General features: G+C 64.3%; 179 protein-coding genes, 3 tRNA genes, 2 pseudogenes and 1 riboswitch. Of the genes and pseudogenes, 86 read left to right on the top strand and 98 right to left on the bottom strand.

Annotated elements, in window-relative coordinates; all coding sequences use genetic code 11:
* Positions 1 to 35: 35 nt before the first annotated feature.
* Positions 36 to 224 carry a hypothetical protein gene (locus CH262_RS17450; RefSeq protein WP_027495777.1) on the bottom strand — a complete coding sequence of 63 codons (189 nt, stop codon included), beginning with the start codon at positions 222 to 224 and terminating at the stop codon, positions 36 to 38.
* 231 nt (positions 225 to 455) lie between these two features.
* Positions 456 to 2246 carry an HNH endonuclease signature motif containing protein gene (locus CH262_RS17455; RefSeq protein WP_094718049.1) on the bottom strand — a complete coding sequence of 597 codons (1791 nt, stop codon included), beginning with the start codon at positions 2244 to 2246 and terminating at the stop codon, positions 456 to 458.
* 120 nt (positions 2247 to 2366) lie between these two features.
* Between CH262_RS17455 and CH262_RS17460 the strand changes: the two genes are divergently transcribed.
* Together CH262_RS17460 and CH262_RS17465 are read left to right on the top strand one after the other, a co-directional pair.
* A complete protein-coding gene (locus tag CH262_RS17460) occupies positions 2367 to 2867 on the top strand; it encodes a hypothetical protein (protein ID WP_139278357.1) in 501 nt (166 codons plus the stop codon).
* Positions 2868 to 2927: 60 nt separating this feature from the next.
* Positions 2928 to 3527, top strand: a complete 600-nt coding sequence (locus CH262_RS17465; RefSeq protein WP_094718050.1) for a hypothetical protein — start codon at positions 2928 to 2930, stop codon at positions 3525 to 3527.
* 6 nt (positions 3528 to 3533) lie between these two features.
* On the opposite strand, the gene CH262_RS17470 is transcribed toward CH262_RS17465, so the two are convergent.
* Positions 3534 to 4004, bottom strand: a complete 471-nt coding sequence (locus CH262_RS17470) for a hypothetical protein (protein ID WP_238325143.1) — start codon at positions 4002 to 4004, stop codon at positions 3534 to 3536.
* A 42-nt stretch (positions 4005 to 4046) separates the two neighbouring features.
* A complete protein-coding gene (gene fmdA, locus CH262_RS17475; protein WP_032385320.1) occupies positions 4047 to 5300 on the bottom strand; it encodes a formamidase in 1254 nt (417 codons plus the stop codon).
* A 200-nt stretch (positions 5301 to 5500) separates the two neighbouring features.
* Between fmdA and CH262_RS17480 the strand changes: the two genes are divergently transcribed.
* Positions 5501 to 5728, top strand: coding sequence for a zinc ribbon domain-containing protein (locus CH262_RS17480; RefSeq protein ID WP_230591061.1), 228 nt, complete (start codon positions 5501 to 5503; stop codon positions 5726 to 5728).
* Between the two features lie 42 nt (positions 5729 to 5770).
* Positions 5771 to 6991 carry an FAD-binding domain-containing protein gene (locus CH262_RS17485; protein WP_094718051.1) on the top strand — a complete coding sequence of 407 codons (1221 nt, stop codon included), beginning with the start codon at positions 5771 to 5773 and terminating at the stop codon, positions 6989 to 6991.
* Here the strand turns inward: CH262_RS17485 and CH262_RS17490 are convergent.
* Genes CH262_RS17490 through CH262_RS17500 form a run of 3 tightly spaced genes read right to left on the bottom strand, consistent with a single transcriptional unit; the run spans position 6985 to position 9682 of the window.
* Positions 6985 to 7764, bottom strand: a complete 780-nt coding sequence (locus tag CH262_RS17490; protein ID WP_094718052.1) for a DUF4097 family beta strand repeat-containing protein — start codon at positions 7762 to 7764, stop codon at positions 6985 to 6987. The two genes, CH262_RS17485 and CH262_RS17490, sit on opposite strands and share 7 nt — an antisense overlap.
* Positions 7761 to 8417 (bottom strand): response regulator transcription factor, encoded by a 657-nt coding sequence (locus tag CH262_RS17495; RefSeq protein WP_094718053.1) that lies wholly within the window; start codon positions 8415 to 8417, stop codon positions 7761 to 7763. Before CH262_RS17495 ends, CH262_RS17490 begins: the two co-directional genes overlap by 4 nt.
* Entirely contained in the window at positions 8408 to 9682 is a 1275-nt protein-coding gene (locus tag CH262_RS17500) for a sensor histidine kinase (RefSeq protein WP_218829307.1), read from the bottom strand. The genes CH262_RS17495 and CH262_RS17500 overlap by 10 nt, the downstream gene beginning before the upstream one ends.
* Positions 9683 to 9876: 194 nt before the next feature.
* Here CH262_RS17500 and CH262_RS28170 point away from each other — a divergent pair, with 194 nt between their 5' ends.
* On the top strand, positions 9877 to 10059 hold the full coding sequence (locus tag CH262_RS28170; RefSeq protein ID WP_027494898.1) for a hypothetical protein: 183 nt from the start codon (positions 9877 to 9879) through the stop codon (positions 10057 to 10059).
* On the opposite strand, the gene CH262_RS17510 is transcribed toward CH262_RS28170, so the two are convergent.
* Positions 10047 to 10880: a MerR family transcriptional regulator gene (locus tag CH262_RS17510; RefSeq protein WP_032385316.1), complete on the bottom strand. Its 834-nt coding sequence runs from the start codon at positions 10878 to 10880 to the stop codon at positions 10047 to 10049. The genes CH262_RS28170 and CH262_RS17510 overlap by 13 nt on opposite strands.
* Positions 10881 to 11259: 379 nt before the next feature.
* Here CH262_RS17510 and CH262_RS17520 point away from each other — a divergent pair, with 379 nt between their 5' ends.
* On the top strand, positions 11260 to 11910 hold the full coding sequence (locus CH262_RS17520; protein ID WP_027494901.1) for a cutinase family protein: 651 nt from the start codon (positions 11260 to 11262) through the stop codon (positions 11908 to 11910).
* 6 nt (positions 11911 to 11916) lie between these two features.
* Here the strand turns inward: CH262_RS17520 and galK are convergent, their stop codons facing one another.
* From galK to CH262_RS17545, 5 genes are all read right to left on the bottom strand, one after another.
* A complete protein-coding gene (galK, locus tag CH262_RS17525) occupies positions 11917 to 13140 on the bottom strand; it encodes a galactokinase (RefSeq protein ID WP_094718056.1) in 1224 nt (407 codons plus the stop codon).
* Positions 13080 to 14195 (bottom strand): galactose-1-phosphate uridylyltransferase, encoded by a 1116-nt coding sequence (galT, locus tag CH262_RS17530; protein ID WP_094718119.1) that lies wholly within the window; start codon positions 14193 to 14195, stop codon positions 13080 to 13082. The genes galK and galT overlap by 61 nt, the downstream gene beginning before the upstream one ends.
* A gap of 23 nt (positions 14196 to 14218) precedes the next feature.
* The gene (locus CH262_RS17535; RefSeq protein WP_094718057.1) at positions 14219 to 15034 is read right to left on the bottom strand and encodes a DeoR/GlpR family DNA-binding transcription regulator; all 816 of its coding nucleotides are present in this window, start codon (positions 15032 to 15034) and stop codon (positions 14219 to 14221) included.
* A gap of 89 nt (positions 15035 to 15123) precedes the next feature.
* On the bottom strand, positions 15124 to 15399 hold the full coding sequence (locus tag CH262_RS17540; RefSeq protein ID WP_032385312.1) for a YrhK family protein: 276 nt from the start codon (positions 15397 to 15399) through the stop codon (positions 15124 to 15126).
* 38 nt (positions 15400 to 15437) lie between these two features.
* Positions 15438 to 16703 (bottom strand): reverse transcriptase family protein, encoded by a 1266-nt coding sequence (locus tag CH262_RS17545; protein WP_256988857.1) that lies wholly within the window; start codon positions 16701 to 16703, stop codon positions 15438 to 15440.
* Positions 16704 to 17092: 389 nt separating this feature from the next.
* Between CH262_RS17545 and CH262_RS17550 the strand changes: the two genes are divergently transcribed.
* Positions 17093 to 17647 carry a DUF3558 family protein gene (locus tag CH262_RS17550; RefSeq protein ID WP_094718058.1) on the top strand — a complete coding sequence of 185 codons (555 nt, stop codon included), beginning with the start codon at positions 17093 to 17095 and terminating at the stop codon, positions 17645 to 17647.
* 25 nt (positions 17648 to 17672) lie between these two features.
* Complete coding sequence (locus CH262_RS17555; RefSeq protein ID WP_032385309.1) at positions 17673 to 18059, top strand: hypothetical protein; 387 nt, start codon at positions 17673 to 17675, stop codon at positions 18057 to 18059.
* On the opposite strand, the gene CH262_RS17560 is transcribed toward CH262_RS17555, so the two are convergent.
* The gene (locus CH262_RS17560; protein ID WP_032385308.1) at positions 18043 to 18573 is read right to left on the bottom strand and encodes a hypothetical protein; all 531 of its coding nucleotides are present in this window, start codon (positions 18571 to 18573) and stop codon (positions 18043 to 18045) included. The genes CH262_RS17555 and CH262_RS17560 overlap by 17 nt on opposite strands.
* Positions 18574 to 18846: 273 nt before the next feature.
* On the opposite strand from CH262_RS17560, the gene CH262_RS17565 reads away from it, so the two are divergent.
* From CH262_RS17565 to CH262_RS17580, 4 genes are all read left to right on the top strand, one after another.
* The gene (locus CH262_RS17565) at positions 18847 to 19794 is read left to right on the top strand and encodes an ABC transporter ATP-binding protein (protein WP_080731804.1); all 948 of its coding nucleotides are present in this window, start codon (positions 18847 to 18849) and stop codon (positions 19792 to 19794) included.
* A gap of 9 nt (positions 19795 to 19803) precedes the next feature.
* Positions 19804 to 20586, top strand: coding sequence for an ABC transporter permease (locus tag CH262_RS17570; RefSeq protein ID WP_032385307.1), 783 nt, complete (start codon positions 19804 to 19806; stop codon positions 20584 to 20586).
* A 73-nt stretch (positions 20587 to 20659) separates the two neighbouring features.
* A complete protein-coding gene (locus CH262_RS17575; protein WP_032385306.1) occupies positions 20660 to 21805 on the top strand; it encodes a sensor histidine kinase in 1146 nt (381 codons plus the stop codon).
* The gene (locus CH262_RS17580) at positions 21802 to 22410 is read left to right on the top strand and encodes a response regulator transcription factor (RefSeq protein ID WP_032385305.1); all 609 of its coding nucleotides are present in this window, start codon (positions 21802 to 21804) and stop codon (positions 22408 to 22410) included. The genes CH262_RS17575 and CH262_RS17580 overlap by 4 nt, the downstream gene beginning before the upstream one ends.
* 1 nt (position 22411) lies before the next feature.
* Here the strand turns inward: CH262_RS17580 and CH262_RS17585 are convergent, their stop codons facing one another.
* On the bottom strand, positions 22412 to 23239 hold the full coding sequence (locus CH262_RS17585) for an SDR family oxidoreductase (protein WP_032385304.1): 828 nt from the start codon (positions 23237 to 23239) through the stop codon (positions 22412 to 22414).
* A gap of 167 nt (positions 23240 to 23406) precedes the next feature.
* Positions 23407 to 23964, bottom strand: coding sequence for a helix-turn-helix domain-containing protein (locus tag CH262_RS17590; protein WP_032385303.1), 558 nt, complete (start codon positions 23962 to 23964; stop codon positions 23407 to 23409).
* 66 nt (positions 23965 to 24030) lie between these two features.
* On the opposite strand from CH262_RS17590, the gene CH262_RS17595 reads away from it, so the two are divergent.
* The 3 genes from CH262_RS17595 (at position 24031) to CH262_RS17605 (ending at position 26489) form a co-directional block, all read left to right on the top strand.
* Complete coding sequence (locus tag CH262_RS17595) at positions 24031 to 24729, top strand: AzlC family ABC transporter permease (protein WP_032385302.1); 699 nt, start codon at positions 24031 to 24033, stop codon at positions 24727 to 24729.
* On the top strand, positions 24726 to 25037 hold the full coding sequence (locus CH262_RS17600; protein ID WP_032385301.1) for an AzlD domain-containing protein: 312 nt from the start codon (positions 24726 to 24728) through the stop codon (positions 25035 to 25037). The genes CH262_RS17595 and CH262_RS17600 overlap by 4 nt, the downstream gene beginning before the upstream one ends.
* A gap of 432 nt (positions 25038 to 25469) precedes the next feature.
* Positions 25470 to 26489: a DUF5914 domain-containing protein gene (locus tag CH262_RS17605; RefSeq protein WP_032385433.1), complete on the top strand. Its 1020-nt coding sequence runs from the start codon at positions 25470 to 25472 to the stop codon at positions 26487 to 26489.
* A gap of 1 nt (position 26490) precedes the next feature.
* Here the strand turns inward: CH262_RS17605 and CH262_RS17610 are convergent, their stop codons facing one another.
* The 3 genes from CH262_RS17610 to CH262_RS17620 form a co-directional block, all read right to left on the bottom strand.
* A complete protein-coding gene (locus CH262_RS17610; protein ID WP_032385300.1) occupies positions 26491 to 26958 on the bottom strand; it encodes an SRPBCC family protein in 468 nt (155 codons plus the stop codon).
* Positions 26955 to 27299: an ArsR/SmtB family transcription factor gene (locus CH262_RS17615; protein ID WP_032385299.1), complete on the bottom strand. Its 345-nt coding sequence runs from the start codon at positions 27297 to 27299 to the stop codon at positions 26955 to 26957. Before CH262_RS17615 ends, CH262_RS17610 begins: the two co-directional genes overlap by 4 nt.
* 76 nt (positions 27300 to 27375) lie before the next feature.
* Positions 27376 to 27867, bottom strand: coding sequence for a GNAT family N-acetyltransferase (locus CH262_RS17620; protein ID WP_052056679.1), 492 nt, complete (start codon positions 27865 to 27867; stop codon positions 27376 to 27378).
* Between the two features lie 229 nt (positions 27868 to 28096).
* On the opposite strand from CH262_RS17620, the gene CH262_RS17625 reads away from it, so the two are divergent.
* Positions 28097 to 28546 (top strand): Hsp20/alpha crystallin family protein, encoded by a 450-nt coding sequence (locus tag CH262_RS17625; RefSeq protein ID WP_057473142.1) that lies wholly within the window; start codon positions 28097 to 28099, stop codon positions 28544 to 28546.
* 58 nt (positions 28547 to 28604) lie between these two features.
* Positions 28605 to 28787 (top strand): hypothetical protein, encoded by a 183-nt coding sequence (locus tag CH262_RS17630; RefSeq protein ID WP_057473134.1) that lies wholly within the window; start codon positions 28605 to 28607, stop codon positions 28785 to 28787.
* 84 nt (positions 28788 to 28871) lie between these two features.
* Here CH262_RS17630 and CH262_RS17635 read toward each other — a convergent pair whose 3' ends face one another.
* From CH262_RS17635 to CH262_RS17665, 7 genes are read right to left on the bottom strand one after another with little or no spacing between them, the layout of a single operon-like run.
* Entirely contained in the window at positions 28872 to 29327 is a 456-nt protein-coding gene (locus CH262_RS17635) for a GNAT family N-acetyltransferase (RefSeq protein WP_094718059.1), read from the bottom strand.
* 49 nt (positions 29328 to 29376) lie between these two features.
* Positions 29377 to 30894, bottom strand: a complete 1518-nt coding sequence (locus CH262_RS17640; protein ID WP_057473181.1) for an NAD(P)/FAD-dependent oxidoreductase — start codon at positions 30892 to 30894, stop codon at positions 29377 to 29379.
* Complete coding sequence (locus tag CH262_RS17645) at positions 30891 to 31628, bottom strand: class I SAM-dependent methyltransferase (RefSeq protein ID WP_094718060.1); 738 nt, start codon at positions 31626 to 31628, stop codon at positions 30891 to 30893. The genes CH262_RS17640 and CH262_RS17645 overlap by 4 nt, the downstream gene beginning before the upstream one ends.
* Positions 31625 to 31858, bottom strand: coding sequence for an RNA-binding S4 domain-containing protein (locus CH262_RS17650; protein WP_027494925.1), 234 nt, complete (start codon positions 31856 to 31858; stop codon positions 31625 to 31627). Before CH262_RS17650 ends, CH262_RS17645 begins: the two co-directional genes overlap by 4 nt.
* A gap of 43 nt (positions 31859 to 31901) precedes the next feature.
* On the bottom strand, positions 31902 to 34088 hold the full coding sequence (locus CH262_RS17655; RefSeq protein ID WP_094718061.1) for a heavy metal translocating P-type ATPase: 2187 nt from the start codon (positions 34086 to 34088) through the stop codon (positions 31902 to 31904).
* Complete coding sequence (locus CH262_RS17660) at positions 34085 to 34333, bottom strand: hypothetical protein (protein ID WP_032389480.1); 249 nt, start codon at positions 34331 to 34333, stop codon at positions 34085 to 34087. The genes CH262_RS17655 and CH262_RS17660 overlap by 4 nt, the downstream gene beginning before the upstream one ends.
* A 26-nt stretch (positions 34334 to 34359) precedes the next feature.
* Positions 34360 to 34872 carry a GNAT family N-acetyltransferase gene (locus CH262_RS17665; protein ID WP_256988859.1) on the bottom strand — a complete coding sequence of 171 codons (513 nt, stop codon included), beginning with the start codon at positions 34870 to 34872 and terminating at the stop codon, positions 34360 to 34362.
* Between the two features lie 104 nt (positions 34873 to 34976).
* Between CH262_RS17665 and CH262_RS17670 the strand changes: the two genes are divergently transcribed.
* Positions 34977 to 36689, top strand: coding sequence for a cutinase family protein (locus CH262_RS17670; protein WP_094718062.1), 1713 nt, complete (start codon positions 34977 to 34979; stop codon positions 36687 to 36689).
* A gap of 22 nt (positions 36690 to 36711) precedes the next feature.
* Here the strand turns inward: CH262_RS17670 and CH262_RS17675 are convergent, their stop codons facing one another.
* Both CH262_RS17675 and amaB read right to left on the bottom strand, forming a co-directional pair.
* Complete coding sequence (locus CH262_RS17675; protein ID WP_143547126.1) at positions 36712 to 37944, bottom strand: hypothetical protein; 1233 nt, start codon at positions 37942 to 37944, stop codon at positions 36712 to 36714.
* Between the two features lie 16 nt (positions 37945 to 37960).
* Positions 37961 to 39496, bottom strand: coding sequence for an L-piperidine-6-carboxylate dehydrogenase (gene amaB / locus CH262_RS17680; protein ID WP_094718064.1), 1536 nt, complete (start codon positions 39494 to 39496; stop codon positions 37961 to 37963).
* Positions 39497 to 39620: 124 nt separating this feature from the next.
* Here amaB and lat point away from each other — a divergent pair, with 124 nt between their 5' ends.
* Together lat and CH262_RS17690 are read left to right on the top strand one after the other, a co-directional pair.
* The gene (lat, locus tag CH262_RS17685) at positions 39621 to 40949 is read left to right on the top strand and encodes an L-lysine 6-transaminase (protein ID WP_094718122.1); all 1329 of its coding nucleotides are present in this window, start codon (positions 39621 to 39623) and stop codon (positions 40947 to 40949) included.
* 73 nt (positions 40950 to 41022) lie between these two features.
* Entirely contained in the window at positions 41023 to 41427 is a 405-nt protein-coding gene (locus tag CH262_RS17690) for a hypothetical protein (RefSeq protein ID WP_094718065.1), read from the top strand.
* A gap of 1 nt (position 41428) precedes the next feature.
* Here the strand turns inward: CH262_RS17690 and CH262_RS17695 are convergent, their stop codons facing one another.
* Positions 41429 to 42283, bottom strand: coding sequence for a LysR family transcriptional regulator ArgP (locus CH262_RS17695; protein ID WP_373453789.1), 855 nt, complete (start codon positions 42281 to 42283; stop codon positions 41429 to 41431).
* 75 nt (positions 42284 to 42358) lie between these two features.
* Here CH262_RS17695 and CH262_RS17700 point away from each other — a divergent pair, with 75 nt between their 5' ends.
* The 3 genes from CH262_RS17700 to CH262_RS17710 all read left to right on the top strand — a co-directional run bounded on the left by CH262_RS17700 (position 42359) and on the right by CH262_RS17710 (position 44009).
* Entirely contained in the window at positions 42359 to 42976 is a 618-nt protein-coding gene (locus CH262_RS17700) for a LysE/ArgO family amino acid transporter (RefSeq protein ID WP_094714457.1), read from the top strand.
* A gap of 122 nt (positions 42977 to 43098) precedes the next feature.
* Positions 43099 to 43620: a mycothiol transferase gene (locus CH262_RS17705; protein WP_094665957.1), complete on the top strand. Its 522-nt coding sequence runs from the start codon at positions 43099 to 43101 to the stop codon at positions 43618 to 43620.
* On the top strand, positions 43617 to 44009 hold the full coding sequence (locus CH262_RS17710) for a VOC family protein (protein ID WP_032400920.1): 393 nt from the start codon (positions 43617 to 43619) through the stop codon (positions 44007 to 44009). Before CH262_RS17705 ends, CH262_RS17710 begins: the two co-directional genes overlap by 4 nt.
* A 4-nt stretch (positions 44010 to 44013) precedes the next feature.
* Here the strand turns inward: CH262_RS17710 and CH262_RS17715 are convergent, their stop codons facing one another.
* Together CH262_RS17715 and CH262_RS17720 are read right to left on the bottom strand one after the other, a co-directional pair.
* On the bottom strand, positions 44014 to 44400 hold the full coding sequence (locus tag CH262_RS17715; RefSeq protein ID WP_027494936.1) for a VOC family protein: 387 nt from the start codon (positions 44398 to 44400) through the stop codon (positions 44014 to 44016).
* Positions 44401 to 44419: 19 nt separating this feature from the next.
* A complete protein-coding gene (locus CH262_RS17720; RefSeq protein WP_094718067.1) occupies positions 44420 to 44797 on the bottom strand; it encodes a VOC family protein in 378 nt (125 codons plus the stop codon).
* Between the two features lie 67 nt (positions 44798 to 44864).
* Between CH262_RS17720 and CH262_RS17725 the strand changes: the two genes are divergently transcribed.
* From CH262_RS17725 to CH262_RS17735, 3 genes are all read left to right on the top strand, one after another.
* Entirely contained in the window at positions 44865 to 45689 is an 825-nt protein-coding gene (locus tag CH262_RS17725) for a helix-turn-helix transcriptional regulator (protein ID WP_256988861.1), read from the top strand.
* 115 nt (positions 45690 to 45804) lie between these two features.
* Positions 45805 to 46875: a phospho-N-acetylmuramoyl-pentapeptide-transferase gene (mraY, locus tag CH262_RS17730; protein ID WP_027494939.1), complete on the top strand. Its 1071-nt coding sequence runs from the start codon at positions 45805 to 45807 to the stop codon at positions 46873 to 46875.
* A 16-nt stretch (positions 46876 to 46891) separates the two neighbouring features.
* The gene (locus tag CH262_RS17735) at positions 46892 to 47104 is read left to right on the top strand and encodes a hypothetical protein (protein WP_027494940.1); all 213 of its coding nucleotides are present in this window, start codon (positions 46892 to 46894) and stop codon (positions 47102 to 47104) included.
* Positions 47105 to 47110: 6 nt separating this feature from the next.
* Here CH262_RS17735 and CH262_RS17740 read toward each other — a convergent pair whose 3' ends face one another.
* Positions 47111 to 47785, bottom strand: coding sequence for a hypothetical protein (locus CH262_RS17740; protein ID WP_094665920.1), 675 nt, complete (start codon positions 47783 to 47785; stop codon positions 47111 to 47113).
* Between the two features lie 67 nt (positions 47786 to 47852).
* On the opposite strand from CH262_RS17740, the gene CH262_RS17745 reads away from it, so the two are divergent.
* Complete coding sequence (locus CH262_RS17745; protein WP_094665919.1) at positions 47853 to 48302, top strand: MarR family winged helix-turn-helix transcriptional regulator; 450 nt, start codon at positions 47853 to 47855, stop codon at positions 48300 to 48302.
* A gap of 24 nt (positions 48303 to 48326) precedes the next feature.
* Here the strand turns inward: CH262_RS17745 and CH262_RS17750 are convergent, their stop codons facing one another.
* Both CH262_RS17750 and CH262_RS17755 read right to left on the bottom strand, forming a co-directional pair.
* A complete protein-coding gene (locus CH262_RS17750) occupies positions 48327 to 48563 on the bottom strand; it encodes a hypothetical protein (RefSeq protein WP_094665918.1) in 237 nt (78 codons plus the stop codon).
* Positions 48556 to 49281: an HAD-IA family hydrolase gene (locus tag CH262_RS17755; RefSeq protein ID WP_094718068.1), complete on the bottom strand. Its 726-nt coding sequence runs from the start codon at positions 49279 to 49281 to the stop codon at positions 48556 to 48558. Before CH262_RS17755 ends, CH262_RS17750 begins: the two co-directional genes overlap by 8 nt.
* A 112-nt stretch (positions 49282 to 49393) precedes the next feature.
* Between CH262_RS17755 and CH262_RS17760 the strand changes: the two genes are divergently transcribed.
* A complete protein-coding gene (locus tag CH262_RS17760; protein WP_027494945.1) occupies positions 49394 to 49855 on the top strand; it encodes a GNAT family N-acetyltransferase in 462 nt (153 codons plus the stop codon).
* A gap of 22 nt (positions 49856 to 49877) precedes the next feature.
* Here CH262_RS17760 and CH262_RS17765 read toward each other — a convergent pair whose 3' ends face one another.
* Positions 49878 to 50951 carry an aldo/keto reductase gene (locus tag CH262_RS17765; RefSeq protein ID WP_094651445.1) on the bottom strand — a complete coding sequence of 358 codons (1074 nt, stop codon included), beginning with the start codon at positions 50949 to 50951 and terminating at the stop codon, positions 49878 to 49880.
* A 129-nt stretch (positions 50952 to 51080) separates the two neighbouring features.
* Between CH262_RS17765 and CH262_RS17770 the strand changes: the two genes are divergently transcribed.
* The 3 genes from CH262_RS17770 to CH262_RS17780 all read left to right on the top strand — a co-directional run bounded on the left by CH262_RS17770 (position 51081) and on the right by CH262_RS17780 (position 53521).
* The gene (locus tag CH262_RS17770; protein WP_048319056.1) at positions 51081 to 51950 is read left to right on the top strand and encodes a helix-turn-helix transcriptional regulator; all 870 of its coding nucleotides are present in this window, start codon (positions 51081 to 51083) and stop codon (positions 51948 to 51950) included.
* An 89-nt stretch (positions 51951 to 52039) separates the two neighbouring features.
* Entirely contained in the window at positions 52040 to 52909 is an 870-nt protein-coding gene (locus CH262_RS17775) for an AraC family transcriptional regulator (protein WP_094718069.1), read from the top strand.
* Positions 52910 to 53026: 117 nt separating this feature from the next.
* Positions 53027 to 53521, top strand: a complete 495-nt coding sequence (locus CH262_RS17780) for a hypothetical protein (protein WP_179275032.1) — start codon at positions 53027 to 53029, stop codon at positions 53519 to 53521.
* 115 nt (positions 53522 to 53636) lie between these two features.
* On the opposite strand, the gene CH262_RS17785 is transcribed toward CH262_RS17780, so the two are convergent.
* Positions 53637 to 54080, bottom strand: a complete 444-nt coding sequence (locus tag CH262_RS17785; protein ID WP_032367591.1) for a MarR family winged helix-turn-helix transcriptional regulator — start codon at positions 54078 to 54080, stop codon at positions 53637 to 53639.
* Between the two features lie 60 nt (positions 54081 to 54140).
* Between CH262_RS17785 and CH262_RS17790 the strand changes: the two genes are divergently transcribed.
* Both CH262_RS17790 and CH262_RS17795 read left to right on the top strand, forming a co-directional pair.
* Positions 54141 to 54659 (top strand): phenolic acid decarboxylase, encoded by a 519-nt coding sequence (locus CH262_RS17790; RefSeq protein ID WP_197077467.1) that lies wholly within the window; start codon positions 54141 to 54143, stop codon positions 54657 to 54659.
* 1 nt (position 54660) lies between these two features.
* Positions 54661 to 55116, top strand: coding sequence for a DUF3237 domain-containing protein (locus CH262_RS17795; RefSeq protein WP_094718071.1), 456 nt, complete (start codon positions 54661 to 54663; stop codon positions 55114 to 55116).
* Between the two features lie 94 nt (positions 55117 to 55210).
* On the opposite strand, the gene CH262_RS17800 is transcribed toward CH262_RS17795, so the two are convergent.
* Both CH262_RS17800 and CH262_RS17805 read right to left on the bottom strand, forming a co-directional pair.
* A complete protein-coding gene (locus CH262_RS17800) occupies positions 55211 to 55642 on the bottom strand; it encodes a PPOX class F420-dependent oxidoreductase (RefSeq protein WP_032389469.1) in 432 nt (143 codons plus the stop codon).
* Positions 55639 to 56184: a tetratricopeptide repeat protein gene (locus CH262_RS17805; protein ID WP_218829308.1), complete on the bottom strand. Its 546-nt coding sequence runs from the start codon at positions 56182 to 56184 to the stop codon at positions 55639 to 55641. The genes CH262_RS17800 and CH262_RS17805 overlap by 4 nt, the downstream gene beginning before the upstream one ends.
* A gap of 290 nt (positions 56185 to 56474) precedes the next feature.
* Between CH262_RS17805 and CH262_RS17810 the strand changes: the two genes are divergently transcribed.
* Positions 56475 to 56945: a nuclear transport factor 2 family protein gene (locus CH262_RS17810; protein WP_027494954.1), complete on the top strand. Its 471-nt coding sequence runs from the start codon at positions 56475 to 56477 to the stop codon at positions 56943 to 56945.
* 80 nt (positions 56946 to 57025) lie between these two features.
* Here CH262_RS17810 and CH262_RS17815 read toward each other — a convergent pair whose 3' ends face one another.
* From CH262_RS17815 to CH262_RS17830, 4 genes are all read right to left on the bottom strand, one after another.
* A complete protein-coding gene (locus tag CH262_RS17815; RefSeq protein WP_094718072.1) occupies positions 57026 to 57814 on the bottom strand; it encodes an ABC transporter ATP-binding protein in 789 nt (262 codons plus the stop codon).
* The gene (locus CH262_RS17820) at positions 57811 to 58836 is read right to left on the bottom strand and encodes a FecCD family ABC transporter permease (protein WP_032389648.1); all 1026 of its coding nucleotides are present in this window, start codon (positions 58834 to 58836) and stop codon (positions 57811 to 57813) included. Before CH262_RS17820 ends, CH262_RS17815 begins: the two co-directional genes overlap by 4 nt.
* The gene (locus tag CH262_RS17825) at positions 58833 to 59861 is read right to left on the bottom strand and encodes an ABC transporter substrate-binding protein (RefSeq protein ID WP_094718073.1); all 1029 of its coding nucleotides are present in this window, start codon (positions 59859 to 59861) and stop codon (positions 58833 to 58835) included. Before CH262_RS17825 ends, CH262_RS17820 begins: the two co-directional genes overlap by 4 nt.
* A gap of 6 nt (positions 59862 to 59867) precedes the next feature.
* Positions 59868 to 59991, bottom strand: a riboswitch (cobalamin riboswitch).
* A 45-nt stretch (positions 59992 to 60036) separates the two neighbouring features.
* Entirely contained in the window at positions 60037 to 61236 is a 1200-nt protein-coding gene (locus tag CH262_RS17830; protein ID WP_094718074.1) for an MFS transporter, read from the bottom strand.
* A gap of 46 nt (positions 61237 to 61282) precedes the next feature.
* Here CH262_RS17830 and CH262_RS17835 point away from each other — a divergent pair, with 46 nt between their 5' ends.
* The 4 genes from CH262_RS17835 to CH262_RS17850 all read left to right on the top strand — a co-directional run bounded on the left by CH262_RS17835 (position 61283) and on the right by CH262_RS17850 (position 64946).
* Entirely contained in the window at positions 61283 to 62329 is a 1047-nt protein-coding gene (locus CH262_RS17835) for a LacI family DNA-binding transcriptional regulator (protein ID WP_256988862.1), read from the top strand.
* A gap of 101 nt (positions 62330 to 62430) precedes the next feature.
* On the top strand, positions 62431 to 63768 hold the full coding sequence (locus CH262_RS17840) for a putative bifunctional diguanylate cyclase/phosphodiesterase (RefSeq protein WP_052066703.1): 1338 nt from the start codon (positions 62431 to 62433) through the stop codon (positions 63766 to 63768).
* 10 nt (positions 63769 to 63778) lie between these two features.
* A complete protein-coding gene (locus CH262_RS17845) occupies positions 63779 to 64198 on the top strand; it encodes a TIGR03668 family PPOX class F420-dependent oxidoreductase (protein WP_027494960.1) in 420 nt (139 codons plus the stop codon).
* 193 nt (positions 64199 to 64391) lie between these two features.
* Positions 64392 to 64946: a GNAT family N-acetyltransferase gene (locus tag CH262_RS17850; protein ID WP_094718075.1), complete on the top strand. Its 555-nt coding sequence runs from the start codon at positions 64392 to 64394 to the stop codon at positions 64944 to 64946.
* Here CH262_RS17850 and CH262_RS17855 read toward each other — a convergent pair.
* Positions 64928 to 65899, bottom strand: coding sequence for a hypothetical protein (locus CH262_RS17855; protein ID WP_094718076.1), 972 nt, complete (start codon positions 65897 to 65899; stop codon positions 64928 to 64930). The two genes, CH262_RS17850 and CH262_RS17855, sit on opposite strands and share 19 nt — an antisense overlap.
* A gap of 305 nt (positions 65900 to 66204) precedes the next feature.
* Between CH262_RS17855 and lysX the strand changes: the two genes are divergently transcribed.
* The 5 genes from lysX to CH262_RS17880 all read left to right on the top strand — a co-directional run bounded on the left by lysX (position 66205) and on the right by CH262_RS17880 (position 72767).
* The gene (lysX, locus tag CH262_RS17860) at positions 66205 to 69516 is read left to right on the top strand and encodes a bifunctional lysylphosphatidylglycerol synthetase/lysine--tRNA ligase LysX (protein WP_032385271.1); all 3312 of its coding nucleotides are present in this window, start codon (positions 66205 to 66207) and stop codon (positions 69514 to 69516) included.
* Between the two features lie 109 nt (positions 69517 to 69625).
* Positions 69626 to 70522: an alpha/beta fold hydrolase gene (locus CH262_RS17865; RefSeq protein WP_179275034.1), complete on the top strand. Its 897-nt coding sequence runs from the start codon at positions 69626 to 69628 to the stop codon at positions 70520 to 70522.
* Between the two features lie 100 nt (positions 70523 to 70622).
* Complete coding sequence (locus tag CH262_RS17870; RefSeq protein WP_027494965.1) at positions 70623 to 71627, top strand: beta-ketoacyl-ACP synthase III; 1005 nt, start codon at positions 70623 to 70625, stop codon at positions 71625 to 71627.
* Between the two features lie 202 nt (positions 71628 to 71829).
* The gene (locus tag CH262_RS17875) at positions 71830 to 72231 is read left to right on the top strand and encodes a PPOX class F420-dependent oxidoreductase (protein ID WP_094718077.1); all 402 of its coding nucleotides are present in this window, start codon (positions 71830 to 71832) and stop codon (positions 72229 to 72231) included.
* Positions 72232 to 72281: 50 nt separating this feature from the next.
* The gene (locus CH262_RS17880; protein WP_052056601.1) at positions 72282 to 72767 is read left to right on the top strand and encodes a DUF4190 domain-containing protein; all 486 of its coding nucleotides are present in this window, start codon (positions 72282 to 72284) and stop codon (positions 72765 to 72767) included.
* Here CH262_RS17880 and CH262_RS17885 read toward each other — a convergent pair.
* A complete protein-coding gene (locus CH262_RS17885) occupies positions 72753 to 73985 on the bottom strand; it encodes an MFS transporter (RefSeq protein WP_032367604.1) in 1233 nt (410 codons plus the stop codon). The genes CH262_RS17880 and CH262_RS17885 overlap by 15 nt on opposite strands.
* 82 nt (positions 73986 to 74067) lie before the next feature.
* Here CH262_RS17885 and CH262_RS17890 point away from each other — a divergent pair, with 82 nt between their 5' ends.
* The 3 genes from CH262_RS17890 (at position 74068) to CH262_RS17900 (ending at position 77191) form a co-directional block, all read left to right on the top strand.
* Complete coding sequence (locus tag CH262_RS17890; RefSeq protein ID WP_094718078.1) at positions 74068 to 74979, top strand: LysR family transcriptional regulator; 912 nt, start codon at positions 74068 to 74070, stop codon at positions 74977 to 74979.
* A 4-nt stretch (positions 74980 to 74983) separates the two neighbouring features.
* Positions 74984 to 75598 (top strand): histidine phosphatase family protein, encoded by a 615-nt coding sequence (locus CH262_RS17895; protein WP_048319034.1) that lies wholly within the window; start codon positions 74984 to 74986, stop codon positions 75596 to 75598.
* Positions 75599 to 75694: 96 nt separating this feature from the next.
* Complete coding sequence (locus CH262_RS17900) at positions 75695 to 77191, top strand: phage infection protein (protein ID WP_256988863.1); 1497 nt, start codon at positions 75695 to 75697, stop codon at positions 77189 to 77191.
* Here the strand turns inward: CH262_RS17900 and CH262_RS17905 are convergent.
* Positions 77126 to 77419, bottom strand: a complete 294-nt coding sequence (locus CH262_RS17905) for a putative quinol monooxygenase (protein WP_027494971.1) — start codon at positions 77417 to 77419, stop codon at positions 77126 to 77128. The genes CH262_RS17900 and CH262_RS17905 overlap by 66 nt on opposite strands.
* A gap of 102 nt (positions 77420 to 77521) precedes the next feature.
* Here CH262_RS17905 and CH262_RS17910 point away from each other — a divergent pair, with 102 nt between their 5' ends.
* Positions 77522 to 79048, top strand: a complete 1527-nt coding sequence (locus CH262_RS17910; RefSeq protein ID WP_094718080.1) for an MFS transporter — start codon at positions 77522 to 77524, stop codon at positions 79046 to 79048.
* Here CH262_RS17910 and CH262_RS17915 read toward each other — a convergent pair whose 3' ends face one another.
* From CH262_RS17915 to CH262_RS17930, 4 genes are all read right to left on the bottom strand, one after another.
* Entirely contained in the window at positions 79049 to 79951 is a 903-nt protein-coding gene (locus CH262_RS17915) for a cutinase family protein (RefSeq protein WP_032385265.1), read from the bottom strand.
* 225 nt (positions 79952 to 80176) lie between these two features.
* Positions 80177 to 81628, bottom strand: coding sequence for a glutamate synthase subunit beta (locus tag CH262_RS17920; RefSeq protein WP_094718081.1), 1452 nt, complete (start codon positions 81626 to 81628; stop codon positions 80177 to 80179).
* Positions 81621 to 86210 carry a glutamate synthase large subunit gene (gene gltB, locus CH262_RS17925; protein WP_094718082.1) on the bottom strand — a complete coding sequence of 1530 codons (4590 nt, stop codon included), beginning with the start codon at positions 86208 to 86210 and terminating at the stop codon, positions 81621 to 81623. The genes CH262_RS17920 and gltB overlap by 8 nt, the downstream gene beginning before the upstream one ends.
* Positions 86211 to 86634: 424 nt before the next feature.
* A tRNA-Leu gene (locus CH262_RS17930) sits at positions 86635 to 86720 on the bottom strand.
* 207 nt (positions 86721 to 86927) lie between these two features.
* On the opposite strand from CH262_RS17930, the gene CH262_RS17935 reads away from it, so the two are divergent.
* The 7 genes from CH262_RS17935 to pknB all read left to right on the top strand — a co-directional run bounded on the left by CH262_RS17935 (position 86928) and on the right by pknB (position 96733).
* A complete protein-coding gene (locus CH262_RS17935) occupies positions 86928 to 88397 on the top strand; it encodes a DUF3662 and FHA domain-containing protein (protein WP_032381889.1) in 1470 nt (489 codons plus the stop codon).
* Between the two features lie 180 nt (positions 88398 to 88577).
* Positions 88578 to 89042, top strand: a complete 465-nt coding sequence (locus CH262_RS17940; protein ID WP_027494977.1) for an FHA domain-containing protein FhaB/FipA — start codon at positions 88578 to 88580, stop codon at positions 89040 to 89042.
* Positions 89039 to 90484, top strand: a complete 1446-nt coding sequence (locus tag CH262_RS17945; protein ID WP_032371412.1) for a PP2C family protein-serine/threonine phosphatase — start codon at positions 89039 to 89041, stop codon at positions 90482 to 90484. Before CH262_RS17940 ends, CH262_RS17945 begins: the two co-directional genes overlap by 4 nt.
* On the top strand, positions 90481 to 91938 hold the full coding sequence (locus CH262_RS17950; protein ID WP_027494979.1) for an FtsW/RodA/SpoVE family cell cycle protein: 1458 nt from the start codon (positions 90481 to 90483) through the stop codon (positions 91936 to 91938). The genes CH262_RS17945 and CH262_RS17950 overlap by 4 nt, the downstream gene beginning before the upstream one ends.
* Positions 91935 to 93419, top strand: coding sequence for a peptidoglycan D,D-transpeptidase FtsI family protein (locus CH262_RS17955; RefSeq protein ID WP_094718083.1), 1485 nt, complete (start codon positions 91935 to 91937; stop codon positions 93417 to 93419). The genes CH262_RS17950 and CH262_RS17955 overlap by 4 nt, the downstream gene beginning before the upstream one ends.
* A gap of 6 nt (positions 93420 to 93425) precedes the next feature.
* Positions 93426 to 94802 carry a serine/threonine-protein kinase gene (locus CH262_RS17960; RefSeq protein ID WP_094718084.1) on the top strand — a complete coding sequence of 459 codons (1377 nt, stop codon included), beginning with the start codon at positions 93426 to 93428 and terminating at the stop codon, positions 94800 to 94802.
* Positions 94799 to 96733, top strand: coding sequence for a Stk1 family PASTA domain-containing Ser/Thr kinase (pknB, locus tag CH262_RS17965; RefSeq protein WP_032371410.1), 1935 nt, complete (start codon positions 94799 to 94801; stop codon positions 96731 to 96733). Before CH262_RS17960 ends, pknB begins: the two co-directional genes overlap by 4 nt.
* Before the next feature lie 3 nt (positions 96734 to 96736).
* Here pknB and CH262_RS17970 read toward each other — a convergent pair whose 3' ends face one another.
* Entirely contained in the window at positions 96737 to 97378 is a 642-nt protein-coding gene (locus tag CH262_RS17970) for an aminodeoxychorismate/anthranilate synthase component II (RefSeq protein WP_032371409.1), read from the bottom strand.
* A 13-nt stretch (positions 97379 to 97391) separates the two neighbouring features.
* Positions 97392 to 98138, bottom strand: a complete 747-nt coding sequence (locus tag CH262_RS17975; protein WP_032367617.1) for a DUF881 domain-containing protein — start codon at positions 98136 to 98138, stop codon at positions 97392 to 97394.
* 203 nt (positions 98139 to 98341) lie between these two features.
* On the opposite strand from CH262_RS17975, the gene crgA reads away from it, so the two are divergent.
* Together crgA and CH262_RS17985 are read left to right on the top strand one after the other, a co-directional pair.
* Positions 98342 to 98605, top strand: a complete 264-nt coding sequence (crgA, locus tag CH262_RS17980; RefSeq protein ID WP_027494985.1) for a cell division protein CrgA — start codon at positions 98342 to 98344, stop codon at positions 98603 to 98605.
* Positions 98606 to 98641: 36 nt separating this feature from the next.
* Positions 98642 to 99127 (top strand): PH domain-containing protein, encoded by a 486-nt coding sequence (locus CH262_RS17985; protein ID WP_094718085.1) that lies wholly within the window; start codon positions 98642 to 98644, stop codon positions 99125 to 99127.
* A 207-nt stretch (positions 99128 to 99334) separates the two neighbouring features.
* Here CH262_RS17985 and CH262_RS17990 read toward each other — a convergent pair whose 3' ends face one another.
* Together CH262_RS17990 and CH262_RS17995 are read right to left on the bottom strand one after the other, a co-directional pair.
* Positions 99335 to 100252: a rhomboid family intramembrane serine protease gene (locus CH262_RS17990; protein WP_094718086.1), complete on the bottom strand. Its 918-nt coding sequence runs from the start codon at positions 100250 to 100252 to the stop codon at positions 99335 to 99337.
* Positions 100253 to 100276: 24 nt separating this feature from the next.
* Positions 100277 to 100813, bottom strand: coding sequence for a peptidylprolyl isomerase (locus tag CH262_RS17995; RefSeq protein ID WP_094621787.1), 537 nt, complete (start codon positions 100811 to 100813; stop codon positions 100277 to 100279).
* Between the two features lie 82 nt (positions 100814 to 100895).
* On the opposite strand from CH262_RS17995, the gene CH262_RS18000 reads away from it, so the two are divergent.
* A complete protein-coding gene (locus tag CH262_RS18000; protein WP_094718087.1) occupies positions 100896 to 101285 on the top strand; it encodes a hypothetical protein in 390 nt (129 codons plus the stop codon).
* On the opposite strand, the gene CH262_RS18005 is transcribed toward CH262_RS18000, so the two are convergent.
* From CH262_RS18005 to dnaA, 15 genes are all read right to left on the bottom strand, one after another.
* On the bottom strand, positions 101274 to 102905 hold the full coding sequence (locus CH262_RS18005) for an alpha/beta hydrolase family protein (protein ID WP_256988864.1): 1632 nt from the start codon (positions 102903 to 102905) through the stop codon (positions 101274 to 101276). The genes CH262_RS18000 and CH262_RS18005 overlap by 12 nt on opposite strands.
* 125 nt (positions 102906 to 103030) lie before the next feature.
* On the bottom strand, positions 103031 to 104026 hold the full coding sequence (locus CH262_RS18010; protein WP_256988865.1) for a GGDEF domain-containing protein: 996 nt from the start codon (positions 104024 to 104026) through the stop codon (positions 103031 to 103033).
* Positions 104027 to 104222: 196 nt separating this feature from the next.
* Positions 104223 to 105173 carry an acyl-ACP desaturase gene (locus CH262_RS18015; RefSeq protein WP_032367964.1) on the bottom strand — a complete coding sequence of 317 codons (951 nt, stop codon included), beginning with the start codon at positions 105171 to 105173 and terminating at the stop codon, positions 104223 to 104225.
* A gap of 392 nt (positions 105174 to 105565) precedes the next feature.
* A tRNA-Ala gene (locus tag CH262_RS18020) sits at positions 105566 to 105638 on the bottom strand.
* Between the two features lie 190 nt (positions 105639 to 105828).
* Positions 105829 to 105902 (bottom strand) — tRNA-Ile (locus CH262_RS18025).
* A gap of 109 nt (positions 105903 to 106011) precedes the next feature.
* Entirely contained in the window at positions 106012 to 107373 is a 1362-nt protein-coding gene (locus CH262_RS27695) for a DUF3566 domain-containing protein (RefSeq protein ID WP_179275035.1), read from the bottom strand.
* On the bottom strand, positions 107374 to 109917 hold the full coding sequence (gene gyrA, locus CH262_RS18035; RefSeq protein ID WP_094718089.1) for a DNA gyrase subunit A: 2544 nt from the start codon (positions 109915 to 109917) through the stop codon (positions 107374 to 107376).
* A 65-nt stretch (positions 109918 to 109982) separates the two neighbouring features.
* Positions 109983 to 112025 (bottom strand): DNA topoisomerase (ATP-hydrolyzing) subunit B, encoded by a 2043-nt coding sequence (gene gyrB, locus CH262_RS18040; protein WP_094718090.1) that lies wholly within the window; start codon positions 112023 to 112025, stop codon positions 109983 to 109985.
* 255 nt (positions 112026 to 112280) lie between these two features.
* A complete protein-coding gene (locus CH262_RS18045; protein ID WP_373453790.1) occupies positions 112281 to 113378 on the bottom strand; it encodes a PDR/VanB family oxidoreductase in 1098 nt (365 codons plus the stop codon).
* A gap of 32 nt (positions 113379 to 113410) precedes the next feature.
* Entirely contained in the window at positions 113411 to 114328 is a 918-nt protein-coding gene (locus CH262_RS18050; protein ID WP_032371404.1) for a metal-dependent hydrolase, read from the bottom strand.
* A 167-nt stretch (positions 114329 to 114495) separates the two neighbouring features.
* Positions 114496 to 115056: a DUF721 family protein gene (locus CH262_RS18055; protein ID WP_027494996.1), complete on the bottom strand. Its 561-nt coding sequence runs from the start codon at positions 115054 to 115056 to the stop codon at positions 114496 to 114498.
* On the bottom strand, positions 115053 to 116285 hold the full coding sequence (gene recF / locus CH262_RS18060; RefSeq protein ID WP_094718092.1) for a DNA replication/repair protein RecF: 1233 nt from the start codon (positions 116283 to 116285) through the stop codon (positions 115053 to 115055). The genes CH262_RS18055 and recF overlap by 4 nt, the downstream gene beginning before the upstream one ends.
* The gene (gnd, locus tag CH262_RS18065; protein WP_027494998.1) at positions 116286 to 117212 is read right to left on the bottom strand and encodes a phosphogluconate dehydrogenase (NAD(+)-dependent, decarboxylating); all 927 of its coding nucleotides are present in this window, start codon (positions 117210 to 117212) and stop codon (positions 116286 to 116288) included. It lies immediately after the preceding gene.
* Positions 117213 to 117316: 104 nt separating this feature from the next.
* The gene (dnaN, locus tag CH262_RS18070; RefSeq protein WP_027494999.1) at positions 117317 to 118501 is read right to left on the bottom strand and encodes a DNA polymerase III subunit beta; all 1185 of its coding nucleotides are present in this window, start codon (positions 118499 to 118501) and stop codon (positions 117317 to 117319) included.
* A 670-nt stretch (positions 118502 to 119171) separates the two neighbouring features.
* The gene (gene dnaA / locus CH262_RS18080; protein WP_027495001.1) at positions 119172 to 120704 is read right to left on the bottom strand and encodes a chromosomal replication initiator protein DnaA; all 1533 of its coding nucleotides are present in this window, start codon (positions 120702 to 120704) and stop codon (positions 119172 to 119174) included.
* 622 nt (positions 120705 to 121326) lie between these two features.
* Here dnaA and rpmH point away from each other — a divergent pair.
* The 9 genes from rpmH to CH262_RS18125 all read left to right on the top strand — a co-directional run bounded on the left by rpmH (position 121327) and on the right by CH262_RS18125 (position 130427).
* Positions 121327 to 121470: a 50S ribosomal protein L34 gene (rpmH, locus tag CH262_RS18085; RefSeq protein WP_026347786.1), complete on the top strand. Its 144-nt coding sequence runs from the start codon at positions 121327 to 121329 to the stop codon at positions 121468 to 121470.
* A gap of 30 nt (positions 121471 to 121500) precedes the next feature.
* Positions 121501 to 121881 carry a ribonuclease P protein component gene (rnpA, locus tag CH262_RS18090; protein WP_032367623.1) on the top strand — a complete coding sequence of 127 codons (381 nt, stop codon included), beginning with the start codon at positions 121501 to 121503 and terminating at the stop codon, positions 121879 to 121881.
* Entirely contained in the window at positions 121878 to 122207 is a 330-nt protein-coding gene (yidD, locus tag CH262_RS18095) for a membrane protein insertion efficiency factor YidD (RefSeq protein WP_027495003.1), read from the top strand. Before rnpA ends, yidD begins: the two co-directional genes overlap by 4 nt.
* Positions 122208 to 122211: 4 nt before the next feature.
* Complete coding sequence (yidC, locus tag CH262_RS18100) at positions 122212 to 123303, top strand: membrane protein insertase YidC (RefSeq protein WP_094718094.1); 1092 nt, start codon at positions 122212 to 122214, stop codon at positions 123301 to 123303.
* A 25-nt stretch (positions 123304 to 123328) separates the two neighbouring features.
* On the top strand, positions 123329 to 124021 hold the full coding sequence (locus tag CH262_RS18105) for a Jag family protein (protein ID WP_094718095.1): 693 nt from the start codon (positions 123329 to 123331) through the stop codon (positions 124019 to 124021).
* A 2654-nt stretch (positions 124022 to 126675) separates the two neighbouring features.
* Positions 126676 to 127353 carry a 16S rRNA (guanine(527)-N(7))-methyltransferase RsmG gene (gene rsmG, locus CH262_RS18110; protein WP_032371601.1) on the top strand — a complete coding sequence of 226 codons (678 nt, stop codon included), beginning with the start codon at positions 126676 to 126678 and terminating at the stop codon, positions 127351 to 127353.
* Between the two features lie 76 nt (positions 127354 to 127429).
* Positions 127430 to 128431 carry a ParA family protein gene (locus CH262_RS18115; RefSeq protein ID WP_094718096.1) on the top strand — a complete coding sequence of 334 codons (1002 nt, stop codon included), beginning with the start codon at positions 127430 to 127432 and terminating at the stop codon, positions 128429 to 128431.
* 3 nt (positions 128432 to 128434) lie between these two features.
* A complete protein-coding gene (locus CH262_RS18120) occupies positions 128435 to 129511 on the top strand; it encodes a ParB/RepB/Spo0J family partition protein (RefSeq protein WP_032400882.1) in 1077 nt (358 codons plus the stop codon).
* A gap of 235 nt (positions 129512 to 129746) precedes the next feature.
* The gene (locus CH262_RS18125; RefSeq protein ID WP_094718097.1) at positions 129747 to 130427 is read left to right on the top strand and encodes a hypothetical protein; all 681 of its coding nucleotides are present in this window, start codon (positions 129747 to 129749) and stop codon (positions 130425 to 130427) included.
* 38 nt (positions 130428 to 130465) lie between these two features.
* Here the strand turns inward: CH262_RS18125 and CH262_RS18130 are convergent, their stop codons facing one another.
* The 8 genes from CH262_RS18130 to CH262_RS18165 form a co-directional block, all read right to left on the bottom strand.
* The gene (locus CH262_RS18130) at positions 130466 to 131659 is read right to left on the bottom strand and encodes an N-acetylmuramoyl-L-alanine amidase (RefSeq protein WP_032371397.1); all 1194 of its coding nucleotides are present in this window, start codon (positions 131657 to 131659) and stop codon (positions 130466 to 130468) included.
* A gap of 138 nt (positions 131660 to 131797) precedes the next feature.
* On the bottom strand, positions 131798 to 132130 hold the full coding sequence (gene trxA / locus CH262_RS18135) for a thioredoxin (protein ID WP_008711582.1): 333 nt from the start codon (positions 132128 to 132130) through the stop codon (positions 131798 to 131800).
* Between the two features lie 46 nt (positions 132131 to 132176).
* Positions 132177 to 133166 carry a thioredoxin-disulfide reductase gene (trxB, locus tag CH262_RS18140; RefSeq protein ID WP_032371600.1) on the bottom strand — a complete coding sequence of 330 codons (990 nt, stop codon included), beginning with the start codon at positions 133164 to 133166 and terminating at the stop codon, positions 132177 to 132179.
* A 125-nt stretch (positions 133167 to 133291) separates the two neighbouring features.
* The gene (locus CH262_RS18145) at positions 133292 to 134050 is read right to left on the bottom strand and encodes a hypothetical protein (protein ID WP_094718098.1); all 759 of its coding nucleotides are present in this window, start codon (positions 134048 to 134050) and stop codon (positions 133292 to 133294) included.
* 59 nt (positions 134051 to 134109) lie between these two features.
* Entirely contained in the window at positions 134110 to 134691 is a 582-nt protein-coding gene (sigM, locus tag CH262_RS18150) for an RNA polymerase sigma factor SigM (protein ID WP_045841535.1), read from the bottom strand.
* Positions 134692 to 134790: 99 nt separating this feature from the next.
* Positions 134791 to 138981, bottom strand: coding sequence for a lipid II flippase MurJ (locus CH262_RS18155; RefSeq protein ID WP_179275036.1), 4191 nt, complete (start codon positions 138979 to 138981; stop codon positions 134791 to 134793).
* Entirely contained in the window at positions 138978 to 141380 is a 2403-nt protein-coding gene (locus tag CH262_RS18160; RefSeq protein WP_256988866.1) for a DUF6049 family protein, read from the bottom strand. The genes CH262_RS18155 and CH262_RS18160 overlap by 4 nt, the downstream gene beginning before the upstream one ends.
* Positions 141381 to 141382: 2 nt before the next feature.
* The gene (locus CH262_RS18165) at positions 141383 to 141958 is read right to left on the bottom strand and encodes an NUDIX hydrolase (RefSeq protein ID WP_032373580.1); all 576 of its coding nucleotides are present in this window, start codon (positions 141956 to 141958) and stop codon (positions 141383 to 141385) included.
* Positions 141959 to 142059: 101 nt separating this feature from the next.
* Here CH262_RS18165 and CH262_RS18170 point away from each other — a divergent pair, with 101 nt between their 5' ends.
* Positions 142060 to 143526: a CCA tRNA nucleotidyltransferase gene (locus CH262_RS18170; protein WP_032371394.1), complete on the top strand. Its 1467-nt coding sequence runs from the start codon at positions 142060 to 142062 to the stop codon at positions 143524 to 143526.
* A gap of 50 nt (positions 143527 to 143576) precedes the next feature.
* Here the strand turns inward: CH262_RS18170 and CH262_RS18175 are convergent, their stop codons facing one another.
* From CH262_RS18175 to CH262_RS18185, 3 genes are read right to left on the bottom strand one after another with little or no spacing between them, the layout of a single operon-like run.
* A complete protein-coding gene (locus tag CH262_RS18175; RefSeq protein ID WP_094718101.1) occupies positions 143577 to 145073 on the bottom strand; it encodes a DUF4185 domain-containing protein in 1497 nt (498 codons plus the stop codon).
* A 59-nt stretch (positions 145074 to 145132) separates the two neighbouring features.
* On the bottom strand, positions 145133 to 146419 hold the full coding sequence (locus CH262_RS18180) for an MFS transporter (protein WP_094718102.1): 1287 nt from the start codon (positions 146417 to 146419) through the stop codon (positions 145133 to 145135).
* Positions 146420 to 146443: 24 nt separating this feature from the next.
* A complete protein-coding gene (locus CH262_RS18185) occupies positions 146444 to 147376 on the bottom strand; it encodes an NAD-dependent epimerase/dehydratase family protein (protein ID WP_094718103.1) in 933 nt (310 codons plus the stop codon).
* Positions 147377 to 147493: 117 nt separating this feature from the next.
* Here CH262_RS18185 and CH262_RS18190 point away from each other — a divergent pair, with 117 nt between their 5' ends.
* Both CH262_RS18190 and CH262_RS18195 read left to right on the top strand, forming a co-directional pair.
* Positions 147494 to 148183 carry a TetR/AcrR family transcriptional regulator gene (locus CH262_RS18190; protein ID WP_027495021.1) on the top strand — a complete coding sequence of 230 codons (690 nt, stop codon included), beginning with the start codon at positions 147494 to 147496 and terminating at the stop codon, positions 148181 to 148183.
* A gap of 54 nt (positions 148184 to 148237) precedes the next feature.
* A complete protein-coding gene (locus tag CH262_RS18195; protein ID WP_032371389.1) occupies positions 148238 to 148855 on the top strand; it encodes a YqgE/AlgH family protein in 618 nt (205 codons plus the stop codon).
* A 72-nt stretch (positions 148856 to 148927) separates the two neighbouring features.
* Here CH262_RS18195 and CH262_RS18200 read toward each other — a convergent pair whose 3' ends face one another.
* Genes CH262_RS18200 through CH262_RS18215 form a run of 4 tightly spaced genes read right to left on the bottom strand, consistent with a single transcriptional unit; the run spans position 148928 to position 152715 of the window.
* Positions 148928 to 150289 carry a glutamate decarboxylase gene (locus CH262_RS18200; RefSeq protein ID WP_094718104.1) on the bottom strand — a complete coding sequence of 454 codons (1362 nt, stop codon included), beginning with the start codon at positions 150287 to 150289 and terminating at the stop codon, positions 148928 to 148930.
* 32 nt (positions 150290 to 150321) lie between these two features.
* Positions 150322 to 151317 (bottom strand): bile acid:sodium symporter family protein, encoded by a 996-nt coding sequence (locus tag CH262_RS18205; protein WP_027495024.1) that lies wholly within the window; start codon positions 151315 to 151317, stop codon positions 150322 to 150324.
* Between the two features lie 8 nt (positions 151318 to 151325).
* Entirely contained in the window at positions 151326 to 152306 is a 981-nt protein-coding gene (locus CH262_RS18210; protein ID WP_094718105.1) for a DUF1648 domain-containing protein, read from the bottom strand.
* 4 nt (positions 152307 to 152310) lie between these two features.
* Positions 152311 to 152715: an SdpI family protein gene (locus CH262_RS18215; RefSeq protein WP_027495026.1), complete on the bottom strand. Its 405-nt coding sequence runs from the start codon at positions 152713 to 152715 to the stop codon at positions 152311 to 152313.
* Between the two features lie 68 nt (positions 152716 to 152783).
* On the opposite strand from CH262_RS18215, the gene leuS reads away from it, so the two are divergent.
* Positions 152784 to 155606, top strand: coding sequence for a leucine--tRNA ligase (gene leuS / locus CH262_RS18220; RefSeq protein WP_094718106.1), 2823 nt, complete (start codon positions 152784 to 152786; stop codon positions 155604 to 155606).
* 124 nt (positions 155607 to 155730) lie between these two features.
* Positions 155731 to 156969 (top strand): lipase family protein, encoded by a 1239-nt coding sequence (locus CH262_RS18225; protein ID WP_094718107.1) that lies wholly within the window; start codon positions 155731 to 155733, stop codon positions 156967 to 156969.
* Positions 156970 to 156974: 5 nt separating this feature from the next.
* Here the strand turns inward: CH262_RS18225 and CH262_RS18230 are convergent, their stop codons facing one another.
* Positions 156975 to 157400 (bottom strand): pyridoxamine 5'-phosphate oxidase, encoded by a 426-nt coding sequence (locus CH262_RS18230; protein WP_094718108.1) that lies wholly within the window; start codon positions 157398 to 157400, stop codon positions 156975 to 156977.
* A 91-nt stretch (positions 157401 to 157491) separates the two neighbouring features.
* On the opposite strand from CH262_RS18230, the gene CH262_RS18235 reads away from it, so the two are divergent.
* Both CH262_RS18235 and CH262_RS18240 read left to right on the top strand, forming a co-directional pair.
* Positions 157492 to 158217: a molybdopterin-dependent oxidoreductase gene (locus CH262_RS18235; RefSeq protein ID WP_094718128.1), complete on the top strand. Its 726-nt coding sequence runs from the start codon at positions 157492 to 157494 to the stop codon at positions 158215 to 158217.
* Entirely contained in the window at positions 158201 to 158791 is a 591-nt protein-coding gene (locus CH262_RS18240; protein ID WP_032385231.1) for a cytochrome b/b6 domain-containing protein, read from the top strand. The genes CH262_RS18235 and CH262_RS18240 overlap by 17 nt, the downstream gene beginning before the upstream one ends.
* An 18-nt stretch (positions 158792 to 158809) precedes the next feature.
* Here CH262_RS18240 and CH262_RS18245 read toward each other — a convergent pair whose 3' ends face one another.
* The 3 genes from CH262_RS18245 to CH262_RS18255 all read right to left on the bottom strand — a co-directional run bounded on the left by CH262_RS18245 (position 158810) and on the right by CH262_RS18255 (position 165500).
* Positions 158810 to 160234 carry a phenylacetate--CoA ligase family protein gene (locus CH262_RS18245; protein WP_094718109.1) on the bottom strand — a complete coding sequence of 475 codons (1425 nt, stop codon included), beginning with the start codon at positions 160232 to 160234 and terminating at the stop codon, positions 158810 to 158812.
* Between the two features lie 153 nt (positions 160235 to 160387).
* A complete protein-coding gene (locus tag CH262_RS18250; protein WP_143547127.1) occupies positions 160388 to 164284 on the bottom strand; it encodes a hypothetical protein in 3897 nt (1298 codons plus the stop codon).
* Positions 164262 to 165500, bottom strand: coding sequence for a TetR/AcrR family transcriptional regulator (locus tag CH262_RS18255; protein ID WP_094718110.1), 1239 nt, complete (start codon positions 165498 to 165500; stop codon positions 164262 to 164264). The genes CH262_RS18250 and CH262_RS18255 overlap by 23 nt, the downstream gene beginning before the upstream one ends.
* A 340-nt stretch (positions 165501 to 165840) precedes the next feature.
* Here CH262_RS18255 and CH262_RS28175 point away from each other — a divergent pair, with 340 nt between their 5' ends.
* Positions 165841 to 166074 (top strand): LuxR C-terminal-related transcriptional regulator, encoded by a 234-nt coding sequence (locus CH262_RS28175; RefSeq protein WP_032367970.1) that lies wholly within the window; start codon positions 165841 to 165843, stop codon positions 166072 to 166074.
* Between the two features lie 218 nt (positions 166075 to 166292).
* Here the strand turns inward: CH262_RS28175 and CH262_RS18265 are convergent, their stop codons facing one another.
* Together CH262_RS18265 and CH262_RS18270 are read right to left on the bottom strand one after the other, a co-directional pair.
* Positions 166293 to 166964 carry an SDR family oxidoreductase gene (locus CH262_RS18265; protein ID WP_032367647.1) on the bottom strand — a complete coding sequence of 224 codons (672 nt, stop codon included), beginning with the start codon at positions 166962 to 166964 and terminating at the stop codon, positions 166293 to 166295.
* A gap of 13 nt (positions 166965 to 166977) precedes the next feature.
* A complete protein-coding gene (locus CH262_RS18270) occupies positions 166978 to 167493 on the bottom strand; it encodes a DinB family protein (protein ID WP_032371379.1) in 516 nt (171 codons plus the stop codon).
* 107 nt (positions 167494 to 167600) lie between these two features.
* Between CH262_RS18270 and ggh the strand changes: the two genes are divergently transcribed.
* Positions 167601 to 168938, top strand: a complete 1338-nt coding sequence (gene ggh, locus CH262_RS18275; RefSeq protein ID WP_027495036.1) for a glucosylglycerate hydrolase — start codon at positions 167601 to 167603, stop codon at positions 168936 to 168938.
* 10 nt (positions 168939 to 168948) lie between these two features.
* On the opposite strand, the gene CH262_RS18280 is transcribed toward ggh, so the two are convergent.
* Both CH262_RS18280 and CH262_RS18285 read right to left on the bottom strand, forming a co-directional pair.
* Positions 168949 to 169635, bottom strand: a complete 687-nt coding sequence (locus tag CH262_RS18280) for a thioesterase domain-containing protein (RefSeq protein WP_094718111.1) — start codon at positions 169633 to 169635, stop codon at positions 168949 to 168951.
* Positions 169636 to 169775: 140 nt separating this feature from the next.
* Positions 169776 to 170969 (bottom strand): MFS transporter, encoded by a 1194-nt coding sequence (locus tag CH262_RS18285; protein ID WP_241258380.1) that lies wholly within the window; start codon positions 170967 to 170969, stop codon positions 169776 to 169778.
* A gap of 139 nt (positions 170970 to 171108) precedes the next feature.
* Here CH262_RS18285 and CH262_RS18290 point away from each other — a divergent pair, with 139 nt between their 5' ends.
* Positions 171109 to 171990 carry a LysR family transcriptional regulator gene (locus CH262_RS18290; protein WP_032385226.1) on the top strand — a complete coding sequence of 294 codons (882 nt, stop codon included), beginning with the start codon at positions 171109 to 171111 and terminating at the stop codon, positions 171988 to 171990.
* Positions 171991 to 172057: 67 nt separating this feature from the next.
* Here CH262_RS18290 and CH262_RS18295 read toward each other — a convergent pair whose 3' ends face one another.
* On the bottom strand, positions 172058 to 174109 hold the full coding sequence (locus CH262_RS18295) for a PhoX family protein (RefSeq protein WP_032385225.1): 2052 nt from the start codon (positions 174107 to 174109) through the stop codon (positions 172058 to 172060).
* A 72-nt stretch (positions 174110 to 174181) separates the two neighbouring features.
* Complete coding sequence (locus tag CH262_RS18300) at positions 174182 to 175243, bottom strand: cellulase family glycosylhydrolase (protein ID WP_080731817.1); 1062 nt, start codon at positions 175241 to 175243, stop codon at positions 174182 to 174184.
* Between the two features lie 340 nt (positions 175244 to 175583).
* Between CH262_RS18300 and CH262_RS18305 the strand changes: the two genes are divergently transcribed.
* The 4 genes from CH262_RS18305 (at position 175584) to CH262_RS18320 (ending at position 182225) form a co-directional block, all read left to right on the top strand.
* Positions 175584 to 177575, top strand: coding sequence for a hypothetical protein (locus CH262_RS18305; protein WP_143547128.1), 1992 nt, complete (start codon positions 175584 to 175586; stop codon positions 177573 to 177575).
* Positions 177576 to 177673: 98 nt separating this feature from the next.
* Entirely contained in the window at positions 177674 to 179080 is a 1407-nt protein-coding gene (locus tag CH262_RS18310; protein ID WP_052056595.1) for a hypothetical protein, read from the top strand.
* Positions 179077 to 180582 carry a glycosyltransferase gene (locus CH262_RS18315; RefSeq protein WP_032385414.1) on the top strand — a complete coding sequence of 502 codons (1506 nt, stop codon included), beginning with the start codon at positions 179077 to 179079 and terminating at the stop codon, positions 180580 to 180582. Before CH262_RS18310 ends, CH262_RS18315 begins: the two co-directional genes overlap by 4 nt.
* Entirely contained in the window at positions 180579 to 182225 is a 1647-nt protein-coding gene (locus CH262_RS18320) for an ArnT family glycosyltransferase (RefSeq protein ID WP_052056593.1), read from the top strand. Before CH262_RS18315 ends, CH262_RS18320 begins: the two co-directional genes overlap by 4 nt.
* A gap of 10 nt (positions 182226 to 182235) precedes the next feature.
* Here the strand turns inward: CH262_RS18320 and CH262_RS18325 are convergent, their stop codons facing one another.
* From CH262_RS18325 to CH262_RS18345, 4 genes and pseudogenes are all read right to left on the bottom strand, one after another.
* The gene (locus CH262_RS18325; protein ID WP_179275037.1) at positions 182236 to 182964 is read right to left on the bottom strand and encodes an amino acid ABC transporter ATP-binding protein; all 729 of its coding nucleotides are present in this window, start codon (positions 182962 to 182964) and stop codon (positions 182236 to 182238) included.
* Between the two features lie 5 nt (positions 182965 to 182969).
* A pseudogene (locus CH262_RS27950) lies at positions 182970 to 184685 on the bottom strand (ABC transporter substrate-binding protein/permease).
* 125 nt (positions 184686 to 184810) lie between these two features.
* Positions 184811 to 185575: an LLM class F420-dependent oxidoreductase gene (locus CH262_RS18340; protein WP_027495043.1), complete on the bottom strand. Its 765-nt coding sequence runs from the start codon at positions 185573 to 185575 to the stop codon at positions 184811 to 184813.
* Positions 185576 to 185647: 72 nt separating this feature from the next.
* Positions 185648 to 186157 carry a TIGR04338 family metallohydrolase gene (locus tag CH262_RS18345; protein ID WP_032385222.1) on the bottom strand — a complete coding sequence of 170 codons (510 nt, stop codon included), beginning with the start codon at positions 186155 to 186157 and terminating at the stop codon, positions 185648 to 185650.
* A 106-nt stretch (positions 186158 to 186263) separates the two neighbouring features.
* Here CH262_RS18345 and CH262_RS18350 point away from each other — a divergent pair, with 106 nt between their 5' ends.
* Genes CH262_RS18350 through CH262_RS18370 form a run of 5 tightly spaced genes read left to right on the top strand, consistent with a single transcriptional unit; the run spans position 186264 to position 192266 of the window.
* Positions 186264 to 186989 (top strand): ATP-binding cassette domain-containing protein, encoded by a 726-nt coding sequence (locus tag CH262_RS18350; RefSeq protein WP_032381855.1) that lies wholly within the window; start codon positions 186264 to 186266, stop codon positions 186987 to 186989.
* Positions 186986 to 187747, top strand: coding sequence for an ABC transporter ATP-binding protein (locus CH262_RS18355; RefSeq protein WP_218829309.1), 762 nt, complete (start codon positions 186986 to 186988; stop codon positions 187745 to 187747). The genes CH262_RS18350 and CH262_RS18355 overlap by 4 nt, the downstream gene beginning before the upstream one ends.
* A gap of 17 nt (positions 187748 to 187764) precedes the next feature.
* Positions 187765 to 189249, top strand: a complete 1485-nt coding sequence (locus CH262_RS18360) for an ABC transporter substrate-binding protein (RefSeq protein ID WP_230591044.1) — start codon at positions 187765 to 187767, stop codon at positions 189247 to 189249.
* A 3-nt stretch (positions 189250 to 189252) separates the two neighbouring features.
* On the top strand, positions 189253 to 191004 hold the full coding sequence (locus tag CH262_RS18365) for an ABC transporter permease subunit (protein WP_218829310.1): 1752 nt from the start codon (positions 189253 to 189255) through the stop codon (positions 191002 to 191004).
* Entirely contained in the window at positions 191001 to 192266 is a 1266-nt protein-coding gene (locus CH262_RS18370; protein WP_032385221.1) for an MDR family MFS transporter, read from the top strand. Before CH262_RS18365 ends, CH262_RS18370 begins: the two co-directional genes overlap by 4 nt.
* Before the next feature lie 144 nt (positions 192267 to 192410).
* Here CH262_RS18370 and CH262_RS18375 read toward each other — a convergent pair.
* A pseudogene (locus CH262_RS18375) lies at positions 192411 to 192641 on the bottom strand (MerR family DNA-binding transcriptional regulator); the annotation flags it as partial.
* Here CH262_RS18375 and CH262_RS18380 point away from each other — a divergent pair.
* The coding region (locus CH262_RS18380) for a MerR family transcriptional regulator (RefSeq protein ID WP_143547129.1) at positions 192640 to 192936 on the top strand (297 nt) is incomplete at its 3' end. The pseudogene CH262_RS18375 and the gene CH262_RS18380 overlap by 2 nt on opposite strands.

The raw sequence follows: 192936 nt of genomic DNA on the forward strand, positions 1-192936 counted from the left end.
TGGGACCGCCCGATTGTCGTGTGAAAGCACAAGGTCTAGTCCTTGGTGCCTTCCGAGTCGCTGAAAAATGCCCAGTCGCCGTCGTGCTCGACTTCGAGGCGCCAGCCCAGCTCCTCGTTGTCGGCGCGGCTGTCCTTGAACCAGGCGTGCGCGTCCTCGGAACTGGTGATGTCCTTGGTGGCGACGACGGTTCCGTGCGGGTCGATAACTCTGTAATTTGCCATGCGGTGAGGGTGCCCCGATGTTGCGCAACCTAACCCAGCCGCATCACCGGCACCGGCCGCTACGAGAAGCGGAAGCCAGTGCCGCGCACTCCGGATAGAGCTGGGCAGAAGGCGGGGCTGGGTAGTAAGGCGGGGCTGGGTAGTAAGGCCGGGTTGTGTTGGAGGGCCGGGCTGTGTGGGAGGCGAGGCTGTGTTGAAGGCAGAGCTGTGCCGTGGTGGTGGTGTGGGTCGTTATGCGGGTTGTCGTGGTTCTTCGTCGCCGGTGTCGCCTGTGTCGCTGTGGTGGTCGGGTGGGTAGAGCACTTCTTCGGGGTGGTGTGCGTGGTTGATCAGCCCACGGCGTGTGGGGTCCATCCCTGTTGGTGGGTGCCACAGGGTGCGGCCCGGGTATCTGTGTCGCGCTGTGGTTTTGGTGGTGGCCCACTTTCCGGGACCGGTGCCGACGAGTGCGTGGTGCATGTCGCATCCGAAGGTGAGGGAGTCGATGTCGGTGGGTCCGCCCTCGACCCAGTCGTCGAGGTGATGTGACTGGCACCAGGTCGCGGGGCGGGTGCAGGAGGGGAAGCTGCAGCCGCGGTCGCGGGCGATGAGGACGATGCGTTGGTCGGCGGAGGCGATGCGTTTGGATCGGCCGAGGTAGAGGGCTCTGCCGTTGTCGTCGAAGATGGTGAGGTAGTGGTGGGCGTGCGATGCCATGCGGATGGCGTCGCGGATCGAGACGCGGGATCCGGTGGCGGTCATGGCGTAGCCGCAACCTGCGTCGAGGTCTCTAAGGGTCATGGTGACGATGGCGGTGACGGGCAGCCCGCGGTGGGTGCCGAGGGTGCCGGAGGCGAGGGTGTGCCGGAGCGCCATCTTCAGTGCATCATGACGGCGTTCGTTCTGGGTGCGTAGATCCCGCGCAGCGGCAGCATCACGTATATCTGCTGCGTCGTCTGAGTCAGTAACACCGTCGGGTGCAGCTGCGTCCTTGGGTGCGGCTGCATCCTTGGGCTCTGTGCCGCAACCACAGTCGTCATCGTCACCGCAGTCGTCATCGTCACCGTAGTCGTCGTCACTGTCGCAGTTCGTCTCATCCCACAAACCCGCATGACTGGACCCGACATCGCCCGGAAGGGGCTCGGGCGTCGGCGTAGTAGCGCTGCCGCTCCCGCCGTTGTCATCACTGCCGGCCTCGTCTTTGTCGTCGTCACGTTCATCCTCGTGGACGATCGATGTCGGGTCTGCAGGATTGTTCACCCCCGGCTTCGCAGCTTTCGAGAACAAGGCCTCGAGGTAGGCCCGTAGCTCCGAGTCGACGCAGAACTTCCCTTCCGACATCCCGTCGGACCCCTGCTCACCGAGGTAGAAGAACGCATCCCGTTTCCGTGGCCTCGGCTTCGCGTTCTTGTCCTCGTCTTCGTCCTCGTCGAAGTCGCCGTCGGGGTCGAGGATCGAGTCCAGATGCGCCACCAGTGGCGCGAAGTCGTCGGGCCGCCTCGTCGAGGCGAGACCGACCAACTGCTGTTCGGCGCGATCGCGGGTCTGCGGATCCACACTCGACGGTAGGTGCCGGAAGAATTCACGGATCATCTGCACGTGCTGGGCATCGATCAGTCCTGCCCGCACCGCTGCAGCGGTGTGCGGCAACAAGGGAGGCAGCACTTCGCCGGACAATGCGGTGCGATCCCCCAACTCCGCAGCCAGACGCACTCGCGCCCCGGCAGCACGTGGGGTGATCCGCAGCATCCACGCCACCGAGCACGGCACCGACCCCGGATAGACATCGAGGCCGTGCTGTGCGATCAGTTCGTTGAGCCAGGTGTGCGAATACGCCGTCACAGACCGCGAGATAGCTTCCATGCGTTGGATCACCGCACGCCGGTCGGCGTTCGACCACGACACCGACGCCTGCCCCGCCAACTCGGCGACCGCCGACTCCACACGGTCCACCAGCACCGACAACTCGGGATCGGACACGACGGGGGCAGGCGGCACCGTTTCGATGCCGTCCACCCCTGATCCGCCGTCCCCCGAAAGCATGAACAGAATCTACCGCGACCCACCGACAAGTTTTCGAACGCACGTGCGACAACATAAAGACGAATGCCCCCGGGCCCCGAACCGGACATCTGCACGGTGACACTGGTAGAGGATGAAAGCATGCTGACGATTCCGAATCGCACGAGCGGAGTCCGTCGCTCGGTGATCGTGGCGGGAAGTCTTCCCCTCGCCTGGTGGTGCCTCAGCTTGGCTGCTGGCGCGCTGGGCATCGGCAACGACGCCATCGGCGACGTCGGCGACGTCGTGAGCACCTGGAATATCACTACGGCAGCCGGATTGGTCATTCTCATTCCAGCTGCCTTTTTCTCCGTAAACGGAGGCTTCGAGCTTGCCTCCCCCGGCCGTCTTCGTCACGCCCGCTGGTATGCGACCGTTGGATTGGCTCTGGCGATGGCCTTCTACCTGTTGATGGTGCTGAATTCGATTATTGCCATCGTCGGCGATTCAGCCCTTCGCGACCCGGACAGCTGGAGCCCCGAATTGTCCTCGGTGGAGCAGTGGGCGGTTGCGGCACCGTACGCAGCTTTCATGATCCCAACAGGCGCAACGCTCGCAGCGCTGTGGACTGGGCGCAGCGGGCAGGCAGGATCCGTCACCTAGCCATCTTTGCTTGCGAGATGGGTCGACCAATCCACACCGGATGTCGGTAGCGTCGGGTATATGGAATCGAAAACCGATCGGGCGGAATGGTCGGATAACGATCTGCAACAGGATGTCTCGGAAGCAGAGTGGGTGGACTACAACCTCGACGGCGTCGCCACAACCACAGTGAACTCGCTGGTCCCCACTGTGTTCGACGCCTACGCCCGCATCCTGTATCCCGCTCGCAACGGCATGCCACACCGTACAACGCCGGCGAAAACCGTTGCAGCCTGGCATGTTCAGCTGCCATCCATCACCGAGGTTCTCGCTCGAAGCACGAAAACACCCGACGAATGCTGGTTCGCCGTCTGGGAAGGCAACACGGCACTCGATGACATTCGCGTAACGGCACCGACCGCGGAAATCGCCGGCTACAACTATTTCCTGTTGAGGGGCCCGATCGAACGCGCAACGGACACCCTCCGTGGGTTGTCACCGAATCTGTGGTGGCCCAACGACCACGCGTGGTGTGTAGCTCAGCACTTCGACTTCCCCTGTGCCTATATCGGGGGCAGCAGGGATGCTGTTGCGGACCTTCTCGCGCTCACAGATATCGATTCGTCGCCGGTCCGCGTCGACCAGATCATCACCGTGAACTACGACCAGCACATCGACTGAGATACCTCAACCAGTCGATGCAACGGTCTCGACAGTCGATGCTTTCCATCGAACTCCGAATCCCGCAGGTATTGAATCCCTTTCGTGGTACTCCAGCGCACCGCTGTACGTCACACTGAACGCGCCGGGATGTCGCGTCGGGATCAATTCCCGTCGTTGCACGAGAAGACCGGCCCGATCATGGATGCGGAGGGTGCCTCGCGGCCGCGTCCGAAAGTCCAACCACAGATACCTGTCCCACACCAGGCAGCCGTGTAACGTCACATCACCGACCAGGCCGCCGTCGCCCATCATCGTGGTGAAGCCGTTCCCGAGATGCGCTACCCACTCCGTTCGCCCGTCCACAGTGACGGCCTCGACCCGAGCCGGCACCTCGGCACACATTTGCGCCGGCAGGTCCATCTGGTCGGGTGACGCCCAGTACGTGGTGGGAGAAAACACCGCGCCTACGGCAGGCTCGTCAGGCCACGGTTCCATGTCCTCGAGCATCCACAGTTGCGACATATCAAGCAAACTCAATCAGAACTGCGCTCTCGGTGCGCCCATTCCCGGGTCGATTTGGAACGGCCCGCTGGCGGACGGCGCTATCGGGAAATCGAAGATTGCGGTGGGGATGTACACGGTGGCACAGGAGTTGGGTATGTCGACCACTCCGGACAGGCGTCCCTCGATCGGGGCCGAGCCCAGCAGCAGGTACGCCTGCTCGGGGCTGTATCCGAATTTGGTGAGGTAGTCGATCGCATGCATGCAGGCGTTCTGGTAGGACAGGTCGGAGTCCAGATACTTCTGCTCGCCGTCGACGGTGACCGAAATGCCCGAGAAGGCAATCCATTCCGAGTACTGCGGTGCGGTGTTTCCTGGCATGAAGATCGCGTTTTCACTGACCCCGTACGTGTCCATGCCGCCCTTGATCAGGTCGACGTGCAGGTCCATGAAACCGCCCATTTCGATGGCACCACAGAAGGTGATCTCCCCGTCACCCTGCGAGAAGTGCAAGTCTCCGAACGACAACTTCGCCCCCGGCACGAACACCGGATAGAAGACGCGAGTGCCCTTGGTGAGATTCTTTATGTCCTGATTGCCACCGTTCTCTCGTGGCGGTGCCGTACGTGCGGCTTCGCCTGCGACACGCGAGAACTCGTCGCCGCTCAACGATCCCAGAATTGCCCCGTCGAGTTCGGGTGCCAAAGCCAGTGGCGGAACACGATGGGGATCGGTGGCGATCAGAGCACCTTCACGGGCGTTCCACTTGGCCAGCAGAGCAGCCGATGGCGCGGTTCCCATCAGGCCGGGATGAGTGATGCCGGTGTACTTCACGTGCGGAACGTGGCGAGATGTGGTGGTCTGGCCGGAAAAGTCCCAGATCGCCTTGTACGCGTCGGGGAATCGATCAGTGAGGAATCCGCCACCGTTCTGCTTGGCGAAGATCCCCGTGTATCCCCAGCCCTGACCGGCCAGTGGGCCCGAATCTTCCTGCGGGATCGGACCGACGTCGAGAATATCGACGATCAGCAGGTCCCCGGGCTCGGCTCCCTCGATGTGGAACGGCCCGGACAACGTGTGCACGTTGTTGAGCGGCGCATTCAGAATGTCCTCGGCGGAATCGTTGTTGTGGATGGCCCCGTCGAACCATTCACGGCAATGCGCCCGAAAGGACGTACCGGGCTTCACTGTGACCGCGGCCGGTATGTCGGGATGCCATCGGTTGTGACCGACGATCTCCTGTTCGGTGAAACTCTTCGTCGAGTCGAGCGGAAACAGCAGTTCGGGCACGAGGCACCTCCGGTTGCGCGGATTCTCCTGCGTCGATCATTGCACCGTCGTGGTGCATTCGGCCCGGTATGACGTGTAAATGTTGTATGACGTTGCGCCGGAACGCCACTGACACGACATCTCACGCTACCCTCGTGTGCGTGCCCACCTACAGCTTTCGCTGCACACAGCGTTGCGAACCCGTCGAGCAGAGATTCTCCATGGCCGATGTCCCCTCCCAGGTGACGTGCCCGGAGTGCGGCGAAACAGCTGCACGCCGGATTTCGTCTCCTGCCCTCGGCAGGGGGAACAGCGCTGCGATGAAGGCACACGACGCCTCGCGGGCCACCGCCGACTCACCGACGGTAGTCACGTCTATCCCACAGCAGGGGCGGGCGGCGAGCCCGACGACGTCGAACCCGCTCCACCGTCGCCTGCCACGTCCCTGATCTCGGCGTTTCTCTTTCGTGCCGACGGGGAAGTCCGGGTGCATGTCCCAGCTCCCCGCTCCCCCGTCGATCGCCGACGGCTTCACCACCGACGACGTCGTTTCCTGGGTTGCCGAGCATCTGGGCGACCTGACGCTCGAGCGGCCGGACGGGATTGCCGCCGGCGGCATTCGCGGCGGACAGTCGGCCGCCGACATGGCGCTGGCCGGTCTGGACATCACCGGCTACGCCCGCGACCGCAGCACTGTCCTTCCTGCGAATCGTCGTGGAGCCAGTCGAATGTCGCCGTACATCCGGCACGGTCTGCTCACTCTCCGTGAGGTGTGGGACGCCGTAGCGGACGCCCCTGCGCGCGATCGCACGCGGTACCGGGACGAACTCATGTGGCAGGAATACGCCCGCCACCTCTATGCCCGCGTCGGAACCGATCTGGGGAGATCCCTTCGTCGTGAACAACCACGACCGCACAACTGGACTTCCGAACCCTGGCCCGACGAGATGAACTGCATGTCCACGGTGGTGGGCGAATTGCACAGTGACGGTTGGCTCGTCAACCAAACACGCATGTGGCTGGCGTCCCAATGGGCTGTGCGTGCCGGCGCGACATGGCGCGACGGCGAGGACGAGATGTTCACCCACTTGCTCGACGGCTCACGGGCGGCCAATCGACTGGGTTGGCAATGGACGGTCGGTACCGGAAGCGGCAAGGTGTACGGCTTCAGTCGGTGGCAGGTGAACAAGCGCGCACCATCCCTGTGCCGCAACTGCGCGCTGAAAGACGCCTGCCCCATCGAGAATTGGCCCGACGACGATCTCGGACCGGCAGTCGACGGACCCGATCTCAACAAGGCACCGGTACCCGCGGGCCCTGCGAGCATGGAAGGTGATGGTGCAGAACAGGTCTGGCTGACCGCCGAATCGCTCGGCACCACAGACCCCGCCATGGCTGCGAATCTCGAGCGACCCGCCGTCTTCGTGTTCGACGAACCACTCCTGCAGAAGCTTCGGCTGTCCGGAAAGCGACTGGTGTTCCTAGCCGAGACTCTCGGCGAGATCGCGTCGACCCGGCCGTTGGAGGTACGTCGCGGCCGAGTATCGGAGGAGCTTTCCGGACGGTCTCTGGCCGCCACCTGGGCACCTGTTCCCGGTTTCTCTCGCATCGCCGACGCCATCGCCCCGGTCGAATTGCATCCATGGCCCTGGCTGACGCGTCCCACCACATCCTCGGTCCGGTCGTTCAGTGCGTGGCGGCGCAGTCACTGACGTGCCCGCACCGTGATCTGCCCTTCCTCGCTGGTGGCGGAGACCGTCTTCGACGATCTGGGGTCGTTGATCACGTCGACGACGACGTCGCCTTTGTCGGATGCCGCGTCGACGGCATAGAAGTCGGCGGGCGGAAGCCCGATCGTCGTATCGCCGATCACGTTGCGCGCCTTGACCGATTCCGGTGCAGTACGCGATTCGACGCTGATCTCGCCGAACGTCGTGCTCACATCCACGATGGACGCAGTTGCATCACTGATCTTCACGTCGCCGAACCGTGTGTCGACCCGGATGGCTCCCGCCGATCCACGAGCGAACACCGACCCCGACGCTGTCGAGACGGATACGTCTGCACCGACATCCGACAGCACGACATCACCGCCCGCACCGTTCACCGCGAGGGTCAGACCTGCGGGTATCTGCAATTCGACGTCGGCGTCACACGTCTTGTACCTACCGTAGGAACATTCCACAGCCACGCTCGACCCGTCCGCACCGACGTCGATCGTGGGGGCGTCCCCTCGGTAGATCCCGTGCGCTCGAACATGCAGCGAATCATCGGGACTGGGCACGAACTTCAGGTGCGCGAACCCGGTCGTCACGGTCAGCTGCGAGCCGTCGATCGCGTGATCTACCGAGTAGTCGTAGTTCTGAGTCTTCGGAACGGAGAAGCCGAGCGCGATCGCCGCAGTGGTGCCTGCTCCGGCCGCACCGACCACGACGGCCGCTGTAGTGATCGCCAACGTGTAGCGCAACAATGGAATTCGATTCATCGAATAGCTCCCAGGTATCGTAGGACTGCCATGACCCGGCGGTGATCCGCACTGTCACCGAGCAATCCGAGTTTGGCGAAGATGTTTCCGATGTGCTTCTCGACGGCTGCTTGGCCTACGACAAGAGCGGCAGCGATGCCGGCATTGGACTTACCTTCGGCCATCGCCGTCAGCACATCTCGTTCTCGCGGTGTCAGCGAGTCGAGTGGATCCGAACGTGGTGCGCGCGCCAGAATCTGTTGCACAACTTCAGGATCGATGACAGTTCCGCCGTCGGCGACCGTTTTCACCGCGTCGGAGAATTCGTCCACATCGGCGACACGATCCTTCAGCAGATATCCGACGCCGTCCGTGCTCTGCCGAATCAGTTCTGCCGCATACCTTTCCTCCACGTACTGCGAGAGCACCAGTACTCCGACATGGGGCCAACGCTCACGAATGACCAGTGCCGCTCGCAGACCCTCGTCGAGAAAAGTCGGAGGCATCCGCACGTCGATGACGCAGACGTCGGGCAGGGGCTCGGTGGACGACATCAGCGTCAACAGCTGCGCCGCGTCACCAACTTTTCCGATCACCTCGGCACCGGAGTCGACCAACAAACGCGCAACACCCTCACGTAGCAGTACCGAATCGTCGGCAATGATCACTCGCACGGGATGGTCACCTCCACTCGTGTCGGGCCGCCCGACGGCGAAGTCACCGTCAGGGTTCCGTCGATTCCGCTGAGCCTGTCGGCCAATCCGACCAATCCGCCGCCGGGCTCGAAATGCGCACCGCCACAACCGTCGTCGACCACGGTGACGGCGACGGAGGACTCGCCGCGAGCGACATCGACCTGCACGTTTCCGGCGTGGGCGTGCTTGCCGACATTGGTCACGGCCTCGGACACCACGAAGTACACCGTCGACTCGGCGGTGGCGTTCAGACGTCGCTCGCCGGTGAGGGCCGGGTCGATGTCGATCGTCACCGGAACTGTCGACAACGCCGCGACCGACGACAGCGCTGCGTCGAGTCCGCGATCGGTCAGGATCGGGGGATGCAGTCCGCGCGTCAACGTTCGGATCTCACCGATCGCGTTCTTCGCCTCCCGATGTGCGTCGTCGAGCAAACCCTTCAAGACCACGTCGTCCGTAGCCGATGCGCGAGACTTCGCTTGCCCCAGTGACATTGCCACCGAGACCAGCCGTTGCTGGGCACCGTCGTGCAGGTCTCGTTCGATGCGTCGCCGCTCGGCATCGGCGGCGTCGACGACGCGAGCACGGCTCACGGTCAGCTCGTTCACCCGCTTGCTCGACTCCGACTGCCCGAGAAGTGCTGCAGCGCTCCACCAATCGAGCTTGGCAATCAGGGTCGTCAGTGGCGGAACGCCGGCAACCAGGACTACCAGAGCTGCCACTCCGATCACCGCAACCAGCGGAAAGTCCACTCGTTCGGCTATCTCCAACCCGGTGCCCTCGGGATCGGTGACCAACCACGCGACCGGGGCGGCCGCCAGAACCGGAAGCGCCAGGAAGAGCGCAGGCAGCAAGAACAGCAGCGCAGCCGAGATCGGAATACGAATGATCCAGTAGACGAGCGACTTCCACAGCCCGACGTCACGAACACACCACACCAACTTTCGCCAACTGGTCGGATAGACGATGGTGTCCGGTTTCGTGATCTCGATGCCACTGGTCAGGTCGATGCCCGCTCGCGCCGCGATGTCCAGCCAACGAAGGACCACGATCGTGAACACGAAGACGAGCACACCGCTGAGGGCGAACGGCAACGCGAACACCGCGAGCAGGAGCAGACCTACGATCAGCCATCCGCCCAGTCCGGCGAACGTCGTCGCCAACAGCGACGCCATTGCCAACCACCACTGCTGCGAAATCCACGCTCTGAGCGGATTGAGGGGAATCGGTAATGCCTGGTTCATGCGGATGAGCCTAAGTGGGCAGTCGCCGGGGCGTCCTCACTGCGAACCCACGAGGTGAGGTAGGGCCAGCCCTACCCTCGGCGCGCGGGTCCACGTGAGTTCGCCCAGCTCAGGCGTCGAACACGCCCTTTGCTTCCCGAACTTGTCGGTAGCCGGTGATATCAAGAAAGTACACGACTACAGAAAGGGTTCCCATGTCCGCCAGTGTCGATACCTGCCACGGAACGCTCGTGATCCACGCAGTCGGTAGTGCGGAATGCACGGAACCCGATTGCGTGGATCTCGAGTACGTTCGCCACTTCCTGGTGCTCGAGTGCGAGGAGATCACCGGCGGCTGCCAGTGCACAGCGCTGGTTGAGCTCGCTCAGGCGTCCTGACGCCGGACGACCGGCTGCTGCAGCTCCGTCACCCAGTTCTCCTGCGGCGCAGGCTCGGAGACCAGGTAGTACTCGCGGCAGATGCCGGAGAGCTCGTAACCGTTGGCGTCGATCCAGGCCATGAACTGCTCCCAGGTTTCCCCGATCGTCGCCATCGAGCCGTGGTGCACGGTCGTCAGCGCGAGGTCGATCGCGGGTAGCTCGGTGACGTCGTAGTCCTCGCCTGCATCGACGTCGGGGGTGATCTCGAACGCGGCATGCACCGTGATGCCGGTGCCGTCACCGTCGTCGACGGCCTCGTACAGGGCGATCGACGACGGTCCGAATTCGACTCCGTCTCGTGCCAGAGACGACGCGAGCCGGGCGTACATCGGACCGATCACCGGGCCGATGTTCTGTGGCCCGTAACCGGCAGCATTCTCGGTAACGACGGCGACGCGGGTGGCCGGCAGCGACTTGGTGTCCACGGTGATCATCGAATCTTCTCCCTCTACGGCGCGGAGGCGCGCATCGATCCGACGCAATCGGGCGGCGTCGAGATCGAGTCGATGGGCGACGTCTTCACGTTTGGCGACGAGCATCCGACGCAATCGGTCTTCGCTGACCTGCGCATGCACGATCTGCTTCACCTCGTCGAGCCGAAATCCCAGGTCCTTGAACATCAGGATGCGTCCCAACTCCTCGAACTGTCTACCGTCGTACGACCGATATCCGGTGAACGGATCCACCCGTGCCGGCGTCAACAGCCCGATCTCGTCGTAATGCCGAAGCATGCGAACCGAAACCCGGCCGATCGATGCGAACTCTCCGATACTGAACATGACCCTCCGAGACTGCCGTCTCACACTGTGTGAGGGTCAAGTATCGCGCGCCGTGCGGTGGCTCGACCCGTTCTGCGCGCACCGATCAACCGATTTGGCCGGTCGTCGCATCGATCGAGTGCGCTCCCTGATAGTCGCCAGAAATTCGGACCAGGCCATTCGCCAGGTCTACGGCACCCCAGCGGTCACCGTAGCGCAACAGGCGTTGAGAAACCAGGCTTGGCAGTGGATTCCCGACACATCCCGATACGGCCTCCCGGACCCGCCTCGATAACCGACCGGGCGTCTGTAATCAAATGTTGAACGACCCTGTGAATGCGACGTCGCAGCGGTTATGGTTCGTTTCGATGCTCCTCCCCCGAACCCACAAGGACTCGCCATGAAGAGACGCCTGATCGCCTATTCCATTGCTGCACTTGCTATCTCCGCCACCGCAGTGGCGCTTCCCACCGGAGTGGCGTCGGCCGCGCCGTGTTCGGATGTGGACGTCTCGTTCGCTCGGGGCACCGGGGAACTTCCCGGCCTCGGCATCACGGGAACTCCCTTCGTGAACAGCGTCAAATCGCAACTCTCGGATCGCTCGGTCAGCACGTACGCCGTGAATTACGCCGCCGACTTCACCCAGGCCAGCGCGGGACCCGGATCTCGCGACCTCGTGGCTCATCTCAATTCCGTTGCGGCATCGTGCCCGTCGACGAAATTCGTGATCGGCGGTTACTCGCAGGGGGCGACCGTGGTGACCAACGCAGTGGGTCTGCGCACTCCCAGCAGCTTCACCGGTGCCGTCATTCCGGCCGCGATCGCCGACCGTATCGAGGCCGTTGTGGTGTTCGGCAACCCATTCGGGCTCACCGGCAGGAAGATCGAAACAGCCAGCAGCACATACGGTTCACGCACCAACAGCTTCTGCAACTTCGGCGACCCGGTGTGCCAGATCGGCGGCTTCAACACCTTCGCTCACCTGACCTACGGCACCAACGGCTCGACGACGCAGGGTGCCTCGTTCGCGGCAGCTCAGGTACGCAGCTGATTCGACTCACCGAAATCGGTGCGCGGGCCCCGATGGTTCTGCGGATAGAAAAGTCGGTTCCGGTAGCCCGGATTGCTCTGCGCTCGTGAAGATTTCCTCAGCGACTGCATCGACCCGAGCTATCGGAACCAACGCAATGGCAGAACCCCCGAACCCCCCACCAGTCATACGGGCCCCGTATGCCCCGGCTCGCAGCGCAGCATCGACGGCGCTGTCCAACTCGGGGGAACTCACCTCGTAGTCGTCTCGAAGCGAGACGTGTGACGCCGTCATCAGGTCGCCGAGTTCGGTACCGATGGCACCGGCGTCCAGCAACGCTACTGCCCGCTCAACTCGTCGTATCTCGCTGGTGACGTGACGAACTCGGGGAACGAGAGCCTGATCGGTGAGCCCCGATACCGCCCGCTCGGGGTCGAGTCCGCGCAGCGTCGGCACACCCAGCTCCAGGTAGGCCCGGTCGAGGGCGGCCCGGCGGGCACCGTACTGGCCGTCGACCAGACGGTGCGGAGCGTTGGTGTCGATCACCATGATGCGAGCACCCGACGCCGCGACGTCCAGTGGGATCTGCCGGGTCGACCCGTCGAGGCAGTCCAGAAGCAGGGCGTGTCCTCGTTCGGCAAGCATCGCGATGGCTTGATCCATGCCCCCGGTCGACGCGCCGGCCACATCGTTTTCGGCCCGAATACTGGCGTCGATCAGTGCTTTTCGATCGACGTTCAGATCGAACAGATCGCTCAGAGCCAAGGCGAACGAGCACTCGAGGGCCGCCGAACTCGACAGGCCTGAGCCCACCGGTACCGAGGAGTGCACGGCAACATCGATTCCGCCTATCCCGTGTTCCTGCAGCGCCCAGGCAACGCCCGCCACGTACGCGGCCCAGCCCGACGGACTTCCCGGTCCGATGTCACCGAGTTGCCCCGTCCACGTCTGGTCCGTGTGCGTCGAGACCGCCCGCATCGTGGCATCCTCGCGCCGCCGAACAGCGACTGCAGTGGCGAAGGGCAGCGCGAACGGCAGCACCAGACCTCCTGCGTAGTCGATGTGTTCGCCGATCAGGTTGACTCGCCCCGGTGCCAACCAGACGCCGTCCGGTTCACCGCCGAACGCGGTGTCGAACAGCTCCGAAGCACCGTCGGCGAGGCTCTGCTCGGACACGACGCTCAACCAGTTCACACCAGCACCTCGCGCAATCTGTCTGCGATTCTCTCGGGAGTCGTGTCGTTGATCCATGCGCCCATCGCCGACTCGGATCCGGCCAGAAACTTCATCCGGCCCGGTGACCGCATCATCGAGAACAGTTGCAGGTGAAGTCGTCCCAGCTCTCGATCGGATCCGACGGGGGCCTGGTGCCACGCCGAAATGTAGGGCACCTCGTCCACGTCCTCGAAGAATGCGTCGACGCCCCGCAGCAATGCGCGGTAGACGCCGGCCAGCTCGTCGCGCTCCGCGTCGTTCAGTTCGGCAAGATCTGCGACGTCGCGGCGCGGAGCAAGATGCACCTCGAGCGGCCACCGTGACGCCGCGGGGACGTACGCCACCCAATGCTCGACATCCACGACTATCCGTCGACCCGAGCGCAATTCGGCGGCGAGTACATCGGCCAACAGAACTCGACCGGTGTTCTCGAAGTGTCTGCGCGACTGCCTGATCAAGGCATCGGTACGAGGAGGAAGGTAGGGGTAGGCGTAAATTTGGCCGTGCGGGTGCGTCAAGGTGACACCGATCTCCTTGCCACGATTCTCGAAGCAGAACACCTGTTTCACTCCATCGATCGCCGAGAGCTCCGTGGTCCGGTCTGCCCACACGTCGATGATCGTTCGGACCCTCGACAGTTCCAGCGAGACGAAAGACGCGTCGGGATCACTGGCGAAACAGACGACCTCGCACCGACCGGTACCTGCCGCCAATGGCCACATCGGCTCACCGTCGACCGCTGCCGGAAGAGTTTGTTGTGCAGCACTTCCCGCCAACGACGGGAAACGGTTCTCGAACACCACGACGTCGTAATCCGAGGCCGGGATCTCGGTCGCCGGCCGGCCCGGACGGCTGGGGGCCAACGGGGACAGGTCGGCGGGAGGCAGGAACGTGCGGTCCATCCGCTGGGCAGCCATGACGATCCACTCGCCGGTGAGAACGTCGAATCTCATCTGCGAGAGCGACATCGACGGCGGCAGCGGCCGTGAATCCACCAGCTCCCGGGTGGCACCACCGGAAAGGTAGGGCTCGGTGTCGTCGTAATAGATCAATTCTCGACCGTCGGCCAGCGTGGTCGAGGTCTTGCGCATCGGATGGCTGGTGTCCTGCGTGGTCATCGACTGCTCTCTTCTCGAGTTGTCGGCCTGGATTCGGCGGGGCCGGTTGCGACGACCACGTCGTCGACGATGTCGGTGAGCGCGTCACGAATACGTTCGGGCACAGCGACATCGGTGACGATCACCTCCACCTCCGACAACGCAGCGGTGGTTGCGAGGGCGCGAACACCCCACTTGGTGTGATCAGCGAGGACCGCGACGCGTCGAGCCGAGGCGACGAAGGCCTGATTGGTCTGTGCCTCCAGCAGATTGGGGCAGGTGAGGCCCGCATCGATGTCCACTCCATGCGTGCCGAGAAACAGAATGTCGACGTGCAGCGTCTGCAACGCGCCGACCGCCAACGGACCGACGAGTGCGTACGACGGGGTGCGTTGGCCTCCGGTGAGCAACACGGTGTGGTCTGCTCTGCCGCCGGCATGAAGGACGTCGGCGACGGGCAGGGAGTTGGTCACCACGGTGATGTCGGGTATCCGAAGCAGTTCCCGCGCCAGCGCGTGTGTCGTCGTACCTCCGGAGATGCCGATGGTCGTTCCTGGCCGGATCAATCGTGCGGCGGCGCGGGCAATGGCGGCCTTGGCGTCACGGCTCTGCTCGGACTTCACCGGAAAACCCGGCTCGAACGCGCTCGCGGAACTCGGCGCGGTGATGCCGCCATGCACTCGCTCGACCAGGCCCTGGGCGACCAGTTCATTGACGTCACGTCGAATGGTCATGTCGGACACCGACAGAGCAGTGCCCAACGCGGCCACCGTGACGGCTCCCTCGGACAGCACCCGGTCCAGAATCTTCTGCTGACGTTGATGGGCGAGCATCACACCATCACCAGACCTGGTTCCATGCACACAACATTCACCAGGTAGCAACAAATGTCAACAAAAGCGAACAGGGTGCGGCGATGAGGTCAGAAGTCGTCGTCGCTCTCGGACGCGGTTCGTGCACGACCGATCCGTGTCAGATGCACCCGTCGCGCCAGTCGAATCACGGGACGGATGAGCAGTTCGATACTCCCCAGCAGGAAGAACCACGTACCGATCACCGTCGTGCTCTCCTGAAAGAAGAGGATGCTGCCGGCGATGAACCAGACCGCAACGAGAATGTCGTTGATGATGCTGACAACTTCCCACCGCTGGCGAATCACCAGCTCCTCGTGCCCGATAGTGAAGGTCAGGTCGTTCATAGCGGCTCCTTCGTAAAACGTCGGTGTACCCAGTCCGACTACCCGGATCCCTCCCAATCGACCCGGGCTGCCATCTCGAGCAATTTCCGACGACGTGTCTCGCTGGTCTCGCCGATCCGCGCGATACGTCCGTACACATGGGCGCGGAAGTCGGTCAGATCGTCCCGATTCTGTTGGGCTGCACCGCTACCGATGCAGTTGTGCAATAACGCTCTGAGGTTGTCGTACTCCTCTCGCGGAACTGCGGGCCACGCATTGACCACCAGCCCGGTGAGCTGTTGGCGTTGATGCGCGCGCCGTACTCGGGTTTTGTCGGGATGAATCGTGAAGTCCTCGTCGTGCACAATCTGGGACAGCACCCACAGCAACTTGACGACGTCGAGGTCTGCCGGACCGGAGAACGCCAGGTCGTCGGCGTAGCGGGTATACCGGGCACCCATGGTGCGGGCGAGCCCGGCAGCTCGAATATCGAGTTGGCGGGCAGCCAGGTTGGCCAGGGCGGGCGACGTCGGTGCGCCCTGCGGCAAGTGGGTGGTGCGAAGCCTCGCCGCCGTCGCGCGGTCCATGCCCGTCAATTCGCCGGCCGGGGTGACCGTTGTGCACAGCGCGGCAAGATTCGCCGCAACTTTTCTGGGATAGCCGACGGCCTCGAAGATCGCCACCACTCGATCGAACCCGATGGACGGAAAGAAACGACGTAAGTCGACCGAGACCACCACCTCACGCTCGGCGTGGGGCGTCGCGAACGTGCGGGGGCTCCGCCCTTTACGAAAACCGTGCGCGGCGGGATGTGGCGGAATTCGATCCAGGATGCGGTGCAGTATCTTTCGCTGAATCTCGCGCAAGCGCGGTTTGGGCACCTCGAGCAGACGGACGCCGTGGCGCTTGTCGAGACGAGCAGATCGATAGTGCTGCAGGGGAAACGGTGCAGTACGCAGCCTCCCCTGCAGGTCGGCAAACCACTCGATTTCGGAAATGGTCAGATCCAGTGATTGCGCGAGCTGGCCCGTCGTCTCGTAGCGAGGCACCTCGAACCGCCAGGGTACGACACGGCCACGTATCGGCGATCGCTGTAACTTCGACGGCTGCGTAATCAACGGAAGATCGCGCAGCAGAACGAATATCGACGCCTCGTCGAACGGCGGACTCGGGTACAGGTCGATGATTCGATCGGCCAACCTCGAGGCCTTGGCCGGCATGAACCGAGAGAACGCCTCCTCGAGCCCCGATTGCGTCCACTCTGCGTCTGCAGCCAAACGAGCCAGGGTTGCGGCGGCGCGCGGAGACAGTTCGCGGTCGTTCACGTCGATCGCTCCAACGGGTCTCGAGCGAGAGAATGCAGCGGCGCGCGGCGACCGAAATCTTTCGTCCTCGGAGCTGCCAAGCACGCGTAGCGTGCAGACCAGCTTCGGACGCAGTGCTCGATTCTCAATATGTACCCAGGGGTTACCCCTGAGACCGGTCCCGCGGACCAACTCTCGCCCACGCGCCGCTGCATCCGTCCACCATGCCAAATCGAGGCCGATCTGTCAGCGGGATGACTCGCTGGTTCGACCGACCGGTCGGGTTTTGAAGTTCTCGTGAGTTGCTCGATTACGAGCCGGAGCTCTCGAGTCCGGAGCAGGTGAACGGAACCAGCGCCGACTCCGTTGCGTCCAACCCGTAGATGGGCTCTTGGGAAAGGACAGTGCACATGCATCGAAACAGTCGATGGGCGGCAATCGCAGTAGGTCTGCTCCTGCTCAACGCATGTTCGACGGGCCAAGACGGTACTGCAGTCCCAGAAGTCATCGCAACAACCAGCACGGCCGTCGCAGCACCGACGCCCTGGGATCCATGCACCATCCCCGACGACGCCATCGAGCAGGCGGGATTGAACACGGCCACCAAGGAGTCGGGGGTGTTCGGACGCGATCAAAACGGATTCAAGATCTGCGGCTGGGAGAGTCAGCCGCCCAGCAGCAAATACTTCTTCTCGCTCTTCGTGGGGATTGCGAGTATCGACTACATCGACGATCCGAGTTACTTCGACCGCCTTCAATCCGTCCGAGTGGGCGCACGTGACGCCACCCAGTACCAGCAACTGTCTGCTGACTCGTCCCGAAACTGCGGTGTTGCCTTTGCCGCGGGAGCACAACTGGTCAGGGCGACTCTGGTCACTGCCGGACGTGTCGACGACCCGCCGTACGAACCATGTATCGAGCTCAATTCCGTAGTCACACTCCTCGAGTCCCAACTTCCTGCCTGACCCTCAGAACCGAAGGGTGCAAACTATGTCCGAGTCGCCGCCTGATTTGATCACCCACTGGCAAGGACTCAACGCTTTAGCTGAAGCTGGGACACTGATCATTCCTGCAGACGTCGCCGCCAAGTGCGACGCTGCCTGCGATGTCTATCTTGCGCACCTCGAGAAAATGCAAGCTGATGCCCGCAAACTGTCGGAGACCAAGAGCTGGGGCGACATGAAATCTGCTCAGGACCTACAACGTCGGTTCGCTCGCCTGGCGGCCGGCAAAGACACGTCACTCGACGTCATTCTTCAGCAGCACATCGACGTCATCGAATCGATGCGCATGCTCTTCCGTCGCTACTTCGACGAGACGACCGATACCGATGATCTGACGTCGTCGAACATCACCGCGCTCACCCCGGAGAACTGAGAGACGCCAACACTTTTCGGTGGACCTCGACTTCGCGTTTGTCGTTGTCCAGACGCCGTTCGATGGGTGCGTAACCGCGGGAACGCCACCATCCGATGCTCTCGACCATGCTCACCATCGGACCCACGAACACATGGGTCCACCCCTGTGTTTCGAGAATGCGCTCGAGCTCCGCCAGCACCGGATTCGCCACCCGGTCATGCTCCAGTTCCCCGTCGACGATCAGACTCCCCACCCACGGTTGACCTTCGCGGGGATGCGGAGCCAGCAGTGTCATCACGCCCACGATTCGGTCCGCTGCCCCGATCACCACGCAGTGAGAGTTCTCCATGACCGTGTTGTGCCAGAGGAACTTCTCGACATCCTCGACGGTGAAGGCGGTGACTCCGGTGTGCAACGTACTCGCGTCGAGGAACTGAGGATTGCTGTTGAACACGGCGAGGAAGTCCTCGGGACTATCCCTGCCGTCGACCTCACGCACCGCATACGCTCCCGCGTCGAATCCGAATTCCATTCAGCCACGGTAGAGCCAATCCACGACCTCCGTCGTCGAGCACACCCCGTAGACGAGGTGTGGATTCCCACGAGGGGCGTGAATCCCAGCATCGGGGCACTTACGTGACACCTGGTCCGTAGTTGCACGTGACAGTTGTCAGCAGTTCGCCATGACACCGGAAACGACGTCCTGTTTGCCGTTGACCAGCACTTTCGTCGCAGTGAAGAGTCTGATGTGTCGCCGAGGAACACGGCTGAAGATCCACAGACGAAAGAGCGAAGGGAATTGCAGATGATCACGCAGAATTCGACTCGGACCGAGGCGGTGGGTACCGAGACAGCACTCGCGGTACACGCCACCGGTATCCACAAGTCGTTCAGCGACTCCACGGGCTCGAAGTTCCGCGCCGTTCGCGAGTTGAACCTCTCGATTCCCCGCGGGCAGGTTGTGGCGTTCCTCGGGCCGAACGGCGCAGGCAAGAGCACGACGATCGACATGATCCTCGGGCTCACCGAACCGGACGGCGGCACCATCGAGGTGCTCGGCACCGATCCGCTGACCGCCGCGTCGACAGGACGCAGCGCAGCGGTACTGCAGTCCGGTGGACTGTTGCCGGACGTCACTGTCGGAGCACTGGTCGCGATGATGGGCTCGCTGTACATCGGGGCCGATCCTGCCGCCGCGATCACCCGCGCCGGGCTCGGTGAACTGGTGAATCGACGTGTATCGAAATGCTCTGGTGGCGAACAGCAGAAGGTGCGGTTCGCCCTCGCATTGCTCTCCAACCCCGAGCTACTGCTGCTCGACGAGCCGACCGCCGGCATGGATGTCACTGCGCGCAAGCACTTCTGGCAGGCGATGCGCGCGCAGGCAGCCAACGGCACGACCGTCATGTTCGCAACCCACTACCTCGAAGAGGCACAGGACTTCGCCGATCGAATCGTCGTCATCGTCGACGGTGCCCTCGTCGCCGACGGCACGGTGGCCCAGATCAAGGCCACCGTCTCCAATCGGACCGTCGACGCCAACCTGCCACGCTCCGAGGCCGAATTCGTTGCAGGGCAGACCGGCTCGCGACTGCAGGAACTCGCCAACGGCCGGTTCCGATTCGTCTGCACCGATACCGACCCCGTGGTGCGCGCACTGAGCACGTCGACCTCCGCGACAGATATCGCGATCGTGTCGGCCTCACTCGACGAAGCATTCTCGGCGCTGACCGACCGCACTCACCAGAATTGAGGACATCCGATGACCACTACGACCTCACTACGCCCCCGCCGCGGACTACACCCCACGTTCGTCCTGCACGACATCCGCAGGCAGATCACCCCACAGAATCTGATCTTCACCGTCGCGCTGCCCGCCGTTCTCTACCTCGCCCTGTTCCGCGTCGTGGAACCCAGCGCCGGAGTCGATTTGCCGCACGGCAACTTTCAGGCCTGGATGATGATCGGAATCGCCGTCTACGGTGCGTCGATCGGCACCATCTCGCGGGCCGCGGGCATCTCGAACGAGAAAGCCAACGGCTGGCTGCGGACAATTCGCCTGTCGCCCTTGGGTGCCGGCGGCTACGTCGCATCGCGCATCATCGCCTGCCAGGTGTACGCGGCCATCCCGGTCATCGTGGTCGGCATCCTCGGAGCACTCACCGGAGCCCGCGCCGACGCGATCGTGTGGATCACCGGCCTCGTCGTGGCCTGGATCGGATCTGCCATCTTCTCCGCCCTCGGCCTTGTGCTGGGGATGCTGCTGCCACCCGAGGTCGTCACCCACGTTCCTGGCGTCGTCATGACCGGCCTCGCCTTCCTCGGCAACATCTTCATCCCGCTTTCTGGCGGCATGCTCGCCGTCGCACAGGTGACACCGCTTTACGGTGTGGCGACGTTGGCCCGCTACGCGCTGACCGACGGCTACAACCTCGACGGATCTCACGCCTCGCTCGCAGGTGCCCTCATCAACGTCGCAGCCTGGTTCTTCGGATTCTCCTTCGCCGCCGTCCGACGATTCGCTGGGGCGACCGGCCGCCAGTGACATACAGGTCACGGTTGCCCAGCGCGGAGGCGTCGTCGATAGTGTGGGTTCCTCACCGGAGAAAGTGACAGCAGTGACCACGCAGAAAACCGATGCCCGACGCAACGAGCGGTTCCCCAGCGCGTTGGTCGCGTTCATTGCGAGTTGGTTCGTCGTCGCGCTGTTCACGTTCATTTCACTGACAACGGTGTTCGATCACCGGGAAAGCATCGGATACGGGCTTGCTCTCCTGGCCGCAGCGATGGTCGTCTTCATTGCGGTGATCCTGGTGCTGGCACAACGCATGTCGGTACTGGGACGCGTCGATTCACGGCTGACGGTGGCGGCATGGATCGCCATTCCGCTCGGCATCGTCCTCGTCCCGCTTTCCGAGGTCTGGGAGATGAGCGCGATGTCGGTGGCGATCGCGGCGACCTTGGTACGTGGGCGCTGGGCACCAGCCGTCGTCGGCGGTGTGTTCGTCATTGCGACCGTTGTCACTGTCGGCGTGGACCGCGCTGAGCCCCTAGAGGCGTTCGGAATCACGTTGTTCAACACGTGTACGACTGTGGTGCTGATCGTACTCACCGAGCTTGCACTGGCACTCGACGCTTTGCGGGCGTCTCGTGAACAGGTTGCCAGGCTGCTCGTCGATGCTGAGCGACATAGGATTTCGCGGGATTTGCATGACGTCATAGGCCGCACTCTGGTGACCGCGCAGCTACGCAATCAGGCTGCACTGCAGATGTTCGAGAACCAGCCGGAGAAGGCCCGTGAGCAGCTGGGGCATGTGCACGACGTTCTCAACAGTGGTCAGGCGGATCTGCGGAGGATTACCAGCGGACCCATCCTCGACGACTTCGTGTCGGAGCTGGCAGCCGTCGAAGCGATGTGTGCCCGGCTGGGCATCGACTGCCTTACCTCGGTGGAAGCCCCGCCGGTCAGCGACGTGGACCGCATCTTCGCCGCCGTCGTACGCGAATCGTCCACCAACATGCTCAAGCATGCTCACCCACGCAGGTGCACCGTTCGAGTCACCGCTGAGAAGAACTGCGACGTCTTCGAGTTCACCAACGACGGCGTCACCCGTGAGGAGACCGACGCAGGTACGGGAACCGGGATCGCTGCACTGACCCGCCAGGTCGAGGCCGTCGGAGGCAGATTCACAGCCGGCAAGACGGCAGCGGGTACCGAGTTTCGAGTCGTGGCCACCATCCCGAGGGCAAAGGCAGACGTATGACGATCACCGTGTTGCTTGCCGAGGACGTCGCTCTACTGGCCGAAGCCTTCGAGGTGTTGTTGTCCACCGACCCGGACATCGAGGTGGTCGGACGAGTGTCCCGAGGAGACGAAGTATGCGATGCCGTAGATCGCTTGCGGCCGGACCTCGTCCTGATGGACATCGACATGCCCGGTATGACGGGCATCGCGGCCACGGCTGCCCTTCGAGCAATGAACGATCGCACCCCGGTGCTGCTGCTGACTGCCCTACCCGGCAGCGGGCATGTGCACGACGCTTTGGCCGCGGGAGCGAACGGGTATCTCCTCAAGAGCACGGACGCGGTGCACCTCTTCGCCGGTATCAAGGCGGTGTTCTCGAAACACACCGTCATCGATCCGGCCTTGGCTGCCGAAGCGTTGCGGGCGGGGCCGAATCCCTTGCGTGACCGCGAGCTCGACGTGTTGAGGCTCGTCGATCAAGGGTTGTCCACCAAGCAGATCGGCGAACGCTTGTTTCTCAGCCCCGGAACGGTGCGCAATTATCTCTCGAGCATCATCACCAAGTTGGACGCAAGCAGCCGACTCGAAGCGATCAAGTCCGCGCGTGAGAACGGGTGGCTTTAGGTCAGCCTCCGTGTGCTTCGACGGCCACGGGCTGCCATTCGCGCCAGTTGGCCAGGCGTGATTCGTAGTCCGTCCTCGCGATCTGGAGCGGTGCTTCTCCGAAAAAGACTCGCAGCGGCGGCTTTTCGGCGTCGACGACCTTGAGCAGCGCCGAACGCGTAGCTACCGGATCGCCAGGAGTTGCCTGCCTTGCACTCCGCAGTTCGGCGGCCTTCTCCCGAATCGGGTCGTACGCGGCGATGTCGGTGGACTTCTTGGCAGACGGGCCGGACCAGTCGGTGGAGAACCCACCCGGCTCGATGAGCGTCACGTGGATACCGAAGTCCTCGACCTCCTGCGCCAATGCCTGGCTGAATCCTTCGAGCGCCCACTTCGAGGCGTGGTACGCACCGACATTCGGGAATGCTGAGATTCCGCCGATGGACGACACCTGCAAGATGTGGCCACTCCCCTGCTCACGCATGAACGGCAGCGCCGCCTGCGTAACCCATAGCGCTCCGAAGACGTTCGTCTCGATCTGCGCCCGAGCATCTTCCTCGGAGAGTTCCTCGATCATGCCGAACTGGCCGTAGCCGGCGTTGTTGATGACGATGTCGAGTGAACCGAACTTGTCGTAGGCCTGTTGGACTGCCGCGAAGTCGGCGGCGCGATCGTTCACGTCGAGTTCGATAGGCAGAATCGCATCGCCGTACTGTTCGACGAGATCTTTCAAGGTGTCTGTGTTGCGAGCAGTCGCTGCGACCCGATCGCCACGGTCGAGTGCCGCGATCGCCCACTCCCGCCCGAATCCCTTGGAGGTGCCGGTGATGAACCACGTCTTGGCTGTCATGAATCTCGTCCCTTCGCTACACGGACAAAAGTAAGGACGACGTCCGCTGCAAACGCCTCTCGGCGAGTGGTCGCTCGAAGCGACAAATGGGGTGAGGCCCGGGGCTTGCCAAGCGAACGCCGTCGAAAGAGTCCAACGAGGCGCCGTCGCCGACTATTCCCCGCACGTCAGCTGTGTTCGGTGATCATCACCGCCATGGTGTTACGCTCCAGCGCCTCGAAGATGTGCAGCGCGTCGCCGGGGTAGGCGACATAGTCGCCGGGTGCCAGCTCGACTGCCTCGCCCACTGGCCCCACCAGGGCTCGTCCAGCGCTGAGCACAACGTGCTCGACCACACCGGGCGAATGAGGGTCCGAGCGCCTCGGCTCGCCGACGTCCGCGCTGACCAGATAGATGTCTCGTCGCGCGTTCGGCGGAGACGACGCCAGCAGCGTCGCGGAGTAGTCCGCCCGGTCCGACGCAAATCTTGGCCCCTCGCCCGCACGGATCAGGCGGACCGACTGCTTCGCGGGCTCGACCAGTCTGGAGAACGGCACGTCCAGGGTGACGCTGAGGGCCCACAGAGTTTCCAGACTCGGGTTACCCGTCCCCGATTCCAGTTGCGACAGAGTCGATTTAGCGATACCCGCACGACGCGCCACCTCAGCCAGCGAGAGGCCGACGCGTCGTCGCTCCTGCTGCAGAGCAGCAGCGATGGCCGCGATCGGTGGTCCGGCGTCCGCCATTCGTTCACTCCATCGGTACGTTCGTTTGATTTGACGAACAGCCTAACATCGTCCACTATAACGACCATGCGTTCGACATGGCGAACCCTGCAGGGGGTCAACATCCGCGACATCGCGTTGGTCTGTCTGGCCGACGCCTTGGTCGGGGCCTCGTTCGGTGCCATCGCCGTAGCCGCCGACCTGCCACTGTGGCTACCGGTAGTGATGTCCCTGGTGGTCTTCGCGGGCTCCTCCCAATTCATCTTCGTCGGCATCCTGGCCGTCGGCGGCAACCCCGTCGCCGCCGTGGCGAGCGCGTTGCTTGCAAACACACGGCTCGTACCGCTCGGATTCTCCATAGGATCCGTTTTCGACAACGTCTCGCCATGGAAGCGACTGCTCGGCACCCACCTGATCACCGACGAAGCGGTCGCATTCAGCGTCGCCGAAGAAGACGAAGGACGGCGTCGAACAGCGTTCTGGCTGTGCGGAATCGGACTGTTCGTCACCTGGAACATCGGGGTGGTGATCGGCACTCTCGGTGGTGGCGCAATCACCGATACCGCCGCACTCGGACTCGACGCCGCATTTCCGGCAATCCTGCTCGGACTGATCATGCCTGCGCTCCGAGATCGGGGCACGCGCAATGCCGCACTCGTCGGCGCAGGGATCGCCCTGGCAGCGTCGATGTTCCTACCGAGCGGACTGCCGGTGCTCCTCTCGCTGATCGCCGTGGTCCCCGCACTGCTGTCCACCAAGCCCGCCGCACGCAAGGAATCCGCATGAGCCTCACGATTCCCCTGATCGCCATGATCGTCGGCACCTTCGCGCTCCGCCTCATCGGCCCGGCCCTGCGCTCGCGCATGACCATCTCGCCCCGCATCGACCGCGTCATGTCCACCTCGGTCGCCGTCGTGTTCGTAGCCCTCATCGCCACCTCGACCCTGCTCGTGGGCAAGGACTTCGCGGGCTTCGCAGCCCCCATCGGCGTCACCGTCGCCGGAATCCTCGCCTGGCGCAAAGCACCCTTCGTCGTCATCGTGATCGCGGCTGCCGCAACCACCGCTTCCCTCCGCTGGTTCGGTGTCGCCTGACCGAACCGCGGCACCCCGAGTCCACTAGATGTGACATTGACCCCCGAAAAGTCCACCAAATGTCACATCGAGTGCATCGGATCGGGAACACCGGTGACAGCCATCGCCCCTTCGCGGACTACCTACACGACAACGAGCCCATTGCCACCTGGGCGACCTCGCTTACTGACCTGAGCGCCCACTATTTCCCTGCAGCCCCGGGATTCCGTCTTTCGAACCGAATTGTGGGCGCTGACATCAGTTGACCGGCGCAGCGTGAACCGCCGACCCCCGCTGGACCCACCTGACCTCGCGCACCGCTCCCCGTTCACCGGCACCCCCAGTCCACTGGATGTGACATTGACCCCCGAAAAGTCCACTCGACGTCACATTGAGTACCCCCGGGCGGGGACAATGGAGAATGAACACAATGTCTCGATGTGGGGAGCAGCAATGACCGCGCTGGATGCAGTACGACGACGCTGGCCGAAGACGATGCCACTTCAGCCGCTTCCGTCGGAGTCGTGGGCCAAGCAGGAGCCGACGTGGAAGGGTGCGAATCCCCAGGTCATCGAGTCGGCGTTGAAGCGTGCGAAGACTCGGACGTCGGGCAATTGGTTCGTCTTCGCTGCGAGTCGTGACGTGAAGGCCGACAAGCCGTTCGGTCGCTATGTCGGCACCACCGAGTTGGTTGCGTGGCGGGATTCGGCGGGCAAGGTGCATATCGGTCCGGGTGCGTGTCCGCATCTCGGGGCGGCACTCGATACCGCGAAGATCGAGTGCGACGCGTTGGTGTGCCGGTGGCATGGGCTGGCGTTGGGTCCGAAGGGTAAGGCTGGCTGGCGGCCGGTTCCTGCGTTCGACGACGGTGTTCTGGTGTGGGTCCGGCTCGACGAGCTGGGCGGCGAGGAGCCGACGCCGGTGCCGGTGGTTCCGATCAGGCCCCCTGCGTCGACGTCCATTCCTGGTGTCGTCACGTTGATCGGGAAGTGCGAACCGGACGACATCATCGCCAATCGCCTCGATCCGTGGCACGGCGCATGGTTCCATCCGTACTCGTTCGCGAGGTTGAAAGTGGTGAGCGCGCCCACCGACATCGATGTGCCCGAGGAGGACGATCGCTTCCTGGTCGATGTCACGTTCCGCGTCAGTCGCGGCATCGGTGTTCCGGTTCGAGCCGAGTTCGTCTGCCCCGGCCCACGCACCATCGTCATGCGCATCCTCGACGGTGAGGGGGCGGGAAGCGTCGTCGAGACACACGCGACTCCCCTGGCTCCTGCGTCCGACGGCACCCCGCGGACGGCGGTCATCGAGGCGACGATCGCGAGCTCGGATCGACCCGGCTTCCAGATGGCGCGCAAGGTCTCGGGACTGCTGCGTCCGGCGATGAACTTCACCGCAGCACGTCTGTGGAAGGACGACCTCGATTACGCCGAACGCCGTTACGAACTGCGCTCGACGGGTCGCGCGTGATCTAGCCTTCGACGAACGCGGCGAGTTGGCCGATGACGGTTCCCCAACCGTCATGGAAGCCCAACTCCTCGTGCATCTTTCGGTCTTCTACGTTGCGGTGCATCACGTGCGCCCGGTACTGCGTCCCGTCGGGATGGTCGGCGAACGTGATCACCGCGGTCATGAACAGCTGTAGGGCAGGTCGCCAACCTTCGACGAGGGAGTTGGTGAACACGATGCGTTCCTGATGGTCGACGGCGAGGAAGCATCCGTCGATGTGCGGTTCGAAGTCTCCTCCGGGTTCACTCATCAGCGTTCGGAATGCGCCTCCGGGCTGCAGATCCCACGCGTCGACTCGGCACAGAGTAGGTGCCGGAATCCACCATTTCTCGAACTTCGACGGGTCGGCCCACGCATCCCACACCGTCTCGCGCGGAGCCGCGATGATGCGGGAGATACTCAGGTCGAGTTCGGGATCGAAGGAAGTCATTGTTGTTCACTCTCTTTCGAGGATCGGGTGACGAACTGTTCGAGGCGGTCGGTTCTGGATTCCCACACGGACCGTTGCTGCTCCAGCCACGCGGAGGCCGCGTCCAGGTTGGTTCGCTCGATCGTGCATGCGCGTACACGTCCGGTCTTGTGGGTGCGAATCCATCCGCTGCGCTCGAGTACATGAATGTGTTTCATGAACGACGGCAGAGTCATGTCGAACGGTTCGGCCAGTTCCCCCACGGTCGCAGGCCCGGACCCCAGTCGGCCCAGTACTGCACGCCGCGTGGGATCGGCCAACGCCTGGAACACGTCGTCGAGCACCTCGAAATACTGAGCCATATGGCACAGTATCTCTGCAACAACACTTAGCGCAAGGGCACAGTATCGGCGATTCGGTGCGGACTCGCCGGAACCATCAGTCGTCGGCGAGGTCCTTGAAATAGCGGGCGACGGGCCACCGCTCGAAACCACTCTTCTCGTAGACCGACCGCGCTGGCGCATGACCGGGATCGTCACCGGTCTCGACCATCACCATGCGCATTCCGGCGGATCTCACTCGCGCGAAAGACCGATCGAGGAGCGCCCTTCCGACGCCGGCTCGCTGCTGAGCTGGGTCGACCACCAGGACGTACACCTCACCCATGTCGTCGTTCGGGTGCAGGCGGGTACAGACCCAGCCGACCGGCGTGTCACCGTCCACGGCCACGTCCACGCTCTCGGGTTCGTCGTCGACGACGGATGCGAGATCGTCGTACTGACGCGCCTGCCACCCCTGGGGATAGAAGCAGTCGTACACGAACCACGGGACCGCCTCCTGCACGAGCGGAAACACCGGTTCCCACGCGCGAAGCGACAGCGCGAGCAACTCGGCCCGATACCGGGGGACGTACGGCACGATGGTCACCATCGGACCGAGTGTAGGTTGCAGCATTCGAGCGAGGCGGCGGTTCGACCGTCACACCGACTGCCGCACGCCACCCCCATTGCGCCGCAGCACTATTGGGTGGAAAGAATTTCCGAAAAAGTGCCGAAAAGGTCTTGGCACTCGCTGCATTCGAGTGCTAATTTCTGTGTTGCACAGTTGAGGAGCGCCTCGCCACAGGGGCGAGCGCATCTGGGTACAGGAGGTGGTTGCTGTGCTTCGTTTCGATCCGTTCCGTGACGTCGATTCGCTCACCTCGGCACTGTTGGGTGCGTCTACCGGTTCGGACCGCGCACCGCGATTCATGCCCATGGATCTGTACAAAGTCGACGATCACTACGTACTCAGTGCCGACCTTCCCGGCGTCGACCCGGGATCCATCGACGTCGACGTCGATCGCGGCACATTGACGCTCACCGCGCAACGAACCGTGCCGGAAAGCTCCGGCGTGCAGTGGATTTCATCGGAACGGTTCGCCGGAACGTTCCGTCGACAGATCTCACTGGGTGACGGCGTCGACACCGAGGGCATCTCGGCGTCGTACGACAACGGCGTCCTGTCGATCACCATTCCGCTTGCCGAGCGAGCGAAGCCGCGCAAGGTCGACATCGCTCGTGCCGAGCTGACCGGCCAGCAGAGATCCATCGAACACCAATCGACCTGATCCGTCACGCGCACAAGCACATCGAGCACTGTCGAACTACTCAGGGAGGGTGATGCATATGGAAACGGATACCGTGGTTTGGCCGGAATCTCCCGATCGTGACCAATGGTGGCGCACGGTTCTCGGGGTCGGGACCGAGATCCGTGAATGCGCCACGGCCGATCTACTGGATCAGCAGCGAGCAGAGCCGGCCGACGACGACCTCTACCCGCACGTACCGCGAGAGCCCGTCGCTGCGTGATCCGAACGACCGCAAGGCCGGCACCGACATTCGGTGCCGGCCTGCGTCATTGCCGCACCGAGTAACTGGTCACGAGGCCAGACATCACAGGACCAACGAGTAGAACGTGCTCGACGGGTCCACGACGTAGTCGCCGAACGGGGGCACTGCGACGAATCCGTGTCGCTCGTAGAGGCGTCGAGCTGCGGCGAAGTAGTCCTGGGTACCCGTCTCCAGGCTGACGCGCTCGAATCGCAACCGTCGCGCCTCCGTCAGAACGTGCTCGAGCAGTCCGGCCGCCACCCCGCGGCCTCGCGCGAAACTCGAGGTGCGCATCGATTTCAGTTCTCCGTGTTCGGGAGTGAGTGTCTTCAGCGCGGCAATGCCGAGCAGTGCCCCGGCCTGCCACGCCGTCCACACCCGCATGTCCGGCCCGCGCAGACCCGACAGATCCAGTGCGTGAACACTCTCTGCCGGGGACGTCGCGTGCATGTCCGCAAGGTGCTCGACGAGCAACGCACCGACCTCCGGCCGCGACAGATCGTCGACCTCGAGACGCATGCAACCTCCTGTCGTGAGTGGAAGTTCGACCCCTGCTACGAAGTACCACTCACCTGCGGCGAAGCCGCTCCAAAGCGTCGAACATCTTGAATCGTCCACTCGTGGGCACGGTTTCGATGTCGTGGCCGGTGACGCCCCAGCCCGCCAACAGGGTGTTCGCTGCCTGCAGTCCGGTGGTGGCGGCACGTTCCATGAGAGCCACGGGCAGATCGATCCGAATGCCGTCACCCGCAAGTACCAGCGAGGGCTCGGGGGTGCGCACGGTGGGCCGCTCGGCGAATGCTCCGAGGCCGAACATCGGGCAGTCGTCTCGCCATTCGGATCGTTCCGCGATCACCTCTGCCGCAGCGGTTTCCGGGTAGATCTCGTGCATGCGAGCCATCAGCTGCGCGCGGGTGACCTCCTCGGATTCCTCCGCGGCGTAGGCATGCAGTTCGACGACCGAACCTCCGGTCCTCGCTGCCCACTCCGCGGCCTCGTCCTCGAACCGCTCGAGCACACTGATGTTGTCGATCGGAGGCATACCGCCGGTGCCGATGAACGCGGGACGATCGGCATTCACCGCCTTGCTCAGCCACACGCGGTGGACCATGAAAGGCGGGGTGTTCTGCAGCGCGCCGATCTGCTTGCGCCACGCCGGCGTCCCGAGCTCGGGGGATTTCTCGAGCACCCGCTGCAATCCGGCGATGTCGGTAGCGAGGACCACCGCGTCGGCGTCGATGATTCCGCCGGCGTCGACGCGGAACTTGCGCAGGCCACCGCGGGTGATCTCGCCACACGGAGTGGACGTTCTGATGTCGACACCGAGACCACTGAGATACTCCCCCAACGGGTTCCACAGTGCCTGTGGGTAGGGATCGCGGGGGACGTCGAAGATCAGACCCTCGGAGGAGCCGAGGAAGTAGATGTGGAACATCATCGCCAGTTCGGCAGCCGACATCTCCTCCGGGTCGGCGAAGAAGCTGCGTGAGAACACCCCGAACGCCAGATGGCGTGCCGCTTCGGGAAAGTTGATGTTGCGCAGGAACTCCGCCGCGGGAGTGGTGTCGAGTTCGTCGAAGGTCTTCGGCACGCTCACCGTCATGAGTGGCAGGGCGGCGATTCCGTTGAGGTCGGTGAGGTCCTTCCACCGGAACGTCGGACTGCGCTTGACGAACGCGAACGCATTGAGCGGTGGCGTCTCGGGCAGCCCCTTGAATCCGTCGATACGACCGTCGCCGTCGATCAGCGGGTAGTCGTCGACCGGGCGTAGACGCGCCAGGTCTGGGTCGGTGCGGCGCAGCAGGTTTCGCAGGTTGTAGTACTGCCGGAAGAACGCGTGGAAGCCGCGGCTCATCGTCGCGGGCGAGCCGTCCTCCAGCGTCGTGTCCCAGCCACCGACGCGGCCACCGAGGTAGCTTTCGCGTTCGACCAGATGAACCTTGACGCCGCGTTCGGCCAGCGCGGTCGCGGCGCTCAGCCCCGCGATACCGCCGCCCACCACCACCACATGCGGGACGTCGGCCAGCTGACCTGCGTCCGAATAGCCTTGCACCGCAGCATGGGTGACCTTCTTGGAATCGGTCAACGCTCTTCCTTCGCGGGTCGAGAGCCCAGGAACGTGTGCACCACACCGTTCTGCCATCCGGTCATCGTTTCACGGGCGACACCGCTGTAGCCCGCACGCTGCATCCGTCGCATGAACGCCGATGCGCCGTCGAACGTCACGACGCTCCGCCACAGGTGCCGGTACAACGTGGCGTCTCGCGTCGCGAGCCAGCCGAGCGGGATGATGATGCCCCAGCTCACGACGTTCCAGGAGATGCGAGCACGCAGTGAATCGTGCACCGAGTATTCGTGGAACGCGATCGTCGAACCCGGACGCAGCAGCGCCAGTAGCGATTTGAGTTCGGCGTCGGGGTCGTCGACGTTCCTGATCAGATATGCGGCCAGGATGGCGTCGAACGGTCCGTCGACCCCGTTCACGGCCAGATCCTCCACCCGCGAATGCACGAACGTGACGTTCGACGGCCAGTCCTTGCTCCGGGCGACCTCGAGCATCTCGGCGGACGCGTCGGCGGCGACGATCTCGGCGTGCGGTGCCGCTTCGAGCAGCGCTGCGGTGGACGCACCCGTACCGCAACCGATATCGAGCAGGCGCAGTCCGCTTCCGAGATCGGGAATGCGGAGGCGATGCGCGGACTTGACGAGGTGCTCGTGGTAGCCGGGGTTCGCTCCGACGAGTCGGTCGTACGCTTTGGCACCGACGTCGAATGCGCCGGGAACTTCGTTTCGCGGAAGACCGCGCTTACCGACCTTCACAGTGCCTCTTCCTTGCTCACGCGGGCTGCTGGCCCACCCTGGACCGATACGACATCTCCGTGCTGCAACTGCCGTCCGCGGCGGATGTCCACGTCCCCGTTGACGCTGACCAGGCCGTCGGCGATGATGCCCTTGGCTTCGGCACCGGATTCGATCAGATTGGCGAGCTTGAGGAATTGGCCCAGCCGGATCGATTCGTCGCGGATGGGGACATCGTGTGCATCGGACATGTCTCCATCCTGTACTAGCGGGCCGCTCGCTGCTACCAACGAGTCACATCGCGGCGCGGAAGCGGCGCAATCGCAGGCTGTTGCTCACCACGAACACCGAGGACAGCGCCATTGCAGCCCCGGCGAGCATCGGGTTGAGCAGGCCCGCGGCCGCGAGGGGGATCGCCGCAACGTTGTAGGCGAACGCCCAGAACAGGTTGCCCTTGATGGTGCTCAGCGTGCGACGCGAGAGCCGGATCGCATCGCCGACGGCCCGTAGGTCGCCGCGGACGAGCGTCAGGTCGCTCGCCTCGATCGCGACATCGGTTCCGGTTCCCATCGCGAGGCCCAGGTCGGCGGTGGCCAGCGCTGCCGCGTCGTTGATGCCGTCGCCGACCATCGCCACGACCTTGCCTGCGGCCTGCAGTTCACGAACGGCATCGACCTTGCCCGACGGCAGCACACTGGCAACGACCTGCTCGATGCCTACCTCCGCGGCGATCGTTCGGGCGGCGGCCTCGTTGTCGCCGGTGAGCATGACCGGCGTCAGGCCCAGCTCGCGCAGTTCTGCGACGGCCTGCTTCGACGTCGGCTTGACCGAGTCGGAGACCACCAGAACCCCGCGGGCCTTCCCGTCCCACCCGATCGCGACGGCGGTGCGTCCCTGGCGTTCGGCGTCGTCGAAGGCGTCGGCCAGTTCCGGTGGCAGAGGCATCGACCAGTCGGCCAGCAGGCTGCGACGGCCGATGACCGCGGCGCGACCCTCGACGACGCCCTGGACACCGAGACCCTCGAGGCTGGTGAACTCCTCGACCGACTGGGACGATGCCCCACCTGCGATGGCCCGGGCGATGGGGTGCTCCGAACCCGATTCCAACGCTGCCGCCACGGCACGGACCACGTCCTCGTCCTCACCGTCGGCCACGTGCACCGAATGCAGTGTCATCTCACCGGTGGTGACGGTGCCGGTCTTGTCCAGCACGACAGTATCGATGCGGCGGGTCGATTCGAGTATTTCGGGGCCCTTGATCAGAATCCCCAGCTGCGCCGCCCGACCGGTGCCGACCATCAGAGCGGTGGGGGTGGCGAGCCCGAGTGCGCAAGGGCACGCGATGATCAGGACGGCGACCGCCGCCGTGAAGGCAGCGGCCACCGAATTGCCGGTGCCGAGCCAGAATCCGAGCGTCGCCACCGAGATGGCGATGACGATCGGCACGAAGATTCCCGAGATGCGATCGGCCAGACGCTGGGCCTGAGCCTTGCCGGTCTGCGCATCTTCCACCGCCTTCGCCATCTTCGCGAGCTGGGTGTCTGCACCGACTCTGCTGGCGCGCACGGTGATTCGACCACCGACGTTCACCGTCGCTCCGGTCACCGCGTCGCCGGTCCCGACCTCGACCGGCACCGACTCGCCGGTCAGCATCGACCGATCGACGGCCGAGGATCCACTCTCGACGGTTCCGTCCGTGGCGATCTTCTCACCCGGACGAACGACGAACAGATCGCCGACGGCGAGCTGATCGATCGGAATCTGCTGTTCCTCATCGTCTTTCAGCACAGCGACGGTCTTGGCACCGAGGTCCATCAGTGCGCGCAACGCCGCACCGGCCTGCCTCTTGGACCTGCTCTCGAACCACCGGCCGGCCAGGATGAAGGTGGTGACACCCGCAGCCGCCTCGAGATAGATATTGCTCGCCCCGTCCATCCGCGCGATAGTGAACTCGAACGGATGCGTCATGCCGGGCTCGCCGGCTGTACCGAAGAACAGCGCATACAGCGACCAGCCCAGTGCAGCAAGGGTTCCCATGCTCACGAGGGTGTCCATCGTCGACGTACCGTGCTTCAGGTTGGTCCACGCGGCCCGGTGGAACGGCAGCGCTCCCCAGACGACGACCGGCGCGGCGAGAGTCAACGACAGCCACTGCCAGTTGGTGAACTGGAGAGCCGGAATCATGGCCATCGCGATGACCGGAATGCTGAGCACTGCCGAGACGACCAACCGCTGTTTTAGCGGATCGGTAGGGAGATCGTCCTGTGACTCGGCGGCGGGCAGCGTGGCGGTGTACCCGGCGGCTTCGACAGCGGCGATCAGATCCTCGGTGGCCACGCCGTCACTGGTGACGCGCGCCTTCTCGGTGGCGTAGTTGACCGTCGCCGATACCCCGTCGAGCTTGTTGAGCTTGCGCTCGATTCGGTTGGCGCACGACGCACAGGTCATGCCGCCCAGAATCAGTTCGGTTTCCGTACTCATCCCTGATTCCCTTCTGCCTCGATGACGAATGTGGCCGTGCGGACGACACCCTGATGCTGGAAGTCCGGATAGAGCGCAGATGTTCCGTCGTGCGACTCGTGGTCGGAATGCGTCGGTTCGCTGGGCGACGCGTCGGGTCCGATCGCGTGGCCGACGAACAGGGCAAGAAAGAAGACGAGGGCTATCCCGACGACGAATCCGACGAGCTTGGTCGGGGTGCCGAGTTCCTGTCGTGTGGAGTTCACATCCCTACCCTACCCCCCCAGGGTATCTAGTGGGTAGTGCCGATCGCCTTCTTGAAGCCGACGTGTGAGGCAGTGAAGCCCAGACGGGTGTAGAACCGGTGGGCATCCACTCGACGCGAGTCGGACGTCAGCTGCACCAGAGCGCACCCTTGCCGCGCGGCCTCCTCGATCGCCCACTCGATCAACGCGCCACCGAGCCCGCGACTGCGCCAGGTAGCGGCCACCCGTACGGCTTCGATCTGAGCGCGCAACGCACCACCTCGCGCCAGTCCCGGAATGACCGTCGACTGCAGAGTTCCCACCACCTCGTCACCGTGCACGACGACGACCAGCACGTTCCGTGGATCGGAGGAAATGTCCTCGAAAGCGGTGCGATATCCGTCCATGTTCTCGACGGATTCGCGCGTCGCGCCCAACTGGTCGTCCGCCAGCAGCGCCACGATCGACTCGAGGTCCGACGCCACCGCCTCACGCACGATGCAGGTCGATCCATCGGTCAGAGCTAATTCCATCGGTGTCATTCGGGCGTGAAAAGTCATGTCCACGACGGTAAACGAAGCGTTTTGTAACGCGAACCATCCGGGCGACGAAATGCCGGGTAACCCACTGGCAATTGCAGTCGGGATCGGCTCGGGCGTGGATGATGGGGATCGAAAACATGAATGGTGGCAAGTCGAAGCGTGTGCGCATCGCGCTCAGCGCGTTTGCGATCGGCGCACTCGGTGCCGGAGTGCTGGTAGCAGCACCCTGGTCTGCGTCGGAAACGAGTGTCGAGGCCTCCGTCGAGCTGGTCTCGACATCGACCTGCTACGACATGGTGAGCATCGCCATCGGCGGACGCGGTGACACCCCACGCGAGGGCGTCAAGTGGCTGACCAAGCCCGACGGCACCCGCCTGCCCGCAGCGATGTCCGGTGACTACTCGAGCGACTGGATCGACCAGGCCGTGCGAGCTCCGAACAACGGCAACGTGGTTCCCGACTCCTACGCCGCGGTCTACGTCGAGTACCCGGCCGACCTCGCGAGCTACGAGAACGCCGTGCAGACGGGCGTCACCAACTCGCAGACCATCATGAAGGAAATCTCCGCGTCCTGCCCCCAGACTCGCTTCGCCATCGTCGGCTACAGCGAAGGCGCAGACGTTGCTCGCCGCACCGCCATGGAGATCGGCAACCAGGCCGTTCCCGAGGACGGCAAGTACGGCATCATCGACCCCTCGCAGGTCGTCGGCGTCGTCATCTTCGCCGACGCGGGACGCGTCGCAGGCGAGGGACCGTTCCCCGGTGCTGAGAACCCGTTCAGCAACCCGGACGGTTTCGACACCAAGTACCAGAACGGCAACAACGCCATCCCCGGACAGGGTGCATTGCCGGGAACGTCGGGCGGCTTCGGCGCACTCGACGGACGCGTCGCGTCCTTCTGCTCCGACGGCGACCTGACCTGCGCACTGCCCGCCAACACGTCGCTGATCCACCTGGCCGCCAACGTCGGTCGACAGGTCAACGCCGACGCGCTGCAGAACGAGAACCTCACCCCGGCCACCGGAGCCGACCTGGCTCTGGCACTGGGACGCATCGCAGTCAACGCCTTCAACGACATTGCGTCGCAGCCCAATTGGATGCAGAGCGACGAGACCTTCCTCGACGTACTGATCAAGGTGTCCGAGCCCAACTACAAGCCCGGCACCGCAACGACCCCCGTCTCTGCCAAGGTCGACGGTGAAGAGCCGATCGAGACCGGCCAGATGGTCGACATGGTGTACCTGCCGCAGAAGATCTTCAAGGAGATCACCGGGTTCATCTCGTCCAACCAGAACACGATCCCGGTCATCATGAACGATCCCTACGGCCTGACCCTCGGGCCCGGCTCGGGACACCACTTCGACTACTGGCGCGACGCCGACGCCGCCAACGGCAAGCCACTGACCTCGGTCCAATACGCCGCAGCCTGGCTGACCCAGCTGGCCGAGCAGGCCAACCGGGGCGAGCCGGTGAAGACCAAGGAAGTACAGGAGAAGGCAGGCCGCGCAGCAATCCAGGCCATCGCCGCCACACCCGAGACCACCACCTCGGCAACGGCAACTCCGACGGCAACGACACCGGCACCGGTCACCACCAGCCCCGCTGCCCCGGCCGCCCCCGTTGCGCCTGCTCCCGCCCCCGCGGCCGAGGTGCCGGCACCCGCACCGGCACCGGCTCCCGCTGCCGAGCCTGCAGAACCGGCCTGCACGACTCCGGTCGAGGATGAGACACCCGTCGAGGGCGCACCGCCGGTATGCGTCACCGAGCCCGCCACGGACACGCCGGTCACCCCCGAGGCCGCAGCTCCGACGACGACTGTCGCACCGACCCCGTAGGTGTGTGGAAACTCGTAGCCCACTACGAGTTTCCACGCACGACGGGTGAGCGACGCGCCAGCAGAACAGCGGCACCCGTCACCACAGCAAGAACCACGAGCCCGGCCACCGACAGCACCAGGTGGTCGGGCTCGCTTGTGCGTGAGATGACCGATTCATCCATGGACAACGACGGTGTGTAGCCGGCGGACACCACGGTCACGGGCAGGGCCATGACGAACACCGCCGGCAGTGAGATCGCCAGAGATCCGGGCGATGTCTCCAGCGCGGAGACCAGAACATAGGCCGCAACGAGCGGCAGAGCGAACTGCGAGACGATCGGAATCTCGACGTAGTTCTCCGTCAGGCTCGTAGCAGCGATGACGAACAGGCCGCCCAGCCCGATGTACAGCTGCGGCCACCGGTAACCGATCCCGGCTCCCACTACCAACAGTGCTGCGCTCGCGCACAACCGAACGGCATCTCCCGCGGCGAAGCCGGAGGTACCCAGGGCCGTCGCCGACACTGCGAACAGCACCAGCAGCAGCCGTCCGTCCCGCCCCGGAAGTAGGAACGAGGCCAGCAGCGCGGCAGCCGTCATACCGACGAGAGCCCCGAGCCACTCGACGCTCCGCGTATCGGCATCTGCCGCAATCCAGCTCAGGACGCTTGCCACGACGGGCAGCGCCAGGCCGACGAGCAGAATCCGCGGGGTCTCGGGTGGCTGCACCACCTCGTGATGGCGTACCAGGAACAACGTGACTGCCGCGGCCACTGCAGCGATCACCATGACGATCGCGCGCTCGGGCGCCACATCGTCCTCGGCACCGACCACATCCCAGACGAAGACGGGACCGTCGTTCGCCTGCAACAGGGCATCGAGCCAATAACCCAGCAGCCCGGCACCCACAATCGAGACACCCAGGGCGGCCTGTGCACCACGGTGGTGTCCCGACAGAACCGCGGCCGCACCCAGCAGCACACCGGTGCCCACTGCAGCGGCCCAGTGCCCGAGCATCCCGGGCACCATTCCGACGGTCTGGAACACCACGACGAGCAGCGCTGCCATCGCCACGATGGTCGCAGTTGGCGCACTGACCCGGGCCACGGCGACCGCCGTCCCACAGGCAGCGACGGCAACGACTGTGAGCCCGTTGACAATCGACCAGAACGACCCGAATTCCGCTGTGCCGTTCAGCAGCGACTCGACGGGGCCGATGTCACTGATGGCATAGCCGAGAACGAGACCGGCCAAGAGCATCGACAGTACTTTCATACTGCCGATCATGCCGTCAGCCGAATTTCACTCCCTGCGCCAGGGGCAGTTCGTTGGAATAGTTGACCGTGTTCGTCGCCCGACGCATGTAGGCCTTCCATGCGTCCGAACCTGATTCGCGTCCGCCACCGGTTTCCTTCTCGCCGCCGAAAGCACCGCCGATCTCGGCACCGGAGGGACCGATGTTGACGTTCGCGATGCCGCAGTCCGATCCCGCAGCCGACAGAAAGCGTTCCGCTTCACGCAGGTCGGTAGTGAAGATCGACGACGAAAGCCCCTGCGGCACATCGTTGTGCAGGGCGATGGCCTCGTCGAGGGTGTCGTAGGTGAGCACGTACAGGATGGGCGCGAACGTCTCGTGCTTGACGATGTCGGTCTGGGCGGGCATCGTCACGATCGCGGGCTGCACGTAGTACGAATACTCGTCGACAACATCCACGCGCTCACCGCCGACCACCACCGTTCCGCCGTCGGACTTGGCGGCCTCGAGCGCCTTCTGATAGCCGGCGAACGCGCCCGCGTCGATGAGCGGTCCCACCAAAGTGTCGCTCTCCAAGGGAGATCCGATGGACAGCGTCTCGTACGCCGCGACCAACTTGGCCACCAGTTCGTCCGCAACCGAGGAATGCGCGATGACGCGTCGGAGCGAGGTGCACCGCTGACCGGCCGTACCCGCCGCCGAGAACACCAGCCCGCGCGTCGTGAGATCGAGGTCTGCCGACGGCGTCACGATCGCCGCGTTGTTGCCGCCGAGTTCGAGCAGCACGCGCCCGAATCGCTGCGCAACCCGCGGCGCAACAGCCTTGCCCATCCTGGTCGAACCGGTTGCCGACACCAGAGCAACACGCGAATCATCCACCAGCGCTTCACCGGACGCTCGGTCCCCGATCACCAACTGAGCGATCTTGGGATCGACACCTGCAGCGGCAGCAGCACGCTCGAACAGAGCCTGCACGCCGACGGCAGTCAGCGGGGTCTTCTCCGACGGCTTCCAGATGACGGTGTCGCCGGCCACCAACGCCAACGCCGTGTTCCAGCTCCACACCGCGACAGGGAAATTGAATGCCGTGATGACGCCGACGACACCGAGCGGATGCCATTGCTCCATCATGCGATGCCCGGGGCGTTCGGTGGCAATGGTGTTGCCGTACAGCTGACGTGACAGGCCGACGGCGAAGTCGCAGATGTCGATCATCTCCTGCACTTCCCCGAGCCCCTCGGAGACGATCTTTCCGGCCTCGATGGAGACAAGCGCGCCGAGGTCCTCCTTGTGCGTACGCAGCAGTTCCCCGAGTTCTCGGATCACCTGACCCCGCGCCGGTGCCGGCACCTGCGACCACGAGACGAACGCCGCAGCTGCGTCCGCGATGACACCGTCGACGTCTGCGGCAGAGGCCGATGCCAGCGACGCCAGATTTCCGCCGGTGATCGGCGATCTCGCGGTGATCGCGTCGGGACCGGCCGGCACGTCGAGCGCGATCGTCGCACCCAGCCGGTCGAGAATGGCGCGCGTACGCACACTCAGCTCGTCGTGGGTGATGGATGCAGACATGCGCGTACACCTTCCGTGGAGAGAATCGAACCGTCGGACATAAGCCTACCGACGGGGGTTACAACAGTATTATTTCCTGCCCAATGGTCTTGCTTACGGAATATTAACGCGTATGTTCGTCATCATGACGCAAGTATTACAGCGCACCGGAGTGCCCATCGACGCCTCGACCGCCCGCGGCGTGATCGGTGAACACCTACTGGCCGACGGTTTCGAGCTGGTCCTGGACCTCGACGCCTCTACCGGGTCCACCCTGGTCGACGCCCGAGACGGCACCCGCTACCTGGATCTGTTCACCTTCTTCGCGTCCAATGCCCTGGGCATGAACCACCCCGCCCTGATCGACGATCCGGATTTCCGGGCCGACCTGCTGCAGGCGGCGATGAACAAACCCAGCAACTCCGACATCTACACCGTGCCGATGGCACGTTTCGTCGACACGTTCGCCCGGGTGTTGGGCGATGCTCGGCTACCGCACCTGTTCTTCGTCGAGGGCGGTGCGTTGGCAGTGGAGAACGCATTGAAGGTGGCGTTCGACTGGAAGTCCCGGTGGAACGAACGCAAGGGAATCGATCCGTCCCTGGGCTCGCAGGTGATGCACTTCGAGCACGCATTCCACGGGCGCTCCGGGTACACGATGTCCCTCACCAACACCGACCCGAACAAGGTCGCGCGCTTCCCGAAATTCGACTGGCCCCGAATTCCGTCCCCGTTCATCAGATCCGACGCGAACATGGACGAGCTCGAAGACGCGTCGTTGACGGCCGCGCGGCTGGCCTTCGAAGCCAATCCGCACGACATCGCCTGCGCCATCATCGAACCCATCCAGGGCGAGGGTGGGGATCACCACTTCCGCCCCCGCTTCCTGCAGAAGCTGCGCGCACTCTGCCACGAGTTCGACGCACTGTTCGTCATGGACGAGGTGCAGACCGGAGCCGGAATGACCGGTACCGCATGGGCTTTCCAGCAGCTCGACGTCGTCCCGGATGTGGTCGCCTTCGGTAAGAAGGTCCAGGTCTGCGGCGTGATGGCGGGCGGTCGCGTCGACGACATCGACGACCACGTGTTCGCGGTCAGCTCCAGAATCAACTCGACGTGGGGCGGCAGCCTCACCGACATGGTGCGATCGCGTCGAATATTGGAGGTCGTCGAAGCCGAGAACCTCATCGAACGCGCCGGCCAACTCGGAACAGTGCTGCTGAAGCAGTTGCAGGAGTTGGCAACTCGACATGAGATGGTCTCCGAGGTTCGTGGACGGGGACTCATGTGCGCCTTCTCCCTGCCCGACGCCACGACCCGCGACCGAGTGATCGAACTGTTGCGCACCGAGGAGCACGTACTCGCGTTGGGCTGCGGCGACGCGGCAGTGCGATTCCGGCCGGCACTGACGGTCACCGAAGCCGAACTGACACAGGCAATCGAGTCGATCGATCGGGTGCTGAGTCGGCTCTGACCCACCGCGTCAGGTAATCCTTGACACCAGCCGTAACCTTCTGTCAGGATCAACCTGACACAGGAGGTGGATCATGGATCCGATCGAGCTGGCCGCCGAGGCCGATATCACTGCGGCAACACGGGCGGTCGTGACGGCCGCAGCCACCGAGGCCGGTCGCATTGCCGACGAGATCATCGGCACCGGCCCACTGCCGGGCACACCGGAATGGGAGGCAGAGCAGTCGACCAACCTGCCTGCACGACGGAGCCTCGCGTGGCATCTGTTGAGTCTTCGTGTGCAACTGGCGGCGGGGCTCGACGGCATCGAAACCATTGTGGTGCTGCGCGTTCAGGGTGCGACGTGGGCGATCATCGGCCAGGCGGTCGGCATGTCTCGTCAATCGGCGCACGAGCGGTGGGGTGCCCGCGCGGCGGCGATTCTCGATCCCGTCGGCGATGGGCAGCCCGATATCGTTCCGAACGACAGTCCGGCGTGACTTACCGCAGCACGGTCGCTGCGGCAGCTGCCACCGCGTCGGCCGCTCGCTGCAGTGCAGGCGAGGACAGCGACCACTGCTGCCAGTACAGCTCAACGTCTTCGATGCCGTCGGCGTCGAAGCACGTCAGCGAGTCACAGTTCTGGAGGTCCGGGATCATGCCCCAGCCGAAGCCGAGTTCCACCGCCCGCGCGTAGTCCGAGGACGCCGGAACGAGGTTGCGGGGCGGAGTGTGTGAATCGACGCCTCGGTGCCGTAAGTAGTTGTCCTGCAACCGGTCGTCGGCGTCGAACACCACCACCGGTGCGGTGCTCAGTGCCTCGATCGTCGTACCAGCACCGAACCATCGCTCGATGAACTTTGCGGTGGCCGACGGCCGGTAGCGCATGGCACCGAGGGATCGGACAGTACATCCACGGACCGGCTCGGACACCGATGTGATTGCGGCAGAGACGATTCCGTCGTGCAACAGCTGGGCCGTGCGGTCCTGGTCCTGGCGATGCAGATCGAAAGTCGTCGTACCGGCGAGTGGCGCGAGCGCAGGTAGCACCCACGTCGCCATCGAATCGGCATTGACGGCAATCGAAATGGGGGCCGAGACGCCGTCGTCGTTGAGCTCGGCCCTCGTCTGATCCGTCAGCGTATCGATCTGACGAGCCAGGCGTAATACCGCCGCACCCGATTGGGTGGCCACCACCGGTTTCGTCCGCTGCACAAGAGTGCGCCCCAACGACGCTTCGAGCGACTTGATTCTCTGACTCACTGCCGAGGGGGTCACATGCAATGCACGTGCGGCAGCCTCGAATGTGCCACCGTCGACGACTGCTTTCAACGCTCTGAGCTGCTCGATCTCCACAATATGAAGCTACACTTACCGATGGTGAAAAACATTCGCTGGCTCTAATGCTGGTCGACTCCTAACGTGAACAGCATGACCTCGCTTGCCGCAGCACAATCGACGTTGACCGGACTGGGAGTCGGCCTGTCCCTCATCGTTGCCATCGGTGCGCAGAACGCGTTCGTCCTGCGCAAGGGCCTGCAACGCACGCATGTGCTGCCGGTGGTTGCGGTGTGCGCGCTGTCCGACGCCGTGCTGATCGTCGCCGGGGTGGCGGGCATCGGCGTGCTCGTGGACCGGTTTCCGCTGGCGTTACGCGTCGTCACCGTGCTCGGAGCGCTGTTCCTCTTCGTCTACGGAGTGATGGCGCTGAACCGCGCCCGCACCCCAGCGGCGATGACCACCGACGGCGGCGGCGGGGGCTCGCTGATCGCCGCTGTCGCAACGTGTCTCGCGTTGACGTGGCTCAACCCCCACGTCTACCTCGATACCGTCGTGTTTCTCGGGTCCATCGGTAACCGGCAGCCGGGCGAGCTTCGGTGGTGGTTCGCCCTCGGTGCCGTGCTGGGCAGCGTGCTCTGGTTCACCGCTCTCGGATACGGATCGCGCGTGCTCAGCCCCCTGTTCGCGCGGCCGATGGCGTGGCGGGTCCTCGATCTCGGTATCGGAATCATGATGCTCACCCTGGCCGCGCTGCTGTTGTTCGGCTGAGTCTGCCGCGCCGACGGAGCGCGAGCAGTGAGCTGAGTGTCCACAATTCACGATCGCGGCCCTCATCCCGATTTCGCATCCACAGAATGGACACGCAGCCCACCACCCGATACGAAGGACCCATGGCACAGCTGACGACGTTCCCGGAGCCCGATTCCTCCTTGTCCGATCCCGCCGACCTGTTCGTCGAGTACCTGCGCTTCTACCGAGGCGAGCTCGCCCGGCGGATCACCGCGTTGAGCGACGACGCTCTGGCCACGTCGGCTGTGCCGTCGCAGTGGACTCCCCTCGAGATGCTCATCCATCTTGTGTACATGGAGCAGCGCTGGTTCGTCTGGGGGTTTCTCGGGCGCGCCGTCGACGATCCGTGGGGAGACAAGAAGGACGGCTCCTGGCATGTGCCGACCGACGTGCCGGCGGCGGCATTGCTCGCGCGCCTCGACGACGGCGCTCGACTGACCGAGCAGGTGCTGCGGTCTCATCGCATGGACGACGTGGCCACCCTGGGTGGACGATTCACCGAAGAACAGCCCACTCTGATCTGGATCTGCTTTCATGTACTGCAGGAATACGCCCGCCATCTCGGCCACCTCGACGTCGCCGTCGAACTGACCGGCGGGCCCACAGGCGAGGGGCCGCAATGAGAATCAACATCACCAGTGTGTTCGTCGACGATCAAGACAAGGCACTGGCGTTCTACACCGACGTACTGGGCTTCGTGGTCAAGCACGACATTCCCATGGGCGGAACAGATCGCTGGCTCACGGTCGTATCTCCTCAGGAGCCGGAGGGCACCGAGCTACTGCTCGAGCCCAGCGGCCATCCGGCAACCGGCCCGTTCAAGACGGCGCTGTTCACCGACGGCATTCCGTTCACCCAGTTCGCCGTCGAAGACGTTGCCGCCGAACACGATCGGCTTGTCGGACTGGGTGTCAGCTTCACTCAGGAGCCCACCGAGATGGGCCCGGTGATCACCGCCGTGTTCGACGACACCTGCGGCAACCTGATTCAGATCATCGCTCCGGTGAGCTGACCGGTCACACGTTCGCGTACAGATCGACGGTGGTGCCGTCGGGATCGTGCACGACGGCATAACGCTGCCCCCAGAACGCATCCCACGGCTGCAGGTGCCCTGTGTACCCCGCGTCGGTCACTGCGGCCCACGCCGCGTCCACTCCGGCGGCCGTGCCGCAGTCGAATGCCAGCGCGACGCGGTGGCCTCCGCTGGGCGCGGTCCACGTCGGATCGAACGAGGTGATCGTCGAGGGTAGGTCGAACAACAACCGAACCCCACCGAGGTCGACCTCCACATGTTGCTCGGCATCGGCCTCGGCCGGAATGTCCAGTCCCAGAACGCGGTAGAACGCCAATGCAACTGCCATATCGGCGACGACGATTTCGATTCCTGCCAGACGTGGTTTCACCCGGACAAGGGTAGCCACGTCAGCCCCAGTTCGCGGCATTTGTCAGGCAAAACGGATGCCCGGCCGGATCCAACAGCACACGCCAGGTCTCACCCGGTTGCTCGTCGGGCACAGTTGCACCCAACTGCACTGCGGCTTTCGCGGCCGCATCCAGATCGTCGACCGCGAGATCGAAGTGAAACTGTGTGCTGCCCTTCGTGTTCGGCCACTCCGGCCGCTGATAATTCTCCACGCGTCCGAATCCGAGCGCGCTGGAGGGCCCCTGCAGCATCGCGTAATCCTTCTCCGCGTGGACGACGGTCCAGCCGAGTAGCGCAGACCAGAACGTCGCGCTGGCCTCGGGATCTCCGCAGTCCAGCGTGACCATCTTCAGGGTTGCCACGGGTGCATCGTTCATGGTGTTTCTCCTCGACAGCGTCGATCGTTTCTCGAAGGTGTCGGACCAGACTCCTACACTGACGCCCGTGCCGGATAGGAAAAATGCGACAGCCACCCACGCCGGTGTCCTGCGGCCGGATCAGCTGGCGCAGTATGTCGACCTGGTCCGGCTGCCGTGTGCGGCGTCGTTGGAACCGTGGGTCGAGAACTACTGGCAACTTCGGTGGGATCTGCCGTCGGGCACCTCGTATCGCAGCTCGACCCTGCCCCACCCGGCATGCACGCTCAGCGTCGAGCACGGCTGGACCCGCGCCGGCGTCACCGAGCCGGTGGTCGTGACCGGAGTGCTGACCCGACGGTTCGACGTCGAACTCGCCGAGTCCGGGTGGGTGTTCGGCGTCAAGTTCCGACCCGGCGGCTACGCGAGCTTCACCGGAACCGTGGCCCGAACTCTGCGAGACGTCCCAGTAGCTCCGCCCACCCCCTTTCGATCGGAGACCGTCGCCGCGTTGACGCAACTGGACGCACAGCACGATGCCGACCACTGCCGAACCGTCGTCGACGCGGTTCTCGAGCCCTACGCCCACGATGTCGAGCCGGAGTACGAGATCGTCTTGGATGTCATCGGCACGATGCTCGGTGATCGGACGCTGATACGCGTCGGCCAGGTGGAGGACAGATGTGGCATCGGGACTCGTCGGCTACAGCGGATGTTCGAGCGTTATGTCGGTGCGACGCCCAAGTGGGTTCTGGGCCGATATCGGATTCACGACGCACTCAGTGATCTCGACAACGGATACAGCGGGTCGCTGGCGGAACTGGCCGCGCGGTACGGCTGGTTCGACCAGGCGCATTTCACCCGCGAGTTCACCGAACTGGTCGGTGTGTCTCCCGGTACGTATCAACTGTGAGTAACACCTTCGTCACGCAATGCGACTTTTGCCAATTCGTTTGGCACAGTATCCCGCGGTGCTCGGTAGCACCCGGTGGGCAACCGCAGCACAGAGGAAGAGTGGGCTTCAACGCATGATCAACATTCTCGTCGCCGGTGGAATCGCATTGGCGGTCTCGATTCTGTTGACGCCATTTCTCATCGCGCTGTTCACCCGGCAGGGCTTCGGCCAGGAGATTCGCGTCGAAGGCCCGGCGAGCCACCAAGCCAAGCGAGGAACGCCGACGATGGGCGGCGTCGCGATCATCGTGGGTCTGTGGGCCGGCTACCTCGGTTCCCACCTCGTGGCGATGGGAGGCGACGGGCCGTCGGCATCGGCGCTGTTGATCCTCGGTCTCGCGACCGCCCTCGGCATCGTCGGCTTCCTCGACGACTACATCAAGCTCCGCATGAAACGAAGCCTCGGCCTCAAAGCCACCGGAAAATACGTCGGGCAGATCAGTGCCGCGGTGATCTTCGCGGTCCTGGCACTGCAGTTTCGCAACGGCAACGGGCTGACGCCGGGCAACGTCGAACTGTCACTGGTGCGGCAATCGACCTTCTTCACGATGGCCCCGATCGTCTTCGTGCTGTTCTGTGTGTTCCTCGTCGTTGCCTGGTCCAATGCCGTCAACCTCACCGACGGGCTCGACGGTTTGGCGGCGGGCTCGATGACCCTCGTCCTCGGCGCCTACACGGTGATGACGTTCTGGCAGTACCGGCAATCGTGCGCCACCAATTCGGTGGCCGGGTGCTACCAGGTGCGTGATCCCCTCGACCTCGCTGTCGTGTGCGCGGCGGCCGCGGGAGCATGCATCGGATTCCTGTGGTGGAACGCAGCACCGGCCAAGATCTTCATGGGCGACACCGGCTCCCTGGCACTCGGTGGTCTGCTCGCCGGCCTGTCCGTCGTCAGCAAGACCGAGCTGATCGCGGTTGTCTTCGGAGCCCTCTTCGTCGCCGAGAGCGCGTCGGTGGTCATCCAGGTCGCGTCCTTCAAGTCCACCGGCAAGCGGCCGTTCCGGATGGCACCGATCCACCATCACTTCGAGTTGGGCGGCTGGGCGGAAACAACGGTCATCATCCGACTGTGGCTGTTCGCGGCCATCGCGTCGGCGCTGGGGCTCGGATTGTTCTACAGCGAATTCCTCGCGGCCGTCGGCTGACCTCTACGATTCCGATATGACCGACGAACTGTCTCCGCTGGCCAAGGTCGATGCTCTCGCCGCCGAACTCGAGACCCTCGATGCTCGACGCGTCGCCATCGGAGTCGAACTCGTCAACCTTCAGTTCGGACTCGACGGAAACGCAAAGATCCGCGCCACCGAGGTTTTTCACAGCGACTACCTGGGCAGGCTGTTCACGTTGGTCGACGAACTGCGCACGGACGAGTAGGGCTCGCTAAAGCGCATCCGGGTCCGATCGCGACACCGCAGTCAACCGAAAATCCCTCAGCGACAACGTCCATGCTGCAACCGCGGCCAGCACAGCACCACCGATGGGAAACACGGTCCACGGACTGCCGATGATAGGGGTGAAGGTCGACGGTGACGCGTCGTCGACAGCAGCATCAGAACTGAAGAGATTTCCGACGTAACCCTCGTCGTCCTGAATACTTATGCCGGACAGACCTCCGGTTGCGATCCCGAACGGCGACTGCGGTATTTCGTTGGTGCCGCCGTAAATCGCGATGGATCGGGACCACACCGATGCAGGAACGACAGTCTGTTCCGACCGTTGCGGCGGCCAGTGCGTCCACGCGAAGGCGCTGCCCGCTCCCAGCGCGGCACCGACGACGATCAGCAACGTGAACAGGTGGGCGGAACTGTACTGACGGTCTCTGACGACGCGCATTCCGGAATCGACGAGAAACCACGCCACCACCAGAGCCAGAGCCACTCCGGCGGCAACGAGATACAGCGACACGGGGAACCAGCTCGGTCGCAGATGTGCCGTCCCAGGAGTGTCCGGCGGTTCGGTGATCGCAACGTGCCACACCACTGCGGCCGCAGCCCCTGTGGCCGCGCCGACGCCCCCGAGCACTGCGACGAGCCCTCTGCCGGATGGTCTGTCCACGCGCGAGACTCTACCGGCCAGTCGGTCTCTTGACCTGAAGCATTGTTCAGGTTCTACCGTTCGATGCATGACGACACAGCGCCCCATGCAACCACCCGAGATGCAACCCATCGGCTTCTGGACCGTCCGCGCCGGGGAGGCCGTCCGCGCTCGAACAGGCGGAGCGCTCCGCGACATCGGCATCACCCAGGCCGAATGGTGGCTCCTGCATCAGATTTCACTGCATCCCGCTGGTGCCGATCGAGCGAAGACGATCGACACGATCGGACACAACGACACCCCTGGCGCGATCGTCGACGCAATCGACTCCGCTACCGAGAAGGGGTTGATCACCGAATCCCATGCACGACTGAAGTTCACGCCTGAGGGCCAGCGGCTATTCGCCCGCGCCGCGGACATCCAACGGATGCTGCAGGACGAACGCATGCAGGGAATCAGTCAGGACGATTTCGCGACCACCATCCGCGTCCTGCAAGGAACCATCGAGAACGTCGGCGGCGACGCATGGCACTGGTAGGACAGTCGCTCGTAGCCGACAGCGTCAGCGTCGCTTTCTGGTGAACAGAACACCGACAACGAGGCCGAGAACAGCGCCGAGGACGGGCAGGCCGAAGACAACGAACGCCGTTGTGTAGGTGATTCCCAACGAGCGGATGTAACTCGAACTGTCCACGACGAACGCGTAGTTGACCCGTCGCGGCCTGATCTCCCACAGCAAGTATCCGAGCGAGCCGATCAATCCGAGACACAGCCCGACCAGGGTGCTCAAACTACGCATTGCCGTGCGCCCCACGGGCCGCGTCGGCGAACTCCGCCATGCTCGGGAACTGCATCGCAAAGCCGTAGTCGCCGTTCGGCTCCGGTGTTGCGCCCCACCCTGGCCGATCGTGTCTGCGATCGATCCACACCGAAGCAAGGCCGTGACGCCGCGCCGGGACGTGATCGTGGAACAGGCTCTGTGCCACGTGCAGCAGACGTGATTTGGGCACACCGAAGTCGTCGAGGATCGCGTCGAGCGCATCGAAATGGTTGTCCGCCGGCTTGTATGCGTGCACATCCTCGGCTGTGACGATGGCGTCTAATTCAACGCCGAGCCGACGGTTGCTACCGGCAAAACCCGCGCGGTGCACGTTGGACAGAATCACCAGCTTGTAGTGCTCGGCGAGTGATGCCAGTGCGTCCGCCGAGTCGGGAAAGGCCGGCCAGTCCGGAACGGAGCCGGCGAGTCTGCCTGACCAGTCCGGGGTGACCGGTATACCCAGCGCGTCGCCTGTTCGTCCGAATGCGTCGGCCAGGATGTCGGGATAGAGCATCGACGGTGAATCCTGCTGCGCCTGTGCTTCGTTGGGCGCATAGGCGGCGAGTAATTCGTCCTTGGACATCGGCGACCCTGTATCCGCAGCCCATGCGCCGAGCACGTCACCGATCCCCGACTCCCAATCGATCAACGTTCCATAGCAATCGAAGCTCAAGACGTCGTAGTCGGCCAGGTTCATCGGGCTCCCTTGGGTATTCGGTGGCGGTCGGATCCGGATGCCTCTATCGTCTGCAGGTCATGTGCATCGTACTGCGGTTGGCCGACCCTCGACCGATCGATGGTCGGCGGTTGTGACGTCGACCCGGCTACGGCCGGCAGCCGCCACGGATGCCGAATTCCTGTACTCGATGGCCTCGGACGCCACCGTCATGCGGTGGGTGGGCGACGGAAAGCCCTGGACAAGAACTTATTTCGACCGTCGATTCAGCCGAGCACTGGCGACGACGGACCTCGATACACCCGACCTGCCCATGTGGTCGATCGGAGTCGAAGACGCGGTACCGGTCGGACTGCTGAGCCTCATCCGTCGAGCCGATCACGTCGAGGTGGGCTACTGGGTGCATCCGGACCACTGGGGACGCGGCTGTGCTGGGCACATGCTGGGCGAGGTCCGCGAGACCGTGGGCAACCTCGCAATGGTTGCGACAGTCGCACGCGGCAATGCCGCGTCGCAAAGAGTGCTGGAGAAGGCAGGGTTCACAGTCGTGCACGACGGTGATCCGTTGACCTATCGTCGATCACCGTCGTCCTGATCCGACTGCTCACCAGGACCGATCACCAGGGCCGCGGCGGACGTGGGCGCACCGATGTTCGCCCGCTCGTGACCCCGCGGACCATCGGACGCGCCAGGAATTCGTGCGGAAACCCCATGTCGATCGCGCTGACCGAATACAGCCGAGCCAACTGCGACTCGTCGAAAACGACATCGAGGGCACCGATGTTGTGCTGCAACTGTTCTGCGGTCCGCACACCGATCAGCGAACTGACGACGGCGGGATGTTGCAGCGTCCATGCCAACGCCACCTGGGCCGGAGTCGCACCCATCTCTCCTGCCACCTCGACGACGACGTGGGCTGTGCGCAAACCACGTTCGGTCAGTGTTCGGTTCGACCTCGCGTGATCGCGCCGACTGCCCGTCGGTGAATTCGAGCTCGCCCCTTCGAGGTCGGCAGCGGTGTACTTACCCGTCAACACACCCCCGCCGAGGGGTGACCACGGAACCACACCGAGACCCAGATCTGCTGCCATCGGTAACAACTCGCGTTCGGTAGTGCGCTCGATCAGGCTGTACTCGACCTGAAGTGCGGACAGCGGTGGCCATCCGCGTAGCTGCGCAAGGGTCTGCATTCGCGCGACCTCCCAGGCCGGGGTATCCGAAATGCCGAGGTAGAGAACTTTTCCCGATTGCACCAAATCACCGAGGGCGGCCATGATCTCGTCGCTCGGCGTCACACCGTCCCATGCGTGCAGGTACATCAGATCGATGTAGTCGGTGCCCAGGTTCCGCAAACTGGCATCGACCGAACCACGCAGGCTCTTTCTCCCGCCGCCACCCGAATTCGGGTCCGCCGGATCGCGCGTCGCCGCATATTTGGTCGATACGACAACCGAGTCGCGACAACCTTCGAGAAATTCCCCCAGATACCGCTCCGATTGACCGTCGGTGTAGATGTTCGCGGTATCGATCATGTTGCCTCCGAGGTCCAGATAAGCGTCGAAGATGCGTTTCGACTCCTGCTTGTCGGCTCCCCACCCCCAGACGTCCCCGAATGTCATGGCCCCCAACGACAACGGTGCCACGCGCAGTCCCGAGCGTCCCAGGAGTCGATAGTCGTCCATCCGTGTCATCGTGTGTCTCCTTCTCGATCGATCCGTCCGGCTCACAGTGCCGGTCCGGTCGAGAAGCGGGAAGGTCATGGTCATCCTGGGACGCGCGATACCAGGCTGACTGGTCCGAATTGACCTACGCTGTGTGGAATGACCACGACGCCACCGGAGATGGCCCGCCGAGAACTGGCGGCCTTCCTGCGGTCTCGACGTGAAGCGCTCGTTCCGTCCGACGTCGGTCTGCCGCCGCGGATCGGGGCCTCCCGGACCCCCGGACTCAGGCGCGAGGAGGTCGCCGCACTCGCCGGTGTCAGCGTCGACTATCTCGTGCGGCTCGAGCAGGCCCGTGATATCCGACCGTCCGCCCAGGTGGTGGGGTCACTGTCGAGGGCCTTGAAGTTGTCCGGCGACCAGACGGGCTACCTGTTCACGTTGGCGGGGCATCGTGCACCCGAACGGCCCACCGACCGAAAGATTCCCGACGGAATCGCCCAGTTGGTACACGACGTCGAGCCCCTGCCTGCCATGGTCCTCGATTACAGACTCGACATCCTGGCCATCAACGAAACCATGGCCGCCCTGCTGCTCGACATAGACGAGCGGCCCGCCGAGAGTCGTAATGTCCTCCGAATGTGCTTCTTGGACACATCATTCGACGGCTTCTACGAGTCACGCGACGACGTCGTCCGCGGTGCCGTCGCCGATTTGCGTGCCGCGTGGGTCGACCACTCGCACGACACTCACCTCGCCCTGCTGATCGACGAACTCCAACACGGCAGTGCCGAATTCTCGCGATACTGGCAATCACGTGAAGTATCGATACGAAGCCGGGGAGACAAGCCGATGCAGCACCCGCTCGTCGGCCCGGTGACCGTGACGTTCGACGTCCTCACTCCACTCGGCGACCCGGATCTTCGATTGATCGTCTATCGCCCGGCCGACGCACAATCGCATGCCGCGTTGGCCGAACTCGGTCGCCTCCGTGCTCGGCGACGCGGACGGCATCTGCGCACCATCTGAACCCGACCCAGCCGGGCTCGAAAAGTCGAGCCAGCCGTGCCTGCGCCTCCCTATCGTTGTCACCAGAACGAAGGAAAGGCCACCGGCACATGCTCGAACGATGGAATGCAGCACTCGATTACATCGAGGACAACCTCGACCACGACATCGACCCGGCACAGCTCGCTCGCATCACCCTCACGTCCGACTATCACTTTCGACGCGTCTTCTCCGCGCTGGCCGGAATCCCACTGTCGGCGTACATCCGACAACGGCGAATGTCGTTGGCAGCCGCAGACATTCTCGCCGGCATCGGGGTGCTCGACGTCGCGACCAAATACGGCTACAGCGGCGACGCATTCACTCGCGCATTCCGAGACATGCACGGGGTCACACCATCCCACGCCCGCAAACCAGGGACCACCCTCCGCTCCAGACCACCACTGGCATTTCACCTGACCATCGAAGGAAAGAGCACCATGGACTACCGCATCACCGAACTGCCCGCATTCCACATCATCGGCAAATCGACGCGAATCCCCCTCACATTCCACGGCGAGAACACCCCCATGACCCAGTTCCACCAGACCTTGCCCACCGGATTCGGCGAACAACTTCGCCGACACGCCGACCTGCCCGAACTCCCCCACATCCTCTTCGTCAGCGATGGCTTCGAGGCCGACCGAACCGACGGCAGTCTCTTCGACTACTACTTCGCCGTCGCCACCACAGCCCCCATACCGGCCGACCTGGACTCCCTCAGCGTCCCCGCATCGACATGGGCGGTCTTCGAAACACGCAGCGACACCGCACTCGCCCCAGCACTACAACAACTCTGGGCCGACGCATTCAGCGAGTGGTTCCCCTCCCACCCCTTCCACATCACCAACGGCCCGGAAATTCTGACCGTCACCGAAAACACACCCGACTGGTCATCGGGAGCCGGAGAACTCTGGATCCCGGTTGCCCGCAACCAATGACTCCCCGCCCGCCCTGGTCACTCAATGTGACATTTGGTGGCCTTTTAGGGGGTCAATGGCACATCCAGTGGACTGTGGGGGCGGGTGTCGGTGCCAACTCATGACTAATCTGGCGTGATGTCCAGTAGTCGCCGGAACGAGTTGCGGCGACGGTATCTGTCGCTCGGCCTGGGTGAGCTGTCCGCCGCAGCGGTGTTTGCTTCGATTGCGCTCACCATGGCAGAACCACGGCTCGACGGTCGAGAGGAGTCTCTCGCCATGTGGTCCGCTCTCATCCCGTTGCTCGCCGTCCTCGTGCAGGCGGGAATCTACTGGTTGATGGCGCGATCCTGGGTCGAACTCAACCCGATGCCACCGGTCATTCGCGCGTTCTATCGCGTATGTCGAGTCGCAAACGTCCCACTGTTGGCGGTTGGGCTCATCGGTGTCGTCGTATGGTTCCCGTCGAGCGCCGGAATTGGCGTCGCACTGCTCGTCGTGTGGCTGTTCGCCGTTGTCGAATTCGTCAACTACTTCGTGGTTCGACTGTCGTATCCCGCACACCGCTGGTGGTCGACAGTCGGTCAGATGCGCACTCCTCGGCTTGTCCTCGACATCAACACGCGTCGCTGATCGAAACAGGGAGCATTAGCACGACATCCCGGTACTCAATGTGACATTCGGTGGCCTTTTCGGGGGTCAATGGCACATCGAGTGGACTGCATGGGTGCGGGCGCACCGCCGAGAATCAGGAGCTGCGGCGGGAGAGGATGCTCGTGATTTCCGCCAAGGCCGGCAGAGCTGCGGCGATGGCTTCGCGGTTGTGTCGACTCAGTTCGTCCAGTGCGTCCGCGAGTACTCGGGAGCTCGCCGCGTCGTATTCGGCGAGGAGCTTCACAGCTTTCGGCGATGCGGTGAGTGTCGCCCCTCGAAGGTCACCGGCGGTGATCGATCTTTCCACCAGGCCGGCGTCGACCATCGCTCTGATCAGGTTGCTCACGGTGGATCGGGCCAGGTTGAGGCGGGCGGCAAGGCGTCCCGGACTCATGGACGGTTCTGCTGCGAGGGCTCGCATCACCTCGATGTGCGAGTCGGCGATGTCGGGCAACTGCGCGACATCCCGCGTCGCCCGGAGCAGTGATCGCCGCAGGGGCCCCAGCTGTCGGCCCAGTTCGGTTGCGGTGGAGTCCATGCGTCGATGATCGCACAGATAGTTTTGCCGCAAACATAGTTTTGTGACAAAATGAAGACCATGACCACAGTCGAGAACCCCATCCCCAGCCAAGATCTGAGCGGCATCGTCGGGCATCGCTTCATCTACACGTACGCCAACAGCTGGCAGTACGAGATGTATGTCAAGAACGCGACCACGATCGACTACCGAATTCACACCGGCATGGTCGGCGGACGCTGGGTCAAGGACCAGGAAGTCGATCTCGTCCAGCTCGACGACGACGTCTACAAGATCTCGTGGAACGAGCCCACCGGAACCTCTGTCGTCGTCAACGTCATCCCAGGCAAGCGTCGTCTGCACGGAACCATCTTCTTCCCGCAGTGGATCGAATTGGACGGAACCAAAACGGTCCTCTACCAGAACGATCACCTCGACGAAATGCGTGCCTACCGCGACGCCGGACCGACCTACCCCATCTATGTCGTCCCCGAGTTCGCCACGATCACGCTCTTCGAGAACGTCGGAGCCGACGACGAGACCATCGTGTCCGTCGCACCTGGCGATCTTCCCGACGGCTTCGCGGACCGAACGAACTGACGTGCGCCCCGATCTGACGTTCGTCGCGCACCTGTCCGTCACGGTCGGGGAGCCCATCGATCTCGGCCAGGTCAGCGACGGACATCGACGCCTCGTGCCGATCCTCGGTGGGACCGTCGACGGGCCGGTGATACGAGGACGCGTCCTGGCCGGCGGCGCCGACCACCAGGTCCTCAGATCGGCCACTGTCACCGAACTCGACGCCCGATATGCACTCGAGACCGACACAGGCGAACGGATCTCGGTCCACAACGTCGGGGTTCGCACCGGCAGCGAACAGGACATCGACGCATTGACTCGCGGCGAGCAGGTTCCCGCCGACCGAATCTACTTCCGCACCTTTCCCCGACTGTCGACGTCCGCCGACTCCCTCAGCTGGATCAACGGAACACTCTTCGTGGCAACCGGTGAACGTTTACCGAATTCCGTCGAGCTGGACGTCTACCAACTCACATGACGGAGGCTGATGTGCACCGACCCCAGTGCACTCAATGGCACATTCAGTGGCCTTTTCGGGGGTCAATGGCACATCGAGTGGACTGCCTAGGCGATCAGGTGAGGCTTTCGCCGTAGACGTGGTCGACGGCGATGGTCACCAGAACTCGGCGATCCGCGGCCATTGCGGCGCGGTATTCGTTCCAGTCGGGGTGCTCTCCGGCGGCGGCGCGGTAGTAGTCGACCAGCGCATCGATTTCGGGGCTGTTCGGGTTCGCGCCCGGTCCGGTGAGGGTGACGGATCCTTCTGCTGTTGCCCAGGCCTTGCCGTCGGCGCTGGTCACTTCGAGTGCAGCGCGCGGGTCTCGGCGTAGGTTGGCCGTTTTCGCTCGTCCTTCGGTGACCGAAATCTTGATTGTTCGCTCGGTGCGATCGTAGAACGGCGTCACCGGCGACAGTTGCGGCAGGCCGCTCGCTTTTATCGTGGCGAGTACGCCGAGTCGGCTGCGCTCGAGGAGGTCGTGTGGATCGAATGCTCCGCTGGTCATGGCTTCACCTCGGGGTCGTCGAACGAACTGGCACGATCATGGTGGGCAACACGGTCGTCGGTGCCGCTGTTCCTCGGCCTGCCGGTAGGGAGGTCGTCGGCATAAGTTCCGATTGCGCGACGGTATGTGCCGAGCGCAGGCTTCGCTGCCTGCAGTGCCGCCTTCAGCGCGCCAGCACCATCGCCCAGATCCCACAGGATCAGGGCCATGAATGCATCTCGCGCAGAGGAGAATTCGTCGGAAAACTCGAAGTCTTCCAACACACGCGACGCCTCCTGGAGTCGGCCGACATTACGCAGCGAACTGGCGAGCTGAATTCTGGCCTTGCTCTCGTGCACGGAATCGAGCCCACTCGACAGCGCCGCCTCGTACAACGGAATCGCAGCCGATTCTTCGCCCAGAAAATCCTCGAGCGACGCACGTTCGAACAGTGTCCGTGCTCGGGAAAGCCTTGTCGCCGAGAGCAACTGATTCATCTCCGACCGCATCAGAGCAGGCTCGCCGTCATCTGCGTGGCACCAGAACGCAGCTATGGAGTCCATCTGGGCCCCCCGGGATTCGGCCGGACAGCGACCGACGAACGATATGCGCTCACGTTCGTCCCCTCACCAGTCCATCCTTGCAGAGCATGCCTACGCTTGGAACCTTCACTCTGTGATGCTCTCTGAACCGAAGCGAAGTACACGATCGGTGTGAGTCGTCATCGACGGTATCGGCCGGGCTGCGAACTCGAAAAGATGGTGAACAGCACCACCACCGACCTGGGTGAAGCCGGGTCTCGAAACGTCCCACTCGATTGACACGTCGGTGAACGGTAAGCAAACGTATAGCCATGCAACTGAGATTTCTGGCCGGCATCTCGACGGCCTTCGCATGCAAGCTTCTGCTGATGCGAGTGCTGACCCTCAAGTTGCAGCGAGACATCGAGGCGCTCAACAACGGAAACTATCGCCCACTGCTCTCGTCGTTCCACCGAGACGCGGTGCTCAAATTCGCCGACGGTGACAGCCGATGGTCGGGCACCCACCGCGGACGACCGGCAATCGAAAAGTTCTTCCAGGACTTCGTCGCCGCCGGCATCCGCGGGCAGGTCACGGAAATCTACAGCGGCGGAGCCCCCTGGCGCATGACCCTCCTCGTCCGCTTCGACGACCAAGCACACGCAGCCGACGGCACCGAGTTGTACAGCAACCGAACGGTGCTCCTGGTCCGCACCAGCTGGGGCAAAATCGTCTCGCAAGAGGACTTCTTCGAGGACACTACACGCATCGACGCATTCGAGCGGAAATTGCGCCAACTCTAGATTCGGTCTCCCCTCCCCCGGTTTTGCCCCTTCCCCCGGGTACTCAATGTGACATCTAGTGGCCTTTTCGGGGGTCAATGTCACATCGAGTGGACTCCGGGGGCGGTCGGGCGGGGGCGGCGATAGGTCACCTGGGGGTAGTCGTCGGTATGCGAGACGCTGGCGTGCACGTTGTACACCTCGCGCACCAGGTGTTCGGTGATCACTTCGTGTGGGGTTCCCGATGCCACGATGCTGCCGTTGTTCAGGACGATGATGCGGTTGCAGAACATGGCGGCGAGGTTGAGGTCGTGGAGGGCGATGTAACTGCTCAGGGGTAGGCCTGCGACGAGGGTGAGGATGTCGAGTTGGTGTTGGATGTCGAGGTGGTTGGTCGGCTCGTCGAGCAGTAGTTCGGTGGGTTGTTGAGCGAGGGCCCGTGCGATCTGGGCGCGTTGGCGCTCTCCGCCGGAGAGGGTGTGCCAGCGTCGGGTGGCTTTCGACGCCATGGCGGTGTCGGTGAGTGCCTGTTCGATCGCGGCGTCGTCGGCGGCTGTGTCTCCGCCGAGGATGCCGTGGTGGGGGATGCGGCCCAGGCGTACGACGTCGCGGACGGTGATGTCGACGTCGGTGTCGGAGTGTTGGTCGACCATCGCTACGCGTCGGGCGATGCAGCGCCGACGTTGGGTGCGCAGGTTCTTTCCGTCGAGCAGCACGTCGCCGCTGTCGGGTGCCACGATGCCGGCGAGGATGCGCAGTAGCGACGATTTGCCGGAGCCGTTGGGGCCGATGAGCCCGATGGTCTCGCCCGGTTCCGGTGCGAAGCTGATGCCGTCGAGAATCGGGTTCCCGCCACGGGTCCACCGGATGTTGTTCACGCGCAACGTCATCGGGATCTCCTGAGTCGGAACAGAATGAGCGCGAATGCCGGCACGCCGATGAGTGCAGTCACCACTCCGACGGGTATCTCCTGCGGCGCGAACAGAGTTCGGGCGATGGTGTCGACCCACACCATGAAGATCGCGCCGATGACCACCGTCGTCGGCAGCAGTCGTCGATGCCGTGCGCCGACGAGAAAACGGGCGGCGTGCGGCAGAACGAGACCCACGAACCCGATGGCCCCGGCGGCGCTGACGAGCGAGGCCGTGATCAGTGCGGTGATGACCAACAACAGGATTCGCACCCACTTGACCGGAACACCGAGGGACGCGGCCGCGTCGTGCCCGAATGTGAAGGCGTCGAGGGCCGAGGTGTTGAACAGACACACCACCATTCCGAGCAGCGCAACAGATCCGCACAGCACCACGTCCGTCCAGTCGGCACCGCTCAGCGATCCGAGGAGCCAGAACAGCACGCCGCGTGTCTGTTCGGCGTCGGCCGAGGAAATGACAATGAACGACGTCAAGGCCGAGAACAGCTGCGTCCCCGCGACCCCGGCCAGCACCACGCGGTCGTTTCCGCCACCTGCGCCTGCGGCCAGCAGCATCACCAGGACGAACGAGAGCAGCGCACCGGCGAATGCCCCTGTGGACAAGGACAATGCGCCACCGCCGACGCCGAGAACCGCGACGAGGACCGCTCCGGTGGATGCACCGGACGAAATGCCCAGGACGAAGGGATCGGCGAGGGGGTTACGCAGCAGTGATTGCATGATCGCCCCGCACAGAGCGAGACCCGCGCCGCACACGGCGGCCAGCAAGGTCCGGGGCAGGCGCAGCTCCCAGACGATTCCGTCCTGGATGCGACTGACTCCCGAACTCCCGATACCCATGTGCGTCAATATCACTCGATACACGTCGGGCACCGACACGTTCGCGGGTCCGATGGTGACGGCGACCCCGATCGAGAGCACCAACAACGCCGATCCTGCGAGCAGCAGTGGGACGAGCACCCCGCGATCGGTGCGGCTCATCGCGACGCCATTCCCCAATCCTGCAGGGCGGCCGCGACTTTCTCGACACCGTCGATCGTCCGGATGGACGGGTTCAGATCGGCACCGTTGACAACGATGTACCGCTTGTTCTCGACGGCGGGCATTCGGTTCGTGACCGAGTTCGACTCCAGGAAGCCGATCTTGCTGTCCAGGGCGTCCCCGGCGATACTGCGTCGACTCAGATCTGCGAGCACCAGTGCAGTCGGGTTGCGATCGAGCACACTCTCCCAATTGACCTGTGGCCATTCGTCGGTGGTGTCGGCATAGATGTTCTCGGCGCCGACGGAGTCGGTGATGATGCCCGACGATCCGCAGCAACCGGCCATGTACGGCGTATCGGTGTCGGCGAACCAGTAGGCCAACGACACACCTGACGCGTCGACCGAACCGGACGCCTTCTCGAACCGATCCTGCAGTTCGGCGACCAGGCGCTCGCCACGGTCTCGTACGTCGAAGACCGCCGCGAGATCACGAATCTCCCGATAGACGGTGTCGATCACCAGCGGCTCCGTGCGAGCACCGTCGGAATTGACGCTCTCGTCCGTCTTGCCCTGACAGTCGGTGGGCGAGAGGTAGTTCGGGACGCCGAGTTGCTCGAACCTGCTCCGATCTGCGACTCCCCCGGGTCCGAGGGTGCCGCCGAAGGACGCGGTCACGAAGTCGGGCTCGGTATCCAACACGACCTCGAGCGATGGCTTGTTGTCTGCGAGCCTCGGCACCCTGGCGTTCTCGGATTCGAGGTTCGAGCGGACCGGGTCGGTCCAGGTGGCGGTGCCCACCATCCGGTCTGCGAGGCCGAGCGAGAGCAGTATTTCCGTCGAGCTCTGGTTCAACGACACCGCGCGTTGCGGTGGTGCGTCGACGACGACGTCGCGTCCGCAGTTCCCGATGGTCAGGGGATAGTTCCCGGAGGTGTCGGTGGACGCGTCGGGGGTCGACGCGGTCGAACAACCGGAGACCAGAAGGATGGAGACAGCGCCTAGTGCGGCGAGAGAGGTACGCATCGAAGAGCTTCCTGCTTGGGGCTCGTGTCGCGGAGCCGCGGGTGGGGTTCGATCACGACGTCCGAGCATTCGGACTTCGAGCTCTCACCCGTCACCGTTGCGCGCCAGCTCCGGATTTGCACCGGATTCCCTCGTTCGTCGCGTGCTGACCCTATCGCGGGAGTGGGCCGAGAGGTCAGTGCGCCGGCCTCGAGACCGGTACCGACGGATACGAGCTCGGAAAGGCTCTGCGCGCGACCACTACGACTGTGAGTGCCACAGCCACCAGGATCGTCGCCGCAGCGGTCACCGCCCCGATGCCCCTGGCGTCGACGACGACGCCTCCCACCAGGGCCCCGGTGGCAATGGCCAGTTGGAAGGCGACGACGTAGATCGCCGACGCCTTGTCGGCGTCGGCAGGGGCGGCCCGCACCACGGCGGACTGGATGCAGACCGGCAGTGTGGTGAATGCCAGACCCCACAACGCGATCGCCCAGACGGCGAGGACGGCCAGGCTGCCCGGTGCTGCGCTGAGGGTGCCCCACAGGACCGCCGTCGCGGCCGCGACGGCACCCAGAGCAGCGATGGTGGAGGGCCGCGGCCAACGGTCGTACGTTCTGCCGATCACCCAGATACCGACGACCCCGAACAAACCGTAGAGCATCAACATCAGCGTCAAAGTGGTTCCGGCCGAACCGATTGCGCGATCGACGATGAGCGAGAAGTACGTGTACGCGGCGAAATGGCCGAGCACGGCCAGGAACGTCACTCCACACAGGATCGCCAGGGTGCCGTCGAGCACCCGCGGTGATTTCTTGTTGCCCGCAGATGCTCGGGTGACCGGTAGTGCGGGGAGGACGAAGTAGAGCGCCACCGCGATAGCGGCGGCGACGACACCGAGAATCGTTGCAGCAGTGCGCCACCCGAACCACTGACCCATGGCCGCGGTGATCGGATTTCCGGCGACCAACGCCAACGAGGTGCCGGCGTACACCGTGGCGATCGCTTTTCCTTGCTTACCGGGAAGTGCGAGTGACGCCGCGACGGGTGCGACCACGGCCCAGAAGACTCCGTGGGTGGCCGCGCACAGCATCCTCGACAGCACCAGCATCGGGTACCCGACGGACACCGCGGACAGCAGTTGCGAAAAGGCCAGTGCTGCAACGGTGATGACGACGACCCGTCGCCGCGGCCAGTCGCGTACGAACCTGATCAACGGCATGGTCATGACGGCGACGCCGTATGCGTAGAAGGTCAGCAGCAGACCGACTGCGGATTCGCCGACGCCGAGGTCGCCCGAGATCTCCGGAAGCAGACCCACGGGCAACGTTTCGGCCGTGACATAGATGAAGGCGGCTGCACCGAGGACCAGCAGCTTGGGGAGGGGCGACGACATGGTGTGTATCGTTACACAGATGGTCGACGCACGCTAAGGTGACCCCGTGAACAATCGGGTGACGATGGCCGACGTCGCGGCGTCCGCGGGAGTCTCCACCATGAGCGTCTCGTACACCTACAACCAACCCGACCGCGTCTCGCGTGCCACCCGAGACCGCGTCCACGCAGCGGCGGCGGCCCTCGGATACGCAGGCCCCAACCGTGCGGCACGCTCGCTTCGCAGCGGAAAGCACAACAGCATCGGCGTCGTACTCGGTGAAAAACTCACCTATGCCTTCGAGGATCCCCAGGCCCGACGGTTCCTCTCGGGCATCGCCGACGCGTGTCTCGACGCCGACACCGCGCTGGTGATGTTGCCGAACCTGCACCGCGACAGCGACATTGCGAGAATTCGCGACGCGCAGGTCGACGGCTACGTCGTCTGGACCACCGGCGTCGACGACCCCGTCCTCGACGTGCTCGTCGGCACCGGTCGACCCACCTGCGTCCAGGGCGGCCCCCAGCATCCGGGATTGAACTCCATCGGAATCGACGACCGCGCGGCCGCCGACGCGATCGCCACCATTGCTCTGCGCAATCGACGTCGGCCCGCGATCGTTGCGCTACGACCCGATTCGCGACGCGAATCGACGGTGGTGCACGGCGCCGACGCGTCGGGCATCTCGATGCCGGTGACCCGCGCACGACTCGAGGGCTACCGCGATGCGTGCACGCGTCGAGGAATCGAGTGGTCGACGGTACCGACGCTGTTCACCACCCACAATTCGCGCGAAGAGGGCACACGGGCAGCGCGACTGTTGTTGCGCGACAACGTCGTCGATGTGATATTCGCGATGAGCGACGAACTCGCCTTCGGCGCACTCGACGCGGCGACGGGTGCCGGTATCGACATTCCCGGCCACGTCGCGCTGACCGGATGGGACGACTCCCCTGCAGCGGCGGCGGCCCACTTGACCACCGTCGCGCAATCGTTGTTCGACCAGGGCCGATCGGCGGCCCGGTGGGTGCTCGGCCTCAGCGACGCCGTCGACGCCGCGGTGTGGAACATCGAGACGCGAGGGTCGACGGGCACGCTGCGTGAGGGCCAGTAAAAAGGGCGCGCTCCCCGTTTATAGGCGTTAAGCAAACTCTTCGGCTAGTATCGCCGGTGGCCGTCCGGCTACGAGGGGGCACTGTGAGTCGAGAACACGACATGCCGCTCCGCCGTGCCGACCCCAACCCGACGCTCGACGCCCTCACCGGGCTTGCTAACCGGGACGAAATCCTGGCCACCATCACCGCCGCGCTGGTCGACCTAGGCCCTGACCAGCACTTCAGCGTCCTCCTCGTCGACATCGACGGCTTCCGTGAATTCAACGACGCGCTCGGACCGGCCCAGGGCGACGAGCTGCTGTGCATGGTCGCCGACCGACTCACCGCATCGACTCGACCCGGCGACACCATCGGCCGACTCACCGGGGACGAGTTCGTCATCGTCGCCTACGGCTGCCATTCCCTGGCAGCCCGAGCGATGGCCGCGGGATTCGCCAGCATCTTCGAGCCCCCCTTCGAGCTCGGCGGCCGTCAACTCACCCTCACCGCCAGCGTCGGTGTCGCGTCCACCACCGGGAGCACCGATCGCGCCACCCAGCTGGTGCACAACGCCACCGCCGCGATGCACGCCGCCAAAGCCACCGGCCGCAACCGGCATCACATCTTCACCGACGAGCTGCACCACACCAACCGCACTCGGCTCGAGCTCCTCGAACGACTGCGCGGAGTCGCCATGACCGCGCGCGAGCTCACCATGGTCTACCAACCCATCGTCGAACTCGCGACCGGAACCGTAGTCGGAGCCGAAGCCCTCGTTCGCTGGAACCACCCCGAACTCGGACTCCTGATGCCCGACGCCTTCATCCCCCTCGCCGAAGACAACGACCTGATAGTCCCCCTGAGCATGTGGATTCTCACCGACGTCGCGACAACCATCGCCGACTGGCAATCCCGCGCGATCATGCTCCAAGTCGGTGTCAACGTCAGCCCCGCGCACTTCGCCGCAGGAACCCTGGCCACCGACGTCATCGACATCGTCGACACCCACGGCATCGAACGCGGTCGACTCGCACTCGAACTTGCCGAATCGCAGACGCTGCACGACCTCGACGCCGTGCACTACCAACTCCGCGACGTCCAACGCCACGGCGTCCTCATCGCCATCGACGACTTCGGCTCCGGCTTCTCCTCCCTCGAACGACTCGCCACCCTCCCCGTCGACATCCTCAAAATCGACAGATCCCTCACCCAACACCTCGACAGCACCAACCTGCACCGACGCCGAGCCATGACCACCCTCTGCACCGCCCTCGTCGACGTCACCACCACCCTCGGCAAAGACACCGTCATCGAAGGCATCGAGACCACCGAACAACTCCGAATCTGCACCGACATGGGCGTAACCTTCGGCCAAGGACACCTCCTCGGACGACCCATGCCCGTCGCCGAACTGGAGCAATACATCACCCGACACAGCAGCCACAGCGAATCCGCATGAGGAACCGAACGTGAAGATAGACAACGAAATTCAACGCTTCACCGACGCACCCCGCGCCCAACTCTCGACCATCAACCCCAACGGCACACCACACCTGGTCCCCATCGTCTTCGCTGTCGCGCCCACCGGCGATCGCATCTACACAGCCATCGACTGGAAACCCAAAACCACCCAGAAACTGCAGCGACTCGAGAACATCCACGCCGATCCCGCCGTCAGCCTCATCGTCGACCACTACTCCGACGACTGGTCCCAACTCTGGTGGATCCGTGCCGACGGCAACGCCCGCATCGTCGACGCGGGCAGCGCCGAAGGCACAGTCGGTACCGACACCCTCGTCGCGAAATACAGCCAATACAAGAACAACCGACCCGAGGGCCCGGTCATCGTCATCGACAAACTGTCCTGGAGATCGTGGTCAGCTTCCTGATCGTTTTCCTCCTCTCCACAGCATCGCCCACCCCACCGCCAGACCTCTACCGCCTGACCACTCCCGGCTGACCACTCAATGTGACATCCGGTGGCCTTTTCGACCGTCAATGGCACATCGAGTGGACTGCATAGGGCGGGTGGGCACCGAAAAACCAGTGGAATCGGCAGTAGCAGGGAGTCAGACTGTCGCAATGGTCAGCAAACCTCCCGTTCGGATTGTCACCGACCGTCTCGTGGTTCGACGCGAGACGGCAGACGATGCTGTTGTCATTGCCGAGGCGATCGAGCGAAATCGGGTCCGCCTGCTGCCGTGGCTCGGTTGGGCCACCGAGGACGCTGCCGACAGATCGGCGCAGATCGTCCGCATCGCGGAAAGCCGGAAGTTGTGGGACGCCGACGAAATGTACGACTACGGGATTTTCGGTCGATCCACCAGCGCATTCCTGGGGAAAATTGCATTGCACCGACGAGTCGGACCGGGTGGGATCGAAATAGGGTACTGGCTCGACAGTGCAGCCGAGGGTGACGGCATCATCTCCGAAGCCACCGCGACCCTCACGCAAGAGGCATTGAAACTCGCCGACGTCGATCGCGTCGAAATTCATTGCGATGCAGCCAATTCGAGGAGTCGAGCCGTTCCGCGTCGGCTGGGTTTCGTCCTCGACAGGATCGAGCCGCGAGCCTTGGCCGCTACGGCCGAAACCGGAGACCACATGATTTGGGTGTATCAGCCCGATCGGCGGTAGGACGGGTCGACGGTGACGTGGGGGCGCGGACGCGCGAGCGCCTGTCGGTACCGAAACCGCAGGTCGGAGAGAACACGTTCCGGATCGTCGCGAATATCGCTCGGCAGGTGAGTCACGACAATGATGCCGGCGTTCTGAGCGCGCTCCCGTCGTTCTACGGTGGCGCGGTGCGCCGCGGGTGACAGGTGATATTCGAGCGAGTCGATCTCCCAGTCGAGGGCCACATCGTCGAGCCAATTGTCGGCCACCAGCAGCAACCTGCCCGACTCGTCGCGTACCGCGACATTGTGAGTCATCGGGGGAAGACCGCTGCGCGCGTACAACTTCTGCGCGTGTGCTTCGGCAACGGAGTGCGCGCCGGCGGCCAGTTCGCGAAGTACTCGACGAGGCATCGCGGTTCCACGCGTGGTGCCGGCGTCCAGTTCCTTCATGATCGCCTCGATCGTTGCGGCACCCCGCTGAACGACACTGGCAACGAGCGCCATGCACTGCTCGGCGTTCTTCATGCGACGAATCGCGTCGCACAAACACCGAACAACCGGCGCGACGGGAAGACCCGACTTACTTTCCGCCGTTGGCATCCGCCACGTACGTTCCACCGCGGCGAAGCTCACGGACCTGCGGTGCTGCGCCTCGGGAATGAGCACGAACGTCTCCTCGAACGAGCCGGATGTACCGAGACCATGCAACGCCAGCCCGGCGCGACCACTGATTACGCCATCACGTCCGCAGTAGATGGACGCGGCAATCGCCCGCTCCAAGGGCGTCAGCGAACGGTTCTTCAAGAACACCAGGCCAGGTAGCGCCCGTGACCAGATACCGTCCGGCAGCGTGCGCCGAACAATCGTCTTCGACGCGACGCCGAGTTCGAGAAGATGAGCAGTCCGCACCAGCCCGCGATCCGATGCGGCCGCAATTACCCTCGCATCGACCCGTGCGCCGCCCCTCTTCATACAGACGATCCTGCACGCTCGGCCGGACACCGGATCGCACCCGACGTCGCACTATCAACAGCCCTGTGGATAACCGAATGGCTGTGGACAAACGCATACAGGAAGGGTGGCCCACACTCTGACTCGAGCACGGCCAGGCGCGCTCTCGTGACCGGCCGCGAGTCCACTCGATGTGCCATTGACTGTCGAAAAGGCCACCAAATGTCGCATTGAGTGGACGGCGGGGCGGCAACAGGCAACCCACCCACCTCAGCGGGGATACCGTCTATCTTGCAACTCGTGCGTTCTTATTTCGGGAGTGAGACATGACGGCGACAGCAGTTCCCTCGGATCGGTCGGGTACTACGGCACCACGGTCGTTTTCGCCGCCGCAGCGCGGTCGGTTGAGTGAGGTTCCGCATATCGCGGGGCTGGTGCTCGGTGTGTTCGCGGCGGCGTTGTTTCTGTGGAGTCTGTCGCCCACTTTGCGGTATCTGGTTCATGCGCCGCGGGAGTATGTCGACACGTATTACTTCGATGCTCCGGATACGAGTTTGTCGTGGGCGTTGGTTGTCGGGTTGTTGGCGGCGGCGTTGGCGAGTCGGAAGCGTATTGCGTGGTGGTTGCTGACGATTTATTTGGTGTTGTTGGCGATCACGAATGTCGCGGAGGGCATCGAGGACAAGAACGTCAGTTCGTGGATTGCGTTGGCGGTTCATGTCGTCGTGACGGGTCTGCTGATCGCGTCGCGCAAGGAGTTCTACACGCGGGTTCGGCGCGGTGCGGTGTGGAAGGCGCTCGGGGTGCTCGTGCTGGGAGCGGCCGTCGGCACGATTGTCGGGTGGGCGTTGGTGGCGTTGTTCCCGGGTTCGTTGCCGGAGGGCCAGACGTTCCTGTGGGCGTTCAACAGGGTGACGGCGTTGGCGACGGTGGACAACGAGCAGTTCGACGGTAGGCCGAACGGTTTCGTCAATACGGCGTTGGGACTGTTCGGAGCGCTGGCGTTGCTCGGTGCCGTGGTCACGTTGTTCCGATCGCAGCGGTCGAGCAATGCGTTGACCGGGCGTGACGAGTCGGCTCTGCGCGGCCTGCTCGACAAGTGGGGTGCCGACGATTCCCTCGGTTACTTCGCGACCCGCCGCGACAAGGGCGTCATCTTCGCCACCAGCGGCAAGGCGGCGGTGACGTATCGCGTCGAGGTCGGGGTGTGTCTGGCCAGTGGTGACCCGATCGGCAACCCCGAGGCGTGGCCACATGCGATATCCGAATGGCTCGACCTGGCCGAGAAGTACGGCTGGACCCCAGCTGTCATGGGGGCCAGCGAGATCGGGGCCACGGCCTACAAGCGGGCCGGCCTGAGTGTTCTCGAACTCGGCGACGAAGCGATCCTGAAAACCAAAGATTTCAACCTCAATGGACGCGAGATGCGTCCCGTGCGTCAGGCCGTCAACCGGGCTCGCAAAGCGGGTGTCGTGGTCACCGTGCGTCGTCATCGCGATATTTCGGCCGAGGAGATGGACGAGATCATTGCGTGCGCGGATGCGTGGCGCGATACCGAGACCGAGCGTGGTTTCTCGATGGCGCTGGGCCGGTTGGGCGATCCGCTCGACGGCGATTGTCTTCTGGTGCAGGCAGTTCAGGGCGAGAAGATCGTCGGTGTTCTGTCGCTGGTGCCGTGGGGTCGTACCGGCGCGTCGTTGGACCTGATGCGCCGCGATCCGGCGTCGCCGAACGGTGTCATCGAGTTGATGGTGACCGAACTTGCCACCGGCGCAGATCATTTCGGTGTCAGCAAGATTTCGCTGAACTTCGCGGTGTTCCGTGCTGCGTTCGAGGAGGGCAGTCGGATCGGGGCCGGTCCGGTCCTGCGAATCTGGCGCAGCGTATTGGTGTTCTTCTCGCGCTGGTGGCAGCTCGAGGCGCTGTATCGCTCGAATGTGAAGTACTTGCCGGAATGGGAGCCGCGCTACCTGTGCTTCGCCGACAATCGGGTGCTGCCGAAGGTCGGTGTCGCGTCGGCCATCGCCGAAGGCTTCTTGACTCTGCCGACTTTTCGGCGCGCCTCGAAGCACACCGGGTCCCACGTCGCGGTGCCCGCAGCCTTGGTCGACGCGGAGGACATTCATTCCGACGGCAGCGGACCCGAGACTCCCGCAGACGACACCGTGCCCGGCCGTAAACGTCCCGACCAGGTCCGCGTGCGCATGGCCAAACTCGATCGTCTCGAAAGTGACGGCATCGAGGGCTATCCCGTCGCCTATCCCCCGACACACACCGTCGGTGAAGCGGCGGCATCGCCCCAGGGCACGACCGTCCGAATTGCGGGTCGAATACTGCGCATTCGCGACTACGGCGGCGTGTCGTTCGCCGTCATCCGGGACTGGTCGGCCGATATTCAGGTGCTGTTCGACCGCGAACGCGTCGGCGACAGAATCGAGGAATTCGATGCCGACTTCGACCTGGGTGACCTCATCGAGGTCAGTGGCACCATCGGATACAGCAGGCGTGGTGAGCTGTCGTTGTTGGCCACCGAGTGGCGAATGAACGCCAAATGCCTGCACCCTCTACCCGACAAGTACCGCGGTCTGACCGATCCGGAAGCGCGAGTACGGCAGCGGTACGTGGACCTGGCGATCAACCGCGATGCGCGCGCGCTGATGATCGCACGCTCGAATGTGGTGAAGTCGCTTCGTGATTCACTGAGCGATCGCGGCTACATGGAGGTCGAGACACCGATCCTGCAGCAGGTACACGGCGGTGCGAACGCTGCCCCGTTCGTCACCCACATCAATGCCTACAACCTGGATCTGTACCTGCGCATCGCACCGGAGCTCTATCTCAAGCGGCTGTGCGTCGGCGGCATGGAGAAGGTCTTCGAGATCGGGCGAGTGTTCCGCAACGAGGGAGCGGACTTCAAGCACAATCCGGAGTTCACGATCCTCGAGGCGTACGAGGCACACAGTGACTACGAGCGCGCAATGGTGTTGTGCCGCGAACTGATTCAGCGTGCAGCCGTGGCAGCGCACGGCCGCGAAATCATTCTGCGTCCCGACGGCCCGGACGGCGAGATGATCGAGATCGACATCTCCGGAGAATGGCCCGTCAAGACACTGCACGGTGCCGTCGCCGAAAAATTGGGTGTTCCCGTCGAGCCGTCGACGCCCCTGGACGAGCTGCAGCGGCTGTGCGACGAGAACGCCATCCCCTACGAGAAGTCGTGGGACGCGGGTGCCGTCGCCCAGGGCATGTACGAGCACCTGGTGGAGGACTACACCGAATTCCCCACCTTCTACAAGGACTTCCCGACGTCGATGTCGCCGTTGACGAGACCGCATCGGAGCATCCCCGGCGTCGCCGAAAAGTGGGACCTGGTGGCGTGGGGGGTCGAACTGGGCACGGCCTACAGCGAGCTGACCGATCCCGTCGATCAACGTCGACGCCTCACCGAGCAGTCGTTGCTGGCTGCGGGTGGCGACGAAGAAGCGATGAGCTTGGACGAGGACTTCCTGCAGGCGCTCGAGCACGGGATGCCCCCGACCGGCGGCCTCGGAATGGGCGTCGACCGCGTCGTCATGCTCATCACCGGCGGCAGCATTCGCGAGACACTCGCATTTCCGCTGGCCAAACCGCGACAATGACGGTCTTCCCGAGGCGATCCTCCACGGGAAAGTTGCAAAACGGGGCGAATGGTGGAAACTGGAGGCTTAAACAAACTTCGAGTAGGCAATGCATGGTGGGGACGAAAACATGGATCACGGGAATCGAACCGAGCGCGAGGCATTGTTTCCCGTGAAACATCCTCCCGGGCGGTACATCGAAGTGGACGGCCAACGTCTGCATCTGTTCGTCCGGGGAACCGGCCCCACGATCGTTCTCTGCGGCGGCCTGGGCAGTAACTGGTTCGACTGGAACGACACCGTCGATATCTTGAGCGCCCGACATCATGTCGTGGTTCTCGACCGCCCCGGCTTCGGACTCAGCGACCCTCTGCCCGATGGCGCCACTCCCACCGTCCGCGGCGAGGCCGACAGGATCGTCGGCGTCCTCGACGCGCTCGGTGTCACCGAGCCGGCCGTCGTCGCGGGTCACTCGATTGCCGGCTTCTACGCAGAAGCGGTGGCCCGGCTGTACCCGTCGCGCATACGTGGTGTTCTTCTCCTGGACTCGAGCGCCGAGTCCGACCCCCGCCGCATCCTTCCGGCGGCTCTGCGAGTGCGCGCAGCGCATTTGCTGTCGACGCTACTGAGCCGCACGGGCCTTCAGCGGCTCGTCGGCCCGCGCGTCCGACCGATACTCAACCAGGCGACGCCACCCGACGGCACACCGAAGGACGTCGTCGACTGGGTCGACGACATCTACCGCAGGCCCACCTATCTCACAGCTGCACTCGTCGAAGATGTCGTCTACCCGGACCTCGCGGCCGAACTGAACCGACTTCGGAAGCGATTGCCCCTCGTCGTTCCCGTTATCGTCGCGGCCGCCCACACCGGACGCCCGTCCCCGTGGGGACGCAGATGGATCAAGACCCAACGCAAGCTGGCCACATACTTGCGAGCCGATTTCACCGTCGTCATACCCGCCCATCACCACGCCATGATCGACAAACCCGCCGAGGTTGCGGCGCTCATCACCGAACTGGTGTGAACCTCTCCCGTCGACGCACGTAACGTGTGTCGACGAGCCCGTAGCCCAAGACCCGAGCCGAAGCTCGGCGATGGCGCGGTAGCACGAGAGGAAATTGAAGATGGGTGCGATCAGCACAACGCAAGGTCGACAGTCGAAGATGCTCGGTCTGGGCGTTCACCGCCCCGAACGAATAGTCACCAACGATGAGATCTGCGAGTTCATCGACTCCAGCGACGAGTGGATTCAGACGCGATCGGGCATCAAGAACCGCCGATTCGCCGACCCCGAAGAAAACGTCGTCCAGATGTCGATCTCGGCAGGCCGAAAAGCACTCGAAGCCAGCGGCATCTCCGCCGAGCAGGTCGACACCGTCATCGTCGCGACCTCCACACACCTCGAACTGACACCCCAAGCAGCCGCCAAGGTTGCCCACGGACTCGGCACCAAAGGACCGGCCGCATTCGACATCTGCGCCGGATGCGCAGGCTTCTGCTACGCACTCGCCGTCGCATCGGACCTGGTCAAGGCCGGAACCTCGCAGTATGTCCTCGTCATCGGAGCCGAGCAGCTCAGCGTCACCACCGACCCGTACGACCGCACCACCCGCTTCATCTTCGCCGACGGCGCCGGAGCCGTCGTCGTCGGACAGAGCGACGAAACCGAAATCGGACCCGCCGTATGGGGATCCGACGGCTCGCAGTCCGACGCCATCGTGCAGACCACGGACTGGTACGAATACATCACGACAGCCAACATGGAACGACCCTGGATCAGGATGAACGGAATCTCCGTCTTCCGCTGGGCTGCATTCGAGATGGGCAAGGCCGCGCAGAAGGTACTCGACGTCGCCGGCATCAAAACCGACGAACTGCACGCCTTCATCCCTCACCAGGCCAACAGCCGCATCACCGATCTGCTGGCGAAGAGTCTCAACCTGGACGAAGGCACCGCCGTCGCCAACGACATCGCCGAAACCGGCAACACCTCGGCTGCGTCCATCCCCCTGGCAATGGAAGAACTACTGCGCACCGGAAAAGCCAAAGCAGGCGACACCGCACTCCTGCTCGCCTTCGGTGCAGGACTGTCCTACGCCGGACAGGTCGTCAAACTCCCGAAGCTGTAATCACTCCACCCGTCCGCAGCCCACACCCACCCGCAGTCCACCGACCCGCAGTCCACTCGATGTGACATTCGGTGGCCTTTTCGGCAGTCAATGTCACGTTGAGTGGACTCGGGCCGGGTGGGGTGGGTGCGGGTGGACTCGGGCCGGGTGGGCCTCCGCCCAGGGTCTGGCCGAGTCAGCTCTCGGGTCGTAGTGTTGGTTCATGCCCAAACCTCCGTTGCCCGTTGATGCTGTCGAGTTGCTGAAGAAGGCCAATCCCGCTGTCATGGCGGTGGTTCGTGCCGATGGAACTCCGATCACCGCGCCCACGTGGTATTTGTGGGAGGACGGGAAGATCGTGCTCAATTTCGATCCCTCACGTAAGCGGCTGGAGCACATTCGGGCGAATCCGAAGGTCTCGATTTCGGTGATGGACGAGGCCAGTTGGTATACGCATGTGACGGTGCACGGTTCGATCGAACTGCAGGACGACCCGGATCTGGTGGATATCGATCGCATCGCGACGCATTACACCGGCGAGCGGTATCCGGTTCGCGATCAGCCGCGCGTGACCGGCTACGTGACCGTCGACGCGTATGTGGGCTGGGGCAAGGTCGGTTCGTAGACCTCGCCTTGCCGCTTGCGACGGCCCAATTCAGGTGCAAGACTCCCGCAATGGTCAATCCGCAGGGTGAAGGTAGCGACGCGTTCGAGAAGGACGAGCCGTACGGGGGTCAGCAGTACCCGCCGTATCAGGACCCGAACACGAGCTACCAGAACCCGCAGCACGGACAACCTCAATACCAAAATCCTCAATACCCGAACCCTCAGTACGGACAACCCCAATACGGACAGGCCCAATACGGTCAGGCCCCGTATGTCGGAGCGGGTTTTCGGCCGGCACCCGCCACGAACACGTTGGCGATCGTGTCGCTCGTGTTGGCGGTGTTGGGTCTGACGTTCATCCCGCTGATCGCGTCGGTGTGTGCGGTGGTGTGTGGCCACGTTGCGAAGGGCCAGATCAAGCGCACCGGCGAGGGCGGGTCAGGATTCGCGACGGCAGGTCTGATCGTCGGCTACGTGTCGATCGCCCTGTTCGTCCTCGTCGTGGCTGCTATTTTCATCTTCGCGATAGCAGCCTCGAATTCATCCACGTATTGAGTTCGGTTGCTGCGCCAGTCGGCCGTTCATCGCTGCGGCCCACAGGCCGGCGATGACTGCCAACGCAATGACGAACAGCGCCAAGGCATTCCATCCGAGTGACTGAAAGACCACTCCGCCGAGCCAGCCCACGACGGACGATCCTCCGTAGTAGAACAGGTTGTACAGCGATGTCGCCTGGGCCCGTCCGTGGACGGCTCGCTGGCCGGTCCATCCCGACGCGATGGCGTGGGCGGCGAAGAATCCCATCGTGAAGATCACCAGCCCGGTGAGGATCACGGCCAGGTTCGACGCCATCGTCAGTGCGACTCCGGCGATCATGGTGGCGGTCGATCCGGCGAGGACGATCGACCGGCCGTGCTTCGTCGCCAACTTCCCCGCCACTCGCGAGGACACCGTGCCACTGAGGTAGGCCACGAAGATCAAGCTGATCAGAGACTGTGGAAGACCGAAAGGCGCTGCCTCGAGCCGGAATCCGAGGAAGTTGTAGACCGCGACGAACCCTCCCATCAGCAGGAACCCCTGGCCGTACAGCGCCAGCATCCCCGGCTCTCGGAGATTCACCCACAACCGACCGGGTAGGTCACCGATCTTGCTGTGCACGAGGGTGGTTCGCGGCCGCGGTGCCAACCACACGAACAGTCCCGCTGCCAACGCCGCGATTACCGACACGGTCAGGGTTCCGATTCGCCAGTTGGTCTGTTCTGCAACGGGTCCTGAAACTATTCGCCCCAGCAGCCCACCGAGCGTCGTACCGGACACGTAGGTTGCCGCCGCCAACGCGGTGTGATTGCGGTGCACCTCCTCGCTGAGATAGGCGATCGCGATGGCCGGAAGTCCCCCCAGCGCAGCACCTTCGAAGAATCGCAGGACCAGCAGCACCTCGAGCGAAGGCGACAGAGGCACCAGCAAACCCAGTGTCGTCGCGACGAGTATCGAGGCGGTCATCGCTCGAACGCGTCCGATTCGGTCGGCCGCGACCGACCACGGAATGACCGACACCGCGACGCCGACGGTCGCCAGGCCGACGGCGAGCGAGGACTGCGACGGGGTGATGTCGAGACTGGACGCGATGAGCGGCAGAATCCCCTGTACCGAGTAGAGCTGCGCGAACGTCGCCACTCCGGCGAACAGCAGCGCCAACACGAGACGCCGGTACTCGGTCGATCCCTTGGGATGCCCCTCCCACTCCAGGACCTCGGGCTGCGTCGTAGTCATGTCCAAGACGTTAGAAGCGCTCACGGTATACGTCCAATGCATGAGACCCCTGCAATTGATACGTCAGCGATATGCTTCGCCCATGCGCCGCCAGACCACCGAGCTGCTACCACTTCTGCCGACCCTGGTCGCGGTGGCGGACACCGAGCACATCACCGACGCCGCCCACGTCCTGGGAGTCCCGCAACCCACCGTCAGTCGACAGGTCGCCCGCGCATCGGCGATCCTCGGCGTCGACATCGTGGAACGACGGGGCCGCGGCATCGTGCTGACCAGTACCGGCCGCGTCCTCATCCCGTATCTTCAACGAGCCCTGAGCGACATCGACGCCGGTATCGACGCCATGACCGAGCACGACGCCCGAGCACGTGGCCGCATAGCCGTCGCGTTCCAGAACACACTCGGTGAGGACGTCGTGCCGGCACTGATCCGGCACTTTCGCGTCGACCATCCCGCGGTGACGTTCGATCTCGACCAAGGCGCACGTGCACGCTGCCTGGATCGCCTCGCAGATCGCGCGTCCGACCTGGCGTTCGTGTCTTTGAGCGCCGAACACACCGACACGAATTCCTTCCAGCTGTACGACGAGCGGCTGATGCTGGTGGTCCCCGAACATCACCGCCTCGCGTCGCGGAAGACGGTCGATCTCGCCGATACCGCCGACGAGAACTACATCGCCATGGGCCACGGATACGGAATGCGCTCGATCTGTGACGAGCTGTGGGCCGATGCCGGATTCAGCCCGCGCATCGCGTTCGAGGGACAGGACACCCATACCGTGCGCGGACTCGTCGGAGCCGGCCTCGGCATCGCCATCCTGCCGCGGATCCGTGCACACGGCGCCGAAGGTGGAACGGTCGACGTGGGACTCACCCAACCGGCTGCGCGCAGGCGAATCGGCATGGTGTGGGAGCCGGGAACGGACATGCCCCGCCAGGTGGCGGCCTTCCGCTCGATGGTGCAACGCAGTGGACGCACACTCGTGATTAGGTGAGTCGATGCAACTGGTTCTGGTACGGCACGCCCTTCCGCGACGATCGGAGTCCTCGGCCGATCCCGATCTCGACGAACTGGGCGTCGAACAATCCCGCAGAGTGCCCGATGCGCTGGCACGCTTCACGGTGTCCCGAGTCGTGTCGAGTTCGCAGCAACGCGCGATCCGGACCGCGCAGCCACTCGCCGAACGGCTCGGTCTCGAGATCACGACCGACGACCGTCTGACCGAGTACGACCGGGACTTCGGCGGCTACGTCCCGATCGAGGCCGCGAAGACCGAATTTCGCGACGCCTACGACCGCATCAAGGCAGGTCACCTACCCGAGCAGGTCGACGAACAGGCCTTCCGCCAGCGAGTTCTCGCCGGAGTGGCCGATATCGTCTCGACCGCCGCGCACTCCGATACCGTTGTCCTCTTCGCTCACGGCGGCGTCGTCAACATGCTGTTGCAAGACATTCTCCAGACCCCGAAGGTGCTCGGATTTCCCATCGACTACTGCTCGGTGACGCGTGTGCTCTTTTCCCGCAGCGGTGCCCGATCGGTCTCGTCGGTCAACGAGACCGCCCACGTGTGGGACCTGTTGCCGCGCAACCGACAATCCACAGAGACCTCTTAAAGTCCCTGGTAGAGGGGCAGAACGGCCGCTGTGGATCGCTCCGAGTGGTCGGTGCGGCCGGCGCTGGCAGTTAGCCTCGAAGTCATCATGGGTGAAATGCGTATCTTCCGACGTCCTGCCGTTGCTCTCGTCGCACTGGCGTTCCCTCTGGTGGCTGTGGGTGCGTTCGCGCTCGGCACCGGCTACGACCTGGGCGGAGAATCGACCACGACGACCGCCGTTGCCGCCGACACTCAGCAGGCCCCGGCAGAGGCACAGCAGACGGCCGATCCCCTGTCCAAGGCCAGGAGCAGCCTCAACAGCGCCTCGCTCCCGATCACCTTTCTCTCCAGCGGCATCGGTCAGCTGACCGAAGGCGGAACGCAGCTCAACGACGGCGTCGGCCAACTTGCCGACGGCATCACCCAGGCTCACGACGGAACCATCCAGCTCGCCGACGGGTTCGGCCAGTACCGCGACGGCATCGGCCAGCTCGGTGACGGCGCATCGCAGATCAGCGGGGGTGTCGACCAGGTCGTCGACCAGCTCGCCGGATTCGGAGCTCTGCAGGCCGACTTCACGGCAAAGCTCGCCGCCACGGCAGACACGGTCGATCGCTTCCCACATCCGGGATCCGACGCGATTTCCGGCGAGATCCGCGGAGTGATCGACAACCTCAACACTCAGGCGTTCGGTCCCGATACGCTCGCTCAGCTGCAGACCCTCAAGGGTGGTGCTCAGCAGCTGTCGACCGAACTGAACGACCCCAACAGTCAGTTCCTCGGTGCCACCGCGCAGCTCGGCGACGCAACCGTGCAGTTGCGTGACGGACTCGGCCAGCTCGACGACGGCGGGCAGCAACTCAAGGCCGGCACCGATCAGCTCGTGACGTCGGTCAAACCCGTCGAGGGGATCGTCAACGGCATCGCCACCAATGTGCGCGACGCCTCCGCCGCCCTCCCGGCAAAGGCGGCCGCCACGACCGATGACGCCACCTCCGACCAGAACGTTGCAGCGACTGCGACGAGCACCGGTACCGGTGCCACCCCGTACCTGATCGCCGCCCTCGTGGCACTCGGAGCTCTCGGCTGCGTCAGCCTCGTGCGGGTCCTGGGCAAGGACACCAAGCCGCGGTGGCTCGCCGTCGGAGCGGCCGTCGCCGCAGTGGGTGTCAGCGCTGCAGTCGCATTCGCCTTCGCCACCGACGCCGCCCTCGGACCGGTGATCGGAGCCGGCGCGTTCCTCGTCGTCTCGGCCGCGGCTTATCTCGCCACCGCAGGCGCAATTCAACGAGTGCTCGGTGCTGTGGTGGGCCAGATCGTCAATGTCGTCGCCCTCGTGGTACAGGTCGTCGTCTGCGGCTTCGCGTACGCATCGACGGCACCGATCTGGGGCGACCTCGCCGCGTTCATGCCGATGAGCTACACCGCCGCTGGTGCCCGCATCATCGCGTCGGGAGAGATGAGCGGGACCGGGTGGCTGGCGATCGGTGCCACGGTGGCGCTGCTTGCCGTCTCGGCACTCGTGTACGTCAGCGCGCGGGCAGGCTCAGCCGATGGACCGGAGCGGATGGATGGCGGGCGGGGCCGCGAGATGGGCACCGAATTCGCTTAGCGCCTGCTGCAGGTGCGGGGTCTGCATGTGGCCGTCGAGGTCCTCCTGCGACTTCCATACCTCGATGGTGATGAAGGTGCCCGGCTCGACCGCCGACTCGAACAACTTGTAGGAGACGTTGCCGCTCTCCTTGCGTGACTCGGCGACCAGAGCCACGAGCCCGTCGCGCACGGTGTCGATTGCGTCCGGCTTGGCGGTGATCGTCGCGACTACCTCGAGATCGTTGATCATGCGGAATCGGTTCCTTCGTTCGGCGAGACACACTCTTCCTCACCGAACGTACTCCCGACCCACCTAAGGTGAGGTGTCCACGCGGGAAGGGAAGAAGCAGTGAATCAGACGGCAACCGAGGATCGCGCCACGAAGAAGGAATGGCTTGGCCTCGCGGTACTGGTGGTGCCGATCCTCGTGGTCTCCATGGACATGTCGGTGCTGTATCTCGCACTGCCCTTCATGACGGCCGATCTCGAACCCACCAGCAACCAGACCCTGTGGATCCTCGACATCTACGGATTTCTGCTGGCTGGTCTGCTGATCACCATGGGCTCGCTCGGCGACCGCATCGGACGGCGGACCCTGCTGATGGTCGGCGCGGTGGTCTTCGGCGCGGCATCGCTCGCCGCGACGTTCTCCACCTCCCCCGAGATGCTGCTCGTCGCACGTGCTCTGCTGGGAGTCGGCGGAGCCACCATTGCTCCGAGCACACTGTCGTTGATCCGCAACATGTTTCACGACCCGGCACAGCGCAAGGAAGCGATCGGCCTGTGGACCGCCGGTTTCGCAGGCGGCGCAGCCGTGGGCCCGGTCGTCGGGGGCGTTCTGCTGGAACACTTCTGGTGGGGCTCGGTCTTCCTGATCAACATCCCCATCATGGTCGTGCTCTTCGTTGCGGCCCCGCTACTGGTCCCCGAGTTCAAGGACAGCGACCCCGGAAAGTTCGACCCGATCAGCGTGATCCTCGCGATCTCGTCGATGCTCTCGATCGTGTTCGCCATCAAGCACGGGGCCCAGGACGGTATCGACGCCACGACGATCACCACCGCGATCCTCGGCCTGGCACTCGGCTTCGTGTTCGTCATCCGGCAACGCAAGGCATCGAACCCGCTCATCGACGTGACGCTCTTCGCCGAACGTGCTTTCAGCGCTGCAGTCGTCGTGCAATTTCTGGTCATCTTCTCCATGACCGGCTTCAGCCTGTTCGCCTCCCAGTACCTGCAGCTGGTTCTCGGACTCGGACCACTCCGCGCCGGACTGTGGTTGCTGATTCCCGCTGCTGCAGCGGCGGCCGGTGCCGTCACCGCACCGACGATGAGCAAGGTGATCCCCACCGGCACCATCATTTCGGCGGGCCTGCTGTCCATCGTCTTCGGCTGCGTCGCACTGATATTCGTGCAATCCGACTCCGGCCTGCCGCTGCTGCTGACCGGAATGGCCCTGGTCACGTTCGGAATCGGAGCAGCATCGACTCTGAACTCCGACATCGTGCTGACCGCTGCGGCCCCCGAAAAGGCCGGGGCTGCATCGGCATTGTCGGAAACCGGGGCCGAGCTCGGCGGCGCCGTCGGCATCGCGATTCTCGGCACCATCGGCAGCACCGTCTATCGACACCGCATGGAGGACGCCATTCCGGCGGGCACATCGGCCGAGATCGCCGATCCGGCCCGCGAAACCATCGGCGGCGCAATAGCCGTGGCCGACTATCTGCCGGAGCCGTTCGCATCGCAGTTGACCGACGTCGCGCACTCGTCCTTCATCGACGGATTCAACCTCGCCGCCGGTACGAGCGCCGTGCTGATGTTCGTCAGTGCCGTCGTCGTGTTCCTGCTGCTCCGTCGGGTGCCTGCTACTACGTCGTAGTCAGACCGCGTCGGCGAGGTAACGCGCCAACCACCGCGTCGCCGACACCCCGTCTCCGACGTCGTAGGTCTGATATTCCTGGTGGATGCCCGAACGGTAGAAGGCCTCGATTTCCCGCTGACGCTGAGCGTTGGCCTGATCCGACAGCTGCCCCTGCAGTACGGGTAATCCACCGGACGCAGCGAGGTCGGCGATCAAGGATTGCGCTTCCTGGGTGTACTGATCTGCGACGTCGGGCGCAGGGTTGGACGACACGGCGAGGAAGCCCGCGAGTCGCGCCACGTAGTCGTCCTTGGGCGTCGAGCAATACAGATCGCCGACGGCGCAGAACGTGCGCACCACCGGACTGACGTAGCCGAATCCACCGACCCTGGGTCCACCGACGCCGGTACCCACCACAGGGGGACCGACCAGGGCGTCGGTGTCCGATCGCTTCGGGTCGGAGACGAGCCCGACCGCCACCACCTTGTCGGCCGGAACCACCCCGAGACCGGTTCCGATGGACGCGGCGAGATCACCGGCCGCGTCCGCTCCCTGGCTGTAACCGATGATGCCCAGTTTCGTTGCGCCGCAGCGATCCGCCATCGCCTTCAGCATGCCGCCTGCGTTGGTAACGGCAGCAGCACGGGACTGCCCGTACACCTCGCCCTCCCACGGGAACGCGGTGGCGGGATACGAAACGTACTCGGTGCGGATATCGCCACCGAGACGATCGGTGACGTCGGTCAGCATCCCCGGCTTCGGGGCAGCACCGGAGCTGGTCTCCCACGTTCCCGGAATCGCGACGACGTACATCGAGGGACAACCGCCGGGATCGGCGACGGCGGGCGACGCCCCGACGATTAGACCGGACGCAACAGCTGCAGCGACGCCGACACCGGCGCAGAATTTCTTGACACTCATGGGAGGGGGCCTCACTGGGTGATCGAACGCTTCTTGTGTTCGATCACCACAATGACAGCGGCCTGTGACCATCCGATGCCCACATGGTTAACGGACGTAACCGTGCGTCACACAGTTCGCCCGCCCCCGTCGGGATCGGTCGCCCCCGTCGGGATCAATGCGGCTTTCAGTCGCTCAGAGTGCAACAAAGGGACATTGATCCCGAGGGGGTGCGCCGGAAAATACCTACCGCTGCGGCGCCTGGGTGGGCACGATCGGCGACGGCAGTGCCGTTGCTCCCTGCAGGAAGGTGTCGACGGCGGCCGCGCAGGAGCGGCCCTCGGCGATGGCCCACACGATGAGCGACTGGCCGCGGCCCATGTCTCCGGCGACAAAGACGCCGGGCACGTTGGTGACCCACTCGTTGGTGCGCTCGACGTTTCCGCGCTGGTTGAAGTCGACGCCCAGGTCGGTCAGCAGACCGCCCTTGTCGGGTCCGACGAAGCCCATGGCGAGGAGCACGAGATCGGCTTCGAGCGTGAACTCGCTGCCTTCGATCTTCTCGAACTTGCCGCCCTTGAATTCGACCTCGCAGGCTTCGAGTGCGGTGACCTTGCCGTTCTCACCGACGAAACGCTCGGTGTTGACGGAGAAGACGCGCTCGCCGCCTTCCTCGTGTGCGGACGCGACGCGGTACATCAGCGGGTACGTCGGCCACGGGGTGGAGGTGGCACGCTCCTCGGGCGGACGGGCCATGATCTCGAACTGGTGGACGCTCGCCGCGCCCTGACGGTGCGAGGTGCCCAGGCAGTCTGCCCCGGTGTCGCCGCCGCCGATGATGACGACCTTCTTGCCCTCGGCACTGACCGGCGGCTGCTCGAAGTCGCCCTGCTGGACGCGGTTGGCGTGCGGCAGGAACTCCATGGCCTGGTAGATGCCGTCGAGTTCGCGGCCCTCGATGGGCAGGTCGCGCCAGGCGGTGGCACCGCCGGACAGCACGACGGCGTCGAACTGCTCGCGCAGTTCGTCGGCCGAGATGTCCACGCCCACATCGACACCCGTGCGGAAGACGGTGCCCTCGGCCTCCATCTGCGCGAGCCGACGATCGATGTGGCGCTTCTCCATCTTGAACTCGGGAATGCCGTAGCGCAGCAGTCCGCCGATGCGATCGGCACGTTCGAACACCGTGACGGTGTGGCCGGCGCGGGTGAGCTGCTGCGCTGCAGCAAGTCCCGCGGGTCCGGAGCCGACGACGGCAACGGTCTTGCCGGTCAGGTGCGTCGGGTAGACCGGCGTGACCCAGCCCTCCTCGAAGGCCTTGTCGATGATCTCGACCTCGACCTGCTTGATGGTCACCGGATCCTGGTTGATGCCCAGGACACACGCCGCCTCGCACGGAGCGGGGCACAACCGTCCGGTGAATTCCGGAAAGTTGTTGGTGGCGTGCAGGCGATCGATGCTGTCGCGCCAGCGGTCCTTGAACACCAGGTCGTTCCACTCGGGAATCAGGTTCCCGAGTGGACAACCGTTGTGGCAGAACGGAATGCCACAGTCCATGCATCGGCTGGCCTGGGTGCGCAGAGTGTCCTTCGAGAAGTCCTCGTAGACCTCTTTCCAGTCCATCAGGCGCAGATCGACGGGCCGCCGCTTGGGTACTTCGCGAACCGTGTTCTTCAAAAATCCCTGTGGGTCACCCACGAGCTGCCTCCATGATCGCTTCGTCCACGTCCGCGCCGTTCTTCTCGGCTTCGGAGATGGCCAGCAGTACCTTCTTGTAGTCGCGAGGCATGACCTTCACGAAATGGTTCACCTGCTGTGACCAATCCGCGAGGATCCGCTCGGCCACCTCGGAGCCGGTCTGCTCCTGGTGACGAGTGACGATGTCCTTCAACCAGGTGAATTCGTCGCCCTCGAGCTCGTCGATGTCGACCAGCTCGGTGTTGAGGTTGGCCTCGAACGTCTTGTTCGGATCGAAGATGAACGCGACGCCGCCGGACATGCCGGCACCGAAGTTTCGTCCCGTCGTGCCGAGGATGACGACCTTGCCGCCGGTCATGTACTCGCAACCGTGATCGCCGACGCCCTCGACGACAGCAACGGCACCGGAGTTACGAACCGCGAACCGCTCGCCGACGACGCCGCGGATCAGGGCTTCACCGCTGGTGGCACCGAACAGGAACACGTTGCCGCCGATGATGTTGTCCTCGGCCACGAATCCCTTCGGAGCGTTCAGCGACGGCCGCAGCACGAGATGTCCACCGGACAGGCCCTTGCCGACGAAGTCGTTGGCGTCTCCGTTGAGGCGCAACGTCATACCGGAGGGCACGAATGCACCGAAACTGTTGCCGGCCGAGCCGGTGAACGTGATCTCGATGGTGTCGTCCGGGAGGCCGACGCCGCCGTATGCCTTGGTCACCTCGTGTCCGAGCATCGTGCCGACGGTGCGGTTGACGTTGGTGATCTTGGACTCGAACGCGACCTTCTCGCCCTTGTCCAACGCATTGCGGCTGGCCGAAATCAGCTGCTGATCCAGGGCCTTGTCGAGACCGTGATCCTGAACGCCTGTGTTGTACAGGTTCTGGTTCATGAACGCCGACTCGACCTCTTCGAGGATCGGCGACAGATCGAGCTTCGACGCCTTCCAGTGCTCCTTGGCCGCGGTCGTGTCGAGCAGACCGACCTGGCCGACGGCTTCGTCGAGCGTGCGGAAGCCGAGCTCGGCCATGAGCTCACGCACCTCTTCGGCGATGAACATGAAGAAGTTCTCGACGAACTCGGGCTTGCCCGCAAAACGCTTGCGCAGCAACGGGTTCTGTGTCGCAACACCGACGGGGCAGGTATCGAGGTGGCAGACGCGCATCATGATGCAGCCCGAGACGACGAGCGGAGCGGTGGCGAAACCGAACTCCTCGCCGCCGAGCAGAGCAGCGACCATGACGTCGCGGCCGGTCTTGAGCTGGCCGTCCACCTGCACGACGATGCGATCGCGAAGACCGTTGAGCAGCAACGTCTGCTGGGTTTCGGCCAAGCCGAGCTCCCACGGTCCACCTGCGTGCTTGACCGACGTCAACGGCGTCGCGCCGGTGCCGCCGTCATGGCCCGAGATGAGCACCACGTCGGCGTGTGCCTTGGACACACCCGCCGCAACGGTGCCGACTCCGACCTCGGAGACGAGCTTGACGTGGATACGAGCCGACGGGTTCGCGTTCTTCAGGTCGTGGATCAGCTGCGCGAGATCCTCGATCGAGTAGATGTCGTGGTGCGGCGGCGGCGAGATCAGACCGACACCCGGCGTGGAGTGCCGAACCTCGGCGACCCACGGGTACACCTTGTGAGCCGGAAGCTGGCCGCCCTCACCGGGCTTGGCTCCCTGCGCCATCTTGATCTGGATGTCGGTGCAGTTCGTCAGGTAGTGCGAGGTGACGCCGAAACGTCCCGACGCGACCTGCTTGATGGCACTGCGTCGCCAATCGCCGTTCTCGTCCGGCTCGAAGCGCGAGACGTCCTCGCCGCCCTCACCGGAGTTCGAGCGTCCACCGAGACGGTTCATCGCGATGGCAAGGGTCTCGTGTGCCTCGGCCGAGATGGAGCCGTAGCTCATCGCACCCGTGGAGAAACGCTTGACGATCTCGCTGGCCGGCTCGACCTCGTCGATCGAAATAGCCTGTCGCTCTTCGGTCTTGAAGCGGAACAGACCGCGCAGCGACGCGAGCCGCTCGGACTGGTCGTCGACCATCTTCGTGTATTCCTTGAAGATGTCGTACTGACCGGTGCGGGTGGAGTGCTGCAGCTTGAAGACGGTGTCGGGGTTGAAGAGGTGGTACTCCCCTTCCCGACGCCACTGGTACTCGCCGCCCGTCTCGAGCTCACGGTGTGCGCGTTCCTGACGGTTGTCGAGGTACGCGACGCCATGTCGCGCTGCGACGTCGTCGGCGACCTGATCGAGATCGATACCGCCGAGATGGCTGTTCAGCCCGGTGAAGTACTCGTCGACCAGTTCCTGCGACAGGCCGATGACCTGGAACAGCTGGGCTCCGGTGTACGACGCGAGAGTCGAGATGCCCATCTTGGACATCACCTTCAGCACGCCCTTGCCTGCAGCCTTGATGTAGTTGCCGACGGCCTTGTCGAAGTCGATGCCGGTGAGGGCACCGCGCTCGATCATGTCCTCGATCGACTCGAAAGCCATGTACGGATTGACCGCTGCCGCACCGAATCCGATGAGCAGAGCCATGTGGTGGACCTCGCGGGCGTCACCGGCTTCGATGATCAGACCCACCTTGGTGCGCGTCTTCTCACGAACGAGATGGTGGTGCACTGCCGAGGTGAGGAGCAGGGACGGAATCGGAGCGAGCTTCTCACTGGACTCTCGGTCGGAGAGCACGATGATCCGCGCCCCGCCCGAGATGGCAGCGGAAACCTGAGCGCGGATGGCCTCCAACGCCTTTCGGAGACCTTCACCGCCTTCGGCAACCGGGTACAGGCCACGCACGACCACCGAGCGCAGCTCTTCCTGCGTGCCCTCGTCGTTGATGTGGACGAGCTTGGCGAGGTCGTCGTTGTGCAGGATCGGCTGGGGCAGCACGATCTGCTTGCAGCCGTCGGCACCCGGGTTGAGCAGATCGCCCTCGGGACCGATGGTGCCGCCGAGGCTGGTGACGATCTCCTCGCGGATCGCGTCGAGCGGCGGGTTGGTGACCTGGGCGAACAGCTGCGAGAAGTAGTCGAACAACATCCGCGGACGTGCCGACAGCACGGCGATCGGGGTATCGGTACCCATCGAACCGATGGCCTCGGCACCGGACTTCGCCATCGGCGAGACCAGCACGTTCAGTTCCTCGGTGGTGTATCCGAAGATCTGCTGGCGGATCAGCACGCGATCGTGCGGCATGTGCACGTGCGGCCGCTCGGGCAGATCGTCGATCGACGTCAGGCCCTCGTCGAGCCACTGCTGGTACGGGTGCTCGGCGGCGAGTTCGTCCTTGATCTCGTCGTCAGAGACGATGCGGCCCTGTGCGGTGTCCACCAGGAACATCCGGCCCGGCTGCAGACGCACCTTGCGGACGACCTTGGACGGGTCGATGTCCAGCACGCCGACCTCGGAAGCCATGACGACCAAGCCGTCGTCGGTGACCCACAGGCGGCTGGGGCGAAGACCGTTGCGGTCCAGAACTGCGCCGATGACGGTGCCGTCGGTGAAGCACACCGAGGCCGGTCCGTCCCAGGGCTCCATCAACGAGGAGTGGTACTTGTAGAACGCCCGACGCGCGGGGTCCATGGATTCGTGCCGCTCCCAGGCCTCGGGAATCATCATCAGCACGGCATGCGGCAGGCTGCGGCCGCCGAGGTGCAGCAGTTCGAGCACCTCGTCGAAACGTGCTGTGTCACTGGCTCCGTGGGTGACGACGGGGAAGATCTTCTCGAGCGCTTCCGAGCCACCGAACACGTCGGAGGTGATGAGGGCCTCGCGGGCGCGCATCCAGTTCTCGTTGCCGGTCGCGGTGTTGATCTCACCGTTGTGTGCGACCCGTCGGAACGGGTGGGCCAACGGCCACGACGGGAACGTGTTGGTCGAGAAACGCGAATGCACAAGTCCCAGTGCACTTTCGACGCGCTCGTCCTGCAGGTCGACGTAGAAGCCCTTGAGCTGGGGCGTGGTCAGCATGCCCTTGTAGACGAACGTCTGCGAGGACAGCGACGGGAAGTACACGGTCTCGCGACCGGGGCCGTCCTTGCCTGCGCCCTCTTCACCCAACTCGTGTTCGACGCGCTTGCGAATGACGAAGGCACGACGCTCGAGTTCGAGGTCGGTGATCGCCGCGTCGGGAGCGGAGAAGAACAACTGACGGAACGTCGGCATCGCGTCGCGAGCCAACGCGCCCAAGGAGGAGTCGTCGGTGGGGACCTCACGCCATCCGAGGACGGTCATGCCTTCGTTCTCGACGATGCGCTCGACACCCTCGCACGCGCGTGCTGCGTCGCTGCGGCCCTGCGGCAGGAATGCGACACCTGTTGCGTAGGCACCGGGTGCGGGGAGCTCGAAATCTACGACGGCGCGGAAGAACGCGTCCGGTACCTGGATCAGAATGCCCGCACCGTCGCCGGTGTTCGGTTCGGAGCCCGCGGCACCGCGGTGCTCGAGGTTGACCAGTGCGGTGATCGCCTTCTCGACGATGTCGCGACTGCGGCGACCGTGCATGTCCACCACGAATGCGACACCACAGGAGTCGTGTTCGTTGACGGGATCGTAGAGGCCTTGCGGGCCCGGAGTGTGCTTCATACCTAGCCTTCGGATAAGTCCAGCCTTGAAACTCGTCGGCGACGGTGTGGTGTAACCGGCTGCTCGAACGGCCTGCGGTGCGTCCTCGCCGTTGAAGCAGCACCTGTCGATCTTCCACGCTTTCCTCTGCACGGGCGGGTGGGCTCGTGGTAGAAAAGTGAAGGTCTCGACGGATCAGGCCGTGGTGAGGCCGATCCAATTACGAACGATAAGTCAGTACCAGGGTGCTCTCGCAAATAAGGTAAGCCTACTTCGGGCTCTCACCTGCGATTTTCCACCGAATCGACGGGGTCCGGAATCCGGCTCTGCATCGACACGTCGACATCGTTGTCGAACTACACGAATGTAAGGCATCACCCGCGCTCACACGCCGGGGTTCGAAGAAACTACTGGCCGCAGCGATCGAGATCAGCTGCGGCCAGTGTGGTGGGCGGAGGGGGACTTGAACCCCCACGTCCCGAAGGACACTGGCACCTGAAGCCAGCGCGTCTGCCATTCCGCCACCCGCCCGGGTGACGGCGAGAACACTAACACGCACCCCGCCGTGCTCGAAAATCGCCGTCTCGAGCTGCCCCGAGCAACCGGCGGCACAGCGTTGCTGTCGGCCGCACCGTATATCATGCTTGCAGCGCGACTTCGTGATGACACGCGGCCGTCGCACCGTTGTAGGCAACAGGCACCACAGGGTGGAAGAACACAGTGAGAGGAGGGGTCACGATGGGCATCGTTCAGCGTTTCGAACGCAAGCTGCAGAGCGCTGTCGGCGACGTCTTCGCCCGCGTGTTCGGCGGCGGCGTCGTACCGGCCGAAGTCGAGGCGGCGCTGCAACAGGAGGCGTCCGATCTCGTTCGCCCCTTGGACGGCGGTCATTACCTGGCACCCAACAACTACGTGATCACGATCAACAGCTCGGATCACGAGGAACTTGCCGGTGATCGCGAGCTCACGGTCAAGGCTTTCTCGCGTCACCTGGACGATTACATCCGTGATCAGGGGTGGCAGACCTACGGTGACGTGGTGGTTCGCTTCGAACCGTCGCCCACCCTTCACACCGGACAGTTCCGGGCCAGTGGCTCGGTCGATCCCGATGTGGGACGATCGGCGATTGCTGCGCAGAACAGCTCTGTTCAGCAGAACGCGTCGGCACAGCCAGCCCGTCCCGTCCCTTCAGCCACGCAGCGACCGACTGCCCCACCGATGTCGATACCAGGAGCCGGCCACATGACGCAGAACCCAGGCTACGACCCGCAGCGCGACCCCGCGGACGGACATCGTCCGGATCCGCGCGCGCGCAACGGATACGCCGGTGGCCAGGATCCCCGCTACGCGGCGCGTGAGCAGAACGGATACGACGCGCAGGGTTACGCGCCCGCCGATCGAGATCAGCGCTACGACCAGCAGCCGTACAACGCCCAGGGCTACGAGAACCAGGGCTACGACGAGCAGCCGTACGCCCAGCACGGCCAGGCCTACAGCGCCGCCGGCGGCCCGGAGCAGGGATACGACCAGGCCTACGGAGCACCCAACGGTCAGGAGCAGGGTTACGACGCCCAGGGCTACGACCGAGCGGGCTACAACGCGCAGGGTTACGACGCTCAGGGCTACAACGCCCAGGGTTACGACGCGCAGGGCTACAACGGTGCCGGTTACGACTACAACGGTGGCGAGCAGGGCGGTGCCTACAGCGAGGCTCCCTATCAGGAGCAGGCGTACGGCGAGCCCGCCGGCCGCTATGCCGAGCCGCAGGGTGCCGGTTACCCACAGCAGGGCTACCAGCAGCCCGCCTACGACTACCCGCCTGCCCAAGCGCCCTACGGCCGCGGCTACCCCCAGGGTGCCGGTGATCGCGGGGACGGCTACGGCTACGACCAGCCGGCGTCCTACGCAGGTCAGCCCCAGGCGCTCGCCGCGACCCTTCAGCTCGAGGACGGCAGCGGCCGCTACTTCCAGCTCCGGGACGGACAGAACATCATCGGGCGCGGCCAGGACGCACAGTTCCGCCTCCCCGACACCGGAGTGTCACGCCGACACATCGAGATTCGCTGGGACGGCCGAGTGGCCATGCTGTCCGATCTGGGATCCACCAACGGAACCACCGTCAACGGTGCACCCGTCCAGGATTGGCAACTGGCCGACGGCGACGTGATCCGCGCCGGTCACTCCGAGATTCTGGTCCGGATCGTCTGATCACCGGAGTGGCCCGGCCGACCGAGATGTTCGTCTCCTCGACTCGCAGGTTCGCCCACCCGTATGTCGTCCACACGAGCGACTGCACCCTATGATGCTGCGAGACAACCATGTCTGTCGCGCCGCCGCGTCGGATTGTGGGGGATGCAGGTCCGATCGCGAAGGAGGAGGTGAATCGTCGTGCAGGGATTGATTCTGCAACTGACCAGGGCAGGTTTTCTGCTTCTGTTGTGGTTCTTCGTCTGGGCCGTTCTTCGGACGCTGCGCAGTGACATCTATGCCGCAGCCGGTATGCGTGTGCCCGCCCGCTACTCCGGTGGCTCGAAGGTGCTCCCGTCGTTCAACAAGCAGAAGGTGGCGAAGTACCTCGTGGTGACCCAGGGCGGCCTCGCCGGCACGCGCATCTCGCTCGGCACTCAGCCGGTTCTGATCGGACGCGCAGACGATTCGACTCTCGTTCTGACAGACGACTATTCGTCCACCAGGCACGCTCGCCTCTCGCCTCGCGGCGGAGATTGGTACGTCGAAGACCTGGGCTCCACCAACGGCACCTACCTCGATCGAGCCAAGGTCACCACCGCTGTACGCGTTCCACTGGGAACTCCGGTTCGCGTCGGCAAGACCGTGATCGAGTTGCGCCCGTGACCCTTGTTCTCCGCTACGCCGCCCGCAGCGATCGCGGTCTCGTTCGCTCCAACAACGAGGACTCCGTCTACGCAGGTGCGCGACTGTTGGCTCTGGCCGACGGCATGGGCGGTCACGCCGCAGGCGAAGTGGCCTCGCAGTTGATGATCGCCGCGCTGGCGCACCTCGACGACGACGAACCGGGCGAGGATCTGCTCGGCAAACTCGAAGCCGCCACCCGCGAGGGCAACGCCTCCATCGCCGACCAGGTGGAAGACGAGCCCGAACTCGACGGCATGGGAACCACGCTGACCGCAATCCTGTTCGCAGGCAAGCGAATGGGTCTGGTGCACATCGGCGACTCGCGTGCCTACATGCTGCGCGACGGCTCGCTCACTCAGATCACCCGCGACGATACGTTCGTCCAGTCACTGGTCGACGAAGGCCGCATCACCGCCGAACAGGCGCACACGCACCCGCAACGCTCACTGATCATGAGGGCGCTGACCGGTAACGAGATCGAGCCGACGCTCACCGTCCGCGAGGTCCGTGCCGGCGACCGCTACCTGTTGTGCTCCGACGGTTTGTCGGACGTCGTGAGCGACGAAACAATCGAGAACACCCTCGCCGAGGGCGAGACCGGGCCGTGCGCCGACCGCCTCATCGAACTAGCCCTGCGCAGCGGCGGTCCGGACAACGTCACCGTCGTCGTCGCCGACGTCATCGACCTCGACTACGGCCAGAGCCACCCGATTCTCGGCGGCGCAGCCAGCACCGAGGACGAAGAAGACGCTCCGCCGCCGAACACTGCAGCGGGCCGCGCCGCCGCCATGCGTCCCCCGCGCACGACGCCCAAGCGCGTGACCGCCCCTGTGGTGACACCGGAGAAGAAGTCGCACAAACTGCGGTGGTCGCTGATCGCGCTGACCCTGATCGTGTTGGCCGGAATCGGTGTCGTGGTTGCCAATTCGGTGATCAAGGGCAATTACTACGTCGGTGCCGACAACAGCAAGGTCACCGTGCTGCGCGGTCTCCCCGGTTCCGTTCTCGGGTACTCGCTGCAGAGCGTGGAATTGATCGGCTGCCTCGACGACAACGGTGGCGTCACACTGACCGCACCCGACGCCGCGCCGGCCGATTGCGTCCCGTTCGAGATCGACGACCTGTTGCCGGCCGCGCGCGAGCAGGTGACCGCAGGACTCCCGTCGGGCTCTCTCGACGACGCCCGCGGTCAGGTGCAACGGTTGGCCTCGGGAGACCTACTGGAGGTCTGCGAGACCGAGCCGGCAGTGACCACCACGGCCGCACCCGCCCCGACGACGACGATCATCCCGCCCCCCGGAGTTCCGTTGCCTCCGCCCGCGCCGGAGCCCGTTCCGGAAGCTGCCCCGACCACTACCGCCGTGCCGACACCGACCGTCGCGCAGATCCCGGGCCAGAACTGCAGGACCGGTACTCGATGAGTTCCAATCCGTCCGCAGGAGGCTCCTTTCCGAGTCCTCCCGGTGGGTTCGCTCCCGCACCGATCCAGTCGAATCGTCGCAATGTCGAATTGCTGCTGCTCGGTGCCGCGGTCCTGATCACCACCATCTCGTTGATCCTCGTCGAAGCCAGCCAGGAACAGACGATCACCTGGGACCTGGCCAAGTACGCGCTGGCCTACCTCGCACTGGTGACGGTGGCGCACCTGGCCGTTCGACGGTTCGCCCCCTACGCGGATCCGCTGCTGCTGCCGATCGTCGCGCTGCTCAACGGTCTCGGCCTGGTGCTGATCCATCGACTGGACCTGGCCGATCAGCAACAGGCGCAGTACCTCGGCAACCCCATTCCGTCGCCCGACGCCAACCAGCAGGTGCTGTGGACGACGCTGGCCATCGCCGGCTTCGTCGCACTGCTGGTGTTGCTGCGCGACTACCGCACCCTGGCTCGCTACGGGTACACCCTCGGGCTGGCCGGCTTGATCCTTCTCGCCATTCCTGCGCTGCTGCCGTCGGCATTCTCCGAGGTCAACGGCTCCAAGATCTGGATTCGGTTGCCCGGCTTCAGTTTGCAGCCCGGTGAGTTCGCCAAGATTCTGCTGCTGATCTTCTTCGCGTCACTGCTGGTGTCCAAGCGCGAACTGTTCACCACTGCAGGCAAACACTGGCTCGGCATGGACTTCCCGCGCGCTCGCGATCTCGGGCCCATCATCGTCGTGTGGATCGTCTCGGTGGCGGTGCTCGTGTTCGAGAAAGATCTGGGCACGTCGCTGCTGATCTTCAGCACCGTTCTGGTGATGATCTACATCGCCACCGAACGTGTCGGCTGGATCATCATCGGCAGCGGCCTGCTGATGGTCGGATTCTTCTTCGCCTACCAGGCGTTCAGCCACGTGCGCGTGCGGACACTGACCTGGTTGGACCCGTTCGCGGACTACAACGACACCGGCTACCAGATTTCCCAGTCGCTGTTCGGTCTGGCCACCGGTGGGCTCGCCGGCACCGGCCTGGGCAGCGGCCGCCCGTCGCAGGTTCCGTTCCCCAAGACCGACTTCATCATCGCCACCGTCGGCGAGGAACTCGGCCTCATCGGTCTGGCCGCGGTCCTGATCCTGTACCTGCTGTTCGTCATTCGCGGAATGCGCACTGCGCTCGCCGTCCGAGACAGCTTCGGCAAGTTGCTCGCCGCCGGGCTCTCGTTCACCGTCGCCGTCCAGCTGTTCGTCGTCGTCGGCGGCGTCACCAAACTCATCCCGCTGACCGGTCTGACCACCCCGTACATGTCGTACGGAGGATCCTCGTTGCTGGCGAACTACCTGTTGGTGGCCTTGCTGATCAAGATCTCCGACGCAGCGCGTGAGCCTGCGACCCCCAAGAAGAAGCCCGCTGTGGCCGCCCCGATCGCCGAGGCGCCGACCGAAATGGTGAAGCGCGCATGAACACTCCCCTACGCCGCGTCTCCATCGCCATCATGGTGATGGTGGTCGCCCTGCTCGCCAACGCGACCTACGTTCAGGTCATCAAGGCCGATGACCTGCGCACCGACCCACGGAACTCCCGCGTTCTGCTCGACGAGTACTCACGTCAACGCGGCCAGATCTCGGCGGGTGGCCAGGTTCTCGCATCGTCGGTTGCCACCGACGATCGCTACAAGTACCTGCGCACGTACCCGCAGAATTCGATCTCCCCCGCGAGCCCGCAGGCCAACGCCCCGATCACCGGCTTCTATTCGATGCTGTACTCGAGCACCGGTCTCGAACGCGCCGAGGACCCGGTACTCAACGGATCCGACGACCGGTTGTTCGGCGGACGCCTGTTCGACCTCATCTCCGGCCGTGATCCCCGCGGCGGCAACGTCGTCACCACCATCGACCCGGTCGTCCAACAGGTGGCGTACGACCAGCTGACCGCCAAGGGATACACCGGCTCCGTCGTGGCCCTCGACCCCGCCACCGGCAACATTCTCGCCATGGCCAGCACGCCCAGCTACGACCCCAACCTGCTGGCCAGCCACGACGGCAGCACCACGTCGACCGCCTGGGAGAACCTCAGCGACGATCCGAGCAAGCCGCTGGTGAACCGCGCGATCTCACAGACCTACCCACCGGGATCGACGTTCAAGGTGATTACGACCGCCGCTGCGCTCCAAGCAGGCGCCACTCCGGACGATCAACTGACGGCCGCGTCGAACATCACCCTTCCGGGAACGTCGACGACGCTCGAGAACTACAACGGTTCGACGTGCGGAGGCGGTCAGACCGCCTCGCTGCGTGAGGCGTTCGCACGGTCGTGCAACACCGCCTTCGTCGAACTGGGCATCGACACCGGCGCCGACAAGATGCGCGAGACCGCCGCCAAGTTCGGTATCGGAGAGGACACCAGCATCCCGCTCACCGTCGCCGACAGCACCATCGGATCCATCGACGACGACGCTGCTCTCGGCCAGTCCAGCATCGGTCAGCGCGACGTGGCGCTGACCCCGCTGCAGGACGCCGTCATCGCCGCCACCGTCGCCAACGGCGGTGTACGGATGGCGCCGAACCTGGTGCAGCAGTTGCAGTCTCCCGACCTGTCGGACCTGTCCAGCTACCAACCCCAATCGATGGGTGAGGCGATCAGCCCCGATACGGCCTCGACCCTGACCGACCTGATGATCGGTTCCGAGAACAACACCAGCGGGGAAGGCAAGATCCCCGGGGTGCAGATCGCGTCGAAAACCGGTACCGCAGAACATGGTTCGGATCCTCGCAACACCCCGCCCCACGCGTGGTACATCGGATTCGCACCGGCGAAGGACCCCAAGGTCGCCATCGCCGTCATCGTCGAGGACGGCGGAGATCGAGCCCTCGCCGCCACCGGCGGTTCGGTCGCAGCACCCATCGGCCGCGCCGTCATCGCCGCCGCATTGCAGGGGAGGTGAGCATCGGTGCCACTGAGTAACGGAGCCGTCATCGCACAGCGCTACAGACTGCTGCGCCTCATCGCCACCGGCGGCATGGGACAGGTCTGGGAGGCGATGGACAATCGCCTCGACCGCCGTGTCGCCGTGAAGGTACTCAAAGCCGAGTTCTCCGAGGACCCGGAGTTCTTGCAGCGCTTCAGGTTCGAGGCCCGTACCACCGCTCAGCTGAACTACCCCGGAATAGCCGGGGTGTACGACTACGGCGAGACCCGCGACGGTGCAGGCGAATCGCTCGCCTACCTGGTGATGGAACTGGTCAACGGTGAGCCGCTCAACGCAGTGCTGGGTCGCATGTCGCGGCTGCCACTCGGCCACGCCCTCGACATGCTCGAGCAGACCGGGCGCGCGCTGCAGATCGCACACACCGCAGGGGTCGTCCACCGCGACGTCAAGCCCGGCAACATCTTGATCACCCCCACCGGGCAGGTCAAGATCACCGACTTCGGCATCGCCAAAGCCGTCGACGCCTCCCCGGTCACCAAGACCGGAATGGTCATGGGCACCGCCCAGTACATCGCTCCCGAACAAGCCCTCGGCGAAGAGGCGACCTCGGCATCCGACGTCTACTCACTCGGCGTCGTCGGATACGAAGTACTCGCGGGCACACGGCCTTTCGTGGGCGACGGCGCCTTGACCGTCGCCATGAAACACGTCCGCGAAGCACCGGCACCCATGCCGGTCGACCTACCCCCTGCCGTCCGTGAGCTCATCGAGATCACGATGGTCAAGGATCCGGCCGCCCGGTACGCCAACGGCGGTGAATTCGCCGACGCCGTCGCCGCAGTTCGGGCCGGCCGCCGGCCGCCGGCACCCGGCAACTCGCGCGGTACCGGAACCGGGAGAGTCATGATGCCCGGCGTCGTGCCCAGCCCGCAGCCACCTCCGCCGTCGAGCACCCAGATGATGCCGACCTCGCAACGGGATTACCGGGGCCCGGCTACCGGCACTGCAGCTGCAGCGGTTCCCGAGCAGACCGGCATGTCCTCGGCACAGAAGGCGTTGGCCTGGGGCGGCGGCGCGCTCCTGCTGTTGGCCATCCTGATCGGCGGTTACGTACTGCTGACCGGTGGCAGGGACGACTCGCCGACACCGTTCGTGCAGCCCACGACCACCACGCAGCCGACGACCACGACCACAACGACCACCGAGCCGACGACCACCACCGAAGAAACCACGACCACCGAAGAAACGACGACCACCACCACGACGACCACGACCACCTCGGAGGAGCCGACGACCACCGAAGAGAGCACGACGACCTCGGCGGAGCCCACCCAGACGACGACTCGCAGGCCGCTGATCGAGATTCCGTTCCCGCAAGCACCACAAGGACAACGATGACGACTCCCCGTACGCTCTCCTCTCGCTACGAGCTGGGCGAGATACTCGGTTTCGGCGGTATGTCCGAGGTTCACCTCGCTCGGGACACACGACTCGATCGTGACGTCGCCATCAAGGTTCTGCGCGCCGACCTCGCTCGCGACCCCACGTTCTACCTGAGGTTCCGACGTGAGGCACAGAACGCTGCTGCGCTCAATCACCCCGCCATCGTCGCCGTCTACGACACCGGTGAAGCGGAGACCGAAGCCGGTCCGCTCCCGTTCATCGTCATGGAATACGTCGACGGCGACACGCTGCGCGACATCGTGCGCGCCGAAGGACCCATGGAGCCGCGTCGGGCCATGGAGGTCATCGCCGACGTCTGTGCTGCACTCGATTTCAGCCACCGCAACGGCATCGTGCACCGCGACGTCAAACCCGCCAACATCATGATCAACAACGCCGGCGCGGTGAAGGTAATGGACTTCGGCATCGCCCGCGCCATCGCCGACTCGTCCTCGCCGATGACTCAGACCGCCGCCGTGATCGGAACCGCGCAGTACCTCTCGCCCGAGCAGGCCCGTGGAGAACAGGTCGATGCGCGTTCGGACGTCTACTCGCTCGGCTGCGTGCTGTTCGAGATCCTCACCGGCGAGCCGCCGTTCAAGGGGGATTCGCCGGTCGCCGTCGCCTACCAGCACGTCCGTGAAGACCCCCAGCTGCCGTCGCTGGTCAACGACACCGTTCCACGCGAACTCGACTCGATCATCCTCAAGGCAATGGCCAAGAACCCGGCCAATCGCTACCAGAGCGCCGCCGAGATGCGTACCGACCTGGTCCGCGTTCTGGGTGGACAGCGCCCGAGTGCGCCCATGGTGATGAACGACGAGGATCGAACCACCATCCTCGGCTCCGTCGATTCCCGTCAGGCCGATTTCTCCGGCAAGGACAAGCCCGCGGCTACCGCGGCACCTCGGTCGTCACGCCACACGGAGGACTACGACGAACCGAAGAACCGCCGCGGCCTCAAGATCGCGTTGATCTCGGCGGCCGCGATCATCGTCGTCGCTATCGTCGGCGCCTTCCTGTGGTCGCTCGGTCCCGGTGCCGACCCCAAGACCGTCGCCGTGCCCACCGTCGTAGGACTGTCCGCAGACGAGGCGCAGCGTCAACTCGAAGAAGCAGGCCTGCGAGTGAGCATCCAGGAGAAGCCCGACGCGGCGATTCCGGAAGGCTCGGCCATCGGCACCAATCCGGCGGCCGGATCACAGACCGAATCGCCGGGGAACATCCAGCTCGACGTGTCCTCCGGACCGCAGCAGGTCCAGGTTCCGCGACTGACCGGCCTCACCCAGCAGCAGGCGTCGGATGCACTGAACGAGGTGGGCCTCCAGCTCGATGCCACCGTCGCCCGTGCTCCGTCGTCACCCGAGAACCTCGACAAGGTCGTCGAGCAGAATCCGTCCTCGGGCGTGAGCATGAACGCCAACTCGCAGGTCCGCATCACGCTGGGCACCGGGCCCGCGCAGGTTCGGATGCCCGATGTCGTGGGGCAACTCGTGAACGTGGCGCAGCCGAACGTCGAGGGAGCCGGACTGCGCGTCCAGGTTCAGAACATCGACTCGGGACAGCCGACGGGTCAGGTCGTCTCCACAGACCCTGTGGGCGGCACCAATGTCACCGAGAACACCGTCGTCACGCTGCGCGTATCGAACGGCGACAAGATCCCCATGCCCGACCTCGCCGGTCTGACCGAGGCGCAGGCGTTGGCCGCGCTGCAGTCGGCCGGCTGGACGGGCACGGCAGCGGAACTGACGGCGACAAGGGAAGCGACGCTGGATCCGTTGATGGTCGGGCGAGTGGTGAATCAGACGCAGCCGGCAGGGTCCGAGATCAGCAAGTCCGACACCGTCACGATCAGCATCGGTGCCCTGGGTATCCCCGGGCGTTAGCGATCAGGCGAAGGCCTCGGCGACCTGCGCCTCCAGGGTTCCCACCAAACCGGAATCGGTGGGCATACCGCACACCGCGAGCCAGTTGGCCAGCATCCGGTGCCCGCCCTCGGTGAGAATGGACTCCGGATGGAACTGCACGCCGTGAATGGGTAGCTCGGTGTGCCTCATGGCCATCACCAGACCGGATTCGGTACGGCCGATGATCTCGAGTTCCGCGGGGATGGTGTCCTCGCGGACGGTCAGCGAGTGATAGCGGGTGGCCGTGAACGGCTCGCCCATCCCCTCCAGGACGCCGACGCCAGTGTGATGGACGAGGCTGGTCTTACCGTGCAGCAGCTCCGGGGCCTTCTCGACCGTGGCACCGAACGCAGCTCCGATGGCCTGATGGCCCAGACACACACCGAGCAGTGGGGTTTTGGCCCGCGCGCTCGCCGAGACCAGATCCATCGTGGCCCCGGCGCGCTGCGGAGTTCCCGGGCCCGGGCTGAGCAGAATGCCGTCGAACTCCGCGGCAACAGCGTCGCGATCGGCGAGTCGCTCGTCGTCGTTGCGCCACACCTCGACCTCGGCGTTCAACTGGCCCAGGTACTGGACGAGGTTGAAGACGAAGCTGTCGTAGTTGTCGACGACGAGAATGCGCATGTCGACAGCGTACTCAGCGCGGCTCCGCGAAACGCATGCGCACCGATTCGGTGTACGCCGGAACCGAGAGGTTCTGATAGGCCGCGACCTCGTAGCGGAGGCCATAGCGCAACGCATACTGCTCGTACAGCCGCACCCCGGGCTCGTTGTCCAGCGCCGCCCGCAGTCGATCCGGGTCGCCGAGAGCCGTCATCACGTACGGCGGACTGTACGTCCGGCCGCCCAGTAGCAGCGTGTTCCCGATACACCGCGGTGCCGACGACGCCACCAGACGCTGATCCTGCATCGCCATCGCCGACGCACCACCGGCCCACAGGGCGTTGAGGACACTCTGCACGTCGACCTGATGAACCACCAGGTCGTCCGGAGACGCGTCGGACGCATACGACCCGTCGGGACCGCGTGGAGCGTCGGCCATCGTCACCGTCAACCCCGTGCCGGACGCCTCCTCCCGGCCCGCCGCGTCCGAAAGAGCGTCGACCCGGGCCAACGCGTCGGCCACCTCGGAGTCGCCCGCCGCCGTACGCTGCTGCAGGAGATCGACCTGCTGCTCCAGCGCATCTCTACTGCGCAGCGCATCGTCGCTGCTTCTCTGGGCCGAATCGACCAGATCGGCGAGCCGTGTCGTGTCACCGCCCCGCAACTCGTTGCCGTCCGAGGCATGTCGCGTGGTTCCGAGCAGCAGACCGACCACAGCGCACACCGCCACAGCGAGCACCCACCATCGGGTCTCGGAGGAATCGGTCGATCGTCGTCTCACAGAGTGCTCGCCACTGTTCGGTAGGTCGGTGCTGCGCTGATCTGAGTTAGCGTGTACTACAAACCGGGTGGATGACCGCCACGGCTCTCCGGGAGACAATAACCTGGGGATGCACGCAACTCGATCGATCCACAGGTTGTCACCGTCAGTTGTCCACAGGCACGGCGCACGCCGATGACCGTCAAGAACACGAAGAGGACTCAATGCCGAAGTCGAAGGTACGGAAGAAGAACGACTACACGATCAACCCGGCCAACCGCACGCCGGTGAAGGTCAACGCCGGCCCGTCGCCGGTCTGGTACGTGGTCCTGATGCTCGGATTCATGCTGGTAGGGCTGCTGTGGCTGATCGTGTACTACCTGGCCCAGGAAGACATCTCGTTCATCGGCAACCTCGGTGCGTACAACTTCCTCATCGGATTCGGCTTCATGGTCGTCGGCCTCGTCATGACCATGCGATGGCGCTGAGAGCCGGCCGAGTTACACCCATGTCATTCATCCCCAATGTGGATAAATCCTGTGGATAACTTTCCCAACCATCCACAGGGTGTGTACGAACACCGATGGGCGACGCCGGCCGTAGCCGTCGGCGCGCTGGTGGCAGGCGGTATCGCACTCGCCATCGGTGCCGTGCTCGCCTCCTCGGGCGCCGCCGGAACCTTCCTCGTCGGACTCGCCGCCGTCGGAACCTGGGTAATGGCAGCCCTCGCGGCCGCACAACGCCCCCGACTCGCCATCACACCCGACGGCTCCCTGGTGATGAAACGACTCACCGGCACACGTACGTACTCGCGCGCCGACATCGTCCAAATCAAAGTGGTCCGCTACCCGAGACTGGGACGACGAGTGCCGATGCTCGAACTGGACGTCCGCCCACCCGACGAGGACGACGATCGACTCATCATCTTCGGTCGATGGGACCTGGGAGCCGACCCACGCGACGTGTTCGAGGTACTCGACACCTACGGTCTGGTGCCGCCGAACAACTGACCGCCCACCGTCTCGGACCCCCTCCGGGGTACTCAATGTGACGTTCAGTGGACTTTTCGGGGGTCAATGGCACATCTAGTGGACCAGTGAGCGTCGCAAAGCCGCCGGGCAGCCCATGGTGATTGCCGAGCACGCGTGTCGGCGTCGTCGGGAGTCAATGTGACGTCCAGTGGCCTTTTCGGGGGTCAATGGCACATTCAGTGGACTTCAGAGGCCCATCTGCGCGCGGAGGTCGAGGACTCGGACCGCGATGGTGCCCAGAGCTATCAGGGCTACTGCGGCCACGGAGAGCCAGGCGAGGGATATCCCGGCACGAGGCTGCGCGCTGTTGCGGTTGGGTAGGAACACCAATCCGGCGGTGGCTGCCGCTCCGGCGACCAGTCCGCCCATGTGGCCCCACAGCGAGATGCTGGGGATGGAGATGCTGATGAAGATGTTCAACGCGATCACGATCAGGACCGGGGTCGGGGAGCGCTTGAGTCGCAGCAGAATGACGGCCTGCGCACCGAGCAGTCCGAATACGGCACCCGACGCGCCGGCGGTGGCGGCGAGGGGGTTCTCGAACAGCAGGACCGATGCGCTGCCGCCGAGCAGCGACAGGAAGTAGACGGCGAGGTAGCGGCTGCGGCCCAGCACCAGTTCGACGTCTCGGCCGATGATGTACAGGGCGAACATGTTCACCAGCAGGTGGATGGGTCCTATGTGGATGAACCCACTGCTGAGGAGGCGCCACACATCACCGTCCGCGACCAGCAGGCTGTTCAGTGCCCAGGCGTCGGCCAGCGAGGATCCGCGGAAATTGCTCATGAGGTCGCCGGATTGAGCGGCGGTGATGCCGAAGATCACGACGTTGATCGCGATCAGCGCGAAGGTCAGGGGTGTCTTGGCGGAGCGTGTCATCGGCGCGCCGGCGACCGTACGTGCGGTCCGGACGTTCTTGTTGCCGTCGCGCACACAGTCGACACAGTGTTGCCCTACGGCCGCGGGCTGCAGGCACTGTGGGCACGCGGGCCGGCCGCATCGAGAGCAGGCCAGGCCGGTCGGGCGATCGGGATGTCTGACGCACACCGACTGGGGTGGGTTGGGCTGGTCGCCGTGCGCGCCACCCCAGCCGGGGTTTGTCATCGTGTAATTCCTTCTACAACCGAATCAGGCGATGGTGATGCTGTTGATGACGACCTCTTCCACCGGGCGATCGCCGCGGCCGACCTGCGTGCTCGAGATGGCGTCGACGACCTTCTTGGACGCCTCGTCGGTGACCTCACCGAAGATGCTGTGCTTGCGGTTGAGGTGCGGGGTCTTGCCGGTGGTGATGAAGAACTGCGAGCCGTTGGTGCCGGGGCCTGCGTTGGCCATGGCCAGCAGGTACGGGCGGTCGAAGGAGAGCTCCGGGTGGAACTCGTCCTCGAACTTGTAGCCCGGTCCGCCGGTGCCGGTTCCGGTCGGGTCGCCGCCCTGGATCATGAAACCGTCGATGACGCGGTGGAAGACTGCGCCGTCGTAGAACGGTCCGGTCTTGGCACCCGACGCGTTCTGCGTCGTGTATTCCTTCGACCCGTCCGCGAGACCGACGAAGTTCGCGACGGTCTTGGGGGCGTGATTGCCGAACAGTTCGATGACGATGTCGCCGCGGTTGGTGTGCAGCGTTGCCGTTTGGGTCTTGTTTGGTGAAGTCACGCTCACCATCGTGCCATCTCGAGCGACCGGGTAGTTCACAGGTGGTGTATCGGGAGGGTCGATCGGGACGCTGTTGTGGAACAGTGAGGGCATGACGAGCACAACGAAAACCGAGCGGGTTCACTCCTCCACCGGTACGGCGGCGTCGACGCTGCTCGGTGCCGCTTCCGTCGTGAGCAAGGGCCCTGCCGGAGTGGGCCTGTTGCTCGCCAAGCGCGGCTACGGTCTGGCGCGTAAGCAGGCTGCGCAGCGTCGCGCGGCAACCGCCGAGCGCATTGCCCGGGCCGATCTGACCAAGGCAGCTCTCACGACTGATCGGACGCCGGAAAACAAGCGTCGCGTCCTGGCGCTCGGAGCTGCCGCTGTCGTCGTCGGAGGTGTCGTGTTCTACCTCAGCCGTCGCCGCCACGAGGTGCCGCCGCCCGCAGATACGCCGCCCAGCTTGGTCGATTACGAAGACGAGTCGACGTCACAGGTATAGAAGCTTCTGTAGTAGATCGAACAGGCCCGGCCGGGGCCTGGTTTCTGCATCGTCACCCCGGCCGGCGACGACCAGCGCGACGTTGTGTTCGACGCTCGAACCGTCCGTGAGGTAGTCGCCGTGACCTGTCGTGCCCGGACGCCCGTCGCCTTCGTCGGTCGCCAGTTGGGTCACTCCATCGAGTGTGCCGGGATCGCGACCGAAGGCACCGATGTCGGCAACGATGTCCCCGCGCGCCTCCGCCGCGAAAACGTGACCGTCGGGAACCTGTAGGTCGGTCACACTGTCGGTGCCGAGGCCAGGTGATCCGAGGGCCACGAACTCGTCGACGCCGGTGCTTTCGTGCAGTGCAGCGGCTGCGGTCAATGATCCGTACGAGTGTGCGAGCACCGACAGGTGTGGATCGTTCGACCGGGCCGCATCGAGGCCCTCCAGAAAGGGCACCAATCGCGTCGCCCCCGCGTGCGCTGCTGCATCGGATACGACGGTCCGATCGGGATCGAGCAGGCCCCATCCCAGCTGTGGTGCCTGGTAGTTCATCCACGTCACGGCTGCGACGGTGGGCGGTGGATCCTCCGAAAGTGTCTGCTCCACAGTAGCTTTGAGATTTTCCAGATCGCCGTCGTAACGTACCGCGTCTCCGTGGACGGTCGAGCCGAGGCCGGGTACGAACACCGCCACGTGTGTTGCCGTGTCGACGTCACCTATCGCAATCGCGGCAGTGGTCTCTGCATACGTCGAATTGTCGAGCGCCAACAGTTGCCTGTCACCCTGCGCCAGAGTGCTCTCGATCGCGTCGAGCGAACTCAACCGTGTTCGCGTCTGTTCCAAGCCGGCGTCGGCATCACTGAACAATCCTCCGAAAATGTTGTCCTTCAATTGGTTTCCGAGTTCATCAGCCACAGCCTGCAGTCGGAGGCGCTCACTGGCAAGTACCCGACGGTTCGCTGAATCCCGAATTCGGCCCGGTAATCCGTCGAGATTGCCGATGAGAGCCGGGTGCTCGACGAGCAGTCGAGTGCGCTCGGCGGGCGAGAGTGCGCCCCAGAACGCCGAATTCGTGGCCGGGCTCCCGTCGACCGGCACTACCGATACCCCTGCCGTGGTCAGTTTTCCCGGTGAGATGTCGCCGGCGAGGCGTCGGGCAAGATCGTCGTCGAACACGGTCGCGGCTCGCATCAGTTGGGTGATGCGTTCGGCCAACTCGGTGCAACGGCGACGCCGATCGCGAATGGTCGACGACAAGTCGTGCTGCGCAACCGAATACGACGTCAGCACGTCGGTCACCGAACCGTCGCGTCGGATATCGAAGTGGTCGCGCGCGGCGTCCGCTTCCACAGCGGTCAGCGCCGAGACGAGTCCGGCCATGTCGATGGCCGCCGGAGCGGTGCACAGCGCTACCCGCAGTAGCTCCGTCGCACAGTCCCCCACCTGCGGACGGATAGCTCCGATGGCATCTCGGTATGCCGTTGCCGCGGGGCCCTGCCATCCGTCGTCGACGACGGTCTCCAGCAGTGAACTGTGCACGGCGGTCAATTCGCGCCAACTGTGCATGAACCGATTCGAGACGGCGGTCAACGCCTGACTGTCCCATGACCTGACGTCATCGAGCGTGACCATCGCAATCCCCCCCCCGCAGAGTTGTCGTCGTACTCGACGAGTCAACGTCAGCGAGACGGTGCAACGAGAAATCTATCCCCAGGCTGTGGATGAAATCTGGGGATGACGGCCACATCGGTGTATCGCTACACGATTCTGCGTACCGGCCCGCGATGTCCGTCGCCGGGCTCGGTATGGCGAGACGCCTTCGGGGGACGACTCCGCTTGGCGCGGTACAGGTCTGCGTCTGCAGCGCGGTATATTTCACCCCACCGGCGGCCGGCAGGCATACACGCCAGACCGACGCTCCACTCGGCTCGATGGGATCGACGCAAGCCGTCGATGACCTGCCAGGCTTCGGCCTCGAGAACCCCTGGCATGAACAGGACGAATTCGTCTCCGCCGAGCCGGCCCAGAACATCCCGTTTCGTCAGTTGCCCCTTCCACGCCTTCGAGACGCGAGTGAGCAACACGTCGCCGGCAATGTGGCCGTACTCGTCGTTGATCTCCTTGAAGTTGTCGAGATCGAGCACCGCCAGACTGACCGTCAGACCACGAGCGGCGCACGCGGGCAACATCTTCTCGATCTTCGACTCGAAACCGAATCGATTGAGCAGGCCCGTCAACGCGTCATGAGTGGCCGAATACCGCATTCGACGCGCGAACACCCCGAACACTTCCGTTGCGCCGACGATGCCCAGGGCGACCAGAATGTAGCTGATGAAGGGCGTGCCATAAGGGGCGACAGCGGAACCCACGACCGCAGACACGGCCAGCACCGCAACCCATATTCCAGCGTCGCGCTCGGACCAGAACGCACCGATGTGCATGCCGAGGAACATCGCCGCTTGCACACAGATCAAGAACGCGGGCATCGTGTTACTACTGCCCAATGCACAGGCAAGCGCGCCCACAGACAGAGCGGTAGCGGTGCCGACCGCATGCTTGGGACTCGGCGCTCCTGCCCGGGCGAGAACAACGATCGCCGCCGGCCCCAGAACCACTGCGAGCGCGGCGAAGAGCTGCTGCGGGCCGGACAGGTCCGACCACGATGCAATGCCGTTCGCGATGTAGAGAACCGTGGTCACCGCGGCAAAAACCGCCAGCATTCGGCCGGACTCGTCGAACCTGAATCTTCTCACCAGCAGACACCGTCGACTACGCGTGACGCCTCACCGAGGCACGCAACGAACCGGACACCACCGCTCACGCGATTCCCCCCAGGCACCATCGGCCCTCCCCACGCACTACGACCATCGCCTCATCGGGCCCACCCGTGACCGGACTCTAACACCTCCGAGCTTCGATCACGACCCGCAGCAGCGATTCCGTAGCAGGTCAGGACGCTTTCTCGGCCCGCGCTGCCTCCCGCGCCAACAGGCGATCGCGCGATTCCTCGAACTTCGTCGCCTTCGCCTCGAGATCCTGGACGAATGCGGCCAGACGATCGCGATCGCGTTCGCCCTCACCACTGAAGTCGTTGCGCTCGAAGATGTTCCATTTCCGCAGCACCGGCATCAGCACCTCGTCCAGATGCTGGCGGAGATCGTAGATCCCGTGTTTCGCCAGGATCATGGCGTTCTTGCGGAAGTTCGGCATGTTCAGTCCCGGCATCTGAAAGTCCGTCGCGACATCGGCGATGGCCCGGACCATCTGGTCCGGGACCAGGTCGAGCGACGCCTCGCCCAGGTTCCGGTAGAAAATCATGTGCAAATTCTCGTCGGCGGCCACCCGGGCCAGCATTCGATCGGCGATCGGGTCACCACAGGCCAGACCCGTGTTGCGGTGGGACACGCGCGTGGCGAGCTCCTGGAACGTCACGTACGCCACCGAATGCAAGAAGTTGGAGCCGTCCATCGGGGCATCGACACCGACCGTCATGTGGTGCATCCGAGCCCGCTCCAGCTCGACCGGGTCGACGGCGCGTGTGACGACCAGATAGTCGCGCATCACGATCCCGTGACGGTTCTCCTCCGCGGTCCAGCGGCCCACCCAGGTGCCCCAGGCTCCGTCCAACGAGAAGTTGTCGGCCAGACCGCGGTGGTACGACGGCAAATTGTCTTCGGTCAACAGATTGGTGATCATCGCTGTGCGAGCCAACTCCGACAACGACGACTGCTCCAGCGACCAGTCCTCTCCGCCCATCGCCGCAAAATTGCGACCCAGATCCCACGGCACGTAATCATGCGGATGCCACTCCTTCGCCATCGACAGATGGCGATTCAGGTTGGCTTCCAACGTGCCGTCGAGTTCGGTCAACAGCTCTTCATGATCGAGAACACGCGTCATCTGTGGGGCTCCTCCGAGAAATATGAGACGCCCGAACCGAAGACCGATCCGAGACGCCGAGATCGAACGACGGCACACCCCCCTGCGGTGCGCCGTCGCGACCTGTCCCGTCGATCCGAGAACCGACGCTGCTGTACCCGAAGAACGCTAGGGACCGCGGACGTGATGCGAAACGAATCCAACAATGATCTGGATATCTGGGCACCGATCTCGACAGCGGTTGGTCCGAGTCACAACAGTGGTCGACGCATCCCTGCCACTCGGCCGGGACTCGATGTCACGTTCGGTGGACTTTTCGGGGGTCAATGTCACATCTAGTGGACTTGGGGTGAGCGACAGTCGAGTGCAGACACGAAAAAGGACGCCCATCGGAATGGACGTCCTTTTGATTGTGGAGCCTAGGAGATTCGAACTCCTGACATCTGCCTTGCAAAGGCAGCGCTCTACCAACTGAGCTAAGGCCCCGGGTGTTGCTGTCGAACGTGCACGAACTTTACACGTTCTCTCCGAGCGATTGTCACCCGGTGGAGATGCTGTGCCAGACGCCTTCCGAGCTGCGCGTGGAGCGCACCTTCGATACTGTCAGCACTGCGATCACCACCGATGCAACAAGAAGAAGGATTTTCACGTCCTGCCTCTTTTCGTTCGTTCGGTGTGGGCCTAGGAGGACTTGAACCTCCGACCTCTTCCTTATCAGGGAAGCGCTCTAACCGCCTGAGCTATAGGCCCTCGATACTGCTTCGGGCCGAAGAATTGCTCTCCTCGAACCGAGGGATGAGATTACCGTATCGGGCCGCTGTCTTCCAAAACGGCCCGATACGGCAGTCGTTCGTGCTGGTCAGTCGCGATCTGCCAGCGTCACTTCGACACCGCCGACCAGGTCCGACGACAGGTTGTAGATGAAGGCGCCGATCGTGGTGAGTGCGGTGAACAGTACGACATTGATCACACCGATCACTGCCGCGTAGCCGAACACCTGGCCGGCGCTGACGAGTCCGCCGTCGCCGGATTCGTTGACGATCTCGGTGAAGGCACTGTTGAGTCGGTCCCACACACCCATGCCGTCGAGCACGGCGTACAGCAGGCCGACGGCCACCATCCACACGAAGAACAGCGACACAGCGATGACCAGTGCGATCTTGAGCGTCGACCAAGGATCGATCTTACGAATCTGGATCGTCGCCCGCAGAGGATCGCCGTCCGCGCTGGGTACCGCCGTGATGGCGGTGGGGGCTGCGCGATCGGCTGCCGTCGGCTCGGGATGCCGGGTGGCGGACAGATCCGGCATGTCCTTCGCCAGATCCTTGCGCTCGATGTGCCGAGTCGGTCCGTCGATCACGGCCGCCTTCGACCGCGCTGCCTCGCGTCGTTCGGTCTTGTCCTCGCCCGATTCACGCTGGCCCGATTCGCGCTGGCCCGGCGCTGCCGAGGCGGCTGCAGCTGCCGCTGTCGAACGATCGAACTCACCTGTTGCCGGCAGCGCGGTGCCGCGTCCGGACAGGTTCGTCTGAGGTTGGTTCTGGGGCTGTTGACGGTCGTCGGGCCCCTGCTGTGCCGGACGCTGGCCGGGGCCGCGCTGCCAGGGCGGAGTGCCGGAACCGCCCTGCGGGCCGTCTCCGCGTTGAGTCGGTATCGCCTGGGTCGGTGCCGGACCCTTCGACTCGGCTGACCCCTCGGCGACAGGAGCAGCGGCATTGGCGGGACGCGGCGGCGATGCGGGACCGGACGGTCCCTGACCCTGCGGCGGCTGGCCGTTGGCGGGGCGACCGCCGTCGGCGTTTGCGGTACCCGTCTCACCGGGCCGACCGTTGGCCGCCTGTGGCGGGCGAGACTGAGCCGGCCCCTGCGGTGCCGGTCCCTGCTGAGGTGCTCGCGGCGGCGGTCCCTGAGGTGCCGGCTGACCCTGAGAACCCGGCTGACCCTGCGGTGCCGGTGGGCGCTGCGGCGGCGGTCCCTGCGTCGGACGAGGCGGGCCGGCCGGACCACCCTGTGTCGGGCGTGCCGGTGGCCGAGCACCCTGCTGCGGTGCCGGTCCTCGCCCGGCCGCGGGTGCCGGACGCGTCGCCGGCTGGGGGCGACTTCCCGGTCGGGCACCTTCGGGGGGTGCCGGACGCGATGGCTGCTCGGTCTGCGCAGCGTCCCTGCTGTCCGGTCCACCCGTGGGGCCGGGCCTGCTGCCAGGCCGGTTGGGAGTGCTCACTTACGACTCCTTCGGTGCATCGTCTTCGGGACCTGCTGCGTCCGGTTCGATCTCGTCGGCGTTGCGCGCTATCGCGAGCAGTGTGTCGCCTTCACCGAGATTCATCAACCGCACGCCCTTGGTCTGTCGGCCGGCTTTCCGAACCTGCTTGGCAGCGGTTCGGATGACGCCACCACTGGACGTGATGGCGTACAGCTCGTCCTCGTCGTCGACGATGAGAGCTCCCACCAGCGTGCCACGCTTGGGGTCGTACTGGATTGTCAGTACTCCCTTTCCGCCGCGGCCCTGCTGCGGGTAGTCCTCCATCGCGGTGCGCTTGGAATAACCGCCCGACGTCGCCACCAGCAAGAACTTGTTCTCGCTGACCACGTTGAGCGAGAGCAGCTCGTCTTCGCCGTTGAAGCGCATGCCCTGGACACCGGAGGTGGCGCGGCCCATGGGTCGCAGTACCTCGTCGGTGGCCGAGAATCGGATCGATTGGCCCTGAGCCGAGACGAGCAGCAGGTCGTCGTCGGACGACGCCAGAACTGCCCCGACCAACTCGTCCTCACCGCGGAGGTTGACAGCCACGATGCCGCCGCTGCGGTTGGAGTCGAAGTCGGTCAGACGCGACTTCTTGACCAGACCGCCCTTGGTGGCGAGCACCAGGTAGGGAGCATCTTCGTAGGTCTTGATCTGGATGACCTGCGCGATGCGTTCGTCGGGCTGGAACGCCAGCAGGTTCGCGACGTGCTGTCCGCGCGCTGTGCGGTTGGCCTCGGGCAGCTCGTACGCCTTGGCCCGGTAGACGCGTCCCTTGGTGGTGAAGAACAGGATCCAGTCGTGCGTCGAGCAGACGAAGAACTTGCTGACGATGTCGTCCTGCTTGAGGCCCGCTCCCTGCACGCCCTTGCCGCCGCGCTTCTGCGACCGGTACAGATCGGTTCTGGTGCGCTTGGCGTATCCGGTCTCGGTGATCGTGACGACCACGTTCTCCCGGGCGATCAGATCTTCGTCGTTGACGTCGCCGTCGGAAGCGATGATGCGCGTGCGACGGTCGTCGCCGAACTTCTCGACGATCTCGGCCAGTTCGTCTCGCACGATCTGACGCTGACGCTCCGGCTTGGCCAGGATGTCCTGCAGGTCGGCGATGGTGCGTTCGAGTTCGGCCAACTCGTCGATGATCTTCTGGCGCTCGAGGGCTGCGAGGCGCCGCAGCTGCATGTCGAGAATTGCCTGCGCCTGGATCTCGTCGATGTCGAGGAGATCGATCAAGCCCTGCTTGGCGAGATCGACCGTCTGCGACGCACGGATGAGGGCGATGACCTCGTCCAACGCGTCGAGCGCCTTCACGAGACCGCGCAGAATGTGGGCCCGCTCCTCGGCTCTGCGCAGGCGGTACCGCGTACGACGAACGATCACGTCGAGTTGGTGAGTGACGTAGTACCGGATCATCTGATCGAGCCGCAGGGTGCGCGGCACGCCGTCGACGATCGAGAGCATGTTGGCACCGAAGCTGGTCTGCAGCTGCGAGTGCTTGTAGAGGTTGTTGAGCACGACCTTGGCTACGGCGTCGCGCTTGATCGTCACGACAATGCGCATACCGACGCGGTCCGAGGACTCGTCGTCGATCTTCGAGATACCGGACAACTTGCCGTCGCGGACCTGCTCGGCGATCGAGGTGATCAGGTTGTCCGGGTTGACCTGGAAAGGCAGTTCGGTGATGACGATCGTCGTGCGACCGTTGGAGTCTTCCTCGATCTCGACGACGCCGCGCATGCGGATGGAACCGCGGCCGGTCGAGTACGCATCCTGAATTCCCTGGCCGCCGACGATGAGTCCGTGGGTGGGGAAGTCGGGACCCTTGACGCGTTCCATGCAAGCCGCGAGAGTCGCTTCCTCGTCGGCCTCGAAGTTGTCGAGGGCCCAGAACACCGCGTCGCCGAGTTCACGCAGGTTGTGCGGCGGAATGTTGGTGGCCATACCGACGGCGATACCGTTGGAGCCGTTCATCAACAGGTTCGGCACACGCGACGGAAGTACCGTCGGCTCTTGGGTTTTGCCGTCGTAGTTGGGGATGAAGTCGACGGTTTCCTCGTCGATGTCGCGCAGCATCTCCATCGCGAGCGGGGTCAGGCGCGCTTCGGTGTATCGCATGGCGGCGGCGCCGTCGTTGCCGCGGGAGCCGAAGTTGCCCTGGCCGTCGACCAGTGGGTACCGCATCGACCACGGCTGAGCCAGACGCACGAGCGCGTCGTAGATCGAGGTGTCGCCGTGGGGGTGGTAGTTACCCATCGTTTCGGCAACGGGCCGTGCGGATTTCACGTAGCTACGGTCGGGACGGAAGCCCGAGTCGTACATCGCGTACAGCACACGTCGGTGCACCGGCTTGAGACCGTCGCGGACCTCGGGGAGCGCGCGGCCGACGATGACGCTCATCGCGTAATCGATGTAGCTGCGCTGCATTTCCTGCTGGATGTCGACCGGATCGATCCGGTCGCCGCCCTCGGCGTTGGTGGTCGAGCCCGGCGGGGGTCCGACCGGCGGTTCGGTGATGTCAGACATAGAAGATCTCCTCGAAAACGGTCGTCGGACGCACCGACACTGAGTGCGGTGCGTCCGAGAAACGACTAAACGTCAAGAAAGCGAACATCTTTCGCGTTACGCGCGATGAAGCTTCGGCGGGCGGACACGTCCTCGCCCATCAGGACGCTGAACAGTTCGTCCGCGGCCGCGGCATCGTCGAGAGTGACCAGACGAAGAACTCGCACTGCCGGGTCCATCGTGGTTTCCCACAGCTCCTTGGCGTTCATCTCGCCGAGGCCTTTGTAGCGCTGGACTCCGTCCTCGACGTTGATCTTGCGCTTGTTGGCCAGACCGGCCTCGAGCAGACCGTCGCGCTCGCGGTCGGAGTACGCGAAATCCGGTTCACCGCGGCTCCACTTGAGCTTGTACAGCGGCGGCATGGCCAGGTAGACGTGGCCGTTCTCGATCAGCGGTCGCATGAACCGGAACAACAGGGTCATCAGCAGGGTGGAGATGTGCTGGCCGTCGACGTCGGCGTCGGCCATCAGCACGATCTTGTGATAGCGCAGTTTGGCGATGTCGAACTCGTCGTGAATGCCGGTGCCGAACGCGGTGATGATCGACTGGACCTCGTTGTTCTTGAGGACGCGGTCGATGCGGGCCTTCTCGACGTTGATGATCTTTCCGCGCAGCGGCAGGATCGCCTGGAACATCGAGTCACGGCCGGACTTGGCCGAGCCGCCGGCGGAGTCGCCCTCCACGATGTAGATCTCGGACTTGCTCGGATCGTTCGAGCGGCAGTCTGCGAGCTTGCCGGGCAGACCACCGATATCGGTTGCGCTCTTGCGCCGCACCAACTCTCGCGCCTTACGTGCGGCCATGCGGGCCTGCGCGGACGAGACCGCCTTGTTGATGATGGTCTTGGCATCGGCCGGGTTGGACTCGAACCAGTGCGAGAGGTGCTCGTTGCACGCCTTCTGCACGAACGACCGAATCTCGGTGTTGCCGAGCTTGGTCTTGGTCTGTCCCTCGAACTGGGGCTCCCCGACTCGCACCGAGATGACGGCGGCGAGGCCTTCACGGATGTCGTCGCCGGTGAGCTTGACGTCCTTTTCCTTGACCAGTTTCTTCTCGATGGCGTACTTGTTGACCGTCGACGTCAGCGCGGTACGGAAACCCTCTTCGTGGGTACCGCCCTCGTGCGTGTTGATCGTGTTGGCGAAGGTGTGCACCGATTCGGAGTAACCGGCGTTCCACTGCATGGCGATCTCGACCTCGTGGCCCTCACCCTTGCCGGTGAAGCCGACGACCGAGTTGTGAATCGCGGTCTTGGTGCGGTTGATGTGCTTGACGAAGTCCACGAGACCGTCGGGGTAGTGGTACGTCCGCTTGCGCACCTTGGCCGGCTTCGCCGCTGCGGCGTCGGCCTGCTCTTCCTCGGCGGTTTTCGGTGCCTCGGCGGTCTCGCCGAGTTCTTCCTCGGTCGCGTCGGTGGCCGCCACTCGCTCGTCCGTGAAGTTGATGGTCAGTCCCTTGTTGAGGAACGCCATCTCCTGCAGGCGACGGTGCACGGTCTCGAAGCTGTAATCGAGTGTCTCGAAGATCTTGCCGTCGGCCCAGAACCGCACCGTGGTGCCGGTCTCCGTGGTGTCGCCGACGGTCTCGAGTGGGCCGGGCTTGGCGTAATCGTACGTCTGCTTGTACCGGTGACCGTCACGCGCGATCTGCAGTTCGACCTTGGTCGAGAGTGCGTTCACGACGGAGATACCGACGCCGTGCAGACCGCCGGAGACGGCGTAGGAGTCGGAGTCGAACTTGCCTCCGGCGTGCAGCTGGGTCATGACGACCTCGACGGTGGGAACACCGGAAGAGTGCATGGCGACGGGGATGCCGCGGCCGTCGTCCTTGACCTCGACGCTGCCGTCTTCGTGGATGGTGACGTCGACGGTGGAGGCGTAGCCGGCCATGGCCTCGTCGACGGAGTTGTCGACGACCTCCCAGATCAGGTGGTGCAGGCCTCGTTCACCGGTGGAACCGATGTACATACCGGGCCTCTTACGGACTGCTTCCAGGCCCTCGAGGACCGTGATGGAAGAAGCGCCGTAATCCTTGCTGTTCTCACTGTTACCTGACTTCTGGGCAGCCACGGTTAGCTGGTTCTCCTTCTACGCGTCCACTACCCCGCTCACACCTGATGTAGGTGCTACCGCAGGGTCGGCACGGTCGTTTCCGCCGTGCTCGGTCCATGCGTTTGTTCCGGGCTTGATGTCGTACCGGTCCATAGTACTGGGTGGCTGCGACAGCATGGGCACGATGACACCCCTAAAAGGCCCCTGATTGCTTCACAGGCGCATTTTCTCGACATCGGCCGACAAAGATGAAGGGTAAAACCGGCGATTCGGCTACAGATCGAGGACGATCCGTTCTCCGTCCGACCGCGAGACACAGATCAACATCTCGTGCCGCTGCTCCTCGGTCGTCAACCGATTCTCTCGATGCTGCGGTGTTCCGCTGAGCACTCGCACCCGGCACGTGCCGCAGAAACCCTGCTGACACGAGTACGCGACATCCGGCCTGATGCGTCGAATGGCATGCAGCGCAGTCTCTTCCGCACCGACCGACAGAATTTCGCCGGAATCGACGAGCTGCACCTCGAATTCCGTCCCGTTCTTCACCGGCGGCGGTGAGAAGCGCTCGAAGTGCAGATGCGTGGCCGGGAGGGCGTCGAACGAGGCGCGAACGAGGTCGATCATCGGCGGCGGACCACATACGTAGACCGAACCGCCGGGGGCCGTCGATCCCAACAGATCCATGCTCGACGGCATGCCGTCCACGTCGTCGGTGCGCACGGTGACCCGGGCGGGATCCCAGCCCTCGATCTCGTCGAGAAACGGCATCGACTCGCGGGAGCGGCCGCAGTAGACGAGGTACCAGTCCATGCCCAGATCGCGGGCACGGCGCACCATCGAGATGATCGCGGTGATGCCGATTCCACCGGCGACGAATACTGCCTGTTCGGACGGTACGAACGGAAACCCGTTGCGCGGCCCCCTGATCGACACCGCAGTGCCGACCGTCAGCGCGTGCATCTCCGGAGATCCGCCGCCGCCGTCCGGCACGAGTCGTACTGCGATCGAGTACGTGTCGTCGCTGGGCAATCCGCACAGGGAGTACTGCCGACGCCGACCGGAGGGAAGGTAGAAATCCAAGTGCATTCCCGGTGCCCACGCCGGCAGAGCCGACCCGTCGGCGGCGGCGAAGGTCAGCTGGACGACCTGTTCGTCGATGCACAGAACGTCACGGGAGACCAGTGTCAGTTCTCGGGTACGAGCGACGGGAGGCGCCGCGAACGAGGCGTCGTATTCACCGTTGTCGAGGAGGGCGAACCACTTGTCCAGTGCATCGGTGACCAGCGACACCGTCTGATCCGGCTCGTCACGCCCGTACAGATTCTGTGGAATCGTGCGGCCTACTCGGAACGAGTCGACCTTTCGAGCCATCGCGTCGAGCCTGCTCCGCAACGTGCGTTTGGTCATCGATCAGCGGACCGCGCCGCCGGCGAGGTGGCGAGATACTGCACGGCCTGGGCCGTCGAGCCTTCCTGAGACGGGTGATATGTGCTCTTGAAGTACCGCAGGGACGCCTTGACCATGGACATCGGCGTCGGAAACAGACCGGACTTGGCGACGCGTCGGAATTCACGGAACGACGGCGTGCGCTCCTTCGGCGACAGATGCGCCAACGTCGGATCCTGGCTCATGAGGTATCGCACGCCGCGCGTCCAGAACCAGACGAGAGTGGGTGCAATGACCACGTAGGTACGGATACGCCGGGCCGGCCGAACGTCGAAGTAGCGCATCACCTCGTACGCCACCGAACGATGCTCCACTTCTTCGGCGCCGTGCCACCGCAACAGATCTAGCATGACCGGATCGACGTCGGCTTCGTCGAGCTCGCGCGCGTTGAGAACCCAGTCGCCGAGGAACGCGGTCAGATGCTCGGCGGCCGCGATCAAGGCCAGCCGCTCCACCAGGCTGTTCTGACCGTGGCCCGAGCGATTGCCGAGTGCGCGTCCGAACAGGAACTTCATCTGGTCGACGTACGGATCGACATCGATGCCGTGGGCCCGAAGCTGATCGTGGACCTCGGTGTGGGCCTGCGCATGCATGGCTTCCTGGCCGATGAAGCCGATCACGTCGTCGCGCAACTGATCGTCGTGGATGAGCGGCAACGCCTCTTTGAACGTCCGCACGAACCACTCCTCGCCCTCGGGCAGAAGCAGGTGCATCACGTTGATCAGATGGGTGGCCAGGGGATTGCCGTCCATATAGTGCAGCGGCAGAGTTTCCCAATCGAATTCGACGTTCCGAGCGTGCAGAACCACTCTGTCTTCGGGGGTCCCATCGACGTCGACCGCCGTTGTCGACGCCTTCTTCGTAGGTGCAGACACAACTTCTCCTCGTCCGATGGCCGCATGGAACAGTATTCGGTCCCCCGACCGTTGCGTGTCCCGAATCACGCTACGCATACCAACTGTCTCACAGCAACACTGCCCCCAACATCTGTTGAGGATCACCTGGACCAGGGGCTACGTCGAACGCGCATTGGGAACAGTCACTATCCGTAGGTGTCCCGCGGACCACGACCTTTGACATGGCGCTCGCCTTTTCGCCAGCTCTGCGTCGTCGGCCCGGTGATCCGAAGCGACGTCACCACACCGTGGCCCACCGCCGCCGCGATCTTCGCCAGAATCTGCGACTGCATCAGTCGGAGCTGCGTCGCCCACGCAGTCGACTCGGCGGAGATACTGAGCACTCCGTCCTTGAGGCCGGTGGGGTCGGCGTGTGCCGAGATGTCCTCACCGACGACGCTGGGCCACCGCCCCAGCACGGCACCCTCGGATACCTTGGCCGACCAACCACGCTTGGACGCGATCGAATTGGCCAGTGCTCCGAACGCCTGCGGATCTCGATCGTCGGGGCCCGCCCCCGACCAACCCCGTCGTCGACGCCCCCGCAATGCCCGGACACCCCCGGTCGGTGACGAACGACCTTGACCGACCGACTTTCCGCTCGCCTTGGCTGCCGCCCGGGCATCTTCGAGCGCCCGACGAGCAAGGTCGACGCCCTTCAACTCCGGCTGCTCATCCGGTGCCGGTGAATTCGTGTCGTCGCTCATGACACCTCACTCTCCGACGTCGACAGCTCGGTGATGGTCGAAATACGGCCTGCTGCACCGGAATCGGATCCCTGACGTGCCTCGACACCGTAGCGTCGTGCATCGAGTTCGAGTGGCACGTCCTCGGGAACCGCGGCGGTGATCAGTACCTGTTCCGCGTCGGCCGCGACCGCCGCCAGGGCCGTGCGCCGCTTGCGGTCGAGCTCGGCGAACACGTCGTCGAGCATCAGAACGGGGTCGGTCCCGTCCTCGCGCAGCAGCGAAAAGGAGCCGAGCCGAAGAGAGAGTGCATACGACCACGATTCACCGTGGCTGGCAAAGCCTTTGGTGGGTCGGTCGCCGAGCATCAATTCCAGATCGTCTCGATGGGGCCCGACCAGACACACCCCACGTTCGATCTCTCGCTGCCTCATCACCGAAAGCTGGTGTAGGAAAGCAGCTTCCAGCACGTCGACGTCGTCGGACTCCGGTGCTCGGCCGGCATCGGAGAATTCCGGCGGCAGTGCCTCGGCGAGACTGCAGCGATAGGACAACGTGGCGAGCCGCGATTCCGGCGCGATCGACTCGTAGGCCTGCTGCACGAAGGGCATCAGCTCGTGGACCAAAGATATTCTGGCCGACAGCAATCGGGCACCGTGGGCAGCAAGATGGCCGTCCCAGACATCGAGCGTGGCCAGAGCGCTCGAGCCGTCGGTGGACGACGAGCCACGGCGCAACGCCCCGCTGGCGGTCTTGAGCAGTGCCGACCGCTGACGCAGCACCTTGTCGTAATCTGCACGCACAGCAGCCATTCGAGGAATTCTGGTGGTGAGCAGCTCGTCCACATACCGCCGGCGCTCACTCGGGTCGCCGCGCACCAGAGACAGGTCCTCGGGTGCGAACAACACACTCTGGAGCACACCCAGAATCTCTCGTGGCCGACGCAGCGGAGACCTGTTCATCCTCGCCTTGTTCGCCTTGCCCTCGAGCAGTTCGACGTCGATGATCAACTCACGTCCGTGGTTGACCACGGCGCTCCCGACGAACGCGGTGGACGCACCTGCCCTGATCATGGGCGCATCGGTCGAGACCCGGTGCGAGGACAGCGTCGACAGATAACCGAGTGATTCCAGCAGGTTGGTCTTACCGTGTCCGTTGGGCCCGACGAACACGGTCGATCCCGGGCCCAGGTCGACGATGACGTCGTCCCAGGACCGGAAATCGTGAAGTTGCAAAGACCGGACGAACACTTACTCGGTGTTCTTCGGCGCGGGTGCGCGCAGTGTCTCGTCCGCATCCGCCTTCTTGACGGCGTGCCCGCCGAACTGGTTCCGCAACGCCGACACTGCCTTCATGGCAGGCGAATCTTCTTGTCGCGAAGCGAATCTCGCGAACAGAGCTGCGGAGATGACCGGAGCGGGTACGGCATGCCGAATGGCCTCCTCGACGGTCCAGCGACCCTCGCCGGAGTCCTCGGTGTACCCCGAGATCTCACTGAACTCCGGATCCTGACCGAGTGCCTCGACCAACAGATCGAGCAGCCACGACCGCACGACGGTGCCCTTGCTCCAGGCCCGCAGGACGCCCTGCACGTCCTGCACCAATTCTTCGGCCTCGAGGATTTCGTAGCCCTCGGCGTACGCCTGCATCAGACCGTATTCGATGCCGTTGTGCACCATCTTCGAGTAATGCCCGGCACCGACAGGACCGGCGTGGACGAAACCGTCCGCGCGCTCCCCTTCCGGACGCAGGGCGTCGAAGATCGGCATAGCGCGTGCAACGTGCTCGTCATCTCCGCCGACCATCAGGCCGTAGCCGTTCTTCAATCCCCAGACACCGCCCGAAACTCCGGCATCGATGTACCCGATTCCCTTGGCGTCCAACAGTTCTGCGTTGGGCTTGTCATCGGTGAAACGCGAGTTTCCACCGTCGATCACCAGGTCGCCCGGTTCGAGAACATCCCCGAGCCCGGTGATGGTGTCCCGGGTGATCTGGCCGGAGGGCACCATCACCCACACCACCCGGGGAGCGGTGAGGGACTCCGCGAGACCGGCGAGTGACGGGGTGTCCGTCACCTCGGGCCTCGGGTCGTAACCGATGACCTCGTGGCCGTGCTCGCGCAGCCGCTCGCGCATGTTGAAGCCCATTTTTCCGAGACCGACCAAGCCCAGCTGCATGAGGAAGCGTCCTTGTCTGTGTCAGGTGTAAATCCGGTCGAGCGGGAGTGGAGTCGGCGGAACGACTCGTACGATCCCGCAGCGTCAACAGTAACCAGGCAGGATCAGCCCGGCAGCCTGACCGGCATCAACAGATAGGTGTATTGGGACTGAGGCGCCGCGAACTTGCCGGAATCGTCGGGCACCAGCTCCTCGTCCGACGTCGGACGCAGCACTGCAGGCCGACTCGGGGTGGTGAAACCGAACGTGACCTTCTCGCTGTGCAAGGAGGACAGGCCGTCGATGAGGTACCCCGGGTTGAACGCGATGGTGAGCGCCTCACCCTGGAAGTCGGCCGGCAGAGCTTCCTCGGCGCGGCCGGCATCGTCGCCGCCTGCCGAGAGCAGCACACCTTCGGCGTTGAATTCCAGACGCACCTGCGCACCGCGTTCGGCGACGAGTGCCACGCGCTTGATGGCCTCGACCAGCGGCGCGATCTCGAGTGTTGCGACGGCGGTGTGCTCCGCCGGGAGCAACTGACGGAACTTCGGGAATTCCGCGTCGAGCAGTCGAGTGGTCGTGCGGCGCCCGTCACTGACGATTCCGAGCAAACCGTCGCTCCCGATGGAGGAACCCGAACCGAGAGCGAGCTCGACGGGCGAACCCGCGTTGCCGCCGAGAGTCTTGGCCGACTCGGACAGGGTCTTCGCCGGAATCAGCACTGCGGTGGTGGTGTCGGCACCGGCGGGAGTCCAGTCGACCTCACGAACCGCCAACCGGAATCGGTCGGTCGCAGCCAGCACGACGTTGGTGCCGTCGATCTCGACACGGATACCGGTCAGCATGGGAAGCGTGTCGTCCTTGCCCGCCGCAATGGCGACCTGGGCAATTGCCTCGGAGAAGACATCACCGGCCAGCGAACCGGTGTTGCTGGGCAACTCTGGTAGCTGAGGATAGTCCTCGACCGGCATCGTCGGCAGCGAGAATTTTGCGCTTCCGCAGTTGACGAGAACGCGGGTCCCGTCGACGGTGACGTCGACGGGCTTGTTCGGCAACGACTTGGTGATATCGGCAAGTAGCTTGCCCGACACCAGAACTCGTCCTGCGGTGGCCACTTCGGCCGAAACTTTCACCTGGGCGGAGACCTCGTAATCGAAGCCCGAAACCGTCAGACCCTGTTCGTCGGCGGCGAGCAGAACGCCACCGAGAACGGGAACGGGCGGCCGGGACGGCAGGCTGCGGGCCACCCACGCCACGGAATCGGAAAAATCTTCACGAGCAACGCGAAACTTCAAACTTCCAAGCTCCATCGCTCGGCATTTCCTCTCGTTCGGGGCATTCGTGTGCACAGTCGAGCGGTGCGACCACGATCGTCGCGGCTCCAACCGATGCAACGACGAGTCTGGCACATCCAGCGCAAGCACACCGTATGCCCTTCGAGACGAAGTTGAAAGCTCGGGCGAGGCCGCGAAGGGCACCGATGCGGTCGTCGGAAGGGGGCTGTGAACGGATCGTTCCCCAACACCTGTTTTCAAAGAAGTTCTTTCAAGGAGAAAACAGAAGTATTAATAGGTCCTGTGCAATCTGTGCATGGAGCCCTCGCGATGCTGGTGGCTAGGCGTGGTGTCGTGGGGATGAACTCGGGACCAATCTGCGGTTGACGGACGGCTGCCTGTGGACCAATCGCATCGGTGCACAGGCGCCCACATTCCATCCCCAGAAGTCGACGGTTGTCCACATGGTTATCCACAGGTGTGAATCAATGGTCGTCGGCTCCGAAATGTCATCCGATTCGGCCCAGAATCGGCCCGGATTCGGCGCGGAATCGACCCAGATTCGATCCGGAATCGACTGGAGATCGTGTTCGATCGACGCCCGAGTCGAACCGAGGCGGCACCGATCACCGACGAAAACGGCGACGGCACCGACCCCCGCGATGGGAATCGGCGCCGTCGCCGTCGTTGCCGAAGGACTGTGGAGCTATCGCTTCGAGCGCTGCTTGATACGCGCCGTCAACTCCTGGACCTGGTCGTAGACCTTGCGACGCTCGGTCATTTCCTTGCGAATCTTCTTGTCCGCGTACATCACCGTCGTGTGATCTCGGCCGAACGTCTGACCGATCTTCGGTAGTGACAGGTCGGTGAGCTCTCTGCAGAGGTACATCGCTATCTGCCTGGCCATGGCCAATGCCCGGGCCTTACCCGGCCCGCACAGGTCCTCGATGGAGGTGTCGAAGTATTCCGCGGTGACGGCCATGATCGTGGCCGCGTTGATCTCCAAGCTGGACGAATCGGGAATCAAGTCACGTAGGACGACCTCGGCGAGGGTGAGGTCGAGGGCCTGTCCGTTCAACGAGGCGAATGCCGTCACGCGAATGAGGGCGCCTTCGAGCTCGCGGATGTTGCGCTCGATGCGGCTGGCGATCAGCTCCAGGACGTCGTGCGGCACGTCGAGTCGGTCCATCCGAGCCTTCTTGCTCAGGATGGCGATTCGCGTCTCGAGCTCCGGTGGCTGGACGTCGGTGATCAGGCCCCACTCGAAGCGGGTACGCAGCCGCTCCTCGAGGGTCGCCAACTGTTTGGGTGGTCGGTCGGACGAGACGACGATCTGCTTGTTGGCGTTGTGCAGCGTGTTGAAGGTGTGGAAGAACTCTTCCTGGATACCTTCCTTGCCCTCGATGAACTGAATGTCGTCGACCAGCAGCACGTCGGTCTCCCGGTAGCGGCGCTTGAACGCCACCTTGCGGTCGTCACGGAGACTGTTGATGAAGTCGTTGGTGAATTCTTCGGTGGAGACGTACTTGACGCGCATGCCCGGGAACAGGCGCTGCGCGTAGTGACCGGCCGCGTGCAGCAGGTGCGTCTTGCCCAGGCCCGATGCCCCCCACACGAACAACGGGTTGTACGCCCGGGCGGGTGCTTCGGCGATGGCGACCGCGGCGGCGTGCGCGAACCGGTTGGAGGCGCCGATCACGAACGTGTCGAAGGTGTACTTCGAGTTGAGGCTGTTGGCACCCGACGACGGTGGCGTCGACTCCGGTGGTTTGGTGAAGTACGTCGGCCACGAGTTCTGGACACTGGCGAGGGCTTCCCGCTCGTCGTCCACTTCCTCGTAATCGGCGGTCTCGGAGTCCGACGGCTCGTCGTCTCTGCTGGTCAGGACGCGGCGCCGGTACGTCGGGGAACTGACGGCATCGGGATACGTCGAGCGCTCGGTTTCGAGCTTCTCGTCCTCGGGGGCGGAGATCCGAACGCCGAGACCTTCGACACCCTGTCCCAGATGGCGCCCCAGGGCTCCCAGGATGGGTTCGCGCAGGTCACGTTCGATCGCTTCCTGAGCGAAGGTCGACGGGACGGCGAGCAGAGCGAAGCCCTGAGTCAACGTGAGCGGTTTGACCAGCGCGAGCCAGGCCTTCTGGCCCTTGGTCAGCGGCGACCCACTGTGTCGGTCGGACGTCAGCTCCGCGACTACCTCGGGCCAGATGCGCGCAAGCGCATCCGGATCGTCGTTCACGTCGATCCCTCCGTCGTCGAGCTTGTAGGTCTCGCCGGACTCCGACAACCGATTCGGTGCGGCGTTTCGAACCCGCGCAACCGCGTCGTCGGATAGCGTCGTCGATCGTGCGCCTCCGCGGCCGAGACAAGGGTCCTTCGGTGGACCCCGCAAGGTACGAATATGCCACCTGAACTGTGTTTCCACACAATTATCCACAGGTGTGGATAAACGACACCGATGTGAGCCCAACCGTCACCGAGTGGCGTGGTAGTACGTATACGACAGTCTGACCTGCGGCGATAGCCGTTGTCAGTCGTTCGATCGCAGCAACGACCAGTTGCGCGGCGCCGCGGAACGACAGATATTGTCGACTGTTCGGCCCGTCCGAGGTCTCGTCGTCCGTGGCCTGTGTATGAATCGACGGATCGGTCGATGTCGAGCGAGTTTGACCACCGGTGACTCGATCAGTACTCTCGAACAGTCACCCAATAGCGAGGTGGCCGATGCTTGCTGGCTGCTCACAGTCTGTCTTCACTCGGATTTCTCGCTCGGGAGGCTAGCGAGTTCATCCGAACTCGCTGAGAACCTTTACAGCAGGCGCCGACATATCGGCGTCTTCGAATCTCGAGGAGTGTTGACCGTGGCCAAGGGCAAGCGGACGTTCCAGCCGAACAATCGCCGCCGCGCGCGCGTTCATGGCTTCCGTCTTCGTATGCGTACCCGTGCGGGTCGTGCAATCGTTTCCGCACGTCGCGGCAAGGGCCGCAAAGAACTCACAGCCTGATAACCGTTCGTCCGAAGCTTGGAGCTCGGGATGCTTCCTGAGCCGAATCGGCTGCATCGCGCACGTGACTTCACCGTGGTGATGCGTCGAGGACGCCGAATGGGTAGATCGGACCTGGTCGTACACGCAGTTGCGCGTCACGAGCAGGACATCGCATCCACCGTTCATGGGCCACGTTTCGGATTGATCGTCAGCAAGGCAGTCGGGCCGGCCGTAACTCGTCATCGAGTTGCGCGCCGGCTTCGGCATATCTGTGCCGAGGTGATCGACGGGCTCGCGGTGAACACCGACGTGGTCATTCGAGCACTTCCGGGTGCTGCGCATGCATCCTCGGCAGATCTACACGTTCAACTGCGTTCAGGTTTAAAGAAGCTCGGTCTACTCGAAGCTCCGAAGGGTCCGCCGTCATGACATTCATGGGCAACCTTCGTTCCATTCCTGCTCGAACTCTCGTCTATTGCATCGTGTTGTACCGGACCTATGTGTCCCCGATGCGGCCCCCTACCTGTCGCTTCTCCCCTACCTGCAGTGAATACGCCATCGAGGCGCTCCAGGTGCACGGGATGCCGAAGGGCTCGCTCCTGGCAGTCGTCCGCCTCCTCAAATGTGCTCCCTGGCACTCTGGAGGCTGGGACCCGGTGCCCGAACCCGGTAGGTGGCGCGCAACCGTCACCGAGCTGACCGAAACCGAAGAACACCACGATCTCCTGCGAGTGGAAGAACAGAGGAGTACATAGAGCCGTGCTCGACTTCATTTACTACCCGGTTGCCTGGATTCTCTGGGTGTGGCACAAGGTGTTCGGCTTTGTGTTCCAGGATCCCAGCAATGGCTTCGCCTGGGCATTGTCCGTCGTCTTCCTCGTCTTCACCCTCCGGCTGATCCTGTACAAGCCCTTCGTCAAGCAGGTACGCACCACGCGGCAGATGCAGGAGCTGCAGCCGCAGATCAAGGCGCTGCAGAAGAAGTACGGCAAAGACAAGCAAAAAATGGCCGTCGAGATGCAGAAGCTGCAGAAGGAACACGGCTTCAACCCGCTGATGGGTTGCCTCCCCGTGTTGGCACAGGCACCCGTCTTCATCGGCCTGTTCCACGTGCTTCGCTCGTTCAACCGCACCGGCACCGGTTTCGGTCAGCTCGGGCTGACGCCCGAAGAGAATCGTGAGCTGTCGAACTACGCGTTCAACGTGTCCGATGTGCAGTCGTTCCTCGATGCTCGTCTGTTCGGTGCACCGATCTCGGCGTGGATCACGATGCCGCAGGATCAGCTCAACGCCTTCGCTGTGGGTCCGGGAGCAACCATTCCGTCCACATGGGTCATTGCGGCCGTATCCATCCCACTGATGATCATCGCGGCGATCATGACGCACCTGAACTCACGTGCGTCGGTCGCACGTCAGAGCGCTGCCGCGGCAGCAAACCCGCAGTCCGCGATCATGAACAAGCTGGCCCTCTACGTGTTCCCGCTCGGCGTCCTCGTCTTCGGCGCATTGCTTCCGATCGCCATCCTGCTGTACTGGGTCAGCAACAACACCTGGACCTACGCGCAGCAGCACCTCGTGTTCGGCAAGATCGACAAGGAAGAGGCCGCCAAGGTAGCGGCCGCCGTCGAGAAGCGCTCGGAGAATGCGCCCAAGCCAGGAGTGAAGCCGGTCTCGACCACCAAGCCCAAGCCCGGTGCTCGGCCGAAGCTCTCGAAGATGGCACCGACAGGTGAAGAGTCCTCGACCGATGCCGGAACCGCCGGGACGGAGTCCTCGTCAGGGTCTGCCACGCCGAGCAAACCGCGACCGCAGGCGAACAGGAACAAGTCGACCAAGCGCAAGCGGCGCTGACCGACACGTCGAGAGAAGGACGAACATGGCAGCGCACGCCGAAGAAGCACAGAACGACGAAGTACGGAACGCAGCAGCTGGGGATGGAGTGGGTGACGTGATGGTCGAGACCGATCAGGTGAGTGCCGTCGAGACGGAGTCCGACGACGACGCAACCGTCGGCGACGCCGTACAGAAGACGCCGTCGGTTCCCACGAGTGTCGATGACGTTGCGGACTCGAATGACGACGATTCGGATGAGGACGACGAAGACGACGAGGACTACTTGGTCGAGGAAGGCGAAATCGCCGGCGACTACCTCGAACAGCTTCTGGACGTGCTCGACTTCGACGGAGACATCGACCTCGACGTAGAGGGTGATCGCGCGATCGTCAGCATCGACGGCGGAGACGATCTCGCCAAGCTCGTCGGTCGCAAGGGCGAGGTACTCGACGCTCTGCAGGAACTGACCCGTCTGGCTGTGCAGCAGTCGACGGGCGAGCGCAGCAAGCTGATGCTCGACGTTGCCGGGTGGCGCGCCAAGCGACGCACCGAGCTCGGGAACCTGGGTGCCGAAGCAGCACGTCGAGTACTCGAATCCGGAGAGCGTGAAGAACTGACTCCGATGACTCCGTTCGAGCGCAAGATCGTGCACGACGCAGTCGCCAAGATAGACGGTGTCGCAAGCGAGAGCACCGGCGTCGAACCCGCTCGACGGGTAGTCGTCGTCAAGGCATAACGACACTGTCGATAAGCGATGGCCCCCACTTCGGTGGGGGCCATCGTCGTTGGTGTCGAAAGCTCGGGCTTGAATTGCATGGATGTAATTTGCCTTGGGTGTTAGCGGTCGGATGGGCTCCGAGAGCGAAAAATAGTGGGCCCAGCGGTATCGGACGCTTTCGTCACTGTGACGGGTGGTTGCAGGGCGGCTCTGTCCGTGATTCCACGTGATGAACGATGTTTCACGTGAAACGAACGCTGAGGCAGATGTGGATCGAGAGATCGAGGCGGCTCCCCTTCCAGCGGTCATACGCACGCCGATCACGCGACCGGATCCCGGCCCCGTTTGGTCGGCAGCCGATGATCGAGGATTGCTTCGCAGTGCGGCGAAATCGCGGGTGTCAACCAACTCTTGGACCCCAGCCGGTTGCGAGTAGCCGCGACCACCCATCGTGCAAGCGCTCGGAAGCGCCTGCATAGTTCTTTCGGCATCAACGCACGTGGTTGCTCAGTTCCAAGTCCGAGGAAAGAACCAGCCGCGGTGGTACAGCGCACTATCCGACCCTTGGTTCGCTTGCCTCGACACGCGGCAGCAGCGGGCACGTCGTCACCGTGGCCCATTGCGCGACGACATGGCAGGCGGGCCTCGGGGTAGCGGCCTCGCACACCGGGCTAGTTCGTGGCCCCCAACTCTGCTGTCGAGCCGGGAGGAGGTTGGTCCTCACTTGCCGAGCCGGTTTCGGACGAAGACGTGAGCCGATCGACGGACGGTGGGTTGTCTCTGTGCTGTGCTTGCCGCGCGAACACTTCGAGGCATGAGGCGTAGCAGCTTCAGTGTGGGCCATGATGACCTCGTTCTGGAATGCAACGGCGGAGTATCCGGGGACGGTCACGACGCAGCTTGGGTCGAATGAGCATGGTTGGTTCACCATTGCGTGACGTGTGGTGGCCGGCAGTGCGTAGTCACCGTCGGTCGCTTCACGCTCAGCTGAACTCGGTGCGCCAGCATCGGATCTCGAATGTCTGCGAACGCAGGATCACTCATCGTGGGTGCGCCCCGGCATCGCGTCATAAACACGACGGTCGCGTAGGGAAATCCACCTCCCCCCGGATGACTTGCGAGGGGTGCGGACACGTGTGTGTGTTTCACGTGAAACAGTCGGGTTTCTGGCTGGCTGTCACTTATCGAGACCGGGTTCGATTGGACTGATGCCGGCTGGCTCTATGCGTCCGATCCCATTTGCTCTTGGAGGGATCGACGTCGCCGCTCTCGATCGCCCGTGCAGTCGTCGTCTTCGAATTGCGTCTGCGGGTGAAGTGTCCAACCGATCGGAGGGATCCGAGGGTCGCCTACGAATCTGGCCTCCAGACGGATCGTCAGCAGGACCCGTTGTAGAACTTGGCGCCCAGTCCGACTGACGGTCGTCGAGACTACGGCGACGTGGACGGCATCCTAACCCGCAGAGAGTCGGATCGTGTTTCACGTGAAACACGTTCGAGGGCATGATCCTGCCATCGAAGCGTCCGACGGTTTTGAATACGCTCCGGCCGATGCTCACGACATTCGGCGGGCCCGGCTTGAGGAGCAGTCCGAACCGGGCTTCGATCTTGCGACCGGTCGACCGGCGCTCGCGACAGCCGGCGGTAGCCGGGCGCGAGGAGCAGTCCGAGCCGCGCGACATTTCGCGACATGACAAACGATGCCCGAAGCTGTCCGGTTGTATCCGAAAGCGTGGGTGCGCCAATCGCGGACGACCCCACGGCGGGTGCTCGCAACAGCCGGTCCGAACGAGGGGGTGCGGAGTCGGCTTCGAGCTTGGTGCTGTGGGGCGAGGCTGTGGTCGAGAGTGAGGGCGGCGTGTAGCAGGCTCGGTCGAGGCATGATCGATTGCGGTGTCATTCGCGCGACGAATCTGCCGATGCTGTTCGACCCGAGTGACCTGTCCTGTTTCACGTGAAACAGCGAAAGGTGCCCGACAGCACGGAGACGGCCATTAGAGAACGACTCGTCTCGACGAAGTGGTTCCTCCGATCCTGGGCGGGATGGCGGATGCACTTCAGTGAACGCGGTCCCCAACGCCGTCCTCGGGTGTGCTCATCGCATAGGCGGATTGTGTGGGACCCGTGTCGGCTGGTCGGGTCAATGTGCCGATTGGGTGCTTTCCCTTGGCGGGCTCGCCGAGTGTCCATATAGCAACGGTCGTAGGCGGCCCGCCCGAGGACCACATGACGGCGGTGGGTACGGGGCAGCGATCCACTTCTAGTCCCCGGCCTGACGCTCCCCCATCGGATGGGAGACAGGAAGGGCTCTCGTACCGGATGGGTCTGGTCGTACGGGCATCTCGTTAACCATCGGCGGAGCTGGAAGTCCCACTCGATGTGGATCGGTGCACAAGTTCATTGGAGTGCGCTGAGGACATCGGGTTGGTCGGTCCTACGCACGCAATCGACGATTCCCCAGCCGTCGGACCGCGGCGCGGTTTCACGTGAAACACCGGCGTACTCGGCAACGGAGACGTGTCGGGAAAGATGAACCATCGAATCGGGAGCGGGTGCGCGGACGGCGGTCCTGGTGTGCTCCACCCAGCGAATCGGGACTCCAACTCCCGGAACCTCGCAATCTCGTTGACTTACAGAGGTGTCGTTTGGCGATCCGTGCCCGAGCACGGGATGATGTTTCACGTGGAACAAGAAGCGTCGGATAGCACCGAGTTGATGGCCGTCGCCGAGCAGATGTTCGGAGATCGACTGGATCTCGCTCGGAGATATCACGAGTCCTTGGCTACCGCCGGAGTCGAACGGGGGCTGATCGGTCCACGCGAAGTTCCGCGACTCTGGGAGCGGCATATTCTCAATTGCGCCGCGATCGGCGAACTCATCGACGAGGGCGAGACTGTGGTCGACATCGGCAGCGGTGCCGGTCTGCCCGGTATCCCTCTTGCCATCGCTCGACCGGATCTTCGGGTGACGCTCGTCGAGCCTCTTCTGCGGAGAACCGTCTATCTGGCCGAGTTCATCGACGAGCACGATCTGAACGTGTTGGTCGTACGTGGGCGGGCCGAGCAGCCCGGCGTGAAGAAGGAAGCCGGCGGCGCGGATGTCGTCACGTCGAGGGCTGTGGCCCCGCTGGAGAAGCTCGCCAAATGGTCTCTCCCCCTCGTTCACGAACGCGGCCGGATGCTCGCGCTGAAGGGTTCCAGCGCGAGTGAGGAGATCGAACGCGACAGGACTTCCCTCACCCGTATGGGTGCTGGCAAGCTGGAGGTCGTGGAGTGCGGTGTCGGTCTTCTCCCGACACCCACCATCGTTGTCAGGGCAGTCCGTGAGCCGCGGCGGCTCAGTCGCCACTGATGATCGATTGCGGGAATCGCCCCGCGCCGTTTGTATCGAACGTAGAACACATTCAGTTCCGCACTAAGGAGCACATATGTCGGGTGGGTCGGATCCCGCTGTTTCACGTGAAACAGAGTCCAAGAAGAAGTCGTCGAACGCAGCCGCCAACAAGGCGGGGGTGACGAGTGGCTTCGAGTACACCAACTCGATTTCGACCGACGACACCCCGATCGGGGCCGCCGCGCACCGGGCCAGTCAGGTCCTTCACCCGGGATCGGTGACGCTGCCCAAGCCGGCGAGGCGCCGCATGCTGACGATTGCGAATCAGAAGGGCGGCGTCGGCAAGACCACGACGGCGGTCAACCTCGCAGCCGCACTCGCGCTCCAGGGCCTGACGGTCTTGGTGGTGGATCTGGACCCTCAGGGCAACGCCAGCACCGCACTGGGCGTCGAACATCATTCCGGTGTGCCGTCGAGCTACGAGGTGCTCATCGGCGAAGTGAAGGCCAAAGACGCGATCCAGCAGAGTCCGCACAGTGAGCGGTTGTTCTGCATCCCGGCAACGATCGACCTCGCGGGCGCGGAGATCGAATTGGTCTCGATGGTGGCCCGGGAAGGACGCCTCAAGACGGCGTTGTCGGTCGAGGAGTTGGCCGGACTCGACGCCGATTTCATCCTCATCGACTGCCCACCGTCACTCGGTCTGTTGACTGTCAATGCGCTTGTGGCGGCCACCGAGGTGCTGATTCCCATTCAATGCGAGTACTACGCACTGGAGGGTGTGGGGCAGCTGCTTCGAAACATCGAGCTGGTTCAGTCCCATCTCAATCCTGAATTGCACGTCTCGACCGTCATCCTCACGATGTACGACGGCCGCACCAAACTGGCCGATCAGGTCGCCGAGGAAGTGCGCAAGCACTTCGGTGATGCCGTGCTGCGTGCGGTGATTCCGCGCAGTGTGAAGGTCTCCGAGGCACCGGGGTATGGCATGACGGTGTTGGATTACGACCCGGGTTCGCGTGGAGCAATGAGTTACTTGGACGCCGGACGAGAGCTCGCTGCTCGCTCGGCCGGCATCGACGCACGAAAGAAGTAGGACATGAGTCAAGCACGTAAGGGCGGTCTGGGGCGCGGACTAGCGTCGCTCATCCCCACGGGCCCCGATGCCGGACCGCGCCTCGGTAATGCAGCAGCCGACGTGATCATCGGTGCCGACCGCAACGCCAAGGACAAGCCGGACACGTCGACGAAGCCCAAGCGGGCAGCGGCGTCCGACGACACCACAGAGACCGCAACGGCACCTACTCCGACGCCGCCGGTGCTGAACGGGGACGACCTCTCCCCTGTCGGTGCCGTGTATCGGGAGATCTCGCCGGAGAGAATCGAGGCCAATCCCAAGCAGCCGAGGCACGTCTTCGACGACGAATCCCTTGCCGAACTGGTGCACTCGATTCGCGAATTCGGCCTCATGCAGCCGATCGTGGTGCGTCTCGTATCCGGTTCTGCAGCTGCAGGAGATGCCAAGTATCAACTCGTCATGGGCGAGCGGCGGTGGCGCGCGAGCCAGGAAGCGGGCCTGGAGAAGATCCCCGCGATTGTCCGGGAAACCGCAGACGACGCAATGCTGCGCGACGCACTGCTCGAAAACATCCATCGCGTACAGCTCAATCCTCTCGAAGAGGCGGCCGCATATCAGCAGCTGCTCGAGGAATTCGATGTCACGCACGAGGAGCTCGCGGCAAAGATCGGTCGCTCACGCCCCGTCGTGACCAACATGATCCGTCTGCTGAAGCTGCCGATTCCGGTACAGAGACGTGTCGCAGCCGGTGTTCTGTCTGCGGGACATGCACGCGCACTGCTGTCGTTGGACGCGGGATCGGATGCACAGGAATCGTTGGCTGCGCGCATCGTGGCCGAGGGGCTCTCGGTCCGAGCGACGGAAGAAGCCGTCACTCTCGCCAATCGCGAGGACGGTAAGTCCCCCGAACCGGCGGCGAAGCGCAAGCCGATCCAGATGCCGGGCCTTCAGGATGTGGCCGATCGCCTCTCGGATTCGTTCGATACGAGGGTGACAGTGAGTCTGGGTAAGCGAAAGGGCAAGATCGTCGTCGAATTCGGGTCGGTCGACGACCTTCAGAGAATCGTCGAGATGATGGAAGCTCAGAAGAAAAAGTAGCCGCGTTTTTTCAGGACCGGTCATACCAGGGCGTAACGTCACTGTGACGTATATCGACGACGAGTGATCCCGAAAACGGCAAGTTGGATCGAAAACTATTGTGATGCACTAGGTTTCGAGGATCTTCCCCGATCACCAGGTAGCGCGACCCCGTCGCCTATCCTGGTCGAGGAGAGAATCGGCTCCCCACCGAGAATCGAGCGGTGGAACGACTGCACGGAGGCTGAGGTACGCGGTGTCGGCGATGGTGACCGGAGTGACCCTCGGCTCGTTCGAACATCTGCCGGCACATTCTCGGCGGTGTAGCTTCTGGGTCCTCGATCCCACGTCCGACGGCGCGGCAGTGGACCTCGAATTCGAGAACGAGGTGTGGTTGTCGACGATCATGCTCGAGTGGGGATCGTGCGGACAGCTGTTGTCCGTGGACGGCAACACGATCGGGTGTGCGCTGTATTGCCCGCCCCGCGCAGTTCCTCGGGCGTCGACCTTCCCTACTTCGCCCGTCAGTCCCGACGCGGTCCTACTGACCCAGCTTCGTATCGATTCCCCGGCCGATGCGGATCTGCACTCGGCAACACTGATTCAGGCCGTGGTCGGCGATCTCGTCAATCGTGGTGTTCGTGCCTTGGAGGCCTTCGGCATTCGCCACAATGCGGACGACGCGTCACCGGCAATTCCCAACGCGACGGCACATGCGACGTGCTCGGCTGCGACATGCATGATCGACGCCGACTTTCTGGAGAAGGTCGGCTTCGAGGTGGTGGCGCCGCATCACAGGTTCCCGAGACTCCGCCTCGAATTGGATCGCAATCACGGGTGGAAGCAGGACGTCGAATCGGCGCTCGAGCAATTGCTGGTGGCGGCGAGTATCTCGGTGGTCGACATCGAACAGAAGTCGACGGTCGGAGCTCGCTGAACGACGGGCTCCGACCGGTGGCGCGGGGGCGCCGTCGATCAGGGACGGTCGGCGGCGGCGAGTTCCTCGGCCAGTAGTTCAGCGAACGTGAACGTGCCGGTCGGTTGGTCGTCCTGACCCAGGAGGTACAACCGCTTGACGGCGATCAGGATTGCTTCGGCAATGATGTCGCGGAATCGCGGATCGCTCAGTACTTCGACGTCGGATTCGTTGGTGAGGTAGCCGAGGTCTATCTGGATGGTCGGCATGTTGGTGAGCCGCAACAGATCCCACGTGCGGCCGTGACTGCGGCAATCGAGAAGTGGTGTGCGAGCGACGATTTCGCGTTGCACGTAGCTGGTGAGGACCTGGCCGATCATCGAGGTGGATCCGTGCGAGTTACCGAAGTGGAAGCTGGCCACTCCATTGGCCACAGGACTGGTGCTCGATGCGCAGCGCAGCGAGATCATCAGATCTGCGCCCCAGGCGTTGGCGGTCTCGGCGCGGTCGGCCACCGACGGGTTGGTGCCCCGTGCACGAGAGAGGAACGTTTCCATTCCGGTCGCCGCCATTCGGCCTTCGAGACGACTGGCCAGATCCCACAGAATTTCCGATTCGGAGACGCGTCCGAATGTGCCGTCGACGATGCGGCCGGTGTCGGCACCACCGAGATCGGGGTCGATGACGATTCGCTTACCCGTCAACTGTGGGCCGGATTTGCGTACGAGTTCTTCTTCGCTCATCGCGTGGGGCGATCCACCGGTGACGCGGGTTCCGAGGAGGTCGAGCGAACGCAGTGTCGCCGGACCACAGATACCGTCGGGTGCCAGACCGATCTCGCGTTGAAAAGACGACAGGCCCTCGTGCGTCTTCGGACCGAAGAAGCCGTCGACGCGCTCGTTGTAGAAACCGAGGTCCTGCAGGCGTGTCTGCAGGGTAGCGACGTCGTCGCCGTACAGCGGAGCGGACAGCTGGTAGATCAGCGTGCGGGCACCGAGGTGGTAGGACGCTTCTTTGAGGGCGCGGTACGTGGCCGGTCCGACGACACCGTCGACCAGTAAGCCGCGATGCTGCTGGAACGCGCGCACGGCACCGTCGAGGGCCCGGTCGAACACCGATCCCGGGGCCGTCCAGTGGCCGTCGTCCATCGGGCCGGGCGGAACCACGGCCTCGTGGAGGAAACCGAGTGCCGAGAGAGTGCCGCGGACCTCGGCGACGGCGGGTCCGGAATCGCCGTGACTGAGCTCCTGCATCCTGGAAAAACCCTCTCGATCGTCCTGACGGTCTACACGCAATTCGATGCGCTGATGTGCCGACGCAAGCATCGGCACATCAGATGATTGTCGCAGAAAGACAGGCTTCTGCGGCAATCCACACCAAGCGTGGGTGAGTCAGATAACGCCTTCGAGGTCCTTGAGCAGCGCGGCCTTGCCCTTTGCGCCGACGATCTGCTTGACCGGCTTGCCACCCTGGAACAGGATCAGCGTCGGGATGGACATGACCTTGAAGTCCCGAGCCGCCTGCGGGTTGGCGTCGATGTCGAGCTTGGCGATGGTCAGCTTGTCCTTGTGTTCGGCAGCGATCTCCTCGAGCACGGGAGCAACCATCTTGCACGGGCCGCACCAGGTGGCCCAGAAGTCGACCAGAACGGGCTTCTCGCTGGTCAGAACGTCGTCGACGAACGACGCGTCGGTGATGGTGACTGTGCTCTTGTCGTCGGACATGTGAATCTCCTCGGTGTGGGTCTGCAACAGGTGGTGGGTCTACCGGTCAGGCGTTGACAGCGTCGACCGGCTGATCGGCGTGCTCGAGTGTGTTGGTGGTGATGTCGCCCTGCTCGGCCAGCCAACGCTCGGCGTCGATGGATGCGGTGCAGCCGGTACCCGCAGCGGTGATGGCCTGCTGGTACACGTGATCGACGAGGTCGCCGGCAGCGAACACCCCTTCGACCGAGGTGGCCGACGTGGGCGATGCGATCTTGACGTATCCGGCATCGTCGAGTTCGACCTGGCCCTTGACCAGTTCGCTGCGAGGATCATGGCCGATCGCCACGAACATCCCGGTGACGTCCAGAGTCGTCTTCTCGCCGGTGACTGCATGTTCCAGAGACAGGCCGGTGACGCTGGTGTCGCCGAGCACTTCGAGAACCTTGGTGTCGGTGAGGAAACGAATCTTCTCGTTCTTCTTGGCGCGCTCGAGCATGATGCGCGACGCGCGGAACTCGCTGCGGCGGTGCACGATCGTCACGCTGCGGGCGAAGCGCGTGAGGAAGGTTGCCTCCTCCATTGCCGAGTCGCCGCCGCCGATGACGGCGATATCCTGGTCGCGGAAGAAGAACCCGTCGCAGGTGGCGCATGCGCTGACGCCGCGTCCGAGGAGCTTCTCCTCACCGGGAATGGAGAGGTACCGAGCGGCTGCACCCATCGCGAGAATGATCGCGCGAGCTCGGTAGGTCTCGCCGCCCGCCGAGACAGTCTTGATCGGCCCGGTCAACTCGAGCTCCTCGACGTCCTCGGTGCGGATGTCGGCACCGAAACGTTGCGCCTGTTCGCGCATCTGTTCCATCAGATCGGGGCCCATGATGCCCTCGCGGAAACCGGGGAAGTTCTCGACCTCGGTCGTCGTCATCAAGGCACCGCCGAACTGGGTTCCCTCGAACAGGATGGGCTCCAGCTCTGCGCGGGCCGCGTAGACACCGGCGGTGTATCCGGCCGGTCCCGAGCCGACGATGATGAGATCGTGAACCTTGGGGGTACTCAATGCAGACCTTCCGATCTTGTGCGGCGTGTTCTTGGCGTCGACGCGAAAGTGCACTGAGCACTGCCTATCGACGTACATCTGGTCAACACCACCCTAGAGGCAGTTGTTCCCCGGTGAGAGATGTGTCAGCCGATATCGCGACGCGTTAGGACGTCGGGATTGCCGCCGCGGCAATCGTTGCCCACTGCCAGAGCGATGAACTGCGCGGGCCCGGCCCCGGCGAGGACGAGGAGAGTTCCCTGTCGGCCGTCGATTCGAACCTGACTGGATCCGAGAACGGCGGCGGCGGGGTCCACGCCGTTGGCGTCGAGACACGCGGCCAGGTCTGCCGGATCCGACAGGCTGCCGGGGTCGCGTTTACCGATGATGGTGAACGCGACGTTCGAGTCGAGATCGGTGGAATCGAGAACGAGGGACGAGTCGGGTGGCGTGGTCCCCGGCTCGGCTACGACGGGATCCGACGTGCCCGGGCTGTGCAGGACGGCGGCGAAGGTGACCGAACCACCCGCGAGAAGTGCTGCAGCAGCGGCAATTCCGACGATGGCATGTCGGCGTGTACGCGCGCTACGTGGAGGTCTGCGAAGCGGAAGGACGTCGGCGGTACGGTCCGCCGACTCTGTGTCGGCCAGGGTCTCGAGGGTGCGATCGATCTGCCGGGCGACGTCGGCGGGAACGGGCATCGTGCCGTTCGGATCCTCGCCCAACTCGTGCAGCCGAGCGGTGACGGTGTCCAGTGTCACCAGTATGCGCATCGCCTCGGCGTCGGCACGCACCAACGGCCACAGCCGACTGCTGACGTCCTCGGGTAGAGCATCTGCATGCAGATCGGCCAGCAACTCGGGTGAGAACGGGGCACCGGGTAGAGCGTCGGTGTTCGACGACACGTTCCTACCTCCCTTCGCCGAGTCTTCTTTCCCTCTCACACGGTTTAGACGCGAGGGGTCTAGATTCGGTTCCCTGCGTCCTTGAGGTATGCGAGCTGCGTCGACAACTTGAGTCTGCCGCGAGCGCATCGACTCTTCACGGTACCGGTGGGAACCCCCAGCAACGCTGCGGCGTCGGCCACGGAGTAGCCCTCCATGTCCACGACGACCACCGCCGCTCGTTGGTCGGGCGGCAGCGTCATCAGGGCCTGTCGGACGAGGATGCTGGTCTCGGATTCGGAGATGCGGTCCCGAGGCGACACCGGTTCGTGACTCTCGTTCTCGCTCAACGGAACCGACGGACGTGCCTTGTTTCGGCGAATGCGATCGAGGCACGCGTTGACGACGATCTTGTGCAACCAACTGCGGACTGCAGCGTCCGCGCGAAACGACCCGGCCGTTCGATGCGCGGAGAGCAACGCCTCCTGCAACGCGTCGGATGCGTCCTCGGGTGTGTAGCTCGTGCGGCGTGCCGTGAGCCACAGGTGTTCCTGATGGCGATGGATCAACGTGGCGAATGCGGTCGGCTCACCGGCTGCATGAGCAGCCAACAATTCCGCATCCGTGCGCTCCCCCAGCGCCGAATCGATACGTTCGGTCATACGAAAACGGCTCCCCCCGTGTTAACGCATTGGGGGGAGCCTAGGCCATCGATACCGCGAAGTACGAAACGAACGCGATTTGCCTCTGTCTCGCCGGTTTTACGTGTCGAAACCGATCCCGGAGATCGAGGTAGCGATGCGGCCACCCTGCTCTCCGAGGGTGGTGATCCACACCAGGACGTTGCCGGTGGGTTCGGTGCCGTCGAGCGCGATGTCGGTGCGGCCGTTCTGCAGAGTGGCTTCACCGAGCAGCGTGGTGTCGCCGAGGCTCGGTGAATCGTTGGGAGCGGACCTGATCTCGACGACCGTTCCCGGCGACGTCGATTCGATCCACGCGTTCTTCAACGTCGACGACGGGATGGTGACGAGCAGTCCGACACCGTTCTTCAGTGCCGGGAACTGCTGGAAGTAGGAGTCGGTGGTCCAGGCCGTGCTGGGGTTGTTGTCGATCACGTTCGATGCCGTGCCCGGGTTGTCTGCAGACCCCTGTGGGGAGAAGACGCTGACATCGCTCATCGCGACGGGTCCACCCGTCGGCGCCGGGGGCGCAGCGGTGTCGCCGGCCGGCGGCGCGGCAGCCGGGGTCGTCAGCCCGAACTCCTGGCTGTCCAGCGGCGCATCGGTGTTGTCGCCCGCGATGGAGGTGAACAACCAATAGCCGGCGAACGCCAGAATCAGCACTGTCAGAGCGCCGAGAACGGCGATGGCGATATTGGTTCGCGTCGACTTCGCCTTCTCTGCGGCCAGCTCTTCCGGGTCTGCGAGCGAGTGACCGCTGGCTCCCGGGGCACGCTGGCCCAGTCGCAGTGCCGGCATCAGGTCGGTCTTGTCGTTGACCACCGCGGCCTGATCGAGAACGTGCTGCACCGTCGCGGCGGTGCGAATGCCACTGTTCTGCTCGAGCGCTCGTACCGCGACGGCAGAGATCTCGAACGGAACGTCGGGGCGAATTTCGCGAGGCTCGCGCGGCGCACCCTTGTCGTCCCGATCGGCCGGACGCATGCCGCCGACGCTGCGCAGGGATGCCGCGTCACCGGGAACGACGGCTTCTCCGGTGGTGTCCGACAACGGCCAGCGTGCAGTGATCAGGGCGTAGAGCATGGCACCGAGACCACGGACGTCCGAACTGGAGTCGGCGTCCGCCAAAGTGGCGGGAAACGCCAGAACAGCGTTGCCGCTGGTACTGATGCGTACGCGATCGGGGTGGTCGATCGACAGTGCGCCGCCGCTTCGGTGCGCAGCCTCGGCCGCGGCGGCCAGGACCTTGATCGCACGAGCGGCCCCGGTGGGGGCAGGAACCGTATCGGCCATCTCGCGCAGCGAGCGACCGGGAGTCCACTCGGCGACGACGATGCCGCCGGAGCTACCGCGCACCACGTCGAGCACCCGGGCGAGACCGGGAGAGTTGATCCGGCCGAGGCGCAGCGTCCGGGACAGGATTGCCTGCGGGCCCTGAGTGCGGTCGTTGGGTGACGCCGTGGACTGCTGATCGGCGTCGACGAACGTCAACGCGACCTCGCGGTCGAGCTTGACGTCGTGGGCCTGCCAGAACTTCAGCCCGCGAGCTCCACCGTGCGGTGCCAACAGGCGGTAGCGTCCGCCGGCCACCGAAGCACCGGGAATCAGTGTCGGTCCGCGAAGGGTGCGCCCGGGGGCGTCCGCGGTGGACTGGTCTTCGGCTGGTTTGTCGGCAGCTTTGTCCGTCGTCTGCTTCGGTGCTACTGGTGTGTCGACTGCCGCCGATTTCTTCGTCGCGTCCACCGGTGTGCTGTCGGTCTTCGGCTCGGCCTTGCTCGCGTCGTCGACCGGCAGCTTCGCCTTCGAGATGGAGACGGTCTTGTCCGACGGCTTGGCGGCCAGCGCTGCCTTGGAGATCGCGATCGTCTGATCCTTGGGAGCGGACGCTTTGGTTTCCTTCTTCTCGGTGGCCTCGGCACTCGATGCAGCCGCCGGCTCAGGCGTGCTGGGTGTGCTCGGCTTCTCCGAAGAATCAGCTGCTTTCGGGTCCGCTGTCTTCGACTCGGGTGTTTTCGACTCGGGTGTTTTCGACGACGCAGCAGACTCGGCCTTCACGGGCTCGGTGCGGTCCTGGGTGTCGACTTCGACTCCGCCGCTCGTTCGGTCGGCTTCGTTTGCTGGAGACTGTGCCGGCCCCCCAGCAACATCGTCGTCGGTCACTGTTACTCCTTCAGGCGAATATGCCCCGTGTTGTTCTACAAGCGGTCGACCTGCAGGGGCGTCTGCCCCCGGGTGCCGTTGACCAGGGTACGGGAGTCGATCCCGCGCAGTGTCCCATGTGGGCTCGGTTCGAATAACCGGAATCACGCTGGTTTCCGCGGCAGCCGGATCCGGCACCGAACCGGACGTCACAGGCTCGGGCGGGGCCGACCGTCCGAGGACCCGGCGGACGAGCCGGCTCAACGCGACGGTGACGGCCAGTACTTCGGGAATCTTGCCGAACCACAGGATGGAGAACGTGATGCCGAGCATGATGACGGCGTCCATCGCGACGCGCACGAAGTTGCCGATCCAGCCGTTCGCCATGGCGTCGAATCCGACGATCCGGTCGATGGCGAGCATGGCTGCGCCGCCGGCCAGCGAGGCGATGAGAACCAGCCAGACAGTCTTCCCGACGTTGGCCATCCGCAGGTTGCCGAGGCTCTTGTGCAGCAGGTATCCGCCGATGACGGCACCTGCGGTGTAGCCGAGGCCGGTCGCGGCGCCGAGGAGCAGCACCACCTGGTCGGGATCGGATGCGACGATCGGGGCGAGCAACGACAGGCCGATCTTGACGGCGGTGATGCCGAGCACGATCCACGTCGGAGTCCAGGCCTTCTCACGCGCGTAGAACACGCGGAGATGGATCAAGACCAGGGCGTACGGGATAAGGGAGAACGCCGACCAGCTCACGGCCTCACCCAGCCGGTTGGCGTCGGGCGCAAACTTGCCGAACCCGTACAGCGCCTCGCCCACCCACGGCCCCGCGAACGTCAGGAACACGACGATCGGGACCATCGCGACCATCGTCAGCCGAGTGGCGACGGAGAGATCGTCGACGACCGAGGGCGTGTCACCGTTGGCGGCATTACGACTGAGTCGAGGCATGATCGCCGTCAGAACCGTGACGCCGAGAATGCCGTACGGCAGCTGCAGCACGATCCAGGCCTGGGAATAGATCGTGGGGCTCGCGTCGTCGGCTCCCGACGAGATGTTGGTGGCGACGATCAGACCGATCTGACTGATGACGACATAGAGCACGATCGCCGCCGCCATCGCGCCGAACTTCTTCAAGCGCGCGTCGAATCCCCAGAGTGGGCGCAGGTCGATCTTCTCGCGGCGGAGCGCAGGGATCAGCGCCAGCACCTGCGTGATGACACCGGTGGTGACGCCGAGGCCGATGATCAACAGCTGCGGGTTCGTCATGTCGACCGGGTTGACGGTGATCTCACCCGGCATCAGGAAGTAGATGCCGAACACCGCAAGTACCACGAGGTTGTTGAACACCGGTGCCCACGCACCGGGTTTGAAGTTCTGTCGGGTGTTGAGCACCGCCGTGAGCAAGCCGGAGAGCCCGTAGAACATCAGCGCCGGCAACACCAGATAGGTGAAGGCAATGGTCAGGCCCTCGTTGACCTTCGGATCACCGTTGAGCATCAGACGCGCCAGCAGCGGCGCAGCGATGGTTGCGGCCAACGCCACGGTGCCGAGCAGCGCGACCGCAATGGTGAACAGGCGTCGGACGAAGTCACGTCCGCCGTCGGCGTCCTCTTGTTCTGCGCGTACCAGGACAGGAACGACGATCGCTCCGAGGACGGCACCGAGCACCAGCTCGGAGATCATGTTCGGGAGAATCGTCGAGACGGTGAACGCACTGGCCAGGCCGGCACCCAGGGTGGCCGTCATGGCTACTTGCTTGGCGAATCCGGTGATCCGGCTGACGAGGGTCGCAACGGCGATCGAGCCCGACGCGGCCAGCAACGATTTCTGAGGTCTGGGTTCGGGCTGCGGTGGTGACTCGTTGCCGCCCGGTGGTGTCTGCGGCGGAGGAATGTTCCCCGACGGCGCGGCGGGTGGGTAGTCCTCGTCCCGGAACCGTGGGATGAGCTGAGTTGCGGAGTCGTCCGCTGCCGGTTGACCGTCGAGCGGGGGCGGTGCCGGATAGGAACGCATCTCCGGTCGTGGTTGCCGCTCCCAGGGGGCGGGGCGTGGGGGCGTCGTGCGCCGGAACACCTGCGCTGCGGGCATGCGTGACCGGGGCAGGTCGCCGTCGTACGGCACATTGCCTGTCATGGTCTCTCGTACCCTTCGTCGGCCGGGTCGGGTTGTCCTCGGAATCGGTGCCAGAGTCGTCGGCCTGCAAGCAACAGTAGGAGCGCGCCGGCGCAGGCGGTAATTATCGCGAGAGCTTGACCGTATGCGTTCGATCGAACCGACACCGTCGATACCTCGCCGAGCCGGGTGCCGTCGAGGGTGGTGACGGAGAAGTCGACCGACAGATTGCGTTTGTCGTCCACCTCGGCGGGCACGGTGATGGTTCGCGATCCGCGCGCCGGAAGTTGGGTCACGCCGACGTCGCTGATCGTCATCTCCGGTGGCGCGTCTACTCGGAGGAGCACGTTGACCGGCACCGGTAGGTCGTTGCGGGCCACGAGCAGCAGCGGACTCTGCTCGGAGGCGAGTGTGTAGACGCCGCCCGGAGCCAGCACGGTCACCGATCCGTAGACGGTGTCGAGTCCGACGCGGGTCGCGGTGAGACGGGTGCGTGCCATGGCCGCGGCGTCATCGCCTTCGGCGCTGGCGCGACCCGCGGTCGACAGGGCGCGGAGCATGTCCTCCCGCAGCGGGGCGGTGTACAGGCGCGGAGTCAGTGCGGACTGGGGATCCTCGACCAGCGACTGCGCCAGGGTGTCCACGCGTGCGCTCTGCGTTCGGACCGTGTCGATGGCGGACGCATCGAGATCGGTCGGCACATCGATGCTGGTCACCGGGATTCCGGTGGGGGGCTCGGTGATCAGGCCGGGCAGCGGACGAGGCGTCGCCAGGCCTGAACGCAACAGCGAGGACACAGTCGACAGGATTGCCGAGGGTTCGTCTCCTCCCGCGGTCCAGTACTGCGGCGGTGCGACGGTCACGGTGCGGCCGGGTCGATCGGCTCCGACGAGGGCATGGAAATTGATGGCGCCGAGGGCGTCCTGCAGCCGTGCGGTGCGGGAGTCGGTGCCCAGGTCGAAGCGTTGATTCGCCGGGGTCAAGGCCGGGGTCGACGGGGTCGTCCCGACGCCGGCCAGTGCGGCTGCGGTCGCCGAGTCGTAGTGGGTGGCGGCCAAGGTGCCGGTCGGATCGGCGGCGGTCGGCGCGGTGTCGGTGGACACCAGCAGAGACGTCGGCGACGACGTGGGTGGGCTGATGCTGTTGTCGGCGACGAGGACGGTCCCGGTTCCCGACGATCTCAGCGCGTCCGCAGCGCCCGCGTCGACGCCGCCGGTGGCACTCCAGGTGAAACCGCGTACCGAGCTGATGCCGAGGATGCCGTCGACGATGTCGGCCGGGGCGGCGACAGCGCTGCTGAGCAGCGAGGAATCACCGATGTCGGCGACGGCGGCGAGGTCGGCCTGAGCGAACGGTAGGGCCGTCACGCACGTGTTCGACGCCAGTGCCTCGAGCCGCGTCAACCACTGGGCTGCGGCCCCGCTGCCGGAGCCCTCCCGCGCGGAGCTGGCCGGATCGGCCGGGTTGTCGACGACGAGGTAGCCGCGGGTCATGTTCGAGACGGTGACCAGCAGGTCGGGATCGATGCCGATGCACAGGCTCGACGCCAGTTTGCCGTCGGGATCGAGACCGGGCTGCGTCGCGAATTCCAGGGCTTTGAGCAGGGTGTCGAGCCGACCACCAGCGGCGAGCTGGGTCGCCAGGTCGTCGTCGATCAAGCGCACTCGATCGTCGATGGAACCGGGGATTCCGGCTGCGAGACGGGGAATGTCGGCAAGTGGCCACAACACCGTCATTGCAACGGGGTTCCGGGTGTTGGGGGGTAGCGGCATTGCGTCGGGCGCTGCGGGGTCGAGCTGACCGGGATTCCGCGGCAGTCCGACGACGGGTAGCAGGAAGCGGGCGTCGTCGAGTCGAGCCGTCCCGCCGTACTCGGGGGTGCCGTTGACGTTGAGAAGTAGGGGGTAAACGCCGGGAGCGTCGATCCCGAGTGAGGGCTCGGTACTGCTTCGTAACTGCATCGACAGATCGAACTGGCGGCTCTGGTCCTTCTCCAGCGACTCGGCGACCGTGACGAACGATCCGACGCGGTCGAATCTCTCCTGGTCGAGGGTCAGAGAGGTCCGCAGACCCGACGTGGTGTCGATGGCCGCCGCCCCCTGTAGGCGAACGCTGACGTCGTCGACGCGTCGATCGCCGGTGTTCTTCACTGTCGCGCGAACCGTGACGAACGGATCGCTGCTGGTGGTGACCGTCGAGGGGGCGACCGTGTCGATGCTCAGCGTCAGGAACGGATCGCCGGACTGCGTCATCGGGGTATCGGGAACGGTGCTGGTGGTGCCGCTGGTGTCTCCGGCGGAATCTGGCTGCGCCGCGGCAGTAGGGAGCTGTTGGGGTACCAGTGCTGCGGTGCCGACGGCCGGCGCTGCAGCGAGGAAAAACGAGGTCAATGCGGCGGCAGCGACCTTCCGGGCCCGCACGATCACTTCCCGCCGGGCGTGGGTGCGTTCGTGTCGCCGCCGGTTGTCTGCTCGCCGTTCATGTCCTCGATGAGTCTGGTGGCGATGGCGGCGAGTTTGCGTTCGTCGGCGTAGGCGAGTCGGGACGGCAGTTCGCTCAGCGGTACCCAGGCGACTTCGGTGACCTCGAGATCCTCGTCGGACAGTTCACCGCCCAGGAAGCGGAGGAGATAGTGGTGAACGGTCTTGTGGACTCGGCGGCCTTCGGTGACGAACCAGTAGTCGATGCTTCCCAGCGACGCCAGCACGGTGCCGCGGATGCCGGTTTCCTCGGCGACCTCGCGCATGGCCGTCTGCTCGGCGGTTTCGCCCTGCTCGATGTGTCCTTTGGGCAGGGACCAGAGCAGGCGTCCGCGCCGGTCGGTGCGGCCGATCAGGGCTGCGCAGCGGGTGGCAGGCGGGCCGTCGAGGCCGTCGACCACCAGGCCTCCGGCAGAGGTTTCTCGGACGGTCCGCAGCTTGGGTGCTTCGGTGTCGGCGCGTGCTTGACGCCGCCGCGGGTTGCGGCGGCTCCTGTTCGCACGTTCGGCAGCAGACACCCGATCCATACTAGTTGCCTCGGCGCCCCGCTCCGGCTTGCCGCACCGTGGCCGATGGCCGAGACGATCCGGTCGGTACTGCGCCAGTAGGCTCTTCCACCGTGGCCGATCAGTCCCTGTCTTCCGTTTCCCCCGAGCACGCCGATGCGCGCCGGGAAAGGTTGCTGGCTGCAGCTGCGGTGACGTTGCGTGAACTCGCGCCGGTATTGACTCCGCTGGGCGCGTTGTTCGCCGCCGCGGGCCACGAGCTCTACCTCGTCGGAGGGTCCGTTCGGGACGCGGTTCTCGGTCGTTTGGGAACCGATCTGGATTTCACCACCGACGCCAGGCCGGAAGTCGTTCAGACGCTGCTGTCCGGGTGGGCGGACCATCAGTGGGATACGGGCATCGCGTTCGGAACGATCAGTGCGGCCAAGGACGGCCAGCAGATCGAGATCACGACGTTCCGCACCGATTCGTACGACCAGGTCTCGCGTAACCCCGAGGTGCAGTACGGCAGCAGCCTCGAAGAAGATCTCGTTCGACGCGATTTCACCGTCAACGCCATGGCCGTGCGGTTGGGTGCGGACGGCGTGCAGGAGTTCGTCGATCCGCTCGGCGGCATGGACGCGTTGCTCGAGGGCGTTCTCGATACCCCGTCGGCACCGGAAACGTCGTTCGGTGACGATCCGCTGCGGATGCTGCGCGCGGCTCGTTTCGTGTCGCAACTCGGTTTCTCGTTGTTGCCGCGGGTGCACAGCGCCATCGTCGACATGGCCGATCAGATCGACCGCATCACCGCCGAACGCATTCAGGTGGAGCTGGACAAGCTCATTCTCGGTGCCCACCCGATCGAGGGCATCGACGTGATGTGCGAGACCGGTTTGGCTCAGCGGATCATTCCCGAGGTGCCGAACATGAAGCTCGAAATCGACGAGCATCATCAGCACAAGGACGTGTACTGGCATTCGTTGACGGTTCTGAAGCAGGCTATCGACCTCGAGGACGGCGACCCCGATCTCGTATTGCGTTGGGCCGCACTGCTGCACGACATCGGCAAGCCCGATACCAAACGAAACGAGCCCGGCGGCGGCGTCAGCTTTCACCACCACGAGGTCGTCGGGGCCAAGATGGTGCGAAAGCGTATGCGCGCGTTGAAGTATTCGAAGAAGATGATCGAGGACGTCTCGCATCTGGTGTTCCTGCATCTGCGATTCCACGGGTACGGCAAGGGTCAGTGGACCGACTCGGCGGTGCGTCGCTACGCCACCGATGCCGGCGAGCTACTGCCCAAGTTGCACAAGCTGGTTCGAGCCGATTCGACCACCAGGAACAAGCGTCGAGCGGCTGCCCTGCAAGCCACTTACGACGATCTCGAAGAGCGCATCGCCCGCATCGCCGAGCAGGAGGACCTGGCGCGGGTTCGTCCCGACCTCGACGGCAACGCGATCATGGAGCTGCTCGGTATCCCCGCCGGTCCCGACGTGGGCAAGGCCTGGAAATACCTGAAGGAACTGCGCCTCGATCGGGGACCGCTCTCACGTGAGGACGCCGAAGCGGCCCTGCTCGAGTGGTGGCCGACGCAGTAGCGCGTCCCGCGCACGTGCGCGGAACTTCGTAGCCCACTACGAGCTTCCACTCACGACGAGCGAAGCTCGGCCTCGACGAGATAGACGTTGTAGCTGTCCCACTCCGAGACGGTGAAGTACAGCTCGTTCGCCGTCGACCACGGATGAATGAAGCCGCCGTAGGTCTTGGGGTACTCGGCGGTATCGATCAGGGTGCTCGGGGCGGTCCACTCGCCCTGCGGTGAATTTGCTTCGCGCAGAACGATATCGCCGCGTAACGGATCCAGATACGTCATCCGCCAGAGGCCTCGGGCGTCGTCGTGATGAACCGACAGTTCCCCGGCCATACCGTCGGCGATGGGGGTGGCTTCGTTCGATCCGACGGGAGCCCAGGTGCCGTTCACCCAGTACTGGTAGGCGGTCTTGTTCAGTACGTCCGCTTTCGGGACGCGTGCCAGGCCGACCTGGCCGGCGCGACCGTTGACGGTGCCGAACATGTACACGTACTCCCCCGCCGGGACCATCGTCGACACCTGGAACTTGGAGAACCCGAAGACGTTGTCCCACTTGGCATGCTCGTCCTTGACCCAGGTGGAACCGTTGTCGTCGGAATAGGCGATGCCGCCGTAGTTGGTCCACCACATGCCGGGGATCGTGCTCCACCGCCGGATGGACATGTACGACATGTACTGCCGGTCGTCGATCGCGAACCCGGACGTGGGGATGACGGTGGTCTCCCAATTCTTGATCTTGCGCGAGGGTAGTAATTCGGCTGCGTGACAGCGGGAATCCTGCACCATCGAGTCCAGGGTCATACCGTCGGACAGGTCGGTGTCGGTGCTGTGTCCCAGTACGTTCGACCGCCAATCGTCTCCGCCGACCACACCGAATTCCCAACCCTTGCCGAAGGAATCGCCGAAAACGACGGCGACCTCGCCCGGTTTGCTCTCCCACATGATGCCGAGGTCGGTGCCGTCGACCTGCCAGCGCTTGTCGGTGCGGTTCTCCGATCCCGGTCCGGTCAGCTGCGAGACCACCTCGACGTGTCCGAGGGCCGGTGCCACCGGCGGTACCGTCGTCGGCCCGGACTCCGCCGCGGTCACGGCGGGTGCCGGCGGCGGGGTTCCCGGAGTTCCACCGGGGCCGGGAATCGGGATGGGAAGGGTCTCGGGCTGCGGGTCGATCTCGATGCGAGGGAACGGGAGATGGTCTGCCGAGCCGGTGGTGGGCGAGTCCGTGGCGTCGGTGAGGTCGGGGCAGGGGTCCGCGCACGGGTCGGCCGACGGCTCGGCCTGGACACGGGTGTTGTTCGGCGGCGGGTCGGGCGCCGGCACGAGTTCGATCGACGGATACGGCACGGGGATCACCACACGATCCGGCAACGGCGGCAGCTGCGGCGGATTTCCGGGCCCGACGGGCTCTGGTGGGTAGTCCTTGGGGTCGAATCCGGTTTCTCCACAGGAATTCACCGGCGGCGGCGGGGCCGCGTACGCGGGGGGTGCGGAAAGAACGGCTGTACCTGCGGCAACCGCGATGATGCAGCCGAGCGACGTCGTGCGGCCATGCATGCGGTGCCCCCGTGTTGTCCGACGAAACCTAGCGGTCCGTTACGGGAAGATACACCACGTCAGCGCGGTGCGCGCCTCGTGTTGAGTATCGCTGCGACGAAGCCGACGGCGTAGATCCCTGCTCCGACGAACACCAGCGCGTGCGCAGTGGGATCCTGGCTCAGTTCCGTGGCGTCGGGGCCGACGGCGAATGCGGCCGCGGCGAGGGCACCGACGAACGCCACGTTGAACACGGTGTCCTGCAACGCGAATACTCGTCCACGATGCGCGTCGTCGATCTCGATCTGCATGGCCGCGTCCCCACTGAGTTTGACGGTCTGCCCAGCGATGCCGAGGAGAAATGCTCCGAGCAGCAGGCTGGTCTGGGTGAGACCGGAGACGGCACCGACCTGAGCGGCGATGGCCAGGACGAGGGCGGTGGCGATGGTGCGGGTGCGGCCGAACCGCGGGACGGCGAACGGCGCGATGACGGCAGCGAGAAACATTCCGGTCGCCGTGGCTCCGACGGCAATGCCGAAGCCGGCGAGGCCGCCGGGCAGGGAACTGTGCGTGCTCTCCCGCAGCACCAGCACCATGATGAGGGTGTTGATGCCGAACACGATGCGGTGTGCCCCGATGCCGATCATCGCGGTGGTCACTCCCGGCGACCGCCACACCGCCAGGGCACCCGACTTCAGCCCGGCGGCAACATCTTTCAGCGGGTTGCCGGGTCGATCGTCCGTATCGGGACCGAGAGACCGCGGCGCGAACCGTCCGGCCGCAACAGCACCGACCACCGAGCCGGTCGCGGCCAACCCGACGGCGACGCCCGAACCGAGATCCCCCGCTCCGACGGCACCGATCACCGCGACCGCCAGTCCCGCGCCGCCCGCCGCGAAACCGGACCCGACGGTGGCCAGTACCGAGTTCATCGGCACCAACCACGATTGCCGCACCACGTGCGGCAGGGATGCCGATGCGCCCGCCAGCACGAATCGACTGAGCCCCACGGTGGCCAGAGCCAACAGCAGCAGCGGTGTGGCGTCGACTCCGGCACACAGAAGTACGGAGGTCGTTGTGATGAGCACGATGCGAACAATGTTGGCCCACAACAGAACCGATCGACGATCCCAGCGGTCCAACAGCGCCCCTGCGAACGGGCCGACCAGGGAGTAGGGCACGAGCAGAACAGCGAATCCGGCGGCGATCTCGGCGGGGTTGGTGGCGCGTTCGGGATTGAACAGGATGGCACCGCTCAATGCGGCTTGGAACAATCCATCACCGAACTGACCGGCGAAGCGAACGGTGGTGAGCTTTCCGACGCCCGGTGACTCACGTAGGCGGGTACGAAAGGTGGCGTCGTTCACCGACGGGACTCTATCCCGCGTCGATCACACCGATACGGCGGGCTTGTCTGCCTTCCACCACGCGATCGTGGCGGCCGTGCCGTCGGCGAGAGGGGTGGGCTCGAGGCCGAGAACGCGCTCGCTGCGGCTCGAGTCGAGGATGTAGGGGTAGCGGAACTGGTACAGGGTGTCCCCCAGCTCCTTCATCGGACCGAAAACGAGCCCCAGTGCTCGCATGACCCAGGCCGGTATGACGCCGATCTTCGGGGTCGGCAAGTGCGCTGCAGCCGAGTACATCTCGATCATCTCTCGTTGCGTCACCGCAGGAGCGGTGGGTGCATGCAGGACGGTGTTCCACGTGGACGGTTGTGCGGCCGCGACGATCATCGCGGCTGCGAAATCCGGCACGTACGTGAAGGAATGGGGCAGGTTCGCGGCCCCGATCACCCGAATGGTCTTACCGGCGAGCACATTGGCGACCACTCGTTCTCCCATGTGAGAGGTCAGCACCCGTGGGCCGTAGAAGTCCGAGGCGGCGACGCTGACGGTGGGGGTCGAGTGCGCGTCGCGTGCGGCCAGGAGTTCGGTGCGGACACCCAGCTTGCGGAACGTGGCGTTTCTGGGCGAGTCCTCGCGAATGGGCCCGTCGATCCGGCCGTAGGCGTAGAGACTTTCGGGGAACACGACGACCGTACCCGCGGCCGCGTCGAGCACACGTCGTTCCATCGCCTCGAGCTTGTCGCGCCACACCGTGTTCTCGTAGGCGGCGTGGGTGCAGTGATAGATGGCGGTTGCTCCGTCGACGTGCGCTCGGAGGTCGTCGGACTCGACGTCGACCGATCGCCGTTCGATGTTCGGATGCTGTGGCCCGCTTCCGGATCGAGTGAGGATCCGCACCGTATGTCCCTGCGCGGCAAGCTGTTCGGCGATCGTCCAGCCGACGGGTCCGGCACCGGTGACGACGTGAAGTTCTGACATGGCTACTCCGTTTCGGTAAACGAGAGCGGTGCTCTCTGATGTGTCGAGTGTGCACCTCTGCTCGGAGAAAAGCAAGAGCAGTGCTCTCGGAAAAGAGCGGCAGTTACAGTAGCGAGCATGGCGAGCACTCCGCGTACCCGAGCCCGCGCCCAGACTCTGAGCGACATCACCCGCATCGGACGCGAGCACCTGGCCGCAGACGGTGCTGCTGCCCTGTCGCTTCGCGCGGTCGCCCGAGATCTGGGCGTCGTCTCCTCGGCGGTCTATCGCTACGTCTCGAGCCGGGACGAACTACTGACGTTGCTCGTCGTCGACGCGTATTCCGAGCTGGGCGACGAAGTCGACGCGGCCGTCGACGCGGCGGACGGCCCCGCCGACAAGTTCCGGGCGTTGAGCCGGGCGGTGCGTCGATGGGGACTGCGAGAACCGGCCCGGTACGCGCTGCTCTTCGGCAGCCCCGTACCCGGCTACCACGCGCCCGCCGAACAGACCACCGGCCCGGGGACCCGGGTGATCACCACATTGGTCGCAGTCCTGCAGTCGGCCTGGGACATCCGTCGCCCGGACATCGAATCGGCACCCACCGAGTTGGCGTCGCTGCACGCAAGTTTCGAGGACATCCGCGCCCAGATGGACATGGACCTGCCCGACGAGCTCATCGCATTGGGCGTGATGGTGTGGGCGTCACTGTTCGGTGCGATCAACTTCGACGTGTTCGATCAGTACGGCGCGACGACGTTCGCCGACCGGGACGCGTTGTTCGAGTTCCAGTTGGGGATTCTGACGAAGATTGCCGGGCTCGAGTAGGACCGAGGACTGGCCGTCGTGCTTGTGCCACATCCGGCGGTGTGCGGTGCCACAATGGCTGATGTGGCAGCGCATGCGGAGGAACCCGAGGACCGGACGGCGTCGGCACTGCACGATGTTCGTCCCGGCAGTCTGCTGGTGTCGTCCATCGAACTCGTGGAGCCCACGTTTCGGCGCACCGTCATCTACATCATCGAACACAACGACGCGGGCAGTCTCGGCGTCGTGATCAACCGTCCCAGTGAGACCGCGGTGCAGAACGTGCTGCCCGATTGGTCCGAGCTCGCCGCGAAGCCGCGGGCCCTGTACGTCGGTGGTCCGGTCAAACGCGATTCGGCACTGTGTCTGGCCACGCTGCGCACCGGCGCGTCGATCGACGGGGTCGCCGGTCTGCGCAGAGTCGACGGCCGGGTGGTGATGGTCGATCTGGATTCCGACCCCGCAGACATCGCGCCGTACGTGGAGGGTGTGCGCATCTTCGCCGGGTACTCGGGGTGGACGTTCGGGCAGCTCGAAGGTGAACTGGACCGAGAGGACTGGATCGTGTTGTCGGCCTTGGCTTCCGATGTGATCGGTCCGCCGCGCGTCGACCTGTGGGCGCAGGTTCTACGTCGTCAGCCGATGCCGTTGGCGCTGTTGGCATCCCACCCGATCGACGTCGAACGGAACTGAGAGCGGCTGCGCCGCACGTGCGCGGAACTTCGTAGCAGGGGTCGAGTTTCCACTCACGACCCAGGACGCAACCTAGTGCGAAAAAGCCCGCGCGGTCGAGTGTCCGCCTGATTTCAGACCGTCGATCACCTCGTCGATGGCGATGCACAGCATGCGGCCGAGGTCTGCGCTGAAGCCCTCGCGGACGACGATTCTGAGTACGGCGACGTCGGTGGCGTTGTCGGGCATCGTGTACGCCGGCACCTGCCAGCCGCTGGCTCGCAGTTCGTGGGACACGTCGAATACGGTGAACTCGCAGTGCTCTTTCAACATGAACGACAGGACCGGGATGGCCGATCCGTCGGTGATCACGTCGATATCGGGATGTCCCGCGAGATGAGTGCTGACGCGAACTGCGGTGTCGCGCAGTGCTTTCATGATGTCGGTGTAGCCGGACCGGCCCAGGCGCAGAAAATTGTAGTACTGGCCGATCACCTGATTGCCCGGCCGCGAGAAGTTCAGCGTGAAGGTGGGCATGTCGCCGCCGAGGTAGTTCACGCGGAACACGAGATCCTCGGGCAAGTCTTCCTCGGTCCGCCAGACCGCGAATCCGATTCCCGGATAGGTCAATCCGTACTTGTGTCCGCTGGCGTTGATGGACTTGACCCGAGGCAGACGGAAATCCCATTCGAGCTCCGGGTACAGAAACGGTACGACGAACCCACCGCTGGCCGCGTCGACGTGAACCGGTACGTCGGGTCCACCGCCGCCGGCGATCTCGTCGAGGACGGCGCAGATTTCCCTAACCGGTTCGAGTTCACCGGTGAACGTGGTGCCGAGAATCGCCACGACGCCGATGGTGTTCTCGTCCACCGCGTCCCGAACCTGTTCCGGGGTGATGACGTAGCGCCCGCGTTCGACGGGCAGGTACTTGGGTTCGACGTCGAAGTAGCGACAGAATTTCTCCCACACCACCTGGACATTGCTGCCCAACACCAGGTTCGGGGTTCCTGTCCCGGCGCCCTTCGCCCGCCAGCGCCACTTGAGCGCCAACCCCGCCAGCATGACTGCTTCACTGGAGCCGATGGTCGAGACGCCGGTGGCCGACGACGGGTCCTCGCGGTCGAGGCCGGGTGCGTGGAACAGGTCCGCGACGATGTTGACGCAGCGTTCTTCGATGGCCGCGGTGGACGGGTACTCGTCCTTGTCGATCATGTTCTTGTCGAACGTTTCCGCCATCAGCTTTTCGGCCTGCGGATCCATCCAGGTGGTGACGAACGTCGCCAGGTTGAGGCGTGAGCTGCCGTCGAGCATCAGTTCGTCGTGGATGTAGCGGTAGGCGGCGTCGGGGTCGAGTTGATTCTCGGGGAGTCGCAGTGCGGGTACAGGATCGGTGGCGAGCCGGCCGGTGTAGGCGGCAGAGACGACGCCGTCCGTGTGCAGTTTCCTGGGCATTGTCTTCTCCGATTGCTCGACTGACACCCAACCTAGTCCGCGACGACCGCCGCCGGGCTCGGTTCCGGTCGACGCGCGAAATGCTGAGCGATGACGGTGCACACCATCAGCTGGATCTGATGGAACAGCAACAGCGGCAGGACGATCAACCCGATGGGTTGGCCGACGAACAGCACGGCGGCCATCGGCAGTCCGCTCGCCAAGCTCTTCTTGGATCCGCAGAACAGCAGCACCAGACGATCCTCGAGCGAGAAACCGAACCACTTGCCTGCGTACCAGGTGATCGTCAGAACGAGGGCGAGCAGCAGGATGCACACGGCGACGACGATGCCGATACGCCACAGGGCGACCGAGGACCACACGTGTTGGTTCATCGACGCGCTGAAGGCGGAGAAGACGACCAGCAGAATCGATCCCCGGTCGACGAGCTTCGTCGACGCGCTGTGGCGGGTCAGCCAGCCCGTCACCCAGGGTCGGAGCAGCTGACCGACGGCGAACGGGAGCAGCAGCTGCGCAACGATGTCGAGGATCGAGCTGGGATCGATGCTCGCCGAACCCGTGGTGGTCATCAGCGCGAGCACCAGCAGCGGGGTGACGAACACGCCGAGGATGTTGGAGAAGGACGCGCTCACCACGGCACCGGCCACGTTGCCTCGGGCGATGGAGGTGAAGGCGATCGAGGATTGGACGGTCGAGGGCACCAGGCAGAGGAACAGCACTCCGGTGTAGAGGTCCTCGCTGAGCAGACTCGGTTCGAGGACCCTCAGGGCCAGGCCGAGCGCGGGGAACAGCAGGTACGTCGACGCCAGGATCACCGAGTGCAAGCGCCAGTGTTTGACGCCTTCCCAGGCGTCACGTGGGGACAGTCGCGCGCCGTAGATGAGGAACAGCAGCCCGATGGCGACGCGTGTCACCCAGCCGAGAACGTCCTCGGCGGTTCCCGACGCGGGGAAGATGCTCGCCAGCGCGGCGACCGCGAAGATGCTCAGCAGGAAGGGATCCAGGACGGTGTCCCGCAACGCTTTCACTCGGCCACTCAGTCCGCAGTGGTGGTGCGGGCACGGTCGGTGAGGGTGTTGAGCGTTCCCGCGATCGTGTCGGCGGCTGCGGTTCCGATGGTCAGTCGATCACCGTTGGCGAAGGTGACGAATGCCGCCGGCCCGGCTTCGGTGGCGACGGCGTAGTTGCCGCTGCCCTTCGCTCGCAGACCCCACCCGCCGAAGTCCTTGGCCGGGTTCACCGTCCGCACCGAGGCACCGGTGATCTCGGCGATGTCGTAGTCGAATGCCGCCATTCCCAGGCTCGAGACGTAGAGGCCGTCGCTGTCGATGTGCACGGTGAATCGCAGCAGGGACAGGATCAGGATGGTCAGCGGAACGAACAGAAAGATCGGCCACGGCGAATTCGAGAGGTAGCACGTCACGCCGGCTCCGGCCGCCGACAGCGCGATCACCGTGACTGCGGCGACGCGGCTCGCTCCGACGGGAACCACCAGCGGCAGTTCGAGGCCGCACCGAGGTAGGTCGGTGTGCAGGGGTGCGGTGGCGACGACGCGTTCGCGGTGATCCCGCAGGCGCGTCGCTCCGAACAGTCCGATGGCGAACCCGGCAACGGTACCGACGGCGATGGCCCAGCCGGGAATGGTGACGCTTTGCTCGGTGGGTAGGTCGAGTTCGCGTGCGAGGGTCGCGATCTCCAGCACTCCGATCGTCCCGACGACGGTGAGCCCGATGATCAGCATCGTCCGACGCATGATCAGCAGCACTCGGGCCAGGGCGGCCACCGCGCTCACACCGCCCCCGACCAACACGATGACGATGGCGACGGTCCAGGCGTTGGCGAGCGGATTGGAGAAGTCGTCCGGCTGGGTTCCGCTGAAGTGAGTCGCCACCTGGTCCGGCAGGCGACCCTCCCACAGATAGGCCAGGACGAGGCAGAGAGCGGCAACCGCGAGCGGGAGGACGACGCCGAAGACGACTCCGGCCGGATCGAAGGTGCGCAGACTCTTCTGTTTCATGCGCTCAGCTCGGCTGGCAGGCGTCCTTGAGGCTGCACGAGATGCACGATTGTCCGCATCCGTCGGCCTCGGCGGGTGCCGGCACTGCCGCGGCTGCGCGGGCACCGATGGATCCGCCGGCTGCGGCGATGAACAGCGCTGCAGCGAGGGCAACGACCACTCCGACGACCGCTGCGATGCCGCTCAGTGCGAGTGCGGCTACGCCGCCGATGGCCAGTACCAGCGCAGATGCGGCTGTGGTCGGGCCGGCGACACGGTTCGCGAGGACGAACGTCTCGTCGTCGCGCATTGCCTCGGGGGTACGGACACCGGCGAATCGATTGCGCGGGAGCCGGCCGAGCAGCGACAGGGCAGCGACAGCCCCGACGACGAGGGCGAGCACGAACAACACAACCGAGACGATGACCACCTGGCCAGGATACGGCGCAGCGAGGTCCTGGTACCAGGCGGGCCGCGTCACACTTTAGGCTGGTAGGTGTGACCGATTCCGTTGAAGCATCCACCGAGTCCGTTCCCGAGTACCGCTACACAGCCGAACTCGCCGGGCGCATCGAGGAGCAGTGGCAGGACCTGTGGGAATCGCAGGGCACCTTCGACGCGCCCAACCCGGTCGGAGCGCTCGCCGGAGACGTCCCGAAGGACAAGCTCTTCGTCCAGGACATGTTCCCGTACCCGTCGGGCAGCGGCCTGCATGTCGGGCACCCCCTGGGCTACATCGCCACCGATGTATTCGCGCGGTACCACCGCATGCAGGGACGCAACGTGCTGCACGCACTGGGCTACGACGCCTTCGGACTGCCCGCCGAGCAGTACGCCGTGCAGACGGGTACGCACCCGCGCAGCACCACCGAGGACAACATCGTCAACATGCGACGCCAGTTGCGTCGCCTGGGTCTCGGACACGATCGTCGACGGTCCCTGGCGACGACGGATGTCGACTTCTACCACTGGACGCAGTGGATCTTTCTGCAGATCTTCAATGCCTGGTTCGACGACGAGCTCGGCAAGGCGCGCCCCATCTCGGAGCTGGAGGCGGAATTCGCCTCGGGTGAGCGGACCTTGGACGACGGCCGCTCCTGGGAGTCGCTGACCGTCGGTGAACGCCGCGAGGTGATCGACGGCTTCCGTTTGGTGTACGAGTCGAACTCGATGGTCAACTGGTGCCCTGGTCTGGGTACCGTGCTGGCCAACGAGGAGGTCACCGCCGACGGACGTAGCGATCGCGGCAACTTCCCGGTCTTCCGAAAGAACCTGCGCCAGTGGATGATGCGCATCACTGCGTACTCCGATCGGCTGGTCGACGACCTCGAATACCTGGATTGGCCCGAGAAGGTCAAGACCATGCAGCGCAACTGGATCGGACGCTCTCGCGGAGCGCAGGTCTCGTTCTCCGGGATCGAGGTGTTCACCACCCGCCCGGACACGCTGTTCGGTGCCACCTACGTGGTGCTGGCACCCGAGCACGATCTGGTCGACGGCATGGTGGCCGAGCAGTGGCCGGCCGGAATTTCGGACAAGTGGACCGGCGGCACCGCGACACCGGCCGAAGCCGTTGCCTCATACCGCGCGTCGATCGCCGCGAAGTCCGATCTCGAGCGGCAGGAGAACAAGGAGAAGACCGGCGTCTTCATCGGTGCGTACGCCGAGAACCCGGTCAACGGTGAGCAGGTGCCGGTGTTCATCGCCGACTACGTGCTGACCGGGTACGGAACCGGTGCCATCATGGCCGTTCCGGGCCACGACGCACGTGACTGGGAGTTCGCGACGGCATTCGATCTGCCTGTGCGCGAGGTCATCTCCGGCGGCGACGTCACCGAGGCGGCTTACGTCGGCGACGGTGAGTTGGTGAACTCCGGTTTCCTCGACGGCCTGCCGGTGGACGAGGCCAAAACCGCCGTCATTTCCCGACTGGAGTCGGAAGGCAAGGGCCGCGGCACCATTCAGTACAAGCTGCGCGACTGGCTCTTCGCGCGTCAGCGCTACTGGGGCGAGCCGTTCCCGATCGTCTGGGATTCCGAAGGCAACCCGCACGGACTGCCCGATTCTGCTCTGCCGGTGGAACTTCCCGAGATCGAGAACTACGCCCCGGTGTCGTTCGATCCTGACGACGCCAGCTCCGAGCCGTCCCCACCGCTGGCCAAGGCCGACGAGTGGGTCAACGTCGAACTCGATCTGGGCGACGGACTGCAGACCTACACCCGCGACACCAACGTGATGCCGCAGTGGGCCGGCAGCTCTTGGTACCAGCTGCGCTATGTCGACCCCACCAACTCCGAGGCCTTCGCAGACCCGGAGAACGAAAAGTACTGGGTGGGGCCGCGTCCCGAAATCCACGGACCCAACGATCCGGGCGGAGTGGATCTCTACGTCGGTGGCGTCGAGCACGCGGTGTTGCACCTGCTGTACTCGCGCTTCTGGCACAAGGTGCTGTTCGATCTGGGTCACGTCAGCTCGAGCGAGCCGTACCGTCGCCTCTACAACCAGGGCTACATCCAGGCCTACGCGTACACCGATTCCCGCGGGGTCTACGTTCCTGCAGCCGAGGTCGTCGAACGCGACGGCGGCTACTTCTATCAGGACCAGCCCGTCAACCGTGAGTACGGCAAGATGGGTAAGTCGCTGAAGAACTCGGTCTCACCCGACGAGATCTTCGCCGAGTACGGTGCCGACACTCTGCGTGTCTACGAGATGTCGATGGGTCCGCTGGACACCTCACGCCCGTGGGCGACGAAGGACGTCGTCGGCGCGCAGCGATTCTTGCAGCGCGTCTGGCGACTGGTACTCGACGAGGTGACCGGCGAGGTTCGCGTCACCGACGCCAAGCCCACCGAGGACACCCTGCGGGTGCTCAACCGGGTGATCGACGGTGTGCACGCGGATTACGCTGCGCTGCGCGACAATACGGCCGGTGCCAAGCTCATCGAGCTGACCAACCACATCACCAAGGCGTACCCCGACGGTGCTCCACGCGGCGTGGTGGAGCCGTTGATCCTGATGCTCGCTCCTTTGGCGCCGCACCTCGCCGAGGACCTGTGGGGCAGGCTCGGACACGAGAAGTCGTTGGCGCACGGGCCATTCCCGCGCGTGGAGAAGAAGTGGTTGGTCGCCGATACCGTCGACTACCCCATCCAGGTCAACGGCAAAGTCCGCAGCCGCATCACTGTGTCTGCCGATGCAACGAAGGACGACGTCGAGAAGACGGCATTGGAAGATGAGAAGATCGTGGCCCTGCTCGACGGGAAGGCCCCGACCAAGATCATCGTGATCCCTGGTCGCATGGTGAACATCGTCCTGAAGTAGCTCTCGCCTCCGCCGAACTCGAAGTTATGGATGAAAATCTTGCGATTTCCGTCCATAACTTCGAGCTCGCGGGGGTTTAATTTGTTGCATGTCACCAGCTGGTAGAGGGTTTGCGTTGAGGCTGATGGCCTCCGTCGTGCTACTTCTCGGGTCCGCGACGCTCGTGAGTGTCCCTGTTGCACAAGCAGATCCGGGACCCGGCTCGCCGGTTCCAGCGGATGATCCGTTCTACGATTGGGACGGCGGCCTGGACGTCTCCCCGGGAACGGTGCTGCGGTCGAGGCCCATGACGTTCCGTACCCCCACCCAGCCGACGCCGATCACAGGTAGCCAGGTGCTCTACAGGACTACCGACCAGCAGGGCGACGGCGTCGTCACGGTCGCCACAGTGCTGCGGCCCTTGATCCCCGGGCCGACGCGGATCGTCTCGTACCACATGGCGTACGACGCCCTCGGCTCGCAATGCAATCCCTCGTACACCCTCAGCGGCGGGTCCACGAGTCCCATTGCCGGCGCGGAACAGGCGGTCATTGCCGGTTACCTCGCAGCCGGCTACACCGTCGTCGTGCCGGATTACGAGGGCGAGGAACTCGAATGGACGATCGGGCGGCAGTCGGCCTACGCCGCTCTGGACGGCATTCGTGCCGCGCAGTCCCTCCTGCAGCTTCCGTCGAGCACGCCCGTCGGCATGGTCGGGTACTCCGGTGGATCCGTCCCGACGCAGTGGGGTGCCGAAGTTGCCCCCGAATACGCGCCTGAGCTGAATCTGGTCGGTGCGGCGGCCGGCGGGCTACCGGTCGACCTGGCTCACAACCTTCCGTACGTCAGCGGTAACAGAGAGTGGGCGGGTGTCATCCCGGCACTGATCGTCGCCTACGAGCGTGCGTACGGACTCGACCTGAACAGTTTCATCTCCGACTACGGCTTCGAGGTGATCGATCAGGTCGATCAGGAGTGCATCGCCCAGTTCGCCGACGACTACCCGACACTCACCGACGCCTCGATGGTCAAGGCCCCGTACAGCTCCCTGCTGGATGTACCCGAGGTGGTGGCGGCGATCGACGACAACATCATGGGCAGCCAGGGCACCCCGCGGACGCCGATGTTTCTGGCCGTCGGTCACGCCGATCCGATCGGCGATACCGTCATGATCACCGGCGACGTGCAGGGACTGGCGTACGGCTACTGCGGCCGGGGCGTGGATGTGCAGTACTCGCAGTACGACGGCCTGACGCACAGCGACGCCTTCCCGGTGTTCGAGGCGCAGAGCCTGCAGTTCCTGACCGAACGATTCAGCGGTGGGCCGACGCACAGCAACTGTGTGACGATCCCGCCCGGCAATGCCTTGACCCCGACTTCGTAGTTCTCTCAGATGGCCCCGAGATCGGCAGACAGCCAGTGTTCGGGGCGCAGGTAGAACACCACGTTCTCCTCGTGCTCTCGGTTGGCCATCTCGAGGTAGCCGTCGACCTTCTCCGGGGGCAGGTAACGGGCTGCCATGGCGCGCAGCAGCTCCGGGGTGCTCGGCTCCTCTCGCGCCACCGGACCTTCGACGCTGACGTAGCGGATCGTTGGATCGGACTGCTCGATCATCAGGGTGAATCGCCCTGCAATCCTGATCAATTGGGCCTTCTTGGACGTGGCACCGGTCAACACCCAGGCTTCACCGCCGGGGGTGTAGTTGTACCAGATCGGGACCGTCAGCGGGCCACGGTCCGCCCCGGCCGCTACCGAGAGGGCGGCGATATGCGATTCGGCCAGATACTCTTCGCGTTCTGTCTTCGACAGTGCCATGAATCAACCGTAAGACTTCCCCGGGCGAAGTTCCAGACCTGATTCGACGCCCAATGTGGCCTGATCCGGGTCCGCCGTGGACAGTGGAGGGATGCCGATCGACGAGCCGAAGATTGCGGGTAGCCCCGTGGGTCGCCGAGTCGTGCTCGGCCTGGTGGCGGCCGGGGTCGCGGGCATCGTCGGTGGGGGCGCGGTCCAGAAGGGTCTCGCGTCGGTACTCGGGCCGATCGGTAACCACGATCCGACGGGACTGATCGGGCTGATTCCCGTCGGCGACAATTTTCGGTTCTATTCGGTGACGCAGGGCGCGCCGCGCAAGGACGAGAACTCCTATGCCCTGACGGTGGGCGGTTCCGTCGACACACCGCGGACGTTCACTCTGCAGGACCTCCGCTCGATGCCGCAGACGTCATTGGTGCGTGACTTCCAGTGCGTGACGGGATGGCGGGTACCCGAAGTTGCCTGGAGCGGACTGCGATTGGCGGATGTCCTCGATGCCGTCGGACCCACCGCGTCGGCGACGTCGGTGCGGTTCACCTCGTTCGACGGCACGTATACCGAGAGTCTGACGCTCGATCAGGCCCGTCGCGACGACGTGCTGGTTGCGTTGACCATGCTCGACGGCCCCGTCACCCACGATCACGGAGGTCCGGTTCGGCTGTTAGTCGCTTCGATGTACGGCTACAAGAGCATCAAGTGGCTCGGCGGAATCGAGTTGACGGACAACGTGGTTCCCGGATACTGGGAGAAACGTGGATACGACATCGATGCGTACGTCGGCGAGTCGAACGGACGTCGAGATGACCCCACGAGCTGACGACCGCGCACGGTTCGACCGGGTAGAACGGTACGTGCACTGGGCAGTCGGGGTCTTGGTGATCGTGTGCATGGTGACCGCTGCGATTCTGTACATCGGGTCGCTCGCGGTGCTGGTCGGCAATCGCCCGGTGGTGGAGTTCGTGCACGTGTGGTCGGGCTTTCTGTTGCCGATTCCGTTGATCCTCGGTGCGGTCTCACGCAGCTATCGCACGGACCTCGGCCGTCTCAACAGATTCGTCGCCGACGACTGGAAGTGGTTGCGCTCCAAAGCACGTCGACTCGGGGCGGTGGGGGTCGGGAAATTCAACGCCGGCCAGAAGCTGAACGGTGCACTGAGCGGCGGGTCGATTCTGGTGCTCCTCGGTACCGGCGTCGTCATGTATTTCTCGTCGTGGAGTCCACTGCATTGGCGTATCGGTGCAACATTCGTACACGACTGGTTCGCCCTGGGATTCGGCCTACTCGTCGCCGGTCACATCACGTACGCGTGGCGCGACCCGGAAGCAATGCGCGGAATGACACAGGGTGCCGTGACCAGGGAGTGGGCAGAGCACGAGCATCCGGAGTGGTGATCGTGCTCTGCGACACGGCTATTGAATCGACTTCTGTTTGCCACCGGTGACGAAGCCCTCCGAGCGGAACGGTCTCAGCCGCACGTGAGGTTCTGCTTCTCTGCCCTTCTGGTCGTGCACCACTCGGTACTCGGCACTCAGTTGGCGCAGGCTCGCAATGGACAATTGGCGAACCTGTTCGGAGGTCTCGGTATCGGGCAGTTGCTCGGGCCGCAGTTCCACATCGAGGGTGAGAGTTTGCCGATGTTCGCTGTCGGTCTCACATCGGGCGATGAATCGACCGGTCAGCCGCGTTGCCAGGGAAATGTGCTCCACTGCGGGTCGGATGTAGTCGGGGTAGATGTTGACGGCGCTGTAGATCGCGGCAACATCGGTCCGTCCGAAAACCAGTAGGTAGTAGGCGTCCGTGTCGATGCCTTCGGCGAGTGCGGCGTAGCCGGCATCGGCCAACCGAGTTCGAATCTCGCTGCCCCTGAGGATATCTCCCCTGTCGTTCACGCGATACCGGACGAGCGGAAGCACTCCACCGACAGTGAACAGGAGGTACCCGGCCGAGTCGACTTCGATGTAGGTGAATTCCGGCTGGTACTGAACGAAGGCAGGCTGCTGCACGACGTTTTCGTCTGTGTCGTCCGTGCCGAACATCAGGCGGTTCAGAGTCGAATCATGTGCGGCAGCCGAGCGGATGGCAATCGTGGAGGCCGTCTCGTAACCCACGAAGCCGACATCGGTCGCCCCGTAGACGACGCGTACTCGATCACCGTGTGCATCGCCGAGCATGGAGTGAATCAGAGCGCGCCACGCTTCGCTCACGGGTTCACCACCGACGATGACGACCACTCGGTGCCGGCGTAACAGATCACCGTGAGTGTCGAGGAGGTCGCGGACGATCGGAGGGTACGCGAAGATCAGGATCTGCTCGTACCCGTCGGCGGCTTCGGTCACGACGTCGGCGATGGCGTCAGGGTCCATGCCGGGGGTCGCGATGGACAGCCGGTGCCCACGCCTGCGGAGATCGAGCAGCATCGAGTACATGAAGGCACCCCCGATATAGGGACCGAGCGGAAAGGTGACGAGTGCGAGAGTGGCACGGCGTTCGGTATCGGCACTCTCCCGCAGAACGCGACCGAACATCGCTGCGCCGTGGTCGGCCGTGCGTTGGCCGCGCGACCAGAATGTCGGTTTCCCGGATGATCCGGCGCTGCTCGCAATGGTCTCGACGTCTTCTGGGCGGCCGGCCTGCAGGTCGGTGAGGATGCTGCGTAGCCGATAGGTGTCTTTCGACGTCGTCGGCAGCCGGGTGAGGTCTTCTGTAGTGGCGATCGAGTCGACTGCGATTCCGTGTTCGTGCAGCAGGCGGCGATATGCCGGCACCGACTGGGCAATGGATTGGACGAGTTGGAGCGCCGTGTGAGCGGGGTCGTGGATCTCGGCCGGGTTCATTGGCATGACCTTTCGATCGTGCCCGTCTCCGTTCTACGGCAGACGGGAATCACTGTGAGGAACAGTCCGATTCGATCGCAGATCGGTCTTGCTCCACTGTTCGAGAAATCGAGAGCTGTCGACGAACATCGACGCGAATTATTCGGTGCCGGTCTACCTGTGCCTGTCCCGGGCGTGCCGTGCGTCGTCCGCTTCCTGATTCGCTGCGGCGTATGCCCTCTGAGCGGCTGCGAGTCCGAACTGCTGGCCGACCGCCGCACCATGGGCATCGACGGCTGCGCACAGTGCCGGTCCGGGTGCTGACCAGGTAGTGCCGGCCTTCAGCCTGTAGAAGGCCGATCTGGAAATCGAGAACAAGGTCTGCCCGAGATGGGCGTCGTCCCTGCTGTCCTGGATCCGACGGATGGTCCGGTAAGCCCTGTCGGTCGCCTGCTCGAACTCATTTCGTCGCTGCTCGAGTCGGCGGAGGGCATGGATCAGGCGCTCGTCGTATGCGGCCGAGTTCGATGACTCGTCGTACATCGACGAGCACGGCGCACCCTGGGCTGAGCTGTCGTGTCGAACGAGAACCTCTTTGAAGGTGCCGCTTGCGATCACTCTCGGCGCGAGGTCCAGGCGGTCGCCGAATTCCTGGGCACGTTCGGCGAACAACGCCGACTCGAGGAGTCCCTGTATCAGCTGAGCGGTCAGTTCTGTCGGCGTCGTCCGGATCAGGTTGGCCAGTCGGTCGTAGTGCCGATCGTGCGCTCGGCGCAGAATTGCCGTGACAGGGCCCGTCAGCTTGTGGGACGCTTTGGCGCGCGTTTTCTTGTTCAGCTGTGACAGCGCGGACCACGTCATCCCGAGGTGCGCTATCGCGTCGTCCAGAGTTCCGGTCTCGGCCTCTGCACGCAGGAACCGTGCGAGAAGTCGAACACCTTCTGCGTCGGTTTTGCCCGACGAGCGTGGTGCGAACGTGAGGGCATAGACAGTGGGCCATTGGTCGGAAAACGATGTGGGACTGCGCGCTATGGTCTCCAACAGCGCGTCTCGGGCGGCGTCGATGACCATCGGTGGCCAAACCTGTTTTGTTCGAGGCGAAACGGTAGGTTTCGGGGCGAGGCTCGTCGTGATGAACTGTGTCAGCAGGTCTGCAGCTACCGTTGACGAGTTCGCGCGGCGAGAGCAGGTACCGATCGTCCGTAGCAGCAGCGCTGTGCCCTCCGCGCTGGTTGCTTGTTCGAGCCAGGCAGCAAGTAGGTCCACTGATGGCAGAATCATGTTGTGGCGCAGTAGCATACGGAGCATTCCGGCACCTGACGCCTGGCTGTCGTGGGCACCGGTCATGAGCTGTTCCGTCCAGCGCTCCAGCAATGGTGCATGTGCACGTAGGGCGGTGTGATTGTTCTGGTGACGAAGCAGGTCCGCGACGGACTGGGGTCGACCGACCCGGTGTGCAATCGCCAGCGATGCGCGGACGAGCAGCTCTGGTCTTTGATGTGCGCGAACCAGCGAGTGATCGAGGAAGACCTCGGCCGCCCGAGGGTCGAGGCCGGCGGCTGCGTCGACCCGCGAGAGGCGATCAGCAGCGGCAATTGCGGTGGGTTCACCCCACACGATCGCTACCGGAGCCAGCGCGACCAGGTAGTCGCTGCGAGTGAACAATCGACGGTCACTCGCGTACTTGTGAATCGTCGTGGACACGATGTCGCGAATCACCTCCGCGGGGACGGAGGGGTCGGTCAACATCTGTCGAGTGACCGCCGCCCATACCGCTGGACCGGGGGCTGGATTTCGATCGTCGACAGGCAGGTGGTCGTGCAGCAGCACGGACAGCGTGGCGATCAGCGACGTCCTCGCGAACGATGGTGTTGCGAGAACTTCGCGTGCGAACACGTCGGCGAGTCGATGCGGTGCCGTGGGCCCGGGCAGCGAGAACAATGTGGCGAGCGTGGCTTCTACGAGGCCGACGTGGTGTGGTTCGTCGATCTGCCGCAGTGCCATGCCGACTGCCGCCAGGTGGGCGTCTGCGGTCGGATCTCGCTCACTACCTCGACGCTCGAGGTCGGCGCAGACTTCGCCGACCCAACGGAACCACCGGTCCGTCCAGTCGTTTTCCAGGCGATCGCGAAGAATGTGTGCGGCTATCACAGCGCCCATCGCCCGTCGGATGACCTCGACGTCGCGACGGTTCGAGTGTGCCTGAATTTTCGTGACACTGACTTCGAGCTGGAGCAGAAAAGGGTCGTCGGCCAACGCTTCCCACGATTCTGCCACCATATTCACGTACCGAGCGATGGTGTTCACGCTCTTGCGGCCCGATTCCTTGTCCGCGTGCATCGAGCGTTGGCTGAGCCCCTCGATCACTGAAAGGACCGCACTACGAACCACATTCGGAGCAGTCGAAGTCAGGTCACGCAGGAGGGTGAGGGGTTCACTGCTCGATCGCAGGTGGTGAGTTCTGGCAGCCGCTAGATCCGCGTACATCGCGGTCCGGCTCACGAGGTTCGCAATGGCGTGTGTATCGCGCCCGGCGAGGTACGCCGCGGTGGTTGCGATCTCAGGACGGAGTTCGGGACGTCGAACCCATAGACGATAGAGGTGCTCTGCCACCGACGTCGTGTGCCCATGTACTCGCGGCAGGGTCCGCAAGAATCGCCGTAGTTGTTCGTCGGTCAGGACAGCGACCATGTCGTCGGTGAGTTCGAGCAGATCCGGGTGATGCGCCCAGACCGTCATGACAGACGAAATATGTTGTGAGTGACCGGTTCCGATGAGACGGCGGCAGCTCGCGCGCACAATCGTTCGCGCCATCACGTCTGCCCCGAGAACTATCAAGGTCTGTTCGACCACGGCCCCGACGAGCAGGTCGTCGGGCACCCGCGCCGCCCGTTCGACCAATCTCGGCAGTTCACCGTCGGCACCTCGCGCAGCGAGACCCTGGGCGGCGGCGAACTCGAAGAACGTCCGATGGAGAAATCGGACGCGATTGTGGGTCGTGACCAGGACTCCTCGCCGCGTCAACGTCTGAACATGTCTACGCAGAACAGCGGCGTCGTGCGTTCGATCGGCAGAATCCGCGACCTGAGCAGTCCACCGAATCAGGACGTCGACAGGTGGTTCGGGAGTTCCCAACGCCAACAATGCTATTGCGAGTAAGCCTGTAGTGGCGGAGAGGTCATTGGCGTCGTCCGGAGGGAGGTCGGCTCCAGCTCGGTGATCGCTGACGATCCGGCGGCACCAGAACAAGTTGTAGAGGCCGGTCACGTCCAATTCCAAATGTGGGAAATAGGGAGCGGACAGCGAGAACAGCAGCCGTAGGAAGAGAGGGCTGGTACAGACATCTTCGACGAGAGCCCCACGCGCGCGAGCTGACTGGATTGCCGAGACCGGGTGGGCGGGCCGGACGGAGTCGAGGTCGACGAACTCGTCGGTCAACGCCGTGATCGCGGCCGGAAGCTCGGATTTCGATGAGTAAGGGCCGAGGGAGATCTTGCGGCCGAGATTTGTCGGAAGGCTTTGGCCTTCCAGTGGTCTGGTTGTCATCACCACCGAAACGTGTGCTCGTGACAGTGTCTCGATCAGATCGATGACGTTGTGGCGAGCAGCGGGACTGTGCAACATGAGGTCGGTGGTGTCGAGCAGCAGAATCGAGTCCGGTCGGGACACCACAGCCGAGACGACGTCGTCGAGCGACGCATTCCGGATTCCATCGGTACCGGGTTGTAGCCACGTTGCCGACAGCAGCAACGGAGTCCGTCCCAATCTTGTCAGGGTGCGCTGTAACGACCACAGAAGGGTGGATTTCCCGTGTCCGGCTTCTCCGACGACGATGTGTGGTTCGACCCCCGGGGACAACAGCTGCTGAACCAGGGCAGCTTCGATATCTCGCGCTACATACCAACTGTCGTCATCGTGGTGAGGCCGACTCCCTATGTCGTCGAGCAGGTGCTCCGACAGCCGGGTCAATCGATCCCACAGTGTCGAAACCGATTCGGTGACGGTCACCTGTCGACGCCACCCACGTGACCACGCTTGTCCCGCGTCCTCACCGCGGCCGTATTGCAACACCGGGCATCAGTATTCGCAGGACACCCTGCGCCACTTCGGTTGCGGACTCCGCAGGACGCGTCAAGCAGCGGAAGAGAACGTTGTTGGTCAACATGATTGCGGCTTCGAGTGCCGGCGCGTCGTCGCTGAACACGCCGCTTTCACGTCCGCGTTCGAGGATGGGGACCACAGCGGACGGGAGGTAGAGGTTTTCGATGACCGTCGTGATGGTGCTCGGTTGATGGAACTGTTCGAAGCTCAACGCGAGCAGCATGCCCGAGCTCATGGCTCGATTGTCGATGACGAACTCGCCCAACGAAACCAACGTGCGTTGCAGTGCGGTGGCGGGGTCGACTCCGAGGCGTTCGTCGGCGCGACGGAGCCGGAGCACACGGTCGAATTCGGGCTTCAGCGCCGCAACGATGATGTCGACCTTGCTCGGAAACAGTCGTCGAAGGTCTTCTACGCGGATCTTCGCCGCCGCCGCGATGTCGGCCAGGGTGACCAGGAAGTAGCCGTTGTCGACGAACAGAGTTTCGGTCGCCGCGATCACGTCGGCCTCGAGGTCGGGCCGCAGAGCATCCGAGATTTCGCCCGGATCGGGTTGGGCAACGGTGCGGTCAGAATGCAGTGGGTCTATGGCCCACTGGAGAATCGAGTTGGTGGCCGATGCAACGTCGTCGGAGGACACCGAGCCCGGCGTGAGCACCTCCCGGAGCGCCAGCCCATCGAGCAGAGCCCCGACGACCGCCGAGAGGTTTGTCAGCGACAGTGGTTGACGCAACGATCCGCCGTGAACCTGCACCGCTCGGCCGATGATGGATCGCAGGTCGGTGTCGAAGCGCTCGAACTCGGGGATGACGGCCTTACGGGCACCGTTGTGGTCGGCAGCCAGCAGCACTGCCACGAGGCGACGTCGCATGAGACCGGACGTGAGGTCGTCGAACAGGGCCGACACCGGAGCTTTCACGTCCTGCGTGCCGGTAGGAGCAGCCGTGCCGGTGTAATCGAGTGTGAGGTGGTCGAGGAGGTCTTCGACGAAAGCTTCCTTGCCGCCGGACCCGCCGCCGCGAGAGTTACCGGGGTACGTGTTGTGGAAAGTTTGGTGCGACAGCCCCGCGCGTTCGACGACGGCCGAGATCGAGAGCGAGCGCGCAAGATCGGTCGTGTCCATCTCACCGAGCAGGCGATATCCGGCCTGAAGGAACTGCTCCCGTGGGAGTGATTTCTGGTTCACCGACTACCGCCCTCGTCCACCTGCGCCGCATTGTTTGGATCTTGAACTATAGCAACTGGATGGTCCGGATCCCGCCGTTTAGTTTGAACTAAAGCATGGTGTAGCCGGATATGCTTTCTGGAGTAAAGCCTCGAATAAGCTTGTGTTGCATGGAGTTCGGCAACCGTGGTCAGATTCAGACCGGCCCGTAGGCCGATTGCATGAGGAGGCCAAGATGGTAGCGACGAATCATCGACCCCAACTTTATTCGCGAGTCTCGGCGTCGAACGGCGTCCGCTCTCCACTCGCTACCAGGCCCGGCGGAGCAAGGCCCACACCTGCGCCTACGCGGGCTGTGCGGGTGTACACCTCACCGGGCCTGACCGCGCGTGAGATCACCGTGCTCAAGGCGTGGCTGGACTGCGATTCCAAGGTCGACGTGGGCGCACGCCTCCACATCGCATTGGGCACCGTCAACACGCACCTCACGAGAATCCGCGACAAGTACTCCCGCGTCGGACGCGCCGCTCCAACGAAAGCTGCACTCGTCGCGCGCGCCCTGCAAGACGGCATCGTGAAACTGGACGAGCTCTGACGCTGGATTGTCCGCGTTGCTGAAACCTGTGGATGCGTTCCCGAGGTAGTCGGCAGTCGCCGCCCCGGACCGTAAGCGATAGATCATCCGAGTGAATGAGAAGACTCCATTCGTCCACTGGCAAGGGTGAAGAGGGAGATGCAGTCGGTCCTGTGAACAACGCCGGGGACGAAGCTCATGTTGTGAGTGGAAACTCGACCCCTGCTACGAAGTTTCGCTCACCTGGTGCGGAGCACCAATTCCGTGGGGTGAGCATCGGCGGGAGTATCGATTGCGTTGCGCACTGCACGGGCAACGGTGCTGGGCTGCAAGAACTTCGAGCCGTCGTACTCCCCGCCTTCGTGCGCGACGATCTCTTGCTGCATCTCGGTGTCGATGCGTCCTGGGTGCACCGAGGTGACGCGCAACGACGGCTCCTCGAGGCGCAGTGCATCAGCGAAGGCGCGGAGCGCGAACTTGCTCGCCGCGTAGGCACCCCAGCCCGGGTTGGCGCGTATGCCGGCACCCGAATTGATCAGCACCACATGGCCTTTAGCGGAGCGCAGTGCAGGGAGTAGCAATCGAGTGAGTTCGACGACGGCGATGACGTTCACCTCGTATTGGCGACGCCAATCGTCCGCCGTCGACTCTTCGACCGTCCCGAGTGCTGCCACCCCGGCGTTGTGCACCAACACATCCAGAGAATCGATGTTCGACGCGGCGGCGGCCACCGCATCCTGATCGGTCAGTTCCACCGGCCATGGGGTGGACCCGGACAGTTCCGACGCAATGGGGGCGAGGGACTCGGTGGACCGACCACCCAGCAACACGTGATGGTCCGGAGCGAGCAATCTAGCGATATGGGCCCCGAGACCCCGGCTTGCTCCGGTCACCAACGCAGTACGAGTCATGAACTCAGGTTAGCTAGAAGCTCATCCCCGCCTCGGATGCCCATGCCTGGGTGGTGTTCGCGCCGTCGAGTTCCTCGCGGATGATGTCTGCGTGGCCGGCGTGCTGGGAGATTTCGCGAAGGATGTGCAGAACCGTGAATCGTGCACTCTGCCAGATTCGTTCGGGTGCCCACGGCGCCGTCGGGACAGGTACCGACAGGTCGAGGTCCAAGGTTTCCAGCGCTGCCGAGGTGGCACCGGCCACCTGTTCCCATTCGGCGACGAGTCCGGCGACGGTCTCGTTCTCGGCCATCACGTACTCGCTGCCGGCGGCGGCCATGTCGAATTCGGCCGTCTCGTCCAGCTCTGCGATCACTGTCATCCAGTGGCGCTCGTTGCTGATCACGTGGTGCAGCAGTCCGCCGAGGGTCAGCTCGCTCGCGGTGGTGCGGGTACGAGCCTGTTCCTCGCTGATGCCGCGGACGGTGATGAGAAAGTTCGCGCGCTGTTCGGCGAGCATTTTCTGGATGTCTGTGTTCTCGGTGGCCATTGTTTTCCTCCTGGTAGCTGGTGAAACTCACACTAGGAGAGATCGCGGACACGTTCGGTCCGCAATCCAACCGAGCAGAAATCGGCCGCCGGACGCAAACTATCTGCATGGGCGATCGCGGTTTCACTTCCACGCAGCTGGCCGCACGTGCGGCGTATCTGCTCCGAGGCAACGACCTGGGCACCATGACCAGCGCAGCACCCAGGTTGTACCCGCACATGTGGAGCTGGGACGCCGCATTCGTTTCCGTCGGCTTGGCACCGTTGAGCGTCGAGCGGGCCGTCGTGGAGATGGACACGTTGCTGTCGGCGCAGTGGAAGAACGGGATGATTCCACACATCGTGTTCGCCAACGGTGTCGACGGCTACTTCCCCGGCCCTGCGCGGTGGGCCACCGGGACGCTGGCGACCCACGCTCCGATGAGTCCGCAGACCTCCGGAATCACCCAACCGCCCGTCCACGCGATCGCCGTGCAGCGCATCCTCGATCACTCCAAACGCCACGGCCGCACGACGCGAGCGGTGGCGGAGGAGTTCCTGGATCGCCGCTGGGGTGATCTGGTGCGGTGGCATCGTTGGCTCGCCCAGGCCCGCGACGTCGACGACAACGGACGCATCGCGCTGTTCCATGGCTGGGAGTCCGGCATGGACAATTCGCCGCGATGGGATTCGGCCTACGCCAATGTGGTTGCCGGCGAGATGGATCCGTATTTTCGAGAGGACAAGGCGGTCATCACGGACTCGTCTCAGCGGCCCAGCAATCTCGAGTACGACCGCTACATCTGGTTGGTGGAGGAGATGAAACAGGTCGGCTACGACGACGATGCGTTGAAGACGAAGATGAGCTTCGCCGTCGAGGACGTGTTCGTCAGTGCCATCTTCGCCGTCGCGTGCGACGTCCTCGCCACCATCGGGGAGGACCACTCGCGGCCGCGCTCGGATGTGCGTGAATTGCGCGGGTGGGCGGACAAGTTCCGCACGGGAGTCATCGCGACCACCGACACGCGTTCGGGTGGGGCACGAGATTTCGATCTGCGGACGGGTCAGTGGATCGGCACGGAGACCATTGCCATGTTCGCGCCGCTGCTGTGCGGAGGACTGCCGCGCGAGCAGGAGCGCAATCTCATTCGGATCTTCGAGGGCACCCGGTTCTGCGGACATCCGGATCTGCGGTACGCGGTACCGCCGTCGACGTCCCCGGTGTCGAAGGACTTCCGTGCTCGCGAGTACTGGCGGGGACCGGTATGGCCGGTGATGACATGGCTGTTCTCGTGGGCTTTCGCACGCCGCGGGTGGTCGGAGCGATCACTGTCTTTGCGAGACGAGGGTCTGCGTCAGGCGAGTGACGGCAGCTTCGCCGAGTACTACGAGCCGTTCACCGGCAAGCCGCTCGGCAGCATGCAGCAGTCCTGGACGGCCGCTGCCGTGCTGGATTGGCTCGGATGAGCCGGCCGGGTCAGCCGAGGTAGCTGTCGACCAGCGGGCCGACGACGTCGAACGAGGTGGCGTCGGGCACGAGGTACTTTGCGATCGTGCCGCAGACGAAGGGGTGCCACGCGGACCCTGAGTCGGTTCCCACCGAGGAGACGGCGAGGATGTCACCGAAGTAGATGCCCGGCAGGTGCCGCTGGGCGAGTTCGTCGTTGTGCGAGGCAACGGCGAGCAACTCTTCGGCGTGGCTGCGATCGATGTCGTCGCCCATGGATCCGAGCAGGTCGGCGCTGTCGGCGCTGGACCGAACGGGGTCGCTGTCGAGCAACGTCAGTGCACCGACCGTAACGCCGCGACTCTGCAGCTCGACGGCGATGGCGTGCGCGAGTACTCCACCGAAGGACGTGCCCAGCAGGTGTACGGCCCCGTCGGTCTGGATGCGAACGATGTCGTCGGCGTACTGCGAGGCCAAGGCGACGAGGGACTCCGCGAGCTCTCCCGACGTCGGGACCTGGACGCCGTAGATGGGACGCGCGTCGTCGACGTGTGCTGCGAGTTCCGCGTAGCAGTCGACCAGCCCGACGAGGGGGTGGATGCAGAACACCGGGTCGAGGTGGCCGCCCGTACGAATCGGTGCGATGGTCGGCACCGCGTAATCGGACGGGTCGAGTTCCGTGAGAGCCACGTGGATGCGATCGTTCACGACAGTCATGGGTGCGCCTCCGAGCCAAGAGAAGTAGTTCGTGTTTCTATGGTTTGTTCGTGCCGACTCTGGGTATGTCGCCGTCGGCAGCGTGAGTGTTACCCACGTCTCATCGAGAACGACTCAACCACGTCTCGGAACAGAACGCATTAGTGACTGTTCACCATCGTCGGCTCGGACCCACCGGGCGTCCCGCAGGTGTTTTCCCGACGTCGACGGGCGTCCACCTGCAGATCCAGTAGCCAGACCAGCAGTGCGGCGACCGCGAACACGGCCCCCGCAGCGCACACACCTGCCCACTCGAAATGCTTCCACGCCAACGTCCCGACGGCAGATCCTGCTGAGGCGCCCACGAAGTACGTCGTCATGTAGACGGAGTTGATTCGGGCGCGAGCAGCCGGTTCCAGGGCGTAGACGATGTGCTGGTTGCTCACGTGCACGCCCTGCAGTGCCAGGTCGAGAAGTACGAATGCGACCACGAACACCACCCAGTAGTGGCCGCCGACGGCGAACATCGGCCAGAGCGCGATCAGCAGAACCGCACAGGTACCGCTGGCCCATTGCACCAGTCCGCGGTCTGCGAGCCGGCCCGCGACGGAGGCCATCAACGCGCCGCCGACACCGGCCAATCCGATCAGTCCGATCTGGACGGCACCGAAACCGAACCTCGACGACAGCAACAGCGTCATCGTCGCGAACACCGTGCTCACCGACGCGAAGCCGAGACCGCCGAGCACCGCGCGAGTCCGAAGCCTGGGGTGGGTGCGCACCAGCCGAATCATCGACACCAGCGCCGAGCCGTAGGTGACGTCCGCCGTCACGGTGTTGCGTGGCAGCACCCGCCACAGGCCGACCGCGGCGATCAGCATCAACACCGTGGCCACACGGTAGACGCCCTGCCACCCCGTCACCGACGACAGCAGCCCCGAGATGCTGCGGGCCAGCAGGATGCCCGTCAGCAACCCGCCCATGACCACTCCGACGATGCGTCCCGCTTGCTCCGGGTGCGCCATCGACGCGGCGAACGGCACGATCACCTGCGCCGCCACCGAGAACAGTCCAGCGATCGCCGTGCCGACGAGGAGCCAGGAGAGGCCGGGAGCGAATCCGGTGATTGCCTGACCCGTCGCAGCGAGAATCATCAGCCCGACGCTCAACTTACGGCGATCGACGACGTCGCCGAGAGGCACGATGAGCAGCAGGCCGAGGGCATAGGAAATCTGTGCGACGGTCACCGAGGTGGCTGCGGCCGTCTCGGACACGTCGAATTCGGTGGCAATGAGGTCGAGCAGCGGCTGGTTGAGATAGTTGCCGCCGGCCGAGAGTCCGGTGGCGATCGCCATCAGGGCGACGACGGGGGTGCTCACGCCGGTGCGCGAGGTGCTTGCTGTCTTCACATGAACAAGGGTGCTCGTTGCACATCCAGCTGTCCAATAGAACGTTACGAACGATCGATCGTCTAAACAGATAGAGTTGCGAAGCGTGGAACTCAGACACATCCGGTACGCCGTGGCGGTCGCCGAAGAGCAGCACTTCGGGCGTGCAGCAGCTCGGCTGCGAGTCGCTCAATCGGCGCTGAGCAGCCAGATCAGAGACCTGGAAAAAGAGCTGGGCGTAGAACTGTTCGCGCGCACGAGCCGAAGCGTCACCATCACCCCGGCCGGACAGATCTTTCTCGAACGCGCGCACAGCGTGCTCGGTGCCGTGTCCCGATTGGTGGCCGACGTCGCGCCCGATCCCACGACCGCCATCAGGCGGCTGCGTATCGGCATGATTGCGCCTCTCGCCCGTGTCGATCTGGCCGCGGTGGTCGGCCGGATCTCCCAGCGATTTCCCAACACGTCGGTGACGTTGCTGCCGCGGCCGAGCGCCGACGTTCTCGACGGCATCGCACGCGGAGACCTCGATCTCGGAATCATCGGGCTCGCGCCCGGACGCCCACATCCGGGGTTGACCGTTACCGCCCTGTGGACCGAGCCACTGTCACTGTTCGTCGGTCCCGATCATCCTTGGGCTCAAAGGAATTCGATACGGTTGGCCGACCTGTCCGAGATGACGATGATCGACCGGCCGGCGGGAAGCGAGGCCAGACTGCAATCCGATCATGCATTCACCCGCTCGTCGGTTCCCCGTGGCCGCATTCTGGAGGCCGATTCGGCCGACCTCATCGGTAAACTCACCGCAGCAGGGTTGGGTGTGACACTGCTGCCGTCGTCCTTGGCGTCGATCCTCCCCGAACTGCACATGATCGACGTCATCGATGCACCGACCCGAACGGTGTCGGTGGTGACCAACCCCGAGCACGCGAATGCGGTGATCGCCGCCGTGGTCGAGGATTTGATCGCGTCGTCGGTGGCGAAGTGAACACCGCCCGATGCCCGTAGTCGAGGATTCGACTACGGGCATCGGGGCTCTATCGGAACAGTCTGGGCTAGGCGGACTTCCACACCGCGACGATGGACGGCCGCGGCTGCGTGTCGCCGCCGTCGGGCCAGTGCGAGATCGGAGCGTCGGCGGTGGCGTCGTCGCTTTCACCCGGGTGCTGGACGCAGACCATGACGCGCTCGTCGGTGACGATGGGGCCGCAGGTCTCGCCGCCGGCGGGGACGGTCAGGAACTGACGTGTCTCGCCGCGACGGGGGCCGTCGAGCACCACGGCGAACAGGCCGTCGTTGGAGTCGAGGGCATTACCGTCGGTCGAGACCCACAGGTTGCCCTTCGAGTCGAAGGCGAGGTTGTCGGGGCACGAGATGGGGCTGACCTGACTCTTGTCGAATCCGCCGAAGTACGTGTCGGCCTCGTTCGGATCACCGCAGACCAGCAACAGGTTCCACGTGAACGACGTCCCGGCGTGGTCGTCGTCGAGTTCGAGTACCTGCCCGTTCTTGTTCTTGTTGCGGGGATTGGCCTCGTCGGCGGCCGCCTTGCCCTCGGTGCCGCGGTTGGAGTTGTTGGTCAGTGCGACATACACCTTGCCGGTCACCGGGTTCGGCTCGAAGTCTTCGGGGCGGTCCATCTTGGTCGCGCCCACTGCGTCACCCGCCTGACGGGTGAACACGGCGACCTCCTCGGCCGACATACCGTCGACTAGCGACTTGCCGCGGCCGTCCTCGCCGGTTTCGAGCAAGGGGATCCACGTTCCGCTGCCACGGAATTCACCGTTGGAGGGCAGCGTGCCAGTGCCGTCGATCTCGTCGGGCGTATCGCCGGTGAGGCTGGCGACGTACAGCGTGCCGGCGTCGAGCAAGGTCAGGTTGTTGCGCATCGCGGCCTGGCCGGTGCCGGGCATCATCTTTCGGCTCGACACGAACTTGTACATGTAGTCGAAACGTTCGTCGTCGCCGCTGTACGCCACGACGGTGCCGTCGTCGGTGACGTGGATGGTCGCGGCCTCGTGCTTGAACCGGCCCAGAGCGGTGTGCTTGATCGGGGCCGACTGCGGATCCCACGGATTCACCTCGACGATGTAGCCGAATCGGTTGACCTCGTTGGGTTCCTGCGCCAGATCGAATCGCTTGTCGAAGCGCTCCCACTTACGTTCGCTGGCACCGCCTTCGACGCCGTAGCGCGACAGGCGCTTGGCCACAGTCGCATCCGTGACGGTCTCGGCGTTGGCGAAATACTGGTTGAAGTTCTCCTCGCCGGAGAGCACCGTTCCCCACGGGGTCAGACCGCCCGAGCAGTTGTTGAACGTGCCGAACACCTTGGTGCCGGTGGGGTCCACGCTGGTCTTGAGTAAGTCGCTGCCTGCGGCGGGCCCGGTGATCAGGAACTCGGTGGTGCCGGTGATGCGCCGGTTGTACTGGCCCATAGCGGGGGTGAGCTTGCCGGTGCCCGATTCGCCCTGCACCTGTACGACGGAAAGGCCGTGTGCCGCAAGGGCTACGTCGAACTGCTCGCGGGTGGGGTTCTCCGCGTCGTAGCTCTTGAACATTGCCGGCTCGGTGCTGTACTCGTGGTTGACCACCAGCAGGTGGGCGTTGGGCGTGCCCTCGATCGGCAGCAGGCCGGCGAAGTCGTTGTTGAAACCGAACTGCTTCTCCTGCGCCGCGCCGGTCTGCTTGTCGAAGTCGAAGGCCGGTGCGCCCGCGACGACGGCGTCGCCCCAGCGAATGACGATGCCCTGCTCGTAACCGTCGGGAACGACGACCGCGTCCTCGGTGTTCGGTTCCACTGCAACGAAATCCACGCCGTCGACGGGCGGGGTATCGGAGCCCGAGGTGGTCGAGGTTCCCGTGGCTGCCGGCTCGTCGGTCGAGCATGCGGCCAGCGCGCTACCCGCGCCGACGGCGAGCACTGCCATCGCCCCGCCCTTGATGACGCCGCGCCGTGACATCGCAGTCTTGACGATGTCGCCGAAGTACTGGCCCTTCGACGTATTGGGAATCTCGTGGAAACAGGCATCGCCGCACTTGTACTTGCAGGTCAACGATGATCGTTTGGAGCTTCCGTCGTGAACGGCGAACAGGGGCAGTGGCTTCATGTCACGGCACGCTGTCACCCAAAAGCGAAAGTAAAGGAACGTTCAGGTGAAGTTGGGGAGAACGAGGTTGCCCTAACGTCCGATCGTCTGCCACAGCGGATCGGCCGGTCCGATGTCGTAAGTGCAGTCCGTGGGCCGCGGATCCGGTACGAAAGCCCACAACAGCGCCCCTGCGGTACCAGCGGCACGCTGGCCGTCGATCTTCGCGGCAATACCGGCTGCTCGAGAATCGACATTGCCACATGAACCGGCGAGTTGGCCGATCTCGCCGACCAGCAGAGGTTTGCCCACCGCGGCGCTCTGAGTGATCCGCCGCTGCAACCCGTTCCACTGATCTCCGGGCAACGGCACGCCGTCGGCACCGTAATCGTGGTACTGCAACACATCGACGAAGGGCGACTGGGCGAGGTACTCGTACTCGTCACCCTGGCTTCCGCACTGGCCTCCGCCGGTGAGGCCCGCTGTGATCACAGTGCGAGGATCGACGGAGCGGAGCTGTTGTCCTGCAGTGTCGAAGAACGAGCGAAGCACCTCTGCAGCACCGGCCGTACAGGTTCGGCTGGACCAGGAGCACGAGGTATCCGTGCACGAACTCGTCTCCGGTTCACCGACGAGCTCCCACGCAGCCAACGCCGACGAGTCCTTCCACCGATTCGCAGCGGTGAGCATCCATTGCTGGAAGCTGATCTTCGCGGTCGAGCTGGGCGTGCCGGGGGCCGTCGTCCAGCCGTCGACGTACCACTGCCTGTCTTTGAAGACGTTTCCCTCGCACGCCCCGTCCTGGGGTGACAGCACCGGTACGAGGAGTTGATCGTGAGCCTCGGCGGCGGCGAAGACCGCATCCATCGGCCCGAAGTCGAGGGCACCGGTGAATCGGTTGATCGCCAGTGCCTGAAAGGCGTCGAACCGGGTCAGCGAATGTGGAGGGAGCGCCTCGAAGTAACTGTCCAGGTCCACCATCGCCCCGCATCCGGCATTGACCGACCAATCGGTGGCGAGTTGGTAGGCGTTGAACCCGGTCGGCCACCACGGTCGACCGTCGAGTGCGAGACCATCGGTGCTCGCGGAGACACGAGCGCCGGCAACAGGTGCCGCCGTGGCGGTCTCGGCCATGCCCGGTACGACCGTCGACATCAGGACAGCACCGAGAACGCACTGAAGGACTTTCGACGCGATGCGCATCGCCGTAATGGTAGACGCGGATGCGGAGATTCCGAAGCCGTCGATGACGAACGGCTTCACCGAATTCGACTTCGTGCCAAAGGAAATTGTCGGCTGTTGATCGACCGAATCGACAAAGAGCGAACTGAATCGCCGTTACAATCGGAGAAACCGAATTCGACGGCGGATTTCGGCGCTGTTTACATGCTGTGAGTATCGTGATCGGCACTCCGAAAGTTCTGCGCGCCAACGAGTAGCGCTATTGTCTTGACTTTCCGTTCATTTCGAAGACTGGACATTTCTCATGCGAATCGTGCGCGCTGCGTCTGTGACAGCTCTCGCCGTGGTCCCGATATTGCTTCCGGTGACCACAGCGTCGGCGCAACCCGGCGATCAGGACCGACCCACTGCTGCAAGCGCAGACGAGCTCTCTCGTTTCACCTTTCCCGAGTTGGGCTTGGGGCAGTCCACCACGGTCGACCTGACAGGACCGCGTACGAGGGTGACGGTGCCATCTCCTGCGGGGGCCGTTCCGTCGACCCTGAACGTGGTGCTGACCACGCCCGCGTGGCTCGATCGCGGGTGGGTCGACGTCGAATCGGACGGGCGTCCGATCACTCGTATCGCCCTCGACGGCGCTGCCCCGACCACTCCGGTGTCGATTGCGCTGGCCGCTACGCGAACGGTCGACGGAGTGATTCCACTCGATCTGATCCCTTCCGTCATTCCCGACGATCGTTATTGCCCCGATCCCGATTCGGACGCGGTCCGATTGATCGATGCGACCGTCGACTACGCGGGAGTGCCGGCCGTCCCGGGGACCATCGCGGATTTCCTACCGGTACTGCTGCGCAAGTTGACGCTGTTCGTGCCCGCCGCGCCTGACCGCGAAACGATTACCGCAGCAACAACTGTGGCCACATCCGTAGTACACCACTACGGCGCGCAGCCGGTCCAGGTAGTAGTGCGCCCGGACAGCGAGCTTCAAGGGGCGGTACCCGACGGCTCGTTCGAGAGATCGATCGTGCTGACGAAGAACTCCGATGCCGGTGCCGAGTTGATCTACCCCGTCGAGCAGGCTCCACCACGGTTGTACCTCGCCGGTACGGGATCGGATCTCACCGATCAAGCCCGGTTGATCACCAGTGATCTCTCCCAGATCGCAATCGGCACCTCGGCGTTGGCCGGACCGGGGGCACCCCAGGCTCGACTCGCACCCGATTCGATCACCCTCGACGACCTCGGAATCGGAACCGTTTCCGGCAGAGGAGGTTCCACGGCAACCGCATCTGTCGACATCGATCAGACGCGACTCGGACGATCGGCCGGGAGCGTGTCCGTGCACCTGATCGGCAGCTACACCCCGGGTGCCGGATCTGTGCGAGCCTCGGTCGACGGATCGCCACTCGAAGTCTGGGAGGCCGACGACACCGGCCGTCTCGATCGATGGATCGACATCCCGGATACCGCACTCTCTCGCGTGGAGACTCTCGATGTTTCCGTCGACCATCCGTCGGCCTCTTCCGGCAGCTCCTGCGCTGCCGCCGCCGAAACGACTGTCACCGTAGCCGGTTCGACCCTCGTGCGATCCACCGATTCGTCGTCACCGGTGCCACTGGGATGGCGGTCGATGCCGCAGGCCTTGATGCCGCAGTTCGACATAGCTCTCGCCGACGAGTCCTACGCCGGAGTTGTCCGGGCTGTCACCCTCGCGATCGGCTTGCAGCGGCTGTCGAGCCTGCCGCTCGATCCCGAGGTCGTATCGATGGAGCAGGCGCTCGACGGTAGCGCACCAGCCGTCGTGATTTCGCCCGTCGCAGAGCTTCCGGACTCGGTGACGCTGCCGCTGTCCTCGGTCGACGAGACGACCTTCCGAATCACGGACCCCGAGGCCGCGGGCGGTGCCACCGAGCTCAGGGTGGATATCGCCGAGCCCTTGGCGACGATGCAGGTCACGTCGGTGCGCAGCAACGCCGTCCTCGTGGCGTCGTGGAATTCGGCACCGGACGAGCTCGACGGCATGTTGTCCTGGCTCGATGCCGATCCGGCGCGGTGGTTCGCACTGGACGGCGATATTCTGTTCGCCGCGCAGAACACGGAGCCGATGTCGTTGTCCAGCAGTGCATTATCCGGAGTAGACGGCGCGGCGGCGGCCACAGACGACGGGACCTCCGATCGGATGGTGGTGGTCGTCGTCGGAGTCGGCCTGGCGGTACTTGCAGTCGGCGGCGTCGCTGCATTGGTGTTCGCCGTCCGATCACGTCGTTCGGCGCGCGATCCGGGTCGAGACAGCGGCTCGCAATGAGCGAGGATGGGCAGCTGCCGCGGTCTTTCACGCGGTTCAGGTTGTCTCGCGGCCCAATCGCCGTTCTTATATTTCGGTGGTCCGTTCTGGTCGGCTGCGTGGTGGTGGCTTTCTTCTCCACCTGGGTGCGGCTTGCCCAGGAGGCAGCCGACGGAGCCATCACCGCATATGTTTTCGTGCTGCCGCTGCTGGCAGTGGTTGCGGCTCAGGGCGTGGCGCGGCGACGAGCCGACGAATTGCCCATCCACGACCGCCAGACCGACAACATAGTCGGCGGCATCGCGTTGCTGGTTTCCATCGCGATCAAGGCGCTGTGGCTACCCCGGTACGCAGACCAGTACGAACTCGCCCACCTGGATGTCTTGGCGGCACTTGCCTTCTTCTTCGGCGGGGCGATTCTGATGTTCGGGCTGCGGCCGGTCGGACGATTCTGGTCTGTGTGGCTGTTGCTGTTGGCGTTGAGTCCGCTGGGCTACCGGTTGGCCGCCATCGGATTCGGTGGCAGCAGGTTTGCGTATGCGGCGGTGATGGTGCTGCTGGCCGGCATCGCAGGTGCCATTGCCGTCGGCCGAACCGCACGTCGGGGTTGGCTGGGCTTCGGGTGCACGGTGTCGACCGGATTCGTCGTTGCCGCAGTCATGTTGGCCATGTGGCCGCAGGTCGACATCGTCTGGTTGCAGCTCGTCCCGACCGTCGGCGCAGCCGCGGTCACGGGAGGTGTCTTCTATGTCGTGGCCCGTCGTGGTCGGTTCGACGCCCGGCAGCCGCGCCGGGTCGGGTCGCTCACGGCGAAGTGGTCGCCGAGCTCGAAGGCCGTTGCGATCGTTGCTGCGGTAGTTCTGTTCTTCGTTCCTCTGCCCGGTCGAATGGAGTTGTCGACGGTTGCGGGACCACCGGGACCCGTATCCGAGCCTCTCATGCCACCCGTTGGCTTCACCCGAACGGACCTGCAGGAATTCGACTGGGTGCGGGCATTTTTCGGGCAATCGTCGTCGTTGGTTCGGCAAACCATGCGTGCAGACGTCGGAAATCCCGCATGGGATGTTCGTGGGCGGCCACGGACGGTGGTGGTCGACGTGTTGTCCACTGCGAATCGGGCCAGTCTTGCTGTGTACCCGGAGAGCACGCTCTATCGGCTCTCCAACACCCGTACGAGCCATCCGCTGCGCATCGATCTCGGTCGCGGAGTGACGGGTTCCTTGTACACCTCCGTCAGTGACGCTCTGTTGCTCACCTGGACGAAGCTCGTATTCGATTGGGAACGAGGCGATGTGACGCAGCGCGTGACCATCATCAGCGTCGACAACCACGATGCCGATGCCGAGTTCCCACAACCGATGCCGTCGATGGCGTCGAATCTCGGAACTGCAATCGGGACGTTTCTGCGTGGGAATGCGGTGTCCGTCGACGACGATCCGGAGTACAAGGATCTTGAACTGCTGACCACCTTCGGGACCGGGTTGCTCCGCCAGCAGTGGCGCTCCGGGGACGGTTCGGCGAGATGAACGATTCTCGGAGTTCGCGGCCGTCGCCGCCCCGCGTCGGCACCGAAACGGCAGAGTTCAAAGCGGCGGCGCTCGACGATGCCATCAACGGACTGGCCGTCCGAAATCCGTTGGCTTCGGCTGCGATTGCTTTCGTGCCATGGCAGAAGTACACGGCGATCGTGGCTGCGGTGCTCCTCGTTGCCTGTGTGGTGTTCGCCCCGATCGGGACTCTGCTCGCGGTCACGGTTCTATGCACCATCGGATATCTCCTGGCAATGATCGACCGCCTCCTGCTGTTCTCCCGCGGTCTCGACGCTGCCGCAATCGTCACCGTGACCGACGAGCAGGCTCGAGCGATTCCCGACGATCGGTTGCCGCTGTACACGATTCTGGTTCCGGCGTACGACGAGCCCGAGGTGGTGGGTGACCTCATTGCGGCGATGACGGGTCTGGACTATCCAGCCGAAAAGCTGCAGGTCCTGTTGCTGCTCGAAGAGGACGACGACGTCACCATCGAGGCCGCTGCGCGCAGCGGCGTCAGCGATCTCGTCGACGTCGTGCTGGTGCCTGCCGGCGATCCCCGCACCAAGCCGAAAGCCTGCAACTACGGCCTGCATTTCGCGACCGGGTCGATCGTGACGATTTTCGATGCCGAGGATCTGCCCGAGCAATTGCAGCTGCGTCGTGTCGTGGCGGCATTCGAGCGGCTGCCCGACACCGTGGCCTGTGTTCAGGCAAAGCTGGCGTTCCACAACGGTTCTCAGAATTTGCTGACCGGATGGTTCACCGCGGACTATGCACTGTGGTTCGGATACCTGCTACCGGGTCTGATGGCCAGCACGTCGCCGATCCCCCTCGGCGGAACCTCCAATCATCTTCGGCGCGATGTCATCGACGAGGTCGGTGCCTGGGACGGGTTCAACGTCACCGAGGATGCCGACCTCGGTGTCCGAATCGCGGCCTCGGGCTATTCCACGGCGGTTCTGGACTCGACCACCCTCGAAGAGGCGAACAGCGATCCGATCAACTGGGTACGCCAGCGGTCCCGTTGGTACAAAGGCTATTTGCAGACCTGGCTGGTGCACATGCGCAGGCCGCTCGCGACCGTTCGCGTGCTCGGACCGGTGGGCACCTACAGATTCACCCTGCTACTCGCGGGAACGCCCATCACCGCGTGCATCAACATGGTTTTCTGGTTCACCACGGCAGCGTGGATTCTCGGCCAGCCGACGCTGATCGCGCAACTCTTTCCGCCGTACATCTACTACTTCTCGTTGTTGTCTCTGGTGGTGGGCAACATCGCCACGATCTACATGTACTTGATCGCAAGCAGGGAGAGCGACAACGCCTACCTGTTGGTTCCGAGCCTCACGATGCCCCTGTACTGGGTGATGATGAGCGTGGCGTCCATCAAGGGCTGTTGGCAGTTGGTACGTAATCCGTCCTACTGGGAGAAAACTTTTCACGGCCTGTCCGGACCCGCGCCGGAGACCGGCCCCAGCGAGGAGCAGACCCCATGACGTCGCGGACCCCAGCGGTCGTGTTCGGTACCGCTCTGGCGGGCTACCTGGCGGTGGGACTGACTCTGAGCATGCGGTTCGGCTACATGCTGGGGGATGCGCTGTCGCGAACCTCGGCTGCGCAGGCGGTGTTGCTCAGCCGGGATCCGCACGTCTCTGCCATCGGGTTCATCTTCACGCCGTTGACCGCGCTGGCACAATTGCCGATTGTCGCCTTCGCATCCAGGTGGCCGGGTATCACCCGGTGGAACATCTCGGGTATTGCCGTGTCGGCTGTGTTCATGGCCGGTGCAGTGGTGATGATCCACGGAATCTGCCGAGATCGTGGACTTCCCGGTCGTTACTGCCTACTGGTCACGGTGTTGTTCGCGGTCAACCCGATGATCGTCTTCTACGGAGCCAACGGCATGAGCGAGGCCGGGTTCCTGTTCTGTATGTGCTGGGCGGTGCGGCGGTTGATTCGATGGGTCGGCACCGACGATGTGCACGATCTCGTTCTGGTCGGCATCGCTCTGGCGCTCGCCTTCCTCACCCGCTACGAGGGTGTCGTCCCGATAGCGCTCACCGCGGTGCTCGTGGCGGCCGTCACGGCACTCCGCCGGGGTCGAGTGCATTGGAAAGAGATGCGGCGCAGAGCAATTCTCGACGCTGTACTCGTTGCCGGCCCCGGTGCGGCAGCCTTCCTGGTCTGGATTACCACGAGCTGGTTGATCACCGGCGAAGCGCTCGCGCAGCTGTCCTCCAGCTACGGAAACGCCGCGATTCTGGCGCAGTCCGGTGGGTCCAGTGGCGACTTGTTGAGCACCGGCCTGTTCTCCCTCGCTGCAATGATTGCCTTGGGGCCGACGTTGGCGGTGTCTCTACCGCTCGCGACGGTACTGGCGATACGTCGCCGGGATCTCGAGTTCTTGGTTGCCCCCGTGCTTCTGGGCGGGGTGCTCGCATTTCAGGCTGCGAGCTACATCACCGGCTCCACGTTCGGCTTCCTGAGATTCTTCGTGTGCGCCGTACCTCTGGCCGCTGTGGTTGCGGTGCAGCTGTTTCCGGCCGGTCCAGACCTGGCCACCCGACGCGCGGGTGCGTACCGAAGGAACCGCCCCGCCTTGCCTGCCCTGCGTTCCGTGGCCGCGGCCGGGGTCGTCCTTCTCTGTGCACTCGGTCTTCCGATCACCGGGTGGGCGATGGTGCAGCCGTCGTTGTCGAGTCAGCAGTACGCACTCGGGGCGCTCTTCGACCGAAATCCCTCGGCCGACGACCCTCGGGCTGTGGCAGCCCGGCGAATCATCGACTCGTTCTCCACCGAACGCCGACTCGCCTCTTATCTCGACAGTCAGGATCTACCCGAGGGCTCGATCCTGGTCGACACCGTCTACGGGTTTGCCGTCGTGGCGGCGTCGGAGCACCCGACCCGGTTCGTGATTCCGTCCGACCTCGACTTCACCAAGATTCTCAACGACCCGGCAACCGGAGGCGTGCGATATCTGTTGACCGTGCCGAACGAGGGCCGCGGGGTATCCGATGCGATCAACCGGCGGTACCCCACCATTTACGACAACGGCGCAGAACTGTATCCACTCGTTCTCGAAGTACCGAACGATGGTGCCGATCAACCGAACTGGCGCCTGTATCAGGTGCCAGGCTGACCGGTCGCTGCTACAGCACCTGCGAGAGGAATGTCTTCAGTCGATCGGTGTGCGGGTCATCGAAGAGTTGCTCCGGTGTACCGGTTTCGACGGCGCTGCCGTGATCCATGAACAGGACCTTGTTCGACACCGACCGAGCGAAGCCCATTTCGTGGGTCACCACGACCATCGTCATGCCGCCCTTGGCGAGGTCGGCCATCAATGCCAGCACTCCCTTGACCAGTTCCGGGTCAAGCGCAGAGGTGGCCTCGTCGAAGAACATCACCTCGGGCTTCATGGCCAGTGCTCGCGCGATGGCGACGCGCTGCTGCTGGCCGCCGGAGAGATTGCCCGGACGCGAATCCGCCTTGTTGGCCAGGCCCACCAGTTCGAGCTGCTCCATCGCGGCCGCGCGCGCCGCATCCTTCTTGAGCCCCAGCAGCTTCTGCGGCCCGAGCGCGATGTTGTCGGCGACGGTCTTGTGCGGGAACAGGTTGAAGTGCTGGAACACCATGCCGATGCGTTGACGAAGTTCGTCGGGATTGTCCTTCAGCACCGACTTGCCGTCGAGCAGTATGTCTCCCTGCTCGGGCTCGTGCAGGCGATTGAGGGCCCGCAACAGCGTGGACTTACCGGAGCCCGAAGGCCCGATGACAGTGGTGGTCTTACCTGCGTCGACATGCAGGCTCACCCCACGCAGAACCTTGTTGGTGCCGAACGACAGGTGAATGTCCTTGCCGGTCAGAGAAACTGAAGTCACGTCGGCTACCTCTCCACCACGATGGATGTTTCGACGGGACCGAGGGTGCCCGAGGTGTCGGCCTTACCGGATCGCAGGCGTCGGTCGATGTAATTGACCAGGTGCGTCAGCGGGATGGTCAGGATGAGATAGAACAATCCGGCGGCCAGCAGCGGCGAGAGATTGCCGGTCTGGGCGGCGGTGTCCTGGCCGACGCGGAACAATTCTCGTTGCGAGGCAAGCAGACCCAGGAAGTAGATCAGCGAGCTGTCCTTGATCAACGAGATGAACTGGTTGACGATCGCAGGCAGCACGCGCCGAATGCCCTGTGGCACGACCACCAGGTTCATGGACCGTCGATAGCTGAAACCCAGTGCGCGGGAGGCTTCGAGCTGCCCGGAGTCGACGCTCTGGATGCCGGAGCGGAAGATCTCACCGAAGTAGGCCGCTGCCATCAACGACAGCGCCAGGATGCCCAACGGGAACGGGCTTCTACTGCCGGTGAATTGGGTCAGCGTCGGGCCGAACCCGAGGCCGATGAGCAGGATGACCACGGCGGCGGGTAGTCCACGAAAGATGTCCGTGTACACCCGCGCCGGCCACCGGAGCCAGCGGGTGCGGGAAATACCCGCCACCGCCAGCCCGAGTCCGATCACGGTACCGATCACTCCCGACGAGGCCGCCAGAATGAGGGTGTTCGGCAATCCGACCGTGACCAGTTTGGGAATGGTCTCGCCGATCAGTTCCCAATCGAAGAACGTGTCGTACAGATTCGACAGAGTGCTCATGAGGTACGAGTGCCCTTACGACGCCGGCAGAACGGACGCCTTGCTGCCCGGCTTCCAGTCGGCGGGGACCTCGCGGTCCGGGTACCACTGCTTCTCGAGCGTGCTCCAGGTGCCGTCGTCGACCACGGCGTCGAGGCCGGCGTTCAGCGCGTCGATCAACGGCTGATTGTCCTTGGCGACGGCGTACGCGGTGAAGTTGGTGGTGTTGATGGTCTTCTCCAGGATGGAGACACCGTCCTCGGTCTTGACCTGACCGGTTGCCTGCTGCGACGGTGCGACCCAGGCGTCGACCTGACCGGACTTCACGTTCGCGTACGCGGTGTTGTAATCCGGGAACCGCACCGGCTCGATGCCGAGGGTGTTGGTGACGTAGTCGTCCTGCACGGTGCCCTGCACCACGGCGATGCGCTGATCGGCGTTCAACTCGGCGATCGTCTTGATCGAGTAGTCGTTCTTCGCGACCAAGGCCATCTCGCCGAAGTCGTACCCGTTGGTGAAGCCGACGGTCTGACGACGGGCGTCCGTGGTCGAGATGGACGACGAACCGGCGTCGTAGACCTTGTTGTTGACCGCTGCGAGCAGGCCCGAGAACTCGGTCGCCGAGAACTCGACGGTGAGGTTCAGCTTGGCCGCGACGGCTTTGAGCAGCTCGTTGTCGAAGCCGGTGAAGTTGCCTGCATCGTCGATGAAGATGTTCGGCGGCGCGTCGGACAGGGTGCCGACGTACAACGTCCCCGGCTTGATCAGACCGAGGTTCGCGGTGTCGATCTGATCGAGCGCGGTGACGCTGTCGGTCGTGTACTTGTCGAGCGAGGCCTGGTCGGAACCGGCCAGAGCGTTCTCGCCGGTGCCACCCGAGCTTCCGTCGGAACACGCGACGGCTCCGAGCGTGAGTGCGAGCGTCGCAGCAACTGCTGCGATGGCACGGCCTCGTAAACGACGTGTGTTCAAGATGAAGCTCCTAGGTGCAATCGGGAGGGACGAACGAGGCTATCGTGCCGATGGAGGCACACGACAATCACATTGCAGTTGTATGAAGCAACCCGCTTGTTCCCGAAATTCCCTCACCTCAATCGCGTTTAGCGGTGTGCGTCCCGCCACGCGATGGCCTCGCCCAGTTCCGTGAGGTCGTAATCCGGTCCCCCGGTACCGACGGTGAACAGCGTGGCTCCGGCGTCGACGAAGTCCTGTGCGGTGTCCGCGCCCGGCCACGAGACCGAGCGGGTGATGCCCGAGGTGTCCCGCCCGACGGTGGTGCCGTGCTCGGCGAGGATCTCGGATTTACGCTTCAGTGCATCGAGGTCGGCGAAGCTGTGCCAGATGTGGGCGTACTCGGCCACGAGCTTGAGGGTCTTCTTCTCACCGCCGCCGCCGATGAGGATCGGGATGTCGCGAGTCGGAGCTGGGTTACCGACGTCGAGGCGGTGCCGGATCCTGCCGAGGCTCTCCTTGAGCAGCGCCAGACGTGAACCGGCCGTACCGAATTCGTAGCCGAAGTTGTCGTAGTCTTTCTCGTTCCATCCGGCACCGATACCGAGAATCAGTCGGCCGCCGCTGATGTGGTCGACGGTGCGCGCCATGTCTGCCAGCAGGTCGGGGTTGCGGTAGCCACCTCCGGTGACGAGCGCGCCGATCTCCACGTTCGACGTCTGCTCGGCCCAGGCACCGAGCATCGTCCAGCACTCGTAATGCGCGCCGTCGAGGTCGCCGTACAGCGGATAGAAGTGGTCCCAATTGAAGACGATGTCGACCCCCGCGTCTTCGGACCGCAGCACCGCGTCGCGGATCAGCTGATAGTCGGGCGCGTGCTGGGGCTGAAGCTGAACACCGATCTTGACGGTCATGTACGTCTCCTCGTCGTGTGGGCTGTCTCACCCATGATGCACCTCGTTTCGCCCGATGCACGTCGACCGAGATCAGCCGACTCGTACTCCGCTCTCGGCCATCATCGCTCGGAGGACGAACCCGGCCTCGGAGCCGACGATGTCGCCGACCAACGTGATGTAGCGATCGACGAACTCTCCGCCGTGCTGTTGCTCGTCCTCGTCACCGAAGTGGTGAGCCAGTTCGTGGAGCACCACCAGCTCGCGCAGCGCCCAGGCCCGATTGCCTTGATGCAGGGGTACCGCGATGGTCGCGGCGTCGCGTTCGTAGTGGGCGGCACCCGATCCGGATCTGGCCCGAACGGTCACCGTCCGGCCGGCATCGGGCCAGGTAGTCGCAATCCAGTCCAGCGCCAGCACCGCATCGACATAGGTCTGCACGGATTTCAACGAGGCGAACTTCCGCTCGATCGGCAGCGTGATCTGTGAGCCCAACACCGTCACGACGCGGTTGTCGCGCTCCTCGGCTCGATCGAACATGACCCGCACCATCTGTTCGGCGTCGTACACCGCCGACCGCTGCGCATCCCTCGGTCTGCTCACTCGTCCAGCTTAAGCAGGTCGAGTTGTTTCCGTACCGGCGCTCGCCTATGGTTCAAGTGACAACGATTGTCGAAGTCATTCCCACTTCCAGGCTCAGGAGTTCGTCGTGCTCGTCGTCGAGAATCTCCGCATCGACGCCGGACGCACACGCATCGTCGACGGCGTCTCGTTCGAGATACCCACGGGTCGACGCGTCGGCCTGCTGGGCGCCTCGGGTTCGGGCAAGTCCTCCATTGCCTCGGCTCTGGTCGGATACCTCCCGCCGGGAATCACGTGTTCCGGTCGCGTCGTCGTCGACGGCCATGATGTCGCCGGTGTTCCGACCCCGCAGCGGCCGCGCACCGCACGCCCGGCGATGGTCTTCCAGGATTCCGCGACGGCGCTGAACCCGATGGTCACCGTCGGCGGGCAACTACGCACGCCCGACGCCGCCACGCTGCTCGCGCGAGTGGGGCTGCACGACACCGCGCGCGTCCTGGCCTCGCACCCACTCGAACTTTCGGGTGGTCAGCGTCAACGAGTCTGCATCGCACTGGCATTGGCGCGCGAGAGCTCGCTGGTGATCGCCGACGAACCGACGACGGCACTGGACGTCCTGAGTCAGGCGCGCGTTCTCGACGCTCTGCGGCAGGTGCCGTCGTTGCTACTGATCACCCACGACATCGCCGTCGCCGCGCAGTTGTGCGACCACCTGCTGGTACTCGATTCCGGCAGAATCATCGAATCCGGTTCCACTGCAACGGTACTCAAGAACCCATGCTCGGATCGAACGCGACAGATGATCGACGTCGCTCGGGCGGCTGACCCGTTCCGGCAGCTGGTTGCATCGTGAGCCTGGACGAGTCTGCCGGTTTGGTGGGTACGGCACTCACGCGGCAGTACGACCGGCACGGCACGTCGCACACCGCGTTGGATGCCGTCACGTTCGCGGTGCCGCCGACCGGGCGGATTGCCGTCGTCGGTGAATCCGGTTCCGGCAAAACGACATTGCTGCGCCTGCTGCTGGCCGTCGATGCCCCGAGCGGCGGAAAGATCTCGCTCGACGGGCGAGTCGTCCGACCCGGATCGGCCGGATCGCTACGGTGGTTCCGCCGCCGCGTGCAGTACATTCCGCAGGACCCGGCAACCAGCCTCGACCCGCGCCGCAGCGTCCTCGACCTCGTCGCTACTCCGCTACGCCTACTCGGTATCGAGGGTGATCACCGAGCCACGGCCACCGGCGCATTGTCTGCCGTCGGACTCGATGCGCACTTCTTGGCTCGCCGTTCGGCCGAGCTGTCCGGCGGACAGAAACAACGAGTCGCCATCGCCCGAGCCGTGGCCTGCGCGCCGCACTATCTGTTGGCGGACGAGCCGGTCAGTGGACTCGATCCCGACCTCCGAGAGCAGGTGCTCGATGTTCTTGCCGGCCTACCGGGTGCGCTGCTGATCGTCAGCCACGACCTGTCGGCCGTGGCCAGACTCTGCAGCGACGTGTCGGTGATGCAGGAGGGTCACATCGTCGAATCCGGTTCTGTCCGCAGCGTTCTCACTCGGCCCCAGCACGAGCACACCCGAGATCTGATCGACGCCGTTCCTCGGCTCACGTAACACAATCAGGAGCTACATTGACCAGCAACATGTTTCGCATCGGCGCGCTCGCAGCAGTGGGCACACTGACGCTCACCGGGTGCTTTTCGTCCAGTTCTGCCTCCTCCGACGACGGCGAGAACCGCGTGCGCGTGGCAATGCTGCAGCCACCTCGTTCGGGGTTGTCCCAGTTCAGTGACGACGCCTTCAAGCTGTCGCGCTGGTCCACCGCCGAGACGTTGATCGTTCTCGACGATCTCGGTGAGGCCGAGCCGGGTCTGGCCACCGCCTGGAACCGGGTGGACGATCGGACCTGGAGCTTCGACATCCGGCCGGACGTCACGTTCCACAACGGTGCCCCGCTCGACGCAGCGGCCGTCGTCACCGCGCTCACCGCAGCCACGCAGTCAGCACCCAAGCCGCGCATCCTCGACGGCGTCGAGATGACGGTGACCGCCACCGACGCCGACAGCGTCGCCGTGACCACTGCCGACGTCGATCCACTGGTACCGCAACGACTGTCGAGCCCACAGCTGGCCATCCTGGCACCCGACGCGTACTCGACGGGCAGCAGCAACCCGATCGGCACCGGCACCGGACCCTTCGTGTTGAAGGCCGTGAACGGCACGTCGACAGCAACTCTCGACCGCAACGAGAATTACTGGGGAGAGCCGGCGAAGGTCTCCGGCATCGACGTCGACTTCGTACCCGACGGCACGGCCCGCGCCGCCGCGCTGCGTAACGGCACAGCCGATGTGGTGGAGGCGATTCCGGTGTCGCAGGCCGCCAACGTCGATCAGGCACTCGTGCACGAGGTGCCGATGCCGCGCACCAACACGCTGTACCTGAACACCGCGTCCGGGGTCTTCGCAGACCCGGCCATGCGCGCAGCCGCCCGGGAGTCGATCGACCGCGACCGTCTGGTCGACCAGGTGTACGAGGGCCGCGCCGACGCCGCGAACGGACTGCTCGGCCCCGCTCTGCCGTGGGCCGCAGACCGGCCGTCGCGTACGCAGACCCCGGCCGGCGACGCCGCGGGCAAGAAGATCACCCTCGCCACGTTCACGGACCGAGCCGAACTCCCCGAGGTCGCGGTGCTGCTGCAGCAGGAGCTCGAAGCCAAGGGCTTCGTCGTCGAACAGGTCGTGCGCGAGTATCAGTTCATCGAAACCGATGCTCTCGCTGGTGCATTCGATGCGTTCATCCTTTCCCGCGCCACCGTGCTCGACTCTGGAGACCCGGCGGCGTACATGTACTCCGACTTCGCCTGCGAGGGATCGTTCAACATCTCGCAGTTCTGCGACCCGCAGGTCGACACCGCGCTGGCCGACGCCGCAGCCACCGAACCCGGCGACGCTCGCCGCACCGCGATCCTCGACGCCGAAAAACTGATCCTCGAAAAAGATGCTGCGGTACCGCTGCTGCACGAACGCGTCATCCAGGGAGAATCCGAGAACGTGACCGGCGTGGCCCGCGATCCACGCGAGCGCACGTTGATCACCAACCAGACCGCCTTCGAGTAGGCAGTGAGAACGACTGTCTCACGGCTGCTCTCGGTAGCGGGCGTCGTACTGCTCGTCGGGATGCTGCCGTGGTTGTCCGACCGAGATCCCGCACTGAGCATTCTGCGGGCACGCTCCGCCGAGCAAGAAGCGACGCCCGAGGCCCTCGCGGCCATCCGCAACGACCTCGGTCTCGACGAGGGGCCGCTACGGACATTCTGGAACTGGCTCACCGGCCTCGCGTCGGGCAATCCCGGAACATCCTGGAACACCGGCAAACCCGTACTGCCCGGGGCGCTCGAGGCACTGTCCGTCTCGCTGACCCTGATGGGTTTCGCGATGGTCGTCGCGCTCGTGACGGCCGCTCTCGTCGTCCTGCCGAGCATGCGGGCCGGGCTGCGCGGCACGCCGAAACGTACCGGCGGAAGCGTCGCCGCTGCCCTGACGTCCCTGCCCGAGTTCCTGCTCGCCTCGGTACTGGTGGTCGTCGGAGCAGTGTGGTTGTCGTTTCCGGCGTACGGGTGGAACGGGCCGGAATATGCGGTGCTACCCGCACTGGCACTGGGCCTTCCAGCGGGTGGATTGATCGGTCGTCTCCTCGCCGACGCAGTAGCCGTCACCTTCACCGAGGGATGGGTGACCACGTGGACGGTGGCCGGGTTCTCCCGGCGGCAGATCGCCCTCGCTGTGTTGCGCCGCGCCGTCCCCGGACTCGCGTCACAGGTCGGCTTGATCATGGTCGCCATGACGGGCGGTGCAGTGGCCGTCGAAAAGGTCTTCGCCATACCGGGATTGGGGCGCTCGACTCTCGGTGACGCGCAGTCGCAAGACCTGCCCGCCCTACAGATCGACATCTTGCTGCTGCTGGCCGTCAGTGCCGCCCTCGGTATCGCGGCGGAACTGTTACGCCGTCTACTGCTCGGCAGCGCACTGCACGAGAAGGCGATGCCAATTCCAGCCGGGGTGTTCCACCCCTCATCGCGTCGGTGGATCGTCCCGATAGCAGCCGCATCGATGCTCGCGGTCATGGTTCTGGTGGGGCTGCCACGAGACGGCCAGATCACCACCCGTGAGAAGTTCGCCCGACCATCGTCGACGTTCCCGTTCGGAACCGACGCGTCCGGCCGCGACCTGCTCGCCCGAGTGGCGGACGGGGCCGTGCGGTCGATCGGCCTGTCGCTGGCAGTCACGCTGGCGGCGTTGTGCGTCGGGGTACTGCTGGGGCTGATTCCCCGAGCGACCCGCGGCCTGGTGGAGGTCACCAATGCCGCACCGCCCGTCGTGACCGGCATCCTCATCGCCGCGATCTGGGGTCCGAGCGCCGGCGGGGCGGCTGTCGCGGTCCTGATCGTGACGTGGGCTCCACTCGCCGCGCACACCGCCGCACTCGTCGACGAGGCGCGAGCACAGCCCTACATCTCCATCTTGCCGACACTCGGTGCCGGGAACGGTCGAATCCTGTTCGGCTCCATCGTTCCCGGCGTGCTGCCGGCCGTGTTCCGGCACGCCATGATCCGCCTTCCCGGTGTCGCTCTGGCACTCGCCGCCCTCGGATTTCTGGGACTCGGTCCGCAACCTCCGACCGCGGATTGGGGACTGATCCTGTCCGACGGGGTAGCCGCCGTCGAGCGAGCACCGTGGGTCGCGGCAGCACCGCTGGCGTCGTTGATCGCACTGGCCGTCCTCGCCGTCTCCGTGGCCAGCGCGACGTCGGGGCGGGTGAGAACGACCGGTAGCGTTGTCGGGAAAGTCGATGCAGGAGGGCGCGTTACATGAGTTCGAGGACCGACAAGTCGCCGACGCGGTGGCGGTGGTCGTTTCTCGTCGACCTCGGGCGCGCCACGCCCACGGTGCGATTGCTGGTTCTCACCCAGATGACCTTCAACATCGGCTTTTTCATGGTGTTGCCGTATCTGTCGGTGCATCTGACGTCCGATCTGGGACTCGGAGCGGCACTCGTCGGTGTCGTCCTCGGTATCCGAACGTTCTCGCAGCAGGGCCTGTTCTTCGTGGGCGGCACCCTCGCCGATCGGTGGGGCATCAAGCCGGTGGTCCTCGTCGGCTGTGTCCTGCGGGTACTGGGGTTCCTGGGCCTGGCCGCGTTCGATTCTCTCGCCGGTGTCGTCGCCGCGACGGTGCTGGTCGGGTTCGCGGCCGCATTGTTCTCTCCCGCAGTGGAATCCGCGATCGCCATCGAAGCAGGCAAGAGCGAACGCAGCGGCGGTGCCACCCGAGTTCAGACCTTCGCGCTGTTGTCGGTGTGCAATCAGATCGGATCGTTCACCGGCCCGCTCATCGGATCTCTGCTGTTGTTGGCCGACTTTCGGATCGCATGTCTGACGGCCGCAGTCATTTTCGTCCTCGTCATCGCCGCACACATCACATGGCTACCGCGCGAGCCCGGCGAACACCGCGACGATCCGTGGCTCTCGGGCTGGACCGACGTGATCCGAAACCGCACCTTCGTGCTGTTCGCCGTCGCCATGAGCGCGCAGTTGGTGGCCTACAACCAGCTGTATCTGCTGCTCCCCCTCGAGGTCGAACGGGCCTGGGGATCCCAGACGGTACTCGGCTGGTTCTTCGCAATCTCCGCAGTACTCGTCGTCACGACGCAGTTGCCCATCACCCGACGCGTCGCCGCGGTCTCGCCGCGCATCACGCTGCCGATCGGATTCGCCGTCATGGCATTCTCTTTCGCGCTGGTGGCGATCCTCAGTCCTCTGGAGCTGACGGGTCTCGTCGGCCTCATTCCGGCCGCCCTGTTCGTGTTGCTGCTGGCACTGGGGCAGATGATCGCGATGCCGCAGGCGCGCGACCTCGTCCCCAAGATGGCTGCCGAACGGCGACTCGGCTCGTACTACGGATTCATGGCCTCGCTCGGCGGCATCGGGGTACTCCTCGGCTCGATCGCCGTGGGAGCGGTGATCGACGCCTCGCCCGACACCGGCTGGGGAGCAGCAATCCCATGGTTGGTCGCTGCGCTGTTCCCCATCGCCAGTGTCATCGGCCTGCGAATCGTGTTGGCTCGACTCGACTGAGTTGGTTCTGGTGTCGTCCAACTGACGCTCGAGTCGAGTGAGATGTTCGGTGATCAGTCGAGCGCGGGCATCGGGATCGGGTGTCTGCACGATTGCCCGCACCTCCCGCTCCGGCATCTGCATCTTCCGGAATCGACCGATGATCTGCGCGACCCCGACCTGATCGGTGGCGTAGTACCGATAGCCCGAGTAGTCGTCGACCGTCGCGGGTTCGAGCAGACCCGACTCGTGATAGCGACGCAGGGTCTTCACCGACAGATGGGTGATTCGCGAGAACTCGCCGATCGTCAGCAATCCGTTCATGCCCACATTCTCACCCCTCCCTGTGGGGGAGAGTCGACTCTCCCCCACAGGGAGGGGTGAGAATGTGGGCATGAACGGATTGCTGACGATCGGCGAGTTCTCGCGAATCACCCATCTGTCGGTGAAGACCCTGCGTCGCTATCACGAGTCGGGTCTGCTCGAACCCGCGACGGTCGACGACTACTCGGGCTATCGGTACTACGCCACCGATCAGGTCGGGGTCGCGCAGATCATCGGTCGATTCCGGAAGATGCAGATGCCGGAGCGGGAGGTGCGGGCAATCGTGCAGACACCCGATCCCGATGCCCGCGCTCGACTGATCACCGAACATCTCACTCGACTCGAGCGTCAGTTGGACGACACCAGG

The sequence above is a fragment of the Rhodococcus sp. 05-2255-1e genome (assembly GCF_002259025.1).
GTDB classification, from domain to species: Bacteria; Actinomycetota; Actinomycetes; order Mycobacteriales; family Mycobacteriaceae; genus Rhodococcoides; species Rhodococcoides fascians.

Excerpts from the sequence above, each read along its gene's own strand:
- CH262_RS17825 (WP_094718073.1), bottom strand. The coding sequence starts at position 59,861 with ATGCGTACCTCTCTCGCCGCACTAGGCGCTGTCTCCATCCTTCTGGTC.
- pknB (WP_032371410.1), top strand. The coding sequence starts at position 94,799 with ATGACGACTCCCCGTACGCTCTCCTCTCGCTACGAGCTGGGCGAGATA.
- CH262_RS17670 (WP_094718062.1), top strand. The coding sequence starts at position 34,977 with ATGGGGATCGAAAACATGAATGGTGGCAAGTCGAAGCGTGTGCGCATC.
- CH262_RS17690 (WP_094718065.1), top strand. The coding sequence starts at position 41,023 with ATGGATCCGATCGAGCTGGCCGCCGAGGCCGATATCACTGCGGCAACA.
- CH262_RS17855 (WP_094718076.1), bottom strand. The coding sequence starts at position 65,899 with ATGAAGAGGGGCGGCGCACGGGTCGATGCGAGGGTAATTGCGGCCGCA.
- CH262_RS17805 (WP_218829308.1), bottom strand. The coding sequence starts at position 56,184 with ATGGACTCCATAGCTGCGTTCTGGTGCCACGCAGATGACGGCGAGCCT.
- CH262_RS17610 (WP_032385300.1), bottom strand. The coding sequence starts at position 26,958 with ATGACTTCCTTCGATCCCGAACTCGACCTGAGTATCTCCCGCATCATC.
- CH262_RS18155 (WP_179275036.1), bottom strand. The coding sequence starts at position 138,981 with ATGACAGGCAATGTGCCGTACGACGGCGACCTGCCCCGGTCACGCATG.
- CH262_RS18190 (WP_027495021.1), top strand. The coding sequence starts at position 147,494 with ATGGCGAGCACTCCGCGTACCCGAGCCCGCGCCCAGACTCTGAGCGAC.
- gnd (WP_027494998.1), bottom strand. The coding sequence starts at position 117,212 with ATGCAGCTGGGCTTGGTCGGTCTCGGAAAAATGGGCTTCAACATGCGC.
- ggh (WP_027495036.1), top strand. The coding sequence starts at position 167,601 with ATGGGCGATCGCGGTTTCACTTCCACGCAGCTGGCCGCACGTGCGGCG.
- CH262_RS28170 (WP_027494898.1), top strand. The coding sequence starts at position 9,877 with ATGTCCGCCAGTGTCGATACCTGCCACGGAACGCTCGTGATCCACGCA.
- CH262_RS17745 (WP_094665919.1), top strand. The coding sequence starts at position 47,853 with ATGACGACACAGCGCCCCATGCAACCACCCGAGATGCAACCCATCGGC.
- CH262_RS17815 (WP_094718072.1), bottom strand. The coding sequence starts at position 57,814 with ATGACGTTGCGCGTGAACAACATCCGGTGGACCCGTGGCGGGAACCCG.
- CH262_RS17820 (WP_032389648.1), bottom strand. The coding sequence starts at position 58,836 with ATGAGCCGCACCGATCGCGGGGTGCTCGTCCCACTGCTGCTCGCAGGA.
- CH262_RS17535 (WP_094718057.1), bottom strand. The coding sequence starts at position 15,034 with ATGCTCGCCCATCAACGTCAGCAGAAGATTCTGGACCGGGTGCTGTCC.
- CH262_RS18280 (WP_094718111.1), bottom strand. The coding sequence starts at position 169,635 with ATGACTGTCGTGAACGATCGCATCCACGTGGCTCTCACGGAACTCGAC.
- CH262_RS17775 (WP_094718069.1), top strand. The coding sequence starts at position 52,040 with ATGCTCGAACGATGGAATGCAGCACTCGATTACATCGAGGACAACCTC.
- lysX (WP_032385271.1), top strand. The coding sequence starts at position 66,205 with ATGACGGCGACAGCAGTTCCCTCGGATCGGTCGGGTACTACGGCACCA.
- CH262_RS17630 (WP_057473134.1), top strand. The coding sequence starts at position 28,605 with ATGGAAACGGATACCGTGGTTTGGCCGGAATCTCCCGATCGTGACCAA.
- CH262_RS17800 (WP_032389469.1), bottom strand. The coding sequence starts at position 55,642 with ATGACCAGCGGAGCATTCGATCCACACGACCTCCTCGAGCGCAGCCGA.
- CH262_RS18230 (WP_094718108.1), bottom strand. The coding sequence starts at position 157,400 with ATGGCACTGTCGAAGACAGAACGCGAAGAGTATCTGGCCGAATCGCAT.
- CH262_RS17600 (WP_032385301.1), top strand. The coding sequence starts at position 24,726 with ATGAGCCTCACGATTCCCCTGATCGCCATGATCGTCGGCACCTTCGCG.
- CH262_RS18340 (WP_027495043.1), bottom strand. The coding sequence starts at position 185,575 with ATGACCGTCAAGATCGGTGTTCAGCTTCAGCCCCAGCACGCGCCCGAC.
- CH262_RS17895 (WP_048319034.1), top strand. The coding sequence starts at position 74,984 with ATGCAACTGGTTCTGGTACGGCACGCCCTTCCGCGACGATCGGAGTCC.
- CH262_RS17750 (WP_094665918.1), bottom strand. The coding sequence starts at position 48,563 with ATGCGTAGTTTGAGCACCCTGGTCGGGCTGTGTCTCGGATTGATCGGC.
- CH262_RS17585 (WP_032385304.1), bottom strand. The coding sequence starts at position 23,239 with ATGACAGCCAAGACGTGGTTCATCACCGGCACCTCCAAGGGATTCGGG.
- CH262_RS17540 (WP_032385312.1), bottom strand. The coding sequence starts at position 15,399 with ATGAACGACCTGACCTTCACTATCGGGCACGAGGAGCTGGTGATTCGC.
- CH262_RS17830 (WP_094718074.1), bottom strand. The coding sequence starts at position 61,236 with ATGTCGTCGCCCCTCCCCAAGCTGCTGGTCCTCGGTGCAGCCGCCTTC.
- CH262_RS17810 (WP_027494954.1), top strand. The coding sequence starts at position 56,475 with ATGCAACTGAGATTTCTGGCCGGCATCTCGACGGCCTTCGCATGCAAG.
- CH262_RS17650 (WP_027494925.1), bottom strand. The coding sequence starts at position 31,858 with ATGTCCGATGCACACGATGTCCCCATCCGCGACGAATCGATCCGGCTG.
- CH262_RS17580 (WP_032385305.1), top strand. The coding sequence starts at position 21,802 with ATGACGATCACCGTGTTGCTTGCCGAGGACGTCGCTCTACTGGCCGAA.
- CH262_RS18200 (WP_094718104.1), bottom strand. The coding sequence starts at position 150,289 with ATGCCCAGGAAACTGCACACGGACGGCGTCGTCTCTGCCGCCTACACC.
- CH262_RS17655 (WP_094718061.1), bottom strand. The coding sequence starts at position 34,088 with ATGAGTACGGAAACCGAACTGATTCTGGGCGGCATGACCTGTGCGTCG.
- CH262_RS18320 (WP_052056593.1), top strand. The coding sequence starts at position 180,579 with ATGACGTCGCGGACCCCAGCGGTCGTGTTCGGTACCGCTCTGGCGGGC.
- CH262_RS17700 (WP_094714457.1), top strand. The coding sequence starts at position 42,359 with ATGACCTCGCTTGCCGCAGCACAATCGACGTTGACCGGACTGGGAGTC.
- CH262_RS17765 (WP_094651445.1), bottom strand. The coding sequence starts at position 50,951 with ATGACACGGATGGACGACTATCGACTCCTGGGACGCTCGGGACTGCGC.
- CH262_RS17985 (WP_094718085.1), top strand. The coding sequence starts at position 98,642 with ATGTGGATAAATCCTGTGGATAACTTTCCCAACCATCCACAGGGTGTG.
- CH262_RS17555 (WP_032385309.1), top strand. The coding sequence starts at position 17,673 with ATGTCCGAGTCGCCGCCTGATTTGATCACCCACTGGCAAGGACTCAAC.
- CH262_RS17490 (WP_094718052.1), bottom strand. The coding sequence starts at position 7,764 with ATGAATCGAATTCCATTGTTGCGCTACACGTTGGCGATCACTACAGCG.
- lat (WP_094718122.1), top strand. The coding sequence starts at position 39,621 with ATGACGCAAGTATTACAGCGCACCGGAGTGCCCATCGACGCCTCGACC.
- CH262_RS17455 (WP_094718049.1), bottom strand. The coding sequence starts at position 2,246 with ATGCTTTCGGGGGACGGCGGATCAGGGGTGGACGGCATCGAAACGGTG.
- CH262_RS17935 (WP_032381889.1), top strand. The coding sequence starts at position 86,928 with ATGGGCATCGTTCAGCGTTTCGAACGCAAGCTGCAGAGCGCTGTCGGC.
- CH262_RS17710 (WP_032400920.1), top strand. The coding sequence starts at position 43,617 with ATGAGAATCAACATCACCAGTGTGTTCGTCGACGATCAAGACAAGGCA.
- CH262_RS17520 (WP_027494901.1), top strand. The coding sequence starts at position 11,260 with ATGAAGAGACGCCTGATCGCCTATTCCATTGCTGCACTTGCTATCTCC.
- CH262_RS17890 (WP_094718078.1), top strand. The coding sequence starts at position 74,068 with ATGCGCCGCCAGACCACCGAGCTGCTACCACTTCTGCCGACCCTGGTC.
- CH262_RS18130 (WP_032371397.1), bottom strand. The coding sequence starts at position 131,659 with ATGCAGGAGCTCAGTCACGGCGATTCCGGACCCGCCGTCGCCGAGGTC.
- CH262_RS17590 (WP_032385303.1), bottom strand. The coding sequence starts at position 23,964 with ATGGCGGACGCCGGACCACCGATCGCGGCCATCGCTGCTGCTCTGCAG.
- CH262_RS17595 (WP_032385302.1), top strand. The coding sequence starts at position 24,031 with ATGCGTTCGACATGGCGAACCCTGCAGGGGGTCAACATCCGCGACATC.
- rsmG (WP_032371601.1), top strand. The coding sequence starts at position 126,676 with ATGTTTCACGTGGAACAAGAAGCGTCGGATAGCACCGAGTTGATGGCC.
- amaB (WP_094718064.1), bottom strand. The coding sequence starts at position 39,496 with ATGTCTGCATCCATCACCCACGACGAGCTGAGTGTGCGTACGCGCGCC.
- CH262_RS18210 (WP_094718105.1), bottom strand. The coding sequence starts at position 152,306 with ATGAAACAGAAGAGTCTGCGCACCTTCGATCCGGCCGGAGTCGTCTTC.
- CH262_RS17615 (WP_032385299.1), bottom strand. The coding sequence starts at position 27,299 with ATGGCTCAGTATTTCGAGGTGCTCGACGACGTGTTCCAGGCGTTGGCC.
- CH262_RS17875 (WP_094718077.1), top strand. The coding sequence starts at position 71,830 with ATGCCCAAACCTCCGTTGCCCGTTGATGCTGTCGAGTTGCTGAAGAAG.
- CH262_RS17450 (WP_027495777.1), bottom strand. The coding sequence starts at position 224 with ATGGCAAATTACAGAGTTATCGACCCGCACGGAACCGTCGTCGCCACC.
- CH262_RS17995 (WP_094621787.1), bottom strand. The coding sequence starts at position 100,813 with ATGGTGAGCGTGACTTCACCAAACAAGACCCAAACGGCAACGCTGCAC.
- CH262_RS17480 (WP_230591061.1), top strand. The coding sequence starts at position 5,501 with ATGGCCGATGTCCCCTCCCAGGTGACGTGCCCGGAGTGCGGCGAAACA.
- CH262_RS18300 (WP_080731817.1), bottom strand. The coding sequence starts at position 175,243 with ATGTCGACGGTCGTACCGGGCATGGCCGAGACCGCCACGGCGGCACCT.
- CH262_RS18225 (WP_094718107.1), top strand. The coding sequence starts at position 155,731 with ATGGCCTCCGTCGTGCTACTTCTCGGGTCCGCGACGCTCGTGAGTGTC.
- CH262_RS17500 (WP_218829307.1), bottom strand. The coding sequence starts at position 9,682 with ATGAACCAGGCATTACCGATTCCCCTCAATCCGCTCAGAGCGTGGATT.
- CH262_RS17900 (WP_256988863.1), top strand. The coding sequence starts at position 75,695 with ATGCGTATCTTCCGACGTCCTGCCGTTGCTCTCGTCGCACTGGCGTTC.
- CH262_RS17885 (WP_032367604.1), bottom strand. The coding sequence starts at position 73,985 with ATGACTACGACGCAGCCCGAGGTCCTGGAGTGGGAGGGGCATCCCAAG.
- crgA (WP_027494985.1), top strand. The coding sequence starts at position 98,342 with ATGCCGAAGTCGAAGGTACGGAAGAAGAACGACTACACGATCAACCCG.
- CH262_RS17620 (WP_052056679.1), bottom strand. The coding sequence starts at position 27,867 with ATGGTGACCATCGTGCCGTACGTCCCCCGGTATCGGGCCGAGTTGCTC.
- CH262_RS17720 (WP_094718067.1), bottom strand. The coding sequence starts at position 44,797 with ATGAACGATGCACCCGTGGCAACCCTGAAGATGGTCACGCTGGACTGC.
- CH262_RS17850 (WP_094718075.1), top strand. The coding sequence starts at position 64,392 with ATGGTCAGCAAACCTCCCGTTCGGATTGTCACCGACCGTCTCGTGGTT.
- CH262_RS17770 (WP_048319056.1), top strand. The coding sequence starts at position 51,081 with ATGACCACGACGCCACCGGAGATGGCCCGCCGAGAACTGGCGGCCTTC.
- gyrA (WP_094718089.1), bottom strand. The coding sequence starts at position 109,917 with ATGTCTGACATCACCGAACCGCCGGTCGGACCCCCGCCGGGCTCGACC.
- CH262_RS17665 (WP_256988859.1), bottom strand. The coding sequence starts at position 34,872 with ATGACTTTTCACGCCCGAATGACACCGATGGAATTAGCTCTGACCGAT.
- sigM (WP_045841535.1), bottom strand. The coding sequence starts at position 134,691 with ATGACCGAACGTATCGATTCGGCGCTGGGGGAGCGCACGGATGCGGAA.
- CH262_RS18000 (WP_094718087.1), top strand. The coding sequence starts at position 100,896 with ATGACGAGCACAACGAAAACCGAGCGGGTTCACTCCTCCACCGGTACG.
- CH262_RS17755 (WP_094718068.1), bottom strand. The coding sequence starts at position 49,281 with ATGAACCTGGCCGACTACGACGTCTTGAGCTTCGATTGCTATGGAACG.
- CH262_RS17990 (WP_094718086.1), bottom strand. The coding sequence starts at position 100,252 with ATGACAAACCCCGGCTGGGGTGGCGCGCACGGCGACCAGCCCAACCCA.
- CH262_RS18370 (WP_032385221.1), top strand. The coding sequence starts at position 191,001 with ATGAGTTCGAGGACCGACAAGTCGCCGACGCGGTGGCGGTGGTCGTTT.
- CH262_RS17675 (WP_143547126.1), bottom strand. The coding sequence starts at position 37,944 with ATGAAAGTACTGTCGATGCTCTTGGCCGGTCTCGTTCTCGGCTATGCC.
- dnaN (WP_027494999.1), bottom strand. The coding sequence starts at position 118,501 with ATGGAGCTTGGAAGTTTGAAGTTTCGCGTTGCTCGTGAAGATTTTTCC.
- CH262_RS17840 (WP_052066703.1), top strand. The coding sequence starts at position 62,431 with ATGCCGCTCCGCCGTGCCGACCCCAACCCGACGCTCGACGCCCTCACC.
- CH262_RS17870 (WP_027494965.1), top strand. The coding sequence starts at position 70,623 with ATGGGTGCGATCAGCACAACGCAAGGTCGACAGTCGAAGATGCTCGGT.
- CH262_RS18285 (WP_241258380.1), bottom strand. The coding sequence starts at position 170,969 with ATGGCGATCGCCACCGGACTCTCGGCCGGCGGCAACTATCTCAACCAG.
- CH262_RS17735 (WP_027494940.1), top strand. The coding sequence starts at position 46,892 with ATGACCGACGAACTGTCTCCGCTGGCCAAGGTCGATGCTCTCGCCGCC.
- mraY (WP_027494939.1), top strand. The coding sequence starts at position 45,805 with ATGATCAACATTCTCGTCGCCGGTGGAATCGCATTGGCGGTCTCGATT.
- CH262_RS17865 (WP_179275034.1), top strand. The coding sequence starts at position 69,626 with ATGGATCACGGGAATCGAACCGAGCGCGAGGCATTGTTTCCCGTGAAA.
- CH262_RS17560 (WP_032385308.1), bottom strand. The coding sequence starts at position 18,573 with ATGGAATTCGGATTCGACGCGGGAGCGTATGCGGTGCGTGAGGTCGAC.
- rnpA (WP_032367623.1), top strand. The coding sequence starts at position 121,501 with ATGCTTCCTGAGCCGAATCGGCTGCATCGCGCACGTGACTTCACCGTG.
- CH262_RS18115 (WP_094718096.1), top strand. The coding sequence starts at position 127,430 with ATGTCGGGTGGGTCGGATCCCGCTGTTTCACGTGAAACAGAGTCCAAG.
- CH262_RS17915 (WP_032385265.1), bottom strand. The coding sequence starts at position 79,951 with ATGAGTGTCAAGAAATTCTGCGCCGGTGTCGGCGTCGCTGCAGCTGTT.
- CH262_RS17955 (WP_094718083.1), top strand. The coding sequence starts at position 91,935 with ATGAACACTCCCCTACGCCGCGTCTCCATCGCCATCATGGTGATGGTG.
- yidD (WP_027495003.1), top strand. The coding sequence starts at position 121,878 with ATGACATTCATGGGCAACCTTCGTTCCATTCCTGCTCGAACTCTCGTC.
- CH262_RS18175 (WP_094718101.1), bottom strand. The coding sequence starts at position 145,073 with ATGCATGGCCGCACGACGTCGCTCGGCTGCATCATCGCGGTTGCCGCA.
- CH262_RS17470 (WP_238325143.1), bottom strand. The coding sequence starts at position 4,004 with ATGGAACCGTGGCCTGACGAGCCTGCCGTAGGCGCGGTGTTTTCTCCC.
- CH262_RS18245 (WP_094718109.1), bottom strand. The coding sequence starts at position 160,234 with ATGAACCCGGCCGAGATCCACGACCCCGCTCACACGGCGCTCCAACTC.
- CH262_RS18195 (WP_032371389.1), top strand. The coding sequence starts at position 148,238 with ATGGCTGATGTGGCAGCGCATGCGGAGGAACCCGAGGACCGGACGGCG.
- CH262_RS18005 (WP_256988864.1), bottom strand. The coding sequence starts at position 102,905 with ATGGTCACGCTCGATGACGTCAGGTCATGGGACAGTCAGGCGTTGACC.
- galT (WP_094718119.1), bottom strand. The coding sequence starts at position 14,195 with ATGCGCAAGACCTCGACCACGCTGGCCGACGGTCGAGAATTGATCTAT.
- CH262_RS17790 (WP_197077467.1), top strand. The coding sequence starts at position 54,141 with ATGACCACAGTCGAGAACCCCATCCCCAGCCAAGATCTGAGCGGCATC.
- CH262_RS17510 (WP_032385316.1), bottom strand. The coding sequence starts at position 10,880 with ATGTTCAGTATCGGAGAGTTCGCATCGATCGGCCGGGTTTCGGTTCGC.
- CH262_RS17635 (WP_094718059.1), bottom strand. The coding sequence starts at position 29,327 with ATGCGTCTCGAGGTCGACGATCTGTCGCGGCCGGAGGTCGGTGCGTTG.
- CH262_RS18015 (WP_032367964.1), bottom strand. The coding sequence starts at position 105,173 with ATGACGCGTGTTCTCGATCATGAAGAGCTGTTGACCGAACTCGACGGC.
- trxA (WP_008711582.1), bottom strand. The coding sequence starts at position 132,130 with ATGTCCGACGACAAGAGCACAGTCACCATCACCGACGCGTCGTTCGTC.
- CH262_RS18235 (WP_094718128.1), top strand. The coding sequence starts at position 157,492 with ATGCCGATCGACGAGCCGAAGATTGCGGGTAGCCCCGTGGGTCGCCGA.
- CH262_RS17565 (WP_080731804.1), top strand. The coding sequence starts at position 18,847 with ATGATCACGCAGAATTCGACTCGGACCGAGGCGGTGGGTACCGAGACA.
- CH262_RS18295 (WP_032385225.1), bottom strand. The coding sequence starts at position 174,109 with ATGAAGCCACTGCCCCTGTTCGCCGTTCACGACGGAAGCTCCAAACGA.
- CH262_RS18120 (WP_032400882.1), top strand. The coding sequence starts at position 128,435 with ATGAGTCAAGCACGTAAGGGCGGTCTGGGGCGCGGACTAGCGTCGCTC.
- CH262_RS18185 (WP_094718103.1), bottom strand. The coding sequence starts at position 147,376 with ATGTCAGAACTTCACGTCGTCACCGGTGCCGGACCCGTCGGCTGGACG.
- CH262_RS17785 (WP_032367591.1), bottom strand. The coding sequence starts at position 54,080 with ATGGACTCCACCGCAACCGAACTGGGCCGACAGCTGGGGCCCCTGCGG.
- CH262_RS18105 (WP_094718095.1), top strand. The coding sequence starts at position 123,329 with ATGGCAGCGCACGCCGAAGAAGCACAGAACGACGAAGTACGGAACGCA.
- CH262_RS17780 (WP_179275032.1), top strand. The coding sequence starts at position 53,027 with ATGTCCAGTAGTCGCCGGAACGAGTTGCGGCGACGGTATCTGTCGCTC.
- CH262_RS17970 (WP_032371409.1), bottom strand. The coding sequence starts at position 97,378 with ATGCGCATTCTCGTCGTCGACAACTACGACAGCTTCGTCTTCAACCTC.
- CH262_RS18265 (WP_032367647.1), bottom strand. The coding sequence starts at position 166,964 with ATGACTCGTACTGCGTTGGTGACCGGAGCAAGCCGGGGTCTCGGGGCC.
- CH262_RS17705 (WP_094665957.1), top strand. The coding sequence starts at position 43,099 with ATGGCACAGCTGACGACGTTCCCGGAGCCCGATTCCTCCTTGTCCGAT.
- CH262_RS17550 (WP_094718058.1), top strand. The coding sequence starts at position 17,093 with ATGCATCGAAACAGTCGATGGGCGGCAATCGCAGTAGGTCTGCTCCTG.
- CH262_RS18315 (WP_032385414.1), top strand. The coding sequence starts at position 179,077 with ATGAACGATTCTCGGAGTTCGCGGCCGTCGCCGCCCCGCGTCGGCACC.
- gltB (WP_094718082.1), bottom strand. The coding sequence starts at position 86,210 with ATGAAGCACACTCCGGGCCCGCAAGGCCTCTACGATCCCGTCAACGAA.
- CH262_RS18270 (WP_032371379.1), bottom strand. The coding sequence starts at position 167,493 with ATGGCCACCGAGAACACAGACATCCAGAAAATGCTCGCCGAACAGCGC.
- CH262_RS17465 (WP_094718050.1), top strand. The coding sequence starts at position 2,928 with ATGGAATCGAAAACCGATCGGGCGGAATGGTCGGATAACGATCTGCAA.
- CH262_RS18055 (WP_027494996.1), bottom strand. The coding sequence starts at position 115,056 with ATGAGCGACGACACGAATTCACCGGCACCGGATGAGCAGCCGGAGTTG.
- CH262_RS17605 (WP_032385433.1), top strand. The coding sequence starts at position 25,470 with ATGACCGCGCTGGATGCAGTACGACGACGCTGGCCGAAGACGATGCCA.
- galK (WP_094718056.1), bottom strand. The coding sequence starts at position 13,140 with ATGGATCAACGACACGACTCCCGAGAGAATCGCAGACAGATTGCGCGA.
- CH262_RS17570 (WP_032385307.1), top strand. The coding sequence starts at position 19,804 with ATGACCACTACGACCTCACTACGCCCCCGCCGCGGACTACACCCCACG.
- CH262_RS18045 (WP_373453790.1), bottom strand. The coding sequence starts at position 113,378 with ATGGCTCGAAAGGTCGACTCGTTCCGAGTAGGCCGCACGATTCCACAG.
- CH262_RS18240 (WP_032385231.1), top strand. The coding sequence starts at position 158,201 with ATGACCCCACGAGCTGACGACCGCGCACGGTTCGACCGGGTAGAACGG.
- CH262_RS17460 (WP_139278357.1), top strand. The coding sequence starts at position 2,367 with ATGCTGACGATTCCGAATCGCACGAGCGGAGTCCGTCGCTCGGTGATC.
- CH262_RS17880 (WP_052056601.1), top strand. The coding sequence starts at position 72,282 with ATGGTCAATCCGCAGGGTGAAGGTAGCGACGCGTTCGAGAAGGACGAG.
- CH262_RS17485 (WP_094718051.1), top strand. The coding sequence starts at position 5,771 with ATGTCCCAGCTCCCCGCTCCCCCGTCGATCGCCGACGGCTTCACCACC.
- CH262_RS17950 (WP_027494979.1), top strand. The coding sequence starts at position 90,481 with ATGAGTTCCAATCCGTCCGCAGGAGGCTCCTTTCCGAGTCCTCCCGGT.